General features: G+C 31.6%; 197 protein-coding genes, 15 tRNA genes and 1 pseudogene (1 of these 213 only partly in view). 106 read left to right on the forward strand and 107 right to left on the reverse strand.

Annotated features, from left to right (window positions below; genetic code table 11):
* Together NH341_RS11460 and NH341_RS11465 are read right to left on the reverse strand one after the other, a co-directional pair.
* Positions 1 to 256: the 5' portion of a response regulator gene (locus NH341_RS11460; RefSeq protein ID WP_047789238.1), read on the reverse strand. The gene continues 191 nt to the left of window position 1, outside the view; 256 of the gene's 447 nt are visible here — the first part of the coding sequence; the start codon lies at positions 254 to 256; its stop codon lies off the left edge, out of view.
* A 17-nt stretch (positions 257 to 273) separates the two neighbouring features.
* Complete coding sequence (locus NH341_RS11465) at positions 274 to 816, reverse strand: AraC family transcriptional regulator (RefSeq protein ID WP_047789239.1); 543 nt, start codon at positions 814 to 816, stop codon at positions 274 to 276.
* A 270-nt stretch (positions 817 to 1,086) separates the two neighbouring features.
* On the opposite strand from NH341_RS11465, the gene NH341_RS11470 reads away from it, so the two are divergent.
* Positions 1,087 to 1,509: a pyridoxamine 5'-phosphate oxidase family protein gene (locus tag NH341_RS11470; RefSeq protein ID WP_073181214.1), complete on the forward strand. Its 423-nt coding sequence runs from the start codon at positions 1,087 to 1,089 to the stop codon at positions 1,507 to 1,509.
* A gap of 82 nt (positions 1,510 to 1,591) precedes the next feature.
* Here NH341_RS11470 and NH341_RS11475 read toward each other — a convergent pair whose 3' ends face one another.
* Together NH341_RS11475 and NH341_RS11480 are read right to left on the reverse strand one after the other, a co-directional pair.
* Positions 1,592 to 2,071, reverse strand: coding sequence for a hypothetical protein (locus NH341_RS11475; protein WP_159492436.1), 480 nt, complete (start codon positions 2,069 to 2,071; stop codon positions 1,592 to 1,594).
* Between the two features lie 67 nt (positions 2,072 to 2,138).
* Positions 2,139 to 2,513: an arsenate reductase family protein gene (locus tag NH341_RS11480; protein WP_047789241.1), complete on the reverse strand. Its 375-nt coding sequence runs from the start codon at positions 2,511 to 2,513 to the stop codon at positions 2,139 to 2,141.
* A gap of 143 nt (positions 2,514 to 2,656) precedes the next feature.
* Between NH341_RS11480 and NH341_RS11485 the strand changes: the two genes are divergently transcribed.
* From NH341_RS11485 to NH341_RS11500, 4 genes are all read left to right on the forward strand, one after another.
* Positions 2,657 to 2,968 carry a hypothetical protein gene (locus NH341_RS11485; RefSeq protein ID WP_047789242.1) on the forward strand — a complete coding sequence of 104 codons (312 nt, stop codon included), beginning with the start codon at positions 2,657 to 2,659 and terminating at the stop codon, positions 2,966 to 2,968.
* A 104-nt stretch (positions 2,969 to 3,072) separates the two neighbouring features.
* Positions 3,073 to 3,145 (forward strand) — tRNA-Gly (locus tag NH341_RS11490).
* Between the two features lie 43 nt (positions 3,146 to 3,188).
* Positions 3,189 to 3,261: transfer RNA gene (locus NH341_RS11495), tRNA-Gly, on the forward strand.
* Positions 3,262 to 3,302: 41 nt separating this feature from the next.
* A tRNA-Gly gene (locus NH341_RS11500) sits at positions 3,303 to 3,375 on the forward strand.
* Positions 3,376 to 3,408: 33 nt separating this feature from the next.
* On the opposite strand, the gene NH341_RS11505 is transcribed toward NH341_RS11500, so the two are convergent.
* A complete protein-coding gene (locus NH341_RS11505) occupies positions 3,409 to 4,050 on the reverse strand; it encodes a rhomboid family intramembrane serine protease (RefSeq protein WP_253056960.1) in 642 nt (213 codons plus the stop codon).
* 87 nt (positions 4,051 to 4,137) lie between these two features.
* Here NH341_RS11505 and NH341_RS11510 point away from each other — a divergent pair, with 87 nt between their 5' ends.
* Positions 4,138 to 5,046 carry a lysophospholipid acyltransferase family protein gene (locus NH341_RS11510; protein ID WP_253056962.1) on the forward strand — a complete coding sequence of 303 codons (909 nt, stop codon included), beginning with the start codon at positions 4,138 to 4,140 and terminating at the stop codon, positions 5,044 to 5,046.
* Positions 5,047 to 5,128: 82 nt separating this feature from the next.
* Here the strand turns inward: NH341_RS11510 and NH341_RS11515 are convergent.
* The 3 genes from NH341_RS11515 to NH341_RS11525 all read right to left on the reverse strand — a co-directional run bounded on the left by NH341_RS11515 (position 5,129) and on the right by NH341_RS11525 (position 7,449).
* Positions 5,129 to 5,204: transfer RNA gene (locus NH341_RS11515), tRNA-His, on the reverse strand.
* 55 nt (positions 5,205 to 5,259) lie between these two features.
* Entirely contained in the window at positions 5,260 to 5,976 is a 717-nt protein-coding gene (gene bshB1, locus NH341_RS11520; protein ID WP_047789245.1) for a bacillithiol biosynthesis deacetylase BshB1, read from the reverse strand.
* Between the two features lie 63 nt (positions 5,977 to 6,039).
* On the reverse strand, positions 6,040 to 7,449 hold the full coding sequence (locus tag NH341_RS11525; protein ID WP_253056964.1) for an MATE family efflux transporter: 1,410 nt from the start codon (positions 7,447 to 7,449) through the stop codon (positions 6,040 to 6,042).
* A 152-nt stretch (positions 7,450 to 7,601) separates the two neighbouring features.
* Here NH341_RS11525 and NH341_RS11530 point away from each other — a divergent pair, with 152 nt between their 5' ends.
* The 6 genes from NH341_RS11530 (at position 7,602) to NH341_RS11555 (ending at position 12,918) form a co-directional block, all read left to right on the forward strand.
* The gene (locus NH341_RS11530) at positions 7,602 to 8,360 is read left to right on the forward strand and encodes a Rossmann-like and DUF2520 domain-containing protein (RefSeq protein WP_253056965.1); all 759 of its coding nucleotides are present in this window, start codon (positions 7,602 to 7,604) and stop codon (positions 8,358 to 8,360) included.
* The gene (locus NH341_RS11535; protein ID WP_047789248.1) at positions 8,344 to 8,871 is read left to right on the forward strand and encodes an HAD family hydrolase; all 528 of its coding nucleotides are present in this window, start codon (positions 8,344 to 8,346) and stop codon (positions 8,869 to 8,871) included. Before NH341_RS11530 ends, NH341_RS11535 begins: the two co-directional genes overlap by 17 nt.
* Before the next feature lie 50 nt (positions 8,872 to 8,921).
* The gene (locus NH341_RS11540) at positions 8,922 to 9,347 is read left to right on the forward strand and encodes a DUF2147 domain-containing protein (RefSeq protein WP_253056967.1); all 426 of its coding nucleotides are present in this window, start codon (positions 8,922 to 8,924) and stop codon (positions 9,345 to 9,347) included.
* A 114-nt stretch (positions 9,348 to 9,461) separates the two neighbouring features.
* Positions 9,462 to 9,902, forward strand: a complete 441-nt coding sequence (locus NH341_RS11545; protein WP_047789250.1) for an Rrf2 family transcriptional regulator — start codon at positions 9,462 to 9,464, stop codon at positions 9,900 to 9,902.
* Between the two features lie 66 nt (positions 9,903 to 9,968).
* Complete coding sequence (gene ric, locus NH341_RS11550; RefSeq protein ID WP_253056969.1) at positions 9,969 to 10,688, forward strand: iron-sulfur cluster repair di-iron protein; 720 nt, start codon at positions 9,969 to 9,971, stop codon at positions 10,686 to 10,688.
* A gap of 10 nt (positions 10,689 to 10,698) precedes the next feature.
* Entirely contained in the window at positions 10,699 to 12,918 is a 2,220-nt protein-coding gene (locus tag NH341_RS11555) for a nitric-oxide reductase large subunit (RefSeq protein WP_159615934.1), read from the forward strand.
* Positions 12,919 to 12,975: 57 nt separating this feature from the next.
* Here the strand turns inward: NH341_RS11555 and ygiD are convergent, their stop codons facing one another.
* The 3 genes from ygiD to NH341_RS11570 all read right to left on the reverse strand — a co-directional run bounded on the left by ygiD (position 12,976) and on the right by NH341_RS11570 (position 15,043).
* On the reverse strand, positions 12,976 to 13,806 hold the full coding sequence (gene ygiD / locus NH341_RS11560; protein ID WP_239180771.1) for a 4,5-DOPA dioxygenase extradiol: 831 nt from the start codon (positions 13,804 to 13,806) through the stop codon (positions 12,976 to 12,978).
* Positions 13,807 to 13,939: 133 nt separating this feature from the next.
* Positions 13,940 to 14,515, reverse strand: coding sequence for a YceI family protein (locus tag NH341_RS11565; RefSeq protein ID WP_159615938.1), 576 nt, complete (start codon positions 14,513 to 14,515; stop codon positions 13,940 to 13,942).
* An 18-nt stretch (positions 14,516 to 14,533) separates the two neighbouring features.
* A complete protein-coding gene (locus NH341_RS11570) occupies positions 14,534 to 15,043 on the reverse strand; it encodes an NAD(P)H-dependent oxidoreductase (protein ID WP_159615940.1) in 510 nt (169 codons plus the stop codon).
* A gap of 112 nt (positions 15,044 to 15,155) precedes the next feature.
* Here NH341_RS11570 and NH341_RS11575 point away from each other — a divergent pair, with 112 nt between their 5' ends.
* Positions 15,156 to 15,512 (forward strand): helix-turn-helix domain-containing protein, encoded by a 357-nt coding sequence (locus NH341_RS11575; RefSeq protein ID WP_125344477.1) that lies wholly within the window; start codon positions 15,156 to 15,158, stop codon positions 15,510 to 15,512.
* A gap of 318 nt (positions 15,513 to 15,830) precedes the next feature.
* Entirely contained in the window at positions 15,831 to 16,106 is a 276-nt protein-coding gene (locus tag NH341_RS11580) for a hypothetical protein (protein ID WP_159495380.1), read from the forward strand.
* Positions 16,107 to 16,985: 879 nt separating this feature from the next.
* On the opposite strand, the gene NH341_RS11585 is transcribed toward NH341_RS11580, so the two are convergent.
* The 5 genes from NH341_RS11585 to NH341_RS11605 form a co-directional block, all read right to left on the reverse strand.
* Complete coding sequence (locus NH341_RS11585; protein ID WP_159615942.1) at positions 16,986 to 18,491, reverse strand: calcineurin-like phosphoesterase family protein; 1,506 nt, start codon at positions 18,489 to 18,491, stop codon at positions 16,986 to 16,988.
* The gene (locus NH341_RS11590; protein ID WP_159615944.1) at positions 18,484 to 20,286 is read right to left on the reverse strand and encodes an alkaline phosphatase; all 1,803 of its coding nucleotides are present in this window, start codon (positions 20,284 to 20,286) and stop codon (positions 18,484 to 18,486) included. Before NH341_RS11590 ends, NH341_RS11585 begins: the two co-directional genes overlap by 8 nt.
* Positions 20,287 to 20,365: 79 nt before the next feature.
* A complete protein-coding gene (locus tag NH341_RS11595; RefSeq protein ID WP_159615946.1) occupies positions 20,366 to 21,949 on the reverse strand; it encodes a RagB/SusD family nutrient uptake outer membrane protein in 1,584 nt (527 codons plus the stop codon).
* A 17-nt stretch (positions 21,950 to 21,966) separates the two neighbouring features.
* Positions 21,967 to 25,035 carry a TonB-dependent receptor gene (locus tag NH341_RS11600; RefSeq protein ID WP_253056971.1) on the reverse strand — a complete coding sequence of 1,023 codons (3,069 nt, stop codon included), beginning with the start codon at positions 25,033 to 25,035 and terminating at the stop codon, positions 21,967 to 21,969.
* A 176-nt stretch (positions 25,036 to 25,211) separates the two neighbouring features.
* Positions 25,212 to 28,922, reverse strand: a complete 3,711-nt coding sequence (locus tag NH341_RS11605; protein ID WP_253056973.1) for a two-component regulator propeller domain-containing protein — start codon at positions 28,920 to 28,922, stop codon at positions 25,212 to 25,214.
* A 271-nt stretch (positions 28,923 to 29,193) separates the two neighbouring features.
* Here NH341_RS11605 and NH341_RS11610 point away from each other — a divergent pair, with 271 nt between their 5' ends.
* Positions 29,194 to 29,370, forward strand: coding sequence for a hypothetical protein (locus NH341_RS11610; RefSeq protein WP_159432126.1), 177 nt, complete (start codon positions 29,194 to 29,196; stop codon positions 29,368 to 29,370).
* 60 nt (positions 29,371 to 29,430) lie between these two features.
* On the opposite strand, the gene NH341_RS11615 is transcribed toward NH341_RS11610, so the two are convergent.
* From NH341_RS11615 to NH341_RS11635, 5 genes are all read right to left on the reverse strand, one after another.
* On the reverse strand, positions 29,431 to 40,176 hold the full coding sequence (locus NH341_RS11615) for a LysM peptidoglycan-binding domain-containing protein (RefSeq protein WP_253056975.1): 10,746 nt from the start codon (positions 40,174 to 40,176) through the stop codon (positions 29,431 to 29,433).
* A gap of 20 nt (positions 40,177 to 40,196) precedes the next feature.
* A complete protein-coding gene (locus tag NH341_RS11620; RefSeq protein ID WP_253056977.1) occupies positions 40,197 to 41,555 on the reverse strand; it encodes an endonuclease/exonuclease/phosphatase family protein in 1,359 nt (452 codons plus the stop codon).
* Between the two features lie 3 nt (positions 41,556 to 41,558).
* Positions 41,559 to 45,242: a hypothetical protein gene (locus tag NH341_RS11625; protein WP_253056979.1), complete on the reverse strand. Its 3,684-nt coding sequence runs from the start codon at positions 45,240 to 45,242 to the stop codon at positions 41,559 to 41,561.
* 110 nt (positions 45,243 to 45,352) lie between these two features.
* Positions 45,353 to 45,790, reverse strand: coding sequence for a hypothetical protein (locus NH341_RS11630; protein ID WP_073184917.1), 438 nt, complete (start codon positions 45,788 to 45,790; stop codon positions 45,353 to 45,355).
* Complete coding sequence (locus NH341_RS11635) at positions 45,747 to 46,106, reverse strand: hypothetical protein (protein ID WP_173360739.1); 360 nt, start codon at positions 46,104 to 46,106, stop codon at positions 45,747 to 45,749. Before NH341_RS11635 ends, NH341_RS11630 begins: the two co-directional genes overlap by 44 nt.
* A gap of 303 nt (positions 46,107 to 46,409) precedes the next feature.
* Here NH341_RS11635 and NH341_RS11640 point away from each other — a divergent pair, with 303 nt between their 5' ends.
* Positions 46,410 to 46,577 (forward strand): hypothetical protein, encoded by a 168-nt coding sequence (locus NH341_RS11640; RefSeq protein WP_159432127.1) that lies wholly within the window; start codon positions 46,410 to 46,412, stop codon positions 46,575 to 46,577.
* 81 nt (positions 46,578 to 46,658) lie between these two features.
* Here the strand turns inward: NH341_RS11640 and NH341_RS11645 are convergent, their stop codons facing one another.
* From NH341_RS11645 to NH341_RS11665, 5 genes are all read right to left on the reverse strand, one after another.
* Positions 46,659 to 47,582: a type IX secretion system membrane protein PorP/SprF gene (locus NH341_RS11645; RefSeq protein WP_073184919.1), complete on the reverse strand. Its 924-nt coding sequence runs from the start codon at positions 47,580 to 47,582 to the stop codon at positions 46,659 to 46,661.
* Positions 47,583 to 47,586: 4 nt separating this feature from the next.
* Positions 47,587 to 48,816 carry a gliding motility-associated C-terminal domain-containing protein gene (locus tag NH341_RS11650; RefSeq protein ID WP_253056981.1) on the reverse strand — a complete coding sequence of 410 codons (1,230 nt, stop codon included), beginning with the start codon at positions 48,814 to 48,816 and terminating at the stop codon, positions 47,587 to 47,589.
* Positions 48,817 to 48,829: 13 nt separating this feature from the next.
* Positions 48,830 to 53,434: a hypothetical protein gene (locus tag NH341_RS11655; protein WP_253056983.1), complete on the reverse strand. Its 4,605-nt coding sequence runs from the start codon at positions 53,432 to 53,434 to the stop codon at positions 48,830 to 48,832.
* A 465-nt stretch (positions 53,435 to 53,899) separates the two neighbouring features.
* Entirely contained in the window at positions 53,900 to 54,148 is a 249-nt protein-coding gene (locus NH341_RS11660) for a hypothetical protein (protein WP_253056985.1), read from the reverse strand.
* A gap of 23 nt (positions 54,149 to 54,171) precedes the next feature.
* On the reverse strand, positions 54,172 to 55,320 hold the full coding sequence (locus NH341_RS11665; RefSeq protein WP_253056987.1) for a hypothetical protein: 1,149 nt from the start codon (positions 55,318 to 55,320) through the stop codon (positions 54,172 to 54,174).
* Positions 55,321 to 55,425: 105 nt separating this feature from the next.
* Between NH341_RS11665 and NH341_RS11670 the strand changes: the two genes are divergently transcribed.
* Positions 55,426 to 55,647, forward strand: a complete 222-nt coding sequence (locus tag NH341_RS11670) for a helix-turn-helix domain-containing protein (protein ID WP_253056988.1) — start codon at positions 55,426 to 55,428, stop codon at positions 55,645 to 55,647.
* Between the two features lie 83 nt (positions 55,648 to 55,730).
* Here the strand turns inward: NH341_RS11670 and NH341_RS11675 are convergent, their stop codons facing one another.
* Both NH341_RS11675 and NH341_RS11680 read right to left on the reverse strand, forming a co-directional pair.
* The gene (locus NH341_RS11675; protein WP_253056998.1) at positions 55,731 to 56,165 is read right to left on the reverse strand and encodes a RadC family protein; all 435 of its coding nucleotides are present in this window, start codon (positions 56,163 to 56,165) and stop codon (positions 55,731 to 55,733) included.
* A 165-nt stretch (positions 56,166 to 56,330) separates the two neighbouring features.
* Positions 56,331 to 56,708 (reverse strand): hypothetical protein, encoded by a 378-nt coding sequence (locus NH341_RS11680; RefSeq protein ID WP_253057000.1) that lies wholly within the window; start codon positions 56,706 to 56,708, stop codon positions 56,331 to 56,333.
* Between the two features lie 220 nt (positions 56,709 to 56,928).
* Here NH341_RS11680 and NH341_RS11685 point away from each other — a divergent pair, with 220 nt between their 5' ends.
* Genes NH341_RS11685 through NH341_RS11695 form a run of 3 tightly spaced genes read left to right on the forward strand, consistent with a single transcriptional unit; the run spans position 56,929 to position 62,560 of the window.
* Positions 56,929 to 57,702, forward strand: a complete 774-nt coding sequence (locus tag NH341_RS11685; protein ID WP_253057002.1) for a hypothetical protein — start codon at positions 56,929 to 56,931, stop codon at positions 57,700 to 57,702.
* A 7-nt stretch (positions 57,703 to 57,709) separates the two neighbouring features.
* Entirely contained in the window at positions 57,710 to 60,193 is a 2,484-nt protein-coding gene (locus NH341_RS11690) for a DEAD/DEAH box helicase family protein (RefSeq protein WP_253057004.1), read from the forward strand.
* 15 nt (positions 60,194 to 60,208) lie between these two features.
* Positions 60,209 to 62,560 (forward strand): AAA family ATPase, encoded by a 2,352-nt coding sequence (locus NH341_RS11695; protein WP_253057006.1) that lies wholly within the window; start codon positions 60,209 to 60,211, stop codon positions 62,558 to 62,560.
* A 183-nt stretch (positions 62,561 to 62,743) separates the two neighbouring features.
* Here NH341_RS11695 and NH341_RS11700 read toward each other — a convergent pair.
* The 9 genes and pseudogenes from NH341_RS11700 to NH341_RS11740 all read right to left on the reverse strand — a co-directional run bounded on the left by NH341_RS11700 (position 62,744) and on the right by NH341_RS11740 (position 71,720).
* Positions 62,744 to 63,673 (reverse strand): annotated as a pseudogene (locus NH341_RS11700) (DUF3871 family protein).
* 145 nt (positions 63,674 to 63,818) lie between these two features.
* Positions 63,819 to 64,298 carry an HAD domain-containing protein gene (locus tag NH341_RS11705; protein WP_253057008.1) on the reverse strand — a complete coding sequence of 160 codons (480 nt, stop codon included), beginning with the start codon at positions 64,296 to 64,298 and terminating at the stop codon, positions 63,819 to 63,821.
* Between the two features lies 1 nt (position 64,299).
* The gene (locus NH341_RS11710; RefSeq protein ID WP_253057010.1) at positions 64,300 to 65,160 is read right to left on the reverse strand and encodes an AAA family ATPase; all 861 of its coding nucleotides are present in this window, start codon (positions 65,158 to 65,160) and stop codon (positions 64,300 to 64,302) included.
* 208 nt (positions 65,161 to 65,368) lie between these two features.
* On the reverse strand, positions 65,369 to 67,888 hold the full coding sequence (locus NH341_RS11715; protein ID WP_253057012.1) for a DEAD/DEAH box helicase family protein: 2,520 nt from the start codon (positions 67,886 to 67,888) through the stop codon (positions 65,369 to 65,371).
* Between the two features lie 54 nt (positions 67,889 to 67,942).
* Positions 67,943 to 69,136: a site-specific integrase gene (locus NH341_RS11720; RefSeq protein ID WP_253057013.1), complete on the reverse strand. Its 1,194-nt coding sequence runs from the start codon at positions 69,134 to 69,136 to the stop codon at positions 67,943 to 67,945.
* Positions 69,137 to 69,323: 187 nt separating this feature from the next.
* A tRNA-Arg gene (locus NH341_RS11725) sits at positions 69,324 to 69,397 on the reverse strand.
* 8 nt (positions 69,398 to 69,405) lie between these two features.
* A tRNA-Pro gene (locus tag NH341_RS11730) sits at positions 69,406 to 69,480 on the reverse strand.
* Between the two features lie 24 nt (positions 69,481 to 69,504).
* A tRNA-Ser gene (locus NH341_RS11735) sits at positions 69,505 to 69,586 on the reverse strand.
* A 91-nt stretch (positions 69,587 to 69,677) separates the two neighbouring features.
* Positions 69,678 to 71,720, reverse strand: coding sequence for an HD family phosphohydrolase (locus NH341_RS11740; RefSeq protein WP_073181377.1), 2,043 nt, complete (start codon positions 71,718 to 71,720; stop codon positions 69,678 to 69,680).
* 207 nt (positions 71,721 to 71,927) lie between these two features.
* Here NH341_RS11740 and NH341_RS11745 point away from each other — a divergent pair, with 207 nt between their 5' ends.
* Complete coding sequence (locus NH341_RS11745; protein ID WP_253057014.1) at positions 71,928 to 73,103, forward strand: acetyl-CoA C-acyltransferase; 1,176 nt, start codon at positions 71,928 to 71,930, stop codon at positions 73,101 to 73,103.
* Between the two features lie 25 nt (positions 73,104 to 73,128).
* Positions 73,129 to 73,902 (forward strand): C40 family peptidase, encoded by a 774-nt coding sequence (locus tag NH341_RS11750; protein WP_073181379.1) that lies wholly within the window; start codon positions 73,129 to 73,131, stop codon positions 73,900 to 73,902.
* A gap of 88 nt (positions 73,903 to 73,990) precedes the next feature.
* On the opposite strand, the gene NH341_RS11755 is transcribed toward NH341_RS11750, so the two are convergent.
* Positions 73,991 to 75,229 (reverse strand): tetratricopeptide repeat protein, encoded by a 1,239-nt coding sequence (locus NH341_RS11755; RefSeq protein WP_253057015.1) that lies wholly within the window; start codon positions 75,227 to 75,229, stop codon positions 73,991 to 73,993.
* 16 nt (positions 75,230 to 75,245) lie between these two features.
* A complete protein-coding gene (gyrA, locus tag NH341_RS11760) occupies positions 75,246 to 77,747 on the reverse strand; it encodes a DNA gyrase subunit A (protein WP_047789770.1) in 2,502 nt (833 codons plus the stop codon).
* A 308-nt stretch (positions 77,748 to 78,055) separates the two neighbouring features.
* Between gyrA and NH341_RS11765 the strand changes: the two genes are divergently transcribed.
* The 14 genes from NH341_RS11765 (at position 78,056) to NH341_RS11830 (ending at position 96,630) form a co-directional block, all read left to right on the forward strand.
* Positions 78,056 to 80,614 carry an ATP-dependent Clp protease ATP-binding subunit gene (locus NH341_RS11765; RefSeq protein ID WP_047789771.1) on the forward strand — a complete coding sequence of 853 codons (2,559 nt, stop codon included), beginning with the start codon at positions 78,056 to 78,058 and terminating at the stop codon, positions 80,612 to 80,614.
* 160 nt (positions 80,615 to 80,774) lie between these two features.
* Positions 80,775 to 81,335 (forward strand): AraC family transcriptional regulator, encoded by a 561-nt coding sequence (locus NH341_RS11770; protein ID WP_167713464.1) that lies wholly within the window; start codon positions 80,775 to 80,777, stop codon positions 81,333 to 81,335.
* An 86-nt stretch (positions 81,336 to 81,421) separates the two neighbouring features.
* On the forward strand, positions 81,422 to 83,839 hold the full coding sequence (locus NH341_RS11775; protein WP_253057016.1) for a heavy metal translocating P-type ATPase: 2,418 nt from the start codon (positions 81,422 to 81,424) through the stop codon (positions 83,837 to 83,839).
* Between the two features lie 152 nt (positions 83,840 to 83,991).
* Positions 83,992 to 84,213: a heavy-metal-associated domain-containing protein gene (locus NH341_RS11780; protein ID WP_253057017.1), complete on the forward strand. Its 222-nt coding sequence runs from the start codon at positions 83,992 to 83,994 to the stop codon at positions 84,211 to 84,213.
* A 557-nt stretch (positions 84,214 to 84,770) separates the two neighbouring features.
* Positions 84,771 to 86,138 carry a hypothetical protein gene (locus tag NH341_RS11785; protein ID WP_253057018.1) on the forward strand — a complete coding sequence of 456 codons (1,368 nt, stop codon included), beginning with the start codon at positions 84,771 to 84,773 and terminating at the stop codon, positions 86,136 to 86,138.
* Between the two features lie 179 nt (positions 86,139 to 86,317).
* Positions 86,318 to 88,438, forward strand: coding sequence for a DUF262 domain-containing protein (locus tag NH341_RS11790; RefSeq protein WP_253057020.1), 2,121 nt, complete (start codon positions 86,318 to 86,320; stop codon positions 88,436 to 88,438).
* Between the two features lie 166 nt (positions 88,439 to 88,604).
* On the forward strand, positions 88,605 to 89,018 hold the full coding sequence (locus NH341_RS11795) for a DUF6884 domain-containing protein (RefSeq protein WP_034040240.1): 414 nt from the start codon (positions 88,605 to 88,607) through the stop codon (positions 89,016 to 89,018).
* Entirely contained in the window at positions 89,018 to 89,761 is a 744-nt protein-coding gene (locus tag NH341_RS11800; protein ID WP_253057021.1) for a hypothetical protein, read from the forward strand. Before NH341_RS11795 ends, NH341_RS11800 begins: the two co-directional genes overlap by 1 nt.
* Positions 89,762 to 89,827: 66 nt before the next feature.
* Entirely contained in the window at positions 89,828 to 90,355 is a 528-nt protein-coding gene (locus NH341_RS11805) for a hypothetical protein (protein ID WP_253057022.1), read from the forward strand.
* Between the two features lie 434 nt (positions 90,356 to 90,789).
* On the forward strand, positions 90,790 to 91,632 hold the full coding sequence (locus NH341_RS11810) for a DUF5694 domain-containing protein (protein WP_159613928.1): 843 nt from the start codon (positions 90,790 to 90,792) through the stop codon (positions 91,630 to 91,632).
* 257 nt (positions 91,633 to 91,889) lie between these two features.
* Positions 91,890 to 92,885: a hypothetical protein gene (locus NH341_RS11815; protein WP_159613926.1), complete on the forward strand. Its 996-nt coding sequence runs from the start codon at positions 91,890 to 91,892 to the stop codon at positions 92,883 to 92,885.
* Positions 92,886 to 92,962: 77 nt separating this feature from the next.
* Positions 92,963 to 93,895 (forward strand): hypothetical protein, encoded by a 933-nt coding sequence (locus tag NH341_RS11820; protein WP_253057023.1) that lies wholly within the window; start codon positions 92,963 to 92,965, stop codon positions 93,893 to 93,895.
* Positions 93,896 to 94,156: 261 nt separating this feature from the next.
* Positions 94,157 to 96,055 carry a family 20 glycosylhydrolase gene (locus tag NH341_RS11825; protein WP_047790152.1) on the forward strand — a complete coding sequence of 633 codons (1,899 nt, stop codon included), beginning with the start codon at positions 94,157 to 94,159 and terminating at the stop codon, positions 96,053 to 96,055.
* Entirely contained in the window at positions 96,052 to 96,630 is a 579-nt protein-coding gene (locus tag NH341_RS11830) for a sugar O-acetyltransferase (RefSeq protein ID WP_073184447.1), read from the forward strand. Before NH341_RS11825 ends, NH341_RS11830 begins: the two co-directional genes overlap by 4 nt.
* 27 nt (positions 96,631 to 96,657) lie before the next feature.
* Here NH341_RS11830 and NH341_RS11835 read toward each other — a convergent pair whose 3' ends face one another.
* On the reverse strand, positions 96,658 to 97,257 hold the full coding sequence (locus tag NH341_RS11835) for a leucine-rich repeat domain-containing protein (protein ID WP_073184449.1): 600 nt from the start codon (positions 97,255 to 97,257) through the stop codon (positions 96,658 to 96,660).
* Between the two features lie 307 nt (positions 97,258 to 97,564).
* Here NH341_RS11835 and NH341_RS11840 point away from each other — a divergent pair, with 307 nt between their 5' ends.
* The 6 genes from NH341_RS11840 (at position 97,565) to NH341_RS11865 (ending at position 101,238) form a co-directional block, all read left to right on the forward strand.
* The gene (locus tag NH341_RS11840; RefSeq protein ID WP_253057024.1) at positions 97,565 to 97,942 is read left to right on the forward strand and encodes a nuclear transport factor 2 family protein; all 378 of its coding nucleotides are present in this window, start codon (positions 97,565 to 97,567) and stop codon (positions 97,940 to 97,942) included.
* A 10-nt stretch (positions 97,943 to 97,952) separates the two neighbouring features.
* Positions 97,953 to 98,510, forward strand: a complete 558-nt coding sequence (locus NH341_RS11845) for a hypothetical protein (protein ID WP_083574841.1) — start codon at positions 97,953 to 97,955, stop codon at positions 98,508 to 98,510.
* Between the two features lie 115 nt (positions 98,511 to 98,625).
* Positions 98,626 to 99,054 (forward strand): MarR family winged helix-turn-helix transcriptional regulator, encoded by a 429-nt coding sequence (locus NH341_RS11850; protein ID WP_047790148.1) that lies wholly within the window; start codon positions 98,626 to 98,628, stop codon positions 99,052 to 99,054.
* A complete protein-coding gene (locus tag NH341_RS11855; RefSeq protein WP_047790147.1) occupies positions 99,054 to 99,476 on the forward strand; it encodes an organic hydroperoxide resistance protein in 423 nt (140 codons plus the stop codon). The genes NH341_RS11850 and NH341_RS11855 overlap by 1 nt, the downstream gene beginning before the upstream one ends.
* Positions 99,477 to 99,487: 11 nt before the next feature.
* Positions 99,488 to 100,123, forward strand: a complete 636-nt coding sequence (locus NH341_RS11860) for a nitroreductase family protein (protein WP_047790146.1) — start codon at positions 99,488 to 99,490, stop codon at positions 100,121 to 100,123.
* A gap of 437 nt (positions 100,124 to 100,560) precedes the next feature.
* Positions 100,561 to 101,238, forward strand: a complete 678-nt coding sequence (locus NH341_RS11865) for an SGNH/GDSL hydrolase family protein (RefSeq protein WP_253057025.1) — start codon at positions 100,561 to 100,563, stop codon at positions 101,236 to 101,238.
* Here NH341_RS11865 and NH341_RS11870 read toward each other — a convergent pair.
* The 3 genes from NH341_RS11870 to NH341_RS11880 all read right to left on the reverse strand — a co-directional run bounded on the left by NH341_RS11870 (position 101,235) and on the right by NH341_RS11880 (position 104,645).
* A complete protein-coding gene (locus NH341_RS11870) occupies positions 101,235 to 101,861 on the reverse strand; it encodes a M48 family metallopeptidase (RefSeq protein ID WP_253057026.1) in 627 nt (208 codons plus the stop codon). The genes NH341_RS11865 and NH341_RS11870 overlap by 4 nt on opposite strands.
* 87 nt (positions 101,862 to 101,948) lie before the next feature.
* Positions 101,949 to 102,368 (reverse strand): DUF2141 domain-containing protein, encoded by a 420-nt coding sequence (locus tag NH341_RS11875; protein ID WP_253057027.1) that lies wholly within the window; start codon positions 102,366 to 102,368, stop codon positions 101,949 to 101,951.
* A 120-nt stretch (positions 102,369 to 102,488) separates the two neighbouring features.
* Positions 102,489 to 104,645, reverse strand: coding sequence for a TonB-dependent receptor (locus tag NH341_RS11880; protein WP_253057029.1), 2,157 nt, complete (start codon positions 104,643 to 104,645; stop codon positions 102,489 to 102,491).
* 235 nt (positions 104,646 to 104,880) lie between these two features.
* On the opposite strand from NH341_RS11880, the gene pdxH reads away from it, so the two are divergent.
* Genes pdxH through NH341_RS11895 form a run of 3 tightly spaced genes read left to right on the forward strand, consistent with a single transcriptional unit; the run spans position 104,881 to position 106,952 of the window.
* The gene (pdxH, locus tag NH341_RS11885) at positions 104,881 to 105,528 is read left to right on the forward strand and encodes a pyridoxamine 5'-phosphate oxidase (RefSeq protein WP_047790142.1); all 648 of its coding nucleotides are present in this window, start codon (positions 104,881 to 104,883) and stop codon (positions 105,526 to 105,528) included.
* 30 nt (positions 105,529 to 105,558) lie between these two features.
* Positions 105,559 to 106,047 (forward strand): histidine phosphatase family protein, encoded by a 489-nt coding sequence (locus NH341_RS11890; RefSeq protein ID WP_047790141.1) that lies wholly within the window; start codon positions 105,559 to 105,561, stop codon positions 106,045 to 106,047.
* An 8-nt stretch (positions 106,048 to 106,055) separates the two neighbouring features.
* Positions 106,056 to 106,952, forward strand: a complete 897-nt coding sequence (locus NH341_RS11895; protein WP_239180155.1) for a Ppx/GppA phosphatase family protein — start codon at positions 106,056 to 106,058, stop codon at positions 106,950 to 106,952.
* A 131-nt stretch (positions 106,953 to 107,083) separates the two neighbouring features.
* Here NH341_RS11895 and NH341_RS11900 read toward each other — a convergent pair whose 3' ends face one another.
* The 8 genes from NH341_RS11900 to NH341_RS11935 form a co-directional block, all read right to left on the reverse strand.
* A complete protein-coding gene (locus NH341_RS11900) occupies positions 107,084 to 108,532 on the reverse strand; it encodes a DUF389 domain-containing protein (protein ID WP_047790139.1) in 1,449 nt (482 codons plus the stop codon).
* Between the two features lie 150 nt (positions 108,533 to 108,682).
* Complete coding sequence (locus tag NH341_RS11905; RefSeq protein WP_253057031.1) at positions 108,683 to 111,184, reverse strand: toxin-antitoxin system YwqK family antitoxin; 2,502 nt, start codon at positions 111,182 to 111,184, stop codon at positions 108,683 to 108,685.
* A 309-nt stretch (positions 111,185 to 111,493) separates the two neighbouring features.
* A complete protein-coding gene (locus NH341_RS11910) occupies positions 111,494 to 112,606 on the reverse strand; it encodes an aminopeptidase C (RefSeq protein WP_253057033.1) in 1,113 nt (370 codons plus the stop codon).
* Between the two features lie 70 nt (positions 112,607 to 112,676).
* The gene (locus NH341_RS11915) at positions 112,677 to 115,076 is read right to left on the reverse strand and encodes a TonB-dependent receptor (RefSeq protein WP_253057035.1); all 2,400 of its coding nucleotides are present in this window, start codon (positions 115,074 to 115,076) and stop codon (positions 112,677 to 112,679) included.
* A gap of 114 nt (positions 115,077 to 115,190) precedes the next feature.
* Positions 115,191 to 115,273, reverse strand: a tRNA-Tyr gene (locus NH341_RS11920).
* 47 nt (positions 115,274 to 115,320) lie between these two features.
* Positions 115,321 to 115,393 (reverse strand) — tRNA-Lys (locus NH341_RS11925).
* 133 nt (positions 115,394 to 115,526) lie between these two features.
* Positions 115,527 to 116,291, reverse strand: a complete 765-nt coding sequence (locus NH341_RS11930) for an ABC transporter ATP-binding protein (RefSeq protein WP_047790135.1) — start codon at positions 116,289 to 116,291, stop codon at positions 115,527 to 115,529.
* On the reverse strand, positions 116,291 to 117,031 hold the full coding sequence (locus NH341_RS11935) for an ABC transporter permease (protein WP_047790134.1): 741 nt from the start codon (positions 117,029 to 117,031) through the stop codon (positions 116,291 to 116,293). Before NH341_RS11935 ends, NH341_RS11930 begins: the two co-directional genes overlap by 1 nt.
* Before the next feature lie 119 nt (positions 117,032 to 117,150).
* Between NH341_RS11935 and pafA the strand changes: the two genes are divergently transcribed.
* Entirely contained in the window at positions 117,151 to 118,788 is a 1,638-nt protein-coding gene (gene pafA, locus NH341_RS11940; RefSeq protein WP_253057037.1) for an alkaline phosphatase PafA, read from the forward strand.
* A 127-nt stretch (positions 118,789 to 118,915) separates the two neighbouring features.
* On the opposite strand, the gene NH341_RS11945 is transcribed toward pafA, so the two are convergent.
* From NH341_RS11945 to NH341_RS11980, 8 genes are all read right to left on the reverse strand, one after another.
* Complete coding sequence (locus NH341_RS11945; RefSeq protein ID WP_073184478.1) at positions 118,916 to 119,071, reverse strand: YqaE/Pmp3 family membrane protein; 156 nt, start codon at positions 119,069 to 119,071, stop codon at positions 118,916 to 118,918.
* A gap of 92 nt (positions 119,072 to 119,163) precedes the next feature.
* Positions 119,164 to 119,955 (reverse strand): hypothetical protein, encoded by a 792-nt coding sequence (locus NH341_RS11950; RefSeq protein WP_253057039.1) that lies wholly within the window; start codon positions 119,953 to 119,955, stop codon positions 119,164 to 119,166.
* A gap of 12 nt (positions 119,956 to 119,967) precedes the next feature.
* Positions 119,968 to 120,684, reverse strand: a complete 717-nt coding sequence (locus NH341_RS11955; protein ID WP_253057041.1) for a hypothetical protein — start codon at positions 120,682 to 120,684, stop codon at positions 119,968 to 119,970.
* Between the two features lie 6 nt (positions 120,685 to 120,690).
* On the reverse strand, positions 120,691 to 120,828 hold the full coding sequence (locus tag NH341_RS11960) for a hypothetical protein (RefSeq protein WP_253057043.1): 138 nt from the start codon (positions 120,826 to 120,828) through the stop codon (positions 120,691 to 120,693).
* 170 nt (positions 120,829 to 120,998) lie between these two features.
* A complete protein-coding gene (locus NH341_RS11965) occupies positions 120,999 to 123,497 on the reverse strand; it encodes a M14 family metallopeptidase (protein ID WP_253057045.1) in 2,499 nt (832 codons plus the stop codon).
* A 114-nt stretch (positions 123,498 to 123,611) separates the two neighbouring features.
* Positions 123,612 to 124,232, reverse strand: coding sequence for a thioredoxin family protein (locus NH341_RS11970; RefSeq protein WP_239180108.1), 621 nt, complete (start codon positions 124,230 to 124,232; stop codon positions 123,612 to 123,614).
* 6 nt (positions 124,233 to 124,238) lie between these two features.
* Positions 124,239 to 124,751, reverse strand: a complete 513-nt coding sequence (locus tag NH341_RS11975) for a TlpA disulfide reductase family protein (protein ID WP_253057047.1) — start codon at positions 124,749 to 124,751, stop codon at positions 124,239 to 124,241.
* 129 nt (positions 124,752 to 124,880) lie between these two features.
* Positions 124,881 to 125,669 carry a S1/P1 nuclease gene (locus NH341_RS11980; protein WP_253057049.1) on the reverse strand — a complete coding sequence of 263 codons (789 nt, stop codon included), beginning with the start codon at positions 125,667 to 125,669 and terminating at the stop codon, positions 124,881 to 124,883.
* A gap of 122 nt (positions 125,670 to 125,791) precedes the next feature.
* On the opposite strand from NH341_RS11980, the gene NH341_RS11985 reads away from it, so the two are divergent.
* The 7 genes from NH341_RS11985 to NH341_RS12015 all read left to right on the forward strand — a co-directional run bounded on the left by NH341_RS11985 (position 125,792) and on the right by NH341_RS12015 (position 135,130).
* Entirely contained in the window at positions 125,792 to 126,652 is an 861-nt protein-coding gene (locus tag NH341_RS11985; protein ID WP_047790128.1) for an SPFH domain-containing protein, read from the forward strand.
* A gap of 159 nt (positions 126,653 to 126,811) precedes the next feature.
* On the forward strand, positions 126,812 to 126,979 hold the full coding sequence (locus NH341_RS11990) for an Arc family DNA-binding protein (RefSeq protein WP_073184483.1): 168 nt from the start codon (positions 126,812 to 126,814) through the stop codon (positions 126,977 to 126,979).
* A 96-nt stretch (positions 126,980 to 127,075) separates the two neighbouring features.
* Complete coding sequence (locus NH341_RS11995; RefSeq protein ID WP_253057051.1) at positions 127,076 to 130,270, forward strand: hypothetical protein; 3,195 nt, start codon at positions 127,076 to 127,078, stop codon at positions 130,268 to 130,270.
* A gap of 45 nt (positions 130,271 to 130,315) precedes the next feature.
* Positions 130,316 to 132,235, forward strand: a complete 1,920-nt coding sequence (locus NH341_RS12000; protein WP_253057053.1) for an alpha/beta fold hydrolase — start codon at positions 130,316 to 130,318, stop codon at positions 132,233 to 132,235.
* A 140-nt stretch (positions 132,236 to 132,375) separates the two neighbouring features.
* On the forward strand, positions 132,376 to 133,035 hold the full coding sequence (locus NH341_RS12005) for a DUF2490 domain-containing protein (RefSeq protein ID WP_047790162.1): 660 nt from the start codon (positions 132,376 to 132,378) through the stop codon (positions 133,033 to 133,035).
* A 42-nt stretch (positions 133,036 to 133,077) separates the two neighbouring features.
* Entirely contained in the window at positions 133,078 to 134,385 is a 1,308-nt protein-coding gene (locus NH341_RS12010) for a DUF819 domain-containing protein (RefSeq protein ID WP_159613885.1), read from the forward strand.
* A gap of 40 nt (positions 134,386 to 134,425) precedes the next feature.
* Positions 134,426 to 135,130, forward strand: a complete 705-nt coding sequence (locus NH341_RS12015) for a DUF4369 domain-containing protein (protein WP_047790124.1) — start codon at positions 134,426 to 134,428, stop codon at positions 135,128 to 135,130.
* A 67-nt stretch (positions 135,131 to 135,197) separates the two neighbouring features.
* Here the strand turns inward: NH341_RS12015 and NH341_RS12020 are convergent, their stop codons facing one another.
* Positions 135,198 to 136,034: a universal stress protein gene (locus NH341_RS12020; protein ID WP_159613881.1), complete on the reverse strand. Its 837-nt coding sequence runs from the start codon at positions 136,032 to 136,034 to the stop codon at positions 135,198 to 135,200.
* A 129-nt stretch (positions 136,035 to 136,163) separates the two neighbouring features.
* On the opposite strand from NH341_RS12020, the gene NH341_RS12025 reads away from it, so the two are divergent.
* Positions 136,164 to 137,459 carry a hypothetical protein gene (locus tag NH341_RS12025; RefSeq protein WP_253057055.1) on the forward strand — a complete coding sequence of 432 codons (1,296 nt, stop codon included), beginning with the start codon at positions 136,164 to 136,166 and terminating at the stop codon, positions 137,457 to 137,459.
* A 30-nt stretch (positions 137,460 to 137,489) separates the two neighbouring features.
* On the opposite strand, the gene NH341_RS12030 is transcribed toward NH341_RS12025, so the two are convergent.
* From NH341_RS12030 to NH341_RS12080, 11 genes are all read right to left on the reverse strand, one after another.
* Positions 137,490 to 138,188, reverse strand: coding sequence for a sulfite exporter TauE/SafE family protein (locus tag NH341_RS12030; protein WP_159613877.1), 699 nt, complete (start codon positions 138,186 to 138,188; stop codon positions 137,490 to 137,492).
* On the reverse strand, positions 138,188 to 138,634 hold the full coding sequence (locus tag NH341_RS12035) for a FixH family protein (RefSeq protein WP_047790120.1): 447 nt from the start codon (positions 138,632 to 138,634) through the stop codon (positions 138,188 to 138,190). Before NH341_RS12035 ends, NH341_RS12030 begins: the two co-directional genes overlap by 1 nt.
* A 76-nt stretch (positions 138,635 to 138,710) precedes the next feature.
* Entirely contained in the window at positions 138,711 to 140,132 is a 1,422-nt protein-coding gene (ccoG, locus tag NH341_RS12040) for a cytochrome c oxidase accessory protein CcoG (RefSeq protein WP_073184494.1), read from the reverse strand.
* Between the two features lie 36 nt (positions 140,133 to 140,168).
* Entirely contained in the window at positions 140,169 to 141,092 is a 924-nt protein-coding gene (locus NH341_RS12045) for a cbb3-type cytochrome c oxidase N-terminal domain-containing protein (protein WP_047790118.1), read from the reverse strand.
* A 14-nt stretch (positions 141,093 to 141,106) separates the two neighbouring features.
* Positions 141,107 to 141,274 (reverse strand): cytochrome c oxidase subunit IV, encoded by a 168-nt coding sequence (locus NH341_RS12050; protein WP_047790117.1) that lies wholly within the window; start codon positions 141,272 to 141,274, stop codon positions 141,107 to 141,109.
* 5 nt (positions 141,275 to 141,279) lie between these two features.
* Complete coding sequence (gene ccoN / locus NH341_RS12055; RefSeq protein WP_073184496.1) at positions 141,280 to 143,481, reverse strand: cytochrome-c oxidase, cbb3-type subunit I; 2,202 nt, start codon at positions 143,479 to 143,481, stop codon at positions 141,280 to 141,282.
* A gap of 33 nt (positions 143,482 to 143,514) precedes the next feature.
* Positions 143,515 to 143,679 carry a cbb3-type cytochrome oxidase assembly protein CcoS gene (ccoS, locus tag NH341_RS12060; protein WP_073184498.1) on the reverse strand — a complete coding sequence of 55 codons (165 nt, stop codon included), beginning with the start codon at positions 143,677 to 143,679 and terminating at the stop codon, positions 143,515 to 143,517.
* Positions 143,680 to 143,802: 123 nt separating this feature from the next.
* Entirely contained in the window at positions 143,803 to 145,164 is a 1,362-nt protein-coding gene (gene hemN / locus NH341_RS12065) for an oxygen-independent coproporphyrinogen III oxidase (protein WP_253057057.1), read from the reverse strand.
* A 53-nt stretch (positions 145,165 to 145,217) separates the two neighbouring features.
* Positions 145,218 to 145,916: a purine-nucleoside phosphorylase gene (gene deoD, locus NH341_RS12070; RefSeq protein WP_253057059.1), complete on the reverse strand. Its 699-nt coding sequence runs from the start codon at positions 145,914 to 145,916 to the stop codon at positions 145,218 to 145,220.
* A gap of 39 nt (positions 145,917 to 145,955) precedes the next feature.
* Positions 145,956 to 146,621 (reverse strand): deoxyribose-phosphate aldolase, encoded by a 666-nt coding sequence (gene deoC / locus NH341_RS12075; RefSeq protein WP_253057061.1) that lies wholly within the window; start codon positions 146,619 to 146,621, stop codon positions 145,956 to 145,958.
* A 4-nt stretch (positions 146,622 to 146,625) separates the two neighbouring features.
* Positions 146,626 to 148,998 (reverse strand): heavy metal translocating P-type ATPase metal-binding domain-containing protein, encoded by a 2,373-nt coding sequence (locus NH341_RS12080; protein ID WP_253057062.1) that lies wholly within the window; start codon positions 148,996 to 148,998, stop codon positions 146,626 to 146,628.
* Positions 148,999 to 149,102: 104 nt separating this feature from the next.
* Here NH341_RS12080 and NH341_RS12085 point away from each other — a divergent pair, with 104 nt between their 5' ends.
* Complete coding sequence (locus NH341_RS12085; RefSeq protein ID WP_159493735.1) at positions 149,103 to 149,789, forward strand: Crp/Fnr family transcriptional regulator; 687 nt, start codon at positions 149,103 to 149,105, stop codon at positions 149,787 to 149,789.
* A 34-nt stretch (positions 149,790 to 149,823) separates the two neighbouring features.
* On the opposite strand, the gene NH341_RS12090 is transcribed toward NH341_RS12085, so the two are convergent.
* The 24 genes from NH341_RS12090 to NH341_RS12205 all read right to left on the reverse strand — a co-directional run bounded on the left by NH341_RS12090 (position 149,824) and on the right by NH341_RS12205 (position 171,266).
* Complete coding sequence (locus NH341_RS12090) at positions 149,824 to 150,135, reverse strand: DUF3467 domain-containing protein (RefSeq protein ID WP_047790111.1); 312 nt, start codon at positions 150,133 to 150,135, stop codon at positions 149,824 to 149,826.
* 92 nt (positions 150,136 to 150,227) lie between these two features.
* The gene (gene rpoC, locus NH341_RS12095; protein WP_047790110.1) at positions 150,228 to 154,502 is read right to left on the reverse strand and encodes a DNA-directed RNA polymerase subunit beta'; all 4,275 of its coding nucleotides are present in this window, start codon (positions 154,500 to 154,502) and stop codon (positions 150,228 to 150,230) included.
* 98 nt (positions 154,503 to 154,600) lie between these two features.
* The gene (rpoB, locus tag NH341_RS12100) at positions 154,601 to 158,410 is read right to left on the reverse strand and encodes a DNA-directed RNA polymerase subunit beta (RefSeq protein WP_047790109.1); all 3,810 of its coding nucleotides are present in this window, start codon (positions 158,408 to 158,410) and stop codon (positions 154,601 to 154,603) included.
* Positions 158,411 to 158,649: 239 nt separating this feature from the next.
* Positions 158,650 to 159,024, reverse strand: a complete 375-nt coding sequence (gene rplL, locus NH341_RS12105; protein WP_047790108.1) for a 50S ribosomal protein L7/L12 — start codon at positions 159,022 to 159,024, stop codon at positions 158,650 to 158,652.
* A gap of 50 nt (positions 159,025 to 159,074) precedes the next feature.
* Positions 159,075 to 159,593 (reverse strand): 50S ribosomal protein L10, encoded by a 519-nt coding sequence (gene rplJ / locus NH341_RS12110; protein WP_047790107.1) that lies wholly within the window; start codon positions 159,591 to 159,593, stop codon positions 159,075 to 159,077.
* A gap of 21 nt (positions 159,594 to 159,614) precedes the next feature.
* The gene (gene rplA, locus NH341_RS12115; protein ID WP_047790106.1) at positions 159,615 to 160,304 is read right to left on the reverse strand and encodes a 50S ribosomal protein L1; all 690 of its coding nucleotides are present in this window, start codon (positions 160,302 to 160,304) and stop codon (positions 159,615 to 159,617) included.
* Positions 160,305 to 160,324: 20 nt separating this feature from the next.
* A complete protein-coding gene (rplK, locus tag NH341_RS12120; protein ID WP_047790105.1) occupies positions 160,325 to 160,762 on the reverse strand; it encodes a 50S ribosomal protein L11 in 438 nt (145 codons plus the stop codon).
* Between the two features lie 64 nt (positions 160,763 to 160,826).
* Positions 160,827 to 161,375 carry a transcription termination/antitermination protein NusG gene (gene nusG, locus NH341_RS12125; RefSeq protein ID WP_047790161.1) on the reverse strand — a complete coding sequence of 183 codons (549 nt, stop codon included), beginning with the start codon at positions 161,373 to 161,375 and terminating at the stop codon, positions 160,827 to 160,829.
* A 2-nt stretch (positions 161,376 to 161,377) separates the two neighbouring features.
* A complete protein-coding gene (secE, locus tag NH341_RS12130) occupies positions 161,378 to 161,569 on the reverse strand; it encodes a preprotein translocase subunit SecE (protein WP_047790104.1) in 192 nt (63 codons plus the stop codon).
* A gap of 54 nt (positions 161,570 to 161,623) precedes the next feature.
* A tRNA-Trp gene (locus NH341_RS12135) sits at positions 161,624 to 161,696 on the reverse strand.
* Between the two features lie 60 nt (positions 161,697 to 161,756).
* Positions 161,757 to 162,944, reverse strand: a complete 1,188-nt coding sequence (tuf, locus tag NH341_RS12140) for an elongation factor Tu (protein ID WP_047790103.1) — start codon at positions 162,942 to 162,944, stop codon at positions 161,757 to 161,759.
* A 75-nt stretch (positions 162,945 to 163,019) separates the two neighbouring features.
* A tRNA-Thr gene (locus NH341_RS12145) sits at positions 163,020 to 163,092 on the reverse strand.
* 11 nt (positions 163,093 to 163,103) lie between these two features.
* A tRNA-Gly gene (locus NH341_RS12150) sits at positions 163,104 to 163,176 on the reverse strand.
* 21 nt (positions 163,177 to 163,197) lie between these two features.
* Positions 163,198 to 163,280, reverse strand: a tRNA-Tyr gene (locus NH341_RS12155).
* Positions 163,281 to 163,320: 40 nt separating this feature from the next.
* Positions 163,321 to 163,394 (reverse strand) — tRNA-Thr (locus tag NH341_RS12160).
* 97 nt (positions 163,395 to 163,491) lie between these two features.
* Positions 163,492 to 163,800 (reverse strand): ribosome hibernation-promoting factor, HPF/YfiA family, encoded by a 309-nt coding sequence (hpf, locus tag NH341_RS12165; protein ID WP_047790102.1) that lies wholly within the window; start codon positions 163,798 to 163,800, stop codon positions 163,492 to 163,494.
* Between the two features lie 14 nt (positions 163,801 to 163,814).
* Positions 163,815 to 164,702 (reverse strand): tyrosine-type recombinase/integrase, encoded by an 888-nt coding sequence (locus NH341_RS12170; RefSeq protein ID WP_253057065.1) that lies wholly within the window; start codon positions 164,700 to 164,702, stop codon positions 163,815 to 163,817.
* 83 nt (positions 164,703 to 164,785) lie between these two features.
* Entirely contained in the window at positions 164,786 to 164,983 is a 198-nt protein-coding gene (rpsU, locus tag NH341_RS12175) for a 30S ribosomal protein S21 (protein ID WP_028892869.1), read from the reverse strand.
* A gap of 268 nt (positions 164,984 to 165,251) precedes the next feature.
* A complete protein-coding gene (locus NH341_RS12180) occupies positions 165,252 to 166,418 on the reverse strand; it encodes an acyl-CoA dehydrogenase family protein (RefSeq protein WP_125066961.1) in 1,167 nt (388 codons plus the stop codon).
* A gap of 31 nt (positions 166,419 to 166,449) precedes the next feature.
* Positions 166,450 to 167,349 carry a helix-hairpin-helix domain-containing protein gene (locus NH341_RS12185; RefSeq protein ID WP_253057067.1) on the reverse strand — a complete coding sequence of 300 codons (900 nt, stop codon included), beginning with the start codon at positions 167,347 to 167,349 and terminating at the stop codon, positions 166,450 to 166,452.
* A gap of 12 nt (positions 167,350 to 167,361) precedes the next feature.
* Positions 167,362 to 169,053 (reverse strand): sodium:alanine symporter family protein, encoded by a 1,692-nt coding sequence (locus NH341_RS12190; protein WP_047790098.1) that lies wholly within the window; start codon positions 169,051 to 169,053, stop codon positions 167,362 to 167,364.
* Between the two features lie 85 nt (positions 169,054 to 169,138).
* Entirely contained in the window at positions 169,139 to 170,038 is a 900-nt protein-coding gene (locus NH341_RS12195) for an SDR family oxidoreductase (protein ID WP_159613855.1), read from the reverse strand.
* Positions 170,038 to 171,042: a TrkA family potassium uptake protein gene (locus NH341_RS12200; protein WP_047790096.1), complete on the reverse strand. Its 1,005-nt coding sequence runs from the start codon at positions 171,040 to 171,042 to the stop codon at positions 170,038 to 170,040. The genes NH341_RS12195 and NH341_RS12200 overlap by 1 nt, the downstream gene beginning before the upstream one ends.
* Positions 171,039 to 171,266, reverse strand: coding sequence for a hypothetical protein (locus NH341_RS12205; RefSeq protein WP_047790095.1), 228 nt, complete (start codon positions 171,264 to 171,266; stop codon positions 171,039 to 171,041). The genes NH341_RS12200 and NH341_RS12205 overlap by 4 nt, the downstream gene beginning before the upstream one ends.
* A gap of 113 nt (positions 171,267 to 171,379) precedes the next feature.
* Here NH341_RS12205 and uvrA point away from each other — a divergent pair, with 113 nt between their 5' ends.
* From uvrA to NH341_RS12320, 23 genes are all read left to right on the forward strand, one after another.
* Positions 171,380 to 174,205 (forward strand): excinuclease ABC subunit UvrA, encoded by a 2,826-nt coding sequence (gene uvrA / locus NH341_RS12210; protein ID WP_253057069.1) that lies wholly within the window; start codon positions 171,380 to 171,382, stop codon positions 174,203 to 174,205.
* Between the two features lie 141 nt (positions 174,206 to 174,346).
* Positions 174,347 to 175,030, forward strand: a complete 684-nt coding sequence (locus NH341_RS12215; RefSeq protein ID WP_047790093.1) for a response regulator transcription factor — start codon at positions 174,347 to 174,349, stop codon at positions 175,028 to 175,030.
* A 116-nt stretch (positions 175,031 to 175,146) separates the two neighbouring features.
* Complete coding sequence (locus NH341_RS12220) at positions 175,147 to 176,745, forward strand: vitamin K epoxide reductase family protein (protein WP_253057071.1); 1,599 nt, start codon at positions 175,147 to 175,149, stop codon at positions 176,743 to 176,745.
* Between the two features lie 115 nt (positions 176,746 to 176,860).
* Positions 176,861 to 177,016, forward strand: a complete 156-nt coding sequence (locus tag NH341_RS12225; protein WP_159613849.1) for a hypothetical protein — start codon at positions 176,861 to 176,863, stop codon at positions 177,014 to 177,016.
* Between the two features lie 15 nt (positions 177,017 to 177,031).
* On the forward strand, positions 177,032 to 177,271 hold the full coding sequence (locus tag NH341_RS12230) for a hypothetical protein (RefSeq protein WP_159613847.1): 240 nt from the start codon (positions 177,032 to 177,034) through the stop codon (positions 177,269 to 177,271).
* 9 nt (positions 177,272 to 177,280) lie between these two features.
* The gene (locus tag NH341_RS12235) at positions 177,281 to 177,478 is read left to right on the forward strand and encodes a hypothetical protein (protein ID WP_159613845.1); all 198 of its coding nucleotides are present in this window, start codon (positions 177,281 to 177,283) and stop codon (positions 177,476 to 177,478) included.
* Between the two features lie 180 nt (positions 177,479 to 177,658).
* On the forward strand, positions 177,659 to 179,845 hold the full coding sequence (locus NH341_RS12240; protein WP_159613843.1) for a peptidase domain-containing ABC transporter: 2,187 nt from the start codon (positions 177,659 to 177,661) through the stop codon (positions 179,843 to 179,845).
* Positions 179,846 to 179,928: 83 nt separating this feature from the next.
* On the forward strand, positions 179,929 to 180,144 hold the full coding sequence (locus NH341_RS12245) for a hypothetical protein (RefSeq protein ID WP_159613842.1): 216 nt from the start codon (positions 179,929 to 179,931) through the stop codon (positions 180,142 to 180,144).
* 2 nt (positions 180,145 to 180,146) lie between these two features.
* The gene (locus NH341_RS12250) at positions 180,147 to 180,332 is read left to right on the forward strand and encodes a hypothetical protein (RefSeq protein WP_239180074.1); all 186 of its coding nucleotides are present in this window, start codon (positions 180,147 to 180,149) and stop codon (positions 180,330 to 180,332) included.
* A 9-nt stretch (positions 180,333 to 180,341) separates the two neighbouring features.
* Positions 180,342 to 180,548, forward strand: coding sequence for a hypothetical protein (locus NH341_RS12255; RefSeq protein ID WP_159613840.1), 207 nt, complete (start codon positions 180,342 to 180,344; stop codon positions 180,546 to 180,548).
* A 302-nt stretch (positions 180,549 to 180,850) separates the two neighbouring features.
* The gene (locus NH341_RS12260) at positions 180,851 to 181,033 is read left to right on the forward strand and encodes a hypothetical protein (protein ID WP_159613838.1); all 183 of its coding nucleotides are present in this window, start codon (positions 180,851 to 180,853) and stop codon (positions 181,031 to 181,033) included.
* A gap of 18 nt (positions 181,034 to 181,051) precedes the next feature.
* Positions 181,052 to 181,258: a hypothetical protein gene (locus NH341_RS12265; protein WP_159613836.1), complete on the forward strand. Its 207-nt coding sequence runs from the start codon at positions 181,052 to 181,054 to the stop codon at positions 181,256 to 181,258.
* A gap of 18 nt (positions 181,259 to 181,276) precedes the next feature.
* Positions 181,277 to 181,507 (forward strand): hypothetical protein, encoded by a 231-nt coding sequence (locus tag NH341_RS12270; RefSeq protein WP_159613834.1) that lies wholly within the window; start codon positions 181,277 to 181,279, stop codon positions 181,505 to 181,507.
* Positions 181,508 to 181,570: 63 nt separating this feature from the next.
* Positions 181,571 to 182,860, forward strand: coding sequence for an HlyD family secretion protein (locus tag NH341_RS12275; protein WP_159613832.1), 1,290 nt, complete (start codon positions 181,571 to 181,573; stop codon positions 182,858 to 182,860).
* Positions 182,861 to 182,931: 71 nt separating this feature from the next.
* Positions 182,932 to 183,123, forward strand: coding sequence for a hypothetical protein (locus NH341_RS12280; protein WP_159613830.1), 192 nt, complete (start codon positions 182,932 to 182,934; stop codon positions 183,121 to 183,123).
* 244 nt (positions 183,124 to 183,367) lie between these two features.
* Positions 183,368 to 183,577: a hypothetical protein gene (locus NH341_RS12285; protein ID WP_239180071.1), complete on the forward strand. Its 210-nt coding sequence runs from the start codon at positions 183,368 to 183,370 to the stop codon at positions 183,575 to 183,577.
* Between the two features lie 198 nt (positions 183,578 to 183,775).
* Positions 183,776 to 183,955: a hypothetical protein gene (locus tag NH341_RS12290; RefSeq protein ID WP_173359727.1), complete on the forward strand. Its 180-nt coding sequence runs from the start codon at positions 183,776 to 183,778 to the stop codon at positions 183,953 to 183,955.
* 554 nt (positions 183,956 to 184,509) lie between these two features.
* Positions 184,510 to 184,659: a hypothetical protein gene (locus NH341_RS12295; protein ID WP_159613826.1), complete on the forward strand. Its 150-nt coding sequence runs from the start codon at positions 184,510 to 184,512 to the stop codon at positions 184,657 to 184,659.
* An 82-nt stretch (positions 184,660 to 184,741) separates the two neighbouring features.
* On the forward strand, positions 184,742 to 184,900 hold the full coding sequence (locus NH341_RS12300; protein ID WP_239180069.1) for a hypothetical protein: 159 nt from the start codon (positions 184,742 to 184,744) through the stop codon (positions 184,898 to 184,900).
* 98 nt (positions 184,901 to 184,998) lie between these two features.
* Positions 184,999 to 185,217, forward strand: a complete 219-nt coding sequence (locus NH341_RS12305) for a hypothetical protein (protein WP_253057072.1) — start codon at positions 184,999 to 185,001, stop codon at positions 185,215 to 185,217.
* Between the two features lie 379 nt (positions 185,218 to 185,596).
* Complete coding sequence (locus NH341_RS12310; RefSeq protein WP_047790084.1) at positions 185,597 to 186,307, forward strand: TIGR00730 family Rossman fold protein; 711 nt, start codon at positions 185,597 to 185,599, stop codon at positions 186,305 to 186,307.
* 110 nt (positions 186,308 to 186,417) lie between these two features.
* Positions 186,418 to 189,240 (forward strand): aminopeptidase, encoded by a 2,823-nt coding sequence (locus tag NH341_RS12315; RefSeq protein WP_253057073.1) that lies wholly within the window; start codon positions 186,418 to 186,420, stop codon positions 189,238 to 189,240.
* Positions 189,241 to 189,357: 117 nt separating this feature from the next.
* Complete coding sequence (locus NH341_RS12320; protein ID WP_253057075.1) at positions 189,358 to 191,811, forward strand: thiamine pyrophosphate-dependent enzyme; 2,454 nt, start codon at positions 189,358 to 189,360, stop codon at positions 191,809 to 191,811.
* 81 nt (positions 191,812 to 191,892) lie between these two features.
* On the opposite strand, the gene NH341_RS12325 is transcribed toward NH341_RS12320, so the two are convergent.
* Together NH341_RS12325 and NH341_RS12330 are read right to left on the reverse strand one after the other, a co-directional pair.
* Positions 191,893 to 192,663 (reverse strand): SH3 domain-containing protein, encoded by a 771-nt coding sequence (locus NH341_RS12325; RefSeq protein ID WP_167714196.1) that lies wholly within the window; start codon positions 192,661 to 192,663, stop codon positions 191,893 to 191,895.
* A 64-nt stretch (positions 192,664 to 192,727) separates the two neighbouring features.
* Positions 192,728 to 193,999: a DUF2851 family protein gene (locus tag NH341_RS12330; protein WP_167714197.1), complete on the reverse strand. Its 1,272-nt coding sequence runs from the start codon at positions 193,997 to 193,999 to the stop codon at positions 192,728 to 192,730.
* 213 nt (positions 194,000 to 194,212) lie between these two features.
* Here NH341_RS12330 and NH341_RS12335 point away from each other — a divergent pair, with 213 nt between their 5' ends.
* From NH341_RS12335 to NH341_RS12355, 5 genes are all read left to right on the forward strand, one after another.
* The gene (locus NH341_RS12335) at positions 194,213 to 194,845 is read left to right on the forward strand and encodes an NAD(P)H-dependent oxidoreductase (RefSeq protein WP_167714198.1); all 633 of its coding nucleotides are present in this window, start codon (positions 194,213 to 194,215) and stop codon (positions 194,843 to 194,845) included.
* 63 nt (positions 194,846 to 194,908) lie between these two features.
* The gene (locus tag NH341_RS12340; protein WP_167714199.1) at positions 194,909 to 196,504 is read left to right on the forward strand and encodes a sodium:solute symporter; all 1,596 of its coding nucleotides are present in this window, start codon (positions 194,909 to 194,911) and stop codon (positions 196,502 to 196,504) included.
* On the forward strand, positions 196,497 to 196,670 hold the full coding sequence (locus NH341_RS12345; RefSeq protein ID WP_164505159.1) for a hypothetical protein: 174 nt from the start codon (positions 196,497 to 196,499) through the stop codon (positions 196,668 to 196,670). The genes NH341_RS12340 and NH341_RS12345 overlap by 8 nt, the downstream gene beginning before the upstream one ends.
* A complete protein-coding gene (locus NH341_RS12350) occupies positions 196,648 to 197,148 on the forward strand; it encodes a cupin domain-containing protein (RefSeq protein ID WP_047790079.1) in 501 nt (166 codons plus the stop codon). The genes NH341_RS12345 and NH341_RS12350 overlap by 23 nt, the downstream gene beginning before the upstream one ends.
* A 188-nt stretch (positions 197,149 to 197,336) precedes the next feature.
* Complete coding sequence (locus NH341_RS12355; protein ID WP_073184557.1) at positions 197,337 to 198,689, forward strand: TrkH family potassium uptake protein; 1,353 nt, start codon at positions 197,337 to 197,339, stop codon at positions 198,687 to 198,689.
* A gap of 45 nt (positions 198,690 to 198,734) precedes the next feature.
* Here the strand turns inward: NH341_RS12355 and NH341_RS12360 are convergent, their stop codons facing one another.
* Entirely contained in the window at positions 198,735 to 199,358 is a 624-nt protein-coding gene (locus NH341_RS12360; protein ID WP_159613818.1) for a LysE family translocator, read from the reverse strand.
* 109 nt (positions 199,359 to 199,467) lie between these two features.
* On the opposite strand from NH341_RS12360, the gene NH341_RS12365 reads away from it, so the two are divergent.
* Positions 199,468 to 200,361, forward strand: a complete 894-nt coding sequence (locus NH341_RS12365; protein ID WP_253057076.1) for a LysR family transcriptional regulator — start codon at positions 199,468 to 199,470, stop codon at positions 200,359 to 200,361.
* A 61-nt stretch (positions 200,362 to 200,422) separates the two neighbouring features.
* Here NH341_RS12365 and NH341_RS12370 read toward each other — a convergent pair whose 3' ends face one another.
* The 3 genes from NH341_RS12370 to NH341_RS12380 all read right to left on the reverse strand — a co-directional run bounded on the left by NH341_RS12370 (position 200,423) and on the right by NH341_RS12380 (position 201,725).
* A complete protein-coding gene (locus NH341_RS12370; RefSeq protein ID WP_047790075.1) occupies positions 200,423 to 200,680 on the reverse strand; it encodes a hypothetical protein in 258 nt (85 codons plus the stop codon).
* Positions 200,681 to 200,682: 2 nt separating this feature from the next.
* Positions 200,683 to 200,991 carry a co-chaperone YbbN gene (locus tag NH341_RS12375; protein ID WP_047790074.1) on the reverse strand — a complete coding sequence of 103 codons (309 nt, stop codon included), beginning with the start codon at positions 200,989 to 200,991 and terminating at the stop codon, positions 200,683 to 200,685.
* A gap of 92 nt (positions 200,992 to 201,083) precedes the next feature.
* Complete coding sequence (locus tag NH341_RS12380; protein WP_047790073.1) at positions 201,084 to 201,725, reverse strand: peroxiredoxin; 642 nt, start codon at positions 201,723 to 201,725, stop codon at positions 201,084 to 201,086.
* Between the two features lie 288 nt (positions 201,726 to 202,013).
* Between NH341_RS12380 and katG the strand changes: the two genes are divergently transcribed.
* From katG to NH341_RS12400, 4 genes are all read left to right on the forward strand, one after another.
* Positions 202,014 to 204,206, forward strand: coding sequence for a catalase/peroxidase HPI (gene katG, locus NH341_RS12385; protein ID WP_253057077.1), 2,193 nt, complete (start codon positions 202,014 to 202,016; stop codon positions 204,204 to 204,206).
* A 211-nt stretch (positions 204,207 to 204,417) separates the two neighbouring features.
* Positions 204,418 to 204,777: a YtxH domain-containing protein gene (locus tag NH341_RS12390; RefSeq protein WP_047790071.1), complete on the forward strand. Its 360-nt coding sequence runs from the start codon at positions 204,418 to 204,420 to the stop codon at positions 204,775 to 204,777.
* Positions 204,777 to 205,139: a phage holin family protein gene (locus NH341_RS12395; protein WP_159493717.1), complete on the forward strand. Its 363-nt coding sequence runs from the start codon at positions 204,777 to 204,779 to the stop codon at positions 205,137 to 205,139. Before NH341_RS12390 ends, NH341_RS12395 begins: the two co-directional genes overlap by 1 nt.
* Positions 205,123 to 205,326 carry a hypothetical protein gene (locus NH341_RS12400; protein WP_047790069.1) on the forward strand — a complete coding sequence of 68 codons (204 nt, stop codon included), beginning with the start codon at positions 205,123 to 205,125 and terminating at the stop codon, positions 205,324 to 205,326. The genes NH341_RS12395 and NH341_RS12400 overlap by 17 nt, the downstream gene beginning before the upstream one ends.
* 306 nt (positions 205,327 to 205,632) lie before the next feature.
* Here the strand turns inward: NH341_RS12400 and NH341_RS12405 are convergent, their stop codons facing one another.
* From NH341_RS12405 to NH341_RS12425, 5 genes are all read right to left on the reverse strand, one after another.
* Entirely contained in the window at positions 205,633 to 206,034 is a 402-nt protein-coding gene (locus NH341_RS12405) for a VOC family protein (RefSeq protein WP_047790068.1), read from the reverse strand.
* 95 nt (positions 206,035 to 206,129) lie between these two features.
* Positions 206,130 to 207,293, reverse strand: a complete 1,164-nt coding sequence (locus NH341_RS12410) for a sigma-54 dependent transcriptional regulator (protein WP_047790067.1) — start codon at positions 207,291 to 207,293, stop codon at positions 206,130 to 206,132.
* A gap of 185 nt (positions 207,294 to 207,478) precedes the next feature.
* Complete coding sequence (locus NH341_RS12415) at positions 207,479 to 208,420, reverse strand: mechanosensitive ion channel family protein (RefSeq protein ID WP_073184568.1); 942 nt, start codon at positions 208,418 to 208,420, stop codon at positions 207,479 to 207,481.
* 81 nt (positions 208,421 to 208,501) lie between these two features.
* The gene (locus NH341_RS12420) at positions 208,502 to 209,824 is read right to left on the reverse strand and encodes an ABC transporter permease (protein WP_253057078.1); all 1,323 of its coding nucleotides are present in this window, start codon (positions 209,822 to 209,824) and stop codon (positions 208,502 to 208,504) included.
* 3 nt (positions 209,825 to 209,827) lie between these two features.
* A complete protein-coding gene (locus NH341_RS12425; protein WP_073184572.1) occupies positions 209,828 to 210,757 on the reverse strand; it encodes an ABC transporter ATP-binding protein in 930 nt (309 codons plus the stop codon).
* Positions 210,758 to 210,946: 189 nt separating this feature from the next.
* Between NH341_RS12425 and NH341_RS12430 the strand changes: the two genes are divergently transcribed.
* From NH341_RS12430 to NH341_RS12495, 14 genes are all read left to right on the forward strand, one after another.
* Positions 210,947 to 211,411: a MarR family winged helix-turn-helix transcriptional regulator gene (locus NH341_RS12430; protein ID WP_047790064.1), complete on the forward strand. Its 465-nt coding sequence runs from the start codon at positions 210,947 to 210,949 to the stop codon at positions 211,409 to 211,411.
* A 17-nt stretch (positions 211,412 to 211,428) separates the two neighbouring features.
* Positions 211,429 to 213,834 carry a 3-hydroxyacyl-CoA dehydrogenase/enoyl-CoA hydratase family protein gene (locus tag NH341_RS12435; RefSeq protein WP_125066917.1) on the forward strand — a complete coding sequence of 802 codons (2,406 nt, stop codon included), beginning with the start codon at positions 211,429 to 211,431 and terminating at the stop codon, positions 213,832 to 213,834.
* A gap of 85 nt (positions 213,835 to 213,919) precedes the next feature.
* On the forward strand, positions 213,920 to 215,110 hold the full coding sequence (locus NH341_RS12440) for an acetyl-CoA C-acyltransferase (protein WP_173359719.1): 1,191 nt from the start codon (positions 213,920 to 213,922) through the stop codon (positions 215,108 to 215,110).
* 33 nt (positions 215,111 to 215,143) lie between these two features.
* On the forward strand, positions 215,144 to 215,500 hold the full coding sequence (locus NH341_RS12445) for a four helix bundle protein (RefSeq protein ID WP_073184577.1): 357 nt from the start codon (positions 215,144 to 215,146) through the stop codon (positions 215,498 to 215,500).
* A gap of 34 nt (positions 215,501 to 215,534) precedes the next feature.
* Positions 215,535 to 217,343 (forward strand): acyl-CoA dehydrogenase family protein, encoded by a 1,809-nt coding sequence (locus NH341_RS12450; protein WP_073184580.1) that lies wholly within the window; start codon positions 215,535 to 215,537, stop codon positions 217,341 to 217,343.
* A 274-nt stretch (positions 217,344 to 217,617) separates the two neighbouring features.
* Complete coding sequence (locus NH341_RS12455; protein ID WP_253057080.1) at positions 217,618 to 218,619, forward strand: PliI family lysozyme inhibitor of I-type lysozyme; 1,002 nt, start codon at positions 217,618 to 217,620, stop codon at positions 218,617 to 218,619.
* A gap of 11 nt (positions 218,620 to 218,630) precedes the next feature.
* Positions 218,631 to 219,059: an META domain-containing protein gene (locus NH341_RS12460; RefSeq protein ID WP_253057081.1), complete on the forward strand. Its 429-nt coding sequence runs from the start codon at positions 218,631 to 218,633 to the stop codon at positions 219,057 to 219,059.
* A 958-nt stretch (positions 219,060 to 220,017) separates the two neighbouring features.
* Positions 220,018 to 220,428 (forward strand): Fur family transcriptional regulator, encoded by a 411-nt coding sequence (locus NH341_RS12465; RefSeq protein ID WP_073184592.1) that lies wholly within the window; start codon positions 220,018 to 220,020, stop codon positions 220,426 to 220,428.
* 67 nt (positions 220,429 to 220,495) lie between these two features.
* Positions 220,496 to 222,679, forward strand: coding sequence for a TonB-dependent receptor (locus tag NH341_RS12470; protein ID WP_173359715.1), 2,184 nt, complete (start codon positions 220,496 to 220,498; stop codon positions 222,677 to 222,679).
* A gap of 1 nt (position 222,680) precedes the next feature.
* Positions 222,681 to 223,475, forward strand: coding sequence for a cation transporter (locus NH341_RS12475; RefSeq protein ID WP_253057082.1), 795 nt, complete (start codon positions 222,681 to 222,683; stop codon positions 223,473 to 223,475).
* Between the two features lie 316 nt (positions 223,476 to 223,791).
* A complete protein-coding gene (locus tag NH341_RS12480) occupies positions 223,792 to 224,316 on the forward strand; it encodes a TetR/AcrR family transcriptional regulator (RefSeq protein ID WP_047790169.1) in 525 nt (174 codons plus the stop codon).
* 5 nt (positions 224,317 to 224,321) lie between these two features.
* Positions 224,322 to 224,732, forward strand: coding sequence for a nuclear transport factor 2 family protein (locus NH341_RS12485; RefSeq protein WP_047790170.1), 411 nt, complete (start codon positions 224,322 to 224,324; stop codon positions 224,730 to 224,732).
* A 209-nt stretch (positions 224,733 to 224,941) separates the two neighbouring features.
* Positions 224,942 to 225,862, forward strand: a complete 921-nt coding sequence (locus NH341_RS12490; protein WP_253057083.1) for a hypothetical protein — start codon at positions 224,942 to 224,944, stop codon at positions 225,860 to 225,862.
* A gap of 117 nt (positions 225,863 to 225,979) precedes the next feature.
* Complete coding sequence (locus tag NH341_RS12495) at positions 225,980 to 226,591, forward strand: aspartyl/asparaginyl beta-hydroxylase domain-containing protein (RefSeq protein ID WP_047790171.1); 612 nt, start codon at positions 225,980 to 225,982, stop codon at positions 226,589 to 226,591.
* 54 nt (positions 226,592 to 226,645) lie between these two features.
* Here NH341_RS12495 and trxB read toward each other — a convergent pair whose 3' ends face one another.
* Entirely contained in the window at positions 226,646 to 227,584 is a 939-nt protein-coding gene (gene trxB / locus NH341_RS12500; RefSeq protein WP_047790172.1) for a thioredoxin-disulfide reductase, read from the reverse strand.
* A 224-nt stretch (positions 227,585 to 227,808) separates the two neighbouring features.
* Between trxB and NH341_RS12505 the strand changes: the two genes are divergently transcribed.
* From NH341_RS12505 to NH341_RS12520, 4 genes are all read left to right on the forward strand, one after another.
* Positions 227,809 to 227,883: transfer RNA gene (locus NH341_RS12505), tRNA-Pro, on the forward strand.
* A 116-nt stretch (positions 227,884 to 227,999) separates the two neighbouring features.
* Positions 228,000 to 228,863, forward strand: coding sequence for an AraC family transcriptional regulator (locus NH341_RS12510; RefSeq protein ID WP_253057084.1), 864 nt, complete (start codon positions 228,000 to 228,002; stop codon positions 228,861 to 228,863).
* An 80-nt stretch (positions 228,864 to 228,943) separates the two neighbouring features.
* Positions 228,944 to 229,579 (forward strand): class I SAM-dependent methyltransferase, encoded by a 636-nt coding sequence (locus NH341_RS12515; RefSeq protein WP_371875266.1) that lies wholly within the window; start codon positions 228,944 to 228,946, stop codon positions 229,577 to 229,579.
* 3 nt (positions 229,580 to 229,582) lie between these two features.
* Positions 229,583 to 230,284, forward strand: a complete 702-nt coding sequence (locus NH341_RS12520) for a DUF2490 domain-containing protein (RefSeq protein ID WP_047790175.1) — start codon at positions 229,583 to 229,585, stop codon at positions 230,282 to 230,284.
* The last annotated feature ends 402 nt before the right edge of the window (positions 230,285 to 230,686 follow it).

Consider the following 230,686-nt stretch of genomic DNA (forward strand, 5'->3'; position numbering starts at 1 on the left):
TTATACTTTGTAATTTTGGAGTTTTACGAATATCTATTAAGCATTCCATACCATTTTTAATAGGCATATTCAAGTCTAAAAAAATTAAATTTGGAAGCTCTTTACAATCATTACACAAATAACTCATTAAATCTTGTCCATGGTTAAATGTTTTTAGCTCTGAGGCAATATTTATCTCCTCAATAGCATCTTCAAAAAACATACGATCATCTATATCATCGTCTGTTAAAATAATTTTTAATTTATCTTTAGCCATAATTAACTAATACCTGATTATTGGTTACGTTTTTCCACTATACGTTTAAAAGTAGAAGTGGTAAGTCCAGTTACTTTTTTAAACTGCCCTGACAAATGAGCGACACTACTATAGTTTAATCTATAGGCTATTTCAGTTAATGTTAAATTACTATTTAACAATAATTCTTTAACTACATCTACTTTTCTTAAAATTATGTAGTTTTCTATTGAGGTGTGGTTTGATTCAGAAAACAAGTTAGATAAATAAGCATACGAATAATTTAACTTATCAGACAAATAATCAGAAGCATTCATCCTTGCTGCTGCTTCATCTTTCAACATCTCATCAATAATTATTTTTATTCGCTGAACAACATCTAACTTTTCATCGTTAGTAATATCTATTTTAAAAGGAGCTAATAATTCTTTTATTTTTTCTTTTTCATTTAAAGAAAGTTCCTTTTCAAAAACTACTTCTTGAGAGCTTGTTACATAAAAGGGCAAGCTTAACTCTTTTAAATGATACGTTAAAAAAGATTTTAAAGCTGTGTTAGCATCAAATTTTAAATAAATTTTCATGTCAATTTACATTATTAAATACTACTCTTCCCTCCAAACAATCAAAAGTAGTTTTTTTTAAACTTTTACAAAGCCTCTTAAATGATTATTTTACTTTTTATTTTTTAATGTAAAGTTAAAATGAACTTAAAAAACAATTTAAATTAATAAAGTATCTACTAAAAAACACTTAACATAATATTATATAAGCTCTTTTTTTTTCTTTTTGAGTTAAAAAAAAACTATACTTTCCTCAACTTTGTACATAATAATTTTATAAAGATTAGACAGATGAAAAAAAATGATTTAGTAGATAAAAATGCTATTGAAAGAATTCAGTCTATCCTAATAAACACCCCAACATGCATGTTAATTAGTTCGTTAAGTAAACCAAACCCTTCGATTTGCCCTATGACTGTTAAAACAATTGACAATGATGGAGCTTTGTGGTTTTTATCAGATAAAGAATCTGAACACTATAAAAACATTGAAAAAGATAATGACTTACTCTTAACTTTTACTAACAACACAGACAAACAATATTTATCAATCAGAGGTAAGGGCATTCATTACGAATCAAAAGGAATTATAGATAAGTTACTCTCACAACAAGACTTAAAAAATAACAACCTTCACACCATTATTATCCTTAAAGTTATTATAAACAGTGCATACTACTGGGATGTAAATTTGAAAAAATCTGTAACCATTTAAAAAGTTTTTATAATTATCACAAATAAAAAAAGCAGTTCGTTGTGAACTGCTTTTTTAGGATGGATTATTTGTAAAATGTATATTAACTATTTAATTCATCAGCTAATTTATCAAAAGCATTCTCTACATCATCATAAGCTTTCTCAAACCCTTTTTTCACATCATCCCAAGTATCTTCAGAACTATTCTTTAATTTTTCCATGCTTGCTTTAAGTTTTGTTCTTTTATTTTTTAAAGAAGCTAACAATTCTTGACGCTCTTTCTTTACACTTTCACTTGCATCATTATAACTATCACTTACATTTTTCTCTAATTTATCAATCTCAGCATCTAATTTATCTATTCCTTTGTTAATTGATTTTGTTACCTCACTTTTCTTTTCAAAAGTATAATCACCTAGGTCAGAAAAACTCTCTTCAATTTCATCTATTCCTTCTTCTACGCTCGCTTCCACTTCATCCATTTTTTCTTTTACCTGTTCTTTTTTTTCTTTTTTGTTTTCACAAGAAACCATTACAACTGCTGTTAATAATGTTGCTAAAATTAATTTTGATATTTTCATAATTATTCAGTTTAAATTTATACCTACTCTCTTAAAGGGTTTTCGGCTTACTCCCTAAAATTATTTTCTAATTATCTAACACATTCATCATATCAGTTTTTTCTTTAATTCTCAAAGCTTTATCTGCATTAACAACAATAGGAACCTGTAACAAACTAGGTTTGCTATTTATTAATTTCAACCAGTCTGTCTCATCAAAGCTCGTTACATCTCCTACATTCTCAGCATTTGAGTGCTTAGGTGAAAACAACTCTCCTAATGTTACATTTAACATAGCAGCTATTTCTAACCATATTGTATCTGAAATTTTTTCTTTACAAATATTTATAATCTGTAGCTTTTTATCTACGGCAGAAGCATAAGCTAACATTTCTTTACTAAAACTGGATTCACAGGAGTAAATAAATAATAATTGCCTTTTATGTTTTGCTAACACAGTCATTAATTTAGTTTATTAATTTATTACAAAATTAGTTTCATATGGTTTTATAAATTAACTTAAATAGATTAATATTTAACTCATATAAGTTAATCTTGTTCTTTTTGATTCTATACTTTTGAATGTAACTTTAATACTCATACACTATGAATAACAATTCTAAACATGAAATAAATAAAATTGAATATTATAAAAACAAAGGATACACTGCTAGTTATCATCTTATTAATAATAAATTAATTGACGTAGATACTAAAAAAGAATATACCGTTAAAGACGTTACTATTGATGAAGAGTATAGGTATGAAGGTTATTCTAACCCTGCTGATTTAAGTATTCTTTATATATTAACAATGCACGACGGAACAAAAGGCACTATTTTAGCTGCTTATGGCCCAAGTGCTAATATTGAATTAACTTCTTTTTTAAATAAGTGTTCTTCTAAAAAAAATACTTAACTCATTATCTGACACTTATAAAAAGTGTGCTTTTTTTTCATTTTTTTTTACAAAAAAGTCTTTGTAAATAACAAAAGCAGTATTATATTTGCAACCGCTTTACTGCGGGAGTAGCTCAGTTGGTAGAGCGTCAGCCTTCCAAGCTGAATGTCGCCAGTTCGAACCTGGTCTCCCGCTCAAATTTTTACATAATTGTAAGAAATTACAAAAAGTCTTTACCGCGGGAGTAGCTCAGTTGGTAGAGCGTCAGCCTTCCAAGCTGAATGTCGCCAGTTCGAACCTGGTCTCCCGCTCAAATTTTACATAATTGTAAGAAATTACAAAAGTCTTTACCGCGGGAGTAGCTCAGTTGGTAGAGCGTCAGCCTTCCAAGCTGAATGTCGCCAGTTCGAACCTGGTCTCCCGCTCAAAAAAAACCGAAACTAATGTTTCGGTTTTTTTTATTTATTTAGCTTATCTTCAAATAAAAACAATCCTAGAATAATTACTCCCATAATACCAACCATTATTGTATGATTTGTTATCACACCTGGTCGCAACACTAATGTTATCAAATATCCACCAATAGCACCTCCTAAATGAGCGGAATGACCGATATTACCTACTTGGTTTTTCATTCCGTAAATAGAATACAATAAATATCCTACACCAAAAACATATCCTGGAATTGGTATTGGTATTGGCAACATAACCAACTCCATACTTGGATATAACATTATAGAAGAAAATATTACTCCAGACACAGCTCCTGATGCACCAACCGCACTATAATAAGGCGTTTTTTTATGTTGATACAACGAATACATACTTCCCGATATTAAACTTACAAAATAGATTAAAATAAAATTGAATGTACCAAAACTTGAGTCAACTACTTTTCCAAATAAATACAAAGCATACATATTAAATCCTAAATGCAACCAATCTACATGCAAAAAACCTGAAGTTAACATTCGTATTTTCTCTCCCCCTAATATTCTTTGAACTTGAAATTTATAACGATCAAAAAAAGCTGCATCACTAAATCCTTTTAAAGATACCAACACATTAGCTACAATTAGTATAATAATAATTTGACTCATAATTTATATATATCCACAAACATAAACAAAAGTTAACAAAACAAATCATTCAGTAATTAATACGATATTTGTCAAAAATATCATTTAATGAAACTATTCTTATTTATTATTGTTTATCCACTAGTATGGATGCTATCAATTTTCCCCATGAGATTATTATATATAATTTCTGACTTTTTCCGTCTTATTATATTCAACCTTATTGGATACCGTAAAAAAGTGGTTGTAGAAAATCTAAAAAAAGCTTTTCCAGATAAAAGCGACAAGGAAATAAAAAACATTGCAAGAAAGTTTTACAAACACTTTGTCGATTTAATTTTTGAAAGCATTAAGTCTTTTACCATTAGTAAAAAAGAAATACATAAACGCTACAAATACAAAAACCCTGAACTAGTAAACAAACTAACTAAAGAAGGTAAAAGCATTGCTTTAGTAGGAGCACATCAAGCTAACTGGGAATGGTCTTTTGGACTTCCTTTAGTTTTGGACGGAGAAGTTTTTGGTGCCTATACAAGGCTTGCCAACAAATACTTTGAAAAAGCTGTAAAAACTTCAAGAACTAAATTCGGAATTATTGGTTTAAAAACTTCTGAAACTGTCAAAGGAATTCACAAAAATTACATAAATAACACACAAGGAATATACATATTATTAAGCGATCAATCTCCTCAAATACACAAAACTCATTATTGGGCTAAATTCTTAGGTATTAAGGTTCCAGTACATACTGGAGCTGAAATACTTTCAAAAAAATATAACTTTGCTGTAGTCAACTATGTTGCAAAAAAAGTTAAGAGAGGTTATTTTGAAGTTGAATTTGAACTGATAACAGAAAATCCAAAAGATTTCGAAAACTATCAAATAACAGACAAGTATTTAGAAATTACCGAAAAAAATATCAAAGCACAACCAGAGTTTTATTTATGGACACACAAACGCTTTAAACATAAAGACAAATACGCGCAATGGCTAGAAAACAGAAAAGCTTCTCAATAAACTGAGAGGCTTTTTTATTCAACACTAATTTTAAAAGTAAATTTAAAACACAAAAAAACCTTCTCAAATTGAGAAGGTTTTTGGGTGAAAGACCGGGTTCGAACCGGCGACCTCCGGAACCACAATCCGGCGCTCTAACCAGCTGAGCTACAATCACCATGTAACTTGCGGGTGCAAATATACATTCTTTTTACATTGTGGCAAAACTTTTTTTTAAATTAATTTACTTAAATTTTCTACTGCCACGTAACGTTCTGATGTAAAGCCTTCTGCAAAATCAACTCCTATTAATCTACCCAAATCTCTTGCCCTATACTCTATACTATCGGTAAAGTTTTTACTAGTTATAGGCGTTTCTGGCTCATTACTTTTCGGATCAAAAAACTGTGATGAATACGCCATAACTGAACTTATTTTTTTGTCCATAAAACCAGTAACATCTACCACAAAGTCAGGTTCAATATTTTTCCATTGTATATAGTGATAAACTTGTTTCGGTCTCCATTTTTCTTGTTGAGCTCCATCTAACTCAGTTACTATTTTAAGTAAACCACTTAAAAAACAAGCATCAGACACTAACTGACTTCCTTTAGAATGATCAATATGGCGATCATCAATAGCATTACACAACACTATTTCTGGTTGATACTTACGTATCATTTTTATAACCTCTAGTTGATGTTCTTTATCATTTTTAAAAAAACCATCTGCAAAACCTAGGTTTTCTCGTATTGATACTCCTAAAATATCAGCGGCTATTGATGCTTCTTTATCACGCAATTCGGCAGAACCTCTTGTTCCTAACTCTCCACGAGTTAAATCAACTATCCCAACTTTTTTTCCTTCTGAAATTTCTTTAGATAAGGTCGCTGCACATCCTAATTCAACATCGTCAGGGTGCGCTCCAAAAGCTAATATATCTAGTTTCATTTATTGTATTGTTTTATATAGTACTTCCTTTAAAATAATTATAGCTAATTTACTAAATGAAGTTTACACTTTAACTGTTTTCCATTTTCCTTTTTTAAACATCCAAATACCAACAACAGCTATTAAAATTTCTGCTAAAGTTATTGCTAAAAAGACTCCTATAGGACCAAAATCTAACGTAATAGCCATTATGTATGCAAACGGTAATTGAAATAACCAGAAGCACACAAAGTTGATATAGGTTGGTGTTTTGGTATCTCCTGAACCATTAAAAGATTGAATTACAACCATTCCATAAGCATATGCTATGTATCCAGCTGCCATAATTTGCAAACACAAAGCTCCATTTTCAACAACTTCAGTCTTTTCAGAAAACCATCCTAAAAAAGTTGGAGCAAAGAATATATAAATCAATGAGACTGCTCCCATAAAAATTGCACAATATTTACTCGTTATCCAAACAGACTTCTCTGCTCTCTCAGGTTGTTCTGCTCCTAAATTTTGACCTACCAATGTTGCTGCTGCATTACTCATTCCCCAAGCAGGCATCAAGGTAAACATCATTATTCGAATGGCAATTGTATATCCTGCTAGCACTTCACTACCAAATTCGGACATAATTCGCATTAAAAATACCCAACTTGAAGTTCCGATAATAAACTGCCCTATTCCTCCTAATGATACTTTTATTAAGTTTATCATTACAGGAACTCTAACCACTAAATCTTTAAACGCTATTTTTATTTTACCTGCTCCAAAAAACAATACTCCTAATTGCGCTATAACTGCCGTCCCTCTTCCAATCGTTGTTGCAATAGCCGCTCCCTCTACTCCATATGCAGGTATTGGACCTAACCCAAAAATAAAAATAGGATCAAGTATAATATTTAATCCGTTTGATAAAATCAACGTCCACATTGCAATGGATGCATTTCCCGCTCCTCTAAAAACAGCATTGATTAAAAACAATAACATTACTGTTATGTTTCCACCCAATAATACACGAGTATATCCGTAACCTTCAGCAATTAAATCAGGCTCGCCTCCCATAAGTGCTAATATTTCCTTCGGATATACAATTCCAACAATACTAATAAGGATAGAAATAAAAACTCCTAAAAATATAACTTGCACTGCTGTTTGATTTACTCCTTCTAAATCCTTCTCCCCTGTTCTTCTAGCGACTAAAGCTGTTGCTGCCATACTTAACCCTATGGCTACAGCATACACTAACGTAAGTACAGACTCTGTTAACCCTACAGTAGCTACAGCATTTACGCTTACTCTAGATACATAAATAATATCTACCAAGGCAAAAATAGATTCCATCAGCATTTCCAAAATCATCGGAATTGCTAATACAAAAATTGCTTTACCAATACTTCCTGTCGTAAAATCTTGCTGTCTTCCTAAAACAGCATCTTTAAAAAGTGAGAATATAGTTTGTTTTGATGTTTGATTGTTTTCAGTCATTATAAAGTTTTATTAATACATAAAATTGTCTTAAAAGAAATAAGACATAACTATTTGTTGCTCAAGCAACACAACTATTTGAGGTGACTTATACAATCATAATGGTACAAATATGCGAAAATAATTTTAATTAATTTCAATATCTTCGTGCTATGATTAAGGTTGCCATTATAGGAGGCGGTAATGTAGCTACACATTTAGCCAATGCTTTTAGTAAAACAAACGAAGTATCGTTAGTACAAATGTATGCTCGAAATATAGAGCAAATAGAGCATTTAAAAGAAGTTACTCCTATTACAAATAGTATAGAACTTTTAACAGAAGCCGATGTGTATATCATTGCGGTTTCTGATGATGCTATTGGTGATGTTTCTCGTAAAATTGAACAAAAAAACGGCTTAGTTGTACACACTTCTGGTAGTGTAGCTATGCAATCGTTACAAAACAGTGGACGCAAGGGTATTTTTTATCTATTACAAAGTTTTTCTAAAGACAAAGATGTAAACTTTGATGAAATTCCTTTTTGTTTAGAAGCTGAAAACGAAGAAGATTTGCAGTTATTAGAGACCCTTGCTAAATCTATTGGAAAAAAGGTATATCGAATCAACTCGGAGCAACGTAAACGATTACATGTTGCTGCCGTTTTTGTAAACAATTTCACTAATCACATGTATAAAATTGGCGCTGATATTTGCAACGAATATCAAGTTCCTTTTGAAGTATTACTACCTCTAATTCGGGAAACAGCTCAAAAAATAACCGAATTGAGTCCTAAGGCAGCACAAACAGGTCCTGCCAAAAGAAATGACCAAAAAACTATTCAAAACCATTTAGCATTATTAAATGCTGAACAACAAGAAATTTATAAACTTATTACAAAATCAATCCAACAAAATGGAAAAGAGTTATAAAGAATACTTACCTCAAATAGATACCTTTATTTTTGATGTAGACGGAGTATTAACTAACGGAATCGTAACCGTTTTTCCTGACGGACAGCTTGTACGTCAAATGAATATTAAAGATGGATACGCCTTAAAAGCAGCTGTAAAAGCTGGTTATAAGGTTTGTATTATCTCTGGTGGAAAAAACGAAGGAGTGCGTACACGTTTAGAAGGCTTAGGTATTACCGATATTTATTTAGGAGCTCATGATAAGATTCAACAGTTTAATGAATTGGTTAAAAAATACAAACTAAACCCAGAAAATATAGTATACATGGGAGATGACATCCCTGATTACCCTGTAATGAAACTCGTTGGTATGCCCTCTTGCCCTAACGATGCTGCTCGTGAAATACAACAAATTTCAAGATACATTTCTGATAAAACTGGAGGTAATGGTTGTGCTAGAGATATTATAGAACAAGTATTACGTGTACAAGGAAAATGGGATAGTAACTTTGATGCACAATACGATTAATTAATTGGAATACTTTTTGAGAATTAAAATACTATTAAAACTTTTAAATTATGAAAAAAATATTTTTTGCTTTATTATTTACATCCGTTAGCTTATCGATGAGCGCACAAACTATTTTCGGAAAATGGGAAAATCGTGACGAAGAAACTAATAAAGTTGATTCAGTAATAGAAGTATATGAAAAAGATGGAAAGGCTTACGCTAAAATTATTGAGATTACAGACAAAAATCGTCAAGAAGCTGTTTGTGATAAGTGTAGTGGAAAGCGTAAAAACAATCCTATTTTAGGAATGAATATTTTAACAGGTCTAAAAAAAGATGGTGATGAATGGAGTGGTGGAAAAATTTTAGATCCTAAAAACGGAAAAGAATATAAATGTTATATTAAACTTGAAAACGACAACAAGTTAAAGATTAGAGGCTACATAGGTTTTGCTGCCTTTGGTAGAACCGCTTACTGGTACCGAAAAAACTAAGTCTTAAAAGCATTCAAAAGCATCATTTTTTTATGATGCTTTTTTTATAAAAAAATAAAAGACTTTAGTGTCTTTTATAAAGAAAACTAATATCTTTGTAACATATTATTTTATATGTTTTCAAAATCTTGTGAATACGGTTTAAGAGCAACTATTTTTGTTGCAGAACAATCTAGCTTAGATAATAAAGTTGGTGTAAAAACTATTGCTGCCGCTATTGATTCTCCTGAAGCTTTCACAGGGAAAATATTACAAATTTTAACAAAAAATAATATCATTGATTCTATTAAAGGTCCTTATGGCGGATTTGTAATTAATAAAGCTGACCTTAAAAAAATTCGCTTAAGCGATGTGGTTCGTGTATTAGATGGTGATAGTATTTATACGGGTTGCGGATTGGGTTTAAAACAATGCGACGATAGCTCTCCCTGCCCTCTTCACTTTAAATTTGTAGAGATTAGAGATAACTTGAGAAAAATGTTAGAAGGAAACACCCTACATGATGTATTATACACCAACGACAAGAAAAATACTTTTTGGCTAAAACGAGAATAAAAAAATTTAGAACAATAAAAGACAAAAAGATCTTTTTATAATTTATAAACATTAAATAAAAACAAAATGAAGATAAATAACAACTCAATAGTAGCAGACATAGTTGCAAATAACTATAAAACAGCTACAATTTTTAAACTATACGGAATTGATTTTTGCTGCAACGGTAACAGAACTATTCAAGAGGTTGCTAAAAAAAAGAACATTGCTCCTGATATATTAATCAATAAACTAACTCGCATTGATAAAGGTTCTAAATCTACTAACGATTATCAAAGCTGGTCCTTAGATTTTTTGTGTGATTATATCTACCAAAATCACCATACCTATGTGGAAAAACAAATTCCTGAAATTTTAGAATATTTAACCAAACTAGCTAAAGTACATGGTAACAACCATCCTGAGCTACACGAGGTTTTGCAACTCTTTAAAGAAAGTGCAGGAGAACTTACTACCCATATGAAAAAAGAGGAACTTATTTTATTTCCTTTTATAAAAAAGTTAGTTGAAGCGAGTAACTCAAATACTCCCTTTTCTCCTCCTCCATTTGGTACGGTAGAAAACCCTATAAATATGATGCATACTGAACATGATAATGAAGGTAGTAGATTTAGAACAATTGCAAAACTTACCAATAATTACACTCCGCCTGAAGACGCTTGTAACACTTACAAAGTTGCTTTAGCAATGCTACAAGAGTTTGAAGAAGACTTACACAAACACATTCACTTAGAAAACAATATTCTATTTAAAAAAGCAATCAAATTAGAAAATCAATTAAATTAAATAACTAATAATGAGAAAAATTTGGACTGGATTTATTGCAGTAGTGGTATTATCATTTATTGCATTAATATGGGTAGGTACAGAAATTTATCAAACCCAACCCCCTATACCTGAAACAGTAAAAGTTAACGGAAGTAATGAAACTATATACACTAAAAAAGACATACAAGATGGACAAAATGTTTGGGAATCTATCGGAGGAATGGAAGTCGGCTCTATTTGGGGGCACGGAAGTTATGTAGCTCCAGACTGGACAGCTGATTGGATACACAAAGAAGCAGTTTACTTATTAAACTACTGGGCTAAAAAAGACTTTAACACCAACTATGATGCTTTAGATGAAGAAAACAAAGCTGCCTTAAAAGCTCGTTTGGTAAAAGATATTAGAACCAACACTTTTAATGAAAAAGACCAATCAATAACAATTTCTAAAGAGCGAAAAGAAGCCATTGAAGCAAACTCAGCGTATTATGCAAACATTTTTTCAAAAGGTCATGAAAAATATGCCATTCCAGAAGGAGCTTTAACAGATACTGATAAACTAGCAAAGCTTAATGCCTTTTTATTCTGGACTTCTTGGGCTGCCAGTACAGAAAGACCCAATCAAGACTATACCTATACTTCTAACTGGCCTCACGAACCGTTGATTAATAACACAATTACTCCCGATTCTCAACTATGGTCAGGATTCTCAATAATTTTATTGTTATTATTTATAGGAGTATTAACCTATTACTATATTCGAAATCATGAAAAAGGAGAAGCGGTAACAAACCCAAGCAATGATCCCTTATTAGACTTAAAATTAGTTAGATCTCAAAAAGCAGTATTAAAGTACTTTTTAGTCATTTCACTTCTTATTGTATTACAAGTTGTTTTGGGTATTGTTACTGTACATTATACGGTAGAAGGTCAAGCTTTCTTTGGCTTTAATTTATCAGAATATCTTCCGTATTCAATCTCTAGAACCTGGCATACACAACTTGCTGTATTTTGGATTGCCGCTACATGGTTAGCAACAGGATTATTCTTAGCTCCAATTATTAGTGGTAAAGAAATGAAGTACCAAGTTTTTGGAATTAATTTCTTGTTTATAGCCTTATTAATTATTGTTTTGGGTTCTATGTTGGGAGAATGGTTAGGTGTGCACCAATTTTTGGATTTAACTACTAACTTCTTCTTTGGTCACCAAGGATATGAATACATGGATTTAGGTAGATTCTGGCAAATATTCTTAGGTATTGGTTTAATATTATGGGTAGTTATGGTTGGTAGACACGTACTGTATGGTATCCGTAAAAAAGACGACTCAAAACATTTGCTTTCTATCCTATTAATAGCTGTAGTTGCTATTGGTATGTTCTTTTTCTCAGGATTAATGTATGGAGAAAACAGTTCTCTCCCTGTAATTAATTATTGGAGATGGTGGCTCGTACATCTATGGGTAGAAGGATTCTTTGAGGTATTTGCTACGGTGATTATTGCCTATATTTTCTCTCGTATGAAAATTATTTCTACCAAAACAGCAGGAAAAACAGCGATAGCCTCAGCTACCATTTTCTTAGCAGGTGGTATCATTGGTACCTTACATCACTTATATTATTCAGGAACTCCAGTACAAGCCATTGCCTTAGGAGCTACGTTTAGTGCTTTAGAAGTGGTTCCATTAACCTTAATGGGCTTTGAAATTAGAGAAAACTGGAATTTATTGAAAAAGAATGCTTGGATTCAACGTTACAAATGGCCTATCTTTTTCTTTATTGCTGTTGCCTTTTGGAACATGGTAGGTGCTGGTGTTTTCGGGTTCTTAATCAACCCTCCTATTGCTCTATATTACATTCAAGGATTAAACACAACTGCTGTACACGCACATACTGCTCTATTTGGAGTATATGGGATGTTAGGTATGGGCTTTATTTTAATCTGCCTACGCTTGTATTCAAACATTGCTTGGAACGAAAAGCTCGTAAAAAATGCATTTTGGTTTTTAAATGGTGGATTAGTTTTAATGGTTGTGTTAAGCTTACTACCTGTTGGTATAATTCAAGCTTACACTTCTATTACCAAAGGATATTCTTTTGCCAGAGATCCTGAATTATTATACAATCCAACAGTACAAACTTTAAAATGGATGCGAATGATAGGAGATATTGTATTCTCTTTAGGTATTGTATGTTTCTGCTGGTTTGTGGTAAGAACAACGATTAATGCAATAAAACAAAAATCGTAACCCCTCTTTATTTTTATAAAAAGTCTGTGTAGACCCCATCTATACAGACTTTTTTTATTATCCTATTTTTAGCGAGGTCATACTTAAAGAACCCGCTAATAGTTTATCATTAAAAAGCTGAATTTCTTCATTTTTTTGTTGCAATCCTAAACTATAAATTAACGGTAAATAATGATCTGGTGTTGGTATTGCAAGCTGAAAAGCTTTTGACTGTTTTGTATAATCAATCAAAGGTTGATAATTTCCTTCTAATAAATATGTGTTAACCGTTTCTCTTGCTTCAATAGCCCAATCATATCCGTAATTATCCTTATCAAAATTTTTCCAGTCAACCATTCGTAAATTATGAACAATGTTTCCACTACCAATAATCAATACACCTTTCTGTCTTAACGATGTTAGCTGTTTGGCTAATTCAAAATGATAGTTAGCATTTTTGGTATAATCAATACTCAATTGAATTACGGGTATATCAGCCTTCGGAAATAAATGTTTTAATACGGTCCAAGCACCATGGTCTAACCCCCAATGCTCATCTAATTCTACAAAATTAGGATGTAACAATTGTTTGGTTTCTTTTGCTAGTTCAGGACTTCCGATTGCTGGATATTGCTGTTCAAATAACTCTTGAGGAAAACCACTAAAATCATGAATTGTTTTAGGCTTTTCCATTGCTGTTACTTTTGTTCCTTTGGTAAACCAATGTGCCGAAACACAAATGATTGCCTTTGGCTTTGGAAGTGTTTTTGAAACATGTTGAAAACCTCTCGTAAACTCGTTTTCTTCAATCGCGTTCATAGGGCTACCATGTCCTAAAAACAATACTGGCATTGTTTGAGAAACAGGTAAACTATCTGATAACTTTTTTAAACCTCTTAATGTTCCCATACTCAAATTTACTGATGCTAACCCTAATAACTGTAAAAACGTCGTTCGTTTCATAAGGGATTCTTGTTTAACTCTATTTAAAAAACATACCCCAAACATTGGTTTGAGGTATACATACAATCTTAGTTGGGTTTTAAAAAACCAAATCAACCACCAAATCAAACTCGTCGTAAATTGCTTTATCTTTTAAACCATCAAAAAAGCTTGTAGAACCGTATTTTACATCATACTTTGCTCTATCTACTTTTAACGATGCTGTTGCTTTTTCTCCATATACAGAAATTTGAAAAGTAACAGGATTTGTTTTATTCTTAATTGTTAGGTCAGCTGTTACTTCGTACGAATTCTTTCCTTTAGCTTTCACCTTAGTAAAAACTAATTTTGCTGTTGGATGATTATTCACACCAAAAAAATCGTCTGATTTTAAATGCCCTTCTAACTTTTTTTGGTACTCTCCAGATAAATCTGTCACAGCTATAGAAGTCATATCTATTGTAAACTCCCCTCCTACTAACTTCTCTTTTTCAAAGTTTAATACTCCTGATTGTAAACTAACCGTTCCTTCGTGAGAACCTGTTACTTTATAACCTTTCCATACCACTTTACTTTCTTTGGTATTTACTTTTTTTACTTCTTTTATAATGGTAGTAAACGATAGTGTTGCAAATGCAATGAATACGAACACTAAAGGATTTTTTAAATTTTTCATTGTTTATGGTTTTTATAATTATAAGATTAAATCTGCGTATTGTTTAGAATTTACTTTTATATCTTCAAACTTCGGATTATCATTAGCTCCGTAAAACACGTGTAATGGCAACATTTCTAATCCGCAATACTGAAATGAAACAGTCACTGATTTTAATAACTCTTCTAAAGACACAAAACTGTTATAGGTTTCTTCAGTACCTCCTGTAGATACTGATAAACGGATTTTTTTTCCTTTTAACTTATCTCCTTCAGGTCCAAAAGCCCAACCATACGTTAATACCTCATCCATCCACTTTTTAAATAAAAATGGCGTGTTGAACCAATGCAACGGAAATTGAATAATAATACTATCATAATTCAATAATAACTCTTGCTCTTTTGCTACATCAATATTTAAATCTGGATACTCTTTATATAATTGATGAATGGATACTTTATCCTCATGCTGTTGTAGCTCATCTATCCAAGTTTTGTTAACTCTTGACTCCTCAATATTTGGGTGTGTTACAATTACTAAGTGTTTCATTCTTTTATGTTTACTTATTTTTATATCACAAAAGTATGTATATTTGCTATACAAAAGTAACTACTATACTTTAGTATACCAGTATACAAAAGTATACCAAACCCAAAAAAACATGGAAGCAGTTGTTCAAATGGAAGAGCTAAAAAGATGCTCTGTTCAATATGTATTAGCATTAAGAGACACTTTAAATGTAATAAGCGGAAAGTGGAAACTATCTATCATTGGTAGCTTGTTATATGGTAAAATGCGCTTTAAAGAATTGCAACGAAATATTGGAAAAATTTCTCCAAGGATGTTATCTAAAGAATTGAAAGATTTGGAAGCTAACGGAATTATTAAGCGTACTATTTACGATACCACTCCTGTTACGGTTGAATATGAATTAACAGAATCTGGAATGCGATTACATACTGCTTTAGATGTGATGGTTAAATGGGGAATTGAGCATAGAGAATTAACTTTAAAGTAAGTTGACACTTCTTTATTATTCCACCCAACATTACATAACGTCATTACGAACGAAATGCTGCAAAGTGACGTAATCTCATGAATAAGAGCAACTCATAACTTTGAGACCTCTCACATCTGTTCGAGGCGATAATAATCAACAAACAGATTGCTTCGTCATACCTCCTCTCAATAACGATAGTTTAAAAACAGGTTACTTCCTCCCTACTCTTTATTATTACAATAAAAAACACTTCGGAAATCCACATTTTTTTCTGCATATATCACCTTTTAAATCATTATTCCAACAAGTAATTTTGCATATATAAAATCATGAATTATGGAAGAAGTAGTTTTTAAAGCCTTATTAACTGATACTAAATTTAATAGAATAGATAATTTTATTCAAGAAGTAATTAACACTAACAAAAATAACGGAGCTACCTACGAGTCAGTAAGAGAGTCTATTATAAAATTGGTTTTATACCGATTTATTAAAATAGACACTAACGCTTCTAACGACTGTATTCTACGAGAGAATAATTTTTATCAAGCTCGTGAACTTGGTAGTGTGAGTTCCTGGTTAGAAAAAAGACGTACTTACGAGTATTCTTAATAAAGTTACTTACACACACTAAAGTCAAATTGGATAACAACCTAATCCAGTAAATCAAAAACGGTCATTTCGAACGGATACTGAGCGAAGTCGAAGTGGAAAGTGACGTAATCCATTTAATGTGAGCTAATCACAAACATACACTTTTATTTTGTCTTGATACAAAACGAAACAAAAAATCAAGACTTATTTTTCCTTTTTTGAATTCTACGTTGTATTCCGTATTCGAATCCAGACCATAAACTCTTTGGATTCTCTTATACTCCATAACCTTGAATTCTAGCAAAATAAAAATAGGTCGGTTTTTACTCATAAGCCTTCTTTACTTTACAATGACAATAATAAAACGTCATTACGAACGGACACTGAGTCTTTCGACTATCGCTCAAGATAAACTATGATCGAAGTGGAAAGTGATGTAATCTCATGAATTAGGAGTTACTCATAACTTTAAGATTTCTCGCTATCGCTCGAAATGACGGGAAACAAAAAAAAGATTGCTTCGTCATACCTCCTCGCAATGACGATAATAAAACGTCCTCAGGAAGCAAGCCAAAAATTACATCTAACTGTCACTTCGAGTGAAATTCATAAAACATAATAAAAAGGAATTTTGTATCGAGAAGTATTTGGTAGTAACAAGGTTCTCGATACTATTTTGTTTCACTTGGTTACACAAAATCACTCGAACTGACATTTAAAACGTTATTACGAACAAACACTGAGCACAATTAAAGCGGAAAGTGACGTAATCTCATAACTTTAAGACCTCTTAACTTACTTCGTAAGCTATCTTCGAGGTGACTGAAACCAAGAAAAAGATTTCTCAGTCGTAACCTCCTTCGAAATGACCGTTATCAAGAAACTCCCCTCCTTTTGTTATTGCTTGTAAAAAACTCTTACGTCTTCTGCTTGTAATTTTAATAAGTCGTCTTTCACTCTAACTCTTATTAAATGCATTCCTTTTGAAAGGTTTTCAGATATTTTAAGCCTCCATAGGTGTTTACTTTTTGTAGTTGGTTTGGGCATTTTAGATAGTTTTTGTCCTTTATACCTTCCTAATTCTTGAAGTAAATAAAATCTTTTTAACTCTGGTGCTACTCCTTGATAATACTCCATAGATTGCCATGTTGTACCATCAAAAGAAAGCTCAACTTTTGTAGATTCTCCTCCTGCAAACACATTCGCATATACATAAGGTTCATTTAAAATGTTCATTTCTGTATCCCATTCTTTGTTCTCTGGAACCCAAATATGCATTTGCTTTTCTATAGGTGCTCCAGAAACCTTATAACTAAGGTGATAATCCTTATCTTCTGTTTCTAAGAACCAATATCCTTTTGGGGTACCATCATACATCATCGCAAATGGAACTCCATGAATATCGTGCGCTCCTTGCCACCAAGCACCACAAACCGCTCCTCCTACTAACTGATGAACTGCTGGTTTCTGATTTCTTTGAAAGTAGCTATGGTATTGTGTATGTGTATGCCCCGCAGCAATCAATACTTTGTCAAAAGGATTCATTAATGATATGAATTCTTCCTTATTACTTGTATACTCCAAAGGGATATGCGTAAAAACTTTTATCGAGTTATACTTGGTTGCAAACTTCTTAGTAATGTGAGACACAAATGTTAATTGATCTTCATCAAACTTACCTATATACTCACGATTATTTATTGGGAAATTGTTGTTGAGCACCAAAAACAGGTTGTTTCCGTATTCAAAAGCATAGTACGAAGGTCCAAACGAAGCTTCGTAAGTTTTGTCTCTATTAGAAAGTTCTTGTTCTCCAAAGTTTAAATCGTGATTCCCTATTACATAAAACACAGGTACTCCAACCAACCCTAATGATTCTGATAGAGGTTTAAATATGTTAAGATTATCAAACGAAAGATCTCCTAATGGAATTATTAAGTCTGGTTTGTTTTTTACTAATTCTTCTGTTACTAACTTATTAACATGATGAATATCATCAATTACATCTGATTGAGGATCTCCTAACAACGCTATTTTCACCTTGTCTTTTTCCTTATTAATATATAACGGAAAATCAAATGATTTTTTATTGGTTAACTCTTGAAATAGATAGTAAAACTTCAAATTATTTTGTGGGGTACGTGGTGAAACGTACCCCTTTGGTTTGATAATAAATAGTGGATTATTCTCTAAAGTCTTTATTTTATAAATCCCTTTAGTATTTGTTACTACAACATCTTTTCCATTGCTTACAAGTATCCCTTTAAGGACTTTATCTCCTTTGTCATAAATTCCATTTTGATTCTTATCATGATAAACTCTTCCTGAAATTTTAGGCGATTGCCCTAAAGCTACTTGCACCATAAACACTAATAAACCGAAAAAAAATCTTGATCTATTCATTAGTTTTTACCTTTAAGATTTCTAGAACCTTCCCTAAAAGATCGCTATTTTCATAAACCCCTTGTAGTTTATCTGATTGTGGACCGTATGCAAACAAAGGCACCATTGCTCCTGTATGATCGTGAGTTGTAAAGTCTCCTTCAATCATATGGTTTTCTACATTTCCTTGTGGAATAGAAAACCCTGAAGTTTCATGATCTGCTGTAACAATTACTAAGGTATTTTTATTAGCATCTGCAAATTTTATCGCTTCAGTTACCGCCTTGTCAAAATCAATTCCTTCTGCTATAATTCCATGGGTATCGTTAAAATGTCCATAACTATCTATTTGAGCTCCTTCTACCATTAATAAAAATGGTTCTTTTTTCGACTTTAAAAAAGACAAACTACGTTGAGTTGCTTTTGCTAAAAAATTACCTCTTCCTTGCTTGATTCCTGGCATGCCTCCTTCTGCTGTAAAAACTCCTACTTTTTCTTCATCGTTAGCAATTTCTTCAATAGTATTTTTAATACTGAAGGGCATCGTTTGTTTATTTAAGAAGTGTTTTTCTCCACCACCTATAAACAATGAAATCTCACTTTTTTCAAGATCTGTAGCTATTTGTTGCATATGCGATCTATCTTTTTGATGTGCATAAAAAGCCGAAGGTGTTGCTCCTGTAATTTCATCAGTAGTAATTAAGCCAATATTATAATTGTGTTCTACTAATAACTCACTGATGTTTTTTACTGGTTTGCCATCTGGTCCTACACCAATTGCTCTATTGTATGTTTTGGTTCCTGTTGCTATAGCTGTACCTCCTGCAGCAGAATCTGTTGTAAAATCGTCTGAAGATTGTGTTTTTAAAAACCCAACACTTCTTAATTGAGTTAATGTTAAATCTCCACCATTTGCTAAAGCTGCTGCTGAAATTTGAGATACTCCATTTCCATCACCAATTAATAAGATGATATTTTCTACTTTTTTGTTTTTTTGATCGTAGGCGAATGTAGGTTTGTAAACTTCTGATTTTTCTTTATTGAAGCTCACTCTTTTTGATAAGCTTTTTAGGTATTTAGTAGCTTCAAAAGGTTGATCGGTATTTATAAAATCAACTTTTAAATCTGTAAAAACTTTCCAAGCTGACTCTGAATCTGGTGCTCCCCAAAAACGAAAAGGCTTGTTTAAATTGTGTGCTGTTTCAATTACTTTTTTTACTCTTTTAAGATCATCTGCAACCATTCTTCCTTTTCCATTCCATACAGAATAGTTTTTATAATCAACACTAATTAACCCAACCTTATTCCAAGCTTCTTGGTTTAAAATCTTAGTTAATTTTTGATGGTCGAATTGTATATAATCCGGATAGTCTACATAATCTTTGACCTGTGGTTTTCCACCTGAAATAACAAACTGTATATTTTCATTTTTAGTTAAATCAGGATACTTCTTTAATATTTTTACTAAATGATTTAACGTACTGTAAGGTTCTGATTTTACATCTATTAACAACTGTATTTTGTGTGTAAGTTGAAGATCATTCTTTAAAGCAGTTCTTAAAGGATCTAAATAAAGCGACTCTATAGTGTGTTTGCTGATAATCTCAGCTGTTTCGTGTGCTACAAATAGGGTATTATCTTTGAATATTACATCTATTTCTAAAGAATGAACTCCCGCTGCATAGGCTTTCCAAAAAGGAACAGATTGTTTATAATCGTTGTGAGAATGTACTTTATAAGTAGGGTTTGAGGTTTGTGCTTGTATAGCTCCTACCCCTAGTATTAGGTATAAAAATATCTTTTGAATAAATTTCATTTTATGCATTTATAAAAAAGATGCCGCCTCAACGACATCTTTTCGTTAAACTTAAATTAAACTAAAAAAATGACTAAAATTACCATCCTATGTTTTGCTTAATTCCTGAAGAAATAATTGCTTCATTAGGAATTGGCCATACATGCATATAACTAGGGTCGAAATTTCTTGCTTGCCACACTTGTTCAACAGTGTAGTCTGAATCTGGGTTTGATCTATCTGTGTGAATTCTACCATATAAAGGTTTACTATATACTTCAGCAGCATCTCCCCAACGTACTAAATCGTAGTGTCTGTTAGCAAACTCACCAGCAAACTCAACTCGTCTTTCGTGCTTTATATCTTCTAATGTAGCATTGGTAACTGGAGCTAATCCTGCTCTTTCTCTTACGCTGTTTAAATCAGCATCTCCGTTTCCTCCTTGTTGTATTAATGCTTCCGACTTCATTAATAAAATCTCTGCATAACGCAGTATTGGAGTATTATATAGTGTTGTTGGTGAGTTACCGTTGGAATTTATATACGTTCCTACTGGATTTTCAAATGTATACTCATACATGTATTTGTTGAACTGAAACCCTGATAGTGAGTTTTCTGATTGGTATCTTTTTGTTTCTCCAAAAAATTCAAACTCGTCTCCAAATTTTAAGATGGTTACTTCTCTTCTTGCATCGTTAGGTTCAAATTCGTTATACAAGCTTTCTGTTGGTGTATAATATCCCCAACCGTTATATTGCCCCCAGCCTTTATTTTCTAACATTACACCTGGTAAAATACTTCCGCCTTCAACACCTGAATTAGCAGACCAAATATATTCACTCGTCCAGTTATTAAGATGACTGTGTAACAATCTGAAATCTTTTTTAGGGTTATCTGTATCAATAAGTGCTCTACCCGATCCTGAATTTGTTACTGCATCACAATAGGTTACCACATCAGCATATTTAGAACTGTCGTATTGTGCCCAATACAAATAGGTTTTTGCAATATATGCTAAGGCTGCATCTTTATGTGCGCGTCCGTAATCACCTTCTCCCATTTCTGTAAAAAGAGGCAATAAGTTTGCCGCTTTTTTTAGGTCTTCAACAACAAATTCATAATTTTCTATGACGCTTTGTGGTCGTTTATAACTTCCTGCTTCATTGTTCATATTATCTTCGGTAACAATAGGGATACCTCCATTTTTATCATTATCTCCATAGGTATGTGCTAACCAGAAATAATGAAACCCCCTCATAAAGTAAGCTTCGCCTAACAAACGATTTTTAGTTGACTGACTAATATTCATTAGTGGAACGTTTAAAATAACATCGTTCGCTCTCCTTATTATCTTATAACTTTGAGGGTACATCCAAGAGGTATATCCTTCATCTCCAGTTATATTAAAATTTTTCACATTATCTGCTGTAGCATTTAGTCGCCCTGTTACCATATCATCTGATGCATTAATGTACCAAAAGAATCCTCTTCCAAACATATCATCATCTTTCATATAATAATATAAACTGTTTACTGCTTCCAAAGCATCTTGTTCTGTTTTCCAAAAGTTTTCATATGAAGTACTTCCTAATGGATCTAGATTTGTAAAGTCATCTGAACAGGAAACAAATCCTACTTGAATACTTACGATGTATGCAATTAGTTTTATATATGTATTTTTCATCTTCTTGTTTTTATTTTTTATAATGACAATGATATTCCTACAGAGATAGTTCTTGCTGAAGGATATCTACCTACATCTAATCCTTTACCTCCTACTTCAGGATCCATTCCACTATAATTTGTGATTGTAAATAAATTTTCTCCTGAAACATAAACTCTTAATGATGATTGACTTAATACAGAACTCATTTTACTTGTTGGTACAGTATACCCAAGAGTTACGTTTTTAAGTCGTAAGTAAGAAGCGTCTTCTAAATACCAACTAGATGTAGTTCCATAAGTTTGATTATTATCTTGTGTTGATAATCTTGGAATATTTGTGTTTGTATTTTCAGGAGTCCAAGCGTTTAATACACCATTATCTAAATTATATCCTTGTTGAGAAGCATTGAAAGCTGTAAACTTATATGCATTAAATACTTTAACACCTCCTACTCCTTGGAAGTTCATATTTAAATCAAATCCTTTATAATCTAAATTTAATCCTAAGTTATAGGTTACTTCTGATAAATAACTATCCATAAAAACACGGTCGTTATTATCTATTTTACCATCGTTGTTAGTGTCTTGAAACTTAAAATCTCCCGGTACTGCGTTGGGCTGTATTAATTGCCCATCTTTACTATGTGCATTGATTTCTTCTTGTGATTGGAAAATTCCTAAGTAAGGCACTAAGTAAGTTGAGTATAATTCTTTTCCTACTACAGATCTGTATGGGTATAATGTGCTTCTAACATTATCTGAGTGCGCTATATAATCAATTCCACTACTGTTATACCCATTAAGGTTCTTTAATTCATTATCAAGAAAACTAGCGTTTGCACTAATACTATAATTTAAGTCTCCTACATAATCTTTATACGAAACTGCAAATTCATATCCTGTGTTTTTAACTTCTCCTCCATTTACATCAGCAGCCGACGTTCCTTGGTGAATATCTTCTAGTCCAGGAATAATCATTCCTTTTGTGGTTTTCTCAAAATAATCGGCAACAATAGAAAGTCGGCTGTTGAATAAATTCATATCAATTCCAAAGTCTAAAGATTCTGAAATTTCCCATTTAAGGTTAGGGTTTGATTGTCTTCCTACATACGTACCTTTATCGTCTAAAGAACCATCTGCTCCTAAAATAACATTTGTGGTGTTTAAAGGAACATCAAAAGAGTAATACCCTACAGAGTTTATATTTCCTATTTGTCCCCAAGATGCTCTTACTTTTAAATTATTAATAGTTTCAATATTAAAGAAATCTTCTCCTGATATTTTCCATGCTGCTGAAGCTGATGGAAAATAATCTGCCTGATTTTCTTTAGCTAAACGTGAGGTTTCATCTCTACGAATACTTCCTGATAAGAAATACTTACCTTTATAGTTATATAGCACCCTTCCTATTGCAGAAGTTAAAGCATCCTCGTACACATCTGTCTCTGGAGTTCTAATTACTGATGCATTAGACATGAATTGATTGAAAGGTTCTTCACTACTAAATCCTTCTCCTTGCTGGAAATAGTATTCGTAATCGGTAAACTGTGACGAGTAAACAGCGGTAAGATCTAAATTATGATTTCCAAAACTCTTTTTATAGCTTAATTGATTATCCCATACCCAACGCTTAGTATCTGAGTAACTCTGATATAAATAATTGTTTAAATTCGTTCTTCCTAACTCAGGAATTTTTGGAGAAAACTTTTTATATTTCGTATCCGTAGTACTATAGCTATAACTCGTTTTAAACTTTAATTCGTCCGTAATGTCGTAGTTAAGGTATACGTTAGCGTTTAAGTAATTAACAGGATTACTAATATCTGGACGTAACAACAAGGCTACAGGATTATATACGTCTCCGTAAGCTCCTGCATAATTTGATAAATTTTCTGGTACTACTCCACTAAAATTTCCGTTTGCATCACGTATTGGTGCTGATGACGGCATGTATAATGCATTTACAATACTACCTGAGTAAGAACTTGTTGAGTTTGTACCTACTGCTTCACTTCTTGAATAATACACATTTTCACCTATAGTAATATTATCTGTAAGGTGTATGTCTGTTTTTACTCTAAAAGAAAAACGTTCTGAATAGGTATTTAGTAATAATCCTTCTTTTTTATGATAACCAAAAGAGGTCATATAATTCATCTTATCAGTAGCACCACTTATATTCATATTGGTATTGTACATAGCTCCTGATCTAAAAATAGCATCCATCCAGTTAGTACGTGTTACTTGACCCCATGGATTTTGTTCTGCATCGTGAGCAGACTGTCTTGGAGCACCTGCATTATCTGCCGCCATATTGTATACATCTGCTTGTTGCTTTGCATTTAAAGGCGTAGGTAATTTAGCTGCTGATTGCACACCGCTATAAAAGTCAAAACTAATTCTTGGTTTTCCTTTTTTCCCTTTTTTAGTTTCAATTACAATAACACCAGAAGCTGCTTGTGCTCCGTATATTGCAGCAGCTGCTGCATCTTTTAAAATAGATACCGATGCGATGTCATTAGGATTAATTGCTGGCCCGTAATACGGTACACCATCTACAACTGTAAGAGGTTCTTCATTCGCAAAAGAACCGTACCCTCTAATTACTACTTTACCGTCTTCAGATGGATCTCCTCCTTGTTGTAAAACAGTTACACCAGATACACTTCCTTGTAAAAAATCATTTAACGTAGATACTGGCCTACTAGACATAGATTCTATGTTTTCTACTGTTGAAATTGCTGAAGTAAGATCTCCTTTTTTTGCACTACCATAACCAATTAGTACTACCTCATCTAAAACGCTCGACTCTTCATTAAGTGCTATTGAAAACTCTTGGCTTCCCGAAAAAGGAAGTTCTAGTGTTTGAAACCCTATAAAAGAAACTACTAAGGTTCCTTGATCTTTATTTACACTTAGCGTAAACTTACCATCAAAATCGGTAGCTGCTCCATTCTTACTTTGCTCTTTAATAAGAACAGTTGCTCCGGGAATGGGTTCTCCGTCTGTTTTAGACACAACGGTACCTTTTAAAATAGTTTGTGCTACCGTTCCGGAGACTACCCCGAAACATAATAACAATATAAATAAATAGTGTTTTTTCATTTGATAATTTAGGTTTTGATTCTGAGACGAATCTATTTCAAGATGCTTTTTAAAGAGGGTCAAATGGTTTCAAAAAGGAGTACTTATATTTCAAAAAGCCTCATAAAAACACCTTAATTCTTACACTTTTGTTTCAGTAACCTTCTGCTAACATTAGCCTAATCTGAAGCTAACTTTTATGCTACTACTTTTTGTTCTTTGTAAGCTTTAGGACTCATATTAAAATGCTTTTTAAATTGCCTGCTAAAATATTTTGGATTGGCAAAACCGCACTCAAAACTAATTTCTGAAATGTTTAATACATTTTGACCTAATAGGTGTTGTGCTTTTTGAAGTCTTAGGTTAATTAACACTTCTGAAGGAGATTGTTTGAGTATTTCTTTAAAAACACGGTAGCATTTTACTTTAGATATTTCTAATTTTTCTTGAAGACTTTCAATATTAAAAGTATGATCGTGCAAGCATTCATGCATATAAGTAAGTGCCTTTTTTACTAGCTTTTCGTTTGGTGATAGTAATTGCTCGTCTTTATGATTCTCAATCCAACCGATGTGATTTTTTGTTTCAAACAGTTTTTTTCTACTACTTAGTAAGTTGGTTAGCTTTGCTTGTAAAAAAGTTTTACTTACTGGAAGTTGAATGGTAACATCTATTCCTAATTTAGTAATTTCTTCCATTTGAAAGTATCCAATTTCTTCTGATAGGTATAATATAGGACAGTTAGATAGTTTTATATTTTCTTTACGGTTTTCTAAGAACTGCACTACTTTATTTGTAAGTTTTACATCATAAAATACTATAGTATCTACATTGAGACTTGAAAGTGCTGAAAATAATTTATCTACATTGTTTTCAAATATTAAATGATAAGTTTCTTCTCCCAATAATGATTGTAATATCCCATAGTTCATTTCACTAGTCAATACCAACACTTTGTGCTTGCCTTGTGGGAGCTCATTTATCATCCCTATATGATTCCACTGTATCATTGAGGCTTTTTCTGAGGTTGCTTTGTGAAAGGGTACTTCTACTTTTATTGAAATAATTCCTTCTTCAGAATTATTTATATCCAACTTTCCATTTAATTCTAATAGTAAATCTTTCGCTGCTTTAAAATAAGGACTATAGCGTTGTAAACTTTTTATATTATTAACTAAAATACCACTATCAGAATTTACTTTTAGTATTAGTTTGTTTTCTTTTTCGATATAGGTTATTTGTATGTTACTACCTTGATTACTATACTTTATAAAGTCATTGAAAATATATTTATAAAAAAGTTTAAAACGAAGTAAATCAATAGTTATCCACTTGTCTTCTACTTGGGTTTGATAGCTAAGATTTATTCCTGATTGTAGTAATTTTCGTTCTAAATTTTGGGTTAAATGATGTAAGAATGTATTGATTTTTATTACCGATTTTTCTGTAGTGTTTATTCGGTTTACTTGTTCTAAAAAATCCCACTCCGTTAATACATCTATCATGGTTTTCGCTTGACTAACTAATTTTGTTTGTATTTCATTTGGAATGTTATTTTGCTGACTATATTGTAGCATTTGCATTAATGGCTTTTTAAACTCTGCCAATACAAACGTTTTAAATTTATCTATTTCAAAATCTTCGTTTTTTAATTTGTGATGTAAAGCCAGTACTTCTTCTTTTTGTTTGATAATTTTTCGGTTTTGATCTTCGAGCTTTACATTAGCTTTTATTAAGTCTTTCTTCTGCTTATTAATTATAGCTGTTCGTTCATTAATTTTTTGTTTAAGTTTTTCTTGGTAAATTTTATCTTTACGAACTTTATACCCTAAACCTAAAATGAGTATAATTACCCCTCCTGATGCTAAACTCCATGCAAACCAAGAGGTTTTATAAAAGGGTGGGGCTATTACTATTTTTATAGAAAATATATTTGTTTTAGAAGCACTTAAACTATTTTTCACTTCTAAAACATATTCTCCAGGTGGTATTTTCTTATATAAAATAGGGGTTGTTCTATACACTCTCCAATCTTTATCAAAGCCTTTCAACTTATATAAAATTAAATTTTCATGATTTTTTCGGTAGGATACAGGAGTTATACCTAGGCTGATATTATTTTCTGAAAATGTTTTTTCTACTACACTATTATTATTTTCTACCCCATCTATTTCTACAACTAATTGAGGGAGATTCTTATTAAACTCTATTAATTCAGGAGCGAAGTAATTAACTCCATTAATACCACCAAAATACAACACCCCCTTGTTATCTTTATAATAAGCTCCTTCTGAAAACTCTGGAGCTTGCCATCCTTCTTCTGGATGTAAGACATTTACTTTATAGTTTTTTCTATTTATTGAAGCAAGACCTTTAGTTGTACTCACCCATATGTGTTTTCCTTTAAGAATTACACTGTAAACCATATGGCTTGGTAAGTTTTCTTTCTCTGAAATAGTTTTTACTACTCCTTTTTTACGATCAAAAACTGTTACTCCCCCCAAAGTTGCTATCCAATACAACCCTGTTTCTTCATCTTTATCAATACTATATGCACTATTACCTGTTAAACCATTTTCTGTAGTAAGGTGATGTTTTTCTCCATTATTCCTATTAAATAGGATCATTCCATTATTTTCTGTTGCTAAAGCCAGTTCTTCACCATTAACAAAAACGTCTCGAATATGATATGCTTTTAAAAACTCGCTTCCTTCAACATTTTCAAACTTATTTTTTTTTGTGTTGAACACTGCAATTCCTCCCCAACAAGCAAACCAAATTCTACCATCATTAGTTTCTGTCATTGCATAAATCCTATTTGCTGGTAGTAAAGGATTCTCTTTTGCTGCGTAATAAGACACTTTTGTTTTATTTATGTGAATTAGTCCTGCATAAGTACCAACCCAAATAGAACCGTCTGTAGCTGTATATAAACTACGTATTCTTTCCCAATCTTTATTTTCTTTTGCTTTCTCTAATCGTTTTTTAATAAAACATTTGTCTGATTTACTATAGTTATATAATCCTTTGGTATAATAACCTAACCAAAGATTATTATCGTTGTCCATTGTTATAGCTCTTACAGTTTCATTAGGCAAATGCCTATATTCTACAGGATGGGGAGCAATAGTGTTTATATGTTCAGACCCAACGTAAGCCATACTTAATCCTCCATCTTTATGACCTAACCAGATGTTACCAAAGCTGTCTTCATAAATTTTTTCAATTTCATTTCCTGTAAAACTGTAAGGGTTATATAAATCGTAGGTATAGTGCTCTATTTTTGTTTCGTGAATATCTACCTGATTATTTCTTATTACATAAAGCCCACTTTTTCTTGTTGCATACCATATATTTCCTTTTCTGTCTTGATAAGATTCATTAATAATTACTTCAGGAAACTTGTTAAGTAATAATTGATCATTAATTAGTTGTTTGTTTGTTTTTACTTGTGTTTCGTTTACCTTCAGGAAACTCATTCCATCAAACTCTAAATATTGTCCGCTTTTAGTTTCTACTACAAGGTTATTTTTCTTTGATAGCTTTAGGTTTACAGGCGTTTCAGAAAAATAAAAGTTTTGGAAGGCTGATTGATTTACGAATCTACTTACGGTATTATTATCTGTTAAACACCAAATTGTTTTAAATCCATCTATTTGCAGACTATAAATTACATTTCCTGCAAGAGAAGTTGAGTCGTTATTTATATGTTTAAAAACTTTAAAATCTTTACCATCATAACGATTAAGTCCATCCCAAGTGGCAATCCATAGTCGTCCTTTAACATCACTTATAATATCATTTACTGAGTTATTGGAGAGTCCATCTTTTGTAGTTAATGTTTTAAATTTTAACGATTGACTAAGACTTGTAGTAACAATTAAAAAAAAGAAAAAAAACAACCTCATACCAAACAATTTCATCTTTTATAACCGACAAAACTACTTTAGAGAAAACACAGATTAACCATAGCAAAATTAAGTTTTGATTACCTAAATGTTAATATTCCAACCTTCCATATAACTAAGGTTTATTAACTAATTATAAATTATATTAATACTAAATTTTAGCCCTTTTTTATATAAATATAAAAAAGGGAAAGCCTTACTTATTTTACGGTTTTTAAAAAGTTTAAAGAGTACTAATATCCTATTTTTAAGAAATTTAAAACAACTAATTATGTTACAACACATTTCAACCTTAGGATTGACATTAACAAAAAAAGAACAAAAACTTGTTCTAGGTGGTGCATTACCAACATGTAGAGTGTGCTTTGATTATTGTAAATCTCAAAACTTTCAGACTAAAGAAGAGTTTAGTGCTTGTTTTTATGATTGCAAACAAGAGCTTTGTTAAATTTTAAAAGCGGACGAAAGTCCGCTTTTCTTTTATCTACATCTTTTTAAAATACTTTTCTTATAAGTTTTTTATGTACTCGTAAGGTAGTACTAAATTTGATAATTGTATTAGTGGTAACTGAGCTTCGGTTACTTCAGAGAATACTGACAAGTCAAATGAAAAATAGGCTTCTGTTGTTGTTGGTTTTTTATCTTCATACCATTTTTCTAGTGCTTTTGCTAACTGACATACAAAAGGTGTATCAAAAGTAATTTCTTCTGAACATCCCTCAGTCGGTATTGTATAGTCTTCTGGAATTTTAAAAGAAAAAGGTGTGTATAATAACACTGGTAATTGAACTGGTGGTAAATCACTTTTAGCTGTTTCTTGTAAATAGTAATTCCAATAACTTGTTACCTTAATTGTTTGTTGATGTAATTGATCGTACGTAAAGAATGTTTTAAAGAATGTTGCCAAATGTTCTGACAAAGACATACTGCTTCCATTCTCATCTAAGATTTTAGCTATATTAATTTTAGTATTATTACTTAACAACGGTATTAGTTTATTAGAAAATCTAATTAAAGGAGTTCTGTAAATAAACTTAGGATTTGTAGGGTTGTCTTCCACCAATCCTTCATTTCTAATTACTGCAATTCCTGCCCATGTATTTTGGAACTGTAATACATTTAGTCCGTTTACCTCAACTGTTCTATTTGGTATTTCAAAAGAACAAGGATATCCTAAATACTCCTTTACCTTGGCTTTAGGGTCTTTTACGTACCAATACGAATTTTCAATTGGTGCTCCAGATTCATCCGTTGCTTGTACTCTTGTATAATTATTTATGTTAATTAATGGAGCACTAGGAATCTCCGCCAGCTTAAATTCATTCATAAACAACTGCTTGTCTATTTCAGACATATCTTGAGGAAGCACTATACTTAATACCAAACGCTTACACTCTTCACCTCCTTGGCAATCACAAGTAGTAGTAAAATGTGGATCTTCTTTTTGTTGTATGATAAAATTATAAGCACTTGTAGTTTCTGTATCCCCCACTTGAGAAGCTTTATAAAGCATTGCTTTTTTATTATGTTCATCCCAAGCTAATGATAAATTATTAGTTAACTGCACCATAGCTTGCATTGCATAAAATGCTTTGTCAAGATTTGGATCAGTCTCATCAGATGTAGGAGATATTAGGGTTAAATATTTAGTCATATCATTTAATACTGATGACCATACATTTACCATTTGAGCCATATCGTTGAATAAATTTCGTGTACTACTACGTTTAGCTTGTAGGTTATTATACTGACTATCAAAAGTATTAAACCTAACATCAGAATAAATTTGGTCTTGTGCTGCTTGATCTTCAGAATAAGTGTACGTGAAATTCCATTCTGAAGCTTTCTCTAGAACTTCTTTCGTTGTATCACCTACTACTGACACTGCTTTACCTTCTTGAGTTGTTAACGTTGGTGGTTTTGGATAATTACGAAGAACTATAGGAATATCTACAGTACCTAAAGACTGCTGTAATGGAGATTTATCAAAATCAGGTTCTACTGTTTCAGCTAAATTAACAGGCACTATAAATGTTAACCATTTTGATGCTTGATATCCTTTTACATCTGGCACATCTGTAATATCAAATTCAACATGAGTAATTTGATAATCCATTCCTAGAGGCACTGTCGTAAACTCTTTTGTGTTTTTAGTAGAAAAGATAAAAGATATATCAGATGTTTTTTCTCCATCTTCGTAATCTAACTGTATTTTGGCATTAGAAATTGAATACAGTTTACTATCTCCTTCTGTATTATTAATAATACTTGGTGTACCGTACAAACGAGGAGCTATCTGATTTTGACCTTCTCTTGCTATTCCTGATTCGGCAGTAACTTCCATTTGTACCACTGCATTAACAGAATAAGTATTTCCTAACTGAATAAGTAGTTGTTGTTTAAACTTTTCTTGAGCATTTAATTTTCTTGTTTCATTTACTTCTGGTGCTGTAAGAATTGGCTCTACCTTAGTTGAAATAGTTTCTGCCAGTAATGATTTAGCTTTGGTTATGGCTTCAAGGTAAGATGTAGCATCACTATTTAAAGATTTTAAAAACTCTTTTTCTTCTTCAGATTTTAATTCGTCTACCAAAAATGCTGGCACTGCATATTCTGAACTTAAGAAAAGGTCAATTGCATCTAAACATTGTTTTCCCCAAATATCCATATCTACATCCGTAAAGTTCTTTACTGTACCTTTTTCACAATCTAGCCCTTTACCTGTTACATAAGAACATATTGGAACATCCTTTTTAGATACTAAGCTAGTGGAAATTGGTAAAGGCGCATAAAAAGATGCATTTAATAAACTATAAGTATAGATCTGTATCTTATATGTGGTAAACTCTTCTTGGGTAAGAACTCCTTGTAACGCTTCATCAAAACTAGCTTTACTCATATATATAGTTCCTACTAACGGAGTAATCTTATCTACTACAGAACTAGGAACTCCTAGATTTGATAGTTTAGAAATTGAATCGTTTGTAAGTTCATAAGAACCTGCTGGCTCAACATTCCAATAAATACCATTGCCTGGTTTTAGTCCCATTCTTACAATGTAAATAGCTTCATTTTTCTGACTTCCAACCAACTCTTTATCTATACCTGTAGCTATTTTAAGTACGTATTCATTTTCTTGATAGAATGTTTTTTCAAAATTGACCGCAAATTTTGTTAATGAATGATTTTGAACTTTCTCACCTGTACTATTTTCTTGTTCAAGATTAGGAACATAAGTATTTGGCTGAACAACTGTATTGGTTGAAGTAACCGATGAACTATCTTTAAAATCGTTGTTAACAAAAGAAAGATCTCTTTCCATACGTAATGCTACTGTTAACTCAAAAATAGAAGCTGTTTCCAAGTTTTCTATTGCAACTGGTTGTTTTATTGAACTCATTGTTGGAGCTGTAGGAACCGATTGACAGTAAGCAATAGCATATAAATAAGCGTAAATTTCTTTTACAAAATTATTGATTGGTGCTAAGTCTACATCAGTTTCAATTCCTGGTAGCAATGAAGTGCTTAATGAAAGTGTAACCGTATTTTGATCTTCTACATAAGGATTAAATTGATTAATTTGATAGTATATGTTGGTATATACAGCTAAATCGTGTAATGCATTTTTTTGATACTCTGGTGCATCTGGATTATTAGGGTCAGATACGCAAGGTTTACCATCTGTATTTAGGTATCGTGTAACATCAAAAGAGAAATTTAATAACAATTCTCGGTCTGTATCATTTTCTAAGGTTACATCATAAGTGATAAACAAACTTGGCCATTGCGAGAACCCTTTTAATTCATCAAGGTATCCTACTTGCACTGGTGGATTATTAAGAGGTGATTTTGTATTCAACTCTGGATTACTAAACGGTGTTACCGTTTCATTACCGTAATAATCAACCCAATCAAAATGTATTTGTAATGTGTTACCTATACCTCTATATGGATTGTCTTCTTTTTGAGGGAATCCTACCGGGTAAGAATTATTAGGGTTATCAACCGCATACTGTGCTATAGGAATTACTTGATTATAAGTCCAAAGTGAATTAGTATTCTCCTCGTTTTGATCTTTATCATTCGATGGACCTGAAGGTAAGCCTACAATACTTTTGTTAAAATATCTGTTAGCAACTACTTGGTAGCTTAATAAATTGTATAAGTTATTCAAATAGGTTTCTGCATATCCAGCATCACTTGGATTATCTGGAGGAGTTCCCGGATTTGTTCTACTTAACTCAAAACCTGCTGTACCTTGTTGTATTGATGATACTTTATGAACTACCTGATCAACTATAGCAAATGTTGTATTGACATTAAAAACAGCTGCATCTTTAATTATAAAAGATAATGTATCAACATCAATAAAATAATAATTAGCAATGCTCTGCATCGTATTACCTGGTGTACCTTCTCCTGTTGTTATTTTATAAGTAACTGTAGGTATTTCTACCAATTGCCACACAGGTAAACTATCCCAATTGTCAATACTTGGATTAAGGCTCTTAACATCATCTGGATTTACATTAAAATATTCTGCTATGGCTGTTAAGTTATTAGACGGTGTATCTGATGAAAGACCAACCTCATATTGCAATCCGTCCAATACAATTGGTTTTGCTGAGGTATTAAGTTTCACATCTGTTTCATTAAGGTTAGCGAGCTCGCTAATTAATATATTGTATTGATATGAAATGCTTTGTAGCGTTTCATTTGCTGAAGTCGTTGTATAGCTTAAATCTTTTTGGGCTTTAGATTCTGCATAAACGATAGAAGACGATGTATCAATTTTGTCTCCCGTTATAGCACAGTTCATAAAATCTTTAAGAATATTATTATATGAATTGCTATAAGTAACCAATAATGATATTGTTCCATTTCCTGAACTATCAAAAATAGTATCAGGGAAACCAGTATTTCCTTCAATTTCGTTGTATAATAAATAGTATCCTCCAGATCTTGTAATACTACACTCCCATAACAGTTTTACAAAATCGTATAATGAATTTAAAACTCCATTAGGCTTTTCAGCTTCTTCTATTTCAAGACTTTTTTGTAATGATTTTAATTGTACTGGATTTGTTTCTGTTGATAAATTAGATTGAACTATAAATGTTTTCATATTTAGATTTCCAACAGAAAGTAATCCATCACTTCCTTCATACAACCACTGTATATCCTCAATTACTCCTTGATTATTAGAAGAAGAATTAGGGTCTAAAACTCTTAATAATCTTTCTAAAACCTGTGTTCCTGATTCATTCGCTCCTATTAACTCATAAGTAAATGCACTTGTACCCGGAGCAGTATCGTCAGCCTGCTTTTTAATGTCTATTTCTAAAAGTGTAGACCATCCATAATACTCAGAGTTTTTATAATCCATTGCTCCAGTTGTGGCATTATACGTTCCTATTTGAATATCCATAGCTGAGCCAGCTCTTTTAGGTATGGCTATCTGTTGTAAAAGACCTGATGGAAAATTCCAAATTAGTGGAGATATTTCAGTTTGTCCTCCTAAACTACCATAAGGAAGGTTTACCTCTCCTGAGGTACTCCATTGCGTAACTGTTTGAAATGTATATTGAACAGGAATTAAACTATAAGGCTTCATAGCTGCCAGGTTTAAAATATCTGGCTCAATACCTGTTTGTTGAGCATAAGTAACCACAGTAGCTATTTGTGATATGTCTTCTGGGGTTAACTGTATTGGTAGTGTCGCTTTTTTAGGATCTCCTGAAGGAACTTCTCCGTTAAATTGCAACCAATTTAATGTAGTGTTGATTAAATTAATCGTAAACCCTTCTTTAACGTCACTTGGTATTTCAAATTGTTGTCCTGTTAATCTATATAATGCACAATCATCACCTGTACATGGAGAGTTTGCATTGAGTGTTAAACCTGGTAAGGTAGTTGGCAACCTCATTCCATGAAGTTGATATCTCGACACCATACCTGATAACTGTGTATATGATTGTTTTGCTTTGAAATAATCTAATATACTTTGTACATCTAAGCATCTTAATTCTGGTATGTTTGCTGTACTGTAATTATCAGAATCATAAAATAAATTATTGATTTGTTGGTTATGATAACTTGTTCCTAAAACCTCAGAGGTTGTGTTATACTTTTGAGCTATTTTACCTAAGGTTTCTGCATCATCTGGATTACTAAAAGTAGCAGTTGTATGAACGAAAGGTTGAATTAATAATACCCCTAATGGTTGTACTTGCAATGATTGAACTTCTGCATCATCAGCAAGATTATTTACTGTTACTGTATTATCAGGAGTACTTAGTTTTTTTGCTATACCTGTTAAAGTATCTCCAGGTACAATTTCATAAGTAATATTATCATAAACAAATGAATTACCTGATATAAATAGTCCTGGAACAGATTGGTTTTGTAGTAATAAGTCTGAAACTGAAATATTATTAAATATAGTACTAGCTATATTAGTAAAGGTATCTTCACTTTTTGCTGTATAATTTGCAGCAGCAATAATCAAGTTTGCTTCCGTAGTTAAAAGTGTATTTTTCTGAAAGCTTGAATCATTCGCTAAATCTGCTACGGTAGTTTGCAATCCTGTAGCTACCTCGTTAATAGTATCAGTTGCTTTTACCGTATAAGTCTTGGCATCATACATAATTTCTTGAACCTGTAATAATCCTGGGATAGCTGCATTTTGTGTAATCAGTAATGCTGTTTCTAGGGCGTATTTAGCTCCGATAGAAACAAAATTGTCACCATCAAGAATAGTGTACATTACTCCAGTAATTTGAATATCAATTCCACCATGTAAAGGATGAGATTGATTGGCCTTAGAAAGGTTACTTACCTCAACAGCATTGGTTGTTCCATCAGAAGTGCTTATACTATTAGCCCAGTTTGCCATGGCATTTAGACTGTTACCTTTAGATAATGGATATGTGTAATTTTTTAATGCATCTTCTGCGTACCCTATAAGTTGTTTTCCTATAAGTACAAAGTAGTCTTCAAATACAAATGTTGATAAAGAATGTTCTACTGAGGTGCTTTTTTTCAGGGCTGCGTTCGTGTTTTCTTCAGATACTTTTACAGCTAATTCATTAAACCACTTTTTAACTTCAGATAAATACGCATCTGTTGCCATATTATATGTGCTAAAATCAACATCAACTCCTGCATCTGGAACAGATAATTCTAAATCGAAAAACATTGGGAATACGGCTGCTGTTTCAGGTTTTGAACTTTCTGTAACGTTTTGAATGTTCACTGCTTCAAATGTATCTTCAAGGAATGATAATAGTTTATTTGTAGGAATTGGTAATGGCGTATCTTCATTTGACAACAGAGCTAGTAATAACTGTAAATCGGCCGCAGAAACTGCTAATTCGTCTGCCGTAGCTCTCGTACTTTCTGTAGCTGTTTCATCTGCATAGTTTTGTATTAACCATCTAAAAAAGTCTTGACTTAAATATTCAAACGATGAAGTAACTGTACTATCTGGGTTTTCTGCATCAGGAGCATCAATCCAAAGTGAAGTGACATACTGAGCTGTTTGACTCTTTAAATCCCCATTTTCTGATCCAGCAACAGTTAAATGTGGAATAAAATAGATATTTAGTGTAGGTGACTTCTCTTCTGTACTTACCATTAATTTAGAGCTGTAATGCATGTCTTTGATCGGTAACTCCGATAATTGGCTTGATTTTGCTGCATATACCAAAGCTCTGTCATCAACAGAATCTGAAAGTTGTCTGTTCCATGGAGCCATACTTGTTTGATCTGTACCAATGGTAAGATCTGTTCGTATTTCTGCCTTGAAGCTAAAGTTAATTTTAATAGAGAATAATCCTAAATTTATTTTTGCTGAAACTTGTACATCTACTGAAGCTACAATAGCCAGAGGCATTTTGTTATAAGCTTCTAAAGTTGCTTGTGCATATACTTTTACTGTTATATTTACAGATGCCGAAATAATTCCAAAATCTAAAGAACCATATAATTTACCAATTAACCCAAGAGTTCCTTGTAACCAATAGTAATAAGAAGTTTCGACTTCTGTCTTATTATTCTCTTGAAGAGTTCCTTGATATGGATGATATGTAGCAATTACCCCTTCTAAAATACCAAAAATTGTAATGCTAAATCCAGCTTTTAATACTCCGTAATTAATACTATAACCAACACCTACCTGTAAACCTATTCCAAAAACAATTACTGGATTAAAATTACCATAATTAGTTTGTGGTACTTTTTTGGTAGTAGCACTGCTCAGTTTTCCGAAGTAAAAACCTCCTGATCCCATTGCTGGAATTCCTGGTGGTACAATAGCCTGTAAGGTAAAAGATCTTGAAAAGTCAAGTTTATACGGAAATCCTATATCTACCATAAAATCACCATTAGTATAAATGGCTAATGCAATAGAAGGAAGTGTAATATTAACTGCTCCGAACTGCAAATATCTCAAGGCGTCTGGTAGTGTAAGTGCTATTTGGTATACTCCTACTCCATCTGAGATTTTTTTATACATAATCTCAAAATCTAAGCCTGCAAAAATTTTAGCTTTATCACCTGCCATGGCAATTCGTAAACCATATAAGTTAGGGTCATTGAATACGGCTTGCATTTCTAATGTCCAAACTGGTTTTTCTTTGGTACCAACATTAAGGATTCCAAAATCGGTACCTATTAACCAATTGGAGTTTTCATTAAATGAAAGTAACGAGTTTCCTGAACCAGGACCAATAGGTACTTTGCCTTTTTCTGGAGTTTCAAATGCTTTTTCCATAGCATCTGTAACTTCTTTTATTGATTGGTATTGAGCTGCATTATTTAGCTCAACATGTTGCCCCATAGCTAATAAACGTAGCTCAAAATATTGCGTTCCTTGTCCAGGAACCTCTGGCATATTTTTTACATCTTGTCCTTTTTCTTTATTAAAGACATTACTGTCGTTAACAGCTGGTACTACTGAACTACCATCAAATGCTATTTGAACACCTTGTGCATTTTTTGTTAGCTTAATACCATTGATTGTTATGAATATTAAATCAAGACTTTTTGGTAATTTATAATCTACTACTACCTCCTTAGTATCTAAATTATAAGTAACCTTAAATCCATCTAAACTTATTTTATTGAGAATATCCCAAGGAGCATCTAATTCAAAGTTAGGATCGAATAGCATTTTCATAAATGAGGTAAGTAACGATCCTACACTCCAATTTTTAATCTCAAAAATGATCGTTCTACTTTCTCCTGCAACATTATATTTCGCTATAAATCCTTCCCATTCAATCATTAATAATTGGTCATCACCATCAAAATTATAACCAATTTTAACTTCAGCATTAAAGTATTCAAGTAAAACACTTCCCATTACACCGCCAGAATATTGCTTTCCTGCTGCTTTGGTTTCATCATATTTTAAGGCTAACGCCGCTGCAATATCAATTTTCTGATTAATAATAGGGAAAGTAAACTTCCACTCCACACTCGTTTTAACTTCATAAGAGCCTTTTTCTGCTCCATTTGGAATATCTGCGGTTAAATCAAAACTAGTAATTGACAAATCTGCTGGTAAAAAACTAGTAGGCAACTCAAAGCCCACTTTTTTAAACAAACCGTCCATCAATTGTCCTAAGTTTAACTTGTCACCTGCAGGCATGTTTATACTTAAATCCCACCCTCCATCTTCTGTTGAAGAATTATAATTTACTGCTGATTGTAATCTTAAATCTCCTATAGAGAAAAGACCACTAATAGCAGCTGTATATACATTTGAACCTGTTCCTGTTACTGGAGAAGTAGAGGTAAGTTGTAATGCTGCATCAGTTAATGATATATTGGTAATAAGGTTCATTTCAATATCTCCTGATGCAAAAAATGCATAGTATTTACTATTGATATCCATATCAATACCAAACCCTGTAAATACTACACTTACCAAACTTTCTGGTATTTTTATAAAACCGCCTGTTATGGCTGCTAATAAATCATTAATTGAAACGGTTCCATCAAAAGCTGCTGATAAAGTAAGATCAGAAGTAATTTCTACATCAAAACCTCCTTTGAATATGGTTGGAAAAAAATTTACTCTTGATGTGAAAAAAATACTCTGAGCATTGATTGTTCCTGGTCCTAATATCCACCAATTTACATCAAACTCTTCAACCGAAAAATTATCAAAGAGGTTCCATGTACCAACTGACCCCACTTGTGCTGAAACACTATTTATTTGTACCCCATTAGTAAAGTTTAAGGAAGTTGTAAACCCTTTGAATGCAATACTATTTAAATACTGTTGCAATGTTGGAGGAATATTACTAAACCAATTATTACCAGCCATTAATGAGAACATATTTAATGGCGTAAGTGGTTTTTGAGGATCTGACGATATTGCAATATCAAAAGCTGATGATTTTGGAGCAACTGAAGTAGTGAAATCCATTTGAATATCTGTCCCAAGATGCAACTGTAATTGAAAAAATAAAGAAGGTGTTTGACTTATTTCTGTTGTTGATTCTGAATCTTCTTCTAAAACATCCTCTACAGATTCTATCTTGAAACCTACAGCAGGGTTACTTACTTCTAAAAACAAAAGAGATACAGGAGTAGCATTTATAGGTACAATAAGATTCATATCTGGATATAAATACTCCTTATTATCTACTTTTGATGGATCTAACATCCCTGTTAAAGGAAGTTTTGTACTTACCGACCATGATGTTAAAAAATCAACAACATCAGCTAACCAATCTGTAAGAGTTATCATAGCAGAGAAATTCTGCCCTTCAACTAAAGGGATGTCTGAATTTTGCCATTTAAAATTATCCTTTTGTTCTGTACTAAACATAAAAGATGGTGAAGTATAAGGTAACCCATCAAAAACACCTCCTGTCATATATTCCCAACTAGTCTTAAAAGTCCAATCACTTAATGCGATTTGTATAGTAAACTGAGCTTCTCCTTTCTCATCAACAACAACCTTTAAAATAACATCTGTATTAGTTTTTTCTACATTTAAAATGTTTGCTTTAGCATTACTTATGGTCAATGTATTCCCTGCTGGATCTGGAATAGATGTTTCTGACGTATCTATCAATAAAAAAGTTCCTTCAGCTAACTGATATCCTTTAGACAATAACTCATCTAAGTTTTCTGGAGGTGTTAATTGAGAAGCAGAAAAAGTAGCAGCATTAATAGTGATATTTCCATTATTAGCAGCTGCCTGATCTCTAAAAGTGGTTGTTAAATTATAAAGACTCATAATACGAGGTGTATATATTGTTATATATCTATAATTAAAGGAAGATGATCGCTGGTACTTCTTATATGACCATAATTTGACCATCCTTTAAACTGGCTAAGGCCTCCAATAGTTCCAGGTGCTATCCCTCCATTTCCTCCCGGACCATTAGGAGGAAGAGGTAACGCTACAGGTAATCCAGCATTTGGTGCTCCAATTGGTATTTGACTCATATTTGTAGCATATACATAATGACCTGCAGGAGCTCCTCCAGGAGTTGGCATCACCCTATTATAAGGGCTTCCAGTAACCCTATTAATTATGGTTATGTTTGCTGCGGGTCCCCCTGCTGCAGCTCCATATCGAGTTAAAATATTGTCAATACTATCATAGCCTTGAAAATTAGGATTACTTCCAACGTATTCATATCCAGGATATCCATTCGTAAACCAAGGTTTTGCTTTATTACTAGTTTTTATATGTGTAAAAACATACCCTTTACCTGGCCATCCGTTATTAGCTGTTGGATTTATGGCTCTAGTATATCCTGCACCTGCAGGTAAAAAACTAATGAGGTTATTATAGGCTATAGGCTCAAAGTAAGCATTGAAAATATTAACATTAAAATCTCCTACAATAATTCCTACTTCGTCTGCATTTAGATCATTTGTTATTTCTCTTACGTTGGAAAGCTGATTTGTACCATTTGCTGCTGCTACATTATTAGGAGGTGCATGATATGACAATAATTTTATAGTTCTATTATTAGCTGCCTCCCAAAATGTTGTTAAATATGGTGGTCGATTTCCAACTCCAGGAAATTGTAATCTATTCGGAGGCATTGCATTATCTGTAAAAAGCCATTGCCCTGCTAACCTATTAGAATTTATTCCTGCATTGATATTACCTCCAGGAACAGCTACTGCAGGTAAACAATTGTTCCAAGGAGCTGCGTAGGTCGCTAGATTTGGCGCTCCAATATTAGCTATAGAATCTGACGAATTTCCTCCACCTTGCCAACCCCACGGACCACTAAAATTAAGATTAGCACTGTTATAGTAGACAGATATTCCTTCTGAAACACCTCCTACACCAAGAATCAGAGGAGGCACTAGCATCCAGTTTACCCCAAGTGCAGCTCTAATTCTATTTAATAAATCCAAAGCTCCTTGGCTACCTCCTGCTGTCACAAGAGTTCCTTCAGCTCCTCCTCCAGTAGAAGTCTCTACTATTACCAGAATATCTGGAGGATGGGCGACAATAGTATCCATAATATATTGTCTTCTATTTACAGATGCTGCTTGACCTGACAAAGAGCTTCCACGTTGCCTTTTTCTACTTGGGTTATTTATTTTATTAATACCAAACTGCTGTATATTCCAATAGAGTACTCTTGCCATAGCTTAAGGTTTTGTTTTGTTATATGCTGCATACCATCCTAAACTTTTGGCAGTAGCTCCTGGGTTTGGGTTACCAAAAAGTAAAAAATTGGTACTTCCTCCTGGTGGTAGTTTGAGAATTCCTAAAAACTTCAATGCTATTTTACTCAATGTCATTAAATATGATTGTTGAGCTTCTACATATTCTAATTTTAAAGTATCAATAGATAATTTTAAAACTCCTTGTAGACTAAGAAGTTTAGCATTACTGCTGGTTCCTGGGAGTTTTATTCCTACAAATGCGTTATAGGAAGTATCGGTCGCTTTATTCCCTGGGCTCCATGCAATCAGTAAACTAGCATTAAAATCTAATGACGCCGCTAATTCACCGGGAGTTCCCATATTTAAGGTCATTTCTAGTCCATACCAATTTTCTGAAAGCCCAGTAGTATTGATTCCTGGCAAACTTAAATTAAGATATCCTAAACTAGAAGGTTTGGTATCCTTATCTCCACTAACAAGGTTATTGATTTGTAGTGCAAAGTTAGGGTATAAACTTAGCTGTCTAGTTGTACTAAGATCTGAGTTAAATACTATTTTTGAAGCATCAAAAGCATAATCTACTACTGTTGGTGTACTGATATCAAAAGCCATATCAATATATAAGTTGCTATAACTTAAACCATCTATGATGTCTGTATCTTTACCATCACCATTACCAAAAGAAAAAGCATCCATAACAATTGTTTTTTCTTCAGTTTCATTTGTTTCAGGAGTGGTTGTTTGCATTACTGCATAGTTTAAATACCCCCACATAGCAAAACTAGATTCTATATAAGTTGCTTTTGGATCGGTTGTTAATGTATTAAACTGAATTTTGGTAATTTCTACATTTTTAAGAAGGTTGCTATCAAAATAAAATAAGTTATCATCCATATTTTCAAACACATACACTGGTGTACCATCATGATCTTGATATGTACCATCAAGCACTACTGTATTTAGAGTTTTAGAACCGTATTTATTATTCGTTCCTATAACGGTATCAGAAAATAAATTGTTCATCGTTAATTGCACCTTGCTTTGGAAGAACTTGATTGCTGTATTTTCAAAAAGTACCTGTAATTGAAGTACCTTAAAATCATAAGTAGCTCCCGCTAAAGGAGGTACAGGCTTATTAGTATTTAACCCTTGTAATAATTGTTGCTGATAAGCTGTGTCTAGATAATTAATGAGTCCGAATAGAGAACTCTTTTTTTGCATTTGAATTTCACCGTCAGCATTTACTTTATTGACTTCTATTCCAAAATGATGTGCATTAAATCTAGTCAAGTCAATACCAGAGATCAATCCTTTTAATTGTTGAGGAAACTCTTGTAAATCAATATCCGCTTTGAGTACCAATATTCCGTTCCAATCTTTATTGTTTATAATATTATGGAACTTTTCATACAGAATTGCCTGATTACTTTCTGGGTGTTCTAAACCATATTGATAAGCTTTTTCAGCATCTTCTATATAACTCTGTATCCATGATGAAATAGCTATTAACTGTTGATAAGCATTGGCTGGATCTTCAACTCCTTCTGTATTGAAAGTATTGGGTTGCGTCCAAGTTTTTGGATCTTTAACTCTATCTAATAAAGTCCCTTTACAAAATTTAAAAATAACTACGTTATTATAATCAGCATAAGTATTTGTTGTTCCTACATTAATATCAAATGGCCAATCTTCAATTGACATTTTGTTATTAAAAATTGCTTCTGCTGTAGTTTGTCCTCCTTGTTCTCCACTTTTAGAAAATAATGCTCCCAAATGATTGTTTTGAGTTGCTACTAAAAACTGTTGATTGGTTAAAAAAGCACTCTGTAATGTAGTGGATAGATTTACAAAGCTCATCTGGTACTGGGCTGGGTCAGTTGGTGTCTGGTTTTCAGGATACAAATATTCAGGTGTAGCCCCCTGATGAATATCATTTTGCCCTAAGTTGAGTAAACTCCAAGCTCCATTATTATTTACATTTGCTATTAATCCTTGCGGAGTTGTAGAACTTGTATAACTACCATCTACGTTACTCAAAAGTCTTTTTCTCTTGTTTGCACTTTTTGATGCCCTTTGCGTAGTTAATTGTGCTGCAATAAGTGTTTTTCGTTCTTTACTAAGTACTTCAGATTCAAAACTAGCTAAATTATCGTTTCCTGGTTTTTGAGAATCTGCTTCTACTGCCAAGTATGGAACAATAGGAACATAAAAATTTTGTTGAGGCATATCTACACTAGGTTCATAAAAGCCTAGTAAATTAGATTTACCCGTAATAACTTGGCTTACTCCATGATCTTTAGCAAATAAAGAAGCGCCTTCAGGCTGAGAAACATATTGTATATTCTCAGCTACATCAGATATAATATTACACCATCCTGTTAAATATTTATTTTCTAAAGTTGGATTATTGGTTCCTGGATTTACCAGTGAAAGTTCTTGTGCAGGAAAATTTGGAGCGTAAGCTGGTTGTTTACTTTTAAATCGCAATACATCTCCTACAGGAGTTCCATCTTTAATGGAATAAGGTGTAAAAGAGATAGTTTCTGTTCCTGACAACCCTGGTAGAAAGTCAAATTGTCCATTTTCATCTACTTGATCTGATTCTGGGTCTAGAAAAAAATCGCCCTCAGGTTGTAAGTAAAATCGCTCTGTTTCATTAATATCTCTGGGAGAAATAAGTAACAAGGAACTATTAGGTAATGGAGTTAATTTGTTAGACGGATTCGTGTTTTCAATTAAATTAACTTTTGGCCATAAAGTAATAGAGTGCCCTGTATTTATTGAAAAAAAGCTAGGTAAATAGCAAGGTGTCGATTTTCCTGAAGTACTATTAAAAATGCTTCCTGTAAACGCAAAATAGGTATTTAACCCTTTTTTATTTCCTATATCTAAAGGATCAATAGCCGCTTGGGTCATTGCATACTCTACATCAGATTGAGGTTTAAAAATAGGATAACTATATTTTTCAATACTCTTGTCTGTTGGTTCTGTATGGTAATAACAAGTTTCTGAATAAAAGGCCTTAAAATCACTTTCTAAATTAAATCCTATTGGAAAACTAAATGCACCACAATTATATTGAGTAAATGCTATAGATATGTCTTTATTAAGCAACGTATCACTTCCAAATTCTTTACTGTTAAAAGATATATTGGGACTGTTTAAATCGTAACTTAATTGTATTTGTGTAGCTGCACCTTCTGGAATGAAAGATACTTCTGTATTATTTCTAATTGATAATGTTGCAAAACCATTTCCCATAGTGTAATTAAAAGTTTGGCTAACCTTAATTACATTCTGAGAGTTCACATAAAAATTAATTGCAATAACATTTTCATTGGTTGGTTTTGAATTTACATCTAACAACCAAGCAGTGGTAATATTATTTAAAAAGTTTTCTCTATACTTTTGTAAATAAGCTCTTACTTCGTTTATATATTTAGTAATATTTTCAGCATCAGGAGCATTTTCAGCAAAAAGAAAATAAACAGAAAGTTTTTTTGCTTTTGATAAAGTAAGTGTAGATTCTTTATAGGTAGAATCTTCTGGTAGTACTATGGCAGACCATTCATTAAGTTCTGGTGTTACGTTAATATACAATAACGGATCTCCAGAATTCACATTACTAAATAAAGTACCCTCAGTATCTTGTAGAGTTGAACCCATAGCATTAGAATAATATGTGTGTAAAATAACTTGGTAGTGCAATAAAGTATGAGTATCAAAACTGAGGAATTGAAAACACCCCTTAAAAAAGCATCGTGATACACTATAAACTAATCATCCTTAGGACATAAAATAGATACAATTACTATTACATCGTAAGGTGATAAATTGGATACAATCAGTTGACTCCCTTTAAAATCAGCGACAGCTATAAGCTGCTGTCTAATCTTTAAAATATGAATACCATTAAACGAGGTACTGTCATTAAATTTTACATTATTAGTATCTCCTGTGTTAACAACAGTAGCTTGCTGAGCTTTACTAATATTATTAATATAACAAATACATTGAGACCCGTTATTGGTATCTAATACAGCATATTCATTCTTTAAAAGCACAATTGTATCCAGTTTGGATTTTGTAATACTTTGAGAAAATGCTGCATTACTCGCTAATACAAAAAAAGCAAGGATTGTACATACTATATACAATCCTTTTTTTTTATTAACCTTGTGTAGTTTGTGCCTGAATTTCTGCAGTTGCATCATTCTGAGCATTAGTAATATTAGAAACGGTTACTTGCGAACCTGCAAAATCTCCATTACACACCACACTATAAGATGGTGAATTTGGCGGAATATTAAATAATCCATTAGCTGGTTTCGTAGCTCCATTATCATAACAAGTAACACCTGTAGGTGCACCTGCTATTGTAAATGTTAGTGTATTAGCTCTACTAGAATTTGTAATAGTAAGAGTAGATTGTGAACCATTCGCTGTATTCCAAGTTGCGAATTGACCTGAATCTATAGCTGCTGAACCTTGTTGGTTAATTACTGGGTTTTGTGTTGCAGTAGTTGCCATAATTTAAAAGTTTAATTAGTTAGTGGTAACGAAGTTAAACTCTTATTTCTCTTTTTCATTTAAAAAAACTATGAGCGTAATAATACAAAGTATTAATGACTATAATTTTGATACAAGTGTTTTTTACCTATCCATACAAAAAACACAACACACTGAAATAAAGGTGATTAAAATAAAAAATCTTATAATAATTTAAAAACTCATTTTATTATATAAAGTATGAGAATACCTTACTTATTTTATGGTTTTTTACATAGTTTCCTTCTATTAACTTTTTATTTTTAGATTCTAAAAACTGGAAATATGATTAAAAACATTTTGAACTTAGGTTCTATCTTAAACAAAAATGAACAACAATTTATCAATGGAGGCGGTGATGATCCTGTAAAAGATTTATGCATTCCCGCCCCTAAAGAAGCTACTACTTGTCTGATGCCTATTAATGATGAGTGCTGTGGTTTATGGGCTTAAAACTAAAAGCTATAAAAACTGTTTTTGAACAGTTTTTATAGCTTTCTAAAATTAAGCTTTAGATAAAAAGTCTTCTTAAATTTAAAAAAATCTTGGTTTTTTATAAGTATCTTCTCTTAATTTAAAATCGAATAATAGTAAAAACTCGTGCGACCCTGAACTAAATTCTCCTAAGTTAGATATAGTATGATCATACGCATAACCTATTTGTAGATTTTTCTTTATTTTAAAATTAACTATTCCACTCCATGAATCATCTAACCTATGAGATACTCCAAATTCCACTTTATTATTCCACAATAGATTTAATGATAAGTCCAATGACAAAGGTGTCGAATCTGCGTACTTAACTAATGTTGATGGTTTTAACTGAAAGTTATTCTTTAAATCCACCACATACCCTGCTGTTAAAAAACTGTGCATCTTTTCGGATGCTTTGGTTATTTTTCCATTAGACCTTTCAAAATGCAATGTTTCTAGTAAATTAGGTATAGAAATTCCTACATAAAATTTTTCTTGGTAATAAAACGCTCCCACTCCAAAATTTGGATGTGTTTTATTACTGTTCTGATTAAACTTAGGGTCATTAGATTCTACTTGATTTAACGTTAACAGTCCTATTTGTTGAAAAGTTGCTCCTCCTTTTAACCCAAAAGCTAACTTGGCTTTTTCTGATGTGTTTATAGTAAAAGAAAAATCGGCATAAGCATGTGTTTCACTTACGGGACCTATTTTATCATGAAGTAAAGATAACCCCAACCCTACTTTTCTACTTACAGAACTATGTACAAATCCACTAAATGTCTTTGGAGCTCCACTAACACCTATCCATTGTGACCGTGCCAATAGCCCTAAACTTATTCCTTCTTTACTGCCTGCATAGGCAGGATTAATAACTGCCATATTATAAATATATTGAGTGTATTGAGGATCTTGCTGAGCTAAACCTTTACTACTTATGTTTATTAATAAAATGAGTAGTATTACATATGCTTTCTTTTTCATATAGCTACTTATTTAAATACAGCCAACCTTGGTAAGGCTTTGTTTTTCCGTCATTAAAATCTATTACATACCAATAAGTTGCAGCTGGCATGACTTCTGTATCTCCAGTTAATGTTAATTTACCTTGTGACTTTCCATTCCACCAAACTGGATTCAACTCATTATTATTGCTATAATTATATACTACATTTCCATACCTATTGTATATTTTCATCTTAAATTTAGGGTATTTCTCTGCTAAATCGGGGATTACAAATTCATCATTAACTCCATCACCATCTGGAGAGAAAGAATTTGAAACAGAAAAGTCTATAACAGGGTCAATAGTTCCTCTTTTCTTTTCACATGCTAATGTAAAAACACCATAACCAGAAACTTTAGCAGTTATACTTTTACTAGAAACATCTATACTAATACCTTCTCTTTCCTTTATCCACTCTTCTCCATTCCACCGTACTATTATTATTTTACTTGGGTCTGAGTAAATATCTTCTGGCGTGGTCACATCACTCCATGTTAGAGTTAATGCTACCAACTCGTTGTTTGATTTATTTTGAACTTCCCAGAACTCATTCATATCTATTAAACCAATATCTTCTTCTTTTTTATCGAAATTAATGTTTGCCTTTTCCCAATTAAAACAGACATAAAATTTTGTAGTTGGATCTGAAGGAGCAGAAATAGTTACCGTTCTTGGTATAAAAGTTTTTGACTTATAGTCTCCTACAGGAAAAGTAAAACTTTCGTTTCCTATTTTTTGTGCTTTATTATTCACATAGCTTTTATTACTTATCCCCATGTTCGTTGCTCCATTTAAATAAGTAACTATCCCATTTTCTTCAACTTTCAAAATACCGTTTTCAAAAAATGTAGTTCCTACTATTTCTATTTCTTTACCTAAATTAAAAACTAATCCCTCTAATTCATTATTGAATTCTACAAACATAAAACTAGAGGTTCCTCTACCTGAAATAGCTTGATTTTCATTACCTACAAAACTTGTAAACCCAGTTATTTTGTTATTAGAAAACTTAAACTTTCCATTATTTGTAAAGTTTTTAAACAAGTACAAATCACCATCATTTGTAATTGCTCCATAATCATTTATAAGTACATCTTCATGAATACTTACCAATGTATTTTCAGAAACATAAAGAGATCCAATACTTGTTACTTGAGCTTTAACAGCCATAACAAAGCACATAATTATTGATGATATTATTTTTTCTTTCATAATTATCAACTTATTATAAAGAAGTACTATCAATTTTATACCAATAGTAATTGGTTCCATCAAAACCACATTGTATTGTTATAGAAGAGTTAATTCCTAACAAGGATATACCTAATGAACTTAATCCAGACCCTTTTATAGAGCCACCTCCTATTATATTTAAATTTAAAGCTACTGAAAGTCCTATTAATAAGCCATTACCTGCTCTGTTTACAATCACCAATTTATTTCCTAGGTTACTACTATTGGGAGTTGGTATTGTTATATCTTCACCTAACCCGAGATTTAGTAATCCTGTTTGTTCAATAATTACTGTACCATCTGAATTAGTAATAGTTGTGGTGCTGGTAGGGTTCTTAACAACTCTTATACTATTTAATCTTGCTAAGTAAGAATTAATGTTTGCAATATTTGTTTGATTTGTTGTTGCTAAAGTATTATTTCCTGCTACATTTCCTGCTAAAGAAGAAGCTCCTATATCTACAGTTCCTCCGTTTACTAAACTAATGGTATTCCCACTTAAACTTAAATCTTGCGTGTCTGAATTTACAACACTCCATGTTATTCCATCACTAGTTTTATATAATATTCCTGAAGCTGTATCCGTATAAACTTGACCAGCAACACCTGTAACTGTTCCATTAGGGTTTCCCACCCCTGATAAAGTAGTATCCTGTCCTGCAGCTCCTGTATCTCCTTTTAATGAAGTGATAAAGTCAGCTTCAGTTCCACTGTTTCCAGCGTCTAACCAAACTTGATAGGCTGATTTTCCGTCTACTCCGTTGGTTCCATTCGTTCCCGCAGCTCCTGTATCTCCTTTTAATGAAGTAATAAAGTCGGCTTCAGTTCCACTGTTTCCAGCATCTAACCAAACTTGATAGGCGGATTTCCCGTCTGCCCCATTGGTTCCATTCGTTCCTCCGGCTCCAGTATCTCCTTTTAAAGAAAGGATAAAGTCAGCTTCAGTTCCACTGTTTCCAGCATCCAACCAAACTTGATACGCGGATTTCCCGTCTACTCCATTCGTTCCCGCAGCTCCGGTATCTCCTTTTAATGAAGTAATAAAGTCGGCTTCAGTTCCACTGTTTCCAGCATCTAACCAAACTTGATAGGCTGATTTTCCGTCTGTCCCATTGGTTCCATTCGTTCCCGCGGCTCCTGTATCTCCTTTTAATGAAGTGATAAAATCGGCTTCAGTTCCACTGTTTCCTGCATCTAACCAAACTTGATACGCAGATTTTCCGTCTACTCCGTTGGTTCCATTCGTTCCCGCAGCTCCAGTGTCTCCTTTTAATGAAGTGATAAAATCGGCTTCGGTACCACTGTTTCCAGCATCCAACCAAACTTGATAGGCTGATTTTCCGTCTACTCCGTTGGTTCCATTCGTTCCCGCAGCTCCAGTGTCTCCTTTTAATGAAGTGATAAAGTCGGCTTCAGTTCCACTGTTTCCAGCATCTAACCAAACTTGATAGGCTGATTTTCCGTCTACTCCATTCGTTCCATTCGTTCCTGCGGCTCCTGTATCTCCTTTTAAAGAAAGGATAAAGTCAGCTTCAGTTCCACTGTTTCCAGCGTCTAACCAAACTTGATACGCAGATTTTCCGTCTACTCCATTCGTTCCATTCGTTCCTGCGGCTCCTGTATCTCCTTTTAAAGAAAGGATAAAGTCAGCTTCAGTTCCACTGTTTCCAGCATCTAACCAAACTTGATACGCAGATTTTCCGTCTACTCCATTCGTTCCCGCAGCTCCAGTGTCTCCTTTTAATGAAGTGATAAAGTCGGCTTCGGTGCCACTGTTTCCAGCATCTAACCAAACTTGATAGGCGGATTTTCCGTCTACTCCATTCGTTCCTGCAGCTCCGGTATCTCCTTTTAATGAAGTGATAAAGTCAGCTTCGGTGCCACTGTTTCCAGCGTCTAACCAAACTTGATAGGCGGATTTTCCGTCTGTCCCATTGGTTCCTGCAGCTCCAGTGTCTCCTTTTAATGAAGTAATAAAGTCGGCTTCAGTACCACTGTTTCCAGCGTCTAACCAAACTTGATACGCAGATTTTCCGTCTACTCCATTCGTTCCTGCAGCTCCGGTATCTCCTTTTAATGAAGTGATAAAGTCAGCTTCGGTGCCACTGTTTCCAGCATCCAACCAAACTTGATAGGCAGATTTTCCGTCTGCCCCATTGGTTCCATTCGTTCCCGCAGCTCCTGTATCTCCTTTTAATGAAGTGATAAAGTCAGCTTCAGTTCCACTGTTTCCAGCGTCTAACCAAACTTGATAGGCAGATTTTCCGTCTGATCCATTGGTTCCATTCGTTCCCGCAGCTCCGGTATCTCCTTTTAAAGAGAGGATAAAGTCGGCTTCAGTTCCACTGTTTCCAGCATCCAACCAAACTTGATACGCAGATTTCCCGTCTGCCCCATTGGTTCCATTCGTTCCCGCAGCTCCAGTATCTCCTTTTAAAGAGAGGATAAAGTCGGCTTCAGTTCCACTGTTTCCAGCGTCTAACCAAACTTGATAGGCGGATTTTCCGTCTACTCCATTCGTTCCCGCAGCTCCAGTGTCTCCTTTTAATGATGTGATAAAGTCAGCTTCGGTACCACTGTTTCCAGCATCCAACCAAACTTGATACGCAGATTTCCCGTCTGCCCCATTGGTTCCATTCGCTCCCGCAGCTCCAGTGTCTCCTTTTAATGAAGTGATAAAGTCGGCTTCAGTTCCACTGTTTCCAGCATCTAACCAAACTTGATACGCAGATTTCCCGTCTGCCCCATTGGTTCCATTCGTTCCCGCAGCTCCAGTGTCTCCTTTTAATGAAGTGATAAAGTCAGCTTCGGTACCACTGTTTCCAGCATCCAACCAAACTTGATACGCAGATTTCCCGTCTACTCCATTCGTTCCATTCGTTCCCGCAGCTCCAGTGTCTCCTTTTAATGAAGTGATAAAGTCGGCTTCAGTTCCACTGTTTCCAGCGTCTAACCAAACTTGATAGGCGGATTTTCCGTCTACTCCATTCGTTCCCGCAGCTCCAGTGTCTCCTTTTAATGAAGTGATAAAGTCGGCTTCGGTACCACTGTTTCCAGCATCTAACCAAACTTGATACGCAGATTTCCCGTCTACTCCATTCGTTCCCGCAGCTCCAGTGTCTCCTTTTAATGAAGTGATAAAGTCGGCTTCGGTACCACTGTTTCCAGCGTCTAACCAAACTTGATACGCAGATTTCCCGTCTACCCCATTGGTTCCATTCGTTCCCGCAGCTCCAGTGTCTCCTTTTAATGAAGTGATAAAGTCAGCTTCGGTGCCACTGTTTCCTGCATCTAACCAAACTTGATACGCAGATTTTCCGTCTACTCCGTTCGTTCCATTCGTTCCCGCAGCTCCGGTATCTCCTTTTAATGAAGTGATAAAGTCGGCTTCAGTTCCACTGTTTCCAGCGTCTAACCAAACTTCATAGGCTGATTTCCCGTCTGCCCCATTGGTTCCATTCATTCCCGCAGCTCCAGTGTCTCCTTTTAATGAAGTGATAAAGTCAGCTTCGGTGCCACTGTTTGCAGCATCCAACCAAACTTGATACGCAGATTTCCCGTCTGCCCCATTGGTTCCATTCATTCCCGAAGCTCCAGTGTCTCCTTTTAATGAAGTGATAAAGTCGACTTCGGTACCACTGTTTCCAGCATCCAACCAAACTTGATACGCAGATTTCCCGTCTGTCCCATTGGTTCCATTCGTTCCCGAAGCTCCAGTGTCTCCTTTTAATGAAGTGATAAAGTCAGCTTCGGTGCCACTGTTTCCAGCATCTAACCAAACTTGATACGCAGATTTTCCGTCTACTCCGTTCGTTCCATTCGTTCCCGCAGCTCCAGTGTCTCCTTTTAATGAAGTGATAAAGTCGGCTTCAGTTCCACTGTTTCCAGCGTCTAACCAAACTTCATAGGCTGATTTCCCGTCTACTCCATTCGTTCCCGCAGCTCCGGTATCTCCTTTTAATGAAGTGATAAAGTCAGCTTCAGTTCCACTGTTTCCTGCATCCAACCAAACTTGATACGCAGATTTCCCGTCTGGTCCTGACGATGCAACTGAACTCCATAAACTACCATCAGAGCTATAAACATCTCCGGAATTAATATCTACATATAAAACTCCTGTAGCAGGATCTACAGAGTTATTAATAGGTGATCCTATACCAGTTAATAACTCATTCTCTTGCAAAAGAGATGATAAATCGACTGATTTAGAACTTGCATTTTCCAACTCAAGAGTAAGAATATTAGAACTATTTAAGAAGAATTTTTCTATTTGTTGATTATCTACTTGTGTAGTAATCAGGTTTGAGACCGTGGTTATATCTACTAATTGTTCCCATAGCACTCCATTCCAATAATAAAATCCTTTTCCAGAATTTTTATTAGTGTTATAAACTAATAAACTTTCTTTAATTGTATTATTATTTACTGGTAATGATGTACTTAAATCATTAATATTTAATCTAGGTATTAATAAGCCTCTGGAATCTGATTTAATATCTAACTGAGCAGATAGACTAGGTGTTAAGGTTCCAATGCCTACTTGAGCAATAGTAGCTGTGCTTAAAACTAAAAGTACGAGGGTAGCTAATTTTTTCATTATTTACTTTGTTTGGGTGGGACTTCTTGATTATCATGTATAATATTTTATTAAATTGACTTTATTTTTTCTTAAGTATGATTAAATGCTTTTACTAGCACTGTATTAATAGGTAAAAGGTGACACCTGTAAAAAAACACTTAAAGTAAACTGATTTACAATACTCTAACCTCTTACAATTTAATAAAAAAAAATAATTTAGGTAAATATTACTTTTACTCTTTTTAATTATCAGGTAAATTTCCCTTAAGAAATAACTCTTTTGAATAAAGAAATAATTGAACTTTTAAGTAGTTTGATAATTATAAAATGGAAATATTAAACAACAAAAAAGCCTTACTAAAACTAGTAAGGCTTATTGTGATCGCGACAGGATTCGAACCTGTGACTATATTACTAGTATTTACAGTACTTACAGGGTCATTTCATTTTTCCTCTACCTTTAATTACACCTTAAAGATTATCTTAAGTTATTATAATTTGGTCTTTATAAGTAAACTTAATAATCACTTCCATTAAAATATCTCCATTATAAGATAAAAAAACACCTCTTTTGATTTCTATACCTAGAAAGAAATGTTTTTCAAGTTTTTTATATCTGTAAACAACATATTCTATGTTATTTCTTATGATGGTCTTTTCGTATTCTAAATCAAATTCATATTCTTCATATTGACTACCTATAACAAATCGAAATAAATTAATTTGACTCATAATAACCACCAAATTAAATAACTCTACCTAAATAAAGCTTTAACTGAAAAATGTGTTACATCGTTTGGGTTCTCAGCATTAAAGTTTCTCTTTACATCTTCCAAATAATCGCTTCTAATCATAGTAAAATTAATTGATGAAATATTATATAGTTTGAGCTGTTGTATTTCTTTTACAGATAAATGATAAATAGCCGTACTTTGTTTATCTGAATAGCCTTTTATATTTCTATCAATACATCTAATGGTCTTTCCATTTTCTAGTCTTATTAAAATATTCCCTTTAAAAAGAGTGTTAGAATCATAAACATAATTGTCACTATCATCATACTTAACATATAAAATACCTTCATTGCCTTTTCTAGCTATTGTTACTTCTAATTTTTTGTCATTATGTATTCCTTTCCCACTTGGTCCAAATGGAATACTATTCATTCTAAAATTAAATGTTCTTGTTGCCTTATATGACTTTTCATTTACATATACTTTACCTTGCTTATTTATCTCTTTTTCTATTCTTAAATCTAATTTACTTTCAAGTTCGTTTAAAAATATTTCTGAGTAAGATTTATCTAATGGTTTTGATACATTTAAAATTGGTTTAGAATTTATACTAAAGCATTTTTTAAAATTTAAAAAATACTTTTCTAACTCTTTCTTCTCTGGAGCATTAAAGTGTACTTTATACAGCACATCTTTTTCATTAAAATTACCTTGTTCTAACAGATATACCCATTTATGATATACTTTTATTTCTCCAAAGTATTTTTCATTTTTAGAAGTATAATTATCAATTAACAAAGCATTTCTACCATCAATTTTAATGAACTCTTTTTGTATCCCTTTACTCTCTTTATCTTCTTTAAAGCTATTCAGAAGAAAAGAGTAAAACTCAAATTGTCTTTTAATTATTTCTTCTTTTGATAAATGTGTTTTTTCATATGATAAAGGAACTACTATGACATCATAATTATCATGAAGATTTCGAAAAACACCTTTTTCTTTTTTATCAAAAAAAGCTAAAACATTAGTTTTTTCATTACATACCTTATAATGCTTTTTATATATGTTTCTTGGAATGTTATTCAAATAATCCAAAGGGCTTTTCTCTTCTTGAGCTTTTACATGAACCGTTATCATCATGATTAGAGTTATAAATAAGTTATTTTTCATTTCATTTTGATTTTAAATATTTAAAACAAACATAATTAATTATCATATATGATAACCAAAAAAGCTAATTAATTATCATTTTTGATAACATCGGAAAAAGATATAATGACAGATAAAGAAAAATTACAGCTGGCTGTTGGTAAGCGAATTAAAGAAATTAGAGAATCAAAAAATATAGCTCAACAAGATTTGGCTGGTGCTTGTAATTTTGAAAAATCTAATATGGCAAGATTAGAGGCTGGCAAAACAAACCCAACATTATATACACTTCAAAAAATTGCTGAAAATTTAGATGTAAAGCTTTCCTTTTTAGTTGACGTTGATTAGTAATAAAGTTTTAGCTATTAATACCTATCTGAATCTTTTTGAACTTTTATATTAATTAACTTTTTAACTCTTTTTAGGTGAGATTACATGAGTCCATTATCTGCAAAACTGTAATAATCATCTTTTGTTACTATTATATGGTCTAATATTTTCACATCTAATAATTTACTAGCATTTATTATTTTGGTGGTAATGCTTTTATCAGGATTACTGGGATTTAAATTCCCTGAAGGGTGATTGTGGGCTAGTATAATTCCATGAGTATTACTTTTTAATGCTACTGAAAATAACAATTTAACATCGACTATTGAACTTGTTGTTCCTCCTTTGGATAAAGGATAAATACCTAATACTTGATTATTTCTGTTAAGTAATAAAACTTTAAATTCTTCTTGAAGTTCTATTGTGTTCTTGTTCCAGCAAGCCAATAAAATATCAAAGGAAGCTTTACTGTTTGTTATTCTAAGTTTTTCTGTGTTATTGGTAATGTATGATACTTTTACTTCTGCTATATTCATAATTGTAATAAATTTGTAAAACCACCAGAACAAATAATATATCCATTATCTAAGTTCTTAGAAAAAAATCTCAGATTACTATAATTTATTTTTCTGGTGGTAAGAGATAATTTTACCAGTTCTGTCCATTCCCTATAGAAAGAATAGACAGACTTGGTAAAAATATTACATACTTGGTTCTAAAATCCCATTCTGTAAGAAGATGTTATTAGCTTTGAATGTTTCTTGAGGAATATGCTCTACTTCTTCTGGTGGTAAGAATACATAAGTATGAGTTAACTCAATAATCTCTCCTGTATCTTTAATAGTGTACTCATAAGGCTCACAGTCTTGCTTCTTGATGCTTCCATCCATTTGAGTGCCAATTAAACCTTTACAGATAGCTTCATCAAATGTTGAAGGTACATAAGCCTTTTTTGCTGTAGCGTAGAAGTTCCCTGTAGATTTTGACCTAATCATTTCAATACCTCCTTGTACTTCTAAAACATAAAATGTAGTTCCATCTTCTTTTTGTCGTTCCTTGTAGTTGATAATTGTTACCATTCTTTTTAATTTTAAGTTGAACTTTCCCTTTGTGAATAAATAAACAGACAAGCAGAAAAACACAGCTGTCAACTTGTGTTTATTATATGAGCTTGAAAATTTTAGTGTATATATAAAGGGAGGGGGGAGTTTTTCTCCCTAGGAATGGGTGGGGGTGTAATATAGGGTAGTTTAAGCGTTTATTATTGTTGAAAAATATTTATATTTAGAAAAAAATTTTATGAGTCCCCCTCCATTCAATTTTACTTTCCATAAGTTAAATGAAAACTCTTTTATGTATATGGTAAACATAGAAGAGATATCTGATGATTTAAAGAATTATATTGATAAAAAGTTAGTATCAATCTGTTATCCAAACTCAGGATTTGATTTAGCTACTATAAAAAAAGCACTTCTTAAGTTTCTAAAAAGTAAGAATACAAAAAAAGGAAAAGCGAGTACTATCACTATAGGGTATATTGCAGAGTTTTTCAATCATCTTTTTTTAGGCAATAACGGTTATATACAAGAGTTTAGTTTTTTTAATTTAGAAGAAAATTCGATGAAGAAAGGGTTTGATGGAGTTTACTCTTATAACAGTGAATACTGGCTAATGGAAAGCAAGTCGTCTAAAAAAGATGAGATGACACATGACAAAAACTTTAGCATAGCTTATAATGATTTAAAAGGTAAAATATCTGGAAAAGCTAAGAATAACCCGTGGTTAAATGCATACTCACATATAAGAGCTATTAATTCTTCAAATAAAACATTAATTAAGAAAATTGAAAGCTTATCAAGTAGTTATATTAATGAAAAATATGATTTAATTAAAAACTTCAATATAATTCCATGTTCTACAATCATTTTAGAGGATAAATGGTCTGAAATAAACGTAAAAGAAACTATTAAAAAATTTGAAGAAGTTGTTTTAAAAAAGGAATACAAAGAATTAGTTGTGATATGTTTAAATAAAAAATCATTAACTCATTTCAAAAATTATCTTGAAAGCTAAATAGCATATGTTTAAAGAAAATAAATCAACCTTTACAAGAATATTCGAAAATGTAAATTTTAAAAAAGTATTAAGAAAGTTAACTATTGAAGAAGAATTGAATGAAGAAGAAAAAGTGTTAATCCTTTCAAGTGCTTTGGTGTTTTTAGAACAATATGTAAAAGATAAAAGATATATAACTTATTTGGATTTTGCATATTATTTAATCCTCAAATATTCAATAACATATAAGGATTATAGACCTTTATATGATTTCTCTATTAATATGGGGTTTTATCCAATATCTAAAGTAATATCAAAAAATAAATTAATTTCAATAAATAGTTTAAACACATTCCTTGTTGACTATAATATTAAAAGCTACTTTAATGGAGAGTATTATGAAACAATTCAACAAAAAAGAGAGAAAAGTACTTTCTTGAAAAACACTTCACAAGAAAAAGCCTTTATAGCTCCAACTTCTTTTGGTAAGAGTTCATTAATTATAGACTATATTAAATTATTTTCAAATAAGAAAATAGCTATTATAGTACCAACAAAATCTCTTTTATCCCAGACTTATAAAATGGTAAGAGATGCCGAATTAAATTATAAAATTTTGATTCATGATGAAATGTATGATAAGCAAAAATCCTTTATAGCCGTTTTTACTCAAGAAAGAGCTTTGAGATTATTATCCAAAAATGAAGGTTTATATTTTGATATCATTATCATAGATGAAGCGCATAATATGCTTGAAAATGATTCAAGAAGTATTTTACTTTCACGATTAATTTTAAAAAACAAGAAAATAAACCCAAAGACAAAGATAGTCTACTTAACTCCTTTAATTAAAGATATTGAAGCTGTTAAAGTAGATAATAAACAAAGTATTTCATCAAACATTATTCCATTTAATGTAAAAGAACCTGAAATTTTTGAATATAAAAAAAATGGAGATGTAATTAAACATAATAGGTTTTTTATAAGAAAAAGTAGTAATGAAAAACAGGGATTTAAAGGGTATAAAATTTCTCATTCAAAAAACTATTTTGAATATGTTAAAAAAAATTCAAAGAAGAAAAACTTTCTTTATAATAATAGACCTATTGGCATAGAAAAATTGGCTTTGAATTTATCTTTTGAACTTACAGAAGAAACAAATAAAGAAATTGAAAAAGTAGTAACTATTCTAAAAAAAGAAGTTCATAAGGATTTTTATGGAATACAAACACTGAAAAAAGGAATTGTATATATTCATGGAAAACTCCCAGATTTATTAAAAGAATATTTGGAATATAAATTTAAATTAATTGATAAATTAAATTACATAGTAGCTAATAATGTTATTCTAGAAGGAATTAACTTACCTATAGATACTTTATATATATTCTCTACATATCGATTAAATGGGAAACATTTAACTAACCTAATAGGTCGAGTAAATAGATTAAATAACGTTTTCAAAGGAGATAATAATAATCTTAATATGTTACTTCCAAAAATTCACTTTATAAATAATGAAGAATATAATAAGAATAATGACATGTTTAATAAAATTCTAACCTTAAGAAGTAGAGTTTATAAAGATGAAATTAAGAATCCAATCCTTGAAAATTTTGATATAAAAACCATTAAAGATTCTGATAAGGAAAAACAAAAATTAAAAAGAGAAAAAATAAAAGAGCAACAAAAAAATGAAAACTTTCTGTATGAAAAGCCAAAAGATTTATTTGATAAGCTAAAACAATATTTTATTGAATATGGAATTGATGAGAATTACAAAGACCTTAATAAAATAGTAAAAGATGTGAAGGCTTTTTTTGATAGTAAAACCTACACTAAAAAAGGCTGGAAGAGTAATAGAATATTAGAAAAGGTAAAAGAAATTTTCATAGGTGATTTAGACAATATTAAGGATTTCGAATTTAAAAGAATTGGAAATGAAGCAGCAATAAACTATTACACAAATTTTATTGAAGTTAATAGAAAAAAACCATTGAATGAGAATATAATAAATTTATACAACCATTTTAAAGATAGAGCTAAATCAGATGATGAAAAGAAGAGAAAGTTCTATTTTGGGACTGCATATGGAGAAGAACCTTATGTATCTGGAGAATACACAAACCCTAGATTCAACACCTATATAGACGTAAAAAAAGTAAAAGAAGACAAAAGGCTAATAAATTTAGCTATTATTAAGTTAAAAATGGAAGAAGACTTTATCAGCTTTACTTTAAATAAATTCATCATTTTTTTATATGATTTCAATTTAATCACACAGGAAGAGTATCATGAATATGTTTATGGTACCACAGACATAAAAAAAATTGCTATGACAAAGTTTGGTCTAAATATTAGTTTAATAACACGTCTAGAAGAAGATAAACAAATCAAGAACCTTGAAATGGATGATAATAATAATCTTAGAGCAAATAAGAAGTTTAGAAAATATTTGAATAAGCTTAATGACTTTCATCGATTTGAAATTGAAAGATTCTTGAATTAAAAAAATAATACAAATATGATATCTATTAATATTTTAGGATTAAAAAATTACAGAATTTTTGATGATAAAGATGGTATCTTAGAAGAATTGTCAAATATAAATATATTAACTGGTGCAAATAATTCAGGAAAAAGTTCAATTATAAAATTTTTTCAACTACTTAAAAATAGTCAAGGTAAATTTCCTTTTGAACTTGACTTAACTGAACAACAACATCTATTAGGTGATTTCAAAAACATCCTTAATAACAAAAATAATGATAGTATTGTTATTTCTCTTCCTTTTCAATTTTTAGGTCTTAAAAATTTATATGTTAATTTAACACATAGATTAGACTCAATAAATACTTATAAAACAGTATTAAGAAAAATCGAAATTTTAGATAGAGTAGAAAACGAAATAATATTTTCTTTTTCCTACAGGAAAGCTACTGATGACGAGATAAAAATATATAATGACGAATATGATAAGAAATTAGAAAAGTATAAACAAAGAAAATTAGAAAACAAATCAGAGAAAAAATCAGAACCTTCATTTTTAGATTACTATAATAGTGATTTAAACTTTATTTCTCCTCTCTTTCACAGCCCTCTAGAAGGATATCTCGAATGGAAAATGAAACCATTCTTATTGAAGAATTATTTATCTCAGTTATTTGATTTTTACAAGTGGTATCAAGAGAATAAGAACAAATATAAAGATATTATAAGCACTCTTGATAATAAATCTTTCATAAATGATGAAATATATTTCATACCATCTTTATTTCTGAAGTCTATAAAAGAACAGGTAATTAATATCGATAAATGGAAAAAATTCAATAGTAATATTGATGATAATATTTTAGAAGGAAAAATGGAGATAAGTTTAGATGATTTTCAGGAAGATTATCCCTATCCTCGACCAAAAGAAGAAGATATTCTTTATTATAAATCATTAGAAATTATAGAGAAGAGATTAGTATGGAATGATGAAAATGAAAGCAAAAAATATTCAGTTATTAAAGATGCTTTTGAAAATAGTTGGAATATATTAAAAGAAAACATATCTCAAATAAATTATTTATCCAACATAAAAGAAACAAACTCAAGAATTTATAATTATACATCAAACACACCTTTCATTAAGGTCTTAAACGATTATTATTTATTAGCTGAAAAATCTTCTTTTTTTCCTTTCTTAAATAAGTATTTAAATAAATTTAATATTGGAAAATCAATAGAGGTCAAACTACATCATAAATATCAACTGATGAGTGTGAATGTTATAAAAAACAATGATACAAAACAAGAATTAGTTGATTTTGGATATGGTATTAAACAACTGATTCTTATTTTAATACAAATAAAGGTTTTAAGTGAGCGAAATAAATCATATCATCTAGAATTTGATGAATATGGAGATGAAAAAGAAGCATATACTTTTAGACCAAGTATTTTACTCATAGAAGAGCCTGAAACTAATCTTCATCCTAAATGGCAATCTTTATTAGCTGAAATGTTCATAGAAGCTAATAATAAATTTAATATTCAATTTATTATTGAAACTCATAGTGAATATTTAATTAGAAAAATGCAAAATTTAGTAGCAGATGGTCAAATTGAGGGAAAAGAAATCAAAATTTTCTATTTAAGAAATTATGAAACAATAAAAAAAAATAAAAAGCAGCTAGATGTTGTTCCTATTGAAGATGATGGAAGTATTGATTTTAAAATATTTGATGAAGGTTTTTTTGATGAGAATGATATCTTAGAGTTAAGTCTTTTGAATATCCAGAGGAATAATTTTTTAACGGATTTTGAAGAGTTAAAGATAAAAAGCGAGGAAGATTCTGACACTATATCAGAACTTGAAGGTAGAATAGATGACTTTACAAAGAAAAATGATATTTCAGAATACAGGAAAAACATTGAAAATAAGTTCGGAACAACTAACTTGGATGACTTAAGTTTAAAGTATTTAACATCTGGACAATTTTTATTAAATACAATACCAGATACAGCTGACTTTTCACCTGTAATCATTCAATATGGAAGAGCTATTGAAAACACATTAAAGACTGTTTTTTCAACTATTATTAGCCCTAATGGATGGATGCTAGGAAACATGCAAGGTTCCCTTGAAGAAATTTTTCAGATGAATACAGGTATGGTTAGATGCAGTAATCAACAATTGCCTTTATTAAGAAGTGAGTTGATAAATTATTTTGATGATTTTAACAATTTAAAAATAAGTCTATTAAATAATATAAGAGAGGTAAGAAATATGTCAGGACATTCAGGGCAAACCAAAAATAAATCAGAAGCACTAAGTTATATTAGTGAAGTTGAGAGCTTTTTAAATACTTGGATAAATGAGATGAAGTAATTTATTTAAGAAGAATTACCAAAATAAGTTAATATTCAAGATACATTTCTAATAGAAATATTGATATTAGAAAAGAGATTACAAATTCAAAAATAAAAACTTGAAAAACGTAACATTTGAATAAAACCTATTTTGATACAAAAAAACAAAACCCAATCTTTAGTTAAAGAGATTGGGGTTTCATCAACTTAAAAACCAATGATAAGAACTACCATTGATAGCTTTAGAGATAGAATTTGTAAAATCAAAAGCGTTTACATTTTTATCTCTAAAGCTATCAATGTAGCTACTCTTATTAGCCGAAGTGAATAAGTTGTATAAATTCCATAGGTTAATATTACCGTTTTCATTTTTACAAAATCTTTCATCTTGGTAAAAGTCTTTTGCAATGGTAGAAATTTGTCCATCATTTAGTTGTAATGGTGGTATTCGCAATTTTTCGTCTTTGGATAAAAATTGATGCAATTTAGCTCTACCAATAAGTTGAGTAAATTGAGTTTCAGTAAGATATTTATTTGTTAAATCCTACATAGATTTTAGATGTTTTTCAATTTTATAAGATTGAATTAAGTCTTGTATCTTTTCTTTTAATTCTATGTAATTAGATACACGTATTTCACTTTTAAATCCATCAGTAGAAACACATAGATTACAACATACCATATTTTGAAAACCAATAAATACTTGGAACTTTTCAAATGACTTCTTACTGTACAAATTCTCTCTGTTATAGGCTCTAACTCCTCCTACCACCAGAGAAATTAAATTACCATTAACGTTATCTTTAATTGTAAGAATCCTCATTATAAAAGCCATTCTTTCAAAGTACTGAGTTTTTTCATAATCAAATAATTCCTTAGCAGGTTTGTGTATAGCTTCTGGAACTCTTCCTTTTATTTGATGGCTTACTCTTATTTCAGGTAAGTCAATGTTACGCTGAGGGTAAATGTTATTGATACAATCTTGTGTGATTTCTATAAACTCTTGATGACTTATAGTTCTTTCATTATCCTTTGCAAATACAGGGATAATACAATCATTTTTTAAAAAGGAAAGGCTAACCCCTTTAGTGTTAGCCTCTATAAACGGATTTTGTTTAAATCCTTCTTTTATTGTCTATTGTGGTAAAATAATTGAACTACTTATTGGCAGCTCTTTTTCCACAGTAATATTATTCAAGAGTTGATTATTACCCTTATATACTGGTATTAATTCCATTGTGTAAAAAATTAATTTTATTGTGTAATTAGTTCTATAATTACTTAAAAAAAGTGATGATTTTCTCAGTAATTGTAGTGTCTAACCCAATGTCAGGATTAGTTTGAAAAAAGAATTGCTCTTGGTGAGAAAAGAACTCATTTTCATCATCAATAATAACATATTTAATAGGTGTTTTAAAGTGCTTTTGATTGTCTTTTATCCAATTTTGAATTTCAACACCTCTCAAGTTTGGAGTATCAGGTTCAAAAATTGATAAATCCTCTGTTTTACCAAATATTTTACCTGTAAAACCAATAGACTTAAATAAGTCTTGTAGATTTTGTAAACTCCTTAATATTCTCCACGAAGAAGATATAACTACTTTAGTTTCTGTTTCATTTACAATTTTATTTAAGTATTCAACACAAGCAGGGTCAAAAAAACGCTTAACAGTGATTTCTAAAATTTTACAGTTCTCAGAACTATGCCATTGCCTACTATTAAGCACGCCATCTATGTCTAAAAACAGAATATTCATATCAATTTAAGTAATTATTGACAGCTCCATTTGTACTAAAATTGTTATGATTAACTAATTTCTCCAACTCTAATTTCTTTTTCTGATACTGTTCTTTATATATATTTTGAGAACTTGGATTATTATTATAAAGTTTCATCAACTCATCTACTGTAATGCATTTCTTTATTCTGGTGGTTATTTCATTTTTTAAAGGTTCATTACACCAATCTAAAATTCTTTTACCTGTAGCCGAATTAATTATAAATTCAGGTTTTCCTGAAAACAATTCAGTCCTATCTTTAATAACATCAGATAAATGTTTACTATTAATACTGAAAACAGTAGTAAATTCATATTCTATACCTGCTCTTTGTATTGCTTTAACTCCCTTTTTTTTAGGTATAAATTTTCCATCTTTATAATCTAAAATATAGTTTTGTTTAGTTCTCATTGTAGCTATAATATGAACAGGAGATTGTAATATTTTATCAACAAATGCTTTTTGTCTAGGGGTTATTTTATTCCAATTAGTAAATGAGTTCCCTCCTAATTTAGAATGATAATCCAATAGGAAGTCCCAGCAATGACTTATGCTATCAATGATAATAACTTCCATACCACCAGAAAGACAAATATCTATAGCTTTGATATATTGTTCTGGACTGAATGGTTGTTCAAGTGTCAATACATTATAATTTCCAATATGAGAGTATAAATCAGCACTTCCATTTTCTGTATCTATTATTGCTACTTTTTGAAGATTATTATTCGTAAGCCCTTTTGCTAATAAAAGTGCTGACATTGTCTTCCCTGCTCCAGCAAAGCCTTGTAAAGCCATTTTAATTTTGGCTTTTTTTCTTTGTGATTGCCTTAATTTCATAATATTTATTTTTTTGGTGGTATAAAAAAACACCTCAATATTTTGAGGTGCTGTTTGAATTTTACCAATCTTGTCTAATCTCTATAGAATAAATAGACAGAACCGGTAATAATTTAATACTCTGTAATAGTATTAAATTATTTAAAGTATTTGTTTTACCAATTGTGTCTATTCTATATAGATGGGAAAGACATAATGGGTAATTATTTTAAGATTCAAAATCTAAATCATTAGGAGTTATTATCTCTCCAAAAGGACTATTTATACTAGTATTATTTGATTTTTCTTTTTCAGAGTCAGTTTTTTCTTCATCTAATTCATATTCTTCTCCAATGGATTCTTCTTGTAATAAAACTTCTAATAAATTATTATTTTCTGGAAGAAATAGTTCTTCCTGAACTACATCATTCATATCATAAAAAGGATTTAAATCTTCATTATATAAAAAATTAATATAGTTATCTTTTACATCTACAAATCCATCAATGAAATAATACCTTTTACTATTTTTCCTCTTTGCTTTTTGCTTATCAAATTCTACAAATAAATCACACAACTTTTTATAAACGGTATTTTCATCAGGAGTCTCTTGTCCTCTTAGAAGACTAAAAGATTTATTCTTTACAAATGTATCTTGTTCATTAATTTTTGAAAATACAGTAATAGCTAAAGAATAAATTCTAGGAGATAAGAAAACCTCTTCATTTAATGATGCAGGCATATAGTAGTCTCCTTTTATTTCAATTTTATTGCTCTCTATAAAATCAAAGAAACTTTGCTTTAAATCGTAAAAAACCTTATAAACATTTACTAACTCATTATCATTTTTGTCATATCTTATACTAGCTTCTATACAATCATTGAAATAATTAACATCATTATATTCATTAATGTTTTTCAATAATCTACCAATGTATTTCATTAAAGCTGCTTGAATAAATAGATTATCAACTCCTATCTGCTTATTATTATAACTTATCGAATATCCCTGTAATAATCTTCTCAAAAATTTCAAGTTCTCATAACCTGATTTAAGAGAAAATGAAGTCATGTTCATTCCAAAAGGAGTAGATAAAATTTCTTCAAACAATTCACTTAATCTAGAAGATATATTGTCTTTATTTAAATCCAATGGTTTCCTATCTAAAATAATCTCTTTCAATTTTGCGTTTTGAAATTGGTCATTAAACAATGCCCAAAATAGATAGGGTATTATTTTTTTTCCTGCAGAATACTCGCTGGTATAAAAAAACTTGTCTGAATACTTTAGCAAAAACTCTTCATAAGTAGGGTAATTCAACTTAATTCCAATATGATTCTGTGATATACCTCCAAAACCTATTCTTTTATCATACTCTTTAAATGATTCTATAAAATCTATTTTATTTTGATGCTTTTCTTTTAATGAAACATATAGTGATTTGAATTTATTTACCCTATCCTCAAATCTATTAAAAGGAGAAACTTTGGCTTCTTCTATTATTTCCAAATCTTTAATATTTTCTATATAATCTCCTTCCAATAGAACACTTGGAATTGAAGAAAAAATATAAATATCCCCTTTCTTTCTCATTCTAGCAATTGATTGAATTAAGGCAATATAACCATCTGTAAACACTCCATACATACCAAGCCCTTCAATCATAGAATAAGGAGGTAATAGAACAATAAAAACTCCACTATTAATATTTACTCCAGTAGAAAAATTAGTACCAACATGAGAATCATGATACTCATCAAACTCATAGTCTGTTTCAGATGTACATAATTTCAAATCTCTAAAAAATCTTTTGAAAATTGGTTGATAAGTTTTTCTAATAGCTTTAGCGAGATTTTTAGAATAAGATAAAATATTTATAGCTCTGTCTCGATGTAAATTCTCTAAAATAATTTTTTCAAGATTTAAGAACTTTTCAATATTAACTGAGTTATAAGACTCATTGCTCAACATAAGTGTTATATCTGACCTTTTTTCTTCAACCTTTGTTCTATCTGCTTCTAATATTTGTATATTTCTATCTGTTAGTAATGAAAAATACTTTGATAACTGTGTTGTTGATTCTGTAAATGTTGCACTAGCTAAAAAAACTTTATGAAGCCTATCTTCCCAGTTAAATAAATTGAATATTTTATCTCGTTGAAAATTATGTATACTAGCATGAATTTCATCAATAAATAAAACTACTTTTTTATTATCATCAATACATCTTTTATATAATAAATCAAGGTATTGTTGTTTAAATTGGCTTTGCAAAACATAACTATCCCCTGGATTTCTTAAAAAGGCATTGACTGTTAATACATGTAAATCTTTTTTAACAACTTCATTTACCTTTAACTCTCTTGGTGTAAATATTTCAAAATCTCTATAATTGAATCTATTATCTTCTAAATTAGAAAACTCATCATAATATTTTTCGATAAGTGATTTAAAAGGAACTAAAATTATAGCTACATATCCATTTTCAATATACTTATTAATCAACCTATTAAATGTTGTTGATTTACCTTGACCTACACCAAAATTAAATAAAACGGTTTCTGATTTATTAAAGTTATCGCTATTATTAATAAAAAAATCTGATACTCCATCACTTACAAATCCTTTTCTATCTGGTTTTATAACTTTTGATTTGACATTATAACCTAATTCATAATCATTAATAGTAATCTTTTTGTACCCTATAACTTTCTCTTCTATTTCAGGTATCAGAACATTATCACACATATTAAAAACTTTTTCTTATAAAAACGTAAATATATTTAGAAATAGATATAAATACTATTCAAGTTTACCCTTCAAAACAGTTATTTGTTCACTAACTCTAGTTCTCATTACTTTAGCATAATGTTCTTGAGTTATCTGTAACCTAGAATGTCCTAAAAGTTCAGAAACTACTTCCATTGAAACCCCATTATTTAGTAAAACAGTAGTAGCAAATGTTTTCCTTCCAACATGGTGGATTAGCCTTTTATCTATCCCTAAAATATCTGCTATTTCTTTTAGATAAGAATTAAATCGTTGATTTGAAATTTTAGGAAAATTGAAGTTATATTTTAAAAGGATTTTTTCTGCTTTGGGTAATATAGGCACTGAAATTTTAGAGTTAGTTTTTTGTCTATACATTTCAATCCATTTGTTATTATCAAAACCTATTTTAATATGCTTTTTAGTTAAAGTTGTCATCTCCTGATATGCTAACCCTGTATAACAACAAAAAACAAATAAATCCTTAACCTGCTGTAATCTATTTTGATTAAAAGTATACTTTTCTAACTTACTCAATTCTTTCTGATTGAGGTAAACTAGTCTAATTTTTACTTTTGGTGGTTTATACAATATGAAAGGATTTACCTGTAAGTAGTTCTCAGCTATCGCAAATGCTATAATTTTCTTCAATCTCTGTAAACTTCTATTTATTGTGGCTTGACTTAAACTAAGTTCTGTTTTAAAATAATATTCCAAATCCTTTATAAATTTTAAATCGAGTTTATTAAGCTTTATATCATTCCTTTTATATTTAAACTTTATAAATTTTTCAACCTTTCTCTTATTCTCTACATATCTATTCCAAGAAACCTCTTTAAAATCAATTCCTATAAGTTTTTTAGTTTGTTCATTGTGTATATCATATAACTCTAATAAGGTCTTCTCTACCCTAGTATTCTCTCCTTTATATTGACTATAAATATCATCTACGCTAAAATCATTTTGTTGAAGCTGTAATAATAAAAAAGCCTCATTAATCTTCTGATTAATAAAGCTCAATTGTGTATTTACAATTTTATAGTTCTCTGCTTTATTTAAAAGCTTCTGTTTTTTACTATCCCAGTAATTGGGGTTTATAAATAATCCTGTAGAGAAATCTTTTCTCTGTTTATTATAAGTTATCCTACATCGCATAGGAGTATCTCCTCTTTTATTAATCTTATTTCTTTGAATAAGAAAGAGTATATGTATTGTACTAATATTCATCGTTTTATTTTTTGAAAATGGGTACCTCAGAAAATAAAGTGGGTACCTTAATGTATACCTCAAAAGGGCTATAAAAGGATACTATTGATAAAGATGAAGATGTATGTAAAAGTATTGAAACACTCCTGCAAGTACTATAAAACCTACAGAAACAAAAAAGCCTTACTAAAACTAGTAAGGCTTATTGTGATCGCGACAGGATTCGAACCTGTGACCGTCTGCTTAGAAGGCAGATGCTCTATCCAGCTGAGCTACGCGACCATTGTTTGTCGGGGTGGCAGGATTCGAACCTGCGACCTCCTGCTCCCAAAGCAGGCGCGATGACCGGGCTACGCTACACCCCGATTAGTGTCATCTACAACTTTTTGCGGAGAGACCGGGATTCGAACCCGGGCATCCCGAAGGATGACAGCTTAGCAGGCTGCTGCATTACCACTCTGCCACCTCTCCTTAATTCTTGTCGAAACGTGAATTAAAAATTGCGAGTGCAAATGTATAACTATATATACGTTTCTACAAATTTTTTCACTAAAAAAATTACCTATTCTGGATACTCAACACGTAAGTGATAGATATTCATTAACTTATTCTTTATAATTTTTTTAATTTTTTCTATCTCTCTAAAAGTAATATCTGAATTTATGAACTGATTATCGTTTTTTTGCTTGTCTATAATCCTATCAATTAATACATCTATCGATTGTGCTGTCGGATTTTTTAAACTTTTAGAAGCAGCTTCTGCTGCATCACACATCATTAAAATAGCTGTTTCTTTTGAAAACGGAATTGGACCTTGGTATTGAAACTTCTGAATATTAACATCTGGATTATTTTCTTGTTCTTGTTTATAAAAGTAATAGGTAACGCTTGTTCCATGGTGTGTACGAATAAAGTCTATAATTCTATCCGGTAGTTTATATTTTTTTGCTATTTCTATTCCGTTAATTACATGATCTAAAATAATACGTGCACTATCTACTGGTAATAAATCATTATGTGGATTAACTCCCGTGGATTGATTTTCGGTAAAATACATTGGTTTTACCATTTTACCAATATCATGATACAAAGCTCCTGTTCTTACTAACATAGAGTTCGCTCCTATTTCATTCGCTGCTGCTTCAGCTAAATTAGCCACCTGCATTGAATGTTGGAACGTTCCTGGAGCTTTTTCATTTAAATCTCTTAATAGTTTTGAATTTGTATTAGAAAGCTCTAATAATGTTACATCAGAAACCAATCCGAAAAGCTTTTCATAAAAATAGATAAAAAACACTGCTAAGAACGACAACAATCCATTTGCTGCAAATAACCCAAAGTACATCCAATTTATCTTATCTGCATTCCCTTCTTTTAGAATAGAAAAGGCAAAATAAGTAACCATGTAAATTAGCGTAATTTGTCCAATAGACATAAATAAACTTGCTCTTTTATACAGTTCAGAAACCGTTAATATAGTTACAATCCCTGCAATAATGTGTAAGTAAATAAACTCAAAACTATTGGGTACAATAAATCCTAACAACAATACGGTAAGTACATGAGTAAATAAACCTAATCTGGCATCAAAAAAAGCTTTTAGTACAATTGGTAAAATACTTAACGGAACTACGTACAAATAACCAGAATTGTATTTTACCACCATAGTTTGTACAAAAATCATTAAAAAGATATTGAAGAAAATAAAGGTTACTTTATTGTTATCATTAAAAGTCTCAAACCTATATCTTTCTAAAAATAATAATAACATTAACAATGCCAAGGCTACTAAAATTGTGTATCCGAATACAATCCAATAATAATTAGATTTTGTCCAAATTCTAGAGCTTGACGCTACTTCATACGACTTTAAGACATTATATTTCCTTCCTTCAACAATGTCTCCTTTTAAAATAATTAATTCTCCTTTTGAAACCTTTCCTTTAGCATAAGAAATACCTTGAAAACGTTCATTTAACTCCTTTTCACTGTATTTATAATCATAGGTTACGTTAGGGCGCAAATTATTTGACAAATAGTTTATTAACAGGCGTTGTTTATAGTACTGAAGTCCCTCTGTATTTGTTCTTAAAAAGCTTAAAATATCTTTTGATTGTACTAACCTTGAAAACAGAACATCATCAATGGAATTTCCTTTACGTAAAACTATCACATCTTCTCTATCTGCTTTATCAATGCTTGCGTCATCTAAAAAACCATATACGTAAATTTTATTTATAAGCTTCTCTCCTTCTCTAATTAAGTCTCTAATTACGTTTGTTGATAATGAGTCAATACTCTTAACTTGGTTCGTAAATGAATGAGTTACCTCTTCTTTAATCGATGTATCAACTACAAAATATTTTTTTGAACTATTTTTAAGTTCGTTTTTTTCCTCTTCTATTTCTTCTGTAGTTTTTTGAATAGCAAAATCAAAAGGAGCATATAAATTGTCATATTGCCAAGGTTTTCCTTGTCTAAAATCGTACTTAAACTGTCCACCTTTAGGAAATAAATATACTATAGCAATTACCGTGATCAAAAACAATAATGCTTTGTAAATTACAGTATTATTTTTGTACAGTTTGTTAATTAAGTCGTTCATTTTTGATCTTTATAAAATGTAAATATAACCTTTCTCTATTATTTGAGTACTTGGCATAAAATGGTTATTTTCGCAAAACAAATCTTAATACAATTCACCCAATACATGAAATTAATAGCAGAAAATAATTATTAAGCGCTTAACAGCTTTGTTATTTTAGTCACTTTTGGTTATTGGGATAAATAAAAAATTAACAAATAGTAGCACATGAAAGAAGTAGTAATAGTATCGGTTGCAAGAACTCCAATTGGTAGTTTTTTAGGAACATTATCAACTACCCCTGCACCTAAATTAGGTGCTATAGCCATTAAAGGAGCTTTAGATAAAATTAACCTAAAACCAGAAATGGTTGAAGAAGTTTTTATGGGTAATGTTGTTTCGGCAGGTTTAGGACAAGCTCCAGCTCGTCAAGCGGCAATCTTTGCAGGAATACCAGATACTGTGCCTTGTACTACTGTAAATAAAGTTTGTTCGTCAGGAATGAAGTCTATAATGTTAGCTGCACAAACTATCGCTTTAGGTGATGCCGAAATAGTTGTAGCTGGAGGTATGGAAAACATGAGTATGATTCCTCATTACCAACACGCCAGAACAGGTTCAAAATTTGGACCTATTAAAATGGAAGATGGAATGCAGAAAGATGGATTAGTGGATGCTTACGAACAAGTAGCTATGGGAGTTTGTGCTGATGAATGTGCTGTTGAATATAAATTTTCAAGAGAGGATCAAGATGCTTTTGCAGTTGAATCATATAACCGTTCTGCTAAAGCGTGGAGCGAAGGAAAATTTGCAGATGAGGTTGTTCCTGTTGAAATACCTCAACGTCGTGGTGAGCCTATTATCTTTTCTGAAGATGAAGAATACAAGAATGTAAAAATGGAAAAAATACCTGCTTTACGTCCTGCATTTACAAAAGAAGGTACAGTAACTGCTGCTAATGCTTCCACAATTAATGATGGAGGAGCTGCTTTAGTATTAATGTCTGCAGATAAAGCTGCTGAATTAGGCTTAACTCCATTAGCTAAAATTAAAGGATATGCTGATGCTGCTCATGAACCAAAATGGTTTACAACTGCTCCTGCAAAAGCATTACCTAAAGCTTTAGCTAAAGCTGGAGTTTCTATTGATGATGTTGATTATTTTGAGTTAAACGAAGCTTTTTCTGTAGTTGGTTTAGCAAATATGAAAATCTTAGGATTATCTACTGATAAAGTAAATGTTAATGGTGGTGCCGTTTCATTAGGACACCCATTAGGCGTTTCAGGAGCTAGAATTATTATTGCTTTAACTTCAATATTAAAACAAAATAACGCTAAAATTGGTGCTGCCGGTATTTGTAACGGTGGTGGTGGTGCTAGTGCAATGGTTATTGAAAGAGTATAATTTTTTTAAAAGCCCCAACCAGTAGATGTCTTTCGGAATTTGTAATTTAAGTATTGTACCTCTTCGATCAGAGCCTTCTGATGCTTCAGAAATGGTAAATCAAGTTGTTTTTGGTGAGCACTTTGAAGTTTTAGAAAAAACTAAAAAATGGAGTAAAATACGGTTAGCTTTTGATGGTTATCAAGGATATGTTGACAATAAACAATATGAAGAAATTTCAGTAGAGGTACACAGTCTTTTATTAAAAGAAAAAAAACACTATGCCGGTGAATTAATTGATTTTATTACTGATAATAATAGTAATTTAACTACTATTCCTATGGGAGCTCGACTTCCTTTATTTAAAGACAATAAAATTAACATTAATAATTCCTCATTTTTATATGAGGGCAAAGTATGCAATAGTAAACTAGCAAAATCAGCAATTGTAGAAACCGCTTTCTTATTCTTAAATGTTCCTTATTTATGGGGAGGTAAATCGCCTTTTGGCATTGATTGTTCTGGGTTTACTCAAACAGTATATAAATTATGTGGATACAACCTTCTACGTGATGCAAAGGAACAAGCAACTCAAGGTGAAGTTTTGAGTTTTATTGAGGAAAGTGAGCCTGGTGATTTAGCTTTTTTTGATAATGAAGAAGGTATTATTACCCATGTTGGGATTATTATGAATGATTACAACATTATACACGCTCATGGAAAAGTTCGTATTGACAAGTTGGATCATAGCGGTATTTATAATATTGATACACATCAACACACACACAAACTTAGAGTAATTAAGCGTTTAGTTGAATAAATAGTTTTACAGATTACCTTATAAATTAGTTATAAAAAAAACCGAAATTCTAAAATTTCGGTTTTTTTTATAACTAATTTTTCTACTACTATTGCATTGATTTATATAAGTCTCTATATTCAGCCGCTTTATTACTCATTTCTAACACCTCATATAAATTCATTAAAGTTTTTACAGTATCTACATTTCTATTTAAACTATCTGCTTTTTCTAAAAATGGGATTGCTTCCTTATAAACTTCTTTTTGTTTAGCTGCTAACTCATCATATTTTTTAAAATTTGATAAGTTTTTATTCATTTCTTCTACAATAGCTTTTTCTTTATCTAAAACTACTACTGCTAAATTCATATAAGCATCTGCATAATCAGGTTTTAACTCAACTGCCTTCGTGTAATACTTCTTCGCATCATCCATTCTACCTTCATTGAAATTTACAACACCTAAATTATAATATAATGTTGGGTTTTCAGGGTCTAAAGCTACAGCTTCATTCATCAATTCTCCAAACTTATCCATTTTACCCATTTCAACATATAGTTGAGCTTCGTTTAAAATTAAATTTAAATCTTTTGGATTAGAAGCACGAGCATCTTTAAAAGCTGCAATAGCCTCATCTGTTTTTCCTTGCTCTTTTAAAATTAAAGCTACATTTTTAACAATTGTTGCTGATTTTGAATCTGAAGATTTTACGTCTGGTTTTACATAGTTTCCTGTTTTTACCATTAAGTCTCTTCTTGCCTTGTCATTTCCAAAACTTTCAACTTTTCCTGTAGTTTTATCTGTAGCTACATATTGCTTTTCAATACCTGTGTAACCTATTTTTTGTAATTCTCTATAGTACTCAATCGCTTTATCATAATCTTTAGCTTGGGTAGCAGCAACTGCAGCATTATAAGCAAAAGATGTATCTGTAGGACTTAACACATATGTCAAATAGAAGTCTTCAGCTGCATTTTTATAATCCTTTTTATTATTATATAAATCAACCGCTTTTTTAGAAACTTCTTGAATCATCTGATTTAAGATAGGCTTAGCTTCATCTGTATACTTGTTTTCTTTCATTGCTATTAAAGCATTGAAAGCTTCACCAGCATTCTTGTAATCTTTTTTTGCAGCTAATGCTTTACCTTTTAATAAATAAAATTTAGATTTATATTTATCTTCTCCGTTCATCATTAAAGATCCTTCAATAGCATTTAAAGTATTTAATGCTGTTGTAAAATCTTGTTTTTTTATAGCTTTCTCAGCAGCTTTAAGTTCTGATTTTTGAGCAAATGCCCCTAACGACATTAATCCTAAAGAAAGGGCTAAGATTTGTTTTTTCATTTTTGTTATGATTTATTTATTGTTGTTCTTGACTATCATTTGTTTCATTTTCAATTTCCATGCCATCTTCTTCTTCATCTTTTTCATGCATTACTTTTGCTACAGCAGCAATATCATCATTATCTTTAATGTTAATCAGTTTAACTCCTTGAGTTGCTCTACCCATAACACGTAAATCTTCCACTGCCATTCTAATTGTTAGTCCTGATTTGTTGATAATCATTAAGTCGTTTGAATCATCTACATTCTTGATAGCGACTAAATTACCAGTTTTTTCTGATATATTCAACGTTTTAACTCCTTTACCTCCACGATTCGTTATACGGTAATCTTCTAATTTAGAACGCTTTCCATATCCTTTTTCTGAAACAACTAAGATATTACTTTCCATATCATTAACAGCAACCATACCAATTACCTCATCATTTTCATGCGATAATGTAATACCACGAACTCCCGAAGCTGTTCTTCCCATTGGACGTGTTTTAGCTTCTTCAAAACGAATTGCTTTCCCCGATTTAAGTGCTAGCATTACTTGGCTATCTCCAGTAGTTAACTTCGCCTCTAGTAACTCATCACCTTCTTTAATAGTTATTGCGTTAATACCATTAGCTCTTGGACGAGAATATTGTTCTAAAGGCGTCTTCTTAACCTGACCTCGTTTTGTTGCCATAATAACATAATGATTATTGATATAATCTTCATCTTTTAAATCACCTGTTACTAAGAACGCTTTTACCTTATCGTCTTGCTCGATATTTATTAAGTTTTGAATTGCTCTACCTTTGGTATTCTTTCCTCCTTCTGGAACTTCATATACACGCATCCAGAATACTTTTCCTTTTTGGGTAAAGAACAACATATATTGATGGTTAGTACCTACAAATAAATGTTCTAAGAAATCTTCATTACGAGTAGTTGCTCCTTTTTGTCCACGCCCTCCTCTATTCTGAACCTTGTATTCATCTAAATTTGTACGCTTTACGTAACCTGCATGAGAAATAGTAACAACAACTTTAGAGTTAGGAATCATATCTTCGATTCGCATATCTCCTCCTGCATACTCAATTACAGAACGACGATCATCACCATATTTTTCTTTGATATATAATAGTTCGTCTTTGATTATTTGATAACGTCTCGGCTCATTTGCAAGAATATCTTTTAAATCGGCAATAGTCTTAATAATTTCATCATACTCTGCTCGTAACTTATCTTGTTCTAGTCCTGTTAACTGACGTAAACGCATTTCAACAATAGCACGTGCTTGAATTTCTGTTAATTCAAAACGCTCTATCAATTTTTCACGTGCTTCATCTGCGTTAGAAGAACCTCTAATAATAGAAATTACCTCATCAATATTATCAGAAGCAATAATTAACCCTTCTAAAATATGTGCACGTGCTTCTGCTTTCTTTAATTCAAACTCAGTTCTACGAACAATTACTTCATGTCTATGCTCTACAAAATAATGGATTAACTCTTTTAAGTTTAACTGTTCAGGACGCCCTTTAACTAAAGCTATATTATTTACACTAAATGATGTTTGTAATTGTGTGTATTTAAATAGTTTATTTAAAACGATATTAGGAATTGCATCTCGCTTTAATATATAAACAATACGCATTCCTTTACGGTCAGATTCATCACGAATGCTTGCAATACCTTCCAGTTTCTTTTCATTAACCAAGTCAGCAGTTTTCTTAATCATTTCTGCTTTGTTAACTTGGTAAGGAATTTCAGTAACAACTATACATTCACGTCCCTTAACTTCTTCAATAGTTGCTTTAGCACGCATTACAATACGTCCACGACCTGTATGGAAAGCATCTCTTACTCCATCGTAACCATAAATAATCCCTCCTGTTGGAAAATCTGGCGCTTTGATGTGTTGCATCAACTCATCAATTTCAATGTCGCGATTATCAATATATGCTACAGTACCGTTAATAACTTCTGTTAAGTTATGCGGTGCCATGTTTGTTGCCATTCCTACTGCAATACCAGAAGCTCCATTTACTAATAAGTTAGGAATACGTGTAGGAAGTACTGTTGGTTCTTGTAACGTATCATCAAAGTTTAATTTATGATCTACAGTATCTTTTTCTATATCAGATAACATCTCTTCTGATATTTTCTGCATGCGCACCTCTGTATAACGCATTGCTGCAGGGCTATCACCATCAACAGAACCGAAGTTTCCTTGCCCATCAACCATCATATAACGTACACTCCAATCTTGAGCCATACGTACCATAGAATCGTAAACCGAGGTGTCTCCGTGTGGGTGATATTTACCTAATACCTCTCCTACAACTCTTGCAGATTTTTTATATGCTCCTGTGGATTTAATTCCTAATTCATGCATACCAAACAAAACTCTTCTATGCACTGGTTTTAAACCATCTCTTACATCTGGTAACGCTCTCGATACTATCACCGACATTGAATAATCGATGTATGCTGACTTCATTTGCTCTTCAATGTTGATAGGAATCAACTTTTCGCCATCTGTCATATATTTTCTTTTAAAATATTAGTATTTATTTTCGTCAAAAAAGTGAATTTTACACTTGATAAAACCCACTTTTTAAAATGCTTTCTAGTTCTCCGCATTTTCTAAAACATTGCAAGATACTATAACCCTCAGTTTTACACAAAAAATATACTAACTGTTTTACGTTTATTTATTAACAATTTTATATGTTATATTAAACAATAATTTCTTAATTTACTCGTCAGAATGTCAGTTAAAAACTATTGGCATCTTTTTTGTAATTTTTAAGAAAAAAACTTACTAACTTTACAGAGATAGAAAATAAATATATGGACGATAATTTTTCACCACAGGTTAGAGATGTAATTACTTTCAGTAAAGAAGAAGCCTTAAGACTAGGTCATGACTTTATTGGAACAGAACATCTTTTGTTGGGTTTGATTAGAAAAGGTGATGGAAAAGCCATTGAAATATTAACAACTTTTGATGTTGATTTAGATTTAGTGCGTAATAAACTAGAAAAACTAAATCCGACAACCCCATCTTTTTCAAGCCCTCAAAGAAAGAGTTTACACCTTACCAGACAAGCAGAAAAAGCTATAAAAACAACCTTTTTAGAAGCTAAACTATACCAAAGCAATGCAATAGATACTGCACATTTGTTACTATGTATTTTGCGTAACGAAAATGACCCTACTACTAAATTACTTCAAAAGTATGATGTAGACTATGAGCAGGCTAAAAACTTGTACAAAGAACTACACGTAGATGATGACTCGTTTATTTCTCCTATAGGGGAAACACCTTCTGATGATGAATTTGCTGACGAAAAATCAAACCCTTACGGGCAACAACCTCAAAAAGGAAAGCAAGTTAAAAAATCTAAAACTCCAGTTTTAGATAACTTTGGGCGTGATTTAACAGCCTTAGCTGTTTCAGGAAAGTTAGATCCTGTTGTAGGTCGTTTAAAAGAAATTGAGCGTGTTTCTCAGATTTTAAGTAGACGAAAAAAGAATAACCCAATGCTTATTGGAGAGCCAGGTGTTGGTAAATCTGCTATTGCAGAAGGATTAGCTTTACGTATTGTAGATAGAAAAGTATCACGAATTCTATTCGACAAACGCATCGTTTCTCTTGACTTAGCTAGCTTAGTTGCTGGTACAAAATACAGAGGTCAGTTTGAAGAACGCATGAAAGCTTTAATGAATGAGCTTGAAAAGAACGATGATATTATTCTTTTTATTGATGAAATTCACACCATCGTAGGTGCTGGTGGAGCTACTGGTTCGTTAGATGCTTCTAATATGTTAAAACCTGCTTTAGCCAGAGGAGAAATTCAATGTATTGGTGCAACTACTTTAGATGAATACAGAACAAATATTGAAAAAGACGGTGCTTTAGAGCGTCGTTTTCAAAAAGTAATTGTAGATCCTACTACCGTAGAAGAAACCATACAAATTTTACACAATATCAAAGGTAAATACGAATCGCATCATCATGTTTCTTTTACTGATGAAGCTATTGAAGCCTGTGTAAAATTAACCAACCGTTATATGACTGATCGCTTTTTACCAGATAAAGCTATTGATGCTTTAGATGAAGCTGGATCGAGAATTCATATTACAAACATTGTAGTTCCGCAACAAATTTTAGAATTAGAAGCGAAACTAGAAGAAATTAGAGGACGCAAAACTAAAGCGGTAAGCGGACAAAAGTACGAAGAAGCTGCAAAGCTTCGTGATGACGAAAAAAATATAGAAACAGCTTTAGAGTCTGCACAACAGCAATGGGAAGAAGATTCTAAACTACATAGAGAAACTGTTACTGAAGATAATGTAGCTGAAGTAGTATCGATGATGACAGGAATTCCTGTAAATCGTGTTGCCGAAGCAGAAAGTAGTCGTTTAGCAGAATTACCTCAATTAATAAAAGGTAAAGTAATTGGTCAAGATGAAGCTGTTACCAAAGTAGTAAAAGCTATACAGCGTAACCGTGTTGGGTTAAAAGACCCTAACAAACCAATTGGTTCTTTTATCTTTCTAGGTTCAACGGGTGTAGGTAAAACACAGTTAGCAAAAGTATTAGCTCGTGAGTTATTTGACTCTGACGATTCTTTAATTAGAATTGATATGAGTGAGTACATGGAGAAGTTTGCTATTTCTCGTTTAATAGGTGCGCCCCCAGGATATGTTGGTTACGAAGAAGGTGGACAATTAACTGAAAAAGTACGTCGTAAACCTTATTCTGTAATCTTATTAGATGAGATTGAGAAAGCACACCCTGATGTATTTAATATGCTGCTACAAGTCTTAGATGACGGGCATATAACTGATAGTTTAGGTCGAAAAATAGATTTTAGAAACACCATTATTATCATGACTTCAAATATTGGAGTTCGTAAACTAAAAGATTTTGGTGGTGGTGTTGGTTTCGGAACTTCTTCTAAAAAAGAACAAGAAGACGCCCATGCCAAAAGTATTATTGAAGGTGCTTTAAAGAAATCTTTTGCTCCAGAATTTTTAAATCGTATTGATGATATTGTAATTTTTAACTCTCTTGAACGTGAAAACATTCATAAAATTATTGATATTGAATTAGATAAATTACTAAAACGTATTGATGATTTAGGTTATAAGCTTACATTAAGCGATAAGGCTAAAGATTATATTGCTGATAAAGGTTTTGATAAACAATACGGAGCTCGTCCATTAAAAAGAGCCATTCAGAAGTATATTGAAGATGCACTAGCTGAAGAAATTGTTAACTCTAAACTAGATGAAGGTGACGCTATCTTTATGGATTTAAATGAACCTGAGCAAAAACTCATTATTAAAATAGAAAAAGGTGAAAAACCTACTGAAACTCGTACTGAAATAGACGAGGATTAATAAAACAAAAATCCCGAGTAAAAAATACTCGGGATTTTTTTATCTCCTACCTTAGCAATACTATCGTAGTGTTTATAGTTATAAGATTGAAATAATTTTTGATTCATAGCAATCACTTATCCTTATCTTTGTAAACCTAACAAACTATAATAAAAATACTATGACCCTCACTATTAAAAACATGGTTTGCAATCGCTGTATCCTTGTCATTCAAAATGAATTAGACAAATTAGGTCTGGGTGTAAAAAGCATTAAATTAGGTGAGGTTATACTAGAAAAAGAACTTACTTCAGATGAAAAAGAAAGTCTGGACAAGGTTTTACTTGATTTAGGCTTCGAGATTATTGATGATAAAAAAAGGCGCATTATTGAAAAGATAAAAAACTTAATCATCAATTTGGTACACCATCAAGACAGTGAAGCAAAAATCAATCTATCTGAACTATTAAGCAACGAACTACATCACGATTATAATTACTTGTCCAATCTTTTTTCTGAAGTAGAAGGTACTACTATTGAAAAGTATTTTATTGCTCAAAAAATAGAAAAGGTAAAAGAGCTATTGGTATACGACGAATTGTCGTTGAGTGAAATTGCTTTCCGTTTGCACTATTCAAGCGTAGCATATTTAAGCAATCAGTTTAAAAAAGTTACAGGGTTAACGCCGAGTCACTTTAAAAAAATCCGTAAAGACAGAAGAAAACCATTAGACGAGGTGTAAATCTTATAAATCAATTCCAAAATTCCACAATAAATTTTCTCTAACTTAATGCCAACTTTGTATTGTACAATTAATACAGTAAAAAAATGGCAACAAATAACAATAAAGATATCATTTACCTACCCTTAGAAGGTGTAGAAAGTGAACACTGTGCTTTAATCGTTGAAAAAGGCTTAGCACATGTTGAAGGAATTGAAACCCATAAAGTAGAACTAAACAACCAAAGAGCTGCTATTACAGTTACCAACGAAGAAGTTCTTGCAAATGCCGTTACCGCTATAAAAGATTTGGGCTACGGTGTAACCACTGTTAAAAAAGTATTTCCAGTATTGGGTATGACTTGTGCCTCTTGTGCAGGAAGTGCTGAAAGTATTGTTAGCTACGAACCTGGTGTAGTAAATGCTTCGGTAAATTTTGCTAGTGGAAATTTAACGATAGAATATCTTCCAAACATGACCAATGCTACAAAACTGCAAAAAGCAGTACAAGGTGCGGGTTATGATTTACTAATTGAAGACGAAACCAAACAACAAGAAACCCTCGAAGCTATTCATGAAAAGAAGTTCAAGCAACTAAAAACCAAAACCATGTGGTCGGTACTCCTTTCGTTACCTGTAGTTGTTATTGGTATGTTTTTTATGAACATGCCTTACGCCAACCCTATTATGTGGGCCTTCTCTACCCCTGTGTTATTATGGTTTGGTAAAGACTTTTTTATCAATGCATGGAAACAAGCCAAACATCGTTCTGCAAATATGGATACCCTAGTAGCCTTAAGTACAGGTATAGCGTATATATTTAGTGTATTCAACATGTTATTTCCGAAGTTTTGGGAATCTAGAGGATTAGAAGCACATGTATATTTTGAGGCAGCTGCGGTTATTATTGCATTTATTCTGTTAGGAAAACTATTAGAAGAAAAAGCCAAAGGAAACACCTCATCTGCCATTAAAAAATTGATGGGCTTACAACCTAAAACTGTGGTTGTGATACAACCTGACGGAACGGAAAAGCAAACCCCTATTGAAAATGTGAACGTAAATGATACAATTCTTGTTAAACCAGGAGAAAAAATTGCGGTAGATGGTATGGTTACTACAGGAAACTCGTATGTAGATGAAAGCATGTTAAATGGTGAACCTGTTCCGGTACTAAAAGAAGAAAATGAAAAAGTATTTGCGGGAACCATTAATCAGAAAGGAAGTTTCCAATTCAAAGCTGTTAAGGTTGGAAAAGAAACCATGCTGGCTCAAATTATTAAAATGGTACAAGATGCACAAGGTAGTAAAGCTCCTGTACAAAAATTGGTTGATAAAATTGCAGGTATTTTCGTACCTGTAGTAATGAGTATTGCTGTTATTACATTTATTATATGGTTTATTTTAGGTGGTGATAACGGAGTGGTTCAAGGATTATTAGCAGCCATCACCGTATTGGTTATTGCATGTCCTTGTGCTCTAGGTCTGGCTACACCTACCGCTATTATGGTCGGCGTTGGTAAAGGTGCCGAAAAAGGTATTTTAATTAAAGATGCTGAAAGCCTTGAGTCTGCTAAAAAAGTAAACGCTATTATTTTAGATAAAACAGGAACTATTACCGAAGGAAAGCCAGAAGTTACTGGTATATCTTGGTTACAGAATAACGATACTGCTAAGAACATACTTTTAAGTATAGAGAAAAAATCTGAACATCCATTAGCAGAAGCTGTTGTAAAGTTTTTAGGAGATACTGCCACTACCCAACTAACAAATTTCGACAGTATTACGGGCAAAGGTGCTAAGGCTGATTATAATGGAGAAACCTTTTTTGTGGGTAATAAAAAGTTATTGGCTGAAAATAAGGTTACCATAGCGGACGAACTTTTAAAACAGGCAGACGAATGGAGCAAACAAGCTAAAACCGTTATTTGGTTTGCTAATAGCAAAGAGGCACTTTCTGTACTTGCTATTTCAGACAAAATAAAAGAAACCTCAGTACAAGCTATTAAGGAACTACAAGCTATGGATATTGAATTATACATGCTTACAGGTGATAACGAAGCTACCGCAAAATCTATTGCAGAAGAAACAGGTATTCAACATTACAAAGCTGAAGTATTACCACAACACAAAGCTGATTTTGTAAAAGAGTTACAGCAACAAGGAAAAACCGTTGCTATGGTGGGTGATGGTATTAACGACAGTACTGCCCTAGCTACTGCTGATGTAAGTATTGCCATGGGAAAAGGTAGTGATATTGCGATGGATGTTGCTAAAATGACCATTATATCATCTGACCTAAGTAAAATTCCGCAGGCTATAAAACTATCAAAACAAACGGTGGCTACCATTAAACAAAACCTATTTTGGGCATTTATTTATAACCTTATTGGTATACCTATTGCAGCTGGTATTTTATATCCATTTAATGGTTTCTTATTAAACCCTATGATTGCCGGTGCAGCTATGGCTATGAGTAGTGTTAGTGTGGTTAGCAATAGCTTACGATTAAAATGGAAAAAGTAACAAGTGTTTCGGCACTAGCAAGTGTCGGAACGTTTTAAACCTCACTTAATAAATCTGTAAATCTCACAAATCAATCTTAAAATTGTACAACAACAAACAGTCCCGTTGTGCTGAAATTTGCGGTATTCAATAACAAATAAATTTTTAATATAATGGAAAATAATAAAGAGTTAAAATTCAAAACAAACCTTAACTGCGGAGGGTGTGTATCAAAAGTACAAGCTGATTTAGACAATGCTGAAGGTATTTGCCATTGGAATGTAGATACTAATTTTGATGATAAAGTTCTTACCATAAGTTCTAAAGGAATTACTGCGGATGAAGTAATTGCTATCGTAAAAAGTAAAGGTTTTAAAGCAGAACCTTTAGTATAAAAAGCAAGTACACAATTCTCACTTACGGTACAAATTGAAACAAACAAGAACACCTGTGCTTTTGTAAACTGTTAAGTTAACTATTTATAAAACTTTACATTTAAATACACTCCAAAGAGGAGTGTATTTGTTTTTTAAAAAGACTTCTTTATACTTCACGGCACCTAACAAACATTTTTCTACACAATACGAATATTTTACCTTTTTACTTGTTTGAAGTTGCTCCCCTTAGGCAGTGAATGACACTCCCCTTAGGCAGTGAGTGGTGACCCGATTAGGCTTGGGGTGTCGACCCGATTAGGCTTGGGGTGTCGACCCGATTAGGCTTGGGGTGTCGACCCGATTAGGCTTGGGGTGTCGACCCGATTAGGCTTGGGGTGTCGACCCGATTAGGCTTGGGGTGTCGACCCGATAAAAAAGTTACACTTTTTTATCTTACTTTTTTTATATTTGAGAGTGTTAATAAAATTGCTAAAAGTTCCGTATACCCTACCGTAAAAGGAATATATAAGTAATTTTATTACGTATATAAACTAGTTGTGCTTCATACCTGAAAAATGGAACTTCAAGAAATATATAGAATTAAAAAGGGTCAAGTGATCTCGGAAAATATAACTATTCCGTTCTTTTTTGGTATAGTTTATTCAGATGATGGATTTATTAGACTTGATCTATATGTAAATGAGGAATATGACTTAAAAGCTTTGACGAATGATAGTTCTAGAGAGTATTGGCAATCTAACTATAACCTAACTTGTATTACAGAGGAAAATAATATTCTAATAATAGATAATCTAAGATTTTCTCAAAACAATCCACATCTTTCGAGAATTAAAATGGTAAGTTATGGAAAAATGGAGCATATAAAGGATAAGAAAAAAGGATTTGAAGAAAGTGATTTCAAACCATTGATTAAATATCTTGTTTTAGAAGGATTAAAAATTGAATTTTCGGATTTCACAGAAGAAATTAGAGAAAGAGGTGGACAAAAAATTGAGGATTTTAACAATTTAAAAAGAGACCATTCCACAACTAATTTAGTTCATAAAAGATTTCCATATAGCCAAACTTACTATAAGTTATCAGAAGATAGCGATGATATCATAGTTGAGTTTACTGAAGAGAATAGTAATAGATTAACTTATGAATTATTTTTAGAAATTAAGCATTCTTACATTTCAGCTCTCTCTTTCATCAATGGAGCTGAAGTCAGAATAAGAAAAGAATGTTATGGTTCTTATTATACGATTGGAAAGATAGACGCGGAAAAAGTAGTAACATATTCTTTTAAAAAAATTGACAACAGACGATACAACAGCTATATTCCTATAAATGACCCTTTCCATAGAGGAGAAAATGTTTTAGGTAAATTTCTAATGTTCAACTTTGACAAATTCATAAAATGGTGTGAAAAAATAGATATAAAATCAATTATCTTTTATCTTAATAATTCAGAGCAAACTAAAAGTCTTGAAGAGAAAGTATTTATTCAAATTATTGCATTTGAAAGACTAACAACTATGTATGTTGAGTTTCTTGGAGATAAAGAGGAATTTTTACCAAATAAAACTGATTATAACCCAATAAAAAAAGAACTTAATAAAATCATAGACTTGAATAAAGATAAATTCGGCAACGCATATAATACTGTGAAAAGTAAGATTGGAAATTTAAACCAGATTAAAAGACATTCAACAACAGACAAAATGTATAGAATCATCAACGATTTTAATATTCCTATAACGCCAAAAATAGAAAAGCTAATAGATGTTGTTAGACATAAAACAGTTCACAGAGGAGATATTGGAGAAGGTCAAGAAGGTATTACTACTTTTTATTTATTAGACGAATTAATCAGAGAGATTATTTTAAGAATGGTTGAATATAAGGGAAAACGAAAAAGTAGAATATTACTAAATGAATAAGTACGAAAGCACAACACCGTGTATAATTAATTACGGCTGTATTTCCTCACCGGAAATTCAATCTTATTAATTATCTTTCCGCAACATCGGAAAATGACTCGCGTCCTTTTCCCGCAAAAAATCATACACAAATACGTTGCCACCAATTAAAACCAACGACAGAAAAAGAATTAAACTGAATGAATAAACAACCAAAACCAGACTCAAAAAAATACACGGACTTAATATCCGAAATACAAAAAGGACAGATTAAGATTCCGAAATTTCAACGAGATTTTGTTTGGAGCATTGATAAAACAGCCAAACTATTAGACAGTATTTTAAAAGGCTATCCAATTGGAACTTTTATACTTTGGGAAACAAATGAACGACTTAATGACATTAAGAATATCGGAAACCTTGAATTGCCACCAATTCCAGATGATATTAAAGTTCAATACGTTTTGGACGGACAACAAAGAATTACGTCATTGTATGCCGCATTTTTAGGTGCTTCAATCCAAAAAGAGGGCGAAAAAAAGATTACAAACTACGGTTCTATTTTTGTTGATTTAGAGGGCGACGTTGATAACAATGATGAACAAATCATAGTTTCAGAGCAACCTGAAAGTACATTCATAACTTTGAATGAAGTTCTTAATTTCAACGATAATTTACTTGAAATAAAAAAGCGTTTTTCAGATGAGCAATTCAAAAAAATTCATCAATATTCTCAAACGTTTTCAACATACGACTTTTCAACAGTTGTACTTCGCAAAGAGGATATAGATTCTGCAATTGAAGTTTTTACTCGAATAAATACAGGCGGACAAACACTTACGTTGTTTGAAATTATGTCTGCAAAAACATACGATGAAGAACAGAAGTTTGATATGCAGGCAAAGTTCCAAAAACTACTCAAAGAACTTGAAGTAAGTAAATACGACACCATTTCGAGTACCGTTATACTTAACGTCTTAAGTTTGATTTTAAGCAAAAACAAGGAGTGTAAGAGAAAAGTAGTTTTACAACTGGACAAACAAAGCATTATAGACACTTGGGATGATGTTATTTCGGCATTAAAAGAGAGTATTGATTATTTCCGTTCTGTTTACAGAATTCCTGTTTCCACTCTTTTACCTTATGATGCTCTTTTAGTTCCCTTCAGTTACTTCTTTTATTTCCAAAAAGAGAAACCTAAAGGAAAACAAATTAAGTACTTGGAAGAATTCTTTTGGCGTATTTCGCTATCATATAGATATTCAAGTTCAACCGAATCTAAACTTGCGCAAGACATCAAGAGAATTGACCAAATTCTTCAAGAGCAAAGACCAAATTATGATGAAATAAAAGTCTTCTTAAACTCACCAAAGGACTTAATAGATACAGGATTTAGTGCAGGTAATAGTTATTGTAAAGCTGTTCTTTGTCTTTTAGCTTACTTCGAGCCCAAAGACTTTAGTGATAATGGAAAAGTCATTCTTGACAATTCTTGGCTCAAAATGGCTAACAGTAAGAACTATCATCATTTCTTCCCGAAATCTTATCTGCGAAAACGAGGCATTGGTAATGAAAACAGTATTGTTAACATTACTTTAGTCGGAGCGGATTTAAACAAAAGAAAAATTAGAGCAAAAGCACCTTCAATCTACATTCAAGATTTTATAGACGAGAACGAAGGTTTGAGCAAATCCATAAAATCCCACTTGATTGACAACATAGACGAATTTGGTATTTACAGCGATGATTACTCTGTGTTTTTAGAAAAAAGAGCTAATTCGATTTTCAAAGCCCTAAAAAACCGTATCGAGCTTAAAAATGAAATGCCAGTAGAGGATACTGAATTAAAAGAATTAATCTTAATTGGCGAAAACGAAAGATTGGAATTGAAATCAACTTTGCGATATGATATGCGAGAAAACACAGTCAATAAAAAATTGGAGTTTGTAATTGCAAAAACCATTTCAGCTTTTTTAAATACTGATGGAGGTATTTTAATCATTGGCGTTGACGATGATGGAAATGCTTTGGGAATTGACAAAGACTGTGAAACTCTTTCAAAGAAAGACATTGACGGGTTTGAATTGCATTTAAGAAATATTATATCAAAATATTTGGGTTCAAGCTTCGAGAAATATTTGAAAGTTAGCTTTCCGACTATTGACGAAAAGACAATTTGTAAAATTCAAATTCTAAAAAGCGGAAAACCAGTCTTTGCGACTTTTGAGGGAAAAGAAAATTTTTATGTACGGATTGGGAATTCGTCAGTTCCGAAAAACAGAGCGGAACAAAGCGAGTATGAAAGACTACATTGGAATTAAATAACTGGTGGCAACAATGGCTATAAACAATTGCTTTTACTGGCTTATCCTGAAAATTCCGCAGGAATTTTCAGCTTGTAGTGTACTTGCAAAAGTCTGTGCTAAACCACGCAACTGTTCATAGCCTAGACCGTTGTAAGTAATGCCGAAAAAACATTGTGCTTGAATGAAAAACATAGTTCTAATTTCTTGTGTCAGTAAAAAACTGGACAGAAAGGCCACAGCGGAAAAGATTTATACAAGTTCACTTTTCAAAAAGAATTTGACCTATGCAAAGTCATTAAATCCAAACGGAATTTTTATACTTTCTGCAAAACACGGACTTCTAAAATTGACAGACGAAATCGAACCTTATGACAAAACGCTGAATAAAATGAATGTCAGCGAAAGAAAGGAATGGTCAAAAATGGTTGTTAATCAGCTAAATTCTGTAGCGGATTTGAAAAATGACCAGTTCACTTTTTTAGCAGGAGACAAATACCGAAAGTACTTGTTGCCAGAATTAGAACACATAAAAATTCCAATGCAAGGATTAAAAATTGGAGAACAACTTCAATGGCTTACTAAACAAAACAAATAATGAGCAAAATTTGTAACGAAATACACGAAATTTTTAATGAATTAAAAGAACACTCATTTCCTTTCAACAATAAAGAAATACCGAAAAATGGAATTTATATTCTGTTTGAAAAGGGAGAGAAATTTAATGGACTGAAAAGAATTGTAAGAATTGGAACTCATACAGGAGATAACCAACTTCAATCAAGATTAAAACAACATTTTGTTAAAGAAAATAAAGACCGTAGTATTTTTAGGAAAAATATTGGTAGAGCAATACTGAATTTAGAAAATGACAGTTTTTTAGAGCAATGGGAATTAGATTTGACAACAAGGGCTAATAAAGAAAAATATTTGGAGCAAATAGACTTTGAAAGACAACAAAGAATTGAGAAAAAGGTAACTGAATATATTCAAAACAATTTTTCATTTGCAGTTTTTGAGGTTTTGGAAAAAGAACAAAGGTTAAGGATTGAGTCAAGAATAATTTCTACAATTTCAAATTGCACGAATTGTAAACCGAGTAAAATTTGGTTAGGATTATCCTCACCAAAGCAGAAAATAAAAGATAGTGGATTATGGTTAGTAAATGAATTATGGAAACAATCTTTATCAGAAAATGAACTGACCGAATTAAAAGAAATAGTAAAAAGCACTACTTACAACAAAGAACTGAGGCAAAAAACAAGTGCATTTTATACTTTTTTAAACCAAAGTACTTTTATAGTTTGTACCTACCACACTATAAATCACTTTTCACAATAGCAAAAGCTTGTTTTAGTAACTTATTACACACCACTATTAAATTAAATAATCAGAAAAATAAAAAAGATGAAAAATTATACTGAAAAAGAACTTTTATACAAAATAGAAAATTTTAGACCAGAAAATGATGATTTTACACCTTTGGAAAATCTTTTTAATGAACTTTACGGTAATTTTTTAAAAAAACATACATCAAACAAAGCTATGGTTACCTTATTTAAGGTATTAGAAAGATTCAGTGAGGTAAGTGAGCCTAATGTATTTTGGAATATCATGTATTCACTAGAAGACATGAATGGTTTTGAACAAGAATATGTAAATTCTTTAAAAAGAAAAGCTTCTGATATAACGATTATGAACCTAAATGCACTTTTTAACTCTAATGTTACTTATGTAGGAAATGAAAAAATGGAAGATCTTTTAGATTACATTATAAACAACCCAAATACATCGAGTTCTACAGTAAAGTATATAAAAGAGGAGTTTGTTAAGATAGAAGAAGAAAAGGTTAAAAATGAAATTGAATTGAAGGAAAAAACGTCAGACAAAAACATTAAAGAAAAAAATAAAAAATGGTGGGAACTCTGGAAGTAAAACTATCTACAATATTTATTATAATTAATAAAGGTTTAGTCTTAAAGTTTAATGTACTTTCATTATGTCTAACAGTTTTTTTGCTTTGTATTTTATTAGTATTTCTCCAAAATATGGAGCTAAAGTAATAACTACTATTACACATAAAGAAAAAGAATAAGAGTACAATATCCTACTTTTGAACTGATAAACAGCAAAGATAATACCTTTCGAGAAGGAAGTAATAAGGTGGTATTAGAAGAACCGTTTTTTTAAAAACTATAAACGTACAACAACGACTCCCATAAGTAATTACTACTTATCAGCTATTTACAAAAAACCTCGCGGATTTTCTATTTAGTTTGTATTTACTAAATTCGGTGCTTAAAACACGTAATAAACCATACACAAACATATTGCCATTAATTATGGGGTATACTCTTAAAAATTCAAATATGAGAATAACAGTTTTATTTTTATTGACTATCATGCTTTTTAGTTGTGAAAGTATAACACAAAAAGAGCAATCAAAGCCTAAAAAAATAGCTCTAAAAGAAGATTTAAAAAAAGGAAAAATAAGCATTCTTGGAACATTTCATTTTGCAAATACCACTGATTATTCTGCTATAATTATTGAGGATTTAAATTCTAGCAAAAGACAATTGGAGTTAAAGAAATTAGTAGAAAATTTGGCGAAATTCAAACCAACAAAAATTTTAGTAGAAAGAGAGCCTATACTAACAGACTCTTTGAGTAAAAAACTTATTGACTTTAAAAAAGGAAAATACGAACTACCAAATAATGAACTTTATCAAATAGGTTTCAGATTAGCTAAAGAGTTGAATTTGAATAAAATTTATGGAATTGATTATCATTTGGAACTTGGAGATACTGAATTAATCGAATACCTTAATGAAAAAAAACTTATGGAAGAATTCGCTAATACTTTAAAGTCAGCTAAGGTTTGGGCAAGTAAAGAAACAGAATATTTAAAAACGCATACTTTAGGCGAATCTTTGGCAAATTTGAACACTTCTGAATCAGATAACTTTAATCGTAACCTGTACCTAGATGGAATTTTAAACATTTCTAAAAATGGAAACTCACCAGCATCAGACTATGTCTCAAATTGGTACAAACGGAATATTTATATTAAAAAAAATATTGATGATTTAATTAACGAAAATGACAGAGTTTTAGTTATTATTGGAGCTGGACATAGTGCAATTCTAAAAGACTTTTACAGAAGTTCAAAAAATACAGAGTATGTTGATTTGACTAATATTGGCGAAAAATAACTATCATCAACAACACCCATAACTCATTAAATTTAACCCCCTTAACAAGGAATCAATTGACTTTTTACTATCTTTCGATTGCAACGGAAAATACTAGCCTAATTTTTAAAAGTTACTAATTCTTTTTTAAGTTATCTCATATTAATAATTTTAGGGAGCTGAATTATTGATCGTTCAAAAGAATCATCAACAATTCAACTCTTTATAACTTTCTCATATATCCCTAAGTAGCACTATCGTACATAATCAAAAAATAAATGAAAGAAACTAACGAAAAAGAAAAATGGGGGAATTTTAATGGAAATATTAATATATATAGTGATTTAGAACCTTTAGATATTCCAAAACTAATTAAAGAGAAGAATATTCACTCACTACAATTTTTCCAATTCACAAACCCCGAAAAAAGAACTTGGAATATTCTAAATGAGTTTTATAAGACATATCCAGAAATTGGATTAAGAATTGCGTGGTATGATAAAATGAATTTCGATTTTTATTCTCAACTACCTAATTTAAGAAATTTTGATGTTTCTTCTTATAATACTTCCAACTATACACCTTTACTACAGAATAAAAATCTAACTGATTTAGGAATAGGAGAAACTAAATCTGTTGCTGTTGATTTAAGTTTTATTAAGGAGTTTCAAAATTTAACCTCTCTTCGGATTGATGGAATGAAAAAAGGACTTGAAAACGTATCGAAACTCTCAAAACTTGAACACCTAACATTTCGTGGTGTTAAAATGAACAATCTAGATGCAATCAACAACCTAAACAATCTTAAACAATTACGTTTGTTATATGGTAGTTATAAAAATATTGATTCAATTGCTAACATTAAAAGTATTAAGACTCTTGAAATAAGTAGAACAAGACAAATACCTAATTATGATTTTCTAAAATATATGGAAAGCTTAAACTCTCTATATTTTGAAGGTATGTCCAAAATGGAAAGTTTACCCAACTTATCTAGGTTAAAAAATCTTAAGCGAATCCAAATTGACAATAATAGTAGGTTAACAGATATTACCAATTTAAATCAATTACAAAACCTAGAAGTTTTTTTACTATCTTTTCCTGAAAACTTTAAAGCAGCTTACCGAAAAGAACTTTTAAAACAAGCAACCGACTTCCTTTTAAACTCTAAAACAGTAAAATATACTAACTTATTCTTTTGGTTAGAAAATGATTTAAAAGATAGACTAAAGGAAAAAGGCATAAAAAAATGGGATTATGGAATGGATATCTAATAAAATCTTTAGCTATAATTAATCAATTGTTCTCACCTATTTTTAACCGAACTACCCTAGCAAAACATTGAATACAAATGAAAAAACTTACAATAATTTTAATTCTAGCTTTTATTGCAGTTGCTTCCTGTAAGCAGAGCAAACAAGAAAAACAACAAGTAACTCCTGAAAAGTTTGAGTTTACCGAGCTTATAAAAGAAGATTATGAACTTTATAAACCAACTAAAGAAATTAAAGCAGTTTTAATTTTGTTTGGTGGTTACCCTGAAGTTGCTAAAGACATTAAAAGAGAGTTTAAAATTCTTGATATCGCTAGAAAAAATAATATTGCGGTTATACTTTCTAATCTTAATCAGAAATTATGGCTTGAAGAAAACGAACAACAACAACTTGCTAAAAGTTTACAAACTATAATTACAGAAAACCAATTACCAACTGACAATATTTTTATTGGAGGTTTTTCAAGTGGTGGAGTTGTTAGTCTTTTAATAAGCAATTATATTGTTGGGAAGAAACAGTTCTATATCGACCCAAAAGGAGTATTTATAGTAGATTCCCCAATAGACTTGGTTGCTTTGTATAAATCTTCAGAAAAAAGTATAGAGCGAAACTTTTCAGAATCTGCAATTCTAGAAAGTACTTGGCTATTAGAAACATTAGGTAATAACTTTGGCAATCCTAAAGACAGTATTAAAAAATACGAGGAGAAGGCTGTTTTTACCTCTAATACAGACAATATTTCTAACATAGAGAAACTAAAAAGCACTAAGATTAGACTTTACACAGAACCTGATACTTTATGGTGGAAAAAGAATAGAATGGCTGATTATGACCAAATGAATGCTTTCTATATCAAAAAACTATATGAGAGTTTAAAAACTAAAGGTTTTAATAATGTTGAGTATATACCTACAACAAACAAAGGATATAGAGCTAATGGTGAACGACACCCTCACAGTTGGGCTATTGTTGACAAAAAAGACCTAATAAACTGGATATTGACAAAATAAATACTGATTATAGCAATTATTACAAGACTTCCTCGATTACTTCTTTTAACTTAATTGGATTCTTATAATATTAATATGTTTACAAGCTCTAGTAACAACTTCATCATTAACAATTAGAACTTCACACAGAGAGTACTTTGACTCTCTTTTCTTATAAATTTTCAAAAAAACAGATACTAAAAGTGCTAAAATCTTACTACTTTACACAACTAAAGTCTAGATTAAACGTATCTTTAAACTTTAATCGCAAATAATATTAATATGAATTTAAGAGGAGTTGTTTTTTTTATTTTTATACTCTCAAACTATTTGGCTTTTGCTAATGATACAATTATAAAACACCTACTTTTTACACCTCAAAAAATATCTATTAAGAAAAATACTATTGCTGTAGAACAAGCACAAATAATGTTTTTAGATAATTTTTTAAAAACAAGTAATAATGAAGCCTTTACAGGTAAACATATTATACAAACTAACAGAGGAAATTTTAAAGTTTGTTTTGAAATAGATAATAGTCTTCCAAATATAGATGCATATGAGCTAGAACTTAAAGCTTCAGAAATTAATTTATCTGCTAAAAATATAAGTGCTTTACGTTATGGTAAACAAACTTTAAACCAATTAATATCTTACGCTAAAGATAAGCACAACTCATTGCCTACCCTTAAAATTAGTGATTGGGCTGATTTTGAAAAGAGAGGTTACATGTTAGATATAAGTCGGAACAAAGTACCTAAAATGGAAAGTTTATATCAGTTAATAGATCAATTAGCAATATGGCGAATTAACGAGTTACAACTTTATACAGAACATACTTTTGCTTATCGTAATCATCCCATTGTATGGAAAAATGCGAGTCCGCTTACAGCCAGCCAAATTCAACAACTCGATTTTTATTGTTTAAAAAAAGGAATAGATTTAGTACCTAACCAAAATTCTTTTGGACATATGGAAAATTGGTTAAAACATGATGAATACTTAAGTTTAAGTGAGTGTGAAACCAATTGTAAAACAAAATGGGGTAATAAAAAAAGGACTGCCCTCGCCCCTACAAACCCTGAATCATTTAAATTAATACAAGAGTTATATGCAGAGCTTTTACCCAACTTTTCTAGCAATTATGCTAATATAGGAGGTGATGAAACTTTAGAGTTAGGTTTAGGTAAATCAAAATCATTATGCGACTCTATTGGTAAAGGAAAAGTATATTTAAATTTTTTAAAAAAGTTAAACACTGAGATTATAAAAAATGGAAAAAAAACTCAGTTTTGGGGTGATATTGTACTAAATCATCCTAAATTAATAAAGGATATTCCTAAAAATATGACTGCTTTAGTTTGGGGTTACGATGCTACTTATCCTTTCGATAAAAATTTAGCTAAATTCCATAAAGCTAACTTAAATTTTTACGTGTGCCCTGGTACGTCTAGTTGGCGTTCTGAAATTGGTAGAAACGCCAATGCCTTTATAAATCTTAAAAAAGCTGCAGTAGCAGGAAAAAAATATAAAGCCAAAGGTTATCTCATAACAGATTGGGGAGATTTTGGACATTTTCAACCAAAATCTGTCAGTTATCCCTCCTTAATTTTAGGAGCTAATTATGCATGGAATTACTCTGATAAAACAGAAAAAAATTTAGCCTTTCTTTTAAACAAGTTTGTATTTAAAGATGCTACAGGTTATGCTGCCAAAGCTGTCTTAACTTTAGGAAATTCTTACTTAAAAGCTAAAATACCTGAAGGAAATGCTAACGCTTTTCATTTAATGATTAGACGATTTAGATGGACTATAAAAGGACATTACCAAACCAAACATATTACCAAAAGTGGTTTATTAGCTTCTAAAGTTGAAATTAAAAAAGGACTCGCATTATTACATAAAGCACAACCAACAGCTTTAGATTCTTTAATCGTTATTAAAGAACTAGAACAAGCTTCTAAACTGGCTCTTTTTGGAATTGATTTAGGTTTAGCAAGATTAACAGCTAAAAATACGGCTACAAAAAATATTCCACAGAAAAAAAGAAAGGAATTAGCTTCTGAACTTACAACTTTAATAGAAAACCATAAAACAATTTGGTTACTTAGAAACCGAAAAGGAGGGCTACAAGATTCTACCGAAAAACTAGAAGACTTACTAAATTATTTAAAAGGATGACAGAAAAACAAAAAATGCTAAATGGTGACTACTATAATTCAAGAGATCCTGAATTAATTAAAGTTTACCACAAAGCCAGAAAGTTATTAAAAGAATATAATTTCTTAAATTCAGAGTTAACACTAGAACGAGATAGAATTTTATCTGAACTCTTTGCTTCAAAAGGTAATGGAGTTTGGATAGAAACGCCTTTTTTTTGTGATTATGGTGAAAATATTTCTATAGGAGAAAATACTTTTATAAACACTAACTGTATGTTTTTAGACAATAATAAAATTACCATTGGTAAAAATTGTTTAATAGCTCCTTATGTACAAATTTATACCGCTACACACCCCATAAAAGCTTCTGATCGTATTATTAACTCCAATAACACAACTCATTATCTAACTTCAACCAAACCAGTAACTATTGGAGATAATGTTTGGATTGGTGGTAATTCTATAATTTTTCCTGGAGTATCTATTGGAAATAATGTAACTATTGGTGCTGGTAGTACTGTTACTAAAAACATCCCCAGTGATGTGCTCGCTTTCGGCAACCCATGTGAAATAAGAAAAAAGTTAGATAGTTAACTATTAAAAAATAAAGAAGTTTATTCCTTAATATATTACGAAATCAATATTTTCAATATCTGATCCTCTAAAAGCTCCAGTAATACTATCTTCTAATTTTTGAGGTAAAGTTACCTTTTTTAACTTTTTGCTATCCTTAAAGGAGTCGCTCCCTAATGTTGTTATGTGCTCTGGAATTGTAAGTTCTTCAAAATTATTTTCAGCAAAACAATCATTACATAATTTAGTGACCGATTTTGGTAAATCTATACTCGTAAGTGCATTTCCTACAAAGCAAAACATATGAATTGTTGTTAATGATCCTTTTATAATGAGTTTTTCTATTTTATTTCTTCCAAAAGCTCCACCTCTTATTTCTGTAACTTTTGACGGTATAACTAACTCTTTAATTTCATTTTTATAAAAGGCATCCTCGTCTATATATTCTAAAAATTTTGGTAAGATTACTGCTTTGAGCCCTTTATCATCAAAAGCCTCCCTTAATATATACGTTACAGGTTTATTGTTTATATAGTCGGGCATCACAACACTTGTTGATTGTCCTATATAATCTAAAATTGCAATACCTCCGTTGAACTCTCTAAAAGAATACTCTTCATTTTTTAAAATCGTAACCTGCTCTTTCATTCTGTTTATTTTGTTTTATTGATAATTACAAATACTAAAATTATATAGAAGAAAGTGATTTTTGAAAAGTAATTTGTTTTCGTTGCTATTGTTTTTATATTCGTTTCAAAAAATATTGTTTTATAGTATGAAAAAACTACTCACAACAATATTTCTTATAATTTAAATTTTTCTTTTAGTTAATCAGGAATCAGGCTCTGTAATAACTGATAGTAAAACAAAGGAAAAAATCTGGTATGTAAATTATTTAAATAGTTTAAGTAAAAAACCGACAAATTGTTAAAAAAGAAATAATAAACTTTTATCTATGAATAAAATTGAAATAGCAAAAAAATATATAATGCATCTCCAAAACGGAAACATAAAAGAGATTATTAGTTTATTTAATAGTAATGGGATTGTTGAATCACCTATTTATGGAATAAGAAAAGCCGACGAATTTTATCTTGAATTAAATAATGACACTTCTAACTCTGAACTTTTCATAAAAGGAATTTTTGAACAAAATGACTCTAATAATTTAGCACTCTACTTTACTTACAAATGGACTTTAAAGAATAATAAAAAAGTAGAATTTGATGTTGTTGATATTATTGAGTTTGATTCTGAGTACAAAATAATGAAACTAAAAATAATTTATGACACAGTGACTTCTAGAAAATTAGTCAATGAATTAAAAAAATAAAAACTATGAAATGAATACCATGATTTGCGGAATTGGAACGTCTAAAATTTTAAGTACTGAAATAGAAATAGTAAAGTATCCCTTTAAACCTTCATTAGTATTTCCTAATAAAAAAATTAAAGCTTGTGAAATAGACGCTATATGCTACCAATCTTATCCTCCTTTAATCAAAATTAAGGATGAAGTAATTTTTATCCAAAAAGAAAAAGCTGAACTTTTAAAAAGTTTTGTTAAAAAAAACAATATTACAACCTTTAAAGAGTCTAAAAACTGGAATTGGCTGTTAGAGCCTTACCTTGACACAGTTTATACACATGAAGATGATTTAAATATAATTAACTTGTTAAATACAAACGGTATTTCTACCCCTGAAATCTTGCAAATAAGAAATGAAGTAGGTAAACAAATGTATAAATACAATTTTAACACCATGCTTTGGAATTGGTTTAGCTTAGGGCTGCCTGATGTTTTAGCTGCAATGAGAGTAAAATATAGAGAAAAAGAGTTTGCTAACTTTTATAAAAGAGCAATGGAAATTGAGTTAAGAAAGCCCTATCTAATTAAATAGCACACCAAACTTTTAGGAACTAAATTAGTTAATACTATTTTCACGTAACATTAACACAATTAAATTGTGCGCAACTTAATTTCTGGGTATTTTTGTGTTGTTATTTAAGTAAATTATGTCAGAACAATTAAAATTAAAAAATCAAGTATGTTTTCCTGTATATACACTTGCCAAGGAAATTATTAGTTTATACAGACCTTTATTAAAAGAGGTAGATTTAACCTATCCTCAATATTTAGTAATGATGGTTTTATGGGAAGAAGGCAATCAAAGTGTATCTGAAATTGGCACTAAACTAAACTTAGACAGTGGCACTCTTACTCCTTTATTAAAAAGACTAGAGCAAAAACACCTTATAGAAAGGAAAAGAGAAACCACCGATGAACGTGTTGTAAAAATTAACCTTACAGATAAAGGTAAAAGCATACACAAAAAAGCAACTTGTATTCCTGATCAAATGATGACTTCATTAAATGTTTCTACAGAAAAATTAATAGAGCTTAAAAACACAATAGAATATATTTTAAATCAAATCAATAAATAATGAAAACAATTTATAATATCAGCGCCAAAGCAACTGGTGGAAGAAATGGACATGTAAAAAGTGAAAACGGAGTTTTAGAACTTGATGTTAGACACCCTAAAGCCCTTGGAGGCGCTAATGACGACTATCCAAATCCTGAAATGCTTTTTGCAGCAGGATATTCGGCTTGTTTTGACAGTGCATTAAACCTAGTTATTAAAAAATCTAAAATTAACACTGGTACAACTACCGTTAAAGCAACAGTAAGTATTGGCCAAATAGAAAATGGAGGCTTTGGACTTGCAGTAGCCTTAGATGTAAATATTCCTGAAGTTTCTTTAGAAGAAGCTAAAAATTTAACCGAAAAAGCACATCAAGTATGTCCTTATTCAAATGCTACAAGAGGAAATATTGAAGTAACATTAAATACAACAAATAATTAAATATTAATACAATGTCATTAATAGAAAACCTTAACTGGAGACATGCTGTAAAAGCTTTTGACCCAAATAAAAAAGTAAGCGAAGAACATATTGAAAAAATTATAGAAGCTGCTAGATTAGCACCAACCTCATCAGGACTACAACAGTTTAGAGTCATTTCAATATCTAATCAGGAAGTTAAAGAAAAATTAGTACAAGGAGCCTTAAACCCTGACTCTATGAAAGACTGCTCACATGTATTAGTTTTTGCTGCTTGGGATAACTATACCGCAGAAAGAATAGATAAAGTATATGATTTTACTACTGATGAAAGAGGTTTACCTAGAGGAAGATTTAGCAGTTATACAGATATGCTTAAAAAAGCATATTTAAATCTTCCTAATGAAGTTAATTTTGCACATACCTCAAGGCAAACTTATATTGCTTTAGGCTTAGCTCTAGCACAAGCAGCAGAGTTAAAAGTAGACACTTGTCCTGCTGAAGGATTTGACAATAAAGTGGTTGATAAAGTTTTAGAGTTAGATAAAATAGGCTTAAAAAGTGTATCATTGATGTACATTGGGTATGCCGATGATGAAAAGGACTGGATTAAACCAATGAAAAAAGTTAGAATTCCTAGAGATGAGTTTGTTATTGATGTAAAATAGTACAGCAATAAACACCGTTTTATTAAAAAGTAAAACACTTAACTAAATGCTTTTCTTACAGCTTTGCCTGTTTATAGAAAAGCATTTGTTTTTTATTAATATAAATTCCATACTTCATTTTACAATGAAATAAGATATAAAAACGCCATGTACTTTTACACTCAAATAAACACGTAAGTAACTATAAACACTATAGAAAACACATTATTAATCTATTCAATAAAAAAAAACGCTCTTTTGCTCATCAATATTTAAATTGGAGTAATAGAGGACATTATATTGCAGGAGCATTGGGAGCTTCTCTTCTCAAAGCAATGATTAAAAAAGATTGGTTACGTAAAAAACCAAACTCTAGAGAAATTATTATTACCTCTTTTGGTAGAATAGAATTGAAAAATAAGTTAAATTTAGAGGTATAAAACATAATACTAACTTCTTTGAAAAAACTACTTTACTTACTTCTCTTTCTTCAACTTCCAGTTCAAGCACAACAAATATTATTCGTTGGAAATAGTTTAACCTATATGAACAACATGCCTAAAATGTTGGAGTATATTGGTAAACAACATGGTGTTACTATTAAAACCAAGAGCTTATGTTATCCTAATTACGCTATTATTGATCATATTAACGAAGGAAAACTTCAAAAATTACTAGCTAAAAAACAATTCGATTATCTAATTATTCAACAAGGTCCTTCCTCACAAGCAGAAGGAAAAAGAATGCTAGTACAAGATGGAGCTACAATAAAAGCCTTTTGCGAGCAATATAACACCAAACTTGGTTACTTTATGGTATGGCCATCCATTAGATATTACCATACTTTTGATAAAGTAATTGAAAATCACAAATCTGCTGCCAAACAAAATAATGCTTTGTTATTTCCTGTAGGTAATCTATGGAAAGAATACAATACTTATAAAGGCAAAGAGTCTTTATATAGCTTAGATAACTTTCATCCTTCAACAACTGGAAGTTTTGCAGCTGCCCTTACTATTTTTCATCAATTATATCCAACAAAAAACCTTCAACAACTCCCTTTTAAAAAGTATAAAAAATGGGTAGCTAATGAAGATTCTTTTAACTTGTTAGTTCAGTTAATAGAAAAGTATTAGGACTTCATACACTTTTTCAACACCTGTTCTGCCCTTTGTATATTAAATTTAGGATAAAATTTTTCTTTTATTTTTTCTTCCTTTCCTAGTTCAATGGCTCTTTTTACATTATTACAAAAAGGCTCTGTAGACTGCCCGAAAAAACGAGCTGCTCCCATATCTGACTCTGCTTTACTCAAAATAACTCTCGGATTATTAGGAGCTACTTTCAATGCTTTTTCATACAACGTAGCATTTTTCATCGACATCGTCATTCCATATTTCTGTCCATCAAAAGCCATATATGAAACATGCAATAATGCCTGTGTAATTAATATTTCAGGGTTTTCTGGTGAAATAGATTTTGCTGTATCTAAAAACTCTTGTGCCTTATTTAATTTAGCTATTAACGTTGCTTCTTCTTTTATTTGAAAACTTTCTAAAATGTTAATCATTCCTGCGTAATAAGACGGCAACCAGTTGTCTTTTTCTGCTTTAGAAATACGTTCGAATAATTGAGCTGCTTCCGTTGTTTCATTTGCTCCCCATAACTCAAATGCCTTTGTCATTCCTTTTTCGTATTTACTTTGTGCTGAAACACTTATTGTAAATATTAATAGTACTAATGTGATTATTTTTTTCATCTTTTTAATCTTAATTGTTTTGTTTTTATTACTCTACAGGAAGTAGGATATCTTCAATACTCTATCAAGTAACTAATTCTTCTTTTGTTAATTTATATTAATTACTAATGATATGTCTTTATTTACCAAGAATTTGGCGTCTTTATATTTTGGAGGTCCCATAAATCCTTTTGCATCGTTAGAAACTCCTATTGGCTCTTTTGGTATTCCTATAAAGTTTGTATCCATTTTTTTATTATTATTTGTATCATGAAAGCAAGAAACCGCATATGTGCCTTTTGGAATATCGTGAAACTCAACCCTAGCCTTTTTATTAGTAATCTTTACGATCTCTCCCTTATACCCTTCTTTTAAAAAACTTTTCTCCGTATTGTATAATGCCACAAATAATGCACCTTTATCTGATTTTATCCCTTTAAAATCAATTGAAATTGTATGTGTATTTTGGGCTACCATAGCTGTTAAGCACCCAAATAAAATTATCATTGTTAAAATTGTTTTTTTCATCTGTCTCGTATTTATTTTAGATAATATTGATTATTATTTTGACTATTCAAATATCTTTTGATTTTCGTTAATTATATAAAAAAGAATACTGAATCGTTATTTTTAATTACTGAATTGTTGTTATAAGTTATTTAACTGGTTGTCCTTTTTATTATCACTAATCGTCCAAAAGAACCCTACAAAGAAGAAACTATCCGCTGATGGTATTATAGCTTGTCGATTAAAAGTCCCAGCTGGATTTGGTGTGTTTTTATAATTATATCCAAACATATTTTGTGTTCCTAAAACATTATTTACTGAGAAATACAAGATTTTTTGCTGACTAATTAAGTACGCCCAGTTCAAACTTACAGAATTATAATTTTTAGTTTTCTGATTCAGAAACCCACTTTTATTAGGGTTTGTATAACTTCGTCCAGATGCAAAATTATAACTCATTCCTACTTGACTTTTCCAATCTGCAATCCAATGTTTTGCTACGACTGATAAGTTGTGTTTTGATGCAAAGTTTGGTGTAGCTTTTACTGGGTAGTTTTTATAATCTCTTTCAGTATCTAAAAACGAATAGGAAACCCAATAATCTGTGTTTTTTACATTTTTATTATCTCTCCAAAAAATATCTATTCCTTTTGAATACCCTTCTCCTAAGTTTGAGAAATTTGAATAGGGTAATGCTCTATCAGTATCATATTTTACTAAATCTTGATACTTTTTATAATATCCTTCTATTCTTAAAATTTGTTTGTTTTTAACATACTGATAATTTGCTATAAAATGAGAAGTATTCTCTGCTTTAAATTGCGTGTTGAATTTTAAATATTCATTTTTCGGATTTTGATAAAAGCGTCCGTAAGCAAATGAAAACTGTGCATTTTCTCCTGGTTTATAAGCTATAGAAGCCCTTGGTGAAATGGTGAACTCATCTAACAATTCAGAGTTTTCCATGCGTACTCCTACTTTCGTTGCTAACTTTTTACTAAAAAAGATATCTGCTTCAATAAAACTTCCAAAGATATTATTGTCAAACCCATACGTAGTATTTCCATTCGTTTCACTGCTATAATCTTCAGAGAAATCGGTTATAAAATATTCTGCACCAAAATTCAGTTTAAATCGGTTTGAAAATCTCTTTTTCAACGTTGCCTTAACATGAGCTGAGTTTTCATTATCTACAACCTTATCATCCAATATATTTATCTTTGAATTATCATTAGTAAACGATGCTCCTCCTGTAACTGTCCAGTTATTAGTTAAATGTTGTTTATAAGATCCATTGAAATACAAGTTTCTATTTTTCAACCCAAAACGAAATCCATCTTCATAATTAATATCCTCTTGAATCATATCAAAATCAGTATAACTATAAGCTCCGTACAACTTCAACAAAGACTCATTTTTAAATCTAAAACGATATACAGCTTCACCATTTAATGATTGCACTGGTTTATTCCAAGTATTCCTATCGGGAAATAATTTTTGATAGGGTGCTAAATTGATATAGGATGCGTTCACACTTAGTGAGCTTTTTCCAAATATCTGAGTGTTTCCTACTCCTAAACCAACTGTCATTAGTGAGATATCTGTCTTCTCTTTTACTGCTTCGTCATTCGTGTTTAGTAATAAAACACTTGACAATGCTTGACCGTATTCTGCTGAATATCCTCCTGTTGAAAACGTAATTCCTTTAAATAAAAACGGAGAAAATCGACCACGTGTAGGAATGTTACGTGCCGAAGGACTATACGGAGTAAACACTCGAACTCCATCTATAAAAATTTGTGTTTCCTCCGCCTCACCTCCACGCACAAACAAACGTCCATCTTCACTAACCGAAGAAGTCCCTGGCAAGGTTTGCAAGGCTCCAACAAAATCTCCCAGTGCGCTTGCGGTGGTTACTACATCTAAAGGTTTTAACGCTGTTACTTTGGCGTTATCTCCGGCTTCAAAAGTTCCAGCATTTATAGTTACTGCATCCAACGTATTTACATCTTCACGAAGTATTATTTTTAAATTTTTAAACGTTGATACTTCAGCTGTTTTTATATACGTTTCAAAAGAAATAAAAGACACTGTTAATGTTTGTTCTCCTTCTTCTGAAGTTGTAAAAGAGAAGTTTCCTTTTTCGTCAGACGAAGTTCCGTCATAAGTTTCCTCTAAATATACATTTGCTCCTTCAATAGGATTTCCTTTAGTATCAGTTACTTTTCCTTTAATAGTAGTTTGTGCAATTAATAATGTATGCGTTAAAAAACATACAATAAGTAATAAATGTTTCATTTTGTTCGTTTTTGACACCACAAAACTGCTTTCTTTTCAATCTTTAACACAAAAAGAAATACTCAACTGTATAATTTTACGGATGAATTGTTTTGCAAATCAAAACTAAGATTACTTAACTCTCCTTATTTTACCTTTCTTGCTTTTATTTATTCAAATCTTGCTAAATTTTAATATGTAAGGCCTACAATACTTTTGATAAAGTTGTACTTTTACATAGTATAAATTAACAATAATGGCACACGATTTAAGTGACTATAGAAAATCTTACGAAAAAAGAGAGTTACTAGAGAATAATTGTCCTAAGAATCCTATTGAATTGTTTAGGGATTGGTTTTTTGTTGCAGATGAATCTGAAATGGTAGAGGAAGCAAATGCTATGACGATTGCGTCTATCGGGTTAGATGGCTTTCCAAAAAGCAGGGTTGTTTTATTAAAAAAATACACTTGGGAAGGTTTTATTTTTTATACCAATTACAATTCAGAGAAAGGAAAGGCTATTTTAAATAACAATCATGTATGCCTATCTTTTTTTTGGGCTGGTTTAGAACAACAAATTATCATTAAAGGAAAGGCTGAGAAGCTTGCTGAGAATTTGTCTGACGGGTATTTTGAATCGAGACCAGATGGAAGTAAATTAGGTGCTTGGGCTTCTAATCAAAGTGAGGTAGTTACCTCTCGTAATGAGCTAGATAACAATCTTGCTTCTTTTGAAAAAAAGTTTGAGAATCAAGAAATCCCTAGACCTAAACATTGGGGTGGTTTTTTAGTAAAACCAGTTTCTATTGAGTTTTGGCAAGGGCGCCCTAACCGTATGCACGATCGCATTCGATACACCTTACAAAAAGATTTTTCTTGGAAACTTGAACGTTTAGCTCCTTAGTTTTATATTTACATAGCTTTTTATAATTAAATGAAAACACTTTATATTGTTCGTCACGCAAAATCATCATGGAAATATGAGAGCGTTAAAGATATTGACAGACCTTTAAAAGAACGTGGTATTAACGATGCCCATCTTTTATCTAAGTACCTAGCGGAAGAAATAAAAAGACCTGACGTATTTCTTTCTAGTAGTGCCAACAGAGCACTTCATACAGCTGTTATTTTTTGTGAGAACTTTGGATATCCTTTATCCAATCTTAAAATAAAACGTCAATTGTATAGCTTTAGTGATGGTTATTTAGTAAAAACAGTAAAAGCTCTTGACGATAGCTTTAACAGTGCTATTGTTTTTAGCCACGACCATGGTATAAATAGTTTTGTAAATAAATTTGGAAACAAACCTATTGCACATGTAACTACTTGTGGGGTTGTTGGAATAGAGTTTGATACAAAGCATTGGAAAGATATTAAAAAAGGAAACACAGTTTTAGTCGAGTTTCCTAAAAACCATAGATAAATTAGTACATTTTGAAGATAAAGAAGTACGGCGCTATTGATATAGGATCTAATGCAGTAAGGTTATTAGTAGCCAACGTTATTGAAGAAAAAAATAAAGAACCACAATTTAAAAAATCATCCTTAGTTCGTGTTCCTATTCGTTTAGGAGCGGACGCTTTTGTTTCTGGAAAAATATCAGAGGCGAATACTCAAAGAATGCTTGATGCAATGCAAGCCTTTAAATTAATCATGAAAATTCATGGTGTTGAAAAATACAAAGCCTGTGCTACCTCAGCAATGAGAGAAGCTGAAAATGGAGTAGAAGTTGCCGCTACTATTTTAGAAAATACTGATGTTAAGATTGATATTATTGACGGAAAAAAAGAAGCAGCTATAATTTCTTCAACAGATTTAAATCAATTAATAGAATCTGATGCTACTTACTTATATGTTGATGTTGGTGGGGGGAGTACAGAGTTTACTTTGTTTTCTAAAGGAAAAATTATTAACTCTAAATCTTTTAAAATAGGTACTGTACGTTTACTTAATAATACAAAACCTGAAAATAAAGCGCTTTTTAAAAAGGTTCAAAAATGGATTGAAGAAAATACTGGTGACTATAAACGTATTTCTTTAATTGGTTCTGGAGGAAATATTAATAAGCTATTTAAAATGTCTGGTAGAGATAGTGGTAAACCTATTTCATACATTTATCTTAATGCTCAGTACCAATTCTTAAAAAAGATGAGTTATCATGAACGAATCTCGGAATTAAGTTTAAACCCTGATAGGGCCGATGTAATTATTCCTGCTACAAAAATATACTTATCTGCCATGAAGTGGAGTGGTGCAAGAAAAATATACGTTCCTAAAATTGGGCTTTCTGACGGAATAATTAAAAGCCTATACTTTAATAAACTTTAGATTTACTATTACTTTTTATTTGTGACTCTTTTGGAATTGTAGTGTCTTAATAAGTATAAGTAATATTTTATTTACTATACTTCTCTAACAAGTAATCAAAAAAAACCGAGCTATTTGCTCGGTTTTTTATTTTAGTTTCTTCTTATTTGTACTTTGTCTGTTTTTAACTCTTTCTGTATCCAACTTCTCAGTTCGTTTTCATTTTTTACAAGAATAGAGTCCTTTAACTTTGCATTCCATTTTACTGATACTACTGTTGCTGTATCTACTTTTATAAAGTCGCTTGAAGATAGAACTTTAGCTAAACTCATTTCTTTTATATCATTGAATCTAATTTTTGCCTCTGTACTAATTTTACTAAAAGGAATTGAATTCTTATCTCTATATAAAGCTTGTTGTTCAATCGTTTGATTTAAATTAGATATGGTTCTTTTTAAATCATCAATCTCCATATGTAAACCTTTTATAACATTGTCTTTTTCATCTAATTCTTTTACAGCTCTATCATAAGCATCTACTACTCTATCAACACTTTTAGCTTTATTTTCATTTATAACTAAAGAATAAGAATCTATTTTAGGAAAAGCCTTTAATTCGTTACGTAAAAATGACTCTGTTGCATCACTCACATCACCATTAAAAAACAAGCTTATTGTTTTATCTTTAACTTCTAGTCTTTCACGCTGTAGCCATAAGTTAGGATTATCGTATACTTTTGCTTTTAAAAACCTTTTATAGTTTGCGTCTATTACACTCTCATTATACACTCCTACAAAAGTAAATACCGCTGGAACCATTACTAAAAAGGCTATAAAAGACGCTATTTGCGCTATTCTTTTACGTTTGGCTGAGTTTACATAACGAATCATAGTAAAACCTAACAGTTTTAATACTAAGAAAGTTGCTAAAGCGATAAAAATAGTATTAATTGTAAACAAGTACATCGCACCAAGAAAGTAGTCAAAATTACCTATTGCTAAACCATACCCTGCAGTACACAAAGGCGGCATTAAAGCTGTTGCAATTGCTACACCAAAGATTACAGAAGCAATTGTTCCTTTTTTGGTTCGTGCAATAATTAATGCTAAACCACCAAAAAAAGCTATTAATACATCTCGAATATCTGGTCTTACCCTACCTAATAACTCCGAAGTTTCTTCACGAAGTGGAAATATAAAGAAAAATAGAAATGCAGTTAATAAGCTCAATACAATCATAGTTGCTAAGTTTATTAACGATTTTCGTAATGTGTCAATATCATTAATAGCAATAGACATTCCTACTCCTAAAATAGGTCCCATTAGTGGAGATATTAACATGGCTCCAATTACTACTGCTGTTGAGTTTGCATTTAAACCAATAGATGCCACAAAAATAGAACAGATTAAAATCCAAGCTGTGGCTCCTTTAAAAGAAATATCACTTTTTATTGCTTCTATTGTTGCTTCTTGGTCTGTATCATCTCTAAAATCGAGTAACTCTAAAATAAACTTTTTTACTTTTTCCCATAAACCTTTTGCATCTTGCTGTATCGCTTGCTTCGATTGCTCCGCTGCTGCTTCTTGTTTATTTTCTTCCATAAATTCTAATTTTTGTTAACTTTGGAAAGATACGAAATTCAGTAATTAGTAAAGGCTAAAAAACTCCGAGAGACAAACTATTTTAGTTTACTTAAATAATTTCGTAACAAAGACTAATCTTTTTTAATAACCTCACTAAAAAAATTAAGGTTACTCTAAAATAAATAAATCGTTATTATAAACTATTTCTCTGATACCCAGTTTATATGGTAATATTTGTTCAGAGTACTCTTTGTATAAGCTAGGGTTTATTTCTCCTGTAAAGAGTAGCTTTCCTTCCTCGTTATATGTTTGTATTGTTATAATTTCGTCTACTTTACTCATTTTTAAGTATACTTCAGATTGATATCTAGAGTTGGCTTTTAAATATACTATTCCTGTTACTAATTTACCTTTTGAGAAAACTGCAGTATATTTAGGTTTGTTTTTTTCATATTGAACAACTTCTCCTTCTAATTGGTTATTTAATTCCTTATACGTTAATAGCAGCTGGTTTTGCAAATTGTAAACAGTGGTACTCGTTTCTTTTTCTGATATATATTCGGTAATTATTTTTTGATTTTTATTTTGTTCTATTTTCTTTACTAGAGCACCATTTTTATATGTTTTTTTGGTTCCATAAAGGTCATTCTTTTGCCCTTCAAAAGGCTTTCCTTTCTTATATAATAATCGAGATATTTCTTTACCTTTTTCATCATAATAAATACTATATCCTTCTTTTTTATTTTCGTAATAATTTTCTTCTTTTTGTTTTTTACCTCTTTTATAATAAATAAAAGTTCCATGCTTTTTATCGTTTACGTAATTTCCAGTTTCCTTTAAAGTTTTTTCGTCGTATTCAAACTTTTTATAAACTCCTTCCTTTAATCCATTTTTTACATTTATTTCTATTCGATCTTTATAATCATACATAATACCTGTAGGTTCTTGATTACTAAAGGTTGCTTTCCCTATTAATTCTTCTTCTTTAGAGTAAAATTTAGCTTCCGAATTAACATCTATATCTTCTCTTAAAACATATTCATTATTCCTTGAGTTATATACTTTTTGATATCTTTTTGATTTTATAAGTTTTCCTTTATTTAACTCTTTAACTTCTTCTATTTGATCTGTTTTATAGAAATACTTGTATTCTGTTCCTGTTTTAGTTATAAAGTTATAATTAGCGATAACTTTTCCGCTTTTATCGTAATAAATTGCTTTTAACTTTTTTCTGTACGAATTAAGTTTATAGGTTACTTCACTTTTTTTTCCTCCATTAATATAGTAGTTAATGATTTTTGATAAACTTCCATCTTCGTAGAATCTTGTTTCTTTATAAAGAGCGTTATCTTCTTTATAATCATACTTTGTTCTTTCTACTACTTCTCCATCTTTAAAGCTCTCTTTTTCTGAAATTTTGTTTCTATAGTTTTTCTTATACAGAGTACCTTCAATAGGAGTTGGCGAGTAATAACCTGCTTCTAAAGCTCTAGAGTTATAATAACCTTCTTTTAGCTTTACTTTTAGTCTTCCTAACTTCTTTCCTGAAATATCATAATAGGTAATTTCTGAATTTTTTAAATGCGAAAATACCAATGTAGTATCTTTATAATATTCAACTACTTCTTCTGCTATTCCTTTTTTGTAAGTAATATCTTGTTTATTACCTCCTTTATTTTTTACAACTCTACCTTCTAATTTATCATTTATTTGTTCTAACACCCCTATTTGAGTACCTTGATCATCGTAGCTTATTACCTTAACAAGGTTCCTTTTATCTCTAAATTCTTCTTTTTTAATTAGAATACCTTGTTTGTTAAATGTTTCAACCTTTTTTAATTTTCCTTTTTCATAAGTATTTATTTTTTTTACCACTGCTGTCTTGGTGAAAAAAAACAAGTATTTCTTTCCTTCATAAGGAGTTTTATAATTTAATTCTTCTTCATACTTGTATTGTATAGCCCCTAACTTGTTGTTTTGTTCATCATAAAATGTTTCTGTTAAAGTACTTTTATTAAAACGATTACGAGTAATTCCATTATGATAAAAGTATTGTGTAAAAACTGGATTTCCTTGTTCATATTCTGCAATATATTTAACACGCATTGGGTTATAATAATAGCTTACTTTTTTACCATCTCTATATGCTCTTTTATCATAAGTTATCTGTCCTATTTTTTTTCCTTTTTTACCATAATATATTTCTTTAGTTATTTTTCCTTTATCATAGTAATACTCATAACGAATATCATTTTTATCTCCTTCAAAAAATATTCTTTTTGTTATTTTTCCATTCTCGTAGGTAACCTCTTCGATTGCTATAGTCGTTTTTTTGTCTTTACTTTCTGTATAATAAGTAGATATTCCTTTTAGTTGCTTATCATCAAAACTCATTTTCTTTATAAGTTTTCCTTCTTTAGTATACCAAAAGGCTTGTTGCAAATAAATACTATCTTTATACTTAGAAAGTCCTGTCATTTGTAATGTACCATCTATATAAAAGTCATTAACACGATATAGTTTTCCCTCCTTTTTTATAGGGTTTCTATAAAAAAAAGCATTTTCTTTATTGGTTTCTTTCCAGTTTTTATCTAACCAAAGTGTGTCTTTTTGAGCTTTAGCTATAGTTATACAACACAATAATAAAGCAATTGTAAAAAAGGATTTCATATATTAATTTTATATGTTTTTAATTTAAATGTTAGTTGTGACGTGCAACATTTTTTTTGAGTTTCAAAAATACAGTAATTTCAGAACGTTATTAAAATATACGTAAACCATATTTAGTTACAAATCCAAAAATATAGGGCTTTTGAGTATTACCAAAAGCCCTATATTTATTATTGAAGTTCTACTAATTTTTATAGTAATGTTTAAAAACTATTAAATCTTTAACTTACTTTTTAAATTCGGTATTACCAAAAGCCCTATATTTATTATTGAAGTTCTACTAATTTTTATAGTAATGTTTAAAAACTATTAAATCTTTAACTTACTTTTTAAATTCGGTGAAACTGCATCTTTATGTAATAAAACAGATATTGTTTTCAATTTAAAATAAGGAACTGACATATATACATACCCCTGATTTCCTTGATTTTTACCCCAAGAGTTCTTTACTTTAAAATAGGTATTTCCTTTTTGATCTTTTACCAAACCTACAATATGCATTAAGTGATCGTCCGTTGTATTAAAGTTTTCAAATTCTGCTTGACGTAAACTTGGTGTAACAGTTCTTTCTTCAACTATTTCTGTTAGTGCTTTTTCATTTTCTGTGCTACTTGCAGGAATTATTGCTACTCCATTTTTTGATGAAAATGTTTTTTCTGAAACATCACAATCTAACTCTACGGTGTATCCTTTTTTAATTGCGTTTTCTGTTACTGCAACTAATTCATCTAAAGAAACATTATAAAAAGCTCCGTTTGAAAAATTATCTGGAATATTTAAGATGAATTGATCATATTTTTTTGCATGCTCAAAAGAACTAATCGTTACATAGTTTGAAGGATCTATTTTTACATACTCTGCAAACGTTTTAGGAGTATATTTTTTTCCTTCAAAAGTAAATTCCTTTTTATTTTTTCCTAAGTATACATCCAAAACACTTTCTACTGATTGCTTCCACTTTGGACTTAATTCTCCTGCTGGATTTTTGATATAAGCATCCAACATCGATTTTAATACCGCAATCATTTCAGCGTGATTATGTCTATCTTGTCCTAAATCTAAACCAGTAAAAACTTGCTCAGGTACTAATCCGTATTTTTCTACAGAATTAATAACATCATGTGCCAAACCTCCTTCGCTAAATTGTGCTTTTCCTTGGCGGTATAAGTAATTATTTGCTTTATCTGAATACGTGTTACGAACCGTATACATTTCAGATAAATCAATGCTTTTACCTGTCAATCTAATAATTTCTGATTCTAAAAAAGAGGTTGTAGAAAAGCTCCAACATGTTCCTGTTCTTCCTTGGCTTTTAACTTCAGTATCTTCAATGTCTTTTACTGTTGAAAACTGATACTTTTGTGCTGAAGTTGAAGTTATACTTAAAAAAGTAAATGCTGCTCCTAATAGAATTTTTTTCATATTTAAAAATCTTATGATAATTTAAGCAAGCAATTTACTCTTTTTAAAAGACTATTAAACTTCAAAACTGTTAAAAATCTACAATAACACCTATACGAGGTAAGGCTCTACCTGTTGTACTTTCTATTTCTTCTAGTAAATATCTTGAACTATCGTTAGGATCGGTCACTCTTCCATTTCCATCTTCAATAGGTAATAAAAATGGTTGCTGTTTAGAGCTACTAGCATATATATTTTGAACATCTAAATACAAATTAATAGCCGCTTTTTTTAAGAACCATGTTTTATCTACACGTATATCTAATTGTGTATACGTATCTAATCTTTCTGTGTTTAGTTTGGTATAATCTAAAATTCCGCCGTTTTGCACATCGTAATTATCTTTTAAAGAAGAAGCGTCTAAATCGTATGGCGTATAAGGTTTACCACCAACTAATCGAAATTTCGTTCCTATTTCCCAGTTTCTGTTTAGTTTTTTTCCTGCTGTAATTGTTAGTAAGTGTTTATTATCCCAAGTTGAGGGAATATAGGCTCCTTGTGCATCTTTAAATTCACTTCTCACAAAAGTATACGACGCTATTCCGTACAATCCACTATACGATTTCTTTTGTGCTAACAACTCAAAACCATATGCTCGACCCTCAGAGGTTGAACTTACTGCTTCGTTTCCTATAATACCAAAATCAGCACCTAAGTTTGCTAGACTTATTTGGTTTCTTATTGAAAATGGATAGTTTTTATATCCTTTATAAAACCCTTCAAAAGTTATTTTTGAACTTGTATCAGGCTTATAACTCAATCCACTTACAAAATGATCTGATTGTATGTACTTCAATCCATTTTTATTCTCAAACTCTCCTATATCATTTTTATATCCTAATACTGTATACGATGGTAATTGATAATAACGACCTACTGAAGAACTCACCGTCCATTTTTCAGATAAATTATAACTTAACGACAATCGTGGTGAAAATTGGTTAAATGGATTTTTCATTTCTGAATTGTAATCAATCCCGTCCATTCTAAAACCAAAAGAAACTCCTAACTTTTCATCTAAATATCTTTTTGATACTTGTCCGAAAACTCCATATTTCACAAAGTCTATGGCTGAATTAAAATTATAAATAATAACTCCATCTGAATTAGCATTTTTTTGATAATTACTATTCGTATACCTCGCTGTTTCTAAATTAAAACCTAAGTTAAAATCAATTTTGTTAACAGTTTCAAAGCTATTTTCATATCGTAATTTATTTTCTATTTCTTTAGATGAATAATCTAACAATAAGTTTGCTGGTATTTCTTCATTTAAAAAGTACTTTACTGCCTTGTTTTTCCATTCATTTCTACTTAATACAACTAAGTGTGTCGAGTTTGGAGCAAAGTACTTATAACTGGCTCCTACCGTATAATTCCATTGACTGTTTACGGGAACAGAGTTTAAAATAACTTTATTTCTCTTTATCGTTTCTAAATCTGTTTCACCATCATTTACCTCTTTATTAATTTCAAAATCATCAATAGCACCCAAAGCAACTATTGATAATTCACTGTTTTTTGATAATTGCGATTTAACATTCACTTGAAAATCGCTGTATGTTGGTAAAAAAGGAAGTTTTATCAACTTAAATAAAAACTGTAAATACGATTGTCGAGCAGAAAACATAAAGGTTGTGTTCTTTCCTAATGGACCATCTAAGGTAATTCCTGCGTCCGAAGTTCCAATAGTTGCCCTTGTATTTAGTGAATTTGGGTTTCCTCTTTTTTGAGTAAACTCTATAACAGAACTTAAAGAGTTACCCCTATTAGCAGGAAAAGCACTTGAATAAAAATCTACCTTACGAATTAAATCTGCATTCATAATTCCAACTGGTCCACCAGTTGCTCCTTGTGTTTGGAAGTGGTTTATTACTGGAACTTCAATTCCATCTAAATAAAACTTATTTTCAGAAGTTGCTCCTCCTCTAATAATAATATCATTTCTAAATCCAGGATTAGAAGCTACACCAGGAAAAGACTGAATTACTTTTAACACATCTCTATTACCTCCTGGGTTCTTTTCTATTTCTGCTATACCCAAACTTTGAAGCGATAAAGGGCTATCTACAGACTCTTTAAATAGTGGTGCTTGTATTTGAACTTCTTTTAACTGTGTTGCATCTTCAATTAACGCTAAGGTTATATATGGCGAATTATCTTTAGTAACTAAATACTCGTCAGAAATTAACGTTTTATAACCTACAAACGATGCTTGTATTTTATTGTACCCTAAAGGAACATTACTCAATACAAACTCTCCATTTTCATTTGAAACTGTTCCTATTTCTGTTCCGTATACTAAAATATTTACAAAAGGAAGCACTTCTCTTGTTTTAGAATCAATAACCTTCCCTGAAATTTCCCCGCTATTTTGAGATACAACAGCGAAAGACTGAAGTAAAACTAAGAATATCAACACTTTTTTCATATCAAAATATTTAAGATTTAACAAAAATACACATTATGTTTAACAAAAAACACTAAATGTTAAACAACATAATTATACAAACAAAAAAACTCAATCGATATGATTGAGTTTTCGTGGGGAGAGCAGGATTCGAACCTGCGAAGTCGTAAGACAACGGAGTTACAGTCCGTCCCATTTGGCCGCTCTGGAATCTCCCCAAAGCTTTTTAAAAAAAGCTTCTCATTTGTTAAGAGAAGCTTTATAGTGACCGGGCTGGGGCTCGAACCCAGGACCCTCTCCTTAAAAGGGAGATGCTCTACCAACTGAGCTACCCGGTCATTTTTTGCTTTTGCTATTCTGCGTTTGCGGGTGCAAATATAGAAGCTTTTATTGTTCCCACAAACATTTTTTAGAAGTTTTTTTGAATTTTTTTTAATGTTTTTTGTTACCTATTAATTAACAGAAAGTTACCTAAACATCATTTAAGTATGCTTTTCTTACTTTTTTAAATAAATTAGATGAATACACAAAATCTACCACTGCTTCATTATCTGTTTTGAAGATTTCTTTATGTGATCCTTCCCATGCTTTGACTCCATTTTTTAGAAAAACAATCTTATCTCCTATTTCCATCACCGAATTCATATCATGTGTATTTATTACTGTAGTAATTTTATACTCATCGGTAATTTCTTGAATTAGGTTATCTATAACAATAGACGTTTGCGGATCTAAACCTGAATTAGGTTCATCACAAAACAAATATTTAGGCTTCATTACAATTGCACGGGCAATTGCTACACGTTTTTGCATTCCTCCAGATAATTCAGCAGGAAACTTTTTATTTGAATTTTCTAAGTTTACACGGTTCAACACAAAATTCACCCTGTCTAGCATTTCACTTTCGGGTTGTTTGGTAAACATTTTTAAAGGAAACATTATATTCTCTTCTACTGTTTGAGAATCAAACAAGGCACTTCCTTGAAATACCATTCCTAATTCTTGACGAAATTGACGTTTATCTTCTATCGTCATATCAGTATTCGCAAGTCCATCATAAACAATGGTTCCTTGCTCTGGTGTGTGTAAGCCAATTAATGATTTTAAAAATACTGTTTTACCTGAACCACTCTGACCAATAATTAAACTTGTTTCTCCTGGTTTAAATGAAGTTGTTATCCCCTTTAAAATCTCAACACCATTAAATCCTTTGTGTAAATTGTTTACTTCTATCATTAGGTTAATAACATTTGAGTTAAGAAATAGTTCGCTATAACAATAAGCACTGTAGTCCAAACTACAGACTGTGTACTTGCTTTTCCAACTTCTAATGAACCTCCTTTTACATAATATCCATGATAGGAAGGCACTGTGGCAATTAAAAAAGCAAAAACCACTGTTTTTATCAACGCATAGGTTATAAGAAACGGATCAAAATCTAATTGAACTCCTGCTATATAATCTGCTCCAGAAAACAAACCCGATAATACCCCTGCCATCCATCCGCCAAAAATTCCTAAAAACATTCCTAGAATTATTAAAAACGGATAAAAGAAAACTGTAGCTATTATTTTAGGAAGCACTAAATAGTTTAATGAGTTAATTCCCATCACCTCAAGTGCATCAATTTGCTCTGTAACACGCATAGTTCCTATACTTGAAGTTATATACGAGCCTACTTTACCTGCTAAAATAATAGAACAAAACGTAGGTGCAAACTCTAAAATTACTGATCGTTTTGCTGCAAAACCAATCAACGATTTTGGTATAAACGGACTTTCTAAATTCAATGCTGTTTGCAAGGCGATTACCCCTCCAATAAAAAACGATATAAAAGCTATAATTCCTATCGACTTATGCCCCAACTCATCTACTTCTCTAAATAAAGCTTCCCGAAATACTCTTGCTCTTTGTGGCTTTGAAAAAACCTGTTTTAGCATTGAAAAGTATTTACCAATATGCTCAATGTAATTCATTAAATGAAATATATTTTTTCTTTTTGCTAAAGTATTAAAAAACCATTAACTCATCGCCTTATTTATAAGTTTTAGCTTGCTTTTTATGTACCTTTGAGTTTTAATTTTCAAAAAACAAAATGAGAAAAATAGCTTTTTTAGCAGCTATAATATGTTTAACCAGCTGCTCTGTTAATAAAAAAACAAATACTCAAAAACCAAAACTAGTAGTTGGTGTTGTTGTTGACCAAATGCGTTACGATTACCTTACTCGTTTTGCTAATAGATATGGTAACGACGGTTTTAAACGTTTACTTAGAGAAGGATACTCTTTAGAAAACGCTCATTACAATTATATTCCTACTTACACTGCTGTAGGGCATACTTCTATTTACACAGGAACAACGCCTACTAATCATGGAATTATTAGCAATCATTGGTACGATAAATATTTAAAGAAAACAATTTATTGTGTTGATGATAATAACTACAACACTGTTGGTAATAACGGTGAAGGAGGTAAAAAGTCTCCTTACAGAATGTTAACTACTACAGTAACCGATCAGTTGAAACTAGCTCAAAACATGAATGGTAAAACCATTGGTATTGCCATAAAAGATCGTTCTGCTATTTTACCTGCAGGACACACAGCTAACGCTGCTTATTGGTTTGACGGTGGTGATAAAGGGCAATGGATTTCTTCTTCTTTTTACTTAAATGAATTACCTACTTGGGTACAAGAGTTCAATGCTTCAGGGAAAGCTGATGAATATTTAAGTAAACCATGGGAAACTTTATATGATATTAGTACGTATACCCAAAGTATTGATGATGATAATAACTTTGAAGTAACTTTCAAAGGGGAGGAAAAGCCAGTTTTTCCGCACGACATTCCAACGTTAAGAAAGAGCAATAATAATTACAGTATAATAAAAGGGATTCCTGCTGGTAATTCTATTACTACTGATTTTGCTAAAGCGGCTATTATTGGTGAAAACTTAGGAAAATCTGAGTACACTGACTTTTTAGCAGTTAGTTATTCTTCAACCGATTATGTTGGACATCAGTTTGGAGTTGCTTCCAAAGAAATTGAAGATACGTATTTACGCTTAGATCAAGATTTAGCTGATTTATTTAAGTTTTTAGACACACAGGTTGGAAAAGACAACTATACATTATTCTTAACTGCCGATCATGCTGCAGTACAAGTTCCTTCATACTTAGAATCTTTAAAAATACCTGCTGGTTATGTAAAGCCTGTTGCTTTCAAAAACTTTTTAAATGAAATTACCTTAAAACATTTTAAATCGGATGAAATCATTGAAAACGTTTCAAACTTTCAAGTGTTCTTAAATAAAGATAAGATTAGAGAGTTAAACCTTGACTATGAAAACGTAGCACAAGCTATAGCGGATGAAGCAATTAATCATAAAAAGATTTATAAATCGGTAACTGCTAGAACCATGCAAACTACTACGTTTACTAACGGAATTTTACATGTTTTACAAAATGGTTACAATCAAAAGTTTTCGGGTGATGTTATTTTAATCCCTAATCCGTCAACTATTGCTAGTAGTTCAAAAAAAGGGACTACGCATGGTTCTGGATACTCGTACGATACACACATTCCGATGATTTTTTATGGAAATGGAATTAAGCAAGGAGTTTCTAAAAAGAAATATGAAATTGTAGATATTGCTCCAACGATTTCTAATTTATTACAGATAGAATTTCCTAATGGATGTTCTGGAAAGATTATTGAAGAGGTTCTTGAATAGGAAACTTAGAAATGAGAAAAGAGAGACTAGAGAATAGACCGTAAAAAAAACTCCAATTTGATTTCATCAAATTGGAGTTTTTTCATTGATACATTTTCAAATTACCAAATTGCTACATTACATAAAACTAATTTGGATTGTTTAATATAATTAGCGCTGCTATAACTCCTGGGACCCATCCACAAAGTGTTAATAAAAACACTATTATAATTGATCCACAACCTTTACCTATCACTGCCAACGGTGGAAAAAATATTGCTAATAAAACTCTTAATAAACTCATAGTACTTTTTTAGTTAGTATACTTAAAAGACGAGTTAATTAGAATTTTGTTACACTTATTGAATCATTATAAACATATCTCTTAAATAAAACTTAACTATTTTTCATTTGTTCATATTCAAATGGACGTATCATATTTTCTTTTAATTCAAAGAAACTGCCATTCGTAATACCAACAGCTTCTAACTCGTTTTTTATTTCTTCACTGATATATAAAAGTCCTGATAATCCCCATAGTACATCATAATCGTATTTATACACCTTATTTTTAAATTTTAGTTCATTTAATTCAGTAAATATTTGACTACCATAAGTAACCTCATATGTTCCTAAAAGCTCTATATCTCCAACCTGTATATCTATCTTTTCGTTAGACGACTTTATAAACCCCTCTGGGTAAATTTTGACAGGCACATTATTCCCTTCTGAATCTTGAGTTATTTCTACAAAAGTACATTTTGGGTAGTCTATAATATCATCTCCCACTATAGCATTTTCAACTACCGCATGAAATAAAAAATATTCTTCATTGGTTTGTTGAAGCTCTTTACAGTGAAGTATTACAGGATAAAAACGATGTTCAGGTAAATTATATTTTTCTATAACCTCTTTTACCTTTCTACTCATTAGTAAATTAGTTCCTTCAGTAGGTTCTACATCTGCTGTCATTAAATTCGTATACCATGTTAATACATCTACAAAGGGCGTTTCTCCTTGCCATGCGTCAAAATTTTCAAATGAATCTATTAACCTCATTTTTAAAGGTAAAACTTCATCTTTTATCCAAATATTATCATTCATTGGAGCAATAATATCTCCATAATCTTCTTGGTATATGTTAATACTCCATTGAAAGGTACTGCTCTTAAATTTAAAAAATTTCATTATGGTAAAGTACTATCTTATTTCACTATTTGGTTCCATGGTTATATTAATGTCATTACTCAATATTTCTTTTCTTAACTTATCACTGACTGTTAATATATTTACGTTACCCCACATTATATCAAACTTAACTTTAAATTTTATTTTATAAAATTCTAAAAACTTCTTAATTTTATTTTTCCTATACTTGCTTCTTAACTTTATAAATTCATCTCTTGAGTTCACCACATTTGGACCGACATAGGAAGTATCTATTTGATTTCTAAATCGAAATTCTGGTTTCAGCTTAAACTCACAACGTATCCAATCAAAATAATCTAAAGAATTTTCTGGCATATATAATAAATACCATCTCCTTGATTCTTTCGAGTAAATATTTGTAATATCGACATCGTAAAATCTGTGTTCTGGTAATTCAAAATTCTCTATAATTTTTTTAAGTCTATCACTCATAATAAATGACGTTATACCATGTAAAGTACTACTTCCTATGCGTATATCATTGCTCCAATAAAGAGCATCATAAACAAAAGGAGATTTATCTTCTCTTTTATTTTCTTCTTCTATTATATTATAAGTTATCATAGATAAAGGCTCATCTATTTCTGCTATTCTCCTTTCACTTAAGCTTTGAAAAAAGGCCTTTAACTTTTCATTTTTATAATCTATAATAAATCCTACTTTCCATTGTGATGAACTGGGCATTAAATCATAGTATAAATTTTCCATACTTTATTAATTAGGTTTAACATTATTAAAATTATTTCCTTTCCACAATTCATCTATTTTGATATTTCCTTTAATTGATTTGTTTATTATTTCTTGTTTGATATTATAACGTAACTCGTCTAATTTATCATGAAAATCCTCCATCGCTTCAATTAATTAGTTTTTGTCTTTAAAATCATATTTTTTACTTAAATCATCAAAGAGTTTATCAAAATATTCTCCTATACTTTCAGAATAATTTGGATGGGGAGCATGAACCCCTGATATATTACTTTTAGGGCTTGTTAAAAACTTCTATACCGTAATAAGATTCTCTACATCAACTTTCCAAAAAAAATAGCATTCATCAATAGTTTATTGGTTCCAAACCAAAAACCTCTAAAATTGGTATTGTCTGTAAAAACGATTACCCTTCCACTACCTAGGCGTCCTGCTTTAAACGGAACGGTGTTTTTCAACTCTTTTAAGTTCTCTTTTGAAATATAACCACTCAATAACGGATTCTTGGTGTACTGAATTGGATTATTAAAACTTTTTGCATCCGCTTGAATAAATTGCTTGGTGTTTCTAAACAGAGCTATCTTATCATTCTTATATCCAAAATTGATTGGGTGAGAACGATCAATCTTCGCTTCAAAAATTGCTCCTCCAATTACTTGCGCTCCCGATTGCAACGAACGATTTTCAAATGATACATTATTTACAGAATCTATTTTAGCTTTATTAAACTTTACATTAATAAACCCTCTGTTAGACAACCAATTTACTGTATTTCTATACCCGATTAGCACTCCTCCATTACGTACCCATACTTTTAGTTTCTCTACTAAATTCTTATCAATAGAGCGACTATTCGGAACAATAATCGTAGTATACTTATCAAGATTTACTCTCGAAGCATAATCGGTATCTAACTTTGTTAGTTTCATGTCGTAACGTTGATCTAATAAATGCCAAATTTCTCCTGCATCATAACTCGTTACTCCTTTTCCTACCAACATCGCTACTTTTTGCTTTTTTACAGCTTCAAAGTTTCTACTTCCTAAATCAATTCCTTCATTTAACCCTGTAGATACTCCTTTAATTGCAATATGATTTTCATTGGCTACTTTTTCTAAGAAATCGAACAACTCTTTTCCATTTAATTTTTGATTTTGAGCTGGAATAAAAATAGTTCCGTAATCATACGAATTACCATCGTTTACAAACTTTTTCATCGCTACCTTCGCTCGCAATCCTTTTTCTAAAATCGTATTTAACGCTTTAGGTGTGCTATACTCATTCCAAGAAAATAAGTAGCCTACACTACTTTTTTGTTGAATTGTTCCTTGTTTTGGTTGTAATTGAGTCACCTCAGCTCCTGCTTTCGATAATGATACATTATCCGCATAATCAACTCCAAACGCATAATTAAAGGTCCAAGCAGATACATCATAAAACAAACTATCTTTAAATGTAGTTCGTACATCAAACATTACTTTTACCAACCTGTGATTTTTTTGGTTCATAGGTACTACGTAGCTATACCCTTTTTTGAAACGTTTTCCATTCGATGTAAAATCTTCTTTTAACTCGTGGAGTTTTATTTGATGACGTTGTAAAACCTCAGCTAAGTGATTTGTTTTCGTCGCATCTTTTTCATCACCAAATACTATCGCTTTGTTTGTTTCTGAGCTTCTTGAATTTTTATAAAAACCTTGTTGATACTGTAAGATTTTAGTTCGCATGTTTTTAGCAGCTTCTAGTGTTGACAATGCTGCTGTAAACTGATTTCGAATAGTAAATGGAAACGTTAAAACTCCGTTTTCACTTTCTTGTGCATGCCCACGAGAACTTCCTTGTTCAAACAAAATCCCGATTCCTCCATTAATATCTGGAAAAGTTGACCCTTTTCCGTAGTAAAAATCATCAAAACTTTCCTCTGAATAATAGGTTGAACCTATTTTATCGAATGCTTTTGCATGATAGGTTGCTATTTCTTTAGTTAACTCCTGATTCATTTTTGGAGTTAATGGATTTGTTCTACTCGGAATTCCTGGTTGGAAAAAAAAGGTAGAATTTGTTCCCATTTCATGATGATCGGTTAAAATATTAGGCAACCACTTGTGGAATGTTTTAATTCGTGCTCTACTCTCAGGTAATTGAACTGGCAACCAATCACGATTCATATCAAACCAATAATGATTAGTTCTTCCCCCTGGCCAAACTTCGTGATATTCTCTATCATTTGAATCTGGATTAATATTATTTGCCTTATTTGTATTTGCCCAATATGCAAAACGTTGTAAACCATCTGGGTTCATTGCTGGATCAAAAAGTATTACTGAGTTATTTAATAATTCCTCTATTTTTTGCCCTTCTGCTGCTGCTAAATAATACGCTGCTGCCAAGGCTGCATTTGAACCACTTGCTTCATTTCCGTGAATTGAAAACCCTTGGTATACCACAATTGGACTATTAGAAACATCTATAGAAGCATCGTTTGTTGCTTTTATATGATTTTCTCGTATTTCTTCTAAATTTTGATGGTTTTTAGAGGAAGTAATTGTTAGCAATACTAAAGGCCTTCCTTCATAAGTTGTTCCTCTGTTTTCAAGCACTACTCTATCTGAAGCATTCGCAAGTGCTTTCATATATTCTACCAACTTATCATGTGTAACATGCCACTCTCCTACTTCATGTCCTAAAACAGATTTTGGAGTGGGAATATTGGAGTTATATGAAACATTTTTTGGCAAGTAATAATTCAAATCGATAGTTTGAGCCGTTACTGTTGCACTAACAAACAGTAGTGATAGTAATAATTTCTTCATTATTTTCTTGGTTTCATTTTGCGATTGGTTATAAAATTAGGTAATTAATAGCACTAATAGACAAAATCCCGCATAAACCGCGGGATTTATTAGTTTTAAATATTTAACTGTTAATTATTTGTTTCTTTTATCTTTAATAGAGCAACCTATTGCTCTTGTATCAGTTTTTGTTGGTTTTTCTCCTTTTATCAAAGCATCTACAGCATTTTCAACAAAACGTTCTTTTACATTGTTTTCATCTCGAGAATTATCGTCAATAGCTCCAATATATTCTACAATTAATTTATTATTTACTTTATTTAAAATATAAACATGTGGGGTTCTTGTTGCTCCATATTTAGGATATACTTTTTGTCCTTCATCAAACAGATAAGGAAATGTAAATCCTTTTTCTTTGGCACGTACCTTCATTGCTTCAAAACTATCTCCTTTTGATACTTCTGGGTCATTTGGGTTGATAGCTATGACAGGAAAGCCTTTCTTTTTATATTTTTTATCTAGAGCAATTAATCTATCTTCATTAGCTACAGAATACGGACACATATTACATGTAAACACAACAATAAATCCTTTTGCGTCTTTATAATCTGCCAAAGAAACCATTTTATCATCTATATTTTTTAATGTAAAATCAGAAGCTTCATCTCCTACTTTATAACCTCTAGAGTTATTACTAGTAAATGCTGAAATAGATGCCACCACCAATAACATCAATATTATTTTAATTGTCTTCATAATTATTTAGTTTAAAAAGGTTTGTAATTCGTTTTGTAACTCTACATAGCTAAAAGTTCGTTCATAAAATTTTCTTTTTTGCTTATTGTAAATTAGGGTTGCTGGTATTGAACCTGACCAGCTTTCTGCAATATCTCTAATCCAAAACTGCTCATTTGAATCTTCAAAATGAAGTATTTTAGATTGTAGTTTTTTCTTTTTGATAAATGGTATCAAATTCGTTTCTATTTGCTTAGAAAAATCTAAACTTACCAAAACAACTTCAACATTTTTATCTTTATATTTCTTATGAAGTTTTTCAAAAGCAGGTAACTCTTTTACACAAGGCATACACCATGTAGCCCAAAAATTAACTACATACGTTTTATCGTTGCTTTTATGTAAAAATGGTTTTAACTCTTCGTAATTTAACGTAGTAATTTTAACTTTTTTAGATGTGTCATTTACCTGAGCTTTGGCTGTTATTCCACTAAAAAAAGCGGTTATTATAAGTATGAGTAAGAATTTACTTCTATGCATTTTAAAACGATTTCTCTCAAAATTAACTGTTTATCGTATTAAAAAGATAGAATTAACTAAATATTAACAAGAAAAAAGCTCGGAAAATATATTTCCGAGCTCTTTATTTTATCACTGTATTTTGTTGTACTAACTAAAAATTTCATTTAGTAATTTAGCTAAACGTAAACCTCCTTTTTGTAACTGTTCTCTCACTACAGGAAAGTATACATACGAATAACGGTAACGTAAGTTCTCTCCCACTTCAGCAGATTTGTATACTTCTTTAGTAATCTTATGTGTATCATGTAGCCAATCTACAACAGTTCCTTTTTGAATTACTTTGATTTGTTCTTTAGATAAATCTCTTGCATTATCAGCTAATTCAACATAACTCATGTCCCATTTATTAATTAAATCTTCATCCCAAACTCTGTGTAAATTAGAGCCTTTTCCATGCCACTGAACCTGAATTTTATTGCCTCCTAAATCTTCTTTTTGCCCAACATGCATGGGTTGATGTAAATCACCTACCAAGTGTACTAGCATTTTTAAGTAAAAACGTTTGTCTTCAATTGAACTATTTTCATCTTTTAATACTTTTATACATTGCTCTATACCAGTAATCATATCTCCTTTCGGATTTTTTTCAGTATCTTCATAACGAGCGTCTAATGGCATGTTTACATAATGCCAAGTATAAAACTTTCCATATTTCTTTCTATCAGACTTTATTTCATCTGCAAAAGTAGATACAAATGCTAAGCTCTCACCTTGTAGTAATTTTTCAATTTTCTTTCTAGCTTTCTTAGTCAAATGTTTTTCTGCAATTTTTCCAGTAGCTCTGTGACCTGTTGGCCCCCAAACATCTTCGTTATTAGCTATTGATGAAATACTCACTAACAATGCAACTAGTACTATTAAAAATTTTGTTTTCATGAATGGTTTAAATTATAATCGGAAGCTAAATTATAAAATATAATCATCAAAAATTTGGATTTAACAAAATTTAATTTATATCTTTATGATATCATTTTAACATCAATTTAATTAAAACAAATATGAAGGCAGAAAAAATTATCAAACCAGCAAATGGGTACCTAATGTTTTTTATTGTACTTATTCTTTTTATTGGCGGAGTCGCATTAGCCGTTAAAACAGAAAATCCAATATTTATATTAATGTCTGTAATAGCATTTATTTTAGCATTGGGCTTTATTTTAGTAAACCCTAATTCTTCAAAAGTTCTATTATTCTTTGGTAAATATGTAGGTACTGTGAAGCAAAATGGTTTATACTGGGCAAATCCATTATACAAAAAGAAAACTGTTTCGTTAAGAGCTAGTAATTTTGATAGTGAGCGTTTAAAGGTTAATGATAAACTAGGAAACCCGGTAATGATAAGTACTATTTTAGTTTGGAGAGTTACCGAAACCTATAAGGCTGCTTTTGATGTTGATAATTATGAGAATTTTGTTCGTGTACAAACAGATGCTGCCGTACGAAAACTAGCTAGTATGTATCCATACGACAATTTCGCAGATGAGGGACACGAAGAAGATATTACACTACGTTCTAGTGTAAACGAAGTCAGTGAAGCTTTGGAAAAAGAATTAGAAGAACGATTAGCCATTGCAGGTATTGAGGTTTTAGAAGCACGAATTGGTTATTTAGCCTATGCACAAGAAATTGCAAGTGCCATGTTAAAACGTCAACAAGCTACAGCCATCGTTGCTGCTCGACATAAAATTGTGCAAGGTGCGGTGGATATGGTGGACATGGCTTTAGAAGAGCTAAACAAAAAAGAAATTGTGGAGTTAGACGAAGAACGCAAAGCTGCCATGGTTAGTAACTTATTAGTTATTTTATGTGGAGACAAAGAAGCGTCTCCTGTGGTAAATGCTGGTACTTTAAACCATTAAGTTATCTACACAAAATCAATTAACGTGGCACAAATTATAAACACTATTATAGTATATATCTTAATTTTTATGAGCTCTTTACTATAAACTAAAAGAATTTTGAAATTGTATTTTTGTAACCATTTTTGCGTTTCAAAAAACACTATTATAAAACACAACATGGCTAAAAAGAAAGCTTTTGCACTCCGTATTAATGAAGAAATGTTAAAAGCCATTGAAAAATGGGCTTCCGATGAATTTCGATCTACCAATGGACAGATTGAATGGATGCTTATGCAAGCCCTTAAAGAAGCTAAAAGAGAGCCAAAAAAGAAAGAAGAAGAATAACAAATCTTAAGAACTTGTTAAAAAAAACGTCCAATTTTATTGGACGTTTTCTATTTTGTACATTGTACAATCTTAAATTACAAGCAACTAACTCTTATGAAAAACCTTTTTTATCTACTATTTATAACCTTCTCTTGCGCTACTTTTTCTCAAGAATTCTCAATGGATTTAGTCAAAAACATGAAACCGAGAAACATTGGTCCAGGTGGAATGAGTGGACGTGTCACAGCCATTGATGTTGTTGAATCCAATCCTGATATTATGTTCGTTGGTACAGCTTCTGGAAGTATTTGGAAATCTACTTCAGGAGGCATTAAATGGGAACCTATTTTTGATAAAGAAGTAACAGCCTCTATTGGTGCTTTAGCCATACAACAATCAAACCCTAGTGTAATTTGGGCAGGAACAGGTGAGGGAAACCCTCGTAATAGTTTAAATGGTGGTTACGGAATTTTCAAATCTCTTGATGGAGGAAGATCGTGGAAATCGATGGGGTTAGAAAAAACACGTCATATACATCGTGTAGTGATACATCCAGACAATCCAGACATTGTTTACGTTGGTGCTATTGGATCACCTTGGGGTGAACATAAAGAACGTGGTGTGTATAAAACTACCAACGGCGGTAAAACTTGGAAACAAATTTTATTCAATAATAATAAAACCGGTGCTGCAGATTTAATTATGGATCCATCCAATCCTAATAAACTAATAGCCGCTATGTGGGAACACAAACGCGATCCTTGGTTTTTTAAATCAGGAGGTAAAGGAAGTGGTTTATACATTACCCATGATGGTGGAGAAAACTGGAAAAAAATTACCGAAAAAGAAGGTTTTCCAAAAGGAGAATTGGGGAGAATTGGAGTAGCAATCGCTCCCTCTAACCCTAACACTATTTATGCTTTGGTAGAAGCAAAAAAGAATGCCTTATACAAAAGTGAAGATGGTGGTTTTTCTTGGAAAAAAATTAATGATAAAAAAGGCATCGGAAATCGCCCTTTTTATTATTCAGAAATTTACGTAGATCCCCAAAACGAACACAAATTATACACTGTTTTCACCTATGTAAATGTTTCTATTGATGGAGGAAAGAACTTTAAGCAACTCATGCCTGCTTATGGTGTTGATAATGGTATTCACCCAGACCATCACGCTTGGTGGATTCATCCTAAAAATGGAAAATTCATGATTGATGGAAACGATGGTGGAATGAATGTTACCAAAGATGGAGGTAAAACTTGGCGTTTTATTGGGAATTTGCCTGTTGCACAATTTTATCATATTAATGTAGATAATGAGTTTCCTTACAATGTGTATGGTGGTATGCAAGACAACGGTTCTTGGCGCGGACCTGCTTATGTATGGAAAGACCAAGGAATACGAAATTCTTATTGGCAAGAGATTAGTTTCGGTGATGGTTTTGATGTTATTCCTGACAAAGACGACTCACGTTATGGTTGGTCTATGAGTCAACAAGGTTATGTATCTCGTTACGATTACAAAACAGGTAATAATTACACTGTTCGCCCAACACACCCTGATGCTACTATAAAACTACGTTTTAACTGGAACGCTGCTATTAATATTGATCCTTTTGATAATTCTACACTATATTTTGGAAGTCAATTTGTACACAAATCAACCGATAAAGGTTTAACGTGGAAAGTGATTTCTCCAGACTTAACTACAAATGATAAAAGCAAACTCAAACAATCAGAAAGTGGTGGGTTAACCATGGACGCTACCGGAGCAGAAAATCACTGTACTATCTTAGTAATTGAACCCTCTCCCTTGGAAAAAGATATGTTATGGGTTGCTACGGATGATGGACAAGTACATATTACTAAAAATGGAGGTACAACTTGGACAAATGTTGCCAAAAACTTGAAAGGTTTACCTAAAAATAGTTGGATTACGCAAATAAAAGCATCTAACAAAAATAAAGGAGAAGCTTTACTAGTTGCCAACGATTATCGTCGCTTTAACTATAAACCTTATGCATACAGAACAAAAGATTACGGAGCAACATGGGAACGTATTGTTGATGAAAGCGATGTAAAAAGCTTTACACAATGTATTATCGAAGACCCAATTGAGCCAAATTTAATGTTCTTAGGAACTGACGATGGTTTATATATTTCTATCAACGCAGGAAAAAAATGGACAAAATGGACGGAAGGGTTCCCTACTGTTCCTGTAAAAGATTTAGTAATTCACCCAAGAGAGCACGATTTAGTTATTGGTACTTTTGGTAGAGCTGCTTGGGTGTTAGATGACATTCGTCCTTTAAGAGCAATAGCTGAAGACAAAAACATTCTTACCAAAAATATTGAATTATTCACACCTCCAACAGCATATCAAGCAGCATACCAACAACCCACTGGTAGCCGATTTGGTGCTGACGCTATGTTTAATGGAACTAATAGAAGTCGTGGTGCTTTGGTTCAATTTTATGTGAATAAACCGAAATCAACAAAAAAACCTGAAGTAAAAGGCAAAGATTATATTAAAAAAGAAGACGAGAATACCATAAAATGGGATTCTATCAAATTTGAAGTTTTTGATGGTAACAGACTTATTAGAACCTTTAAAAGAAAAACTCCCAAAGAAAATGGTATTCATAAAGGTGTTTGGTTTATGAGTGAAAAAGGTGTTTCCAGACCTTCTAGAACTATCAGAAAACAAAAAAGAGAGCCTAGAGGTGTTCGAGTAAAACCTGGAACCTATAGCATAAAAGCTACGTTTGGTAATCAAACATCAGAACAAAACATTACTGTAAAGTTTGACCCAAGACTGCATATTTCTCAAAACGCAATCGATCAAAAATATGCAGCAGCCAAAGATCTTGAAGCTCAGCAAAAAATTATAGCTGATGCAGTAAAACAGTTAGTTGAGAGTAAAAATATTGCAAATAGTTTCAACCAAAAACTATCTAAAAAAGACAAAAAACTTTATAAAGAATCAATTAAAGATTCTAAAGATATTATTAAGAAAATAGATACACTTTTAGCTGTTTATTTAGGAAAGGTAGATAAAAGACAAGGAATTACACGAAATCCTGAAATGAATGTTATGCAACGTTTAGGAACTGCTAGTAGATATGTGAATAGTAGATTTGGCGAACAAACTTCTACAGAAAAACAGTTAATTATTCAATTTAAAGAAGCTTTAAAACCTGCTTTAGAAAAAACCAATGCTTTCTTTAATAAAGATTGGAAAGAGTATAAGGCAGAAGTTGAGAAAATAGATTTATCTCCTTTTAAAGAAACCAAGCAGTTTAGCTTAGAATAACAAACCCTATCAAAAAAACGAAATTAATAACCCAAACACACACTTATGAAAAAACATTTCTTATTACTTGCCATTGCCGTTTCGGTAATTGCTTGTAAAACGGATAAAAAAGAATCTGTTAAAACCAGTACAGCTCCCAAAAAATATTCTATTGAGCAAATGATGGATAACGAAAACGTTTTTGGTGGAAGTTTTTCTCCTGATAATTCTAAGTTACTTGTAACTAGTAATCGTTCAGGAATCTATAACATGTACACCGTTTCAACATCTGGAGGAGAATTTGAACCTATTACAAAATCAGATAGTTCTTCCGTTTTTGCAACATCTTATTTCCCAAAGGATGAAAGAATGTTATTTAGAATGGATAATAATGGAGATGAAATTTATCATATCTTTTTAAGAGAACTTAACGGTGATATTAAAGATTTAACACCAACTAAAGGTGCCAGAGCAAGCTTTTTTGGTTGGGCTAAAGATGAAAAAAGTTTCTTTTTTACTTCAAATGAAAGAGACAATCGTTTTATGGATCTCTATGAAATGGATATAGAAACGTTTACTCCAAAAATGATTTATGAAAATAAAGAAGGTTATAACGTAGCAGCAATATCAAACAATAAAAACATACTAGCCCTAAGCAAAACGGTTAATACTAACGATAGTGATTTATTTTTGTTTGATAGAACCACCAAAGTAATCACCAAAATTAACCTAAGATTAAGTGGTAATTCTGCTGCTGATTTTTCTATTGATGATACCGAGTTCTACTATACAACAGATGCTGAAGGTGAATTCGCTACCTTAATGAAATATACAATTAGCACTAACCAAACAGAAAAAGTATTAGCCAAAGATTGGGATATTTCCGGAAGCTACTTTACAAACAATGGTACCTATAGAGTAACATATATTAATGAAGATGCTAAAAACGTCATTGAAGTTTATGATGTCAAAGCTGGTAAAAATATTGAGCTTCCTAATGTTGATGGAAAAAGTATTACTAGCGTTGGTTTTTCTAGAGACGAAAGTATGATGCGTTTTTATGCTGGTGGTTCTAATACTCCTTCAAACTTATATGTGTATGACTTAAAAACAAAAAAACAAACGCAGCTAACCGATGTGTTAAATAAAGAAATTAATCCTGCTGATTTAGTAAAAGCGAAAGTAATTCGTTACCCTTCTTTTGATGGAGTAACTATTCCTGCAATTTACTATGTACCTCATCAAGCTTCAGAAGATACTAAAGTTCCTGCTTTAGTTTGGGTTCATGGAGGTCCTGGAGGACAATCACGTCAAAATTTCAGTTCTAGAATTCAATATTTAGTAAACCATGGCTATGCTGTTTTAGCGGTTAACAATCGAGGTAGTAGCGGATACGGTAAAACCTTTTTTACTATGGATGATTTAAACCATGGAGAAAAAGATTTGCAAGATTGTGTAGAAGGGAAAAATTGGTTAGCAAAACAACCAGAAATTGATGCTGAAAAAATAGGTATTATTGGAGGATCTTACGGTGGTTATATGACCATGGCTGCTTTAACATACACTCCAGAAGAATTTGCTGTTGGTGTAAACATTTACGGAGTTACAAACTGGATGCGCACCTTAAAAAGTATTCCATCTTGGTGGGAATCTTTTAGAGAAGCTTTATATAAAGAACTAGGAGATCCACACTCTGCAGACTCAATAAGGTTGAAAAGAATTTCTCCTTTATTCCATACAGACAAAGTAACCAAGCCATTAATGGTATTACAAGGAGCTAAAGACCCAAGAGTTTTACAGGTAGAATCTGATGAAATTGTAGCTGGTGTTAAGAAAAATGGAGTTCCTGTAGAATATGTGCTGTTTGATGATGAAGGGCATGGTTTTGTTAAAAAGGAAAATCAAATAGAAGCTAATAGTAGAATCTTACAATTTTTAGACACCTACTTAAAGAAAGAAGAACCTATAAAAAACGACCAATTATAAATAAACTCGAAGAACTTTAACAATATAACTTTTCATAAAAATTATTGAGTTTATATTTTTGTCAATACAACATAAAATCTCCCGTATATTTATTTATGTGGGAGATTTTTAATATGACAAAGAACTACAACACTATTATTATGCGAAAATTATTCTTATTAATTGTCTCTTTACTTTCATTAAACAGTTTTTCACAAAATCAACCTGATCCAACCAAAGAATTAGGGGTTTGGTACATGTATAACGGATCACACCAAATTTCAGATAAATTTGGTTTAAAATCTATGGCACATTTTCGCTTTTTTGAAGTTGGAGATGACATGCAGCAATTTATCGGGCGTTTGGGAGCTAATTATAAGTTCAATAAAAATATCAACGCTACTATAGGGTATGCTTTCTTAAACACTGATGAAACTTTTAATGTTAATGCAGGCGATTTTAACGAACATCGTATTTATGAAGACCTAAATGTAAATCATAAAATAGCTAGTTTAAACCTAGCACATCGTTTTAGAGGTGAACAACGTTTTTTTAAATCAACTACCAGTAATTTCTTTCGATATCAACTTGCATTGGGACATCCTATCAATGAAAAATGGTCTACATACCTATACAATGAAACCTTTTTAGATTTTGAGGGAGAAGCTTATAATCAAAACTGGTTTGGAGCTGGTTTTAAATATAAAGTATCTGACGTAGTTAAGCTTCAAGCAGGATATCAACTAATACATGTAAACGAGGTTGGTAACTTTAATAGAGTTCAATTAGGAGTTGCAATAAGTACAGATCATAGAAAATAGAACTAACTAATATTTCATACTTTAGCGACAAATTATTTTTAAATGGAAGCACCTCTTTTTACAAACGATGCAATCGTATTTGGTATTTTAATGATTTCGTTAGGTTTTGTATTTTATACAGAATCAAAAACCTCAGGATTTTGGCCTAAGTTTTATAAAATAGTCCCAGGTTTATTCATGGCTTATTTTATCCCTGCAATATTTACTACTTTAGGAGTTATTTCTCCAGAATGGGAAACTACCAGTGCTGCTGGCGAAGTCGTAAAAAACAAATCACAACTATACTATGTTTCTAGTAGGTTTTTATTACCTGCTGCCTTAGTTTTAATGACATTAAGTATTGACTTAAAAGCTATTTTCAACTTGGGCTCAAAAGCTTTAATCATGTTTTTTACAGGAACTGTCGGTATTGTTATTGGAGGACCAATTGCCATTTTATTAATTTCTGCTGTTTCACCAGAAACAGTAGGTGGAGCTGGATTTGATGCTGTTTGGAGAGGACTTTCTACCTTAGCTGGTAGTTGGATTGGTGGTGGAGCTAACCAAACTGCTATGCTAGAAATTTATCAATACAATCCAGCTAAATATGGAGGAATGGTGTTTGTTGATATCGTAGTAGCTAATATTTGGATGGCTATCATTTTAATTGGAATTGGTAAAAAAGACAAAATAGATAAATGGTTAAAAGCTGATACTTCAGCTATTGAAGATTTAAAACAAAGAGTTTCTAACTTTACACAAAGTGTAAAAAGAACTCCTACTTTAACCGACTTTATAATTATGCTTGCCATTGCTTTTGGTACTGTTGGTTTTGGTCATTTTGCAGGAGCGTATTTAAGTGACGTTTTTGCTTCGTTAACAGCAACTATGGAATCTCAAACTACAAAAAACATTTTCTCTTTCTTAGGATCAAACTTTTTCTGGTTAATTAGTATATCAACAATTGTTGCTGTTGTTTTATCTTTTACGAAAGCTAAAAATTATGAAGGCGCTGGAGCTAGTAAATTAGGAAGTATTTTTATTTACGTACTAGTAGCAACTATTGGTATGAAAATGGACTTAACGCTAATTTTTGATAATTTCAATTTAATTTTTATTGGTTTGGTATGGATGGCAATTCATGCTGGATTATTAATCTTAGTAGCTAAATTAATTCGCGCTCCATATTTCTTCTTAGCAGTAGGAAGTCAGGCAAATGTTGGTGGGGCTGCATCTGCCCCAATCGTAGCGCAAGCTTTTCATCCATCTTTAGCAACTGTAGGTGTTTTATTAGCTGTTTTCGGATACGCTATCGGTACCGTAGGCGCAATCCTATGTACAATTTTAATGGAAATAGCCTCAAAAGTTTAGGAGAAATCTGCATATTTGCAACAGACAAATTTTGAATTCAATGAAGAAAATTATTGCTCTTTTCGCAATTGCACTTGTTGCTTTTGCTTGTTCCTCTAAAAAAGAAGGAAACATGGTTGTTAAAGGTCAGATTAAAGGATTAAAAAAAGGTACTTTATATCTTCAAAAGATGAAGGACACATTATTGGTATCTGTTGATTCTATGGCGTTGTTAGGTGATGATAAATTTATATTAACAGATAATGTTGAGTCTCCTGTAATGTATTACTTAACTTTTGATGGTAATACAACAGATAAACACATTATGTTTTTTGGGGAAGAAGGTGAAATTACCATCAACGATAAAATTGAAGAGTTTGGTTTTAAACCTGAAATTAAAGGTTCTAAAAATCAAGAAGTAATGAATGAGTATCGTAAAATAAACCAACGTTTTATGGAGCAACGTCTAGATTTTGTAAAAAAAGAAGTAGAAGCTCGTCAAGCTCAAGATGAGGTACAATTAGAACAAGTAGAAGCAGATTATAAGAAAATGGTACGTCGTCGTTTCTTATTCTCTACAAACTTTGCTATTGCAAACGCTGATAGTGAAGCTGCACCATACATTGCATTATCTGAACTATATGATGCTAACATTCAGCTTTTAGATACTATTAATAATAGTTTAACTGATAAAGTTAAAAATTCTGAATACGGTAAACGTTTACAAAAGTTTGTAGATGATATAAAAACTAAAGAAGGAAAGTAAATATTCTTTTCTTTAAAAGAAGTAAAAAAGCTCATTCAGTTTGAATGAGCTTTTTTACTTTTATATTCTAAATTTTAAAAGACAATACTGGTAACTTACTGTGATTGGCAATATCTTCTGAAATACTACCTTCAAAAAAGTGTGCTATTCCCTTTCTACCATGCGTAGCTACTACTAAAACATCTGAGTTTATTTTGTCTGCATAATAGAACACTCCCTTTTCTACAGAATAATCAGAAATTATTTTTACTTTATGAATGTTTTCATCATAACTTTCATTTGTTTGATTAAAAAAATGCTTCATTCTTTCTTCTAACTCTTCGGTGCTTTTAAACTTAGACGTTGGTGTACTTACATATACCAGCTCCATATCTGCATTAAACTTCTTAAGAAACTCTTTCGCTTCCATATATGGTTGTACATCGTCATCAGAAAAATCACAAGCAAACAGTATCTTTTCTATCTGTTTTACTATCGGTTCCTCTTTTATTACTAATACAGGTACATGCGCATAACGGATTACCTTTTCTGTATTAGAACCAATAAACATTTCTTTTAAACCACTAGCTCCTTTAGATCCCATAACAATCAAATCTGCTCCTTCATTTCTTGCCAACTGGTCTATTTCGCTAAAGATTTTAAAATGCTTTATAATTGGAGTTACTTTTATACCCGATAAATACTCTTTCTCTAAAAATTCTGCTAACTTTTTCTCAGACATTTGTAAATAAAACAACATTTCTTGTTGTAAATAACTTTCTGATCTACTTAAAACAGCATTAGATAACTCAAGCATATGTACTACCAACACCTCAGCGTCTGACTTTTTTGCTAAAAAAGCTGCTGTTTGTAAAGCATTTTCAGAATATTCAGAAAAATCAACTGGGACTATAATTTTTTTCATGATTAATTACTTTTAGGTTCTACGTCTTCTATAAAGTTACCTAAATTTTGTCAGTAAAGCTATGATTTTTGTCACTTTATAAACCACTATATATTCTATACATTTGCTTTCTTAAATTTTACATTTGTTATGGATAAAAACTCTTCTAAATTTGTAGGCGTTGTTGTACGTGCCTTTATTTCTTTAATGGTCGTTTCTATTTTAGGTATTTTATTAAAGTTTTTTATTACCATACCCAATCGTATTTTTTTTAATAGATCTATAGCATATACTAGTACACATTATTCATATAAACCAGGACAAAATGGATGGACTTTTGATTTTTTTGTATTAAACAATGATGGTTTATATGTAGCCTTACCCTTACTTCTAGTGATTTTTATTGCTTTAGTTTTTTACTTTGGAGTATTTTCTGCTATTGCAACATTTTTAAATTTTAAAGCACAAAACACGCAATTAGCCAAAAGAGATTTTATTTTAACACTACTTGTTGTTAGCTTCTACTTTATGCCCAAATACATAAATATTGATTCTTTTTTAAACATCAATGAAAGAGGTGATTATGTACTTAAAGAGCGCATATATAATCCTAATAATGAAATTTGGGAAATAGGTGTTCAAAAAATAAGAGGTAACTATATTAAAGAACATAAAACCGTAAGCAATGACTCTTCATTTTTAGTTGTAAGAAAATTTAACACTAAAAAAATAGATACAGTTTTATTTGAAAAATTAGTTATTCCAGGCAATAATGTTTACGTTTTTAGTGCAAAAGATACCTTATGGTTATTTGAAGCTTCTAATAATTATATAAAAGCTTTTAACATGGTTAACAGCAACATGGTTATAAAAAACAAAGAAGATTTAAACCGTATGATGCCCAAAAAACATCAAAAAAGTGGTATTGCCGAATTAAGTTATTCTCCTGCTCAAAAAAATAGTGTCTATGTAAAAACTAATTACGGTGAGGTGTTATACTTGCATACAGATGATAATTTAATTACTGATAAATACAAATACACTAACAGCACATACTATCTAAGACGCATAAACGAACATAGATATAAATTATATGCAAAAAAGAAACAGCTAGCTACTACCTTACAAGAAACTATCTTTTTAAATGCTGAAATTATTTCTTATAGAAATAATGTTGTTGTTATTAGACACAAAGTCAACATAAAAAAAGAAACTCCTTATATCATTTCAGCATATGATACTATAACAGGAAATAAACTATGGGATTTTAATGAAGAAAACAATCCTTTTTTAAATAATGCTTATGGTAAAGTTACTGTGAATGCAACTTTTTTACCAAACAAAACAATTCTTAGTTTTTATGATGTTTTTACATTAAAAGGAAATGTAATAATAGACAATCAAGGAAACTATATAAAACAGGAAATTAACATAACCAACTATTAAACAAGTTTTTTACACTTTTCAAAATTATGATTAATGGCAACCTTCAACTGAATTATGAAGATCAGATACAGGAAGTGGAGAAACATAAGGTATTCCTAACCCTAGTCCTCTAAGAATAAACAATACTCCAATAATAATTACAACATAAGGTATTGCTTGTTGAATTCTTTTTCGCACCAAACCATTTGCAAAATTCCCTACATAAACCACTGCTGTCATTAATGGTATTGTTCCTAATCCGAAGAGAAACATATATATACTTCCTGATAACATATTAGTTGTACTCAACGCTCCAAAAACTGCCATATAAACTAATCCACAAGGCAAAAATCCATTTAGAAAACCGATGGTAAAAAAAGTATCATTTCCTTTTTTCTTTAATTCTTTCCCTAAAGAAGACTTTACTTTCATTACCAATTTATTTATTGGATTTGAAAAGTTATATTTCTGAAAAGTTTTAGGTATTAAAACTGCAAAAATCATTAATACACCAACAATAATTGATAGTTGTTGCTGAAACCCAAAAAAATAAAACCCTTTGCCTAGTAAACCAAATAAAAAGCCTATTAAACTATAAGTAAATAAGCGTCCTAAATGATAACTAGTTATTTGAAAAAACTGTTTTACTTTATTCGTTCTGTCTACAGGTAACATAAAGGCTATAGGACCACACATGCCTATACAGTGAAAACTACCTAATAAACCAAATATGATTGCTGAAAGAAACATTAAAACACTAACTCTTTCTGAAATAAATAATCTTTATTTTTGTAGTTCCAGGAAACTGTTATGTTCCAACGACCACCCAACAAACGTTTCTCAGGCACGAGCAAATATGTTTCGGAGATCGAAATAGGTATTTCGAAATCCAATTGTTTATCAGATGGTCTGTATAGGAACACTTTTCCTTTTATATCTTTAGGGTTAAAGTCCGTTGGAAAATGGACTTTAATTCCTTCAGTTACTTTTTCTATTTTAATATTCTTTTTTAATGCTTTCGCATTTTTAGTAGCATCTAATTTGTTCTGAAATTCTAATTCTTGTTGGTAGTATTTTTCAGTTACTAAATCGTGATTAAAGTTTTTACCTGTACTCATCGTAATTACGAAATACATAATAAAGCCTATAAATCCTATTATTGCTATTACTATACCCGTGCCCCAGTTTAGTTTCATTTTAATTTGTTTTTAGTCTTTGGTTCTTAATCTTTATTCATACTTACTCCTAAAAGCTAATGAACTTTAGACTGATTTATCTATAACTTCTTGGTCCTAAAAAGTTGGTTGTAGTAGTTTCAATAAGTTTATCTCCACTATACACTCCTATTTTTAGTTTTTCTTTTTCATTTTTCATTTCAGACTGATGTAACTCTATAAATAAGGTTCCTTCTGCTAATCCTTGTTTAGGTACTTCAAAATCTTGATGTGTTACTGTTTCTATTTTTCCTTTATGAGATAACAATTTATAACTCACATTATCTATTTGTTTTGTTGTTTTATTTACTACTTTAAAAGTGTAAATATTACTAATAACTCCGTTTTCTTTGTGTTGATACAACTGACCTGGCAATCGTAAAATTGTTGCTTCTACATCGTTCCTCAAAAACAGCATCCCTATTAAAATTCCTATTAAAATAAACAAAACTGCTGAGTACCCTTTCATTCTTGCAGTGAATTTAAAAGGTGCTTTCTTTACAATATTTTCTTCACTTGCATAACGAATAAGTCCTTTTGGCAATCCTACCTTTTCCATTATATGGTCACATTCATCAATACAAGCTGTACAGTTTACACATTCTAATTGCGTACCGTTTCGAATATCTATTCCTGTAGGACATACATGCACACATTGAAAACAATCTATACAATCTCCTTTTCCAGACGCTGCTCTATCTTCTTTTTTATTAAACTTTCCTCTCCCTGCTTTTCCTTCTCCTCTTACATGATCGTAAGCCACATTAATAGTTTTATTATCTAACAGCACTCCTTGCAGTCTACCATAAGGGCAAGCTATAATGCAAACTTGCTCTCTAAACCATGCAAAAATAAAATAGAAAACTCCTGTAAAAATTAGCAATGATATTAAAGTACTAATATGGTCTAATGGGTTACCTGTTATGTAACTTATTAATTTATCACTTCCTATTAAATATGCTAAGAAAACGTTTGCTATAATAAAAGAGATGATAAAAAAGACTATCCATTTTAAGACTCTTTTTCTTATTTTTTCTGCATTCCAAGCTTGTTTTGCTAAACGAATTTGTTTTCCTCTATCTCCCTCTATTAAATATTCAATTTTCCTAAAAACCATTTCTAAGAAAATAGTTTGCGGACAAATCCAACCGCAAAAAATTCGACCAAAAACAACAGTAAATAGAATGATAAACACCACTCCTATTATCATTGAAATCACCATTAAATGAAAGTCTTGTGGCCAAAAAGGAAATCCGAAAATGTTAAATTTACGTTCTAAAACATTAAATAGTAAAAACTGATTTCCGTTAATTTTAATAAATGGTGCTAGTAATAAAAACGCTAATAAAAAATAGCTTATATAACTTCGATACTTATAAAACTTTCCGCTTGGTTTTTTTGGAAACACCCAAGCCCTTTTTCCTTCATCATTTATAGTACCAATACTATCTCTGAATTGTTCGTTTTTGGGTGTTTCCATAATCAACTATTAAAAACTAATTTGTAACTTCTATTTTTATTGAATACTATCTTTTACTTGCTCTTCTACTGGTTCTGCAACAGTTGATGCTTGACCTTCTTCTTTATATAACTCTCCTTGAGGTTCTTTTGGTTTTGCTGGAGTAGTTCCTTGTAAAGAAATTATATAACTCGCAACCTTTTGAATGTCTTTAGGTTTTAATGTTTTGTTCCAAGCAACCATACCTTTACCGTCTCTACCTCCATTAGCAACTGTATTAAAAATATTCTTCATTCCTCCTCCTAAAATCCAATATTCATCTGTCAGATTAGGTCCTATACCTCCTCCTCCATCAGCCATATGACATGCTGCACAGTTTAAATTAAATACAGCTTTACCTCTACTTAAATCGGCATCAGAAGTTAATACTGTAGCAGTTTCAGCATCAATAATAGCTTCCTTTGAGTTTGATTTAAATGCTGCTAATTCTCTTTTAGCTTCTGCTACTGCTTGAGCATACTCCATTTCTTGGTTATCTGCTCCTAATACATGATATCTTACTAAATATACTGCTGCAAAAATGATTGTTGCATAGAACATATATAGCCACCATGGTGGTAAGTTATTGTCTAACTCTTTAATTCCATCATAATTATGATCAAGAATAATTTCATCTTCTTGCTCAATTGCTTTGGCCTCTGTCCATTTACTAATAAGTTTTTTAGCCCAAGCCCATTTATCAACTTCTTCTGGTTTAATTCCATCTTTTTCCATTTGAAGTTGCTCTGCTCTTTGCTGAGCCACAATATTTAAAACCTCTTTTAAAACTACAACAGTTATAAGCCCTACAATCGCTATCCAAACTAATGGGTGTTCATATAGACTAAATGGATTTTGATATGATTTAATTGCAGTAGCAATAGCAAAAAAGGTTACTGCAACAAAAATGATATATACTATAGACTGAAAATATTTTTTCATCTTTTTAAATTTTACTAATTATCTAAAGGTAATTCACTTACCCTACTTATATATTCTTTCTTAGCTGTAAATACCCACCAAAACAACACTACAAAAAATGTAAAGAATATGGTTAGTGAAATAATTGGGTATATTTCAATACCTGCAATAGTTTCCATATGATTTTTTACAAACTTTAACATAATTTCTAGTTTTTAGCGCTTAATTGGTCTTGAACATCTTTAATCTTAATATCGGTACCTAATCGTTGTAAATAAGCGATTAAGGCTACGATTTCCCTATCTTTCATTTCTATGAAAGTTTGTCCATTTTCTTGAGCATACTTTTTATCTGCTTCATAGTTTGTTGCAAAATCTGGATCAGCATATAAGTTCTCTTGAATTTTAGCTCCTTGCTCTTCCATGCTTGTTTGCGCATTTGCAATATCTTCTTCCGTATAAGGAACTCCTAAGCTAACCATTGCTTTCATTTTGCTTTCGGTATCACTCTTATCTAACTTATTTCTTACTAACCATTGGTATGCTGGCATAATAGATCCTGGAGATGTACTTTGTGGATCATACATATGATTTAAATGCCAACTATCGTTATACTTTCCTCCAACTCTTAATAAATCTGGACCTGTACGTTTAGAACCCCATAAAAACGGATGGTCGTATACAAACTCTCCTGCTTTTGCAAATTCTCCATAACGTTCTACTTCCGATCTAAATGGACGTACCATTTGTGAGTGACATCCCACACATCCTTCACGGATATAAATATCTCTACCTTCTAATTCTAGAGGAGTATAAGGTTGTACGCTTGTTATTGTTGGAATATTAGATTTTACTAATAATGTTGGAATAATTTGAACAACTCCTCCTATTAAAATCGCCACTGTAGCATATATAGTTAATTTTACAGGCCTTCTTTCTAACCAAGTATGCCAACCTTCTTTAGAAGTTCTGTATTTAGATACTTTTGTTAATGCCGCTGCTTCTGCTAGTTCATCTGTTACTCCACTTCCTGATCTTACCGTTTTAACAATGTTGTATAACATTACAAATGCTCCAAGGATAAATAAGCTTCCTCCAATAGCACGCATCCAATACATTGGAATAATTTCGTTTACTGTTTCTAAGAAGTTACCATAAGTTAACGTTCCATCTGGATTAAACTGTTTCCACATTGAAGCTTGTACAAATCCTGCAACATACATTGGTAGCGCATACATAATAATACCTAAAGTTCCAATCCAGAAATGGAAGTTAGCCAATGCTGTAGAATATAATTTTGTTTTGAACATTCTTGGTACTAGCCAGTATAACATACCGAAAGTTAAGAATCCGTTCCAAGCTAAGGCTCCTACGTGTACGTGAGCGATAATCCAATCACTAAAGTGCGCAATTGCATTTACATTCTTTAATGATAACATTGGTCCCTCAAAAGTTGCCATACCATAACCTGTAATTGCAACTACCATGAATTTTAATACTGGATCTACTCTTACTTTATCCCAAGCTCCACGAAGAGTTAACAATCCGTTAATCATACCTCCCCAAGATGGTGCAATTAACATTACTGAGAACGCAACTCCTAAATTTTGAGCCCAATCTGGTAATGATGTATATAATAAGTGGTGAGGCCCTGCCCAGATGTAGATAAAAATTAACGACCAGAAGTGCACAATAGATAATCTATATGAATATACTGGACGATTAGCCGCTTTAGGAACAAAGTAGTACATTAGTCCTAAGAACGGAGTCGTTAAGAAGAATGCCACAGCGTTGTGTCCGTACCACCATTGTACCAGTGCATCTTGAACCCCTGCATACACTGAGTAACTTTTCATGAAACTTACTGGCAACTCTAAACTATTAAAAATATGTAATACTGCTACGGTTACAAAAGTTCCTAGGTAAAACCAAATTGCTACATATAAATGACGTTGTCTTCTTTGTAAGATTGTCCAAATCATGTTAGCACCAAAAGCCACCCAAACTAGGGCTATGGCAATATCGATTGGCCATTCTAATTCAGCGTATTCTTTTGAAGTGGTATACCCTAGCGGAAGTGTTATGGCTGCTGCAACAATTATTAACTGCCATCCCCAAAAGTTAAAGTTACTTAAAAAATCACTCGCCATACGGGCTTTCAGTAATCGCTGTAGTGAGTAGTAAACTCCTGCAAAAATGGCATTTCCAACGAATGCAAAAATTACTGCGTTCGTATGTAATGGTCTTAAACGTCCAAAACTTAACCACGAAATACCGTCAGTTAAATTTGGGAATAAAAACATAAAAGCCAATAACAATCCCACTGAAAAACCTACTATTCCCCATAGTAAGGTTGCGTAGATGAATTTTTTTACGATCTTATTATCGTAATAAAATTGTTGCATTTCCATAATCTATTTGAATTTAATATCTATTGTTAATTGTTAGTTCTTTGTTTCCTCTTTTACCAATTCATCATCAAACAACATGCGAACCGACGGCGTGTACGAATCATCGTACTGCCCTTTTTTTACTGAAACAATAAATGCTATAAAGAAAATAATAGCCACTAAAATACTTAGTGATAATAGTAAGTAAATAACGCTCATATCTTGCCTGATAATTATAGTTCAAAGATACTTGTGAAGATTCTCTTAAAATATGACTTTTGTCATGTTTCAAGTTTTTTACACAAAAAAACTCGAAGAAAAAATCTTCGAGTTATTTGTTGTTTAAATTGTCATTGAAAACAGTTGGGTTTCAGGTTGTTTTTTGTGTAACTTTTTATCAAATGCCATACAAATATTACGCACATAGGGTCTTGCCTTTTCTGGAACGGTTAACTTACTCCCTTTTATAGAAACCAAACCATCAGCCATCATTTCTTCTAATTTTTCTATATGTGTTTCTATATTTTCAATCTGTAACTGCTCTTCTTCCCACGAAGTGGAAAAGTGACACATGATATTTAAAATATGTTTTCTAATTTTTAAATCTTCTTCAGATAATATATGCCCTCTAAACACAGGAATTTCTCCTTCGTTTATAACGCTTTCATACTCTTTTACCGTTTTTACATTTTGTGCAAACCCGTACCAAGAATCAGATATTGACGACATTCCTAAACCAATCATTAATTGTGTTTTGTTGGCAGTATACCCCATAAAATTACGATGCAACGTTTTCTTTTTTGTGGCTTCATACAAGCTATCAGTAGGTAATGCAAAATGATCCATTCCTATTTCTATGTAACCCATTTCTGCAAACAATTTCTTTCCTATTTCATACAACTCTCGCTTTTCTTCATTTTTTGGTAGGTCATCTTCATTAAATCCTCGCTGTCCAACTCCTTTTACCCACGGAACATGCGCATAACTATAAAACGAAATTCTATCAGGTTCTAGCTCTTTTGTTTTATTAATAGTATGAATTACATTTTCCTTGGTTTGAAACGGAAGTCCAAATACCAAATCGTGACTGATAGATGTATATCCTATTTCTTTTGCCCAATTATATACGTTTTGAACATTTTCAAAAGGCTGAATTCGATGAATTGCTTCTTGTACTTTTGGATTGTAATCTTGCACTCCAAAACTTACTCGTGTAAATCCTAAGTCATACAAAGTTTGTAGGTGTTCTTTTGTGGTGTTGTTTGGATGCCCTTCAAAACTAAATTCATGATTGGGATGTTTTTCTGCGTTCATAAAAATCCCATCAATTAATCTTTTTAATTGTTTTTCTGAAAAGAATGTTGGAGTCCCTCCTCCTAAATGGATTTCTTTTATTATAGGTGTTTCATCTACCAAATTAACATATAACTGCCATTCTTTTAAAACAGTTTCTATATACGGATCTTCCATTTCATGACGTTTTGTTATATGTTTATGGCATGCACAAAACGTACATAAACTCTCGCAAAATGGTAAGTGAATATATAAGCTAATTCCTTCTGATGAGTTACTTTCGATAAACGATTGTTTAAAAGTTTTAATCCATTTTTCTTTTGAGAAGCTATCATTCTCCCAATACGGAACGGTTGGATAACTTGTATATCTTGGTCCTGGAATATTATATTTTTGAATAAGTGAATTCATATTCTATGCTACTGTTTTGTTTCATTCTTCATCAAAACCTTTTAAAATGACGATTAAGCCAATTCTAAAGCGATTTCAATCATTTCTTTAAAGGTTTGTTCTCTTTCTTCAGCAGTTGTTCTTTCTCCAGTAACTAAACTATCTGAAATGGTTAAAATTGACAGTGCATTTACTTTGTGTTTTGCTGCAACAGTATATAATCCATTTGTTTCCATCTCAACACAAAGCACCCCATAATCTGCCCACTTTTTATAGCTTTCAAATTCATCAGCATAAAACTCATCTGAACTTAAAATATTTCCTGATTTTAGAGGAATTTCTTTGTTTTTTGCTACATCAACTGCTTTTTGGAATAGTTCAAAACTTGCTGTCGGCGCATAGTCGGCTCCGTTGAAACGTATGGTATTTAATCCAGAATTTGTCGATGCTGCCATGGCTATAACAATATCTCTAATTTTTACATCTTCTTGATAAGAACCAGCTGAACCTACTCTTATTAAATTTTTAACTCCATACTCTGTAATTAATTCATGACAATAAATTAATGTGGAAGGAATTCCCATTCCAGTTCCTTGAACAGATATTCGCTTTCTTTGATACGTCCCTGTAAAACCTAGCATTCCACGAACATCATTGTAACACGTTGGATTTTCTAAAAATGTTTCTGCTATCCATTTTGCGCGCATAGGATCACCTGGTAATAAAACAGTTTCTGCTATTTCTCCTTTCTTTGCTTCTATATGTACGCTCATTCTTTGTTCTTTTAGATTTTGAGTTATTAAAAACTTATTTTAATACTGATTCTTATCTGAAATACCACTCGTTACTAATGAAACACCTGACGAGGTTCCTAAACGAGTTACTCCCATTTCTATGTACCTCTTAGCTGTTTCAATATCTCTAATACCACCAGCTGCTTTTATCTGTGCTTTTCCATCTACAACACTATCCATTATCACTACATCTTTAAAAGTAGCCCCTCCAGTACCAAAGCCTGTAGAAGTTTTTACAAAATCAGCCCCGGCTTCTACCGCTAATTGACTTGCTATTTTTATTTGTTCCTTAGATAGATAACAGTTTTCAAAAATTACTTTTAATATATTTTCTCCTATTTCTTCTTTAATCAACCGAATTTCTTTTTCTACATAATTTTCTTCACCATCTAACAACTTACCTATATTGATAACCATATCTATTTCAGAAGCTCCATTTTTTATACATTCTTTGGCTTCAAAAATTTTAGTTTTGGTAGTCATTGCTCCTAAAGGAAAACCTACTACAGCTGCTATTTTTACATCCGAACCTTTTAACTCTTTAGCTGCCAATTCTACATAACATCCATTTACACAAACTGCATAAAAGTTATATTTTTTGGCCTCATTACACAGCTTTACTATATCTGCTTTAGTTGCTGTAGGTTTTAATAAAGTATGATCTATATATTTATTAATCTGCATCTTTTTATTTTATTTTTCTACCTAAAATATTGGTAGCTATTGTTGTAAATACTACTACACTAATTGAACTCAACGGCATTAAAATAGCTGCTATTACTGGCATCAACTCCCCAGTTACCGCAAAATAAAGTCCAACAACATTATACATTAAAGATAATAAAAAACAATACTTAATAATTTTTATCGCTTTTTGCGATGCTTTTATATAGTTTCCTATTTCACTAAACTTTGTGGCATCTAAAATAGCATCGCAAGCAGGTGAAAACACATTGATATTTTCCGATAAAGCTATTCCTACATTGCTTTGAGCTAACGCTCCTGCATCATTTAATCCGTCACCAATCATCAATACACTTTTGTTTTTTTCTTGTAGTTCCTCTACATAATGTAGCTTATCTTGCGGTTTTTGATTGAATAAAAATGTTGTTTCTTTAGGTAATAACTCTTCTAAAAACTTCTTTTCCCCTTCATTATCTCCAGAAACTACAGATAATTCATATTTTTTATTTAAGCTTGAAAACAGGTTTTCAACTCCTTTTCTATAAGCATTTTTAAACACAAACTTTCCTTTATACTCATCGTTAACACTAATATGTACAGAAGTATCAAAATTTAATCGTTCTTCTGCATTTTTTACAAAAGAAGACGAACCTATTTTTAATCTTGTTTGTTGATAACTTGTCTCAATTCCCTTTCCTACATATTCTTGGTAATTATCAACTGGTAACATTTCTTCTTCTAAAGAAGCATATAACATTCTACTTAGTGGATGATTTGAGGCTCTTAATGAGCTTTTTAATATCGCTTTTTGGAGTTTATTTAGATCTTCACCTTTATATGTTATCGTATTTTCTTTATTGGTGGTAAGCGTACCTGTTTTATCAAAAATAATTGAGTTTATAGCTGCTAATTGTTCTACTACTGTAGCATTCTTTAAATAAAATTTCTTTCTCCCAAAGATTCGTAGGATATTCCCTAAAGTAAACGGTGCTGCTAAGGCTATGGCACAAGGACATGCAATAATTAGTACTGACGTAAATACGTTTAATGCTACACTTGAATCATAGTATAACCAAAATGCTGTAGACAAAAACGCTATTGACAATACGATGATGGTAAAATTCTTACTGATTTTATCAGTTAGCGTTTTAAACGATGAATTTTTATCTTTTTGAAATACATCATTACTCCACAACTGTGTTAAATAGCTTTGTGAAACCGAAGCTAGTACCTCCATCTCTATACTTCCTGACAGTTGCTTTCCTCCTGCAAATAATTTATCTCCTGACTTTTTATTTACAGGAACAGCCTCACCTGTAACAAAGCTGTAATCTATTTTTGCTTCTCCATTAATTAAAATTCCATCAACAGGAATTAATTCTTGGTTTCTAATTAATAGTCTGTCTCCTTTATTGACATCATAGATTTGCGTGTTTTCTTCTTTTTTATCCGTAGTTATTCTTGTTACTGCAATTGGGAAGTACGATTTGTAATCGCGTTCGAATGACAAGAAATTATAAGTTTTTTGTTGAAAAAACTTCCCTAGTAATAAGAAGAACACTAGCCCTGTTAAACTATCAAAAAAGCCTGTCCCTAAATCCAACATAATCTCTGCTGTACTACGTGCAAATAGCACTAAAATTCCAAGAGCAATAGGAACATCAATGTTTAAAATTTTAGAGCGAATTCCTTTGTATGCTGAAATAAAATAATCAACTCCTGCATAAAACACTACAGGTAACGAAAATATAAACATTAACCAACGGAAGATTCCTTTGTATTGCTCTAACCAATATTCTGATACTTCAAAATACTCCGGAAATGATAAAAACATAACATTTCCAAAAGCAAAACCTGCTATTCCTAGTTTATAAATTAAACTACGGTCTACCTTCTTTTTCCCTACCTCATAATCTTCAAGGCTTATGTAAGGTTCATAACCAATAGAACTTAACAGTAATACTATTTCTTTAAGTGATGTTTTTTCGGAATTGTAAGTAATTCGTACTGTTTTCTTTGGGAAATTAACTTGAGATGAAGATACAAACTCTTGTAGTTTGTGTAAGTTTTCTAATACCCAAATACATGAACTACAATGTATATGTGGAATGTATAAATTTACCACTTGTACATTACCATCGTTAAACTCTAATAGTTTATCTACAATGGATTCATTATCCAAGAAATCATATTTTCCTTGTATCTCTTCAGGTATTGCTCCTGGGTTGTTTTGAAAATCGTAATAACAAGTTAAATCGTTCTCTGAAAAAATTTCATAAACCGTTTTGCATCCATTACAACAGAAAAATTTATCTTCTTTTGTAATTGTTTTTGTGTCGCACTCGTTACCACAATGAAAACATGTTGTGCTTTCCATATTTACTCTTTTGCCTAGTACAAATGTCGGATAACATCTCAAATTAAAACATGATAATTGTCAGGTTTTCCGTATATTTGAGTAGCAAAAAAAAGGGCATATCTATGAGCAAATGTGAGCAATGTATCATCAGAGAATTTAATTCTTTAAAGGCTTTAACAAAAGATGAATTGATAAGAATAACAGGATGTAAAACGTCTAAAAAAATAAAAAAAGGAGAAGTTCTCTTTGATGAAGGCGAATACATAAATGGTGTTTTTTGTGTTAAAGACGGTGTTTGTAAAGTGTCTAAAATGAGTGATAATGGTAGAGACCAAATTATTCATTTAATAAAAAAAGGAGATATTTTAGGAGAGCGAAGTTTGATTAACAATGAAGCTTCCAATTTAAAAGCTATTGCCGTTAATGATATGGAAGTATGTTTTATTCCTAAAGAAGAAATTATTAGAGATTTAGAAAACAACTCTAACTTTTCTATGGACATTTTGAAAAAAATGGCCAATTCTTTAAAGAAAGCAGATGATATTATAGTAGATATGGCTCAAAAAACCGTAAAACAACGTTTAGCTGCTACTCTTTTACTTTTAGACTCTAAGTTTGACAAGAACGAAAATGGCTCTATAAATATTAATTTATCTCGAGAAGATATGGCTAATATTATTGGAACAGCAACGGAAAGTGCTATTCGTTTACTTTCAGAGTTTAAAAAGAAAAAACTAATTGATTTAAAGGGTAAAGAAATTTTTATAACCGATTTAAAAGCTTTAAAAGAGCTTTCGGAAGGTTTTTAAAACAAAAAAATCGTCTATATAGACGATTTTTTTTTTAAGCTTCCCCTGTGGTTCCACCAAAGTTCATTGGAATTGGTGGTTGCTCATAATCTTTTATTTCTCCATGTGCTTGTTCAAACTTACGAATATTATCTGCTAACGCTTTTGACAAACGTTTAGCGTGTTGTGGAGTTAAAATAATTCTTGATTTTACTTTTGCCTTAGGAACTCCTGGCATAATATTAATAAAATCTACTATAAACTCAGAAACTGAATGGTTTATAATAGCTAAATTACTATACGTTCCTTCTGCTATTTCTTGGTCTAGCTCTATATTTAATTGCGGCTCTTTCTTATTATCTTCCATAATTAAGTCTCTTAATATGTTTTAGTTAAAAAAATAAGGGTTTAGAGTTCTAAGAACTCTAAACCCTTGATATTATTTATAAATTTAAGTTTTTATAAACTTTGTTCAATCTCATCCTTAGGTCCAACTACGATATCTTCGTAAGCTCTCATTCCTGTACCTGCTGGTATACGTTTACCAACAATTACGTTTTCTTTTAATCCTTCTAAGGTATCAATTTTACCATTTACAGCGGCTTCATTTAATACTTTAGTTGTTTCTTGGAATGATGCAGCTGAGATAAATGACTTCGTTTGTAACGATGCTCTTGTAATACCTTGTAATACTTGCTCAGCTGTTGCTGGTTGAGCATCACGTGCTACTACTAAGTTTTTATCTTCTCTACGTAATAAAGAGTTTTCATCTCTTAATTGACGAGCTGAAACTATTTGTCCTGGTTTCAAGTTAGCAGAATCTCCTGAGTCTTCAACAACTTTCATTCCATAAATAGCGTCATTTTCTTTGATGAAATCCGTTTTATGAACTAATTGATTTTCTAAGAATAAAGTATCTCCTGAATCAATAATTCTAACTTTACGCATCATTTGACGTACTACTACTTCAAAGTGTTTGTCGTTAATTTTTACCCCTTGTAAACGGTATACTTCTTGGATCTCGTTTACTAAGTATTCTTGAACTGCTGAAGGTCCTTTGATATTTAAGATATCAATAGGAGTAATTGCTCCATCAGATAATGGCATTCCTGCTTTGATAAAGTCGTTTTCTTGAACTAAGATTTGATTAGATAACTTAATTAAGTATTTCTTAATCTCTCCTGTTTTAGATTCGATAATAATTTCACGGTTACCACGCTTAATCTTACCAAATGACACAACTCCATCAATTTGTGCTACTACAGCTGGGTTAGAAGGGTTACGCGCTTCGAATAACTCAGTTACACGTGGTAAACCTCCTGTAATATCTCCTGCTTTACCAGACTTACGAGGAATCTTCACTAATGTTTTACCGGTTTCTACTTTATCTCCATCATTTACCATTAAATGAGCTCCTACAGGTAAACTATACGAACGTAAAGCATTACCATCAGCATCTTCAATAATTAATGAAGGAATGATTTTTTTATTCTTAGAATCTGTTATTACTTTTTCTTGGAATCCTGTTTGTTCATCGACTTCTACAGAATAGTTAATTCCTTGTTCTAAATTGTCGAACTTAACTTTACCTCCAAATTCAGAAACAATAACTCCGTTAAATGGATCCCATTGACATACTGCATCTCCTTTCTTGATCGTCTTTCTTTCTTTATCAAAGATAATAGAACCGTAAGGAATTATGTTAGTACTTAATACGATGCCTGTTTTCTTATCAGTAATTTTAATTTCTGCAGTACGAGAAATTACGATATCTACTTCTTCGCCTGCTGAATCTTTACCTTTTACAGTACGTAAATCATCAATAGTTACAGAACCGTCGAATTTTGCGATTAACTTATTGTCTTCAGAAATGTTTCCTGCTACCCCTCCAACGTGGAATGTACGTAATGTTAACTGTGTACCTGGTTCTCCAATAGACTGTGCAGCAATTACACCAACTGCTTCACCTCTTTGAACTTTTTGACCTGTTGATAAACTTTGTCCGTAACATTTCTCACAAATTCCTCTTTCAGATTCACATGTTAATGCTGAACGAACTTCAACTTTATCTACGCCTGATGCCTCAATTTTGTCAGCTAAAATTGGAGTAATCAACTCTCCTGCTTCAACTAATAATTCATCTGTAGTTGGAGCATAAACATCATATAATGCTGTACGTCCTGAAATTCTTTCACTTAAAGGTTCAACGATTTCATCGTTTTTCTTTAAGGCAGAAACTTCTAATCCTCTTAATGTACCACAATCTTCTTCGTTTACGATAACATCTTGAGATACGTCTACTAAACGACGTGTTAAATATCCTGCATCGGCTGTTTTTAATGCGGTATCGGCAAGTCCTTTACGTGCACCGTGCGTGGAGATAAAGTATTCTAAAATTGATAACCCTTCTTTAAAGTTCGATAAAATTGGGTTTTCAATAATTTCTCCACCTCCTGCGGTCGATTTTTTAGGTTTTGCCATTAATCCACGCATACCAGTTAACTGACGAATCTGCTCTTTCGATCCACGTGCTCCAGAATCTAACATCATAAACACTGAGTTAAATCCTTGCTGGTCTTCACGTAAACGCTTCATAGATAATTCAGTTAATCGGTTGTTGGTAGATCCCCAAACATCAATTACCTGATTATAACGTTCTTTTTGCGTTAACATACCCATGTTATAATTCATAACAATTCCATCCACTTCTTCGTTCGCTTCAGCAATCATGGTATGTTTTTCTTCCGGAATAATGATATCTCCTAATGAGAAAGATAAACCACCTTGGAAGGCAAATTTATACCCCATTCCTTTGATATCATCTAAGAACTTACCTATTGATGGAATATCTGTTACTTTTAGGATATTACCAATAATTCCACGTAATGATTTCTTTGTTAATACCTCATTAATATATCCTGCTTGTTCAGGTACCACTTCGTTAAATAATACTCTACCAACAGTAGTTTCTATTAATTGAGTTACTAACTCACCATTCTCGTTAAAGTCTTTAGTTCTTACTTTTATTCCAGCATTTAAGTCTACTTGCTCCTCATTATAAGCAATAGTTACTTCTTCTGGAGAATAGAAAGTTAACCCTTCACCTTTAATAGGTACTTCTGGAGTTGACTTTCTTTCTTTTGTCATATAATATAACCCTAAAACCATATCCTGAGATGGTACCGTAATTGGTGCTCCATTTGCAGGGTTTAAAACATTATGAGAAGCTAACATTAATAACTGTGCTTCTAAAATTGCTTCTGGTCCTAATGGTAAGTGAACCGCCATTTGATCCCCATCAAAATCGGCATTAAATGCCGTACATACTAATGGGTGTAAACGAATTGCCTTTCCTTCAATTAATTTTGGTTGGAAAGCTTGAATACCTAAACGGTGTAAGGTAGGGGCACGGTTTAATAAAACAGGGTGTCCTTTAATTACATTTTCTAAGATATCCCAAACAACTGGTTCTTTTCTGTCAATTATTTTCTTTGCAGATTTAACTGTCTTAACAATTCCTCTTTCGATTAACTTACGAATAACGAAAGGTTTGTATAATTCAGCTGCCATATCTTTTGGCAATCCACATTCGTATAATTTTAATTCTGGTCCAACAACAATTACCGAACGTGCAGAGTAATCAACACGTTTACCTAATAAGTTTTGACGGAAACGTCCTTGCTTACCTTTTAAACTATCAGATAATGATTTTAATGGTCTGTTAGACTCTGTTTTTACAGCTGATGATTTACGTGTGTTATCAAATAATGAATCTACTGATTCTTGTAACATACGTTTTTCATTACGTAAAATTACTTCTGGTGCTTTAATTTCCATTAATCGTTTTAAACGATTGTTACGGATAATTACACGACGATATAAATCATTTAAGTCAGAAGTAGCAAAACGACCTCCATCTAATGGTACTAATGGACGTAATTCTGGTGGAATAACCGGAATTACCTTCATAATCATCCATTCTGGATTGTTTTCTCTATTTTTTTGAGAATCTCTGAATGCTTCTACAACATTTAGACGCTTTAATGCTTCATTTTTACGTTGCTTAGAAGTTTCAGTGTTTGCTTTATGACGCAATTGGTATGATAACTCGTCTAAATCGATTCTTTCTAATAAATCAATTAAACACTCTGCACCCATTTTAGCGATAAACTTATTAGGGTCAGAATCTTCTAAATACATATTTTCTTGTGGAAGCTCATCTACGATATCTAAGTATTCTTCCTCAGTTAAGAAGTCCATTTTTTGTAATGGTTCTCCTTCGGCATTCTTAGCAATACCTGGTTGAATTACTACGTAACGTTCGTAGTAAATAATCATATCTAACTTCTTAGATGGTAACCCTAAAAGGTACCCCATTTTGTTAGGTAATGATCTAAAGTACCAAATATGTGCAACTGGTACTACTAAGTTAATATGACCTACTCTATCTCTACGTACTTTTTTCTCAGTAACTTCAACACCACAACGGTCACAAACGATACCTTTATATCGAATTCTTTTATATTTACCACACGCACACTCATAGTCTTTTACAGGACCAAAGATACGCTCACAAAACAATCCATCTCTTTCTGGTTTGTGTGTACGGTAGTTTATAGTTTCTGGTTTTAACACCTCTCCTTTAGAAGCCTCTAAAATAGACTCAGGTGATGCTAAACCTATTGAAATTTTGTTAAACTTCTTAACAGTGTATTTTTCGTTTTTTCTTGCCATGATAATGGATTCGAATTAAAAATAAATGTCTTATAATAAGACTGATATTGAAAAAATGATTTGCCTCAGAGCTTACACTCTGAGACATTTCACTGTGATTATTCTTCTAATTTAACGTCTAATCCTAAACCTTTAAGTTCGTGCATTAATACGTTAAATGATTCTGGTAAACCTGGTTCTGGCATTGCTTCTCCTTTAACGATAGACTCGTAAGTTTTTGCTCTACCTAATACATCATCAGACTTAACAGTTAAGATTTCTCGTAAGATACTTGATGCACCATATGCTTCAAGTGCCCATACCTCCATCTCACCAAAACGCTGACCTCCAAACTGTGCTTTACCTCCTAATGGTTGCTGAGTAATTAATGAGTAAGGCCCAATAGAACGCGCGTGCATCTTATCTTCAATCATGTGACCTAACTTAATCATATAAATTACTCCAACCGTTGCAGGCTGATCGAAACGTTTACCTGTACCTCCGTCATATAAATATGTGTGTCCGTAACGTGGTATTCCTGCTTCATCAGTTAAAGCATTGATTTGATCAATTTTTGCACCATCAAAAATTGGTGTTGCATACTTTTGACCTAATTTTTGACCTGCCCATCCAAGAACAGTTTCATAAATCTGACCAATGTTCATACGAGATGGTACCCCTAATGGGTTTAATACGATATCTACTGGTGTTCCGTCTTCTAAGAAAGGCATATCTTCTTGACGTACAATACGTGCAACAATACCTTTATTTCCGTGACGTCCTGCCATCTTATCTCCTACTTTTAATTTACGTTTCTTAGCTACATAAATTTTAGCAAGTTTTAAGATACCTGCTGGTAATTCGTCTCCTACAGAGATTGTAAATTTCTCACGACGTAAAACTCCTTGTAGGTCGTTTACTTTAATCTTGTAATTGTGAACTAATTCTACAACTAATTGATTTAAGTCTTTATCAGTAGTCCAAGTTCCACTTAAATGTGTAAAGTCTTCTACAGAGTTTAACATTTTTTGTGTAAACTTTTTACCTTTTGGCAATACTTCTTCTCCTAAGTCGTTATACACTCCTTGAGAAGTTTTTCCTGATACTAAGTTGAATAACTTTTCAACTAAAACATCTTTTAATTCTTCAAACTTAGACACATAAGATGCTTCTAAAGCTGCTATTGCTTCTTTATCACGAGCACGCTTATTCTTATCTTTTACTGCGCGTTTGAATAATTTTTTGTTAATTACAACTCCTCTTAATGATGGAGACGCTTTTAATGATGCATCTTTTACATCTCCTGCTTTATCTCCAAAGATAGCACGTAATAACTTTTCTTCTGGGGTAGGGTCAGATTCTCCTTTTGGTGTAATTTTACCAATTAAAATATCACCAGGATTTACTTCTGCTCCAATACGAATCATTCCATTTTCATCTAAGTCTTTTGTAGCCTCTTCAGAAACATTAGGAATATCGTTTGTTAATTCTTCAGCTCCTAATTTAGTATCACGAACATCTAATGAATATTCATCAATATGAATAGAAGTAAAGATATCTTCACGAACTACTTTTTCAGAAATCACAATCGCATCCTCAAAGTTATACCCTTTCCAAGGCATAAAGGCTACTTTCATGTTTCTACCTAAAGCTAATTCTCCTTTTTGTGTTGCATATCCTTCACAAAGTACTTGACCTTCTTCAACTCTATCACCTACTTTTACAATCGGTTTTAAGTTGATATTAGTACCTTGGTTTGTTTTTCTAAACTTAATTAAGTCGTACGACACTTCATCAGAATCAAAGCTAACCATGCGCTCTTCTTCTGTCCTATCGTACTTAATTGTTATTTTATTGGCGTCTACATATTCTACAACTCCTGCTCCTTCAGCATTGATTAAGATACGAGAATCTTTTGCTACTCTACGTTCTAAACCAGTACCAACAATTGGAGACTCTGGACGTAATAATGGAACTGCTTGACGCATCATGTTCGATCCCATCAGTGCACGGTTCGCATCATCATGCTCTAAGAAAGGAATTAATGATGCCGAAATCGAAGCAATTTGATTAGGAGCAACATCCATATAATTAATTGCTTCAGGGTTTTCCACTGGAAAATCTCCTTCTTCACGTGCAATAACTCTTTCGCTCTCTATTTTACCATCATTTGCTACTGGTAAATTAGATTGAGCAATTTTCATTCCTTCTTCTTCTTCTGCTGATAAATAAATTGGTTCTTCAGAAGAGACTGAACCATTATCTACCTTTTTGTATGGAGTTTCAATGAATCCCATATTATTTACTTTAGCATAAACCGCTAAAGAAGAAATAAGTCCAATGTTTGGTCCTTCAGGTGTTTCAATCGGACATAAACGACCATAATGCGTATAGTGAACGTCACGAACCTCGAAACCTGCTCTTTCACGTGATAAACCTCCAGGTCCTAAAGCTGATAAACGACGCTTATGAGTAATCTCTGCTAATGGATTTGTTTGATCCATAAATTGAGATAACTGGTTGGTACCAAAGAAAGAGTTAATTACTGAAGATAACGTCTTAGCGTTAATTAAGTCGATTGGAGTAAACACCTCATTATCACGAACATTCATTCTCTCACGAATAGTACGTGCCATACGAGCTAAACCTACACCAAATTGACCTGCTAATTGCTCACCAACAGTTCTAACACGACGATTAGATAAGTGATCGATATCATCTACTTCAGCCTTTGAATTGATTAATTCAATTAAGTACTTAATGATTGTAATGATATCATTCTTAGTTAATACTTTTTGATCTAAATCTTCATTTAACTGAAGTTTAGTATTCATTCTAAAACGTCCTACTTCACCTAAACTATAACGTTGCTCTGAGAAGAATAATTTTTCAATAATACCTCTTGCAGTTTCCTCATCTGGCGGTTCAGCATTACGTAATTGTCTATATACATGCTCTACAGCTTCCTTTTCAGAGTTTGTAGGGTCTTTTTGTAATGTATTGTGAATGATGGCATAATCTGCTTGCTGATTGTCTTCTTTATGTAACAAGACTGTTTTTGCACCTGCTTCAATTATTTCATCAATATGTTCTTTTTCTATAATAGTATCACGGTCGAAAATGATTTCGTTACGCTCAATAGAGACAACTTCTCCTGTATCTTCATCTACGAAATCTTCATGCCAAGTTTTTAATACTCTTGCTGCTAATTTACGCCCTAATACTTTCTTTAATCCAGCTTTAGAAACTTTTACTTCTTCAGCTAAATCAAAAATCTCTAAAATATCTTTATCTCTTTCAAAACCTATGGCTCTGAATAACGTTGTTACTGGTAATTTTTTCTTTCTATCAATATAAGCATACATTACTTGATTGATATCGGTAGCAAATTCAATCCAAGAACCTTTGAATGGAATTACTCTTGCAGAGTATAACTTGGTTCCATTAGCGTGGAAAGATTGCCCAAAGAATACACCTGGTGAACGGTGTAATTGTGACACTACAACTCTTTCTGCACCATTAATAATAAAGGTACCAGAGTTTGTCATATAAGGAATTGTACCTAAATACACATCTTGAACGATTGTTTCGAAATCTTCGTGTTCTGGGTCAGTACAATATAATTTTAAACGTGCTTTTAGAGGTACACTGTGAGTTAATCCACGCTCGATACATTCTTGAATGCTATACCTTGGAGGATCTACAAAGTAGTCTAAAAATTCTAATACAAATTGATTACGTGTATCTGTAATCGGGAAGTTATCCATGAAAGTTTTATACAAACCTTCTTCTCCTCGCTCTTCAGCTTTAGTTTGCAATTGGAAGAAATCTTGAAAAGACTTCACCTGAATATCTAAAAAGTCTGGATAATCAGCTCCTAACTGCGATGACGCGAAGTTAATTCTTTCAGTAGTATTTATCGTTGCCAAAAGAGATGCTATTTTTAATTAAAAATATTATTTTTGAAACTTAATTGTTTCAATACTGCAATTTTAATTGCTCTTACTGATTAAAAATCAGCACTTTATAATCGTAAATTCACAAATACAAAAAATGTGAAAAATAAAGAACGAATATATACACAAAATGGTTTAGGCCTAAAAACATGAGTCTTTAGTACCTAAACCTTTATTGTTTTTTCCCGTTTTCTATAATTCGGGAGTATAGCTTACTTAAGCTCTACCTCAGCTCCTGCTTCTTCTAAAGACTTTTTAAGACCTTCAGCCTCATCTTTAGATACACCTTCTTTGATTGGTGCTGGTGCGCTATCTACAATACCTTTAGCTTCTTTTAATCCTAATCCAGTTAATTCTTTAACTAATTTTACAACTGCTAATTTAGATCCTCCAGCTGCTTTTAAGATTACATCAAACTCAGTTTTCTCTTCTGCTGCATCTCCACCACCTGCTGCTGGTCCTGCTACTGCTACTGCTGCTGCTGCTGGCTCAATACCATACTCTTCTTTTAAAATATCAGCTAATTCATTAACTTCTTTTACTGTTAAGTTAACTAATTGTTCTGCGAAATCTTTTAAATCTGCCATTTTAATTGTTTTTTAAAAATTTTATTTATTTAGTTTATTAGTGCGCGAAATTATTTTTCTGATAATGTCTTTAAGATACCTGATAATTTACCTCCACCTGACTGTAATGCTGAAACAACATTCTTAGCAGGAGATTGTAATAAGGTAATAATATCTCCAATAAGTTCTTCTCTAGATTTGATGTTTACAAGAGCATCTAATTGGTCATCTCCAATATAAACTGCCTCCTCTACATACGCCCCTTTTAATAAAGGACGATCTTTTGATTTTTTTCTGAACTCTTTGATAACTTTTGCTGGTGCATTTGCTGCTTCAGCAATTAACATTGAAGTGTTACCTTTTAATACCTCTGGTAATTCTCCGAAATCTTTATCAGAAGCTTCCATTGCTTTTGAAAGCAATGTGTTTTTAACAACAGCCAATTGTACGTTCGCTTTAAAACATGCTCTACGTAAGTTAGATGTAGTAGCTGCATCTAAACCAGAAATATCTGCTAAATAGATCGTGCTAGTATCTGCTAATTGTGCTGTTAAATCTTGTATTACTTGTGATTTTTCCTCTCTAGTCATAATTAAAAAGTTTTAACTGCCTTACGATACTGTTTTAACATCTACAGCTACACTAGGACTCATAGTAGAAGACATAAAAATACTTTTAATATAAGTTCCTTTAGCCGCTGTTGGCTTTAATTTAATTAATGTTTGAATTAACTCGTTTGCATTTTCTTCAATCTTTGCAGCATCGAAAGATGCTTTTCCGATTGCAGCGTGTACAATACCAGTTTTATCTACTTTAAAGTCGATTTTACCAGCTTTTACTTCTTGTACTGCTTTTGCAACATCCATAGTTACTGTACCAGTTTTAGGGTTAGGCATTAAACCACGAGGACCTAATACACGTCCTAAAGGACCTAATTTACCCATTACGCTTGGCATAGTAATAATAACGTCAACATCAGTCCAACCACCTTTAATTTTTTGAAGGTATTCATCTAATCCAACGTAATCAGCACCAGCTTCTTTAGCTTCCGCTTCTTTATCTGGAGTAACTAATGCTAAAACTTTTACATCTTTACCAGTTCCGTGAGGTAATGTTACAACACCACGAACCATTTGATTAGCTTTACGAGGATCTACTCCTAAACGTACTGCTAAGTCTACAGATGCGTCAAACTTTACATTTGTAATCTCTTTAACTAATGCTGATGCATCTTGTAAGCTATAAACTTTAGAGCTATCTACTTTAGCACGAGCTTCTTTTTGCTTTCTAGTAATTGCCATTTCTAAATATCTTTTAAAGTTTAAGCAGGTGCATCACCTGTTACTGTTAATCCCATAGAACGAGCTGTTCCAGCAATCATTCTCATTGCAGACTCTACTTCAAAGGCATTCATATCTACCATTTTGTCTTCTGCAATTCCACGAATTTGATCCCAAGAAACGCTTGCTACTTTTTTCCTATTAGGTTCTCCTGAACCTTTCTTAATTTTGGCCGCTTCTAATAATTGTACTGCAGCTGGTGGAGTTTTTACAACAAACTCAAATGATTTGTCTGTATAAACTGTAATAACAACAGGTAATACTTTACCTTGCTTGTCCTGTGTACGAGCATTAAACTGCTTACAGAACTCCATGATGTTAACACCGGCAGCACCTAAAGCGGGTCCAACTGGTGGCGACGGATTCGCTGCACCTCCCCTAACTTGTAGTTTAACTAATTTACTTACTTCTTTTGCCATTGTTTAAGATTTAACGATGTGTTTAAATTGGAAGCTTAAACCCATCAAAATATAGGTGTAACAATTATATTTTCTCTACTTGCATATAGTTTAACTCTAATGGAGTTTTTCTTCCGAAAATCTTTACCATTACTTCTAACTTACGCTTTTCTTCATTTACCTTTTCAACAGTTCCATCAAACCCATTGAAAGGGCCATCAATTACTTTTACAGTTTCTCCAACTGAATAAGGAATTGCAATATTTTCGTCTTTAACAGAAAGTTCATCAACTTTCCCTAACATTCTGTTTACTTCTGATTTACGCATTGGTACGGGATCTCCTCCTTTTGTTTCACCTAAAAAACCAATAACTCCTGTTACTGATTTAATTACGTGAGGAACTTCTCCTGCTAAATTAGCCTCAACCATTACATAACCAGGAAAGTAAACTCTTTCTCTGTTAATTTTCTTTCCGTTTCTTACTTGAATAACTTTTTCTGTAGGAACAATTACTTGGTTCACAAAATCAGACAACCCATGACGAGCAATCTCAGTCTCGATATAAGTTTTCACCTTATTTTCTTGACCTCCAATAGCTCTAACCACATACCACTTCATCACCGAATCAGCCATCATTAAAACATTTTAAAGAAGTTATCTAACCCTGTTTGAAAAACCTTATCTATCCCCGCTACAGCTAAAGCAAATACGATTGTAAATGCTGCAACTACTACAGTAGACTTTTGAGCTTCTTCACGAGAAATCCAAGTCATATTGGTATTTAATTCTTCAAAAGAATCTTTAATGTATTGTACAAAGTTACTCATATTTTATCCTTTTAACGAGTTGCAGTTTTCACCACAACTCGTTTTAGTTTTTTGCACGGGTTGAGAGGCTCGAACTCCCGACACCTGGTTTTGGAGACCAGTGCTCTACCAACTGAGCTAAACCCGTATTTTAAAGGAGTCCCTCTCTTATAAAAGAGACTCCTTATACTTTATTATTAAACTATAATTAGTCTAAGATTTCAGTTACCTGACCAGCTCCTACTGTTCTACCTCCTTCACGGATTGCGAACTGTAAACCTGTGTTTAATGCGATAGGTTGGATTAAGTCAACAGTAATAGTTAAGTTATCACCTGGCATTACCATTTCAACTCCTTCTGGTAAGTTAATGTTACCTGTTACATCAGTTGTACGTACGTAGAACTGTGGACGGTAGTTGTTGTGGAATGGAGTGTGACGTCCACCTTCTTCTTTCTTTAAGATATACACCTCAGCTTTAAACTTAGCGTGTGGAGTAATAGAACCTGGCTTACAGATTACCATTCCTCTCTTAATTTGAGTCTTTTCAATACCTCTTAATAAGATACCTGCGTTATCTCCTGCCTCACCTCTATCTAAGATTTGACGGAACATCTCGATACCAGTTACAGTAGATGTTAATTTTTCATCTCCCATACCGATAATCTCAACAGGATCTCCTGTATTAATGATACCAGTTTCGATACGTCCAGTTGCTACTGTACCACGACCAGTAATAGAGAATACATCCTCGATTGGCATTAAGAAATCTTTTTCAGTATCTCTTGGTGGCTCTTCGATCCAAGTATCAACAGCTTCCATTAATTCTAAAACTGTATCAACCCACTTTTGCTCTCCGTTTAATGCACCTAAAGCAGAACCAGAAACTACAGGACCATTATCTCCATCATACTCATAGAAAGATAATAAATCTCTCACTTCCATTTCTACTAACTCTAATAACTCTTCGTCATCAACCATATCAACTTTGTTTAAGAAAACAACGATACGTGGAATACCTACCTGACGACCTAATAAGATGTGCTCACGAGTTTGTGGCATTGGACCATCAGTAGCAGCTACTACTAAGATAGCTCCATCCATTTGTGCAGCACCAGTTACCATGTTCTTTACGTAATCGGCGTGACCTGGACAGTCAACGTGCGCGTAGTGACGGTTAGCTGTTGCATACTCTACGTGAGAAGAGTTAATTGTGATACCTCTTTCTTTTTCTTCTGGAGCGTTATCGATTTGATCAAAAGCTCTCTGCTCAGAAAATCCAGCATCTGCTAATACTTTAGTAATTGCAGCAGTTAAAGTAGTTTTACCGTGATCTACGTGACCAATAGTACCTACGTTTAAGTGCGGTTTCGAACGATCATAAGTTCCTTTTGCCATGATTATTAATTTTAATTCTTAGTTAAATATATTTAGTGTTATTTTTAAACTCTTGTCAAATAAACTCTAAAATAGAGCCAACAACGGGATTTGAACCCGTGACCTCATCCCTACCAAGGATGCGCTCTACCAACTGAGCTATGTCGGCAACGAATTTAGAGCGGGAGACCAGGTTCGAACTGGCGACATTCAGCTTGGAAGGCTGACGCTCTACCAACTGAGCTACTCCCGCAATAAAATTTCATTAAGATAGTGGGGAGAGCAGGATTCGAACCTGCGAAGTCGTAAGACAACGGAGTTACAGTCCGTCCCATTTGGCCGCTCTGGAATCTCCCCTAAACCTTAAATAATATTTTAATGAACTTTTATTTTTTAGAGCCGATGGAGGGACTCGAACCCACGACCTGCTGATTACAAATCAGCTGCTCTAGCCAGCTGAGCTACATCGGCTTTTGTTATAAAAAAACAATCCGCTATTTCTAACGGACTGCAAATGTAAAAAGTAATTTTTAATTTTTAAAACTTTTTTAATTATTTTTTATCGTTTTTATGAGACTAAGGCATCCTTTGATTTTTCTTTTGATTTTTGCAACTGTCTTTTTAAAGATTCTACAGACACACTAATACCTTCCTCAAAGGTCTTAGTTTGCTTTTTCACCATTAATTCGCTTCCTGGTATATTAATTTTTACTTCAGTTATTTTATTCTCCTTTTCACTCGTTTTTTGCACTTTTAAAAACACTTCTGCATCAACGATCTTATCATGAAACTTCTCTAATCCTCCTATTTTTTTCTCAATGAAGTCTATTAATTTTTGGTCTGCTGAGAAATTTACTGATTGTGTGAATACCTTCATAATTCTTCGATCTTTTAATTTGACCCTCTAGGGTGAGTCTTGTTATACACTTTTTTTATTTGCTCCAAGCTATTGTGCGTATAAACTTGGGTAGAGGCTAAACTTGAATGCCCTAGTAATTCTTTAACCGAATTTAACGACGCACCGTTATTAAGTAAATGTGTAGCAAAAGCATGCCTTAATATATGTGGACTTTTTTTTGCTTTTGTTGACACCCTACTAAAGTACAAATTTATTATTCGGTAAACAAGGGTTTCATAAATTTTAACGCCTTTTTTAGTCACTAAAAGCACCTCTAAATCTACATCCTCAATTCCTCTTTTTTGTCTTAAATATTCTTGTAAAGTTTTATACACTGACGGCAAGATCGTTACATACCTTTCTTTATTTCTTTTCCCTAATACTTTTATTGTTCTACTAGTATGTTCTATATCTTTTTCTTTAACATTTATCAACTCAATCCTTCTCATTCCAGTTGAATACAACATTTCCACAATCAACCTATCTCTTACTGATTCAAAATCTGATCTCTCTTTTATTAGTTTTAAAACTTCTTCTACTTCATTTTGATCAAAGGGAGTTTGTATTTTTTTTTGAACTTTTAGCGCCTTATGATTTGAAAGCGGATTCACTGTTACTTCCCCTATTTTTTGCAGAAACTTATAAAAGGTCTTTAAAGAGCTTACTTTTCTATTTACGCTTCTATTTGATATATTATCATTTACCAAACTAACAATCCATGTTCTAATTTGGTTATAATGAATACTCTCTAAATCCTCTTGATCAAACTCAACCTCACAAAAATCTTTAAACGCTATTAAATCCGTTTTATATGCTTGAATTGTATTTTTTGAATACTTTTTCTCAAACTCTAAATACTCTAAAAAAGCTTCTATTAGCATTATCTATCTTATTTATTAATTGAAGATACAAAAAAAACCTGTATTGATATCAATACAGGTTTTTACACTTTTTAGGATGATTACTATCCTACTTCTTCTTGAGTTCTTAATCTCTGAACGTAAGATGCTTTAATCATTTGAGCTCGTTTTGCCACAGATGGCTTAGTAAACTGCTTTCTGTTACGTAACTGCTTCATCGTTTTTGTACGATCAAATTTACGCTTATAACGTTTTAACGCTCTATCGATATTCTCTCCTTCTTTAACTGGAATGATTAACATATTTTTGCACCTCCTTTCATCGTAGTTTCTATATCTTTAAAATCGACAACAATCAGTATATCAATTAATTATATTATTTTATTTCATTTTTGGACGGCAAAGATACAAAGTATTCTTTAAAAACACACTATTTTATTTCTTTTTAGTTTAAAAATGAGGCAAATAAAAATCCTGCTTTCACAGGATTTTTACTTAAATATTTATCAAGAACCTATAAATAAATTATAGGTATTTCTTATCAAGAATCATTTTTACAAAATAGGAGGCATTAGGTAGCTGGCCTATATTCCTTCTTATCTATTACCATTTTTGCAATAATTTCTTTCAATATTTCTGAAGTACCTCCCCCTATCGGTCCTAATCGACTGTCACGTAATAAACGTGCCATTGGATACTCTTCCATATAACCATAACCTCCTAGTAACTGTAAAGCATCGTATATAACCTCATCTGCCATTTTAGTAGACAATAGCTTACTCATACTTGCTTCTTTTACCACATAAATACCATCATTTAATCGTTTTGCTATGGAATAGTTATATTCTCTACACATATCTACTCTACTAGCCATTTCCGCTACTTTATGACGTAAGGCTTGAAATTTATCTAGTGTTTTTCCAAAAGCTTCGCGTTCACTCATATATTGCACTACATAATCAACAGCATATTCCGCACGCGCATGAGCATTGATTCCCATTACTAATCTTTCTAAAGCAAAGTGTTGCATTATATATGGAAATCCTTTTCCTTCTTCTCCCATTAAGTTTTCAGCAGGTATTACCACATTATCAAAAGCTATTTCAGCAGTATCTGAAGCTCTCCAACCTAATTTATCTAACTTAGTTGACGATATTCCTGGAGTATCTCTATCAACTATAAAAATACTCATTCCTTTATGTTTATCCTCAGGATTAGTTTTAGCTGCTACTACTAAGTAATCAGAATATACTCCATTTGTGATAAACGTTTTAGACCCATTAATCACATATGAATCTCCTTTTTTTATTGCTGTAGTACGCATTCCTGCTACATCACTTCCTCCAAAAGGTTCTGTAATACATAAACACCCTATTTTATCTCCTTCTATGCTTGGTGTTAAATATTCATTCTTAATTCGATCATCTCCTTCTTTATTTACATGTGTCATTGCTAAATAAGCATGTGCCCACATATTAGCTGCAAAACCTCCTGAGTTTATTTTTTGTAGTTCTTCTAAAAAAATAACTGTATAAAAAAGATCTAAACCTAATCCTCCATATTCTTCAGGTTGATTTAAACCAAAGTATCCCATTTCACCGAACTTCTTCCAGATAAAACGCTCTACCGTACCTTCTTTCTCCCATTTATCTATGTGAGGAACTACCTCTTTTTGTAAAAAATCTCTAAAACTCTGACGAAAGGCTTCATGCTCTTCGGTAAAGTACATACTATTCATAGTGGTTTGTTTATTAAATTTTGTTGCTTGTTTATTCTGCTTTCAAATATAAGATTATTCTATCGTATTTATTTAGTGGAAAATCTTTAATATTTCTTAATTCTGATATATCTTGTAGCTCAGCTACTTCATCTCGATATTCAAATATCTTTTTACATAACTCATAATCAATATATGGATTTTTTAACACTTCTTTGAATTTGGCTGTATTTACATTTACTTTTTTAATAGTTGGTTTTTTAATTACAGTAAAAGTTTGCATGACTTTGTTTGCTGCAGCTTTATTTATTCCCCAAACTTCATATAATTGTTTTGAGAATGAATACCCTTGTAACTCCTTTCTATACTTTATAATTCGAGAAGATAATACTTCTCCAACACCACTAATAGTTTCAAAATCTTGTTGAGTGGCTTTATTAATATCATTAGTAGAAATTTTATATACCTTATTATATGTATGCCTTTCACTTAAACCTAACTCTATTTTACTTTTCTTCTTTTGGTTTTCTTTTTTCACAACCCAATCTGGAAATTTAAAATAAGGAGCTATGCTATTCAATAGACTATCAGATATTTTTGTTACTTGTTTAAAATCTTTAGCTGAGTTAATCCATTTATTTTGTTTTCTGTAATTATGTAATCTATCTATTTCCTCTACAGACATTCCTAGTTGATAACCTTTAAAGTCTGTTATATAATTTGGATTGAATGGATATCGTTTAGGTTTTCTTTTAATCAATTCAATTCTTTTCAAACTATCAATAGTATTTTGAAGAGCTACTAGCTCTTTCTTATTTATACCCTCTATTTTTTCTGAAGAAAAATCTATGTACACATATATAAATTGTAAAACAACTATTAAAAATAATAAAAAGAAAACCCCATTTCTTTGGCGTTTATTATACCAGAAATGGGGTTTAAATATTTTCATTCGTTTTGTTTTTTATTCTTCTACTGCTTCTTTTTTAAGGTTAATAGCATCTAAATATCTTTTTAGTTGCTTTTTAACCACTGGCATCAATAAGTATAAACCTACCATGTTAGGGAACACCATTGCAAAAATCATTGCATCTGAAAAATCCCAAATAGACTTCATACTCGCTGCTGCTCCAATTACTACGAAAGTTAAGAACAAAATTTTATATGTTAAATCCGCTTTTTTTCCTCTACCAAATAAAAATTTCCAAGATTGTAATCCGTAATACGACCAAGAAATCATTGTAGAAACTGCAAATAAAACAACTGCTACAGTTAAAAATACATTTGAGTATGGAATGTAAGCTGCAAATGCTCTTGAAGTAATTCCTGCTCCCTCATAAGCCACACCGTCAATAAATACAGATCCTGTACCATCTCCTCCATATTCAAAAGCTCCTCCAAAATTAAAGATAATAATTACTAAAGCTGTCATTGTACAAATTAATACAGTATCAATAAACGGCTCTAATAATGCCACTAAACCTTCTGATGCAGAATATTTTGTTTTCACTGCAGAGTGCGCAATTGAAGCCGAACCTGCTCCAGCTTCATTAGAAAAAGCTGCTCTTTTAAACCCTACTAATAAAACACCTATAACACCACCAACACCTATCGCTGTAGGATTGAAAGCTTCTGTTATAATTAAAGAAATAGCATCATCTATTAAAGAGAAATTAACCCCTAAAATATACAAACAAGCCAATAGGTATAGCAATGCCATAAAAGGAACTACTTTTTCTGTTACAGAAGCGATTCTTTTGATACCTCCAATAATTATAATACCTACTAAAATGGCTAGTACAATACCTATGATAGCTCCAGCTGCTGTACTCTCTAAACCTAACAACTCTTTAATAACTATTGTTGCTTGGTTAGATTGAGCTGCATTACCACCTCCAAAAGAACCTCCAATACAGAAAACTGCAAATGCTCCTGCTGCTATTTTTCCTAGTGTTGCAAAACCTTTTTCTTTTAATCCTTTAGATAAATAATACATAGGACCTCCATACACTGTTCCGTCTTCTCCTACATCACGATAATGTACTCCTAATGTACATTCTACAAATTTTGTTGACATCCCTAACAAACCGCAAATAATCATCCAGAAAGTTGCTCCCGGACCTCCTAAAGCAATTGCTAATGCAACTCCTGCAATATTACCATTTCCAACTGTACCAGAAACCGCTGTTGCTAATGCCTGAAAGTGAGAAACTTCACCTTCATGACTTTCATCGCGAATAGTATCTTTAATATCTCCATCAATTTCTAAGTCACTATGTAAGCTCTCTATATTTTCAATATGCTCCTCAATATCGTCAACTTCATTCATATCTACTCCTTGAGCTATACCATCTTCACCATACAATAATTGCGCACCATGTTTTTCAATATCTTCATATTTCCCTCTTACAACATTTATTGCAGTAAAGAAGTGACGGATATTTGGAAATCCAAAATAGAGCGTAAAAAAAGCGGCACTAGCCACTAACAAAATCAATACAAAAGGGGTACCAAATACTGGAAAAAAAATCACACTACTAAAAAAATCAGAAAAAGGTTTAAACGCTTCATCAATCATTTGATCAATTCCTTTTTCCTGTGCAAATGTTAACATTGGTGTTATTGAAAACAGCAATGCAAGTAGTTTTTTATTCATAATATGTATTAGATTTTTGAATTAGTAGCCCGCAATATCATAAAAAAATGCACTTACAACAAGTTTTCGTTGTTAAATATGGTTTTTACATTAGCTTTTCTTTAAATTTATGTAAATCTTCTTTAAAAGATTTTGGTCGCAATCCTAATTCTGTTTGGGCTTTTGTTAAATCAAAACCCGTAATAGCAGGCCGTAAGGCTGTTTGATTTAAAACATCTGTAGAAATTGGTTTTATTAAGCTTTTATCTAACCTAAAAGCTTCTGCTATTTGTTGTGCAATTTCATAAATACTCATCATTCTTTTTGAGGAAATATTGAAAATTCCTAGTGCTTTTTTATCTATTGATAATTTACACGCTAATGCCAATTCTTCTACATAAGTTGGCATACGAAATTGGTCATCTACTATAGTTATTTCTTTCCTGTCTTCCAACATTTTCTTCACCCACAATACTATATTAGTGCGCGACATATCATATACTTTTCCATATACTAATATGGTACGTAAAATGGCATAATTTACCTTAGACTTTATTAATAATTCTTCTGATTTTAATTTGGAGAGCCCATAATAATTCAACGGGTTTGGCTTATCACTCTCTTTGTATGGTCCATTTTTCCCATCAAAAATAAAATCAGTTGAAATATGTATTAAATGAGTTTTATTTTCTTCTGAATAGTTTTTAAGATATTGAACTACATCTATATTTAGATTATCACAAGCTTGTTTATTTGTTTCACAAGCATCAACATTTGTCATTGCTGCTGTATTCACAATAACATCTGGCTTATATTCAGACAGTTTTTTGTAAAGCAAATCTTCATCTGTAATATCAATTGAAACATAATTAAAGTCACCTCTACCACTTCTATTTTCTCCTCTTGAAAAACCTATTACCTGATATCTTTCTTTTTCTTCTAATAAAAGGCTTACTAAAGTTTGCCCAAGTAAACCATTACTTCCAGTTATTACAACTTTCTTCATTAAAAAACTTTTCTAAGTGTTTCTATCTGTTCAGGACGTCCTAAAACAATCAAATTTCCTCCTATTTCTAATTTCACCGAAGCTTCTGGGTTGATAATGTAATCTTTATTTGGAGTACGATACCCTATAATTGTACAACCTGTTTTTTTTCGTAAATCTAAATCTAATATTGTTTTATCAATGTATTTTTCTGGCAAGTCATTAATTGCTACTTCTTCTAAGTTAGCAGTTGTTTCTCCTTCAATAGTTAGCCTATCTACAAACTCAATAACATCAGGAGTTACAACTAAAGATGCCATGTGAGAACCTCCTAATTTATCTGGCATAATTACATTATCTGCTCCTGCTATTTTTAACTTACTATATGATGTTTCTTTAGATGCTCTACTAATTACTTTACAATTTTTATTTAATTGTTTTGCTGTTAGAACTACAAATAAATTATCGGCATCAGAAGGCAACGCTGTTATTAGATTTTCTGCATTCATGATACCTGCTCTTAATAGAGTCTCATCAAGCGTTGCATCACCTTGAATAGTTAACACTCCTTTTTCATCTAACTGCCTCACTACATCATTAAATTTTTCAACCACTACAACTTGTTTCTTGTAGTTTTTCAATTTCGAAATAGCTTGTTTACCATTTCTACCATAACCACAAACTATGGTATGACCTTGTAACTGCTCTATTTGTTTTTGCACTTTTTTTATTTTTAACTGATGAAAAAATTGCCCACTAATTAAATACTCTGAGAATGAAGAAACTGCATAACCAAAAACAAACAAACTAGATATTATCAATCCGATAGTAAATAGTTTTTCCCCCGTACCAAAAGGATGTACTTCTCCAAAACCAATGGTACTAATGGTTATAATCGTCATGTACAAAGCGTTAATAAAGGAATAATCAAAAAGTAACATATAACCTGTTACTCCTAGCATGACTATTAAGACAGAATAAATTATAGCTCTATATAACCTTGATTGAAACACTGTGTTTATCATAAATCAAAAACAGATGTTCTTTTAGTATAAATCATATCTTTTAATCTTAGTAAAAAAGCCATTGTTAAATATAATCCAAAAGACAAACCTACTGTTACAAATGATATATAAATAAAAAACAAACGTACATTAGTGGCTCGCATACCCAATCTATCAGCAAACCTGGAAGACACGTTAAAACCATGGCGCTCAAAAAAAAGCCTTACAAAATCTATAAATTTCATTTATTAATTAAGTTTTATTCGCAATATACTATTTTCAGTTTATTTGTTGATAATCGCTGCTTCAAAATAAATTTGGTTTTGGTAACTTTGCTGTTTTTGGTAAAATCCTCACTTTGAAAGAACAAGAATACATAGAAGTTTACGGAGCTCGAGCTCATAATTTAAAGAATATTGATGTTAAAATTCCTCGTGAAAAGCTAGTTGTAATTACTGGCTTAAGTGGTAGCGGGAAATCTTCTTTAGCTTTCGACACCATTTATGCTGAAGGACAACGTCGTTATATTGAAACTTTCTCTGCATATGCACGTCAATTTTTGGGCGGATTAGAAAGACCTGATGTTGATAAAATTGACGGACTTTCTCCTGTAATTTCTATTGAACAAAAAACAACAAACAAAAGCCCTCGTTCTACTGTAGGAACCATTACTGAAATTTACGATTTTCTTCGTTTACTATTTTCTCGTGCAGCAGATGCTTATTCATACAATACAGGTAAAAAAATGGTAAGTTATTCTGACGAACAAATTAGAAAATTAATTTTAAAAGATTTTGACGGCAAACGTATTGCCATTCTTGCACCATTAATTAAATCGAGAAAAGGGCATTATCGTGAACTATTCGAACAAATTTCTAAACAAGGTTTTGTTCGTGTTCGTGTGGATGGAGAAATTAGAGAAATTAAAAAGGGCATGAAACTCGATCGTTATAAAACGCACGATATAGAAGTCGTTATCGATCGATTAGCCGTGAATGATGCTGCTGAAAAACGTCTAGAAGAGACTATTAAAACTGCCTTGTACACGGGTGATAATATTTTAATGGTAATTGATGTTGATGATGAAAAACCTCGTTATTTTAGTCGTGAACTCATGTGTCCTACTACGGGAATCGCTTACCCTAATCCTGAACCTAACACTTTTTCGTTCAACTCACCAAAAGGAGCTTGTTCTCACTGTAACGGACTAGGGATTACCAACGAGATAAATCATCAAAAAGTAATTCCAGACGATAGCATTTCTATCAAAAATGGAGGAATTGCACCTTTGGGTGAACAAAAAAACAGTTGGATTTTTAAACAACTTCAAACTATTGCTGAGCGTTATAACTTTAAACTAACCGACCCTATAAAAAGTATTTCTAAAGAAGCTATGGAGATTATTCTTCATGGAGGAAAAGAAAAATTTGAAATTCAATCAAAAACTGCGGGAGTTACCAGAAATTATGAGATTGATTTCGAAGGTATCATTGCCTTTATTGAGAATCAATATAAAAACTCAGAAAGCACATCAATCAAACGTTGGGCAAAAGGTTTTATGGATGAAGTTACTTGTTCGGTTTGTGATGGAAAGCGTTTAAAAAAAGAAGCGCTTCATTTTAGAATCACTGATAAAAATATTAGTGATTTAGCCCAAATGGATGTTCTAGAGTTGGCTAATTGGTTTCAGGAAGTTGGCACAAAATTATCAGAAAAACAATTAACTATTGCTTCTGAAATTTTAAAAGAAATTCGCACACGCATTCAATTTTTATTGGATGTTGGGTTAGATTATTTAACATTAGACAGAACTTCAAAATCTCTTTCTGGTGGAGAAGCCCAACGTATTCGACTTGCAACACAAATAGGTTCACAACTTGTAGGTGTTTTATATATTTTAGATGAGCCTAGTATTGGTTTACATCAACGTGATAATCAAAAATTAATTGACTCTTTAATTAAACTTCGTGATGTTGGAAACTCTGTTTTAGTGGTTGAACATGATGAAGATATGATTAAGAATGCTGATTTTGTTTTAGACATTGGTCCAGGTGCAGGTAGACATGGAGGAGAAATTGTTAGCGAAGGCAACTTTGACGATTTAAAAAGTCACGATACCCTTACTGCTGACTATTTATCGAGAAGAAAAGAAATTGAGGTTCCTAAAAAGCGTCGTGAAGGAAACGGAAAAACAATCTCATTAAAAGGCGCTTCTGGAAACAACTTAAAAAATGTTTCCGTTGAATTTCCTTTAGGAAAAATGATTTGTGTCACAGGTGTTTCTGGTAGTGGGAAATCTACCTTAATTAATGAGACCTTATACCCTATTTTAAACGCGCACATTTACCGAGCAGTAAAAAAACCAATGCCTTACAAAAAAATTGAAGGCTTAGAACATATTGATAAAGTCATTGATATTGATCAATCTCCAATCGGTAGAACTCCACGTTCAAACCCTGCTACGTATACTGGAGTGTTTAGTGAAATACGTAGTTTATTTGCAAAAACTCCAGAAGCCTCTATCAGAGGATATAAACCAGGTCGTTTTAGTTTTAATGTAAAAGGCGGACGTTGTGAAACCTGCCAGGGTGGCGGTGTTCGTGTAATAGAAATGAATTTCTTACCAGATGTTCACGTAGAGTGTGAAACTTGCCAAGGAAAACGTTTTAACCGAGAAACTTTAGAAATTCGTTATAAAGGAAAGTCAATTTCTGATATTTTAGAAATGACAATTAACGAAGCTACAGCTTTTTTTGAACATATTCCTAAAATCTATAGAAAGTTAAAAACAATTAAAGATGTTGGTTTAGGATACATTACACTCGGACAGCAATCCACTACTCTTTCCGGAGGAGAAGCCCAACGCATTAAATTAGCTTCTGAATTATCAAAAAGAGATACTGGAAATACCTTTTATATATTAGACGAACCAACAACTGGGCTTCATTTTGAAGATATCCGTGTATTAATGGAAGTATTAAACAAGTTAGCAGATAAAGGAAACACCGTTTTAATTATTGAGCACAACTTAGATGTTATCAAACTCGCCGATTACATTATTGACATTGGTATGGAAGGTGGTAAAAAAGGCGGTAAAGTTTTAACATTTGGAACTCCTGAAGAAGTTTCCATCCACAAAAAAAGCTATACAGCAAAATTCTTAAAAAAAGAGTTAAAAAAGTAATACAACTACATTTTTCATAAGTAGATAATTTGTTTTTTATATATTTTTTTTTTGATTTCAAATTAATTTATATAAATTTATGAACTGATTTTAAAAAAAAGAAATCAGTTAAATAGTATTTCCCCCCGAAATTATTTAAACATGAGAAAAGAAAAACAATCTGCTTTGTTAGCAGATAATTGCCCGCTTATTTGTGAAACGTACAAGAACATAATATCTAAAATAGCTAGGTTAAACCCAAGTTTTAATTTTAACACAGACATTACCTATAATTGTAATGGAGCTTACGACATTATAAAAAAAACAATTGAAAAAGAAACTTCACTTAGCTTTGTTGTTTTAGACTTAAAACTTTCTCCTGCTAAGAATAGAAAAATCTTATCTGGTGAAGATTTAGGGCTTTTAATAAGAAAATTACTTCCAAACACAAGACTGATTGTTTCTACTGATTGTAATGATAATTACAGAATTTATAACATTTTTAAAAGCTTAAATCCTGAAGGTTTTCTTATTAAGAACGATTTAACTTCAAAAGAGTTAAAAAATGCAATAAAAAATGTAACAAACAATATACCTTATTATAGTAAAACTGTCTTAAGCCTCTTAAGAAAAGAAGTTTCTAATAATTTTTCCATTGACGCAATAGACAGACAAATACTATACGAACTTTCATTAGGCTCTAAAATGAAAGATATGCCGAATTACATACCTCTTTCCGCAGCTAGTATTGAAAAAAGAAAACGACATCTAAAAAAAATATTCAATGTTAAAGCTAAAGGAGACCGAGAGTTAATATTAACAGCCAAAGAAAAGGGCTTTATTTAAAAAAAAACGATTACGGTTTTCCCTTACTTTTTTTATGGCTTTTTCTATAAAAAAACAACTATCAAAATATAGCTTTGGGGAAACAGAAAATAACTATCCTTAAAACCTTTTTACTTTTGAAAGACACATTAATCAATTTAGTACAAAATTTACTTAAGAAAAATAGTATTTCTTTTGATAAGGAAGAATTGGCTTTTCAAATTCAAAGTCACCCTTCTTACCCTAGTTTACACGCAATTACTGGAGTATTAGACCATTTTAACATTGAAAATGTGGCAGCTGACGTTCCTGTTAATTCAGAAACACTTTTGCAACTCCCCGACTGTTTTATTGCTCAAATAAACAGTGAACATGGTCAAGACTTAATTGTAGTAGAAAGAAAAAAATCAGATTATATAATTTATGATTCTGAAAACAAAAAAACGAAGTTATCTGAAAATGAGTTTCTAAGTAAATTTACAGGAATTATTGTTGCTGTTGAAGAAACTGAAGGTTATCAAACAACTAAAAATAACTCCAAATTAGTTAAAACTATCGGTTTTTCTCTTCTTAGTATTTTTACGTTATTTTTTGTTTTTTATAGTTCAACTTCATGGTACAATACTTTTTATTTCTTACTATCAGTAACAGGATTAATTATCAGTATCGCAATTGTAAAACAAGAACTTGGATTGAAAACCGCTATTGGTGATGCTTTTTGTTCAGGAGCTGATGATAAAAAAGATTGTGACGCTGTATTAACCTCAAAAGGAGCGGAAATTTTAAAAGGATATAAATTAAGTGACTTTAGCATGCTTTATTTTATTGGGTTATCTCTTTTAACTTTTACTCAAATTTCTAATCCTGTAATTTCATATACTATTAGTTTACTTGCTATACCTATTACTCTATACTCGCTATATTATCAATATGCAGTAGTAAAAAAGTGGTGTCTTTTATGCTTAAGTATAGTTGGAGTTCTTTGGCTACAAGCACTGGCTCCAGTATTGACAAATAATTACATTAACACCTTTATAATTAAAGATTTTGTCACCTTGGGTATCGTTGCTTCTTTTACGTGGTTAGCTTGGAATTATATTAAACCTTTATTTACTGAAGTTCAAGAACTCAAAAAAGAAAAGATAGCAAGTGTTAAATTTAAGAGAAACTATGCTTTGTTTGATAGTTTATTACAAAAATCACCTCAACTTGACACTCAATTAACTGATAGTAAAGAAATTGTTTTTGGAAACCCTAACTCCAGCCTTGAAATTACAATAATCACCAATCCTTTCTGTGGACACTGTAAACCTGTTCACGCTCATGTTGATGAAATTATTAAAAGATACCATAACAATGCAAAAATTAAAGTACGCTTTAATGTAAGTGTAGAAAAAAAAGATAGTGATGTCGTTAAAATTACCAGTAGACTCATAGAAATATATAATACACAAGGAGAAAAAGAATGTCTTCAAGCCATGGATGCTATTTATGAAGGGCAAAAACCAGCTGCTTGGTTAAAAAAATGGGGTAAGTGTTCTAATAAAGAAACTTATACATTGGAGCTAGAAAAAGAAAAGAATTGGTGTAATCAAAATGGCATCAACTTTACTCCTGAAATTTTAGTAAACGGTAAATCATTTCCTAAGGAATATAACAGAACTGATTTAATTTTATTTATTGAAGATTTAGAAGAAAATATAGAAGCTTCTGATGTTTCATTAAAAACAGTATAAAAAGACAAAGCCCAAAAAGGGCTTTGCATTTTGAACAAAATTCTCTCGCGAAGAATAGACACATTGGTGAGTGTCTTTAAATGTTCGCCGCAAAAGTAACCTTAATATTTTAATTATGAAAAAACAAATTCTAAATTTAGGTAAAGCTTTAAAAAAAGCGGAACAATCTCAAATTAACGGAGGTAGAATGCAATGTGATAAAAACAGGGATGGTATCTGTGAAGACCATGGAAGACACTGTGCAGAGTTTTATTGTAGCTTTATTTTATAATAAAAAAGTTTAATCATGAAAAAATCAATTTTAAACTTAGGTAAGTCATTAAATAAAACAACACAAAAACTTATTACAGGTGGTGGTGCTGTTGGATTTTGTGACATAAATGGTAACTGCCCTTCTGGTCAGTATTGTGAAGAAATATATTGCTATACTAATGATACTGGTGGAGGCGGAGGCGGAAATAAAAACAACTGTACTCAACCTTGGGAATTTTGTCCTGATGGAAGTATAAGTTGTACAGGATGTTAAACTAAAAACATGAAAAAACAAATTTTGTTCCTTAGAAAAACTTTAAGTAAAGCAGAACTAGCTCTGGTTAGCGGAGGCAGAAAACAATGTGATAAAATAATGATGGTGTTTACTAAAACCATGTTACCAACTATGTATAAACATACTGCAGCTTTATTCCATAGCAAAAAGTTTAATTATAGAAAAGTTAGTTTTGAACGTAAATGAACTAGATTCCATTAGCGGTTCTACTATAATTGTACCGAATTCTATAGTAACGTAGAATATCTTGAAATCCAAAGTATATTGTACTTCGTGTAGAAAAACTATAAAAGAGCTGTAATAATTAATAAACAGAACAGGTAGGAAATACTCTATTATCCTATCTGTTTCATATCTAAACTGAACTTGAAAAAATTCCCAAACTATAAACAGACAGAAGCAAAAGATTGCGGACCTACTTGTATTAAAATCATAGCCAAACACTATGGCAAGACTATCAATACTCAACAATTAAGAAACCTAAGCGAAACAACACGTGAAGGCAGTAGCTTATTAGGTCTTAGTGAAGCTGTCGAGTCTATAGGCTTTAAGTCTTTAGGTATAAAATTAGCCTTTAACAAACTTAAAGAAGCCCCATTTCCTTGTATTATTCATTGGAATAAAAATCATTATGTGGTTCTTTACAAAATAAAAAAAGATGTTGTTTATATTTCTGACCCAGCTCATGGGCTCATCTCTTTTACTAAAGAGGAGTTTATCCAACATTGGATTGGTAATAATGCCGATGAAAATACAGAAGAAGGTATTGCCTTATTAATAGAACCAACTCCCAAATTCTATCAAGAAGAGTTTGAAGAAGATGAAAAATTTGGTTTTTCATTTATTTTCAAATACTTATATAAATACAAAAAGTTTATAGTTCAATTAATAATTGGGCTCCTAGCTGGTAGTTTATTACAATTAATCTTACCTTTTTTAACTCAAAGTGTTGTTGATGTTGGTATTAAAAACCAAGATTTAAACTTTGTATACTTAATCTTATTTGCTCAATTATTTTTATTCATAGGAAAAGCTTCTTTAGAAATTATTAGAAGTTGGATTTTACTTCATCTTAGTACTCGAATCAACATATCTTTAATTTCAGATTTTTTTATCAAATTAATGAAATTACCTATCTCTTACTTCGATGTAAGAATGACAGGAGATTTATTACAAAGAATCAACGATCATAAGCGTATTGAACGAATTTTAACCACTTCTTCTTTAACTGTTTTATTCTCTTTTTTCAATCTCATAATTTTTAGTTTAGTTTTAGGGTATTATAGCATGCAAATTTTTGGTGTTTTTGTGTTAGGAAGTGTTTTATATTTTGGTTGGGTATTATTCTTCTTCAAAAAGAGAAAAGAGCTTGATTATAAACGTTTTTCTCAAGTAAGTCAAGAACAAAGTAAAGTAATTGAACTTATTAATGGAATGCAAGAGATAAAGCTTCACAATGCTGAAAGACGCATGCGATGGAATTGGGAATATGTACAAGCTCGTTTATTTAAAGTAGCTACTAAAAGCCTTGCTCTTGAACAAACACAAAGTGTAGGTTCTAACTTTATCAATGAACTTAAAAATATGTTCATTACTATACTTTCTGCTAAACTAGTAATAGATGGACAAATTACCTTAGGTATGATGATGGCTATTAGCTACATCGTCGGACAACTAAACGGACCAATTACACAACTAATAAACTTTATGAGAGATATACAAGATGCACAAATCTCCTTAGATAGATTAGGTGAAATACACAACATGGAAGATGAAGAAAAACCTAGTGATGAAAAAGTAACCATCATTCCAGATAACGCATCTATAAGACTAAATAATATTTCATTCAGGTACACTGGTGGTTTAGAGCCTGTTTTGAAAGATTTATCTCTTGAAATCCCTGCAAACAAAACAACCGCAATTGTAGGGGTTAGTGGAAGTGGAAAAACCACATTAATGAAATTACTTCTTGGTTTTTATCAAGTTGATCAAGGAGATATTATGATAAACAACTTTAACTTAAAAAACATTTCTCAAAAAGAATGGAGAAGAAACTGCGGTGTTGTTATGCAAGAAGGATATATCTTTAATGATTCTATAGCTAAAAACATTGCTGTGGGCGAAGATTATGTTGACAAAGAAAAGCTAGCTCACGCAATAGACGTAGCAAATATCAACGATTATATTGAGGGATTACCGCTAGGATATAATACCAAAATTGGTAGTGAAGGTAGTGGCTTAAGTACTGGTCAAAAACAACGATTACTTATTGCTAGGTCGGTATATAAAAATCCAAAATTCTTGTTCTTTGATGAAGCTACTAGTGCACTTGATGCAAATAATGAAAAAATTATTATGGGTAAGCTTAATGAATTCTTTGCTGACAAAACAGCTGTTGTAATAGCACACCGACTAAGTACTGTAAAAAACGCGCATCAAATAGTTGTCCTTGAAAAAGGAAAAATTATTGAAAAAGGAAATCATGAAGAATTAATCAAATTAAAAGGAAGTTATTACCATTTAGTCAAAAACCAACTAGATTTAGGTAAATAAAATATTCACTCGCGAAGAATAGACATAAACCTTGAGTGTCTTTAAACTGTTCAAGGATTTTATCAAACTTAAATTATTTTAAAATGAAAAAATCAATTTTAAACCTAGGAAAAGCTTTAAACAAAGTTGATCAAAAATTAATTAAAGGAGGTCGAATCTCAGCACATGGAGGTTACCAGTGTTGTAATGCATGGGGCTGTGGTGCTTGTGTAACTGGTTCTAGTGAAGACTGTAGTGGTTATGGTGAAGATGTTTATGGAAGACATTGTACAGTTAATGAAGAAATAAAAATAGCCTAATCATGAAAAAATCAATCTTAAACTTAGGTAAAACTTTAAACAGAGTTGAACAAAAACAAATTAGTGGTGGATACATGCAAGCCACATGTGAAGATTTAGGTTGGACTAGTAGTAGGTGTAACCAATGTCTATGGGATTTTGAATCTTGCTGGTTACAAAGTGGATATAGAAAATGTTGCCCTTTATAAAAGAGAATTATGAAAAAGCTAGCATTAAACTTAGGAAAAAAACTAAAAAAAACAGAACAAAAACTAATTAACGGAGGCAAACCTATTATTTTTCAATGCTCTAACTACTTTTTTTGCGCTTTAGATTGTAACGAAGGTGATACTTGTAATGTGCCAAATGGAATGGGAGGTGCTAATAGAGGTGTTATAAAAAACGGACAATGTTGCCCTGCTTAACCCTATAAATAATTATGAAAAAATCAGTCTTAAACTTAGGTAAATCTTTAAATAAAACCGAACTAAAAAAAAATTAATGGAAAATTAGTCAAACTTGTGGTTTTTATGGAATGTATAATGTAAACGACTGTAATGAATGTATTAATACTATATTACCTGGAACCCCAACTTTTTGTTACAATAATTGTTGTGAAATGACTTACTAAATATAGTATATAAATACTCTCTCGCGAAGAATAGACACAAGCCTTGAGTGTCTTTAAACTGTTCAAGGGTTAATTGAATACTTAAAATTTTTAATCATGAAAAAATCAATTTTAACCTTGGGAAAAACCCTAAACAAAATAGAACAACAACAAATCAATGGCGGGTACATATATACTTGTAAAAAGTTTTGTAGTGTATCTCGTGAAGAACAACAAGACCAAATTGATAGATATGGCTGTTCTGCTTTTAGTTCTTGCCCTTGTTATGTTCCTTGCTAATATTTAATAACCTTAATTATGAAAAAATCAATTTTAAACTTAGGTAAAATTTTAAATAAAGTTAAACAGCAACAAATCAATGGAGGAAAGGTAATTGATTTTCCTTGCTCAAGCTACTTTTTTTGTGCTTTAGATTGTGAAGAAGGAGATGCTTGTGCTGTACCAAATGGAATGGGAGGTGCTAATAGAGGTATTATAAAAAACGGACAATGTTGCCCTGCTTAACCTTATAAATAAATAATTATGAAAAAAACAATCTTAAACTTAGGAAAAGCTTTAAATAAAGCTAAACAAAAAAATATTAATGGTGGTTTTGGTGGTACAGCAATGGGAGACTGTTTAGTTCCAGACCCTAACAATAATAACGAACCTTTACTTGTCGGTCACGCCCCTTGCGACGGGGTAAGTATGTGCCCTGCTCAACCTGACTATGGGTTTAATTCCCCTTACCCTCCTATGTGCTTCGCTTTTTAAAACCATAATTATCCACAAAACATAAAGGGAGGGACTAACTCTCCCTTTATTACAAACTAAAAGATGCCAAACAATACTCAAGATATAGAAATTAGAAGTGAAGAAGTTCAAGAAATTTTAACTCACGTACCTAACTGGATGATTCGTTGGGGTAACACCTTGCTTCTTGGACTCATAATAATGTTATTATTCATTTCATGGTTTGTAAAATACCCTGACGTTATTTCCACCGAAGTAATGGTTACTACCTCTACTCCTCCTGAAAAAATTTATGCAAAGTCTACCGGTCAATTCGAAACCTTTTTAACAAGCGAAGGGAAAAGCGTGTCTGAAGGTGATGTTTTAGCTGTAATTGAAAACAGTGCTTTGTACAAAGATGTTTTACTACTGAAGAGTATTGTCGATACTATCGAAGTAAATCAACAAAAGTTCTTTTTCCCTATTGATAAAGTTCCTCCACTAATTTTAGGAGATATAACCTCTAGCTACTCTCAATTTGAAAATGACTATTCTGAATATACCTTAAACGAAAAACTAACTCCGTTTAAATCGGAAAATTTCGCTAACCAAATGTCTGTTATAGAAGCTAGAGGCAGACTACAAATTTTACTTTCTCAAAAAGATTTAAATCTTAAAGAACTAGAATTTAAAGAGAAAGATCTTGATCGTAGTAGAAAAATGTTTAACCAAGGGGTTATATCTGCTAAAGAAAAAGATCAAAAAGAAATTGAATACTTACAAGCAAAACGCTCATATAAAACCCTTGAATCATCAATTTCTCAAATAAGAGAATTAATCAATAACTCTGCTAAAAACCTAGAAGGCACTTCTATAAAAAAAACACAACAAGATACTCGTTTAAAAAAGAAAGCTGTTCAATCTTTTTTATATTTAAAAAAAGCTATTAAAGACTGGGAAAAACAATATGCTCTAACTTCTTCAATAAATGGAAAAGTATCCTTTTTATCTTTTTGGAATAGAAACCAAACAGTTAATTCAGGAGATTTAATATTTACTATTATTCCTAATAAAGGGAACTCATTTATCGGTAAAATTGAAGCACCTGCTGCTAATTCTGGTAAAATAAAGAAAGGTCAAAAAGTTCAGATTAAACTTTTGAATTATCCATCTGATGAATTTGGTGAATTAAACGGAAGAGTTAAATCAATTTCTTTAACTCCTGATGAGGAAGGTAATTATTTAATTAATGTAGAGTTACCACAAGAATTAATAACGACATACAATAAAACTATTCCTTTTAGACAAGAAATGAAAGGTGCTGCGGATATAGTAACTGAAGATTTACGTTTAATAGAACGTTTCTTTTATCAATTAAAAAATATTATCAAATAATAAAAACAGACATAAACCTTGAGTGTCTATAAATGTTCAAGGAATTTATTAACCCTCGAAATTTTTCTATTATGAAAAAATCAATTTTAAGTCTAGGAAAAGCTTTAACTAAAGCTGATCAAAAACAAGTTAACGGAGGTACTGGTTGTGTAATTTATACACCAGCAGAGTGCTTTGCTTGTGGTGGTTTCTCTTTACCTAACGGATGTTGCTTAGGATCGTATGAAACACATGCTTGTTTAGGAGAAGATGTTCCTCAATAAGAGAGTTCATTTACTATTATTTTAATTGAATCATTCCTAGGTTTAAACCAATTAAGAATAAAGTAGGTTTAAACCTAGGATAAATTTAGATTATACACAAGTAGACTATCAAGCCAATATAGATTATAAATTTACCCTAATAGAACAACTCATTGTTAATAATATTTACTCGCGAAGAATAGACACAAAACCTTGAGTGTCTTTAAATAATTCAAGGATTATTAAATATTTAAACTTTTTAATCATGAAAAAATCAATCTTAAACTTGGGTAAACCTTTAAATAAAGCCAATCAAAAACAAATTAATGGAGGAGGTCTTTCTGATTGTAGTACTTACTCTGGTCCTTATTGCTATAGCGATGTTCAAAGCAACTGTGGTAGTTGTCTTGAATACAAGGCTCTTCCTGAAGAACATAAGCCTTGCGTACTTGTTGACTATTATTGTGAAGTGTAATAATAATCAATGGGTAATTTTAAATAAAGTTTCAAACTAAAAAACCTAGCTATAATAGGCGTCCTGTAAAAAAACTCAGCAATTTCTTTTCACTAAATTATAGCTGGTTAAATATAATTCTCTCGCGAGGAATAGACACAAAACCTTGAGTGTCTTTAAATAATTCAAGGATTATTAAATACTTAATTTTTTTTAATCATGAAAAAATCAATCTTAAACTTAGGTAAAGCTTTAAACAAAGCCGATCAAAAACAAATTAATGGAGGTGCAGCCAATGGTTGCTATCAAGACGGTAGAAAATGTTGTCAAACTGGCCCAGGAGGACATACTTTCTGCGATGCTGGTATATGTGATAGATTCGGGTGTGTATGGTTTTAAGTACAAAACAATAATCTTATACTTACTAAAACATGAAAAATCAATCTTAAATATAGGAATAGCTATAAGCAAGACTAATCAAAAACAAATTAACGGGGGAGGTTCTAGTTGCAATACCTACTCTGGACCTCCTTGTTACGGTATACGTAACGGAGTTTGTGGTACTTGCTCTCAGTATCAAGCACTTCCTCAGGAACATAAAGGTTGTGCTTTTGTCCATATTGATTGTGAGGAAAAATAATCCTTCTTAACTATATATAATATAGTTTTAAATAAGGTTGTACAGAAGCAAACCAACGGAAAAAATTTTTAAGCGTTTTATAAACTTTAAATCAATTGAGCGCTTCTGCTACAAATGTCAACCTAACTATTTATAAGCTTTTTAATTAAAGCTATATTAATTACAAACAGTTAGACCAATAAAACTTACTTTTTAAAAAGTAAGTTTTATCGAAAATGTGACTTTATTCAAATTTCTCTCACGTAGAATAGACACAAACCTTGAGTGTCTATAAACAGTTCAAGGATTTTATCAAATTTTTAATTATTTTAAAATGAAAAAATCAATCTTAAACTTAGGAAAAGTTTTAAATAGAAATGAACAACAATTTATTAATGGAAGAAAAATGCAACCTAGCCCTTGTGATAATGGATGTATAATTAATGGAATTTGCGTTTCAAAAGGTTTTTTTGGATGTAGATAGATTATTAAATAGCAAAAAAAAACATATACCTTGAAGTATTTAAAATTTTTCAAGGTATATTAAATATTTAAATTTTTTAATTATGAAAAAATCAATCTTAAATTTAGGAGAAAAACTAGATAAAACTCTTCAAAAACAAATTAATGGAGGGACATACAGAACCAAAGAGGAATGCGATTCTGCAGGTTGCTTTTGGGGCTTAGACGCTTTCACTAATAAATGGAGATGCGTCTGCCCTTAGTCTAAATAATGGATAAACTCTCTCACGTAAAATAAATTTATACAAATGTTAGAGTCCTTTTTAAAAATTCGAATATTAACCAATTTTATTTTATAAATATGAAAAAATCAATCTTAAATTTAGGAACAGCTATAAGCAAGACTAATCAAAAACAAATTAACGGGGGAGGCTCTAGCTGCAATACCTACTCTGGACCTCCTTGTTATGGTGTAAGTAATGGGTTTTGTGGTACTTGCTCTCAGTATCAAGCTCTTCCTCAAGAACACAAAAGCTGTGTTCTTGTTCACATTGACTGTGAAGAAAGTAACCCTTTTTAATTAGAAAATACTTTGTTTAAAAGTCTATTTTAAACTTAAGAAAAGCTTTAACCAAAACTGATCAAAAATAAATTAAAGATTGAGAAAGCGAAAAAGTCGAGGTAAATAAAACAGTAATTTTCTTGGTTCAGTTGTATAACTAACTGTTTTTATGTGAGAAATTTTCTTTTTATTACTTCTAAAACCTCGTGTTTATGCTAATGAATCTTATAAAGCTCAAACTTGATTAAAGTTTTACATATAAAAAGCTACCTTGATTTCAAGGTAGTTTTTTATTTTTATCTTGTATCTATCCATAAAAAACCACTAAATTAGCAAGCTTGCTAAAAATTAAATTTTAGCTATTTAATTTGTTATTTAATATAAAAGTAGAAGAATTATGAGTCCGAATGATGACAGAAAAATTAGAGAAAAACTACAACAAAAAACTTGGAATGAAATAAAAACCAACGATTCTTGGGCTATATTTAAAATTATGTCTGAGTTTGTTGATGGATATGAAAAACTAAGTAAAATTGGTCCTTGTGTATCTATTTTTGGTTCTGCCCGTACAAAAACAGACGATCCTTATTATAAATTAGCTGAAGAAGTTGCTTTTAAACTAACTCAAAGCGGATTTGGTGTTATTACAGGAGGAGGTCCTGGTATTATGGAAGCTGGTAATAAAGGAGCGCACCGAGGAAAAGGAACCTCTGTTGGTTTAAATATTGAACTTCCTTTTGAACAACATGACAACCCATGGATTGACCATGACAAAAACTTAAACTTCGATTACTTTTTTGTTCGTAAAGTTATGTTTGTTAAATACTCACAAGGTTTTGTTGTTATGCCTGGTGGATTTGGTACTATGGATGAACTTTTTGAAGCTATAACACTAATACAAACTAACAAAATTGGACGTTTCCCTATTGTACTTATGGGTAAAAAGTTTTGGGGAGGCCTACTTGATTGGATTAAGAACACATTATTAGAGGAAGGAAATATTAGTGAAAAAGATTTGAATTTATTTAGAGTTGTTGACACTGCTGATGAAGCAGTTGAACACTTTAATAAGTTTTATGCTAAATATCAGCTAAAACCTAATTTCTAATTTTTTTTATCTTTAAAGCTCGTTATAAATACAACGAGCTTTTTTATTTTCACAAAGTTTATGAAACTTAAATGTTTTCTGTAAAACTTTTAAACTCACCTTATATAATATTGAAACAGAAAATACTCCTTTTAGTATGTACTTCCATCTTGTATTGCTTTAAAATAGTAGCACAAGAAAACTCTGTTGAAATAAAAGCTAAATTAGATATAGACAACGATGTTATTCATATTCTACAAAAAACAACTTTTTACAATCACTCTTCTTCTAATCTAGATTATATTTTTTTACATAACTGGGCAAATGGTTATAAAAACGATGATACTCCCTTAGCAAAACGGTTTATTGAAGATTACAAAAAAAACTTTTACTTTTCAAAAGAAAAAGATAGAGGCTACAGTAAAATAAAAAACTTAACTGTAAACTTTAAACAAGTTTCATTCAAAGAGAATAAAAATCAACAAGATATTATTAAAGTACTACTCAACAAACCTTTAAAACCAAAAGACAGCTTAATAATACGTACCTCATATTCTGTAAAAATTCCAAATGCAAAATATACAGGATATGGAAAAACAAAAACTGGATACCATTTACGTTTTTGGTATCTAACTCCTGCCGTATATGATAAAAAATGGCAACTGATGAGTAACTTAAATTTAGACGATCTATACGAGGAGCTCTCTAATTACTCTATTTCTATAGATATTCCTAAGAATTATCATATTGAAAGTAATTTGTATCAATATAAAACTGAACACAATAGCTATACAAACTATTATTTAGTTGGCGCCCAAAAAAAGGATATTATACTCCATATTGACACTGTTAAAACTTTTAAATCTTTTAAGCTAAAGGATAAAGAAATTAAAACTGATGCCTACCTTAAAAAAATCACGAATGAAGAGACTACCAAAATTATAAATAAACAAATACAATTTATAGAAAACTTTATAGGTAAACACCCTCACCCTGAAATTTTTGTAGATTCTCGAACTATTAATAAAAATTCATTACATGAAATTTATGGGCTTCCAAGCTGGTTGAAACCTTTCCCTAAAAACTTTAGATGGGAAACTGGGTTCTTTAAAGCTCTTACTCAGAAATATTTCGACGATATTATTATTCAAAACCCAAGAAAAGATTATTGGCTTACTGATGGCTTGCAAACTTTTTTAATGATGGAGTATGTAAAAAAATACTATCCTGAAATTACTTTTCTAGGAAAATACTCTAAGTATTGGCCAATAAAAACATATAACATTGCTCAATTAAAGCAGAATGATAAATACCCTCTAGTATATCAGTTTAGCTCTCGAAAATTTTACGATCAATCTTTAATAACCTCTAGTGATTCTCTTTCTAATTTTAACAGAAAAGTTGTTAGTAAATACAAAGCAGGTTTAGGTATTAAGTATTTACACGATTTTGTAGGCGATAGTATTTTAAAAAAATCAGTAAAAGAATTTTATATTCAAAATCAATTAAAGCCCTCAAGTAGTAAATACTTTGCTCATATACTTCAAAAAAACACTTCAAAAGATTTGCTATGGTTCTTTGGAGATTATCTTACTACCGATAAAAAAATTGATTACAAAATAAAAAAGGTAGCTTATACCAAAAATAAAGACTCTCTAATTGTTACAATTAAAAATAAAAGAACGTTTAAAGCTCCTGTTGCACTATATGGCATCCAAAATAAAGATATAAAATTTAAAACTTGGATTACTAATATAGACTCTACCAAAACAGTTAAAATTAAAAGAGGCGACTTCAATAAACTAGCTTTAAACTATGAAAACAACTATCCTGAATTTAACTCTCTTAACAATTTTAGAAATGTAAATAATAGCTTTATAAGCAAGCCTCTCCAATTTCGTTTTTTTAAAGATTTTGAAAACCCCTATTATAATCAGTTATTTTATTATCCTGACATTAAGTATAATCTATACGATGGTTTAATACTTGGAGTAAATATAAATAATAGATCACTAGTTAATCACAACTTTCAATTTAGTTTGACCCCAAACTATAGTCTAAAAAGTAGAAACTTTACAGGATCTTTTTCTGTAGCATATAATCATTTTTTAAGAGACTCTAAGATTTATAAAATACGATATGGAATTTCAGGAAGTAACTTTCATTACGCACCTGAGCTAGGATATAATACTTTAAGTCCATTTATTAATTTTCAATTTAGAAGAAATACACTCCGCGATATAGGTTCAAAATTCTTAATAGCTCGAATCGTTAGTATTAATAAAGAAGTTGCACCTAACAATACTCAGAGTGATCAAGACAAGTATAATATTTTTAACCTTCGCTATATCAACAACAAATTTGATGCTATACGCAGAATACAGTATGCTGCTAACCTTGAAATAAACTCTAGTTTCAGTAAAATTTCAACCGATTTTCGTTATAGAAAGTTCTTTACTGCTAATGAAAGTTTTGAAGTCCGATTTTTTGGTGGACTCTTCTTATCAAACAAAACAGAAGGAAATTACTTTAGCTTTGGATTAAATCGCGGAAATGATTACTTGTTTGAGCAAAATTTATTTGGTCGCTCAGAAAGTGAAGGTATCTTTAGTCAGCAGTTTGTCGTTGGTCAAGGAGGTTTTAAATCTAAATTTAAAGAACCATACTTTGCTAATCAGCTTATAACATCTATTAATACCAGTGTAAGCGTATGGAAGTGGGCAGAAATTTATAATGACGTTGCCATGTTAAAAAACAAAAATACCTCTCCAAAGTTTTTTTATGAAAACGGTATTCGATTAAACTTCCTTCCTGAAATATTTGAATTTTATCTTCCTATTTACACCAATGAAGGTTTTGAAATCAATAAAAGAGCCTATCCTTCAAAAATTAGATTCATCATTACAACAGATATTGATAGAATTTATAATTTTATTAGAAGAGGTGTATTATAAATATCTCAATAATTACTTTATTTTAGTTGTTTTTTTGAAGAATATTCAACGAATATTGAAATTTTTAAATATCAACTAAAAAAACTATCTTTGTAACCATACCTAAATTAGATGATTATGACGCAAAATACCGAAATAGCTAATACTCAACAGCTTTCTTTTCAAGATTTTAAAAATGAAGTTTTAAAGGACTATAGAATTGCTCGTATTAGTCGAGAATGTAGTTTATTAGGAAGAAGAGAAGTTTTAACAGGTAAAGCTAAATTTGGAATTTTTGGAGATGGTAAAGAAGTACCACAGTTAGCTATGGCTAAAGCTTTTCAAAATGGAGATTTCAGATCAGGTTATTATCGTGACCAAACCTTTATGATGGCTATTGGAGAATTAACTCCACAACAATTTTTTGCAGGATTATACGCACATACTGATATTGATATTGAGCCTATGTCTGCCGGTCGTCAAATGGGAGGACATTTTGCAACACATTCTTTAGATGAAAACGGTAACTGGAAAAATTTAACCGCTCAAAAAAATTCATCATCAGATATCTCTCCTACTGCAGGACAAATGCCTCGTTTATTAGGATTAGCACAAGCATCTAAAATCTATAGAAATGTTAAAGGTTTAGAAAAGCATACTAACTTTTCAATCAACGGTAACGAAGTTGCTTGGGGTACTATTGGTAATGCTAGTACAAGTGAGGGATTGTTTTTTGAAACTATCAATGCTGCTGGTGTTTTACAAGTTCCAATGATAATGAATGTTTGGGATGATGAGTACGGAATTTCAGTTCATGCACGTCACCAAACTACTAAAGAAAGTATTTCAGAAATATTAAAAGGATTCCAACGTGAAAATGAAAGTAGTGGGTATGAGATTTTCGTAGTGAATGGTTGGGATTATGTTCAGTTAATTGACACTTACAACAAAGCTTCTAAAATTGCTAGAGAGCAACATATACCTGTATTAATTCATGTAAAAGAATTAACACAACCTCAAGGACACTCTACTTCAGGTTCTCACGAACGTTACAAATCAAAAGAACGTTTACAATGGGAACAAGAGTTTGATTGTATTGCTCAAATGCGTAAGTGGATTTTAGAATTTGAACTAGAAAATGAAGATGGAGAGACTTTAAAATTTATTGATTCTGAAGAAGATTTAATCAATATTGAAAAAGAAGCGAAAAAAGAAGTTAGTAAAGCTAAACGTGATGCTTGGAGCGCATATACAAACGAAATAAAAGCAGAAGTAGCCGAAGCTATTGCTTTGTTAGATACCATTGCACAAAAAAGTAACAACGGTTCTTTCATTTCAAAATACAAAAACGATTTAGCGGCAATTGCTGAACCTATAAGAAAAGATATTTTAGTAGCAGCACGTAAAACGTTACGTTACTTAAGAGATGAAGATTTCACTGAAAAAACTGCACTTCAAAACTTTATTAAAACTTCAATTGATAAAGCTGCTGTAAAATATTCAGCTCATTTATTAAGTGAAACTGAATTAGCTACTGAAAATATTTCTGCCGAAGCTCCAACCTATGCTTCTGAAAAAAATATGGTAGATGCACGTATTATTATGCGTGATAACTTTGATGCTATTTTAGCAAAACACCCTGAAGTGTTAATTTTTGGGGAAGATGCTGGGTATATAGGTGATGTTAATCAAGGGTTAGAAGGTTTACAAGAAAAGTTTGGTGAGTTACGTGTTTCTGACACAGGAATTCGTGAGGCGACTATTTTAGGTCAAGGTATTGGTATGGCAATGCGTGGTTTGCGCCCAATTGCTGAGATTCAATATTTAGATTATTTACTGTATGCTTTACAAATTATGAGTGACGATTTAGCTACGTTACGTTACCGTACGTTTGGTAAACAAAAAGCTCCTTTAATTATCCGTACTCGTGGGCATCGTTTAGAAGGAATTTGGCACTCAGGTTCACCAATGGGTGGAATTATAAACAATATTAGAGGTATTCATGTATTAGTTCCTCGTAACATGACTAAAGCCGCTGGGTTCTATAACACTTTATTGGAAGGAGATGATCCTGCCTTAGTCGTAGAATGTTTAAACGGATACCGTTTAAAAGAAGAATTACCAACAAACTTAGGAAATTTTAAAACTCCAATTGGTGTTGTTGAAACTATCAAAGAAGGAAACGATATCACCATTGTTTCTTATGGTTCTACCCTACGAATTGTTGAAGAAGCTGCTAAAGATTTAGCACAAGTAGGTATAGATGTAGAAATTGTAGATGCTCAAAGTTTATTACCTTTTGATATTAATCACGATACAGTTAAATCAGTGGCTAAAACAAATCGTTTATTAGTTGTTGACGAAGATGTTCCTGGAGGAGCTTCAGCTTATTTATTACAAGAAATTGTTGAAAATCAAAATGGTTATAGACATTTAGATAGTAAACCACAAACATTAACAGCAAAAGCACATAGACCTGCTTATGGTACCGACGGAGATTACTTCTCTAAACCATCTGCAGAAGATATTTTTGAAAAAGTATACGAAATTATGAACGAAGCAAACCCTTCTAAATTCAAGAGTTTGTATTAATAATTAATTTTAAAATAATTAAAATAAAAAAACGATTTTAGAATATTCTAAAATCGTTTTTTTATTCGCTTTTTTATATAATTATTCAGCTGCTTTTTCTGCTACCGCCTCAGTAGCCGCTTCTGCTTCCTGCGTATCTAAAGGCTGATTTTTTGACTCGTAATCTTCTATTTTATTCTCTATAACTGGGATAAACTTAGAAGAAGATAGATCTGAATTATTTATAACATCTTTCAATGCCTTTATTCTTTCTGTCATTGTTGGTTGAGTATTTGCTATTCCTGCAAATTTAGCTGTTGCTATATCAACTTGATCATTTGTAATATTAGAAGTTTTTACCCAACCTTCTTCTATATACTTCCCTTCAGATCTTTTTCCTTTAACTTTAATCCAATCGCCTTGAGTTTCAGTCACAGCAATAATATCCATAACGCTGTACTTTTTTTCTGTTTTAGTAAGTAAATCTGGCCTTTTGTAAACTACTGCCTCTTCTAACATAGCTCCCACTTTACCATTAACAGCTAAAAAGGTAGATCTAGTCCATCCTTCTTTTCCGTCAATCAACTTTACTTTGTAATACTCTTTCTTAGAAACAGAATCTATAGTTTCTTCTCCTGTTAAGGTTACTTTTTCTCCTAAACTAATAGAAGTTATCCATTTCCCTTTTGCAGAAGCACTTTCTCTAATAGATAATTTATCTAATAAACAAATTGCTGAAGTAGACTTTTCTTCTTTTTCACTAATAGATTTTTCAGTTGTTGAAGTATCTACTTTGTTTTCTGAGTTTTTGTCGTCTTTACAACCTATACAAATAGTAGACACTAATGCAATAGCAATTAATATTTTTTTCATTATTATAAATTTTTTACGCAAATATATCATTTATTAATTAAATAATTTAACATGCTTTATTTACTTATTTGTTTAAAATAAAATTCCCAACATTACAGCTTAAACATTTTTTGTTTTGGCAATAATTATTTTTCAACTCTAATAAGGCCTGAGATTCAAAAGCATTTTTTGCTTTAATTTTTAACTCATCAAACTTATTTATAATTGAATTTTTTTCTGGGTGTATTTGTTGTATCAATTTTAACAAACTTTCTTCATTAACCTCTCCTCTAGCTTGTTCATAAACAAACTTTAAAGGAATAATTGTATTAATAATCAACAAGTCAATAAATGATTTTGTAAGTATTTTAACTGATTTTTTTGACTCAGAACCAAACGTATAATGAGTTTTCCAAAACTCATTTACTTCAACTGTAAATAAATTATAAAAACCCTCTATTTTATTTACATCTATTAACCTTGAGAATAAGCTTTCATATTTATTATATAAAGCCACTAATTGCGCTATTCTAATCGTAGGAAAGTTATTGGGACGCATTCTAAAAAATTGAAAACGGTGTTTTATTAATGATTGTAGCCTGTATTTGTGCTTTATATAAGCATACTCATTTTTAAGTTGCTTATAATAACTCTCTTCTATTTCATCAGCTAAAAAACCTGCCTGTCCAAACAATAAAGCAGATAGCTGCTCTTCGTTAAATCGAACTTTACGTAACACAGAAAAATCAAACGATTGTGCTAGTTCTAGGAAAGCTGTTCCATTAACTTTCAATCCGAAATTCTTAGCTAATAACTGAAACAACACCGCTTCATAATCATTATTTGATTTTTGTAGCAGCTCTTTTATTACCACCGATTTATTCTCTAATCGTTCAAAATACAAACGTTCTAACCAGTTATTTAATAAAAAAGAATTGATTTCTCCTATCTGCTTTTCACAAGGAATCCATCGTCGTTCTTTTAAAAACAATTTTCTATAATTTACCAATACATCTTCTTGAACAATTTTTTGTAATTCAACCGTTGGTAATGGATGATTATTTTTCATAAACACATCAGAATCATATTCCCACACAACATGTAAAATAACCGCATCATAATTCACATCTTTTTCATGATGATGCGCATACCAATCTGATGACTTTATATGAATTTCAACATTTCCAACCCATAGCTGCCCATCAATCTTCAATTTTGTATTCAAAAAATCAGGTCCTGAATTCGTATTATGACTCCCTGTGTTTAATACTTCAACGATTTCTCCTTTTACTGATATTAAATTTGCTTTGCTAAATAGTTTATACTGCCAAATAAAGTGCAAGAACTCTTCTTTCATACATTTTTTTATTTTCAATGTACAAAATATTTTTATGATACTATCAATATTAATTATTCGAAGTATTTTTAGACTACTTTTTATTCTTCTATTTTTGTCAAAATAAATTACTATAGGTAAACTTACAGGATAACAATGTAAGGGCACGTTTTTAATTTAGAGATAAACCTTGAAGTATTTTAACTCTCAATTATCGAGTAAAAATTAAACCACATGAATAGTATAGAAAATTTACAATGGCGTTACGCTGTTAAAAAATTTGACGAGCATAAATTTCTTTCCGAAGAACAAATTAATCTTTTAAAAGAAGCATTTAATTTAACTGCTACTTCTTATGGATTACAACCTGTAAAAATGGTTGTGGTTAAAAACAAAGATTTACAACAACAATTGGTGGCACATTCTTGGAATCAACACCAAGTTGCACAGGCTTCTCATTTATTGGTATTGTGTACCCCAAAAGAACTTACTACTAAAGATGTTGAGAGCTATTTTAAATTAGTAAAAGACATAAGAAACACACCCGATGAAATTTTAAATCCTTTCAAAGAGTTTTTAACTAACGATATAGAGAATAAATCTCCTGAAGTATTGTTCCATTGGATGAAAAACCAAGCATATATTGCTTTAGGAAACTTAATGACTGTTGCTGCAAATGAAAAAATTGACAGCTGCCCTATGGAAGGTTTTGTTCCTGAAAAATATGATGAAATTTTAGAATTAGATAAATACAACTTACAATCAGTTTTAGTATTACCTGTTGGTTTTAGAGCAGAAGATGACTACATGAAAGACTTAAAAAAAGTTCGTAGAAAAACAGAAGATGTCGTTATTGAGCTTTCTTAGACAACACTAATTATGAATTACGATTGATAATTTTAGTACATTCGTAATTCATAATTTAACTATATGCAACCGTTACATATACTACTCCTTATTTTAGCCTATTTTGGTGTATTAATTCTTATCTCATACATCACAGGTAAATCGGCAAACAATCAAACATTTTTTAAAGCAAACAACTCATCTCCTTGGTATTTAGTTGCCTTTGGTATGATTGGAGCATCATTATCTGGAGTTACTTTTATTTCGGTTCCTGGTTGGGTTGAAGGTGACAAAATGAGTTATATGCAAATGGTACTAGGGTACGTATTAGGTTATGCCGTTATTGGATTGGTACTACTTCCACTCTATTACCGATTAAATTTAACTTCAATTTACACCTATTTAGAAGGACGTTTTGGTAGATATTCGTACAAAACTGGGGCTTCTTTTTTCTTACTTTCAAGAACTATTGGTGCTGCCTTTCGCTTGTTTTTAGTGGCAAATGTATTACAGTTAATTTTGTTTGATGCTTATGGAATTCCGTTTTGGGTAACAGTAACAATTACCATTTTACTTATATGGCTATATACTTTTAAAGGAGGCATAAAAACTATTGTATGGACAGACACTTTACAAACGTTGTTTATGCTAATTGCTGTTGGAGTTTGTATTGTAATGATAAAAGATGAAATGCAAATTGATAATTTGTTTTCGTATGTAACAGACAATAGCTTATCTAAAACTTTCTTTTTTGACGATGTAAAGGCTGGTAACTATTTTTGGAAACAATTCTTTTCAGGAGCTTTTATTTCAATTGTGATGACAGGTTTAGATCAAGACATGATGCAAAAAAACTTGACTTGCCGCAATTTAAAAGATGCTCAAAAAAACATGTTTTGGTTTACTATAGTACTCGTTATTGTTAACTTCTTTTTCTTAGCTTTAGGAATCCTGTTAACTGATTACGCTACAGTAAATGAACTAAACGCTCATAAAGACAACTTATTTCCTACCATAGCTATGAGTGGTGATTTAGGTATAGCTACTTCCCTATTCTTCCTTCTCGGTTTAATAGCAGCAGCATACTCAAGTGCTGATAGTGCTTTAACTTCGTTAACTACTTCTTTTAGTATTGATATTCTTGAAATTGACAAAAAAGATAATGAGCAAGAAAGAGAAAAAACACGAAAGAAAATTCATGTGCTGTTTTCATTTATTTTAGTGGCTACTATCTTAATTTTTAAATATTTTATTGCTGATGAGAGTGTAATTGCTAAAATATTCCAATTTGCTGGTTATACTTACGGGCCGTTACTAGGTTTATATGCTTTCGGACTGTTTACTAAATTAAACATAAAAGACAAGTTAGTTCCTATCATTTGTTTAATGGCTCCGGTTTTAACCTATGTTATTAGCTTTTATAGCAAGGAAAAGTTTGGGTTTGATTTTGGTTTCTTTGTATTAATATTAAACGGATTCTTAACTTTTTTAGGATTACTTTTGATAAGTAATAATAAACAAAGTAAATCAGCAATTCTGCCTATAATTATGTCTCTTCTTGGTTTTCTAAGAGCTATATTGAATGGATTTGAAGACTGGAGAGCTATATTATTCCTAATTTTAGGTTTTACTTGGCTCAGTATTATTATCTCTAGATTAAAAAGCAAGCATAATGCCTAAAAAAGGAAAAGCTAAAAATACTGTAAACAAAGCGAAACATACACGCTTAATGAAGCAGAAAGAAAACAAACTTCGTTTGGAAAAACAACGTACCAAAGAACGTTTAAAAGCCATTATTAAAAAAGTTAACGAACAAAAAGAAAATGACAGCTCAACAAATAATTAAAAAGTTTGACTTAACGGAACATCCTGAAGGTGGTTTTTATAAAGAAACATACAGAAGCAACGGAATTATTAAAAACAAACACTTAAATTCTAACTTTGTAGGTGATAGAAATTACAGTACTTGTATTTATTTTTTATTAACTTCTGAAAAATTTTCTGCCTTTCATAAAATCAATCAAGATGAAATTTGGCATTTTTATAAAGGAAGTACCTTAAAACTACATATGATTTCTCCCAAAGGAAACTATTCTTTTGTATTGATTGGAAATAATATAGAAAATGATGAGCAACCACAATTTGTAGTTCCGGCTGGTTACTGGTTTGCTGCTGAAGTTAGTAAAGAAAACTCATATGCTTTTACTGGTTGTACTGTTGCTCCTGGGTTTGACTTCAACGATTTTGTTTTACCTAAAAGAGAAGAGTTAATACAACTATTCCCACAACATAAAGAAATCATAACTAAACTAACACATTTTTAAATAATTCTTCCTCACTACCTATATACAAATCTACTATATAGTGTATAAGAAGTAAGATTCTTTTACATTTCCTTTTCATCTATTAATTGATTAAATTTGTTACTTAGTATTACCTATCTACAGATACTAAAAAAAACTTCAATTATAAAAGTAACGAAATACTTAGCCGTTATTTTACTTAAAAAAAAATGAAAAATAATACATACAAAAAGCTATCTATTTGGTATAAAAAATTCCAAATTAGCAAAACACCTCAAATGAATTTAGTTTGGGGATTCTTCTTATATACCTTTATCGGTTTTATTTTACTATCAATTCCTCTGTTTCATAAAGCAGATGTATCTTTTTTAGACAATCTATTTATCTCAACATCAGCAATATCAACTACAGGGCTAGTTACTATCAGTATTTTTGATTCCTATAATTTCTTCGGACAGTTTATTATAATGATGCTCATACAAATTGGTGGAATTGGCTACATGACACTAACAACCTACTACTTGTTATTTATCACAAAAAAAATAACGCATTGGCATAGTAAATTATTAGGAACAGAATTTACGTTACCTAATAGTATTAAAATAAAAGATTTTATTAAAAGTGTTATTGTCTTTACTTTAATTATGGAAACTATTGGAGTTATACTGTTTTATATTGCTTTTACCAATTCTGGTATGCAAAACTTAAAAGCCATTTGGTTTGCTATTTTCCATAGCGTTTCATCTTTTTGCACTGCGGGTTTTGGTTTATTCAACAATGGCTTTGAAGAATACCACGATAACGTTTTTATAAATACAACAATCTCTATTTTAGCTATAGCAGGTTCTTTAGGTTTTATTGTTGTTACCGATTTATGGTATCGTCTTTCTGGAAAGACTAAAGAAATATCCTTCACAACAAAAATTATTGTCTACGGATTTATATTCTTATTACTTTCAGGAACATTACTTACGTACCTATCAGAACCTTCTTTAAACCTAAACTCCAACCATTCGTTAATGACTTCTTTTTTTCAAACAATGTCTGCAATGACAACAGTTGGTTTTAATACTGTACCTATTGGTGGTTTTTCTTTACCAATATTATTACTACTTACTTTTTTAATGTACATAGGTGCATCACCATCTGGAACAGCTGGAGGAATGAAAATCACAACTTTAACAGCAATGATTTCTATATTAAAAAGTAGATTATTAGGACAAAAAAAGATTACGTTTTTAAACAGGATTATACCTTTTGATAGAATTTACATAGCAACCTCTACTTTTATGTTATATACCAGTTTAATTTTTTTATTCTCTTTTTTACTTTCATATAGTGAAAGCTTCTCTTTTGATAAAATATTGTTTGAAGTTGCTTCTGCTCTTGGCACCGTTGGATTAAGTACTGGAATTACTGGAGACTTATCAAACCTAGGCAAATTCCTCATAATTATTCTAATGTTCATAGGAAGAGTTGGTGTTTTAACTTTTGGTTTTGCTTTATTACAACAGAAACAAAACGAATTAGAAAAAATAAAATCTGACGATTTAGCCGTATAGTTTTTTAACCGATAGCGAAATAATAATCGCTATCGGTTTATAATTTTACATAAACGCTATCTGTAAGCCCATCAATACAAATATTACACCTGAAATTTTATTTAACCTTACCCCTATTTTTTCATTCTCTTTAATCTTAGTTGAAAATATCCCAGCAAACGATGTTAAAACCAAGTACCAAATGGTAGTCATTACCGCATAAATTACTCCCATTATTATAAAAGGAACTGGATTTTCTATCTCTGTTGGGCTTATAAACTGCGGAAAGAACGCTATAAAGAATAATGCAACTTTCGGATTTAATATATTTGTTACAAACCCTGATGTAAAACTGCTTTTTGCTGAATTTTTCTTTTGTTCTTCGTTTGTATTAGCAATCAGCCCTTTTTTTGACATCACTTTTGTTACACCTAAATAAATTAAATAAGCTGCTCCTAAATATTTAATCAATGCAAAGAATATTGCTGATTTAGCTACCATAATCGACAAACCTAATGCTCCAAACAAAGTATGTACTAGAGCCCCAGTGTTTAAACCAAAACTAGTATATACACCAGATCTTCTTCCTTGGCTAATTGACTTATTAATTAAAAAGACGGTTTCTATTCCTGGTGTCAAAACAAAAAGAATAGTTGCTACTAAAAATGCTATAAAATTCTCAATTCCCATTTCGTTACTTCTTTAAAAATGATTACAAAGTTTTTTATGCAAAGCAACAGCAGTTCTCTTTATTAAAAAATACTTATTTTTGACTGATTAATGCAAAAAACGCATTAAAATGACTATTCAACAGATTCGATATTTTTTAATTCTAGCAGAAGAATTACATTTTTGGAAAACAGCAGAAAAAGTTTACACCTCTCAATCGTCATTAAGTAGGCAAATTCAATCTTTAGAAGAAGAATTAGGCATTACTTTATTTGAGCGGGATAAAAGAAATGTAAAACTTACTGAAGCTGGTGTATTCCTTAAAAAAAAATGGGATGCTCTATTAGACGAGTTCGATCGTACACATCAACATGCTAAAAAAATTGATGAAGGTTCTTCTGGACTTGTTAGTATTGCCTACCCTGGCTCTATCTCTTACAACTATTTACCTGAATTACTCAAAATATTTTCAGAAGAGAAACCAGATTTAAAAGTAGAACTTATGGAGCCTACTGATATTACACTTGAAAAATTACTTTCTAGTTATCAAATAGATTTTGCTTTTAGCAGAAATGAAGTTCTAAATGCTTCTATTTTATCTGAAAGATTGTATGCTGAACCCGTTTGCCTTGTGGTTCCAAAAGATCATTGGATAACAGAAGATTCTTTTGTTGATTTAAGAGACGTAAAAGACGAAAAATTTATCCTTTCTGGTTTACATCATACTACTTATTTTTCCTCATTACTACGCAATATTTTTAACACTTATGGTTTTGAACCTCAAACTCATATTGAATCTGATTTTGGGAGTATGATATTAAACTTAATTGGTAGAGGTTTAGGAATATCTATTTTACCTTACTCATATCAGTTTTCTTTAAATACAAACATACGGTTTATTACACTACCCGAAAGCACAGAATTATATATCAATTGGCGCAAGAACGACCATAGAAAAGTAATTAAAAGTGTTATTGAATATTCTGTAAAATTAGGCAAAAACTACAACCGAAAGTTTGTATAAAACAAAAACCTGAACATTAGAAAATGTTCAGGTTTTTGTTTATTTGTATACGTACAAGTAACTATTTATCAATTGAACCTAAAACACGTTTCATAAAATTATTTAACGCTTCTTTTTTAGGTGTTCCATCTTTAATCATTTTATTAACTTCAATTGCTCCGTACATATTAGAGATTAACTCTCCTATAACGTCTAGCTCTTCATCTTTTAACGATGGAACCTCTGTTAAAGCTTCAAGCGTCTCAATAGTTTCTAGTACATAATCTTGGTCATTTTCTTCAATAAATGAAGTTAAATGTTTAATTACTGGTAATTTCATAACTAAGCTACTTCATTTACTAAATCCTTCAATACATCAAACTTATTGGTTTGAGTTTGATTTACTAATTTTCCATCAATATAAGTAGCAAAAGTAGGCAAGTTACTCACATCAGCAAGTTTTCTACTCTCTGGAAATTTTTCGGCATCAGCTATTACAAAAACCATATCTTCATTCTCAGAAGACAACTTTTTAAATTTAGGTTTCATAATACGGCAGTTACCACACCATGAAGCTGAAAACTGAACTACAACTTTTTTATTACCTGCAACAACTTCAGATAAATTGTCTTGACTTAATTCTTGTACCATTTCTTTAATTATTATCCATTTCGAAAGGAGCTCGTGCTCGACCCCTTCACTTATCTCACACGAACTTGTTTCCTTTCTTTAATTATGTCTAATTAGTTTGCTGCTAAATATTCTGCTGTTGCTTTTGCATTAGCTTGCATTGCTTCTTTACCTTCTTCCCAGTTTGCAGGACATACCTCACCTTTTTCTTGTACGTGAGTATAAGCATCTACTAAACGTAAATATTCATTTACATTACGACCAACTGGCATATGGTTTATTCCTTCATGAAAAACAGTTCCTTCTTCATCTATTAAATATGTAGCTCTATAAGTTACATTATCTCCTTCAACCTGTACAGTTCCTGTAGCTTCATCATAAACCTCGTTAGAGATGTCTAAGATACCTAAAATAGATGATAAATTACGATTACTATCAGCTAATAATGGGTAAGTAACACCTTCAATACCTCCATTATCCTTAGATTGGTTTAACCAAGCAAAGTGTACTTCAGGAGTATCGCAAGAAGCTCCAATTACAATGGTATTTCTTTTTTCAAATTCTGGTAATGCAGCTTGAAAAGCATGTAACTCAGTTGGACAAACGAAAGTAAAGTCTTTCGGATACCAAAACAACAACACTTTTTTCTTGTTTTTAACTGCTTCTTCTAATACATTTAACTTAAACGTGTCACCCATTTCGTTCATTGCATCTACGTTTAAACTTGGAAATTTTTTTCCTACTGCTGTAGCCATTTTATAGTTTTTTATTGATTAATATTTTTTTACAGGCACAAATGTATTTTGTTTCTTCTCATTTAAAGTGTGAATCTAAAAATATTTTTTTATTTCACTATAACTATAACCAATAGTTAACATATTTTTAAATCACTAAAAAAAATATACCTTTATATTTCAACACATTATAAATCACAAAAACAAAAACTATAGTTATTTGTTATTTTAAAATAAAAAATATAGATAAAAATTATTCACTGTTTTATAGTAGCTTTGCCCTATTCTAACCTATTAAATTATAATAAAATGAAAAACACAAACTCACATTCTTCGAAAGGTAAATGCCCTTTTTCACAAGGTGCAAACACAGAAATACATGATAACATCATGGAGTGGTGGCCAAAATCATTAAACTTAGATATACTACATCAACACGATACCAAAACCAATCCTTTAGACAGTAATTTTAATTATGCTGAAGAATTTAAAAAATTAGATTTAGAAGCAGTTAAAAATGACCTTAAAGACTTAATGACCGATAGTCAAGATTGGTGGCCTGCCGACTGGGGACATTATGGTGGTTTAATGATTCGTATGGCGTGGCATGCTGCTGGTACCTATAGAGTTGCTGATGGTAGAGGTGGTAGTAATACAGGCAACCAACGCTTCGCTCCATTAAATAGTTGGCCTGATAATGGTAATTTAGATAAAGCAAGACGATTGTTATGGCCTATCAAGAAAAAATACGGAAACAAACTATCTTGGGCAGATCTTATAATTTTAGCTGGTAATATGGCTTATGAATCAATGGGCTTCAAAACTTTTGGTTTTGCCGGCGGACGTGAAGATATTTGGCATCCTGAGAAAGATATTTATTGGGGATCTGAAAAAGAATGGTTAGCGCCAACAGGGAGTAAAGGTTCTCGATATTCTGGAGACAGAGACTTAGAAAACCCATTAGCTGCTGTAATGATGGGATTAATTTATGTAAACCCTGAAGGGGTTGACGGAAAACCCGATCCTTTAAAAACCGCAAAAGACGTAAGAGAAACCTTTAAGCGCATGGCAATGAATGATGAAGAAACCGTTGCTTTAACTGCTGGTGGACACACTGTAGGAAAAGCACACGGTAATGGTGACGCAGGAGCCTTAGGTGAAAGCCCTGAAGGTGCAGAAGTTCAAGATCAAGGCTTTGGCTGGATAAACCCTAAAGGGAATGGAAATGCTGCAGATACTGTTACTAGTGGTTTGGAAGGAGCTTGGACAACTACCCCCGATAGATGGAACCATACGTACTTTCATTTGTTGTTAAATCATGATTGGGAATTAACAAAGAGTCCTGCTGGTGCTTGGCAATGGGAACCTGTTAATATTGATGAGGCAGATAAACCTGTAGATGCTCACAATCCGAACATTAAAAGAAACCCAATAATGACTGATGCGGATATGGCAATGAAAATGGACCCTGAATACAGAAAAATATCTGAAAAGTTCTATAAAGATCCAGCCTATTTTGCTGACACCTTTGCACGTGCTTGGTTTAAACTAACACATCGTGATTTGGGCCCTAATACACGTTATTTAGGGGTTGATGCTCCAACAGAAACACTTATATGGCAAGATCCTGTTCCTACTGTAGACTATACTTTAAACGATACTGAAGTTGAAGAATTAAAAGAAAAACTGTTAAACAGTGGACTTACTCGTACTGAACTTATCAATACTGCTTGGGATAGTGCTAGAACTTATAGAGGATCAGACTTTAGAGGTGGTGCTAATGGAGCACGCATTCGTTTAGCTCCTCAGAAAGACTGGGAAGGAAATGAACCTACAAGACTAAAAAGAGTATTAGATAAGCTTGCTGAAATTCAAGCTAGTTTAAGTAAAAAAGTTAGTATTGCTGATTTGATTGTTTTAGGAGGTAGTGCTGCTATTGAAAAAGCTGCTAAAGATGGTGGTGTTGACATTAAAGTTCCTTTTACCCCTGGAAGAGGTGATGCAACCGCTGAAATGACAGATACTGAATCTTTTGATGTTTTAGAGCCTCTACATGACGGATACAGAAATTGGCAAAAGAAAGATTATGTAGTAAAACCTGAAGAATTATTATTAGACAGAACACAACTTATGGGGTTAACCGCTCCTGAAATGACTGTTCTAGTTGGGGGAATGCGTGTGCTAGGAACTAACTACGGAGGAACTAAACATGGTGTATTTACAGAAAATGAAGGTGTGTTAAGTAACGACTTCTTTGTTAATCTTACCGACATGAAATACTCATGGAAGCCTTCAGGGGAAAACTTATACAATATTGTTGATCGTAAGACAGGAAACACTAAGTGGACAGCTACACGAGTGGATTTGATATTTGGTTCTAACTCTATTCTTCGTTCGTATGCAGAAGTATACGCACAAGACGACAACAAGAAAAAGTTTGTGAAAGATTTTGTAACTGCCTGGACTAAAGTAATGAATGCAGACAGGTTTGATGTAGTATAAATCACAACTAAATGATAATATTTTAAGCTAGATTTTTTTAATTAAAGAATCTAGCTTATTTTTTTACACTTTAATCACCACTCCCTCTTTCTTCCTCATAAGTCATTAATAGCAATTGAGTTAACATTTAAATTTATTGAGCTAAAGAAACATCAGCTATCAAAGTATTTTTGTTACAGAAATCATTTAATAATTAAAAAACAAATATATTATGAGCAACGATAAAAGTATTTTAGGCTTATTAGCAGGAGTAGCTGTAGGAGCAGGATTAGGTATATTATTTGCCCCTGACAAAGGGAGTAATACACGAAAAAAAATAGCAGACGGAGCAGCCTCTGCAAGAGACACTATTACTTCAGAAGCAACACACCTTAAAGAAGAAGTTAAGCATAAAGCTGAAAGCTTAAAAAATAATGTGGCTGAATCTCTTAGCAGCAAAACAAACTCATTAGAAGAAAAATTAGAAACTATTGTAACTGATGCTAGCTATAAAGCTGAAGATGTTATAACCCAATTAGAACAAAAACTAAAAGTATTAAAGGCTAAAAACAAAAAATTACAAACTAAATAATGTCGATATTCAAATCAATACATACCAACTCTGAAAAAGCAATTGAAAAAGGCGAAAGCTTTATAAAGAATTCTGAAGAATACTTTAAATTAAAAGTATTTTATATACTAACCTCTTCTTTAAGCATGATTTTCAATTTTGCTATTATAGGTATATTCCTACTTATTGCTTTTGTTTTTTTGGCTGTAACAATATCGGCAACCATAGGTAATTATTTAAACAATGTTGTTTTAGGATACTTGTTAGTAGCTTTACTTTTTATAATTTTCGCTTTAATAGCATATAGTATGAGAACAAATGTAGAGAATTTTGTAATTAAAAATTTATCTAAAAAGTATTTTGACGATGAAGAAAACCTATAATAATAGTAAAGAAATAACTAAAGAACTAAAATTACTGAAGCTTAAAAGAGATATTTCTTTAGAAGAAATTAAACTTGTAAAAGAACAATTTAAAGAAGATTTATCTGTGGGGAATTGGTTTCAAACTATATTTGAAACAGTTGGTAAGTTTGGAATATATACTTTAGCTAGGAAATTTTTAAAATAATCTTTTTTTAACTCAATCTTGAATAGCTACAAAGCTTTAATTTAGGTGTAAGACATATAACTTCTTTCCTCTTATAATTAAAAAGCCATCTTCTTCAGATGGTTTTTTAATTATAAGCTTTACTCATTACGTACTCAATATTGCTTCATATTTATTTTCTTTTTTTGTGTTTTTTTAAAAGCTTCATACCCCCTTAATTCTGTTAGCTTTTATGAACTTTTACAAAACAACAAAGATGAAATTGTATTAGCTTCTTTCTAATACAACCTCACCTTTATTTATATAACAATTATTGTAAACTACTTACTATAACTTACAGTTTACCATCCAACGTATATTAAATTTATCGGTACAAGCCCCATACAGTGCGTTCCATTCCGTTTCCAATAGTTCAGTATGAACTATACCTCCGTTAGACAACTCATTAAAAACAACAGTAGCTTTCTCCTCATCATCTAAATCAACACTCATTTGAATATTATTACCACTATTTAGCGGAGTATCTGGAGAAACATCATACGCCATAATGTGAATCCCTTTCCCTTTCAATTCTGCATGTTGTATTTTATGCCTGTAATCCTCTGGAATATCTCTCTTTGAGTCTTTGTACGTTTGTTTATTTACAATTTTTGCATTAAATAAGTCTGCATAAAAATTTAATGCGTTTTGACATTCTCCTCTGAATGCTAAGTATGCTTGTATGTTCATAATTTTTATTGTTTTGTATAAAAATAAAAACAAGCATCTATATAAATTAACTCTATTGCTGTGATTATTAACTCAAAAATTTAAAACGTTATTAATTATTTACTAGCAAATAGTTTTACATCATTTTTAGAAACTTCTTTTTCTCCTAAAATAAGTAAACGTTCAACTACATTTCGTAATTCTCTAATATTTCCTGTCCAATCATACTCTTGTAACAATTTAATAGCATCTTCCGAGAAACCTTTTTTAGGCATCCCTTGTTCTTCAGAAATTTTCTTGGCAAAGAAATCTACTAATAACGGTATATCTTCTCTTCTATCGTTTAATGCAGGAACTTTAATTAAAATCACTGCTAAACGATGATATAAATCTTCGCGGAAACGTCCTTCTTCAATTTCCTTCTTTAAATCTTTATTTGTTGCAGCAACTACACGTACATTTACTTTTATATCTTTATCCGAACCTACTCGTTGAATACGATTTTCTTGTAATGCTCGTAATACTTTCGCTTGTGCCGACAAACTCATATCTCCAATTTCATCTAAGAAAATGGTTCCTCCATTAGCTGCTTCAAACTTTCCTGCTCTATCTTTGTTAGCTCCTGTAAAACTCCCTTTTACATGCCCAAACAATTCACTTTCTATTAACTCAGAAGGTATAGCTGCACAGTTTACTTCAATCATAGAACCTTTAGAACGGTCAGATTTTTCGTGTAACCAATGCGCTACTAACTCTTTTCCTGTTCCATTAGGTCCGGTAATTAAAACTCTTGCCTCTGTTGCAGACACTTTTTCAATAATATCTTTAATATGAGTAATAGCATCGCTCTCTCCAATCATTTCATAATTCTTACTCACCTTCTTCTTTAAACGCTTATTTTCTACTACCAACTCCTTTTTATCTAGAGCATTTCTTACAGTATTCAATAATCGATTTAAATCTGGCGGTTTAGAAATATAATCAAAGGCTCCTAAGCGCATGGTGTTTACTGCAGTATCTAAATCACCATGACCAGAAATCATTACCATTGGTATTTCAGGTTTTAACTTTCTAGCTTTTTCCAACACCTCAACACCATCCATTTTTGGCATTTTAATATCACACAAAACCAAATCGTAATCTGTTTTCTTTATCATTTCAATTCCTTGCAAACCATCTTCAGCTTCTTCTACTTCATAGGAATCGTTTTCTTCAGAAATAATTTTTTTTAATACTCTGCGAATTGCAGCTTCATCTTCTATTATTAATATTTTACTCATATTTTTTTAGTCTTTTAGATATTAAAAAGGCTAGTTTAATAAATTCTTGAAATCAGAAATCATTTTTTGGAGCTCACCTACTTCGTTTTCTGAACCTATTAACGTTACTTTATTAACACATTCTTTACAACAAGAAAGAACCATTGGTGGTTACAACTCAAAAAGCAAGCCAAACATTTTTCAGCTTAATTATTTAGTTCTTCTTTAGAATTTCCTTCCTCTTTACCTTCAATTTCTTTCTGATTGTTTTGGAGTACCTCTTTTTTTGGAGGTTCAAAATGCAACCCTTTGGCATCTACAATATGTATATCTCTTTGAGGGAACGGAATACTTATATTATGCTCTCTAAACAGCTCGTCTATTTTAAACCGTATATCACTTTTTGGTATCGCTGCCTGAAAACTATCATTTAACGTAAAAATTAATTTAAAATTTAACGAACTATCTCCGAAATTTTCAAAAAGTACTAAAGGAGCTGGATGCTGGTATACTTTTGGATGTTCACTGGCCGCTTGCAACAATAATTTTTTCACTAAAGCTACATCACTACCATAGGCCACACCCACTGTTACACTTTCTCTAGTTGTAGTACCATTTTGCGTCCAGTTATATAGGCTGTTAGATAAATACTTGTGATTAGGAATAACCAATACTTTATTATCGATTGTTACGGCTCTAGTGGTTCTCAGTTTTATCTCTTCCACCCTACCAACTTTTCCATCTAGTTCAATAATATCCCCCACATGAACACTTTTATCAAGAATAATAAAAACTCCAGAGATTATATCTTGAAAAAAGGTTTGTAACGCCAAACCAATACCTATTAACAAAGCAGAAGACGCTACTAAAATCGCACTTAAATCGACTCCTGCTGAACTTAAACCTATTGAAAAAACAATTACATATACTAACCAACTAGTAAATGAGAAAATAGTATCAAATTTATTTTTGTCTTCCTGTTCTAGTTTACTTTTTGCTAGTACTTTTAAATATTTCAACAAAAGCTTCACTAAAAGTAAACCTACTATTAAAAACAAAATTGTTTTTACTGTAAACTCAATATCTTTTCCTCCTATTGGTATTCTATAGTTTAGAAAATCCGTTATTTCTTTTATTATTTCTTTCATCCTAGTTTATGTTATAATCGTTACACACAATTTATAATCAACACTTTTAAACAATATTAAGTAATTTCATAAAAGTGTTAATTACCCATTATAACGAATCCATTTCCATAAATCTTTGTAGGTTGGTTTTTTACCGTACATTAAAATACCTACACGATAAATTTTAGCGGCAATCCATACAATTACCATAAAAGTAAGAATTAATAGCAACATAGAAATGGCTATTTCCCACCAAGCAACTCCAAACGGGATTCTCATTAACATCACTATTGGAGATGTAAAAGGTATATAAGAAAATATTACTGAAACCGGACCATGAGGATCGTTAATAACCGTTGCAAAACCTACATAAACTGCCAAAATTAACGGTAGCATAATAGGCATCATAAATTGTTGTGTATCCGTTTCATTATCTACCGCTGCACCTACTGCTGCAAACAACGAGCTATATAACATATACCCTCCTAAGAAGTAGAAAATGAATAAGAAGAACATTTTTACTAAAGGCAATCTGAAAATTTCTTGCACAATCATTTCACCTTTATTGGCTGCTGTTTGTTGAATAGCTTCCATTTGTTCTGGTGATACTTTTGCCGACTGCATTTCCATCATATCAAATCCAAAGAAAGAAGATGCTACTAGGCTAAACACTAAAAACAAAATCCCCCAAATAAAGAACTGTAACAATCCAGCTGATGCATTTCCAATAATCTTTCCTAACATTAATTGAAAAGGTTTTACTGAAGAAACGATTACCTCAATAATTCTACTTGTTTTTTCTTCAATAACACTACGCATTACCGATGTCCCATAAATCATTACAAACATCATCAATAAATATCCTGCGATAGCTCCTACACCAATCTTTAATCCGTTGATTAATTTTGATGATTTTTCCCCAGAGAAATTCAACATTTTAATTTCTGATGAAATTTTAGACTCTTCTATATGCGCAATATCAATTCCGAAGCTTGTTAGTTTTTTATGACGTAACTCCTTATCAATTTTATCTTCTAAACGTTCCATGATAGACATACTTGGCGAATCTTTAGAGAAAAACTCAATCGATTTTGCCAACATTTCTAAACTATCTTGTTTCGGAATGTATAAAGCTCCGTAGTAATCTCCTTCTTCGACCTTCTTTTTAGAGTTTTCAATTCCTAAGGCTGTAAAATCTTCATACTTTACTGTTTTTGAATCTTTAAAAATATCTTTAGAGAACATTCCAGACTCATCAACATATACTATCTTCTTAACCTTTTCATCGTTCTTTTTCATTAAAAAAAATACTAAAGCCCCCATACCAATCATTAACAATGGACTTAAGAAAGTCATAACGATAAACGACTTATTTCTAACCTTAGCAATAAACTCGCGTTCTATAATTAATCGTAATCTTTTCATTGCTTAACTGTTTTTATGGATTGCTTGAATAAAAATATCGTTGGCACTTGGCACTAACTCTACAAAATGTTGTACTTGTCCCTGAGTTGTTAAATACGATAACAAATCGTTTGGAGAACTTCCGTTGGTAAGTTTTACATTTAATTTTAACCCTTCATTTAACAATTTAAAATCTGCTGGTAAAACCTCAAAGTTTTCTTTTAGCTTTTGCTCCACTTCTTTTGAATTAGAAGTAGCCAATCCAACCTGAAAAGTATTAGTTCTAAACTCCTTTTTAATATCTTCTAGCTTACCATCTAAAATTTTATTCGATTTATTAATCAACGCTATATAATCACACATTTCCTCTACAGACTCCATTCTATGGGTAGAAAAAATAATAGTAGCTCCTTCATCACGCAACTGTAAAATTTCTTTAGCTATTAGTTGTGCATTAATAGGATCGAAACCAGAAAAAGGCTCATCAAAAATTAATAATTTAGGCTGATGTAATACCGTTACTATAAACTGTACCTTTTGAGCCATCCCTTTAGACAACTCTTCAATCTTTTTATTCCACCAAGCTCCAATATCAAATTTATCAAACCAATATTTCAATCGTTTTTTAGCTTCCGATTTACTCAACCCTTTTAATTGAGCAAGGTACAATGCCTGCTCTCCTACCTTCATACTTTTATACAACCCTCTTTCTTCAGGTAAATATCCTATATGTTCTATATGATTTGGAGCTAACTTCTCTCCATCTAAAATAATTTCACCAGCATCAGGCATTGTTATTTGGTTGATAATTCTAATAAGCGAGGTCTTTCCTGCACCGTTAGGCCCTAACAAACCAAAAACACTACCTTTAGGAATGTGCATTGAAACATTATTTAATGCAGTATAATCGCCATAACGCTTTACTACATTATTAATTTCTAATAAATTGTTCATAGATTTATAGTTGATTAATTACCGTTTATTTAAAAACAGTAGTGACAAACTTACATATTTTTATACTCAATTAGTATACGCTTCTCTCTAAACGTTACAAGATTAATTTTTTGTTAATTTTATTATGCATGCATAACTTTTTTATAAAATACTATGCATGCATAATAAAATTTTATATATTTGGCATTCATGGATAAGGATAAATCAATAGATCACCAATTAAGAGCCACGTGGCAAGCCGTTGCTAAAATGTATAACGAGCAAGCTGCAAAGCATGATAGCACAATGGCTACGGCTTTTGCTTTATTGAATATAGATTTTGAAAACGGTACTCCTTCAACTGCTCTGGGACCGTTAATGGGAATGGAACCTACAAGTCTTTCTCGTTTGTTAAAGACAATGGAAGACAAAGGAGTTATATGTCGCGAGAAAAATCCTAATGATGGTAGAAGCGTTATTTTAAAGCTTACTAAATATGGTAAAGAAATGCGTGAAGTTTCAAAAGGGCATGTATACCAATTCAATAATAAAGTAAGAGAACATATTACTGAAGAAGAATTAGAAACCTTCTTCAAAGTAACAACAACAATAAACAAACTAATTACAGATAAGTTAATATACGAAGAAGAAAATATTGACAATAAAGCTGTATAAAACAAACCAACAAACAAATGGCAAGAAGAATTAAAAAAGTAGCAATTATCGGTTCTGGTATCATGGGATCAGGTATTGCATGTCATTTTGCTAACATTGGCGTTGAAGTATTGCTTTTGGACATCGTTCCAAGAGAGCTTAACGACAAAGAAAAAGCAAAAGGATTAACCTTAGAAGACAAAGTAGTTCGTAACCGTTTGGTAAATGATGCTTTGACTGCTTCATTAAAGTCGAAACCATCACCTATCTACAATAAAAAATTTGCAGATAGAATTACTACTGGAAACCTTGAGGACGATTTACACAAAGTAAAAGATGTAGATTGGATTATGGAGGTAGTTGTTGAGCGCTTAGACATTAAACAAAGTGTTTTTGAGCAAGTTGAAAAATACCGTACGCCTGGTACTATTATTTCTACCAACACTTCAGGGATTCCTATTAAGTTTATGAACGAAGGACGTAGTGAAGATTTTCGTAAGCACTTTGCGGTAACGCACTTTTTTAACCCTCCTCGTTATTTAAAATTATTTGAAGTTGTTCCAGGACCTGACTGTAAACAAGAAGTTACAGACTTCTTAATGGATTATGGTTCTAAATTCTTAGGAAAAACTTCAGTATTAGCAAAAGATACTCCAGCGTTTATTGGAAACCGTATAGGTATTTTCGGAATCCAATCGTTATTCCACCAAGTAAAAGAATTAGGTTTAACTATTGAAGAGGTTGATAAATTAACAGGACCAGTTATTGGACGTCCTAAATCAGCTACTTTCCGTACTGTTGATGTTGTTGGATTAGATACTTTAGTACACGTTGCTAACGGAATCTACGAAAACTGTCCTAACGACGAAGCTCACGACTTATTTAAGTTGCCAGATTTCATCAACACGATGATGGAAAATAAGTGGTTAGGAAACAAAACCAAACAAGGTTTTTACAAAAAAACAACCAATGCTGAAGGAAAGCGTGAAATTTTAGCCTTAGATTTAGATACGATGGAATACCGTCCGTCTAAAAAAGCAAAATTTGCTACCTTAGAATTAACAAAAACAATTGATAAGCCAATTGACCGATTTAAAGTATTAGTTGGCGGAAAAGATAAAGCAGGAGAATTCTACCGTAAGAACTTCGCAGCAATGTTTGCGTATGTTCAAAATAGAATTCCAGAAATTTCTGATGAATTATACAGAATTGACGATGCCATGAAAGCTGGTTTCGGATGGGAAAATGGTCCTTTCGAAATTTGGGATGCTGTAGGAGTTGAAAAAGGTATCGAATTAATGAAAGCTGAAGGAAAAGAGCCTGCTGCTTGGGTTACTGAAATGGTAGCTAAAGGAGAAAAATCTTTCTATACAGTTAAAGACGGTGCAACATATTACTACGATGTACCTGCAAAAGCACAAGTTAAAAAACCAGGACAAGATTCATTTATCATCTTAGATAACATTCGTAAAACTACTGAGGTATTCAAAAACTCTGGAGTTGTGATTGAAGATTTAGGAGACGGAATTTTAAACTGTGAATTCCAATCTAAAATGAATACCATTGGTGGTGATGTTTTAGCAGGATTAAACAAAGCAGTTGATTTAGCTGAAAAAGACTTCCAAGGATTAGTAATTGGTAACCAAGCTGCAAACTTCTCTGTAGGTGCCAACATCGGAATGATTTTTATGATGGCTGTTGAGCAAGAGTACGATGAGTTAAACATGGCGATCAAATATTTCCAAGATACCATGATGCGTATGCGTTACTCTGCAATTCCTACCATTGCTGCTCCTCACGGAATGGCATTAGGTGGTGGATGTGAATTATCATTACACGCTGATAAAGTAGTTGCTGCTGCTGAAACCTACATCGGATTAGTAGAGTTTGGAGTTGGAGTAATTCCTGGTGGTGGTGGATCTAAAGAAATGGCGTTAAGAGCTCAGGACTTATTCCACACTGGTGATGTTCAATTAAACGTATTACAAGAGCACTTCTTAACTATTGGTATGGCTAAAGTTGCAACTTCAGCTTATGAAGCATACGACTTAAACCTACTACAAAAAGGAAAAGATGTTGTGGTTGTAAACAAAGACCGTCAAATTGCAGAAGCTAAAAAGCACGCTGTGTTATTAGCTGAAGCAGGTTATACACAACCAGTAAAACGTAAAGATGTTTTAGTATTAGGTAAGCAAGCCTTAGGAATGTTCTTAGTAGGAACAGACTCTATGGAAGCTTCTAAATATATTTCTGAACACGATCAGAAAATTGCAAACAAACTAGCCTATGTAATGGCTGGAGGAGATTTATCAGAACCAACAAAAGTTACTGAGCAGTATTTATTAGACCTTGAACGTGAAGCTTTCTTAAGTTTAACTACTGAAAGAAAAACGTTAGAGCGTATTCAGCATATGTTAAAAACTGGTAAACCTTTACGCAACTAAAAGTTGCGAGTTATTAGTTTTCAGTTATAAGTGATCAATTAATAATCACTAAAAACTTAAAACTAAACACTAAAAACTTGAAAATATGAAAACAGCATATATAGTAAAAGGATATAGAACCGCCGTAGGGAAATCTAAAAAAGGTGTGTTCAGATTTAAAAGAGCTGACGAATTAGCTGCTGAAACCATCAAGTATATGATGACAAAGTTGCCAGAATTCGACGTAAAGCGTATCGATGATGTTATTGTTGGTAACGCAATGCCAGAAGGTTCTCAAGGATTAAACATGGCAAGAATTATTTCGTTAATCGGATTAGATTCTGTGGATGTTCCTGGAGTTACCGTAAACCGTTTCTGTTCATCAGGATTAGAAACTATTGGTATGGCAGTAGCAAAAATTCAATCTGGAATGGCAGAATGTATTATTGCTGGTGGAGCAGAAAGCATGAGTTCTGTACCAATGACAGGTTTTAAACCAGAATTAAACTACGATATCGTAAATGCAGGTCACGAAGATTACTATTGGGGAATGGGTAATACTGCAGAAGCAGTAGCGCAACAATACAATGTATCTCGTGCAGATCAAGATCAATTTGCATACGAATCGCACATGAAAGCTTTAAAAGCATTAGATAGTGATCGTTTCCAAGATCAAATAGCTCCAATTGATGTAGAAGAAACTTACATTGATGGAAACGGAAAACGCGCTACAAGAAATTACACAGTTACTAAAGACGAAGGTCCACGTCGTGGAACAAGCGTAGAAGCCTTAGCAAGATTACGTCCAGTATTTGCTGCTGACGGTTCTGTTACTGCTGGTAACTCATCACAAACAAGTGATGGAGCTGCCTTTGTAATGGTAATGAGTGAAGATATGGTAAAAGAGTTAGGTATTCAACCAGAAGCTCGTTTAGTAAGTTATGCAGCAGCAGGAGTGCCACCTCGTATTATGGGAATTGGTCCTGTAGCAGCTATTCCAAAAGCATTAAAACAAGCAGGTTTACAACAAAGTGATATTGAATTAATTGAACTAAACGAAGCGTTTGCTTCACAATCGTTAGCAGTTATTCGCGAATTAGGATTAAATCCGGATATCGTTAACGTAAATGGTGGGGCAATTGCTTTAGGTCACCCATTAGGATGTACTGGTGGTAAACTATCTGTTCAGTTATTTGATGAAATGCGTAAGCGTAACATGAATAACAAATACGGAATGGTAACCATGTGTGTAGGTACTGGTCAAGGTGCTGCTGGTATTTTTGAATTCCTAAATTAAGAAACAAGACTATTAGAATCAAGAAACAAGACGATGCACAATTTCAAAAAATTAAAAATTTGGACTGAAAGCATGAATTTAGTTTCTGATTCTTATAAATTAACTAGAACCTTTCCAGACTTTGAAAAATTTGGCTTGGTTTCTCAGATGAATAGATGTGCTGTTTCTATTCCTTCTAACATAGCTGAGGGTTCAAGTAAAAGCACTAACAAACATTTTAATAAATATTTAGAAGATAGCTTAGGTTCTTCATTTGAATGGGAAACACAATTAATTATTGCTTTTAATGAAAGCTACCTATCTGAAGAAAAGTTTAAAGAATTAGAACAAAAAATTAAGTCAATACAAAAAATGATTTCAAGTTTCCAATCTGGTCTGAATAAGTCTTGACTCTTGGCTCTTGAATCTTAAAATCTAATATACTATGTCAGAATTAACAAAAGATCTTTTACGCGGAGGGCAGTTCCTAGTAAAAGAAACAAAATGTGAAGATATATTTACTCCTGAAGATTTTTCAGAAGAGCAAACAATGATGCGTGATGCGGTTAAAGAATTTAACGACCGTGAAATCATTCCTCATAAAGAACGTTTCGAAAAGAAAGATTATGCACTTACCGAAGAAACTATGCGTAAAGCTGGTGAATTAGGATTTTTAGGTGTGGCTGTTCCTGAAGCTTATGGCGGATTAGGAATGGGATTCGTTTCTACCATGTTAACATGTGATTACATTTCAAGTGGAACAGGATCTTTTAGTACAGCTTTTGGTGCGCACACAGGTATTGGTACCATGCCAATTACTTTATACGGTACTGAAGAGCAAAAGCAAAAATATGTTCCTGCTTTAGCAATGGGAGAGCGTTTTGGAGCTTACTGTTTAACAGAACCAGGAGCAGGATCTGACGCAAACTCAGGTAAAACTACTGCTGAGTTAACCGAAGACGGAAAACACTACAAAATTAACGGACAAAAAATGTGGATTTCGAATGCAGGTTTTGCTGAAATCTTCATCGTTTTTGCTCGTATCGAAGACGATAAAAACATTACTGGTTTTATCTTAGAATATGATAAAAACAATCCTAACGGAGTAACTTTAGGAGAAGAAGAACACAAATTAGGTATTCGTGCCTCTTCAACTCGTCAGGTATTTTTCAACGATACCTTAGTTCCTGTTGAAAACATGTTATCTGTTCGTGGTGGTGGATTCAAAATTGCCATGAACGCCTTAAACGTTGGTCGTATTAAGTTAGCTGCTGCTTGTTTAGATTCTCAAAGAAGAATTGTAACTCATGCTGTAAACTATGCAAACGAGCGTAAGCAATTTAAAACTCCTATTGCTGAGTTTGGAGCTATTAAAATGAAATTAGCTGAAATGGCTACTAACGCTTATGTTGGTGAGTCTGCATCATATAGAGCAGCTAAAAATATTGAAGACAGAATCGCTATTCGTGAATCTGAAGGAAACACTCATCAAGAAGCAGAATTAAAAGGTGTTGAAGAATACGCTATTGAATGTTCTATCTTAAAAGTAGCAGTTTCAGAAGACGTACAAAATTGTGCTGATGAAGGAATCCAAATTTTTGGAGGTATGGGATTCTCTGAAGAAACTCCAATGGAGTCTGCTTGGAGAGATGCTCGTATTGCACGTATCTACGAAGGAACTAACGAAATTAACCGTTTATTATCGGTAGGAATGTTAGTTAAAAAAGCAATGAAAGGTCATGTAGATTTATTAAATCCTGCAATGGCAGTTCAAAACGAATTAATGGGAATTCCTTCTTTCGATACTCCAGATTATTCTGAATTATTCTCAGAAGAAAAAGAAATCCTTGCTAAACTTAAGAAAGTATTCTTAATGGTTGCAGGTGCTGCTTTACAAAAATTTGGACCAGAGTTAGAGCAACACCAACAGTTATTAACTGCTGCTTCAAATATTTTAATTGAAATATACATGGCAGAATCTGGAATTTTAAGAACTGAGAAGAACGCGAAGCGTTTTGGTGAAGAGGCTCAAAAAGAACAGATTGCAATGGCTAAGTTATACTTATACAATGCTGTTGAAATTATTACCAAAAGTGCAAGAGAAGGAATTATTTCTTTCGCTGAAGGTGATGAACAACGTATGATGTTAATGGGACTTAAGCGTTTTACAAAGTATGCAAACTACCCTAACGTAGTTGAATTACGTAATACAATCGCAGAAAAATTAAAAGCAGAAAATAAATACTGCTTCTAAACATATTAAAACTACCTAATGTTGCTAACAAGCATAGGTAGTTTTTTAAAACTTTCTTCAACTTTTATAGGTTTTAGAATTTAGTTGTTTGTTTAAAAGATCGTCAAATTAGGTTTTGGCGGTCTTTTTTTATGCCCTCAAAAAACGTTATTAAACCTATACGCTACAATATCAACCTACTAAAAAACAAGAATCTTAAGGTTTTCTTAAAACGTTTTTTCATATCTTTAATGGTATATTTATTGTTATTTAGAAGCAAAAAACATAAAATAGCATGATAAAACTTACCAATTCAGCACTACTAGTAATAGCATTTTTAGCCATCGTTAGCTGTAAAAACGAAGCAAAAAAAACAGATACACAAGAAACCACAAAACAAGAAACTGTAGCTACAATTACTGATGTTACAGGAAACTACGTTTCTTCAGAATATGAAAAAAGAAACGAAGGGTACGATTGGGTTTCAGTTGCTGTAAAACCTGCCGCAAATGACAATATAAAAATTGCTGTTCGCTCACGTGCTGACAAGAAAAAACCTACTTGTACTTTTGACGCTCTTGCTAAAAAAGCAAATGACAGCACGTATACAACTGACATAAATGGTAAGACTGTAGTATTTTCTTTTAAAAACAAACAAATTTCTATTGCAACGGCAAACAAAGAAGATAACGGTTTATTAAACTTTTACTGTTCAGGTGGAGGAAGTCTTGCAGGTTCTTATCATAAAATTGAAGGAAACCTTGACCAAACACAGATAGACAAAACCATTTTTAGAAAAAATGTAACCTTACAAGGAATTAGTTTTAGCATTGCTACTCAAAAAAATGGAATGGAAACTGAATTAACAGTTACTCCTTACGGATTAGAAATTGACAATTCTGCCGTTACTCAAACAATTGATGGTAGTGTTGTTGATGCTGAAATTGAAGATTTAAACTCTGATGGTTCTCCAGAAATATTAATCTATACAAAATCTGACGGAAGTGGAAGCTACGGAAATGTAATAGGATTTTCAGTAAACAATAAAAAATCGATGAGTCAAATATACTTCCCTCCTATTACCGATAATAAAGAATTAAGTAAGGGATATATGGGGCACGATGAATTTACCATTATTGAAACAACCTTAGCGCAACGTTTTCCTATTTATAAAGAAGAAGATTCTAATGCTAACCCAACAGGAGGTACCAGACAAATTACATACAAATTGGTAGATGGTGAAGCATCAAGAAAATTTGTAGTAAAAAACTCAACTGAATTTAATACTAATAACTAAACTTACATATTATGAAAAAACTATCATTTGTATTCGCAGTAATTCTATTAATTACAGTGTCTTGTGCTAAAAAAGATACTGCTGAACAATTATACGGAACCGCTTGGGAACTAGAATACATCTCTGGACCTAGAATTGCTTTTGAAGGATTGTTTCCTGATAAAAAGCCACAACTTACGTTTGATAAAGAAACAAAGAAAGCTACAGGAAATAATGGTTGTAACGGTTATGCTGCTGAATTTACGTTAGGAGAAGAAAATGCGATTTCTTTTGGAGAACCAGGACCAACAACTATGATGTACTGCGGACAAGGAGAACAAGAGTTTTTAAAAACCATTAAAAAAGTAAACAAGTATAGTTTTGACTTAGAAGGAAAACTAAACTTATTAATGGACGATGTAACCATGATGCGCTTTAAAAAAGTAACTACTGAAAAATAATTCACGATAGTTGTTACTTTAAACGAATTAATAACTTAGGGGAAACCTCATACTATACAGCCTTTTTTTGGTTTGTTGGTATGAGGTTTATTTTTTACTGCCAAAGGCAACGTCCGCTAATAAGTATACAGTGAATGTTGGGTTGAATCTGTACTGATGTAAAAGCAGAGAGCATGCCGTGATATTAGCGACCCATGCCGCGGTGTCTGCGGAGCACGCCGTAATATCAGCGACCCGTGCCGCGGTGTCTGCGGAGCATGCCGTGATATTAGCGACCCGTGCCGTGGTGTCAACGGAGTACGCCGTGATATTAGCGACCCATGCCGTAGTGTCTTCGGAGCATGCCGTGATATCAGCGACCCGTGCCGTGGTGTCTGCGGAGCACGCCGTGATATCAGCGACCCATGCCGCGGTGTCAACGGAGCACGCCGTGATATCAGCGACCCGTGCCGTGGTATCTTCGGAGCATGCCGTGATATTAGCGACCCATGCCGCGGTGTCTGCGGAGCACGCCGTGATATCAGCGACCCATGCCGTGGTGTCTTCGGAGCATGCCGTGATATTAGCGCCCGATTAACGGGGAGTATTCAATAAAGTGTGTCAACTTGTTTAAAGTTGCTCCTATTACTGAAGAAGGAAGACAACCGATTAGGCTTCGTTTGTAGTCCCGATAAAAAAGTTGCACTTTTTTATCTTATTTCTTTATATTTGAAAGTGTTAATAAAATTGCTAAAAGTTCCGCATATCTTACCGTAAAAGGAATATATAAGTAATTTTATTACGTATATAAACTAGTTGTGCATAATGCAAAAAACCGTGCTAAAATTGAACATTTGAACTAAAAAAGCCAACCGCACAAACAGCACATTTATTTTTTTCCAACCGCAAAAAGCCACCGCTGAAAAAAATAAAAGAGCTGTTTTTCGCCAACGCTCGAAAAAAATGATACATTAGGAAAATGCAAACCGAAGAAGAAATCCTAAAAATAAAAAAAGTGAAAAACACCGCAGTCAGAACTGTGGTTTTACGTCATCTTTTGAGCCAAGAAAAAGCCCAATCTTTAAAAGATATTGAAAACGCATTGGCATACATGGACAGAAGTTCGATTTTCAGAACACTCAAAACATTTGAGGAAAACAAAGTCATCCACAGCATTGAAGATGGTTCTGGAATGACCAAATATGCGGTTTGTGCCAAAGGCTGTAACTGCGACCCAAAGGATTTGCACTATCATTTTTATTGCACAAACTGCGATAAAACATTCTGCCTTTTTGATGTTCCTATTCCAAAAATTCAACTTCCCGAAAACTTTAAGTTACAACAAGCAAATATGGTCGTAAAAGGCTTGTGCGACAACTGCAACAAGTAATCTTTGCAATCGAGTTGCAGTAAATCCTAAATACATTTGCATTATTCTTTTAAACCAGAATAAGCAGATGAAAAACATATTTTTAAACACATTATTTCTATTCGTATCAATTATATCTTTCGCACAGACGAGCGATATTTCCATTTCTGTTAGCGATGCAGAAACCAACGAACCATTATTGGGTGCTACGGTCTATTTTGAAGAATTAGAAAAAGGAGCAGTAACAGATTTTGACGGAATTGCCACATTTACAGAAATCCCAAATGGAAACCATATTATAAAAATTTCATACATAGGCTTCAAAACCATAGAAACTACTATTGATGTTGGAACAAAAAAGGAGTTCGCTTTCAAGCTCGAATCTGGAGGTAATGAACTTGACGAAGTTGTCATACAATCTTCAAGAAGTACACGAACTGTTAGAAAAATTCCAACTCGAATTGAATTTATTGGAGCGGAAGAATTAGGCGAAAAAGCGGTAATGAACCCAACCAATATTTCAATGGTACTTCGGGAAAGTACAGGAATACAGATGCAACAAACTTCTTTAAGTAGTGCGAATACCAACATTAGAATTCAAGGTCTTGATGGACGTTACACACAACTTTTACGAGATGGATTTCCACTTTATGGCGGATTTTCAAGCGGTTTGAGTATTCTGCAAATTCCGCCATTGGACTTAAAACAATTTGAAATCATTAAAGGAAGTTCATCAACACTTTATGGTGGTGGAGCAATTGGAGGTTTGATAAATATGGTATCAAAAACACCTGACGAAGAGCCAACTTTGGATATTATGTTGACACAAACACAAGCATTAGGAAGTACAGCTAATGTATTTTATAGCAAACGAAATGAAAAATTTGGAGTTTCATTATACGGTTCAGGTCATTATCAAAAGGCTTACGACCCAGAAGATGATGGCTTTAGTAATTTACCACAAACAACATCTATTTCTTTCAACCCAAAATTCTTTTATTATCCATCAGAAAAAACAACATTTTGGTTTAGCTTAAACGGAACGTATGACGACAGAATTGGTGGCGACATCACAAAAATTGAAAGTGGCGCAAATGGCATCCATCAATATACCGAAGAAAATCTATCAAAAAGGTTGAGCAGTCAAGCGGTTTACGAAACTCAATTAGATTCGGTTAGTTCATTAAATATTAAAAACAGCATCTCATTCTTTGATAGAAAACTAACCATTCCCGATTTTGTTTTTGATGGTAAACAAACCAATACATTCACGGAAATAAACTATCAAAAGTCCGCCAATAAAACAGATTGGATTTTTGGTGCAAATCTCTATACTTCTGCTTTTGATGAAAATAATAATGTGACTTTGCAACGTGACCAAACAGACATAACATTCGGAGCATTTGTAAATAATATTTATGACATTTCGGATAATTGGATTTTGGAAACAGGATTACGAGCAGATTACAATACTGATTTTGGATTCTTTCCGCTTCCAAGAGTTTCATTGCTATACAAAAACGATAGTGGATTTTCGAGCAGAATTGGTGGTGGATTAGGTTACAAAATTCCAGATATTTTTACAGAAGAGGCGGAATTTATCAATTTTAGAAATGTACTTGGTATTGATAAATCTTCACTAAATGCGGAACGTTCTTATGGTGTAAATCTTGATTTCAACTATCAAACACGTTTATTTGAAACTGTTGGTTTTTCTATTAATCAACTGTTTTATGTAACTGCGATTAATGATGCATTACTGTTAAATTCAACTGATAATGGATTTTTCCAATTTGAGAATGCAACAGATGAAATTTTGAGCAAAGGTGCTGAAACAAACATCAAGTTTACCTATAAAGATTTTAGGTGGTTCCTAAATTATGCACTCATTGACACAAGGTTGAACTATTTAGCTGGCAATCCTCAAAAACCTTTGACAGCAAAACATAACGCAGGAAGTGTTTTGATGTACGAATCTGAAAAATGGCGAATCGGTTATGAAACGTTTTACACAGGAAAGCAATTTTTGTCTAATGGAACAGAAACAACCGACTTCATAACAATGGGTTTTGTGGCAATGCGAAATTTTAAATGGGGAACAACTTTTGTGAATTTTGAAAACTTTACCGATAGAAGACAAAGCAGGTTCTCGCCTTTGGTTTTGCCACCACACGACAATCCAGAATTTCCCGAAATATATGCACCAACAGACGGTTTTATATTTAGCGTTGGAGTAATTATCAAACCTTTTGGAAACGAAGATGACGACTAAAATGAACAAAACGATATTTGAAATCAGTAAGATGGATTGTCCTTCAGAGGAAAATCTAATCCGAATGAAACTGGACGGAATTCAAGAAATCAAAAATCTTGATTTTGACATTCCAAACCGAAAATTGACCGTTTTTCACGATGGTCATAACGACCAAATTGAAAAGTCAATTATCGAATTAAAATTAGGCGGAAAGAAAATCTCGACCGAAGAAACCAACGAAAAAGATTTTGTAGAAAACACCAACCAAAAAAAGCTACTTTGGATTGTACTGGCGATAAATTTTGTCTTTTTTATTATCGAAATGACAACAGGAATAATCTCAAAATCAATGGGACTTGTTGCCGACAGCCTGGATATGCTTGCCGACAGTTTCGTTTACGGAATTAGCTTGTTTGCAGTTGGCGGAACGTTGATTAAGAAAAAGCGGATTGCAAAACTTGCTGGATATTTTCAAATCACACTTGCGATTATTGGATTTGTGGAAGTTTTAAGAAGATTTTTCGGAGACGAGAAACTTCCCGATTTTTCGACAATGATTATCGTTTCGATTTTTGCACTTATCGCAAACGGAATTTGTCTTTACATTTTGCAAAAGTCAAAAAGCAAAGAAGAGGCACATATGAAAGCGAGTATGATTTTTACCTCGAATGACGTGATTATCAATTTAGGAGTTATAATCGCTGGACTTTTGGTAAATTGGTTAAGTTCGAGCAAACCTGATTTGATTATTGGAACCATTGTTTTTGTTTTAGTAATTCAAGGAGCTTTTCGAATTTTAAAACTAAGTAAGTAAAGACAAGGCTACATTGATAGAGTTTGATAGCTCTTTTTTATCTCCAAAAGTATCATATAAACTAGCCCTATTAATTCCTAAATGGTAAACCAAATCTTAAACAAAAGTTGCTGAATAGCCTTCGTTTCCAAAACAAACACATTGCTTTGGTTAATGCTTCTTCTTCATTAAATGATTTAACTCTTGGCATATAAAAAATGTGGAAGTATAAATAACTTCCACAGAATTAGTTTATTTATTAAACTAAAAATGTTAAAACTACAAACAGACTTGTCTGTTCTTTAAAATTCATATAACTTTGACAAAAATTAAGAATATGAGTAGCCCTAGAGAACGTATATTAGAAACTGTAGCCCATTTATTTCATCAACAAGGTTATAACAGCACGGGTATTAACCAAGTTATTAAAGAAGCTAAAGTAGCCAAAGCAAGTTTTTATCAGCACTTTAAATCAAAAGATGCTTTGTGTGTCGACTTCTTAAACAATAGACACGAATTTTGGTTTAAAGAACTATTTAAGTTTACTTCAAAAAGTAAAAATTCAAAAGACACAATACTCCTTTCTTTTGATTTTGTAGCTCATATGAATACAAAAGAGGATTTCAGGGGGTGTAGTTTTTTGAATATTCTATCAGAAATATCAAAAGAGCAAGAAACTATACTCATAGTGATTCAATCTCATAAAAAAGAATTGAATAATTTTTTTCAGGAGTTAACAGATAACGAATTACTAGCTACCCATATTTACCTACTTTTTGAAAGTGCTATCATAGAAAGTCAACTCTTCAAATCAAATGAAATAGTATATAAATCAAAAAAAATAATACAAAACTTACTATAATTATTATGGAACAGAAACATCCACTCCCTCCTTTTACTCTTGAAACAGCTAAACAAAAAATTCAACTAGCAGAAGATGCTTGGAACTCTCAAAATCCTGAAAAAATTGCATTAGCTTACACTATAGATAGTGAATGGAGAAATAGAGACACTTTTGTAAATGGTAGAGAAGAAATTATTAACTTCCTGAGTAAAAAGTGGCAAAATGAGCTTAATTATAAACTAAAAAAAGAATATTGGGCTCACAGTGAAAATAGAATTGCTGTACGCTTTGAATATGAATATCAGAACAAAGAAGGCAAATGGTATAGAGCTTATGGTAATGAAAACTGGGAGTTTGACAATAACGGACAAATGAAAAAAAGATATGCCAGTATTAATGATCTTGAAATAGAGGAAACTGATAGGTATCTTTAATATCCTTAATTTTTTTAGCATAAAAATAACAGTGGCTCTGATAAATCATCAGAGTCACTTTTTGTATTTTTATAACTTGAATAAAAATTGGAAAAGTTAATTTAAAAAACTCCTATTCCTAAATCTTACTCGCTGTATTTTGCTCCTAAAAATTAAAATAATAACAATATCTCATAAATTAAAACTACGCTTAAAAAATTAAACAGCTTATGAAATCTTTATTTTTAAAATATAAAATTGCTTACACTACACTTGTCTTAGCTCTATTCCTTTTTTCCTCTTGTTCTAGTGACGATGAGACTCCTGATACTGGAAACGAGGTTTATATTAGCATACCTGATAAACATTTTGAGACAATATTAGTAGAACAAAAGTTAGATAGTGATGGTAGTATTAATCAAAAAATATCAATAGAAGATGCAAAAAAAATTACTCGTTTAAACTTAAACTTAGATCGTAGTTTTGGTGAAACGAGTGACTTAACTGGTATTGAAGCTTTTTCAAACTTAACGTATTTATCTGCTGCTGGACAAAAGATTAAAGCTATTAACCTAAGCTCTAACACAAAGTTAGATACCTTATATTTAAACGCAAACTACTTAACTACTATTGATCTTAGTAATAATCCTAATCTTCTTTTAGCAGATATTCATTCTAACGACCTTACCACTATTACAGGCTTGGAAAAAGCTGGTAAGCTTAAAATATTAAATTTATCTTTTAATAAATTAACTCATTTAAATATATCTAATAATTCTTTAGAAGAATTAACGGTAACTAACAATTTACTAACTTCATTTAAAACAGAAGACACCTCAAAATTAAAAAGTGTTGTATTAACAAGTAATAAAATTACTTCTATTAGTATTGATGACATTAGCCCTTTAGAAACATTTTTAGCTTCAGACAATCAAATAAATGCTATTAATATTCATTCATTTATCAATTTAAAACATCTGTACATCACTAGTAATTTACTTACTAATTTAGATGTTAGTTCTAATTTGAAACTTGAAGATTTAAGAGTAGACAGAAATCCTGATTTAACTTGTATTAAAATTAATGCGGATCAAGCAATACCAACTGTTTATAAATCTGATAGTCAAAAATTAAGTGACACTTGCTTATAAATTACAAATGGTTAGAATAAAAGAGGTAACTTTATAAAAATGTAACACTTAGGAAAAAAATTCTACTTTTTTGTAGTTTTACAATATACTAACTCAAACTTTTATAAACATAGGTCTATGGAAACAGTTACTACTAGGACAAGTAATGCTTTTAGTGATCGTATTAAGCTACCTCTTAACTTTAATACCGCTAAAATGCTTGAAGAGGCTAAAGCTTTACAGCTAGATAATTTTGAATATTATGATGTAGTTCCTTTACGGTCACCCGCACATTTAGTGGATACCTCATTACCTTTTCCGCCCCCTGCTGAAGATTATGCTGATGGTTCTTGGACAGATTGGCTAGATACTAATGCCTTAAAAAAGTCTCCGTATTTAACTAGTGTTATCGATTTTTTTAAAGAGAATACTACTGTTAATTTAGTTAGGTTACTTCGACTAGCACCACACTCAACAGTAAAGGAACACACAGATCCTACCTTAGGTTTGGAGGTTGAAAAATCAGTAATACGACTTACTATTCCTATCTTAAATAATGAAAATGTAACTTTTTACTTAAATAACACTCCCGTACTCATGAAACCTGGGGAATGCTGGTATATGCGACTTACCGATCCTCATAAAGTTATTAATAATGGTGATGAGGAACGCATAAACCTTACTATTGATATGATTCCTAATGATTGGATTCGACAGCTTATTCGTGAAAGCGAACAAAATTCTAAATAAAATAAAAAGGGTACGTATTAGCGTACCCTTTTTTAATTTTATATACTTTATGTTTTATTCTAATGCTCCTAAGTAACGTTCAGCATCTAAAGCCGCCATACATCCTGTACCTGCGGCTGTTACAGCTTGACGATATTCTTTGTCTTGCACATCACCTGCAGCAAAAACTCCTGGTAAATTAGTTTTAGTAGATTTTCCTTTAGTAATTAAATAACCTGTTTCATCCATGTCTAAAACATCTTTAAACAATTCAGTATTTGGTTTGTGCCCTATTGCAATAAATACACCTGTTACTGGAATCTCCGTTTTTTCACCTGTTTCATTATTCACAGCACGAACTCCTTCAACAACATTCTCACCTAATACCTCATCAATTTCAGTGTTATACATAACAGTAATATTTTCTGTTTTGTTTACGCGGTGTTGCATTGCCTTTGAAGCACGCATATAATCTTTACGAACTAACATGGTAACTTTACTACAAATGTTAGCTAAATAGGTTGCTTCTTCTGCTGCGGTATCACCTGCTCCAACAACAACAACATCTTGTCCTTTATAAAAGAACCCATCACAAGTAGCACAAGCAGAAACTCCACCACCAATTAAACGTTGCTCACTTTCTAAACCTAAATATTTAGCAGTAGCTCCTGTAGAAATAATAACAGTTTGAGCTTCTATTTCTGTTGATTCATCGACAATTACTTTATGAATTCCTCCTTCTTCGTTAGAAAACTCTACTTTAGTTACCATTCCAAAACGTACATCTGTTCCAAAACGCTCTGCTTGACTTTTTAAATCTTCCATCATTGCTGTACCATCAGTACCTTTTGGATAACCTGGAAAATTATCAACTTCTGTAGTGGTTGTTAACTGTCCTCCCATTTGCATTCCTGTGTACATAACTGGTTTCATGTCTGCTCTTGCTGCATATATTGCTGCTGTGTAACCTGCTGGACCAGACCCAATAATCAAACATTTAATTTTTTCTGCCATTATCTTGAATTTTTTGAAGTTACAAATGTAATTTTTTTTTATTTCTAGTTATATCCTTTTAAATATATTTTAACTATTACCTTATAAGGTCAAATTATTTAATAATTATTTCTTTTTTTTATTTGTAGTTTACTTTTTTTTTCTACATTTGCAGTCCCAATTAAAAACAGGATGTAGCCTCTCGTTTTACTCGAGATAAACTACATTACGATTTTTACACTTTTCGGGGTGTAGCGTAGCCCGGTCATCGCGCCTGCTTTGGGAGCAGGAGGTCGCAGGTTCGAATCCTGCCACCCCGACTTAAAAGTCCTATGAATTATATAATTTATAGGACTTTTTTATTTTTTAGAATTACTTATTATTCCTTGCTCTTTTTCTACTTAAATTTGTATTACATTAGTTAGATTCTAACCTCATGAAAACCATCCCTGTAAGACATTTAAAAACTTCTCAAAAAGAACCTAACCTATCTGGTGATTTTATGATTAAAAATCTTCAGGAACTTCTTAATGGAAAAGATATGGTTCACGAGCTTCATAGACATGATTTTTTCTTCTTTTTAGTATTGAAAAAAGGCACTGGAAATCACGAAATAGATTTTGTTAATTATGATGTTACAGATCATACTATTTTTATAATCCGACCTGGTCAAGTGCACGAATTAGAACTAAGAAGTAATAGTGAGGGTTTTATGATTCAGTTTAATACTGATTTTTACTATCCTTTTAATAAAAGAATGAATTCTCTATTACAAAAAGTAAGCGCTTCAAATTATTATCAATTAGAGGAAGACCTTTTTTCAAAAATTAATTTTTTATTGACATCTATTTTTTCAGAATACAAGGATAAAACTGAAGCATATAAAGAAGTTATAAAATCTAATCTTCATATTTTTTTTATAGAATTACTGAGGCTAAGAAATACCAACAATAAAACTCCTAACACTAAAGATCTGTATATTCAAGAATCTCTTGATAAATTTTTACATTTATTAGAAACAAACATTACTAGTATAAAACAAGTTTCAAAATATGCTAGCATGTTAAATCTATCTAACTATCAATTAAACACTATAACAAAACAGACTTTAGGTAAAACAGCTTCAGAACTTATAAACGAGCAAATTATATTAGAATCCAAAAGATATCTTTTAGCATCTTCCAATCAAATAAACCAAATAGCATATCACTTAGGTTATGATGATGTTTCTTATTTTATTAGATTTTTTAAAAAACATACAAGTTATTCTCCTGATGCATATAGAAAAAAACTAAAATAAGTACAATACTACTTTACATTTATCCTATCATAAAATTTTAAACTCACTATACTTTTACATCATATAATTTAAATCAAAATATGATGAAAAAAAGCGATATAAAATATACAGCATTTTGGGATGAAAGGTATCAAAACTTAGATTTTGCTTATGGTAAAGAGCCTAACTTATTTTTTAAAGAAGAACTTCAAAAATTAAAAATAGGAACTATTTTACTGCCTGCTGATGGAGAAGGTAGAAATGGTGTATATGCTTCCAAATTAGGATGGAATGTTACTGCAACCGATTTAAGTATTGAAGGAAAGAATAAGGCTCAAAAATTAGCCAACGAATCAGGTGTGCCTCTAAAATATATTGTAGGCGATATACAAGATCTTGAATTTCCAAGAGAGTCTTTTGATGTTATTGGTTTAATTTACGCACATTTTTCTGCTTGGAAAATTTCTAGTATTCATCAAAAATTGACTACACTTCTTAAACCTAATGGGCATATAATTTTTGAAGCTTTTAGTAAAAATCATCTAAATTATCAGAAAAACAATCCTAAAATAGGTGGTCCAAAAGATCTAGATATGCTTTTTTCTGTAGAACAAATACAACAAGATTTTACTGGTTTTGAAATTCAATTTTTAGAAGAAAAAGAAGTCTTTTTGAATGAAGGAAATTCTCACAACGGTAAAGGAAGCGTGATTCGTTTTATAGGTAAAAAACTTTAGACAATGATGAAAAAATTACTAGCTACAGTATTTTTATTTGTAATTTTTAAGAGTTATGCCCAAAAAGTCGACCAGTTTAATTCATGGTGGTATTATTCTGGTAAGTATCAATTAACTAAAAAGTTTAATATTGAAACGTTATACTCTTGGAGTAGACATAATTTTGTTAAGGATTGGCAGCAATCAAAGTTAAGGATTGGCACAAGTTATGATTACTTAAAAAATCTAAGTTTTGGTGCTGGATATGAATGGGTAGTGCTCTTTCCTTATGGAGCACATCCCGTTCCTACAAAAAGAACTGAACATCGTATTTATGAGTACTTCACCATAAAAAATAAAATTAAAAAAGTTTCCGTCAATTATGGAATGCTACTAGAACAGCGTATTATGGAAGACAAAACAAGACATAGATTACGATTAATATTTGGTGCAAAAACACCAATCATACGATCTAAAGAGGGTAAAACAATAATAGGCTTGTCATTCTCTAATCAAGTATTTTTAGATGTTGATAGATATGCAAATAATAAAAATTTTAGTCAAAATAGAATTTATGGAGCTTTCGATATTCCCCTAGATGCTTCTTTTACATTAAGTTTAGGATACATGAATCAATACATAATTATAAAAGAAAACCGTATTGAAAACGACCATACTTTAATGATTAAACTTTCTCACAAAATTGATTTTAGAAAAAAACTCTAACATATTCTCTTATAATATAAATTATTATCTCTTAAATATCTCTTTTTAATGTTTTTTGAGATTGTTTTTTTTTACTAAGCAATACATACTTATATATAAAGATTTTATTATTTTAGTCATTAAAATAACACATAGCTTGAAACGCTTTAAAGCACATATTGCCCTTATTTTCTTAACAGTCTTTATTAGTTTTAAGCTGGTTGGATTACATGCTCTTACTCATGAAGATAGTACAGTGGAGGATTGTAGCAGTTGTGAATACGTTATAGTAGGTAATAAAACTCCTATTATTTGCCTTCAAACAATCACTATAAATTTCACTGCTGTAAATAAACCTATTTTTAATAGTGTTTTTTTCAAAATTACTATATACTTCAAAGACTTTATAAACTATTCTCTTTT

It is taken from the genome of Tenacibaculum sp. XPcli2-G (genome assembly GCF_024124505.1).
GTDB classification, from domain to species: Bacteria; Bacteroidota; Bacteroidia; order Flavobacteriales; family Flavobacteriaceae; genus Polaribacter; species Polaribacter mesophilus.

Excerpts from the sequence above, each read along its gene's own strand:
- NH341_RS12310 (WP_047790084.1), top strand. The coding sequence starts at position 185,597 with ATGAGTCCGAATGATGACAGAAAAATTAGAGAAAAACTACAACAAAAA.
- NH341_RS12195 (WP_159613855.1), bottom strand. The coding sequence starts at position 170,038 with ATGAAGAAAGTTGTAATAACTGGAAGTAATGGTTTACTTGGGCAAACT.
- NH341_RS12185 (WP_253057067.1), bottom strand. The coding sequence starts at position 167,349 with ATGAAAATATTTAAACCCCATTTCTGGTATAATAAACGCCAAAGAAAT.
- NH341_RS11775 (WP_253057016.1), top strand. The coding sequence starts at position 81,422 with ATGGCAACAAATAACAATAAAGATATCATTTACCTACCCTTAGAAGGT.
- NH341_RS12375 (WP_047790074.1), bottom strand. The coding sequence starts at position 200,991 with ATGGTACAAGAATTAAGTCAAGACAATTTATCTGAAGTTGTTGCAGGT.
- NH341_RS12350 (WP_047790079.1), top strand. The coding sequence starts at position 196,648 with ATGACAGCTCAACAAATAATTAAAAAGTTTGACTTAACGGAACATCCT.
- pdxH (WP_047790142.1), top strand. The coding sequence starts at position 104,881 with ATGGCACACGATTTAAGTGACTATAGAAAATCTTACGAAAAAAGAGAG.
- NH341_RS12050 (WP_047790117.1), bottom strand. The coding sequence starts at position 141,274 with ATGTTAAAGTTTGTAAAAAATCATATGGAAACTATTGCAGGTATTGAA.
- NH341_RS12460 (WP_253057081.1), top strand. The coding sequence starts at position 218,631 with ATGAAAAAACTATCATTTGTATTCGCAGTAATTCTATTAATTACAGTG.
- NH341_RS11955 (WP_253057041.1), bottom strand. The coding sequence starts at position 120,684 with ATGGAAAATTTATACTATGATTTAATGCCCAGTTCATCACAATGGAAA.
- NH341_RS11790 (WP_253057020.1), top strand. The coding sequence starts at position 86,318 with ATGAATAAACAACCAAAACCAGACTCAAAAAAATACACGGACTTAATA.
- NH341_RS11870 (WP_253057026.1), bottom strand. The coding sequence starts at position 101,861 with ATGAAAAAAATAATCACATTAGTACTATTAATATTTACAATAAGTGTT.
- NH341_RS12420 (WP_253057078.1), bottom strand. The coding sequence starts at position 209,824 with ATGAAAAGATTACGATTAATTATAGAACGCGAGTTTATTGCTAAGGTT.
- NH341_RS11975 (WP_253057047.1), bottom strand. The coding sequence starts at position 124,751 with ATGCATAGAAGTAAATTCTTACTCATACTTATAATAACCGCTTTTTTT.
- deoD (WP_253057059.1), bottom strand. The coding sequence starts at position 145,916 with ATGAGCGTACATATAGAAGCAAAGAAAGGAGAAATAGCAGAAACTGTT.
- secE (WP_047790104.1), bottom strand. The coding sequence starts at position 161,569 with ATGAGTAACTTTGTACAATACATTAAAGATTCTTTTGAAGAATTAAAT.
- NH341_RS11810 (WP_159613928.1), top strand. The coding sequence starts at position 90,790 with ATGAGAATAACAGTTTTATTTTTATTGACTATCATGCTTTTTAGTTGT.
- NH341_RS12280 (WP_159613830.1), top strand. The coding sequence starts at position 182,932 with ATGAAAAAATCAATTTTAAGTCTAGGAAAAGCTTTAACTAAAGCTGAT.
- NH341_RS11970 (WP_239180108.1), bottom strand. The coding sequence starts at position 124,232 with ATGAAGACAATTAAAATAATATTGATGTTATTGGTGGTGGCATCTATT.
- rplJ (WP_047790107.1), bottom strand. The coding sequence starts at position 159,593 with ATGACTAGAGAGGAAAAATCACAAGTAATACAAGATTTAACAGCACAA.
- NH341_RS11595 (WP_159615946.1), bottom strand. The coding sequence starts at position 21,949 with ATGAAAAATACATATATAAAACTAATTGCATACATCGTAAGTATTCAA.
- NH341_RS11715 (WP_253057012.1), bottom strand. The coding sequence starts at position 67,888 with ATGTGTGATAATGTTCTGATACCTGAAATAGAAGAGAAAGTTATAGGG.
- NH341_RS11950 (WP_253057039.1), bottom strand. The coding sequence starts at position 119,955 with ATGAAATTTTTTAAATTTAAGAGCAGTACCTTTCAATGGAGTATTAAC.
- NH341_RS12215 (WP_047790093.1), top strand. The coding sequence starts at position 174,347 with ATGAGAAAAGAAAAACAATCTGCTTTGTTAGCAGATAATTGCCCGCTT.
- NH341_RS12395 (WP_159493717.1), top strand. The coding sequence starts at position 204,777 with ATGTCGATATTCAAATCAATACATACCAACTCTGAAAAAGCAATTGAA.
- NH341_RS11900 (WP_047790139.1), bottom strand. The coding sequence starts at position 108,532 with ATGGAAGAAAATAAACAAGAAGCAGCAGCGGAGCAATCGAAGCAAGCG.
- NH341_RS11850 (WP_047790148.1), top strand. The coding sequence starts at position 98,626 with ATGTCAGAACAATTAAAATTAAAAAATCAAGTATGTTTTCCTGTATAT.
- NH341_RS11655 (WP_253056983.1), bottom strand. The coding sequence starts at position 53,434 with ATGAAAAAATTAGCTACCCTCGTACTTTTAGTTTTAAGCACAGCTACT.
- NH341_RS12360 (WP_159613818.1), bottom strand. The coding sequence starts at position 199,358 with ATGGGAATTGAGAATTTTATAGCATTTTTAGTAGCAACTATTCTTTTT.
- NH341_RS12415 (WP_073184568.1), bottom strand. The coding sequence starts at position 208,420 with ATGAAAGAAATAATAAAAGAAATAACGGATTTTCTAAACTATAGAATA.
- NH341_RS12250 (WP_239180074.1), top strand. The coding sequence starts at position 180,147 with ATGAAAAAATCAATCTTAAACTTAGGTAAAACTTTAAACAGAGTTGAA.
- NH341_RS12470 (WP_173359715.1), top strand. The coding sequence starts at position 220,496 with ATGAAAAACATATTTTTAAACACATTATTTCTATTCGTATCAATTATA.
- NH341_RS12025 (WP_253057055.1), top strand. The coding sequence starts at position 136,164 with ATGGATAAAAACTCTTCTAAATTTGTAGGCGTTGTTGTACGTGCCTTT.
- ccoS (WP_073184498.1), bottom strand. The coding sequence starts at position 143,679 with ATGAGCGTTATTTACTTACTATTATCACTAAGTATTTTAGTGGCTATT.
- NH341_RS12170 (WP_253057065.1), bottom strand. The coding sequence starts at position 164,702 with ATGCTAATAGAAGCTTTTTTAGAGTATTTAGAGTTTGAGAAAAAGTAT.
- NH341_RS11710 (WP_253057010.1), bottom strand. The coding sequence starts at position 65,160 with ATGAAATTAAGGCAATCACAAAGAAAAAAAGCCAAAATTAAAATGGCT.
- NH341_RS11985 (WP_047790128.1), top strand. The coding sequence starts at position 125,792 with ATGAAGGCAGAAAAAATTATCAAACCAGCAAATGGGTACCTAATGTTT.
- NH341_RS11620 (WP_253056977.1), bottom strand. The coding sequence starts at position 41,555 with ATGGCAAGAGTACTCTATTGGAATATACAGCAGTTTGGTATTAATAAA.
- NH341_RS12335 (WP_167714198.1), top strand. The coding sequence starts at position 194,213 with ATGAATAGTATAGAAAATTTACAATGGCGTTACGCTGTTAAAAAATTT.
- NH341_RS11660 (WP_253056985.1), bottom strand. The coding sequence starts at position 54,148 with ATGAGTCAAATTAATTTATTTCGATTTGTTATAGGTAGTCAATATGAA.
- NH341_RS11720 (WP_253057013.1), bottom strand. The coding sequence starts at position 69,136 with ATGAATATTAGTACAATACATATACTCTTTCTTATTCAAAGAAATAAG.
- NH341_RS11610 (WP_159432126.1), top strand. The coding sequence starts at position 29,194 with ATGTTACAACACATTTCAACCTTAGGATTGACATTAACAAAAAAAGAA.
- pafA (WP_253057037.1), top strand. The coding sequence starts at position 117,151 with ATGAGAAAAATAGCTTTTTTAGCAGCTATAATATGTTTAACCAGCTGC.
- NH341_RS12085 (WP_159493735.1), top strand. The coding sequence starts at position 149,103 with ATGAGCAAATGTGAGCAATGTATCATCAGAGAATTTAATTCTTTAAAG.
- rplA (WP_047790106.1), bottom strand. The coding sequence starts at position 160,304 with ATGGCAATTACTAGAAAGCAAAAAGAAGCTCGTGCTAAAGTAGATAGC.
- NH341_RS12260 (WP_159613838.1), top strand. The coding sequence starts at position 180,851 with ATGAAAAAATCAATTTTAACCTTGGGAAAAACCCTAAACAAAATAGAA.
- NH341_RS12005 (WP_047790162.1), top strand. The coding sequence starts at position 132,376 with ATGCGAAAATTATTCTTATTAATTGTCTCTTTACTTTCATTAAACAGT.
- NH341_RS11785 (WP_253057018.1), top strand. The coding sequence starts at position 84,771 with ATGGAACTTCAAGAAATATATAGAATTAAAAAGGGTCAAGTGATCTCG.
- NH341_RS11815 (WP_159613926.1), top strand. The coding sequence starts at position 91,890 with ATGAAAGAAACTAACGAAAAAGAAAAATGGGGGAATTTTAATGGAAAT.
- NH341_RS12345 (WP_164505159.1), top strand. The coding sequence starts at position 196,497 with ATGCCTAAAAAAGGAAAAGCTAAAAATACTGTAAACAAAGCGAAACAT.
- NH341_RS12390 (WP_047790071.1), top strand. The coding sequence starts at position 204,418 with ATGAGCAACGATAAAAGTATTTTAGGCTTATTAGCAGGAGTAGCTGTA.
- NH341_RS11635 (WP_173360739.1), bottom strand. The coding sequence starts at position 46,106 with ATGGCAACTACTGCAACACAAAACCCAGTAATTAACCAACAAGGTTCA.
- NH341_RS11820 (WP_253057023.1), top strand. The coding sequence starts at position 92,963 with ATGAAAAAACTTACAATAATTTTAATTCTAGCTTTTATTGCAGTTGCT.
- NH341_RS12480 (WP_047790169.1), top strand. The coding sequence starts at position 223,792 with ATGAGTAGCCCTAGAGAACGTATATTAGAAACTGTAGCCCATTTATTT.
- NH341_RS11555 (WP_159615934.1), top strand. The coding sequence starts at position 10,699 with ATGAGAAAAATTTGGACTGGATTTATTGCAGTAGTGGTATTATCATTT.
- NH341_RS11670 (WP_253056988.1), top strand. The coding sequence starts at position 55,426 with ATGACAGATAAAGAAAAATTACAGCTGGCTGTTGGTAAGCGAATTAAA.
- NH341_RS11680 (WP_253057000.1), bottom strand. The coding sequence starts at position 56,708 with ATGGTAACAATTATCAACTACAAGGAACGACAAAAAGAAGATGGAACT.
- NH341_RS11915 (WP_253057035.1), bottom strand. The coding sequence starts at position 115,076 with ATGAAAAAAGTGTTGATATTCTTAGTTTTACTTCAGTCTTTCGCTGTT.
- NH341_RS11465 (WP_047789239.1), bottom strand. The coding sequence starts at position 816 with ATGAAAATTTATTTAAAATTTGATGCTAACACAGCTTTAAAATCTTTT.
- NH341_RS12495 (WP_047790171.1), top strand. The coding sequence starts at position 225,980 with ATGGAAACAGTTACTACTAGGACAAGTAATGCTTTTAGTGATCGTATT.
- NH341_RS12490 (WP_253057083.1), top strand. The coding sequence starts at position 224,942 with ATGAAATCTTTATTTTTAAAATATAAAATTGCTTACACTACACTTGTC.
- NH341_RS11750 (WP_073181379.1), top strand. The coding sequence starts at position 73,129 with ATGTCTTTCGGAATTTGTAATTTAAGTATTGTACCTCTTCGATCAGAG.
- trxB (WP_047790172.1), bottom strand. The coding sequence starts at position 227,584 with ATGGCAGAAAAAATTAAATGTTTGATTATTGGGTCTGGTCCAGCAGGT.
- NH341_RS11475 (WP_159492436.1), bottom strand. The coding sequence starts at position 2,071 with ATGAAAATATCAAAATTAATTTTAGCAACATTATTAACAGCAGTTGTA.
- NH341_RS12485 (WP_047790170.1), top strand. The coding sequence starts at position 224,322 with ATGGAACAGAAACATCCACTCCCTCCTTTTACTCTTGAAACAGCTAAA.
- NH341_RS12245 (WP_159613842.1), top strand. The coding sequence starts at position 179,929 with ATGAAAAAATCAATTTTAAACCTAGGAAAAGCTTTAAACAAAGTTGAT.
- NH341_RS11875 (WP_253057027.1), bottom strand. The coding sequence starts at position 102,368 with ATGAAAAAAACAATTTTAACAATGATAATTTTATTTGGGTGCTTAACA.
- NH341_RS12320 (WP_253057075.1), top strand. The coding sequence starts at position 189,358 with ATGACGCAAAATACCGAAATAGCTAATACTCAACAGCTTTCTTTTCAA.
- NH341_RS12290 (WP_173359727.1), top strand. The coding sequence starts at position 183,776 with ATGAAAAAATCAATCTTAAACTTAGGTAAAGCTTTAAACAAAGCCGAT.
- NH341_RS11505 (WP_253056960.1), bottom strand. The coding sequence starts at position 4,050 with ATGAGTCAAATTATTATTATACTAATTGTAGCTAATGTGTTGGTATCT.
- NH341_RS12235 (WP_159613845.1), top strand. The coding sequence starts at position 177,281 with ATGAAAAAACAAATTTTGTTCCTTAGAAAAACTTTAAGTAAAGCAGAA.
- ygiD (WP_239180771.1), bottom strand. The coding sequence starts at position 13,806 with ATGGGAACATTAAGAGGTTTAAAAAAGTTATCAGATAGTTTACCTGTT.
- NH341_RS12045 (WP_047790118.1), bottom strand. The coding sequence starts at position 141,092 with ATGAAAAAATATTTTCAGTCTATAGTATATATCATTTTTGTTGCAGTA.
- NH341_RS11935 (WP_047790134.1), bottom strand. The coding sequence starts at position 117,031 with ATGAATTACATTGAGCATATTGGTAAATACTTTTCAATGCTAAAACAG.
- NH341_RS11755 (WP_253057015.1), bottom strand. The coding sequence starts at position 75,229 with ATGAAAAAACAAATCTTAGCCCTTTCTTTAGGATTAATGTCGTTAGGG.
- NH341_RS12270 (WP_159613834.1), top strand. The coding sequence starts at position 181,277 with ATGAAAAAAACAATCTTAAACTTAGGAAAAGCTTTAAATAAAGCTAAA.
- NH341_RS11615 (WP_253056975.1), bottom strand. The coding sequence starts at position 40,176 with ATGAGTCTTTATAATTTAACAACCACTTTTAGAGATCAGGCAGCTGCT.
- NH341_RS11640 (WP_159432127.1), top strand. The coding sequence starts at position 46,410 with ATGATTAAAAACATTTTGAACTTAGGTTCTATCTTAAACAAAAATGAA.
- NH341_RS11890 (WP_047790141.1), top strand. The coding sequence starts at position 105,559 with ATGAAAACACTTTATATTGTTCGTCACGCAAAATCATCATGGAAATAT.
- NH341_RS11525 (WP_253056964.1), bottom strand. The coding sequence starts at position 7,449 with ATGACTGAAAACAATCAAACATCAAAACAAACTATATTCTCACTTTTT.
- NH341_RS12450 (WP_073184580.1), top strand. The coding sequence starts at position 215,535 with ATGTCAGAATTAACAAAAGATCTTTTACGCGGAGGGCAGTTCCTAGTA.
- NH341_RS11745 (WP_253057014.1), top strand. The coding sequence starts at position 71,928 with ATGAAAGAAGTAGTAATAGTATCGGTTGCAAGAACTCCAATTGGTAGT.
- NH341_RS11575 (WP_125344477.1), top strand. The coding sequence starts at position 15,156 with ATGGAAGCAGTTGTTCAAATGGAAGAGCTAAAAAGATGCTCTGTTCAA.
- rpoC (WP_047790110.1), bottom strand. The coding sequence starts at position 154,502 with ATGGCAAGAAAAAACGAAAAATACACTGTTAAGAAGTTTAACAAAATT.
- NH341_RS11600 (WP_253056971.1), bottom strand. The coding sequence starts at position 25,035 with ATGAAAAAACACTATTTATTTATATTGTTATTATGTTTCGGGGTAGTC.
- NH341_RS11800 (WP_253057021.1), top strand. The coding sequence starts at position 89,018 with ATGAGCAAAATTTGTAACGAAATACACGAAATTTTTAATGAATTAAAA.
- bshB1 (WP_047789245.1), bottom strand. The coding sequence starts at position 5,976 with ATGAAACTAGATATATTAGCTTTTGGAGCGCACCCTGACGATGTTGAA.
- NH341_RS12255 (WP_159613840.1), top strand. The coding sequence starts at position 180,342 with ATGAAAAAGCTAGCATTAAACTTAGGAAAAAAACTAAAAAAAACAGAA.
- hemN (WP_253057057.1), bottom strand. The coding sequence starts at position 145,164 with ATGAATTCACTTATTCAAAAATATAATATTCCAGGACCAAGATATACA.
- NH341_RS12190 (WP_047790098.1), bottom strand. The coding sequence starts at position 169,053 with ATGAATAAAAAACTACTTGCATTGCTGTTTTCAATAACACCAATGTTA.
- NH341_RS11535 (WP_047789248.1), top strand. The coding sequence starts at position 8,344 with ATGGAAAAGAGTTATAAAGAATACTTACCTCAAATAGATACCTTTATT.
- NH341_RS11470 (WP_073181214.1), top strand. The coding sequence starts at position 1,087 with ATGAAAAAAAATGATTTAGTAGATAAAAATGCTATTGAAAGAATTCAG.
- NH341_RS11910 (WP_253057033.1), bottom strand. The coding sequence starts at position 112,606 with ATGAAAAAAATTCTATTAGGAGCAGCATTTACTTTTTTAAGTATAACT.
- NH341_RS11930 (WP_047790135.1), bottom strand. The coding sequence starts at position 116,291 with ATGATAGAAGTAAACAATTTACACAAAGGATTTAATGGTGTTGAGATT.
- NH341_RS11980 (WP_253057049.1), bottom strand. The coding sequence starts at position 125,669 with ATGAAAACAAAATTTTTAATAGTACTAGTTGCATTGTTAGTGAGTATT.
- NH341_RS11995 (WP_253057051.1), top strand. The coding sequence starts at position 127,076 with ATGAAAAACCTTTTTTATCTACTATTTATAACCTTCTCTTGCGCTACT.
- NH341_RS11960 (WP_253057043.1), bottom strand. The coding sequence starts at position 120,828 with ATGGAGGATTTTCATGATAAATTAGACGAGTTACGTTATAATATCAAA.
- NH341_RS12230 (WP_159613847.1), top strand. The coding sequence starts at position 177,032 with ATGAAAAAATCAATTTTAAACTTAGGTAAGTCATTAAATAAAACAACA.
- katG (WP_253057077.1), top strand. The coding sequence starts at position 202,014 with ATGAAAAACACAAACTCACATTCTTCGAAAGGTAAATGCCCTTTTTCA.
- hpf (WP_047790102.1), bottom strand. The coding sequence starts at position 163,800 with ATGAAGGTATTCACACAATCAGTAAATTTCTCAGCAGACCAAAAATTA.
- tuf (WP_047790103.1), bottom strand. The coding sequence starts at position 162,944 with ATGGCAAAAGGAACTTATGATCGTTCGAAACCGCACTTAAACGTAGGT.
- NH341_RS12455 (WP_253057080.1), top strand. The coding sequence starts at position 217,618 with ATGATAAAACTTACCAATTCAGCACTACTAGTAATAGCATTTTTAGCC.
- NH341_RS11585 (WP_159615942.1), bottom strand. The coding sequence starts at position 18,491 with ATGAATAGATCAAGATTTTTTTTCGGTTTATTAGTGTTTATGGTGCAA.
- NH341_RS11510 (WP_253056962.1), top strand. The coding sequence starts at position 4,138 with ATGAAACTATTCTTATTTATTATTGTTTATCCACTAGTATGGATGCTA.
- NH341_RS12405 (WP_047790068.1), bottom strand. The coding sequence starts at position 206,034 with ATGAACATACAAGCATACTTAGCATTCAGAGGAGAATGTCAAAACGCA.
- NH341_RS12355 (WP_073184557.1), top strand. The coding sequence starts at position 197,337 with ATGAAAAATAATACATACAAAAAGCTATCTATTTGGTATAAAAAATTC.
- NH341_RS11845 (WP_083574841.1), top strand. The coding sequence starts at position 97,953 with ATGAATACCATGATTTGCGGAATTGGAACGTCTAAAATTTTAAGTACT.
- NH341_RS11705 (WP_253057008.1), bottom strand. The coding sequence starts at position 64,298 with ATGAATATTCTGTTTTTAGACATAGATGGCGTGCTTAATAGTAGGCAA.
- deoC (WP_253057061.1), bottom strand. The coding sequence starts at position 146,621 with ATGCAGATTAATAAATATATAGATCATACTTTATTAAAACCTACAGCA.
- nusG (WP_047790161.1), bottom strand. The coding sequence starts at position 161,375 with ATGGCTGATTCGGTGATGAAGTGGTATGTGGTTAGAGCTATTGGAGGT.
- NH341_RS12425 (WP_073184572.1), bottom strand. The coding sequence starts at position 210,757 with ATGAACAATTTATTAGAAATTAATAATGTAGTAAAGCGTTATGGCGAT.
- NH341_RS12300 (WP_239180069.1), top strand. The coding sequence starts at position 184,742 with ATGAAAAAATCAATCTTAAATTTAGGAGAAAAACTAGATAAAACTCTT.
- NH341_RS12015 (WP_047790124.1), top strand. The coding sequence starts at position 134,426 with ATGAAGAAAATTATTGCTCTTTTCGCAATTGCACTTGTTGCTTTTGCT.
- NH341_RS11905 (WP_253057031.1), bottom strand. The coding sequence starts at position 111,184 with ATGAAATCCTTTTTTACAATTGCTTTATTATTGTGTTGTATAACTATA.
- NH341_RS12030 (WP_159613877.1), bottom strand. The coding sequence starts at position 138,188 with ATGTTTCTTTCAGCAATCATATTTGGTTTATTAGGTAGTTTTCACTGT.
- ccoG (WP_073184494.1), bottom strand. The coding sequence starts at position 140,132 with ATGGAAACACCCAAAAACGAACAATTCAGAGATAGTATTGGTACTATA.
- NH341_RS11675 (WP_253056998.1), bottom strand. The coding sequence starts at position 56,165 with ATGAATATAGCAGAAGTAAAAGTATCATACATTACCAATAACACAGAA.
- NH341_RS12225 (WP_159613849.1), top strand. The coding sequence starts at position 176,861 with ATGAAAAAACAAATTCTAAATTTAGGTAAAGCTTTAAAAAAAGCGGAA.
- NH341_RS11880 (WP_253057029.1), bottom strand. The coding sequence starts at position 104,645 with ATGAAACATTTATTACTTATTGTATGTTTTTTAACGCATACATTATTA.
- NH341_RS11540 (WP_253056967.1), top strand. The coding sequence starts at position 8,922 with ATGAAAAAAATATTTTTTGCTTTATTATTTACATCCGTTAGCTTATCG.
- NH341_RS12325 (WP_167714196.1), bottom strand. The coding sequence starts at position 192,663 with ATGAAAAAAATATTAATTGCTATTGCATTAGTGTCTACTATTTGTATA.
- NH341_RS12520 (WP_047790175.1), top strand. The coding sequence starts at position 229,583 with ATGATGAAAAAATTACTAGCTACAGTATTTTTATTTGTAATTTTTAAG.
- NH341_RS11690 (WP_253057004.1), top strand. The coding sequence starts at position 57,710 with ATGTTTAAAGAAAATAAATCAACCTTTACAAGAATATTCGAAAATGTA.
- NH341_RS12180 (WP_125066961.1), bottom strand. The coding sequence starts at position 166,418 with ATGAATAGTATGTACTTTACCGAAGAGCATGAAGCCTTTCGTCAGAGT.
- ccoN (WP_073184496.1), bottom strand. The coding sequence starts at position 143,481 with ATGGAAATGCAACAATTTTATTACGATAATAAGATCGTAAAAAAATTC.
- NH341_RS12035 (WP_047790120.1), bottom strand. The coding sequence starts at position 138,634 with ATGAAACTAAACTGGGGCACGGGTATAGTAATAGCAATAATAGGATTT.
- NH341_RS12090 (WP_047790111.1), bottom strand. The coding sequence starts at position 150,135 with ATGGAAGATAATAAGAAAGAGCCGCAATTAAATATAGAGCTAGACCAA.
- NH341_RS11685 (WP_253057002.1), top strand. The coding sequence starts at position 56,929 with ATGAGTCCCCCTCCATTCAATTTTACTTTCCATAAGTTAAATGAAAAC.
- NH341_RS11965 (WP_253057045.1), bottom strand. The coding sequence starts at position 123,497 with ATGAAGAAATTATTACTATCACTACTGTTTGTTAGTGCAACAGTAACG.
- NH341_RS12340 (WP_167714199.1), top strand. The coding sequence starts at position 194,909 with ATGCAACCGTTACATATACTACTCCTTATTTTAGCCTATTTTGGTGTA.
- NH341_RS11545 (WP_047789250.1), top strand. The coding sequence starts at position 9,462 with ATGTTTTCAAAATCTTGTGAATACGGTTTAAGAGCAACTATTTTTGTT.
- NH341_RS11780 (WP_253057017.1), top strand. The coding sequence starts at position 83,992 with ATGGAAAATAATAAAGAGTTAAAATTCAAAACAAACCTTAACTGCGGA.
- NH341_RS12000 (WP_253057053.1), top strand. The coding sequence starts at position 130,316 with ATGAAAAAACATTTCTTATTACTTGCCATTGCCGTTTCGGTAATTGCT.
- NH341_RS12400 (WP_047790069.1), top strand. The coding sequence starts at position 205,123 with ATGAAGAAAACCTATAATAATAGTAAAGAAATAACTAAAGAACTAAAA.
- NH341_RS12435 (WP_125066917.1), top strand. The coding sequence starts at position 211,429 with ATGGCAAGAAGAATTAAAAAAGTAGCAATTATCGGTTCTGGTATCATG.
- NH341_RS11485 (WP_047789242.1), top strand. The coding sequence starts at position 2,657 with ATGAATAACAATTCTAAACATGAAATAAATAAAATTGAATATTATAAA.
- NH341_RS12475 (WP_253057082.1), top strand. The coding sequence starts at position 222,681 with ATGAACAAAACGATATTTGAAATCAGTAAGATGGATTGTCCTTCAGAG.
- NH341_RS11665 (WP_253056987.1), bottom strand. The coding sequence starts at position 55,320 with ATGAAAAATAACTTATTTATAACTCTAATCATGATGATAACGGTTCAT.
- NH341_RS11945 (WP_073184478.1), bottom strand. The coding sequence starts at position 119,071 with ATGAGTTTATTAAGAGTTTTATTAGCAATATTTTTTCCACCGTTGGCA.
- NH341_RS12515 (WP_371875266.1), top strand. The coding sequence starts at position 228,944 with ATGATGAAAAAAAGCGATATAAAATATACAGCATTTTGGGATGAAAGG.
- NH341_RS11805 (WP_253057022.1), top strand. The coding sequence starts at position 89,828 with ATGAAAAATTATACTGAAAAAGAACTTTTATACAAAATAGAAAATTTT.
- rplK (WP_047790105.1), bottom strand. The coding sequence starts at position 160,762 with ATGGCAAAAGAAGTAAGTAAATTAGTTAAACTACAAGTTAGGGGAGGT.
- NH341_RS12080 (WP_253057062.1), bottom strand. The coding sequence starts at position 148,998 with ATGGAAAGCACAACATGTTTTCATTGTGGTAACGAGTGCGACACAAAA.
- NH341_RS12465 (WP_073184592.1), top strand. The coding sequence starts at position 220,018 with ATGCAAACCGAAGAAGAAATCCTAAAAATAAAAAAAGTGAAAAACACC.
- NH341_RS11990 (WP_073184483.1), top strand. The coding sequence starts at position 126,812 with ATGGCTAAAAAGAAAGCTTTTGCACTCCGTATTAATGAAGAAATGTTA.
- NH341_RS11855 (WP_047790147.1), top strand. The coding sequence starts at position 99,054 with ATGAAAACAATTTATAATATCAGCGCCAAAGCAACTGGTGGAAGAAAT.
- NH341_RS12275 (WP_159613832.1), top strand. The coding sequence starts at position 181,571 with ATGCCAAACAATACTCAAGATATAGAAATTAGAAGTGAAGAAGTTCAA.
- NH341_RS12305 (WP_253057072.1), top strand. The coding sequence starts at position 184,999 with ATGAAAAAATCAATCTTAAATTTAGGAACAGCTATAAGCAAGACTAAT.
- NH341_RS12370 (WP_047790075.1), bottom strand. The coding sequence starts at position 200,680 with ATGAAATTACCAGTAATTAAACATTTAACTTCATTTATTGAAGAAAAT.
- rpsU (WP_028892869.1), bottom strand. The coding sequence starts at position 164,983 with ATGTTAATCATTCCAGTTAAAGAAGGAGAGAATATCGATAGAGCGTTA.
- NH341_RS11835 (WP_073184449.1), bottom strand. The coding sequence starts at position 97,257 with ATGAAAGAGCAGGTTACGATTTTAAAAAATGAAGAGTATTCTTTTAGA.
- NH341_RS11860 (WP_047790146.1), top strand. The coding sequence starts at position 99,488 with ATGTCATTAATAGAAAACCTTAACTGGAGACATGCTGTAAAAGCTTTT.
- NH341_RS12020 (WP_159613881.1), bottom strand. The coding sequence starts at position 136,034 with ATGAAAAAAATTATAGTCCCAGTTGATTTTTCTGAATATTCTGAAAAT.
- NH341_RS11650 (WP_253056981.1), bottom strand. The coding sequence starts at position 48,816 with ATGAAAGAAAAAATAATATCATCAATAATTATGTGCTTTGTTATGGCT.
- NH341_RS12200 (WP_047790096.1), bottom strand. The coding sequence starts at position 171,042 with ATGATAAACACAGTGTTTCAATCAAGGTTATATAGAGCTATAATTTAT.
- NH341_RS12285 (WP_239180071.1), top strand. The coding sequence starts at position 183,368 with ATGAAAAAATCAATCTTAAACTTGGGTAAACCTTTAAATAAAGCCAAT.
- NH341_RS12380 (WP_047790073.1), bottom strand. The coding sequence starts at position 201,725 with ATGGCTACAGCAGTAGGAAAAAAATTTCCAAGTTTAAACGTAGATGCA.
- ric (WP_253056969.1), top strand. The coding sequence starts at position 9,969 with ATGAAGATAAATAACAACTCAATAGTAGCAGACATAGTTGCAAATAAC.
- NH341_RS11765 (WP_047789771.1), top strand. The coding sequence starts at position 78,056 with ATGGACGATAATTTTTCACCACAGGTTAGAGATGTAATTACTTTCAGT.
- rplL (WP_047790108.1), bottom strand. The coding sequence starts at position 159,024 with ATGGCAGATTTAAAAGATTTCGCAGAACAATTAGTTAACTTAACAGTA.
- NH341_RS11825 (WP_047790152.1), top strand. The coding sequence starts at position 94,157 with ATGAATTTAAGAGGAGTTGTTTTTTTTATTTTTATACTCTCAAACTAT.
- NH341_RS12010 (WP_159613885.1), top strand. The coding sequence starts at position 133,078 with ATGGAAGCACCTCTTTTTACAAACGATGCAATCGTATTTGGTATTTTA.
- NH341_RS11605 (WP_253056973.1), bottom strand. The coding sequence starts at position 28,922 with ATGAGGTTGTTTTTTTTCTTTTTTTTAATTGTTACTACAAGTCTTAGT.
- NH341_RS12410 (WP_047790067.1), bottom strand. The coding sequence starts at position 207,293 with ATGAGTAAAATATTAATAATAGAAGATGAAGCTGCAATTCGCAGAGTA.
- NH341_RS12445 (WP_073184577.1), top strand. The coding sequence starts at position 215,144 with ATGCACAATTTCAAAAAATTAAAAATTTGGACTGAAAGCATGAATTTA.
- NH341_RS11840 (WP_253057024.1), top strand. The coding sequence starts at position 97,565 with ATGAATAAAATTGAAATAGCAAAAAAATATATAATGCATCTCCAAAAC.
- NH341_RS11530 (WP_253056965.1), top strand. The coding sequence starts at position 7,602 with ATGATTAAGGTTGCCATTATAGGAGGCGGTAATGTAGCTACACATTTA.
- NH341_RS11630 (WP_073184917.1), bottom strand. The coding sequence starts at position 45,790 with ATGATGCAACTGCAGAAATTCAGGCACAAACTACACAAGGTTAATAAA.
- NH341_RS12440 (WP_173359719.1), top strand. The coding sequence starts at position 213,920 with ATGAAAACAGCATATATAGTAAAAGGATATAGAACCGCCGTAGGGAAA.
- NH341_RS11625 (WP_253056979.1), bottom strand. The coding sequence starts at position 45,242 with ATGGGTTCAACTCTACAAGATACTGAGGGTACTTTATTTAGTAATGTG.
- NH341_RS12430 (WP_047790064.1), top strand. The coding sequence starts at position 210,947 with ATGGATAAGGATAAATCAATAGATCACCAATTAAGAGCCACGTGGCAA.
- NH341_RS12205 (WP_047790095.1), bottom strand. The coding sequence starts at position 171,266 with ATGAAATTTATAGATTTTGTAAGGCTTTTTTTTGAGCGCCATGGTTTT.
- NH341_RS12265 (WP_159613836.1), top strand. The coding sequence starts at position 181,052 with ATGAAAAAATCAATTTTAAACTTAGGTAAAATTTTAAATAAAGTTAAA.
- NH341_RS11570 (WP_159615940.1), bottom strand. The coding sequence starts at position 15,043 with ATGAAACACTTAGTAATTGTAACACACCCAAATATTGAGGAGTCAAGA.
- NH341_RS11695 (WP_253057006.1), top strand. The coding sequence starts at position 60,209 with ATGATATCTATTAATATTTTAGGATTAAAAAATTACAGAATTTTTGAT.
- NH341_RS11740 (WP_073181377.1), bottom strand. The coding sequence starts at position 71,720 with ATGAACGACTTAATTAACAAACTGTACAAAAATAATACTGTAATTTAC.
- NH341_RS11645 (WP_073184919.1), bottom strand. The coding sequence starts at position 47,582 with ATGAAAAAGAAAGCATATGTAATACTACTCATTTTATTAATAAACATA.
- NH341_RS11580 (WP_159495380.1), top strand. The coding sequence starts at position 15,831 with ATGGAAGAAGTAGTTTTTAAAGCCTTATTAACTGATACTAAATTTAAT.
- NH341_RS11830 (WP_073184447.1), top strand. The coding sequence starts at position 96,052 with ATGACAGAAAAACAAAAAATGCTAAATGGTGACTACTATAATTCAAGA.
- NH341_RS11480 (WP_047789241.1), bottom strand. The coding sequence starts at position 2,513 with ATGACTGTGTTAGCAAAACATAAAAGGCAATTATTATTTATTTACTCC.
- NH341_RS12330 (WP_167714197.1), bottom strand. The coding sequence starts at position 193,999 with ATGAAAGAAGAGTTCTTGCACTTTATTTGGCAGTATAAACTATTTAGC.
- NH341_RS12295 (WP_159613826.1), top strand. The coding sequence starts at position 184,510 with ATGAAAAAATCAATCTTAAACTTAGGAAAAGTTTTAAATAGAAATGAA.
- NH341_RS11565 (WP_159615938.1), bottom strand. The coding sequence starts at position 14,515 with ATGAAAAATTTAAAAAATCCTTTAGTGTTCGTATTCATTGCATTTGCA.
- NH341_RS11770 (WP_167713464.1), top strand. The coding sequence starts at position 80,775 with ATGACCCTCACTATTAAAAACATGGTTTGCAATCGCTGTATCCTTGTC.
- NH341_RS12365 (WP_253057076.1), top strand. The coding sequence starts at position 199,468 with ATGACTATTCAACAGATTCGATATTTTTTAATTCTAGCAGAAGAATTA.
- NH341_RS11795 (WP_034040240.1), top strand. The coding sequence starts at position 88,605 with ATGAAAAACATAGTTCTAATTTCTTGTGTCAGTAAAAAACTGGACAGA.
- NH341_RS11590 (WP_159615944.1), bottom strand. The coding sequence starts at position 20,286 with ATGAAATTTATTCAAAAGATATTTTTATACCTAATACTAGGGGTAGGA.
- NH341_RS12510 (WP_253057084.1), top strand. The coding sequence starts at position 228,000 with ATGAAAACCATCCCTGTAAGACATTTAAAAACTTCTCAAAAAGAACCT.
- gyrA (WP_047789770.1), bottom strand. The coding sequence starts at position 77,747 with ATGACAGATGGCGAAAAGTTGATTCCTATCAACATTGAAGAGCAAATG.